Annotated in this window: 203 protein-coding genes, 2 tRNA genes and 8 pseudogenes (2 of these 213 only partly in view); 104 read left to right on the forward strand and 109 right to left on the reverse strand. The window is 61.9% G+C overall.

Annotated features, from left to right (window positions below; all coding sequences use genetic code 11):
- The 3 genes in view from KH389_RS15495 to KH389_RS15505 are tightly spaced (at most 51 nt apart) and all read right to left on the reverse strand, a layout consistent with a single transcriptional unit that may run on beyond the window.
- A protein-coding gene (locus KH389_RS15495) for an ABC transporter ATP-binding protein (protein ID WP_213605792.1) crosses the window boundary here: on the reverse strand, positions 1–453 show its 5' portion. Its footprint begins 396 nt before the window's first position; 453 of the gene's 849 nt are visible here — the first part of the coding sequence; it begins with the start codon at positions 451–453; the stop codon falls past the left edge of the window.
- On the reverse strand, positions 450–1,517 hold the full coding sequence (locus KH389_RS15500) for an acyl-CoA dehydrogenase family protein (RefSeq protein WP_058541149.1): 1,068 nt from the start codon (positions 1,515–1,517) through the stop codon (positions 450–452). The genes KH389_RS15495 and KH389_RS15500 overlap by 4 nt, the downstream gene beginning before the upstream one ends.
- A 51-nt stretch (positions 1,518–1,568) precedes the next feature.
- Complete coding sequence (locus KH389_RS15505) at positions 1,569–2,129, reverse strand: carboxymuconolactone decarboxylase family protein (protein ID WP_043860184.1); 561 nt, start codon at positions 2,127–2,129, stop codon at positions 1,569–1,571.
- A gap of 106 nt (positions 2,130–2,235) precedes the next feature.
- On the opposite strand from KH389_RS15505, the gene KH389_RS15510 reads away from it, so the two are divergent.
- A complete protein-coding gene (locus KH389_RS15510) occupies positions 2,236–3,147 on the forward strand; it encodes an AraC family transcriptional regulator (RefSeq protein WP_043860183.1) in 912 nt (303 codons plus the stop codon).
- A 127-nt stretch (positions 3,148–3,274) separates the two neighbouring features.
- A complete protein-coding gene (locus KH389_RS15515; protein WP_213605793.1) occupies positions 3,275–4,900 on the forward strand; it encodes a methyl-accepting chemotaxis protein in 1,626 nt (541 codons plus the stop codon).
- A 53-nt stretch (positions 4,901–4,953) separates the two neighbouring features.
- Here the strand turns inward: KH389_RS15515 and KH389_RS15520 are convergent, their stop codons facing one another.
- The 11 genes and pseudogenes from KH389_RS15520 to KH389_RS15570 all read right to left on the reverse strand — a co-directional run bounded on the left by KH389_RS15520 (position 4,954) and on the right by KH389_RS15570 (position 15,900).
- Positions 4,954–5,922, reverse strand: a complete 969-nt coding sequence (locus tag KH389_RS15520; RefSeq protein ID WP_088515436.1) for a LysR family transcriptional regulator — start codon at positions 5,920–5,922, stop codon at positions 4,954–4,956.
- Between the two features lie 54 nt (positions 5,923–5,976).
- Positions 5,977–6,933: a peptidylprolyl isomerase gene (locus tag KH389_RS15525; protein WP_058541152.1), complete on the reverse strand. Its 957-nt coding sequence runs from the start codon at positions 6,931–6,933 to the stop codon at positions 5,977–5,979.
- Positions 6,930–7,406 carry a YbjN domain-containing protein gene (locus KH389_RS15530; RefSeq protein ID WP_213605794.1) on the reverse strand — a complete coding sequence of 159 codons (477 nt, stop codon included), beginning with the start codon at positions 7,404–7,406 and terminating at the stop codon, positions 6,930–6,932. The genes KH389_RS15525 and KH389_RS15530 overlap by 4 nt, the downstream gene beginning before the upstream one ends.
- A gap of 17 nt (positions 7,407–7,423) precedes the next feature.
- Entirely contained in the window at positions 7,424–8,083 is a 660-nt protein-coding gene (locus tag KH389_RS15535; protein ID WP_043860179.1) for a hypothetical protein, read from the reverse strand.
- A 24-nt stretch (positions 8,084–8,107) separates the two neighbouring features.
- On the reverse strand, positions 8,108–9,790 hold the full coding sequence (locus tag KH389_RS15540) for a putative porin (protein ID WP_054916077.1): 1,683 nt from the start codon (positions 9,788–9,790) through the stop codon (positions 8,108–8,110).
- A 53-nt stretch (positions 9,791–9,843) separates the two neighbouring features.
- Entirely contained in the window at positions 9,844–10,518 is a 675-nt protein-coding gene (locus tag KH389_RS15545) for an energy transducer TonB family protein (protein ID WP_371920444.1), read from the reverse strand.
- A gap of 8 nt (positions 10,519–10,526) precedes the next feature.
- Positions 10,527–10,952 (reverse strand): ExbD/TolR family protein, encoded by a 426-nt coding sequence (locus tag KH389_RS15550; protein ID WP_043860333.1) that lies wholly within the window; start codon positions 10,950–10,952, stop codon positions 10,527–10,529.
- Positions 10,953–10,962: 10 nt separating this feature from the next.
- Positions 10,963–12,768, reverse strand: coding sequence for a DUF2341 domain-containing protein (locus tag KH389_RS15555; protein WP_054916079.1), 1,806 nt, complete (start codon positions 12,766–12,768; stop codon positions 10,963–10,965).
- 30 nt (positions 12,769–12,798) lie between these two features.
- A complete protein-coding gene (locus KH389_RS15560) occupies positions 12,799–14,337 on the reverse strand; it encodes a ShlB/FhaC/HecB family hemolysin secretion/activation protein (protein WP_088515468.1) in 1,539 nt (512 codons plus the stop codon).
- A 299-nt stretch (positions 14,338–14,636) separates the two neighbouring features.
- Positions 14,637–15,042: pseudogene (locus tag KH389_RS27905) on the reverse strand (transposase); the annotation flags it as partial.
- A 231-nt stretch (positions 15,043–15,273) separates the two neighbouring features.
- Positions 15,274–15,900 (reverse strand): LysE family translocator, encoded by a 627-nt coding sequence (locus KH389_RS15570; protein WP_078481895.1) that lies wholly within the window; start codon positions 15,898–15,900, stop codon positions 15,274–15,276.
- A 135-nt stretch (positions 15,901–16,035) separates the two neighbouring features.
- Here KH389_RS15570 and KH389_RS15575 point away from each other — a divergent pair, with 135 nt between their 5' ends.
- Complete coding sequence (locus KH389_RS15575; protein ID WP_058541157.1) at positions 16,036–16,533, forward strand: Lrp/AsnC family transcriptional regulator; 498 nt, start codon at positions 16,036–16,038, stop codon at positions 16,531–16,533.
- 48 nt (positions 16,534–16,581) lie between these two features.
- Here KH389_RS15575 and KH389_RS15580 read toward each other — a convergent pair whose 3' ends face one another.
- The 9 genes from KH389_RS15580 to gspG all read right to left on the reverse strand — a co-directional run bounded on the left by KH389_RS15580 (position 16,582) and on the right by gspG (position 38,730).
- Positions 16,582–29,214: a filamentous hemagglutinin family protein gene (locus KH389_RS15580; RefSeq protein ID WP_244988641.1), complete on the reverse strand. Its 12,633-nt coding sequence runs from the start codon at positions 29,212–29,214 to the stop codon at positions 16,582–16,584.
- A gap of 205 nt (positions 29,215–29,419) precedes the next feature.
- Complete coding sequence (locus KH389_RS15585) at positions 29,420–30,562, reverse strand: substrate-binding domain-containing protein (RefSeq protein WP_054916084.1); 1,143 nt, start codon at positions 30,560–30,562, stop codon at positions 29,420–29,422.
- A gap of 336 nt (positions 30,563–30,898) precedes the next feature.
- Positions 30,899–32,104 (reverse strand): type II secretion system inner membrane protein GspF, encoded by a 1,206-nt coding sequence (gene gspF / locus KH389_RS15590; RefSeq protein WP_213605795.1) that lies wholly within the window; start codon positions 32,102–32,104, stop codon positions 30,899–30,901.
- Positions 32,104–33,522, reverse strand: a complete 1,419-nt coding sequence (gspE, locus tag KH389_RS15595) for a type II secretion system ATPase GspE (protein WP_043860340.1) — start codon at positions 33,520–33,522, stop codon at positions 32,104–32,106. Before gspE ends, gspF begins: the two co-directional genes overlap by 1 nt.
- Positions 33,519–35,870: a type II secretion system secretin GspD gene (gspD, locus tag KH389_RS15600; protein WP_213605796.1), complete on the reverse strand. Its 2,352-nt coding sequence runs from the start codon at positions 35,868–35,870 to the stop codon at positions 33,519–33,521. The genes gspE and gspD overlap by 4 nt, the downstream gene beginning before the upstream one ends.
- Positions 35,867–36,385 (reverse strand): type II secretion system protein GspM, encoded by a 519-nt coding sequence (gspM, locus tag KH389_RS15605; RefSeq protein ID WP_043860342.1) that lies wholly within the window; start codon positions 36,383–36,385, stop codon positions 35,867–35,869. Before gspM ends, gspD begins: the two co-directional genes overlap by 4 nt.
- A complete protein-coding gene (gene gspL, locus KH389_RS15610) occupies positions 36,375–37,322 on the reverse strand; it encodes a type II secretion system protein GspL (RefSeq protein ID WP_213605797.1) in 948 nt (315 codons plus the stop codon). Before gspL ends, gspM begins: the two co-directional genes overlap by 11 nt.
- Positions 37,319–38,278 carry a type II secretion system minor pseudopilin GspK gene (gene gspK / locus KH389_RS15615; RefSeq protein ID WP_244988642.1) on the reverse strand — a complete coding sequence of 320 codons (960 nt, stop codon included), beginning with the start codon at positions 38,276–38,278 and terminating at the stop codon, positions 37,319–37,321. The genes gspL and gspK overlap by 4 nt, the downstream gene beginning before the upstream one ends.
- A gap of 8 nt (positions 38,279–38,286) precedes the next feature.
- Positions 38,287–38,730, reverse strand: coding sequence for a type II secretion system major pseudopilin GspG (gene gspG, locus KH389_RS15620; RefSeq protein WP_054916090.1), 444 nt, complete (start codon positions 38,728–38,730; stop codon positions 38,287–38,289).
- Positions 38,731–38,869: 139 nt separating this feature from the next.
- Here gspG and gspI point away from each other — a divergent pair, with 139 nt between their 5' ends.
- On the forward strand, positions 38,870–39,253 hold the full coding sequence (gene gspI, locus KH389_RS15625; protein WP_043860346.1) for a type II secretion system minor pseudopilin GspI: 384 nt from the start codon (positions 38,870–38,872) through the stop codon (positions 39,251–39,253).
- On the opposite strand, the gene KH389_RS15630 is transcribed toward gspI, so the two are convergent.
- The gene (locus tag KH389_RS15630) at positions 39,240–39,671 is read right to left on the reverse strand and encodes a type II secretion system protein N (protein WP_213605798.1); all 432 of its coding nucleotides are present in this window, start codon (positions 39,669–39,671) and stop codon (positions 39,240–39,242) included. The genes gspI and KH389_RS15630 overlap by 14 nt on opposite strands.
- 118 nt (positions 39,672–39,789) lie before the next feature.
- On the opposite strand from KH389_RS15630, the gene gspH reads away from it, so the two are divergent.
- Positions 39,790–40,233, forward strand: coding sequence for a type II secretion system minor pseudopilin GspH (gene gspH, locus KH389_RS15635; protein WP_043860348.1), 444 nt, complete (start codon positions 39,790–39,792; stop codon positions 40,231–40,233).
- On the forward strand, positions 40,230–40,841 hold the full coding sequence (locus KH389_RS15640; protein WP_213605799.1) for a prepilin-type N-terminal cleavage/methylation domain-containing protein: 612 nt from the start codon (positions 40,230–40,232) through the stop codon (positions 40,839–40,841). The genes gspH and KH389_RS15640 overlap by 4 nt, the downstream gene beginning before the upstream one ends.
- Here the strand turns inward: KH389_RS15640 and KH389_RS15645 are convergent.
- The 3 genes from KH389_RS15645 to KH389_RS15655 are packed head-to-tail and all read right to left on the reverse strand — an operon-like array spanning position 40,834 to position 42,965.
- Positions 40,834–41,745: a FecR family protein gene (locus tag KH389_RS15645; protein ID WP_196932333.1), complete on the reverse strand. Its 912-nt coding sequence runs from the start codon at positions 41,743–41,745 to the stop codon at positions 40,834–40,836. The two genes, KH389_RS15640 and KH389_RS15645, sit on opposite strands and share 8 nt — an antisense overlap.
- Before the next feature lie 39 nt (positions 41,746–41,784).
- Positions 41,785–42,315 carry a sigma-70 family RNA polymerase sigma factor gene (locus tag KH389_RS15650; RefSeq protein WP_213605800.1) on the reverse strand — a complete coding sequence of 177 codons (531 nt, stop codon included), beginning with the start codon at positions 42,313–42,315 and terminating at the stop codon, positions 41,785–41,787.
- Positions 42,316–42,335: 20 nt separating this feature from the next.
- A complete protein-coding gene (locus KH389_RS15655) occupies positions 42,336–42,965 on the reverse strand; it encodes an STN domain-containing protein (protein ID WP_240619901.1) in 630 nt (209 codons plus the stop codon).
- 138 nt (positions 42,966–43,103) lie between these two features.
- Here KH389_RS15655 and KH389_RS15660 point away from each other — a divergent pair, with 138 nt between their 5' ends.
- On the forward strand, positions 43,104–43,424 hold the full coding sequence (locus tag KH389_RS15660; RefSeq protein WP_054916095.1) for a hypothetical protein: 321 nt from the start codon (positions 43,104–43,106) through the stop codon (positions 43,422–43,424).
- A 353-nt stretch (positions 43,425–43,777) separates the two neighbouring features.
- Here KH389_RS15660 and KH389_RS15665 read toward each other — a convergent pair whose 3' ends face one another.
- Together KH389_RS15665 and KH389_RS15670 are read right to left on the reverse strand one after the other, a co-directional pair.
- Positions 43,778–45,076: an ATP-binding protein gene (locus KH389_RS15665; RefSeq protein ID WP_054916096.1), complete on the reverse strand. Its 1,299-nt coding sequence runs from the start codon at positions 45,074–45,076 to the stop codon at positions 43,778–43,780.
- A 15-nt stretch (positions 45,077–45,091) separates the two neighbouring features.
- Positions 45,092–45,793, reverse strand: coding sequence for a response regulator (locus KH389_RS15670; protein ID WP_213605801.1), 702 nt, complete (start codon positions 45,791–45,793; stop codon positions 45,092–45,094).
- A gap of 155 nt (positions 45,794–45,948) precedes the next feature.
- On the opposite strand from KH389_RS15670, the gene KH389_RS15675 reads away from it, so the two are divergent.
- Genes KH389_RS15675 through mobA form a run of 3 tightly spaced genes read left to right on the forward strand, consistent with a single transcriptional unit; the run spans position 45,949 to position 50,906 of the window.
- Positions 45,949–47,127 (forward strand): efflux RND transporter periplasmic adaptor subunit, encoded by a 1,179-nt coding sequence (locus KH389_RS15675; protein ID WP_043859688.1) that lies wholly within the window; start codon positions 45,949–45,951, stop codon positions 47,125–47,127.
- 11 nt (positions 47,128–47,138) lie between these two features.
- Positions 47,139–50,267 (forward strand): efflux RND transporter permease subunit, encoded by a 3,129-nt coding sequence (locus KH389_RS15680; RefSeq protein ID WP_123752453.1) that lies wholly within the window; start codon positions 47,139–47,141, stop codon positions 50,265–50,267.
- Between the two features lie 60 nt (positions 50,268–50,327).
- A complete protein-coding gene (gene mobA, locus KH389_RS15685) occupies positions 50,328–50,906 on the forward strand; it encodes a molybdenum cofactor guanylyltransferase MobA (RefSeq protein ID WP_213605802.1) in 579 nt (192 codons plus the stop codon).
- 179 nt (positions 50,907–51,085) lie between these two features.
- Here mobA and KH389_RS15690 read toward each other — a convergent pair whose 3' ends face one another.
- From KH389_RS15690 to KH389_RS15780, 19 genes are all read right to left on the reverse strand, one after another.
- Positions 51,086–52,663, reverse strand: a complete 1,578-nt coding sequence (locus tag KH389_RS15690; RefSeq protein WP_104573213.1) for a sensor domain-containing diguanylate cyclase — start codon at positions 52,661–52,663, stop codon at positions 51,086–51,088.
- Between the two features lie 257 nt (positions 52,664–52,920).
- Entirely contained in the window at positions 52,921–54,753 is a 1,833-nt protein-coding gene (locus tag KH389_RS15695) for a long-chain-acyl-CoA synthetase (protein WP_043859799.1), read from the reverse strand.
- Between the two features lie 139 nt (positions 54,754–54,892).
- The gene (locus tag KH389_RS15700) at positions 54,893–55,555 is read right to left on the reverse strand and encodes an iron-containing redox enzyme family protein (RefSeq protein WP_043859798.1); all 663 of its coding nucleotides are present in this window, start codon (positions 55,553–55,555) and stop codon (positions 54,893–54,895) included.
- A gap of 69 nt (positions 55,556–55,624) precedes the next feature.
- Positions 55,625–56,023 (reverse strand): nuclear transport factor 2 family protein, encoded by a 399-nt coding sequence (locus KH389_RS15705; RefSeq protein WP_043859797.1) that lies wholly within the window; start codon positions 56,021–56,023, stop codon positions 55,625–55,627.
- Between the two features lie 38 nt (positions 56,024–56,061).
- Complete coding sequence (locus KH389_RS15710) at positions 56,062–56,691, reverse strand: N-acyl amino acid synthase FeeM domain-containing protein (protein WP_229589306.1); 630 nt, start codon at positions 56,689–56,691, stop codon at positions 56,062–56,064.
- Positions 56,692–57,026: 335 nt separating this feature from the next.
- The gene (locus tag KH389_RS15715) at positions 57,027–57,473 is read right to left on the reverse strand and encodes an HIT family protein (RefSeq protein WP_043859795.1); all 447 of its coding nucleotides are present in this window, start codon (positions 57,471–57,473) and stop codon (positions 57,027–57,029) included.
- A gap of 319 nt (positions 57,474–57,792) precedes the next feature.
- The gene (locus tag KH389_RS15720) at positions 57,793–58,797 is read right to left on the reverse strand and encodes a CDP-6-deoxy-delta-3,4-glucoseen reductase (RefSeq protein ID WP_196932328.1); all 1,005 of its coding nucleotides are present in this window, start codon (positions 58,795–58,797) and stop codon (positions 57,793–57,795) included.
- A 14-nt stretch (positions 58,798–58,811) separates the two neighbouring features.
- On the reverse strand, positions 58,812–59,846 hold the full coding sequence (gene dmpG / locus KH389_RS15725; RefSeq protein WP_213605803.1) for a 4-hydroxy-2-oxovalerate aldolase: 1,035 nt from the start codon (positions 59,844–59,846) through the stop codon (positions 58,812–58,814).
- A 10-nt stretch (positions 59,847–59,856) separates the two neighbouring features.
- Entirely contained in the window at positions 59,857–60,798 is a 942-nt protein-coding gene (locus KH389_RS15730) for an acetaldehyde dehydrogenase (acetylating) (RefSeq protein ID WP_043859792.1), read from the reverse strand.
- Positions 60,795–62,654: a feruloyl-CoA synthase gene (locus KH389_RS15735; protein WP_213605804.1), complete on the reverse strand. Its 1,860-nt coding sequence runs from the start codon at positions 62,652–62,654 to the stop codon at positions 60,795–60,797. Before KH389_RS15735 ends, KH389_RS15730 begins: the two co-directional genes overlap by 4 nt.
- 104 nt (positions 62,655–62,758) lie before the next feature.
- Positions 62,759–63,541, reverse strand: a complete 783-nt coding sequence (locus tag KH389_RS15740; RefSeq protein WP_213605805.1) for a 2-keto-4-pentenoate hydratase — start codon at positions 63,539–63,541, stop codon at positions 62,759–62,761.
- Positions 63,542–63,570: 29 nt separating this feature from the next.
- Positions 63,571–64,542 carry an NAD(P)H-dependent flavin oxidoreductase gene (locus KH389_RS15745; RefSeq protein WP_043861080.1) on the reverse strand — a complete coding sequence of 324 codons (972 nt, stop codon included), beginning with the start codon at positions 64,540–64,542 and terminating at the stop codon, positions 63,571–63,573.
- Positions 64,543–64,573: 31 nt separating this feature from the next.
- Positions 64,574–65,386 carry a 3-(cis-5,6-dihydroxycyclohexa-1,3-dien-1-yl)propanoate dehydrogenase gene (hcaB, locus tag KH389_RS15750; RefSeq protein WP_054916105.1) on the reverse strand — a complete coding sequence of 271 codons (813 nt, stop codon included), beginning with the start codon at positions 65,384–65,386 and terminating at the stop codon, positions 64,574–64,576.
- Positions 65,387–65,396: 10 nt separating this feature from the next.
- The gene (locus KH389_RS15755) at positions 65,397–65,927 is read right to left on the reverse strand and encodes a 3-phenylpropionate/cinnamic acid dioxygenase subunit beta (RefSeq protein WP_043861078.1); all 531 of its coding nucleotides are present in this window, start codon (positions 65,925–65,927) and stop codon (positions 65,397–65,399) included.
- A 10-nt stretch (positions 65,928–65,937) separates the two neighbouring features.
- Positions 65,938–67,287 carry an aromatic ring-hydroxylating dioxygenase subunit alpha gene (locus KH389_RS15760; protein ID WP_043861077.1) on the reverse strand — a complete coding sequence of 450 codons (1,350 nt, stop codon included), beginning with the start codon at positions 67,285–67,287 and terminating at the stop codon, positions 65,938–65,940.
- 38 nt (positions 67,288–67,325) lie between these two features.
- Entirely contained in the window at positions 67,326–67,679 is a 354-nt protein-coding gene (locus KH389_RS15765) for a non-heme iron oxygenase ferredoxin subunit (protein WP_043861076.1), read from the reverse strand.
- Entirely contained in the window at positions 67,676–68,527 is an 852-nt protein-coding gene (locus tag KH389_RS15770; RefSeq protein ID WP_078480809.1) for a DODA-type extradiol aromatic ring-opening family dioxygenase, read from the reverse strand. Before KH389_RS15770 ends, KH389_RS15765 begins: the two co-directional genes overlap by 4 nt.
- 4 nt (positions 68,528–68,531) lie before the next feature.
- Positions 68,532–68,828, reverse strand: coding sequence for an extradiol ring-cleavage dioxygenase (locus tag KH389_RS15775; protein ID WP_043861074.1), 297 nt, complete (start codon positions 68,826–68,828; stop codon positions 68,532–68,534).
- A 6-nt stretch (positions 68,829–68,834) separates the two neighbouring features.
- Positions 68,835–69,650, reverse strand: coding sequence for an alpha/beta fold hydrolase (locus KH389_RS15780; protein ID WP_054916107.1), 816 nt, complete (start codon positions 69,648–69,650; stop codon positions 68,835–68,837).
- Positions 69,651–69,944: 294 nt separating this feature from the next.
- Between KH389_RS15780 and KH389_RS15785 the strand changes: the two genes are divergently transcribed.
- The 6 genes from KH389_RS15785 to KH389_RS15810 all read left to right on the forward strand — a co-directional run bounded on the left by KH389_RS15785 (position 69,945) and on the right by KH389_RS15810 (position 77,039).
- The gene (locus tag KH389_RS15785) at positions 69,945–70,526 is read left to right on the forward strand and encodes a TetR/AcrR family transcriptional regulator (RefSeq protein ID WP_043861072.1); all 582 of its coding nucleotides are present in this window, start codon (positions 69,945–69,947) and stop codon (positions 70,524–70,526) included.
- Positions 70,527–70,973: 447 nt separating this feature from the next.
- Positions 70,974–72,011 (forward strand): branched-chain amino acid ABC transporter permease, encoded by a 1,038-nt coding sequence (locus KH389_RS15790; protein WP_043861071.1) that lies wholly within the window; start codon positions 70,974–70,976, stop codon positions 72,009–72,011.
- On the forward strand, positions 72,011–73,777 hold the full coding sequence (locus KH389_RS15795; protein WP_213605806.1) for a branched-chain amino acid ABC transporter ATP-binding protein/permease: 1,767 nt from the start codon (positions 72,011–72,013) through the stop codon (positions 73,775–73,777). Before KH389_RS15790 ends, KH389_RS15795 begins: the two co-directional genes overlap by 1 nt.
- Before the next feature lie 5 nt (positions 73,778–73,782).
- Positions 73,783–74,541, forward strand: a complete 759-nt coding sequence (locus tag KH389_RS15800) for an ABC transporter ATP-binding protein (RefSeq protein ID WP_229589366.1) — start codon at positions 73,783–73,785, stop codon at positions 74,539–74,541.
- Between the two features lie 48 nt (positions 74,542–74,589).
- Positions 74,590–75,726, forward strand: a complete 1,137-nt coding sequence (locus KH389_RS15805) for an ABC transporter substrate-binding protein (RefSeq protein ID WP_043861069.1) — start codon at positions 74,590–74,592, stop codon at positions 75,724–75,726.
- 32 nt (positions 75,727–75,758) lie between these two features.
- Positions 75,759–77,039, forward strand: a complete 1,281-nt coding sequence (locus tag KH389_RS15810; RefSeq protein WP_213605807.1) for an OprD family porin — start codon at positions 75,759–75,761, stop codon at positions 77,037–77,039.
- Positions 77,040–77,255: 216 nt separating this feature from the next.
- On the opposite strand, the gene KH389_RS27810 is transcribed toward KH389_RS15810, so the two are convergent.
- The 3 genes and pseudogenes from KH389_RS27810 to KH389_RS15820 form a co-directional block, all read right to left on the reverse strand.
- The gene (locus KH389_RS27810; RefSeq protein ID WP_420831973.1) at positions 77,256–78,089 is read right to left on the reverse strand and encodes a methyl-accepting chemotaxis protein; all 834 of its coding nucleotides are present in this window, start codon (positions 78,087–78,089) and stop codon (positions 77,256–77,258) included.
- A gap of 78 nt (positions 78,090–78,167) precedes the next feature.
- Positions 78,168–78,893 (reverse strand): annotated as a pseudogene (locus tag KH389_RS27815) (cache domain-containing protein); the annotation flags it as partial.
- Positions 78,894–79,038: 145 nt separating this feature from the next.
- Positions 79,039–79,926, reverse strand: coding sequence for an SDR family oxidoreductase (locus KH389_RS15820; RefSeq protein ID WP_210014002.1), 888 nt, complete (start codon positions 79,924–79,926; stop codon positions 79,039–79,041).
- A 113-nt stretch (positions 79,927–80,039) separates the two neighbouring features.
- Here KH389_RS15820 and KH389_RS15825 point away from each other — a divergent pair, with 113 nt between their 5' ends.
- The 16 genes from KH389_RS15825 to KH389_RS15900 all read left to right on the forward strand — a co-directional run bounded on the left by KH389_RS15825 (position 80,040) and on the right by KH389_RS15900 (position 96,429).
- A complete protein-coding gene (locus KH389_RS15825) occupies positions 80,040–81,017 on the forward strand; it encodes a LysR family transcriptional regulator (protein ID WP_088515457.1) in 978 nt (325 codons plus the stop codon).
- A 42-nt stretch (positions 81,018–81,059) separates the two neighbouring features.
- Positions 81,060–81,764 (forward strand): GntR family transcriptional regulator, encoded by a 705-nt coding sequence (locus tag KH389_RS15830; RefSeq protein ID WP_043861088.1) that lies wholly within the window; start codon positions 81,060–81,062, stop codon positions 81,762–81,764.
- A gap of 152 nt (positions 81,765–81,916) precedes the next feature.
- Positions 81,917–82,849: a 4-hydroxyproline epimerase gene (locus KH389_RS15835; RefSeq protein WP_213605809.1), complete on the forward strand. Its 933-nt coding sequence runs from the start codon at positions 81,917–81,919 to the stop codon at positions 82,847–82,849.
- Complete coding sequence (locus KH389_RS15840) at positions 82,846–83,961, forward strand: NAD(P)/FAD-dependent oxidoreductase (RefSeq protein ID WP_078480796.1); 1,116 nt, start codon at positions 82,846–82,848, stop codon at positions 83,959–83,961. The genes KH389_RS15835 and KH389_RS15840 overlap by 4 nt, the downstream gene beginning before the upstream one ends.
- Positions 83,954–84,190, forward strand: coding sequence for a 2Fe-2S iron-sulfur cluster-binding protein (locus tag KH389_RS15845; RefSeq protein ID WP_043861063.1), 237 nt, complete (start codon positions 83,954–83,956; stop codon positions 84,188–84,190). Before KH389_RS15840 ends, KH389_RS15845 begins: the two co-directional genes overlap by 8 nt.
- On the forward strand, positions 84,187–85,443 hold the full coding sequence (locus KH389_RS15850; RefSeq protein ID WP_213605810.1) for an NAD(P)/FAD-dependent oxidoreductase: 1,257 nt from the start codon (positions 84,187–84,189) through the stop codon (positions 85,441–85,443). The genes KH389_RS15845 and KH389_RS15850 overlap by 4 nt, the downstream gene beginning before the upstream one ends.
- 74 nt (positions 85,444–85,517) lie before the next feature.
- Positions 85,518–86,267: an AraC family transcriptional regulator gene (locus KH389_RS15855; protein ID WP_043861061.1), complete on the forward strand. Its 750-nt coding sequence runs from the start codon at positions 85,518–85,520 to the stop codon at positions 86,265–86,267.
- Between the two features lie 248 nt (positions 86,268–86,515).
- Complete coding sequence (locus KH389_RS15860; protein ID WP_043861060.1) at positions 86,516–87,334, forward strand: ABC transporter substrate-binding protein; 819 nt, start codon at positions 86,516–86,518, stop codon at positions 87,332–87,334.
- Between the two features lie 10 nt (positions 87,335–87,344).
- Positions 87,345–89,126, forward strand: coding sequence for a cis-3-hydroxy-L-proline dehydratase (gene lhpI, locus KH389_RS15865; protein WP_078480793.1), 1,782 nt, complete (start codon positions 87,345–87,347; stop codon positions 89,124–89,126).
- Positions 89,119–89,784 (forward strand): amino acid ABC transporter permease, encoded by a 666-nt coding sequence (locus tag KH389_RS15870; RefSeq protein WP_043861058.1) that lies wholly within the window; start codon positions 89,119–89,121, stop codon positions 89,782–89,784. The genes lhpI and KH389_RS15870 overlap by 8 nt, the downstream gene beginning before the upstream one ends.
- A 10-nt stretch (positions 89,785–89,794) precedes the next feature.
- Positions 89,795–90,445, forward strand: coding sequence for an amino acid ABC transporter permease (locus KH389_RS15875; RefSeq protein WP_043861057.1), 651 nt, complete (start codon positions 89,795–89,797; stop codon positions 90,443–90,445).
- Positions 90,438–91,160 (forward strand): amino acid ABC transporter ATP-binding protein, encoded by a 723-nt coding sequence (locus KH389_RS15880; RefSeq protein ID WP_054916116.1) that lies wholly within the window; start codon positions 90,438–90,440, stop codon positions 91,158–91,160. The genes KH389_RS15875 and KH389_RS15880 overlap by 8 nt, the downstream gene beginning before the upstream one ends.
- A 116-nt stretch (positions 91,161–91,276) precedes the next feature.
- Positions 91,277–92,305 (forward strand): trans-3-hydroxy-L-proline dehydratase, encoded by a 1,029-nt coding sequence (locus KH389_RS15885; RefSeq protein WP_054916117.1) that lies wholly within the window; start codon positions 91,277–91,279, stop codon positions 92,303–92,305.
- A gap of 124 nt (positions 92,306–92,429) precedes the next feature.
- Positions 92,430–93,347 (forward strand): dihydrodipicolinate synthase family protein, encoded by a 918-nt coding sequence (locus tag KH389_RS15890; RefSeq protein ID WP_043861054.1) that lies wholly within the window; start codon positions 92,430–92,432, stop codon positions 93,345–93,347.
- Between the two features lie 81 nt (positions 93,348–93,428).
- Positions 93,429–94,820 (forward strand): fosfomycin efflux MFS transporter AbaF, encoded by a 1,392-nt coding sequence (gene abaF, locus KH389_RS15895; RefSeq protein WP_213605811.1) that lies wholly within the window; start codon positions 93,429–93,431, stop codon positions 94,818–94,820.
- 28 nt (positions 94,821–94,848) lie between these two features.
- On the forward strand, positions 94,849–96,429 hold the full coding sequence (locus tag KH389_RS15900) for an aldehyde dehydrogenase (NADP(+)) (protein WP_213605812.1): 1,581 nt from the start codon (positions 94,849–94,851) through the stop codon (positions 96,427–96,429).
- A gap of 115 nt (positions 96,430–96,544) precedes the next feature.
- Here KH389_RS15900 and KH389_RS15905 read toward each other — a convergent pair whose 3' ends face one another.
- From KH389_RS15905 to KH389_RS15920, 4 genes are all read right to left on the reverse strand, one after another.
- Positions 96,545–97,552 (reverse strand): Ldh family oxidoreductase, encoded by a 1,008-nt coding sequence (locus KH389_RS15905; protein ID WP_058541183.1) that lies wholly within the window; start codon positions 97,550–97,552, stop codon positions 96,545–96,547.
- 218 nt (positions 97,553–97,770) lie between these two features.
- A complete protein-coding gene (locus KH389_RS15910; protein ID WP_058541184.1) occupies positions 97,771–99,606 on the reverse strand; it encodes a flavin monoamine oxidase family protein in 1,836 nt (611 codons plus the stop codon).
- A 149-nt stretch (positions 99,607–99,755) separates the two neighbouring features.
- The gene (locus KH389_RS15915; protein ID WP_213605813.1) at positions 99,756–101,828 is read right to left on the reverse strand and encodes a PQQ-dependent dehydrogenase, methanol/ethanol family; all 2,073 of its coding nucleotides are present in this window, start codon (positions 101,826–101,828) and stop codon (positions 99,756–99,758) included.
- 34 nt (positions 101,829–101,862) lie between these two features.
- Positions 101,863–102,786, reverse strand: a complete 924-nt coding sequence (locus tag KH389_RS15920; protein ID WP_052504233.1) for a transporter — start codon at positions 102,784–102,786, stop codon at positions 101,863–101,865.
- 358 nt (positions 102,787–103,144) lie between these two features.
- Here KH389_RS15920 and KH389_RS15925 point away from each other — a divergent pair, with 358 nt between their 5' ends.
- Entirely contained in the window at positions 103,145–104,635 is a 1,491-nt protein-coding gene (locus KH389_RS15925) for an aldehyde dehydrogenase family protein (protein WP_043861048.1), read from the forward strand.
- A gap of 78 nt (positions 104,636–104,713) precedes the next feature.
- On the opposite strand, the gene KH389_RS15930 is transcribed toward KH389_RS15925, so the two are convergent.
- Together KH389_RS15930 and KH389_RS15935 are read right to left on the reverse strand one after the other, a co-directional pair.
- On the reverse strand, positions 104,714–105,019 hold the full coding sequence (locus tag KH389_RS15930; protein ID WP_043861047.1) for an NIPSNAP family protein: 306 nt from the start codon (positions 105,017–105,019) through the stop codon (positions 104,714–104,716).
- A gap of 117 nt (positions 105,020–105,136) precedes the next feature.
- Complete coding sequence (locus KH389_RS15935; protein WP_213605814.1) at positions 105,137–105,514, reverse strand: SH3 domain-containing protein; 378 nt, start codon at positions 105,512–105,514, stop codon at positions 105,137–105,139.
- 96 nt (positions 105,515–105,610) lie between these two features.
- Here KH389_RS15935 and KH389_RS15940 point away from each other — a divergent pair, with 96 nt between their 5' ends.
- Positions 105,611–105,925 carry a hypothetical protein gene (locus tag KH389_RS15940; protein WP_213605815.1) on the forward strand — a complete coding sequence of 105 codons (315 nt, stop codon included), beginning with the start codon at positions 105,611–105,613 and terminating at the stop codon, positions 105,923–105,925.
- A gap of 114 nt (positions 105,926–106,039) precedes the next feature.
- Here the strand turns inward: KH389_RS15940 and KH389_RS15945 are convergent, their stop codons facing one another.
- Positions 106,040–106,507 carry a YbaK/EbsC family protein gene (locus KH389_RS15945; RefSeq protein WP_043861044.1) on the reverse strand — a complete coding sequence of 156 codons (468 nt, stop codon included), beginning with the start codon at positions 106,505–106,507 and terminating at the stop codon, positions 106,040–106,042.
- Positions 106,508–106,583: 76 nt separating this feature from the next.
- Positions 106,584–108,362 carry a gamma-glutamyltransferase gene (gene ggt, locus KH389_RS15950; RefSeq protein WP_213607539.1) on the reverse strand — a complete coding sequence of 593 codons (1,779 nt, stop codon included), beginning with the start codon at positions 108,360–108,362 and terminating at the stop codon, positions 106,584–106,586.
- A 234-nt stretch (positions 108,363–108,596) separates the two neighbouring features.
- On the opposite strand from ggt, the gene KH389_RS15955 reads away from it, so the two are divergent.
- Both KH389_RS15955 and KH389_RS27355 read left to right on the forward strand, forming a co-directional pair.
- Positions 108,597–109,784 (forward strand): MFS transporter, encoded by a 1,188-nt coding sequence (locus KH389_RS15955; RefSeq protein WP_213605816.1) that lies wholly within the window; start codon positions 108,597–108,599, stop codon positions 109,782–109,784.
- 36 nt (positions 109,785–109,820) lie between these two features.
- Positions 109,821–110,285 (forward strand): hypothetical protein, encoded by a 465-nt coding sequence (locus tag KH389_RS27355; protein ID WP_240619899.1) that lies wholly within the window; start codon positions 109,821–109,823, stop codon positions 110,283–110,285.
- 90 nt (positions 110,286–110,375) lie between these two features.
- Here the strand turns inward: KH389_RS27355 and KH389_RS15965 are convergent, their stop codons facing one another.
- The gene (locus tag KH389_RS15965; RefSeq protein WP_054916126.1) at positions 110,376–110,558 is read right to left on the reverse strand and encodes a hypothetical protein; all 183 of its coding nucleotides are present in this window, start codon (positions 110,556–110,558) and stop codon (positions 110,376–110,378) included.
- A gap of 335 nt (positions 110,559–110,893) precedes the next feature.
- Between KH389_RS15965 and KH389_RS15970 the strand changes: the two genes are divergently transcribed.
- The 5 genes and pseudogenes from KH389_RS15970 (at position 110,894) to KH389_RS15990 (ending at position 115,006) form a co-directional block, all read left to right on the forward strand.
- Complete coding sequence (locus KH389_RS15970) at positions 110,894–111,877, forward strand: DUF1852 domain-containing protein (RefSeq protein WP_058541190.1); 984 nt, start codon at positions 110,894–110,896, stop codon at positions 111,875–111,877.
- 28 nt (positions 111,878–111,905) lie between these two features.
- Positions 111,906–112,937 carry a methionine synthase gene (locus KH389_RS15975; RefSeq protein WP_043861040.1) on the forward strand — a complete coding sequence of 344 codons (1,032 nt, stop codon included), beginning with the start codon at positions 111,906–111,908 and terminating at the stop codon, positions 112,935–112,937.
- 54 nt (positions 112,938–112,991) lie between these two features.
- A pseudogene (locus tag KH389_RS15980) lies at positions 112,992–113,351 on the forward strand (putative oxygenase MesX); the annotation flags it as partial.
- A gap of 28 nt (positions 113,352–113,379) precedes the next feature.
- The gene (locus tag KH389_RS15985) at positions 113,380–114,411 is read left to right on the forward strand and encodes a methionine synthase (RefSeq protein WP_043861040.1); all 1,032 of its coding nucleotides are present in this window, start codon (positions 113,380–113,382) and stop codon (positions 114,409–114,411) included.
- Between the two features lie 85 nt (positions 114,412–114,496).
- Positions 114,497–115,006, forward strand: coding sequence for a flavin reductase family protein (locus KH389_RS15990; RefSeq protein WP_054916127.1), 510 nt, complete (start codon positions 114,497–114,499; stop codon positions 115,004–115,006).
- Positions 115,007–115,027: 21 nt separating this feature from the next.
- On the opposite strand, the gene KH389_RS15995 is transcribed toward KH389_RS15990, so the two are convergent.
- Genes KH389_RS15995 through KH389_RS16005 form a run of 3 tightly spaced genes read right to left on the reverse strand, consistent with a single transcriptional unit; the run spans position 115,028 to position 118,500 of the window.
- Complete coding sequence (locus KH389_RS15995) at positions 115,028–116,347, reverse strand: aspartate aminotransferase family protein (protein ID WP_100633750.1); 1,320 nt, start codon at positions 116,345–116,347, stop codon at positions 115,028–115,030.
- Positions 116,344–117,411 (reverse strand): phosphotransferase, encoded by a 1,068-nt coding sequence (locus tag KH389_RS16000; protein WP_104573015.1) that lies wholly within the window; start codon positions 117,409–117,411, stop codon positions 116,344–116,346. The genes KH389_RS15995 and KH389_RS16000 overlap by 4 nt, the downstream gene beginning before the upstream one ends.
- A gap of 57 nt (positions 117,412–117,468) precedes the next feature.
- The gene (locus KH389_RS16005; RefSeq protein ID WP_043861036.1) at positions 117,469–118,500 is read right to left on the reverse strand and encodes an ABC transporter substrate-binding protein; all 1,032 of its coding nucleotides are present in this window, start codon (positions 118,498–118,500) and stop codon (positions 117,469–117,471) included.
- 185 nt (positions 118,501–118,685) lie between these two features.
- On the opposite strand from KH389_RS16005, the gene KH389_RS16010 reads away from it, so the two are divergent.
- From KH389_RS16010 to KH389_RS16025, 4 genes are all read left to right on the forward strand, one after another.
- The gene (locus KH389_RS16010) at positions 118,686–119,420 is read left to right on the forward strand and encodes an SDR family NAD(P)-dependent oxidoreductase (RefSeq protein ID WP_043861035.1); all 735 of its coding nucleotides are present in this window, start codon (positions 118,686–118,688) and stop codon (positions 119,418–119,420) included.
- Positions 119,421–119,487: 67 nt separating this feature from the next.
- Positions 119,488–120,156, forward strand: coding sequence for a GntR family transcriptional regulator (locus tag KH389_RS16015; protein ID WP_043861034.1), 669 nt, complete (start codon positions 119,488–119,490; stop codon positions 120,154–120,156).
- A gap of 207 nt (positions 120,157–120,363) precedes the next feature.
- Positions 120,364–120,642 (forward strand): hypothetical protein, encoded by a 279-nt coding sequence (locus tag KH389_RS16020; protein ID WP_143516652.1) that lies wholly within the window; start codon positions 120,364–120,366, stop codon positions 120,640–120,642.
- Between the two features lie 298 nt (positions 120,643–120,940).
- Positions 120,941–121,240: a hypothetical protein gene (locus tag KH389_RS16025; RefSeq protein WP_043861032.1), complete on the forward strand. Its 300-nt coding sequence runs from the start codon at positions 120,941–120,943 to the stop codon at positions 121,238–121,240.
- A gap of 868 nt (positions 121,241–122,108) precedes the next feature.
- Here the strand turns inward: KH389_RS16025 and KH389_RS16030 are convergent.
- The gene (locus KH389_RS16030) at positions 122,109–122,909 is read right to left on the reverse strand and encodes a class I SAM-dependent methyltransferase (RefSeq protein WP_043861030.1); all 801 of its coding nucleotides are present in this window, start codon (positions 122,907–122,909) and stop codon (positions 122,109–122,111) included.
- 575 nt (positions 122,910–123,484) lie between these two features.
- On the opposite strand from KH389_RS16030, the gene KH389_RS16035 reads away from it, so the two are divergent.
- From KH389_RS16035 to KH389_RS16050, 4 genes are all read left to right on the forward strand, one after another.
- Positions 123,485–123,715 carry a site-specific integrase gene (locus tag KH389_RS16035; RefSeq protein WP_153002488.1) on the forward strand — a complete coding sequence of 77 codons (231 nt, stop codon included), beginning with the start codon at positions 123,485–123,487 and terminating at the stop codon, positions 123,713–123,715.
- A gap of 766 nt (positions 123,716–124,481) precedes the next feature.
- Positions 124,482–125,340 (forward strand): IS5 family transposase gene (locus KH389_RS16040; protein ID WP_100633741.1). Its coding sequence is split into 2 segments (ribosomal slippage): positions 124,482–124,823 and positions 124,825–125,340, totalling 858 coding nucleotides; the frame shifts between segments, so codons are not numbered across the junction.
- Between the two features lie 1,242 nt (positions 125,341–126,582).
- Positions 126,583–127,896, forward strand: a complete 1,314-nt coding sequence (locus KH389_RS16045) for an SMODS domain-containing nucleotidyltransferase (RefSeq protein ID WP_100634012.1) — start codon at positions 126,583–126,585, stop codon at positions 127,894–127,896.
- Positions 127,893–128,516 carry an SLATT domain-containing protein gene (locus tag KH389_RS16050; RefSeq protein WP_100633739.1) on the forward strand — a complete coding sequence of 208 codons (624 nt, stop codon included), beginning with the start codon at positions 127,893–127,895 and terminating at the stop codon, positions 128,514–128,516. The genes KH389_RS16045 and KH389_RS16050 overlap by 4 nt, the downstream gene beginning before the upstream one ends.
- 178 nt (positions 128,517–128,694) lie before the next feature.
- On the opposite strand, the gene KH389_RS16055 is transcribed toward KH389_RS16050, so the two are convergent.
- Positions 128,695–129,533 (reverse strand): IS5 family transposase gene (locus tag KH389_RS16055; RefSeq protein ID WP_100633737.1). Its coding sequence is split into 2 segments (ribosomal slippage): positions 128,695–129,185 and positions 129,185–129,533, totalling 840 coding nucleotides; the frame shifts between segments, so codons are not numbered across the junction.
- A 135-nt stretch (positions 129,534–129,668) separates the two neighbouring features.
- Complete coding sequence (locus KH389_RS16060) at positions 129,669–130,040, reverse strand: histone-like nucleoid-structuring protein, MvaT/MvaU family (protein ID WP_100633735.1); 372 nt, start codon at positions 130,038–130,040, stop codon at positions 129,669–129,671.
- A 553-nt stretch (positions 130,041–130,593) separates the two neighbouring features.
- Between KH389_RS16060 and KH389_RS16065 the strand changes: the two genes are divergently transcribed.
- From KH389_RS16065 to KH389_RS16090, 6 genes are all read left to right on the forward strand, one after another.
- Positions 130,594–131,346 carry an alpha/beta hydrolase family protein gene (locus tag KH389_RS16065; RefSeq protein ID WP_100633734.1) on the forward strand — a complete coding sequence of 251 codons (753 nt, stop codon included), beginning with the start codon at positions 130,594–130,596 and terminating at the stop codon, positions 131,344–131,346.
- A gap of 747 nt (positions 131,347–132,093) precedes the next feature.
- Positions 132,094–132,381: a carboxymuconolactone decarboxylase family protein gene (locus tag KH389_RS16070; protein WP_100634010.1), complete on the forward strand. Its 288-nt coding sequence runs from the start codon at positions 132,094–132,096 to the stop codon at positions 132,379–132,381.
- Between the two features lie 93 nt (positions 132,382–132,474).
- Entirely contained in the window at positions 132,475–133,170 is a 696-nt protein-coding gene (locus tag KH389_RS16075) for a DsbA family oxidoreductase (RefSeq protein ID WP_100633732.1), read from the forward strand.
- A 51-nt stretch (positions 133,171–133,221) separates the two neighbouring features.
- Positions 133,222–133,770, forward strand: a complete 549-nt coding sequence (locus KH389_RS16080) for an OsmC family protein (protein ID WP_100633730.1) — start codon at positions 133,222–133,224, stop codon at positions 133,768–133,770.
- Positions 133,771–133,858: 88 nt separating this feature from the next.
- A complete protein-coding gene (locus KH389_RS16085) occupies positions 133,859–134,194 on the forward strand; it encodes a thioredoxin family protein (RefSeq protein ID WP_100633728.1) in 336 nt (111 codons plus the stop codon).
- A 74-nt stretch (positions 134,195–134,268) separates the two neighbouring features.
- On the forward strand, positions 134,269–135,162 hold the full coding sequence (locus KH389_RS16090) for a DMT family transporter (protein ID WP_100633726.1): 894 nt from the start codon (positions 134,269–134,271) through the stop codon (positions 135,160–135,162).
- Positions 135,163–135,254: 92 nt separating this feature from the next.
- Here the strand turns inward: KH389_RS16090 and KH389_RS16095 are convergent, their stop codons facing one another.
- A complete protein-coding gene (locus KH389_RS16095; RefSeq protein ID WP_213605817.1) occupies positions 135,255–135,713 on the reverse strand; it encodes an Lrp/AsnC family transcriptional regulator in 459 nt (152 codons plus the stop codon).
- A gap of 176 nt (positions 135,714–135,889) precedes the next feature.
- Between KH389_RS16095 and metC the strand changes: the two genes are divergently transcribed.
- The 4 genes from metC to KH389_RS16115 all read left to right on the forward strand — a co-directional run bounded on the left by metC (position 135,890) and on the right by KH389_RS16115 (position 140,375).
- Positions 135,890–137,074, forward strand: coding sequence for a cystathionine beta-lyase (gene metC / locus KH389_RS16100; RefSeq protein ID WP_100633722.1), 1,185 nt, complete (start codon positions 135,890–135,892; stop codon positions 137,072–137,074).
- Positions 137,075–137,197: 123 nt separating this feature from the next.
- Positions 137,198–138,628 (forward strand): branched-chain amino acid transporter BcaP, encoded by a 1,431-nt coding sequence (locus tag KH389_RS16105; protein WP_100633720.1) that lies wholly within the window; start codon positions 137,198–137,200, stop codon positions 138,626–138,628.
- A gap of 76 nt (positions 138,629–138,704) precedes the next feature.
- Positions 138,705–139,895, forward strand: a complete 1,191-nt coding sequence (locus KH389_RS16110; protein WP_100633719.1) for an NAD(P)/FAD-dependent oxidoreductase — start codon at positions 138,705–138,707, stop codon at positions 139,893–139,895.
- A 30-nt stretch (positions 139,896–139,925) separates the two neighbouring features.
- On the forward strand, positions 139,926–140,375 hold the full coding sequence (locus tag KH389_RS16115) for a helical membrane plugin domain-containing protein (RefSeq protein ID WP_100633717.1): 450 nt from the start codon (positions 139,926–139,928) through the stop codon (positions 140,373–140,375).
- An 83-nt stretch (positions 140,376–140,458) separates the two neighbouring features.
- Here the strand turns inward: KH389_RS16115 and KH389_RS16120 are convergent, their stop codons facing one another.
- Together KH389_RS16120 and KH389_RS16125 are read right to left on the reverse strand one after the other, a co-directional pair.
- Positions 140,459–140,659: a YbdD/YjiX family protein gene (locus KH389_RS16120; RefSeq protein WP_014860748.1), complete on the reverse strand. Its 201-nt coding sequence runs from the start codon at positions 140,657–140,659 to the stop codon at positions 140,459–140,461.
- Positions 140,660–140,673: 14 nt separating this feature from the next.
- Complete coding sequence (locus tag KH389_RS16125) at positions 140,674–142,731, reverse strand: carbon starvation CstA family protein (RefSeq protein ID WP_100633715.1); 2,058 nt, start codon at positions 142,729–142,731, stop codon at positions 140,674–140,676.
- A gap of 295 nt (positions 142,732–143,026) precedes the next feature.
- Between KH389_RS16125 and KH389_RS16130 the strand changes: the two genes are divergently transcribed.
- The 3 genes from KH389_RS16130 to KH389_RS16140 all read left to right on the forward strand — a co-directional run bounded on the left by KH389_RS16130 (position 143,027) and on the right by KH389_RS16140 (position 146,519).
- Complete coding sequence (locus KH389_RS16130; RefSeq protein ID WP_100633713.1) at positions 143,027–144,388, forward strand: cache domain-containing protein; 1,362 nt, start codon at positions 143,027–143,029, stop codon at positions 144,386–144,388.
- Between the two features lie 32 nt (positions 144,389–144,420).
- On the forward strand, positions 144,421–145,062 hold the full coding sequence (locus KH389_RS16135) for a response regulator (RefSeq protein WP_100633711.1): 642 nt from the start codon (positions 144,421–144,423) through the stop codon (positions 145,060–145,062).
- Between the two features lie 881 nt (positions 145,063–145,943).
- The gene (locus KH389_RS16140; RefSeq protein WP_100633709.1) at positions 145,944–146,519 is read left to right on the forward strand and encodes a TetR/AcrR family transcriptional regulator; all 576 of its coding nucleotides are present in this window, start codon (positions 145,944–145,946) and stop codon (positions 146,517–146,519) included.
- Between the two features lie 545 nt (positions 146,520–147,064).
- On the opposite strand, the gene KH389_RS16145 is transcribed toward KH389_RS16140, so the two are convergent.
- Positions 147,065–147,313 carry a hypothetical protein gene (locus KH389_RS16145; RefSeq protein ID WP_100633707.1) on the reverse strand — a complete coding sequence of 83 codons (249 nt, stop codon included), beginning with the start codon at positions 147,311–147,313 and terminating at the stop codon, positions 147,065–147,067.
- Positions 147,314–147,851: 538 nt separating this feature from the next.
- Complete coding sequence (locus KH389_RS16150; protein ID WP_100633705.1) at positions 147,852–148,169, reverse strand: transposase; 318 nt, start codon at positions 148,167–148,169, stop codon at positions 147,852–147,854.
- Positions 148,170–148,442: 273 nt separating this feature from the next.
- Between KH389_RS16150 and KH389_RS27360 the strand changes: the two are divergent.
- The 6 genes and pseudogenes from KH389_RS27360 to KH389_RS16180 form a co-directional block, all read left to right on the forward strand.
- A pseudogene (locus KH389_RS27360) lies at positions 148,443–148,891 on the forward strand (transposase); the annotation flags it as partial.
- A 393-nt stretch (positions 148,892–149,284) separates the two neighbouring features.
- Entirely contained in the window at positions 149,285–149,839 is a 555-nt protein-coding gene (locus tag KH389_RS16160) for an OsmC family protein (RefSeq protein WP_100633703.1), read from the forward strand.
- A 72-nt stretch (positions 149,840–149,911) separates the two neighbouring features.
- A complete protein-coding gene (locus KH389_RS16165; protein WP_100633701.1) occupies positions 149,912–150,685 on the forward strand; it encodes an SDR family NAD(P)-dependent oxidoreductase in 774 nt (257 codons plus the stop codon).
- A 95-nt stretch (positions 150,686–150,780) separates the two neighbouring features.
- Complete coding sequence (locus KH389_RS16170; RefSeq protein WP_100633699.1) at positions 150,781–151,371, forward strand: TetR/AcrR family transcriptional regulator; 591 nt, start codon at positions 150,781–150,783, stop codon at positions 151,369–151,371.
- A gap of 3 nt (positions 151,372–151,374) precedes the next feature.
- On the forward strand, positions 151,375–152,073 hold the full coding sequence (locus KH389_RS16175) for a DsbA family oxidoreductase (protein ID WP_100633697.1): 699 nt from the start codon (positions 151,375–151,377) through the stop codon (positions 152,071–152,073).
- A gap of 63 nt (positions 152,074–152,136) precedes the next feature.
- Positions 152,137–152,466 carry a thioredoxin family protein gene (locus KH389_RS16180; RefSeq protein ID WP_100634008.1) on the forward strand — a complete coding sequence of 110 codons (330 nt, stop codon included), beginning with the start codon at positions 152,137–152,139 and terminating at the stop codon, positions 152,464–152,466.
- A 33-nt stretch (positions 152,467–152,499) separates the two neighbouring features.
- Here the strand turns inward: KH389_RS16180 and kefC are convergent, their stop codons facing one another.
- The 7 genes and pseudogenes from kefC to KH389_RS16210 all read right to left on the reverse strand — a co-directional run bounded on the left by kefC (position 152,500) and on the right by KH389_RS16210 (position 157,807).
- Positions 152,500–154,323, reverse strand: coding sequence for a glutathione-regulated potassium-efflux system protein KefC (gene kefC, locus KH389_RS16185; RefSeq protein WP_100633695.1), 1,824 nt, complete (start codon positions 154,321–154,323; stop codon positions 152,500–152,502).
- Positions 154,324–154,845, reverse strand: coding sequence for a glutathione-regulated potassium-efflux system oxidoreductase KefF (kefF, locus tag KH389_RS16190; protein ID WP_100633693.1), 522 nt, complete (start codon positions 154,843–154,845; stop codon positions 154,324–154,326).
- A 109-nt stretch (positions 154,846–154,954) separates the two neighbouring features.
- Entirely contained in the window at positions 154,955–155,173 is a 219-nt protein-coding gene (locus tag KH389_RS16195) for a tautomerase family protein (RefSeq protein ID WP_014860756.1), read from the reverse strand.
- A 30-nt stretch (positions 155,174–155,203) separates the two neighbouring features.
- Positions 155,204–156,310, reverse strand: a complete 1,107-nt coding sequence (locus KH389_RS16200; protein ID WP_100633691.1) for an alkene reductase — start codon at positions 156,308–156,310, stop codon at positions 155,204–155,206.
- 44 nt (positions 156,311–156,354) lie between these two features.
- Positions 156,355–156,687: a carboxymuconolactone decarboxylase family protein gene (locus KH389_RS16205; protein WP_014860758.1), complete on the reverse strand. Its 333-nt coding sequence runs from the start codon at positions 156,685–156,687 to the stop codon at positions 156,355–156,357.
- 316 nt (positions 156,688–157,003) lie between these two features.
- A pseudogene (locus KH389_RS27365) lies at positions 157,004–157,394 on the reverse strand (transposase family protein); the annotation flags it as partial.
- A gap of 62 nt (positions 157,395–157,456) precedes the next feature.
- Positions 157,457–157,807, reverse strand: a complete 351-nt coding sequence (locus KH389_RS16210; RefSeq protein WP_146095018.1) for a hypothetical protein — start codon at positions 157,805–157,807, stop codon at positions 157,457–157,459.
- Positions 157,808–157,893: 86 nt separating this feature from the next.
- On the opposite strand from KH389_RS16210, the gene KH389_RS16215 reads away from it, so the two are divergent.
- Positions 157,894–158,055 carry a hypothetical protein gene (locus KH389_RS16215; RefSeq protein WP_167400214.1) on the forward strand — a complete coding sequence of 54 codons (162 nt, stop codon included), beginning with the start codon at positions 157,894–157,896 and terminating at the stop codon, positions 158,053–158,055.
- A gap of 165 nt (positions 158,056–158,220) precedes the next feature.
- Here KH389_RS16215 and KH389_RS16220 read toward each other — a convergent pair whose 3' ends face one another.
- The 5 genes from KH389_RS16220 to KH389_RS16240 all read right to left on the reverse strand — a co-directional run bounded on the left by KH389_RS16220 (position 158,221) and on the right by KH389_RS16240 (position 163,494).
- A complete protein-coding gene (locus KH389_RS16220; RefSeq protein WP_146095019.1) occupies positions 158,221–158,589 on the reverse strand; it encodes a hypothetical protein in 369 nt (122 codons plus the stop codon).
- A gap of 459 nt (positions 158,590–159,048) precedes the next feature.
- Positions 159,049–161,202, reverse strand: a complete 2,154-nt coding sequence (locus KH389_RS16225; protein ID WP_100633686.1) for an AAA family ATPase — start codon at positions 161,200–161,202, stop codon at positions 159,049–159,051.
- 274 nt (positions 161,203–161,476) lie between these two features.
- The gene (locus KH389_RS16230) at positions 161,477–162,127 is read right to left on the reverse strand and encodes an HAD family hydrolase (protein ID WP_100633684.1); all 651 of its coding nucleotides are present in this window, start codon (positions 162,125–162,127) and stop codon (positions 161,477–161,479) included.
- A 316-nt stretch (positions 162,128–162,443) separates the two neighbouring features.
- Positions 162,444–162,740 carry a hypothetical protein gene (locus KH389_RS16235; protein ID WP_100634006.1) on the reverse strand — a complete coding sequence of 99 codons (297 nt, stop codon included), beginning with the start codon at positions 162,738–162,740 and terminating at the stop codon, positions 162,444–162,446.
- Between the two features lie 25 nt (positions 162,741–162,765).
- Positions 162,766–163,494, reverse strand: coding sequence for a metallophosphoesterase (locus KH389_RS16240; protein WP_100633682.1), 729 nt, complete (start codon positions 163,492–163,494; stop codon positions 162,766–162,768).
- Positions 163,495–163,786: 292 nt separating this feature from the next.
- Here KH389_RS16240 and KH389_RS16245 point away from each other — a divergent pair, with 292 nt between their 5' ends.
- Positions 163,787–164,266 (forward strand): helix-turn-helix domain-containing protein, encoded by a 480-nt coding sequence (locus tag KH389_RS16245; RefSeq protein WP_100633680.1) that lies wholly within the window; start codon positions 163,787–163,789, stop codon positions 164,264–164,266.
- Positions 164,267–164,392: 126 nt separating this feature from the next.
- Here the strand turns inward: KH389_RS16245 and KH389_RS16250 are convergent, their stop codons facing one another.
- Entirely contained in the window at positions 164,393–164,905 is a 513-nt protein-coding gene (locus KH389_RS16250) for a hypothetical protein (RefSeq protein WP_100633678.1), read from the reverse strand.
- A gap of 232 nt (positions 164,906–165,137) precedes the next feature.
- Here KH389_RS16250 and KH389_RS16255 point away from each other — a divergent pair, with 232 nt between their 5' ends.
- Both KH389_RS16255 and KH389_RS16260 read left to right on the forward strand, forming a co-directional pair.
- On the forward strand, positions 165,138–165,590 hold the full coding sequence (locus tag KH389_RS16255) for a helix-turn-helix domain-containing protein (protein ID WP_100633676.1): 453 nt from the start codon (positions 165,138–165,140) through the stop codon (positions 165,588–165,590).
- Between the two features lie 616 nt (positions 165,591–166,206).
- Positions 166,207–166,407 carry a hypothetical protein gene (locus tag KH389_RS16260; protein WP_157811436.1) on the forward strand — a complete coding sequence of 67 codons (201 nt, stop codon included), beginning with the start codon at positions 166,207–166,209 and terminating at the stop codon, positions 166,405–166,407.
- A gap of 228 nt (positions 166,408–166,635) precedes the next feature.
- Here KH389_RS16260 and KH389_RS27370 read toward each other — a convergent pair whose 3' ends face one another.
- The 4 genes from KH389_RS27370 to KH389_RS16275 all read right to left on the reverse strand — a co-directional run bounded on the left by KH389_RS27370 (position 166,636) and on the right by KH389_RS16275 (position 169,689).
- Complete coding sequence (locus KH389_RS27370) at positions 166,636–166,842, reverse strand: hypothetical protein (RefSeq protein WP_100633674.1); 207 nt, start codon at positions 166,840–166,842, stop codon at positions 166,636–166,638.
- Between the two features lie 11 nt (positions 166,843–166,853).
- Positions 166,854–167,060: a hypothetical protein gene (locus KH389_RS16265; RefSeq protein WP_371920438.1), complete on the reverse strand. Its 207-nt coding sequence runs from the start codon at positions 167,058–167,060 to the stop codon at positions 166,854–166,856.
- Between the two features lie 515 nt (positions 167,061–167,575).
- Positions 167,576–169,030: a methyl-accepting chemotaxis protein gene (locus tag KH389_RS16270; RefSeq protein WP_371920439.1), complete on the reverse strand. Its 1,455-nt coding sequence runs from the start codon at positions 169,028–169,030 to the stop codon at positions 167,576–167,578.
- A gap of 344 nt (positions 169,031–169,374) precedes the next feature.
- On the reverse strand, positions 169,375–169,689 hold the full coding sequence (locus KH389_RS16275) for a DUF7673 family protein (RefSeq protein WP_146095020.1): 315 nt from the start codon (positions 169,687–169,689) through the stop codon (positions 169,375–169,377).
- 426 nt (positions 169,690–170,115) lie between these two features.
- Here KH389_RS16275 and KH389_RS16280 point away from each other — a divergent pair, with 426 nt between their 5' ends.
- A complete protein-coding gene (locus KH389_RS16280) occupies positions 170,116–171,171 on the forward strand; it encodes an AraC family transcriptional regulator (RefSeq protein ID WP_100633670.1) in 1,056 nt (351 codons plus the stop codon).
- Positions 171,172–171,235: 64 nt separating this feature from the next.
- Here the strand turns inward: KH389_RS16280 and KH389_RS16285 are convergent, their stop codons facing one another.
- Complete coding sequence (locus KH389_RS16285) at positions 171,236–171,823, reverse strand: acyl carrier protein phosphodiesterase (protein ID WP_100633668.1); 588 nt, start codon at positions 171,821–171,823, stop codon at positions 171,236–171,238.
- Positions 171,824–172,112: 289 nt separating this feature from the next.
- Between KH389_RS16285 and KH389_RS16290 the strand changes: the two are divergent.
- A pseudogene (locus KH389_RS16290) lies at positions 172,113–172,609 on the forward strand (IS5 family transposase); the annotation flags it as partial.
- Between the two features lie 189 nt (positions 172,610–172,798).
- Here KH389_RS16290 and KH389_RS16295 read toward each other — a convergent pair.
- Positions 172,799–174,181, reverse strand: coding sequence for an AbiJ-related protein (locus KH389_RS16295; RefSeq protein WP_100633666.1), 1,383 nt, complete (start codon positions 174,179–174,181; stop codon positions 172,799–172,801).
- A 166-nt stretch (positions 174,182–174,347) separates the two neighbouring features.
- Between KH389_RS16295 and KH389_RS16300 the strand changes: the two genes are divergently transcribed.
- Positions 174,348–174,539, forward strand: coding sequence for an MbcA/ParS/Xre antitoxin family protein (locus KH389_RS16300; protein ID WP_100633664.1), 192 nt, complete (start codon positions 174,348–174,350; stop codon positions 174,537–174,539).
- Positions 174,540–174,716: 177 nt separating this feature from the next.
- On the opposite strand, the pseudogene KH389_RS16305 reads toward KH389_RS16300, so the two are convergent.
- The 3 genes and pseudogenes from KH389_RS16305 to KH389_RS16315 form a co-directional block, all read right to left on the reverse strand.
- A pseudogene (locus KH389_RS16305) lies at positions 174,717–174,884 on the reverse strand (transposase); the annotation flags it as partial.
- Between the two features lie 210 nt (positions 174,885–175,094).
- Positions 175,095–176,076 (reverse strand): annotated as a pseudogene (locus KH389_RS16310) (IS5 family transposase).
- Between the two features lie 353 nt (positions 176,077–176,429).
- Positions 176,430–176,924 carry a hypothetical protein gene (locus tag KH389_RS16315; RefSeq protein ID WP_100633662.1) on the reverse strand — a complete coding sequence of 165 codons (495 nt, stop codon included), beginning with the start codon at positions 176,922–176,924 and terminating at the stop codon, positions 176,430–176,432.
- 138 nt (positions 176,925–177,062) lie between these two features.
- Between KH389_RS16315 and KH389_RS16320 the strand changes: the two genes are divergently transcribed.
- Positions 177,063–178,094: a CHAT domain-containing protein gene (locus tag KH389_RS16320; protein WP_100633660.1), complete on the forward strand. Its 1,032-nt coding sequence runs from the start codon at positions 177,063–177,065 to the stop codon at positions 178,092–178,094.
- 304 nt (positions 178,095–178,398) lie between these two features.
- Here KH389_RS16320 and KH389_RS16325 read toward each other — a convergent pair whose 3' ends face one another.
- The 7 genes from KH389_RS16325 to KH389_RS16355 form a co-directional block, all read right to left on the reverse strand.
- Complete coding sequence (locus KH389_RS16325) at positions 178,399–179,961, reverse strand: hypothetical protein (RefSeq protein WP_100633658.1); 1,563 nt, start codon at positions 179,959–179,961, stop codon at positions 178,399–178,401.
- Positions 179,930–180,982, reverse strand: coding sequence for a nucleoid-associated protein (locus KH389_RS16330; protein WP_100633656.1), 1,053 nt, complete (start codon positions 180,980–180,982; stop codon positions 179,930–179,932). Before KH389_RS16330 ends, KH389_RS16325 begins: the two co-directional genes overlap by 32 nt.
- An 848-nt stretch (positions 180,983–181,830) precedes the next feature.
- A complete protein-coding gene (locus KH389_RS16335; protein ID WP_100633654.1) occupies positions 181,831–182,487 on the reverse strand; it encodes a hypothetical protein in 657 nt (218 codons plus the stop codon).
- Positions 182,456–185,836: a hypothetical protein gene (locus tag KH389_RS16340; RefSeq protein WP_100633652.1), complete on the reverse strand. Its 3,381-nt coding sequence runs from the start codon at positions 185,834–185,836 to the stop codon at positions 182,456–182,458. Before KH389_RS16340 ends, KH389_RS16335 begins: the two co-directional genes overlap by 32 nt.
- A gap of 149 nt (positions 185,837–185,985) precedes the next feature.
- Entirely contained in the window at positions 185,986–187,413 is a 1,428-nt protein-coding gene (locus tag KH389_RS16345; protein ID WP_100633650.1) for a tyrosine-type recombinase/integrase, read from the reverse strand.
- A gap of 218 nt (positions 187,414–187,631) precedes the next feature.
- Positions 187,632–187,721 (reverse strand) — tRNA-Ser (locus KH389_RS16350).
- Positions 187,722–187,744: 23 nt separating this feature from the next.
- Positions 187,745–187,853: transfer RNA gene (locus KH389_RS16355), tRNA-Ser, on the reverse strand.
- 121 nt (positions 187,854–187,974) lie between these two features.
- Between KH389_RS16355 and KH389_RS16360 the strand changes: the two genes are divergently transcribed.
- From KH389_RS16360 to KH389_RS16395, 8 genes are all read left to right on the forward strand, one after another.
- On the forward strand, positions 187,975–188,646 hold the full coding sequence (locus tag KH389_RS16360) for a Bax inhibitor-1/YccA family protein (protein WP_043860836.1): 672 nt from the start codon (positions 187,975–187,977) through the stop codon (positions 188,644–188,646).
- A 218-nt stretch (positions 188,647–188,864) separates the two neighbouring features.
- Positions 188,865–190,235, forward strand: a complete 1,371-nt coding sequence (locus KH389_RS16365; protein ID WP_213605818.1) for a nucleobase:cation symporter-2 family protein — start codon at positions 188,865–188,867, stop codon at positions 190,233–190,235.
- Between the two features lie 93 nt (positions 190,236–190,328).
- Positions 190,329–190,721 carry a sulfurtransferase complex subunit TusD gene (gene tusD / locus KH389_RS16370; RefSeq protein WP_213605819.1) on the forward strand — a complete coding sequence of 131 codons (393 nt, stop codon included), beginning with the start codon at positions 190,329–190,331 and terminating at the stop codon, positions 190,719–190,721.
- A gap of 1 nt (position 190,722) precedes the next feature.
- Entirely contained in the window at positions 190,723–191,082 is a 360-nt protein-coding gene (tusC, locus tag KH389_RS16375; protein WP_043860839.1) for a sulfurtransferase complex subunit TusC, read from the forward strand.
- Positions 191,082–191,378 (forward strand): sulfurtransferase complex subunit TusB, encoded by a 297-nt coding sequence (gene tusB, locus KH389_RS16380; RefSeq protein ID WP_058541209.1) that lies wholly within the window; start codon positions 191,082–191,084, stop codon positions 191,376–191,378. The genes tusC and tusB overlap by 1 nt, the downstream gene beginning before the upstream one ends.
- The gene (locus KH389_RS16385; protein ID WP_043860841.1) at positions 191,375–191,710 is read left to right on the forward strand and encodes a TusE/DsrC/DsvC family sulfur relay protein; all 336 of its coding nucleotides are present in this window, start codon (positions 191,375–191,377) and stop codon (positions 191,708–191,710) included. Before tusB ends, KH389_RS16385 begins: the two co-directional genes overlap by 4 nt.
- Positions 191,707–192,702: a glycosyl transferase family protein gene (locus KH389_RS16390; protein ID WP_078480769.1), complete on the forward strand. Its 996-nt coding sequence runs from the start codon at positions 191,707–191,709 to the stop codon at positions 192,700–192,702. The genes KH389_RS16385 and KH389_RS16390 overlap by 4 nt, the downstream gene beginning before the upstream one ends.
- Positions 192,703–192,810: 108 nt before the next feature.
- Entirely contained in the window at positions 192,811–193,779 is a 969-nt protein-coding gene (locus tag KH389_RS16395) for a glutathione S-transferase family protein (RefSeq protein WP_043860843.1), read from the forward strand.
- Between the two features lie 92 nt (positions 193,780–193,871).
- Here the strand turns inward: KH389_RS16395 and cysG are convergent, their stop codons facing one another.
- From cysG to ftsK, 6 genes are all read right to left on the reverse strand, one after another.
- A complete protein-coding gene (gene cysG, locus KH389_RS16400; protein ID WP_043860844.1) occupies positions 193,872–195,257 on the reverse strand; it encodes a siroheme synthase CysG in 1,386 nt (461 codons plus the stop codon).
- Positions 195,258–196,538: a serine--tRNA ligase gene (gene serS, locus KH389_RS16405; protein WP_043860845.1), complete on the reverse strand. Its 1,281-nt coding sequence runs from the start codon at positions 196,536–196,538 to the stop codon at positions 195,258–195,260. It lies immediately after the preceding gene.
- A gap of 17 nt (positions 196,539–196,555) precedes the next feature.
- Positions 196,556–196,930: a fluoride efflux transporter CrcB gene (gene crcB, locus KH389_RS16410; RefSeq protein ID WP_043860846.1), complete on the reverse strand. Its 375-nt coding sequence runs from the start codon at positions 196,928–196,930 to the stop codon at positions 196,556–196,558.
- A complete protein-coding gene (locus tag KH389_RS16415) occupies positions 196,927–198,252 on the reverse strand; it encodes a replication-associated recombination protein A (protein ID WP_043860847.1) in 1,326 nt (441 codons plus the stop codon). The genes crcB and KH389_RS16415 overlap by 4 nt, the downstream gene beginning before the upstream one ends.
- Positions 198,253–198,271: 19 nt before the next feature.
- A complete protein-coding gene (lolA, locus tag KH389_RS16420; RefSeq protein ID WP_043860848.1) occupies positions 198,272–198,895 on the reverse strand; it encodes an outer membrane lipoprotein periplasmic chaperone LolA in 624 nt (207 codons plus the stop codon).
- Positions 198,896–198,960: 65 nt separating this feature from the next.
- Positions 198,961–201,366 (reverse strand): DNA translocase FtsK, encoded by a 2,406-nt coding sequence (gene ftsK, locus KH389_RS16425; protein WP_213605820.1) that lies wholly within the window; start codon positions 201,364–201,366, stop codon positions 198,961–198,963.
- Between the two features lie 341 nt (positions 201,367–201,707).
- On the opposite strand from ftsK, the gene aat reads away from it, so the two are divergent.
- The 3 genes from aat to infA all read left to right on the forward strand — a co-directional run bounded on the left by aat (position 201,708) and on the right by infA (position 203,488).
- Positions 201,708–202,385 (forward strand): leucyl/phenylalanyl-tRNA--protein transferase, encoded by a 678-nt coding sequence (gene aat / locus KH389_RS16430; protein WP_213605821.1) that lies wholly within the window; start codon positions 201,708–201,710, stop codon positions 202,383–202,385.
- 75 nt (positions 202,386–202,460) lie between these two features.
- Positions 202,461–203,168, forward strand: a complete 708-nt coding sequence (locus KH389_RS16435) for an arginyltransferase (RefSeq protein ID WP_043860851.1) — start codon at positions 202,461–202,463, stop codon at positions 203,166–203,168.
- A 101-nt stretch (positions 203,169–203,269) separates the two neighbouring features.
- Positions 203,270–203,488, forward strand: coding sequence for a translation initiation factor IF-1 (infA, locus tag KH389_RS16440; protein ID WP_002553999.1), 219 nt, complete (start codon positions 203,270–203,272; stop codon positions 203,486–203,488).
- 130 nt (positions 203,489–203,618) lie between these two features.
- Here infA and clpA read toward each other — a convergent pair whose 3' ends face one another.
- Positions 203,619–205,889, reverse strand: coding sequence for an ATP-dependent Clp protease ATP-binding subunit ClpA (gene clpA, locus KH389_RS16445; RefSeq protein ID WP_043860852.1), 2,271 nt, complete (start codon positions 205,887–205,889; stop codon positions 203,619–203,621).
- Between the two features lie 30 nt (positions 205,890–205,919).
- Positions 205,920–206,282, reverse strand: a complete 363-nt coding sequence (clpS, locus tag KH389_RS16450; RefSeq protein ID WP_043860853.1) for an ATP-dependent Clp protease adapter ClpS — start codon at positions 206,280–206,282, stop codon at positions 205,920–205,922.
- 228 nt (positions 206,283–206,510) lie between these two features.
- Between clpS and cspD the strand changes: the two genes are divergently transcribed.
- A complete protein-coding gene (gene cspD / locus KH389_RS16455; protein ID WP_152644099.1) occupies positions 206,511–206,765 on the forward strand; it encodes a cold shock domain-containing protein CspD in 255 nt (84 codons plus the stop codon).
- Positions 206,766–206,826: 61 nt separating this feature from the next.
- Here the strand turns inward: cspD and icd are convergent, their stop codons facing one another.
- Positions 206,827–208,083, reverse strand: coding sequence for an NADP-dependent isocitrate dehydrogenase (icd, locus tag KH389_RS16460; RefSeq protein WP_043860855.1), 1,257 nt, complete (start codon positions 208,081–208,083; stop codon positions 206,827–206,829).
- Positions 208,084–208,501: 418 nt separating this feature from the next.
- Between icd and KH389_RS16465 the strand changes: the two genes are divergently transcribed.
- The 16 genes from KH389_RS16465 to nuoH form a co-directional block, all read left to right on the forward strand.
- Complete coding sequence (locus KH389_RS16465; RefSeq protein WP_043860856.1) at positions 208,502–210,727, forward strand: NADP-dependent isocitrate dehydrogenase; 2,226 nt, start codon at positions 208,502–208,504, stop codon at positions 210,725–210,727.
- 162 nt (positions 210,728–210,889) lie between these two features.
- Positions 210,890–211,330, forward strand: coding sequence for an NUDIX hydrolase (locus tag KH389_RS16470; protein WP_054915102.1), 441 nt, complete (start codon positions 210,890–210,892; stop codon positions 211,328–211,330).
- Between the two features lie 73 nt (positions 211,331–211,403).
- Positions 211,404–212,525, forward strand: a complete 1,122-nt coding sequence (gene mnmA, locus KH389_RS16475; protein ID WP_058541215.1) for a tRNA 2-thiouridine(34) synthase MnmA — start codon at positions 211,404–211,406, stop codon at positions 212,523–212,525.
- Positions 212,525–213,145 (forward strand): high frequency lysogenization protein HflD, encoded by a 621-nt coding sequence (gene hflD / locus KH389_RS16480; RefSeq protein WP_043860859.1) that lies wholly within the window; start codon positions 212,525–212,527, stop codon positions 213,143–213,145. The genes mnmA and hflD overlap by 1 nt, the downstream gene beginning before the upstream one ends.
- A 135-nt stretch (positions 213,146–213,280) precedes the next feature.
- A complete protein-coding gene (gene purB, locus KH389_RS16485) occupies positions 213,281–214,651 on the forward strand; it encodes an adenylosuccinate lyase (protein ID WP_043860860.1) in 1,371 nt (456 codons plus the stop codon).
- An 80-nt stretch (positions 214,652–214,731) separates the two neighbouring features.
- Positions 214,732–215,898: a ribosomal protein uL16 3-hydroxylase gene (locus KH389_RS16490; protein ID WP_043860861.1), complete on the forward strand. Its 1,167-nt coding sequence runs from the start codon at positions 214,732–214,734 to the stop codon at positions 215,896–215,898.
- A complete protein-coding gene (locus KH389_RS16495) occupies positions 215,891–216,316 on the forward strand; it encodes a GNAT family N-acetyltransferase (RefSeq protein ID WP_043860862.1) in 426 nt (141 codons plus the stop codon). The genes KH389_RS16490 and KH389_RS16495 overlap by 8 nt, the downstream gene beginning before the upstream one ends.
- 125 nt (positions 216,317–216,441) lie before the next feature.
- Positions 216,442–217,176, forward strand: coding sequence for a secretin N-terminal domain-containing protein (locus KH389_RS16500; protein ID WP_231390883.1), 735 nt, complete (start codon positions 216,442–216,444; stop codon positions 217,174–217,176).
- 523 nt (positions 217,177–217,699) lie between these two features.
- The gene (gene aceA, locus KH389_RS16505; RefSeq protein ID WP_043860864.1) at positions 217,700–219,025 is read left to right on the forward strand and encodes an isocitrate lyase; all 1,326 of its coding nucleotides are present in this window, start codon (positions 217,700–217,702) and stop codon (positions 219,023–219,025) included.
- A 627-nt stretch (positions 219,026–219,652) separates the two neighbouring features.
- Positions 219,653–220,066 (forward strand): NADH-quinone oxidoreductase subunit A, encoded by a 414-nt coding sequence (locus KH389_RS16510; protein ID WP_010220397.1) that lies wholly within the window; start codon positions 219,653–219,655, stop codon positions 220,064–220,066.
- A 10-nt stretch (positions 220,067–220,076) separates the two neighbouring features.
- Positions 220,077–220,754, forward strand: a complete 678-nt coding sequence (locus tag KH389_RS16515) for an NADH-quinone oxidoreductase subunit B (protein WP_043860865.1) — start codon at positions 220,077–220,079, stop codon at positions 220,752–220,754.
- Between the two features lie 77 nt (positions 220,755–220,831).
- Positions 220,832–222,613 (forward strand): NADH-quinone oxidoreductase subunit C/D, encoded by a 1,782-nt coding sequence (nuoC, locus tag KH389_RS16520; protein WP_043860866.1) that lies wholly within the window; start codon positions 220,832–220,834, stop codon positions 222,611–222,613.
- Between the two features lie 2 nt (positions 222,614–222,615).
- Positions 222,616–223,113 carry an NADH-quinone oxidoreductase subunit NuoE gene (gene nuoE, locus KH389_RS16525; protein WP_043860867.1) on the forward strand — a complete coding sequence of 166 codons (498 nt, stop codon included), beginning with the start codon at positions 222,616–222,618 and terminating at the stop codon, positions 223,111–223,113.
- On the forward strand, positions 223,110–224,465 hold the full coding sequence (gene nuoF, locus KH389_RS16530; protein WP_043860868.1) for an NADH-quinone oxidoreductase subunit NuoF: 1,356 nt from the start codon (positions 223,110–223,112) through the stop codon (positions 224,463–224,465). The genes nuoE and nuoF overlap by 4 nt, the downstream gene beginning before the upstream one ends.
- A gap of 128 nt (positions 224,466–224,593) precedes the next feature.
- Positions 224,594–227,308, forward strand: coding sequence for an NADH-quinone oxidoreductase subunit NuoG (gene nuoG, locus KH389_RS16535; protein ID WP_043860869.1), 2,715 nt, complete (start codon positions 224,594–224,596; stop codon positions 227,306–227,308).
- Positions 227,305–227,788, forward strand: partial view of an NADH-quinone oxidoreductase subunit NuoH gene (nuoH, locus tag KH389_RS16540; protein WP_054915105.1) — the beginning only. It continues 524 nt past the right edge of the window; 484 of the gene's 1,008 nt are visible here — the first part of the coding sequence; it begins with the start codon at positions 227,305–227,307; its stop codon lies off the right edge, out of view. The genes nuoG and nuoH overlap by 4 nt, the downstream gene beginning before the upstream one ends.

Raw genomic sequence — 227,788 nt, forward strand, 5'->3', positions numbered from 1 at the left:
CGCCAGCGCGGTGCGCTGGGCCATGCCGCCGGACAACTGCGCCGGGTAATGCTGGCGTGCATGCTGCAGGCCCACGGCGGCGATCGCATGGTCGATGCGCGCCTCGCGCTCGGCCTTGGCCAATCGCGGCTGGCGAGCGAAATCCAGGCCGAAGGCAACGTTGCTTTCCAGGCTCAGCCAGGGCAGCAGGCTGGGGTCCTGGAACGCCACCGCCACCCGTGGATGCGGGCCGTCCAGCGGCTCGCCGAGCAGGCTCACGCGACCATCGCGCGCCGCCTGCAAGCCGGCCAGTACCCGCAGCAGGCTGGACTTGCCCACCCCGCTGGGGCCCAGGATCGACACCACTTCGCCCGGCGCCAGGTCCAGGTCGAAGCCTTCGAGCAGGGTTTGCCAGCCCTGTTCGCGGGCGTAGCCCAGGCTGATACCGCGGGCCTGCAGTACCACCTTGCTCATGCTGCGCGTGCCTGGCGTTGCAGCTCGGCGCGCAGTTGCACCAGGCTCGGGGTCACGATCGGCACGAACGCCGACTCGCGCCAGCGCCGCGCAAAGCCTGCGCCGTACTCGCTCAGGTAGGCCTTGCCGCCGCTGGCCTGCAGCTCCAGTTGCAGCGCCTCGCCAACGATCTCGGCCAGGCTGATGCGCACCTTGAACAGCGACGCCGGGTTGCCCAGGAAGCGCCCGTCGAGCAGGCCGGCCTTGAGCTCGCTCACCACATCGGCCAGCAGCTCGCGCTGCGCCTCGAGGGTTTGCGCCAGCACCGAACGCACCCCCTGCAGGTGCCCCTGCGCTTCCTGCAAGGCGCGCCGCGCCAGGCCGATGGCCATGCCGCACTGCAGGCCCAGGAACGCCGGGCGCACCGCCGGCAGGAACTGCCGGGCATCCTCATGCAGCAGCCAGTCACGGCCCAGGGCCACCTGATCGAAATCCAGCGCGGCGGTATTGCTCGACTGCAGGCCCATCAGTTGCAGGTCGGGGGAGCGCTGCACCCCCGCGATGCCGTCGGGGATCGCCACCACGAACGGTGCACCGCCTTCGGCGCGGTCGATGGCGGCGGCCACCACGAAGCCGCCCTTGCGCAGGTTGGTGACCCAGTGCAGGCGCCCGTTGAGCGCCCAGCCCTGCTCGCCGCGCGCCGTGGCGCTGACCTGCAGCGACTCGATGCCGGACAGAAACTTCATTGCGTTGGAGAGCCCGGTGGCACCGGCCAGCTCACCGCTGAGCAACGACGGCAGCAGGCGCTCGCGCAGGGCGCTGTTGGGGCTGTGCAGCAGGTATTCGATAAAGGCCCGCTGGCCCCAGAACACGAAGGCGGCGGCCAGCGAATAGCTGGCAACGCTGGCCACGGTTTCCACGGCGTCGGCCACACTGGCGCCGCTGCCGCCCTGACGCGGGTCCACACCCACACCCAGCACCTTGGCTGCGGCCAGTTGCCCCAGCACCTGCTGCGGGTCGCACCGGCCCTGGTCGAGCGCCTCGGCATTGGCCTCCAGCCAGTGCTGCAATACGGGATCAAGCATGTTCTTTCCTCCTTAGAACAGGGCGCCAGCCACACACTGGCGCCACGGGGCTCACTGAGCGTCGGCCTGCCAGCGGTACTTGGCCAGCTCGTCATTGAGCGGCGTGCGCGCAAACACGTTGGCGAAATTGCACAACGTGGCCAGGCTCACCCCCAGGATAACTTCCAGGGCATGGCCTTCGGTGTAACCGGCCTCGCGAAACTCAGCGTAGGTGGCATCGCTCACATTGCCACGGGTGGCAATCACTTCGCGGGCAAACTTCGCCAGGGTTTCGAGCCTGGGCGATGGTAACTCGCCGCGCGCACGCAGGGCCTGCACCACTTCTTCGGGCAGCTTGGCCTTGTTCAACGCCACCGCCGTATGGCCGGCCACGCAAAAGTCGCAGCCGTGCTGGGTGGCGGCAATCAGCTGCACCACTTCGCGCTCGGCCAGGCTCAGCTCGGCCTTGCCATTGAGCGCCGAAACCGTCACATAGGTTTCCAGCGCGGCCGGCGCGTTGGCCAGCACGCCCAGCAGGTTGGGAATGAAGCCGGAATTCTTCTGCGCGTTCTCCAGGAACGGGCGCGCGGCTTCCGGGGCGCTTTGCACGGTGTGTAGAGTGATGCGTGACATGGCGTGGTCTCCTGCATACTGAAGGTGTTCGCCAAGTCTGTTGGTTATAAGAAAACCGATCCATATTCTACAGTCGCGATTACTTGCTCCAGAGTGTTTCCATTAGATGATTTCTTCCAGCGTTTTGGTCGATTGGTTATTAGAGCGTCTGGAACTGGACGCCAGCCTGTTCCATGTGGGGCGCTACTGCGGTGGCTGGCACGCCAGCACCCAGGGCCTGGCCCGGGCCAGCTTTCACGTGGTGGTGCAGGGCCACTGCTGGCTGCACATCGACGGCCAGCCCGAGCCGCAGCGGCTGGAGGCCGGCGAGGCGGTGTTCCTGCTGCGCGACCTGCCCTATCGCCTGTCCGACAGCGCCGACAGCGACACCGCGCGCTGCCAGCCGCGCATCCCGATGCAGGCGCTCGACAGCCAGGCGGCGGATGGCGTGGGGCTGGTGTGCGGGTTCTTTCACTTCCAGCCGGGGCTGTCGTCGCTGATGGCCGAGTCGCTGGCCGACTGGATCATCCTGCGCACCGGCGACCCGTCGCTGCAGGCGGCGCGGGCGCTGTTCGAGCTGATCCTGGAGGAATGCCAGCGTACCCCCGCGCCCTCCTCCACCCTGCTGGAGCGCCTGAGCCAGTTGCTGTTCTTGTACGTGCTGCGCCAGCAGGTGAGCGACAACCAGGACCTTGGCGGCCTGGTCGCCCTGGCCCGTCACCCCGCGTTCGCCCCGCTGCTGGAGCAGTTGATCGAACACCCCGAACAGCCCTGGTCGCTGGAGAGCATGGCCGCCTGCACAGGGCTGTCGCGCTCGGCCTTCTTCAAGCGTTTCAACGAGCTGGCCGGCCAGTCGCCGGGCCAGGTGCTGCTGGCGCTGCGCATGCGTCACGCCTGCCAGTTGCTCAAGGCCAACAACACCGTCGAGCAGGTCTGCGCAGCGGTGGGCTACCAGTCCATCGCCGCCTTCACCCGGGCGTTCGGCAAGGCCATCGGCGTGCAGCCCGGCGCCTACCGCCGCCAGCACGAGGGCCGCTGAAACAAAGGCTGTGCGGTAATCGAACAGAACCCGTCGTCGCCCCCTAAAGTCATGCGCCACGCCTCCGATAGCAGCCTACCCACCGCACAGAGTGGGGGTATTTTTTACTGCCAGGAGTAATGCCCGCATGCTTGCCGACCTCAAGATCCGCACCGGAATGTTCTGGGTGCTGCTGCTGTTCAGCGCCACCCTGCTGTTTTCCACCGTCAGCGCCTGGCGGGCGGCGGTGGGCAGCGACGCGCAGATCAACGAGCTGGACCAGACCGCCCAGCAGTCCGACCGCCTCAACAACGCGCTGCTGATGGCGATTCGCGCCAGTGCCAACGTGTCGTCGGGCTTTATCGAGCAGCAAGGCGGCCACCTCGACAGTGCCAAGGCGCGCCTGGCCATGTCGCAAAAGCTGCTGGGCGACAGCCAGGCGCTGGTCGACGCCTTCGTCACCAACACCCATGAGCCGGCGCAAAAGGCCCTGGCCCAGGACCTGCAGCGCACCTTCGCCGACTACGCCAACGCCGTGGCCGGGCAGCGCGCCGCCACGCTCAAGGGCTCGCTGGACGACTACTTCACCGTCAACGTGGATGCCGGCAACGCCATGCGTGGCCTGCAGGCGCTGCGCCAGCAACTGGTGGCAGCCCTGGCCGAGCGCAGCCGGCAGATCATGGCCGAGTCCGACCAGCGCCTGGCCACGGCCCAGTGGCTGAGCGTGCTGCTGGGGCTGTTGACCCTGGTGCTGGCCGCCGTGTGCTGGGCCTTTATCGTCGCCCGTGTGCTGCGCCCGCTGCGCGAGGCCGGCGTGCATTTTCAGCGCATTGCCGGGGGCGACCTGAGCGTGCCGGTGACGGTACGCAGCCACAACGAGATCGGCCAGCTGTTCGCCGAACTGGAGCGCATGCAACACAGCCAGCGCGATACCCTGGGGCAGATCACCGCCTGCGCCACGCAGCTGTCCAGCGCCGCCCAGGCCCTGGACAGCGTGACCGAGCAGAGCACCCAGAGCCTGCGCCAGCAGGACCAGGAGCTGGAACAGGCCGCCACGGCGGTTACCGAGATGACCACGGCGGTCGAGGAAGTGGCGCGCAATGCGGTGTCCACCTCCCAGGCGGCCAGTGCCTCCAATGCCTTGGCCGAACAGAGCCGCCAGCAGGTGGCCGACAACATCGACGGCACCCAGGCCATGGCTCGCGAAGTGGCGATCAGCGGCGAGCGCCTGCAACAGCTGGCGGTGCAGATTCGCGAGATAGGCACGGTGCTGGAGGTGATCCGTTCGGTGTCGGAGCAGACCAACCTGCTGGCGCTCAATGCCGCCATCGAGGCGGCGCGTGCCGGCGAGGCCGGGCGCGGGTTTGCGGTGGTGGCCGATGAGGTCAGGACCCTGGCCTACCGCACGCAGCAATCGACCCAGGAAATCGAGCAGATGATCAACAGCGTGCAACAGGGCACCCAGGCGGCGGTGGACTCGATGCAGGCCAGTACCGGCCGCGCGCAGTCCACGCTGGGCATCACCCAGGCGTCAGGCCAGGTGCTGGAGGGCATCTACACGGCCATCGGCCAGATCAACGAGCGCAACCTGGTGATAGCCAGCGCGGCAGAGGAGCAGGCCCAGGTGGCCCGCGAGGTGGATCGCAACCTGCTGAACATTCGTGAATTGTCGGGCCGCTCGGCGGCGGGCGCCGAGCAGACCCGCGTCGCCAGCAATGCGCTGTCGCAGCTGGCCACGCAACTGACCACGCTGGTCACGCGTTTTATCGTCTGAGGTGCGGCGCCGGTTCGCCGGCAAAGCCGGCGCCTACAGGGCACCGCGCCCCTTCAGAACCACTCCCGACGCTCCTCGAACGCGGCCCGGATCATGGTCACCAGCACCTGCACCAACGCCGCCTGCGCCGCACGCTCATGCACCGCCAGCCACACCGTGCGGCGCATCGGCGCCTCCAGCAACCCCGGCAATGCCAGCAGGCCACGGTCCAGCTGCGCCGCATAATGCGGCAGCAAGCCGATGCACGCGCTGCACTTGATCAACTGGCTGAACAGGTCGTAGCCCGGCACCCGCGTCACCCCCGCCTCGCGCTCGTTCAACAGGCGGTTCCACGGCGCCAGCGCCGCCACCTGGGCCTCGCCCTGCCACTGCACCAGCATGTAGTCGCGCAGGTCGTCCCGGCACACCGGCCGGTTGCTCTCGCGCGAATAGCGCTTGGCAATGTGCGGGTGATACTCCAGCTGCGCCAGGCGCGTCGGCGCCTCGCCGGCAAACCCCGGCAGCGGCACGCTGCCCGCCTCGTCATCGAGCCACAGCACTACATCGGCCTGCGCCAATCCCTGTGCATCCAGGCCGCTGACGTCCAGGCGGATCCCGGCGTTCTGGCGCACGAAGGCCACCAGGTTGCGCGCCAGAATGTCCTGCATGATCGGTTCGGCCACCGCCAGGCGCACCAGCACCGGCGCATCCAGCGCGGTCATGGCCTGTGGCTTGCTGCTCAGGCTCGACTGCAGCAACGCCTGCAACTGGCGCCCCTCGCGGCTGAGCACCAGGGCATGGCCGCGGTTGACGAACAATGGATACCCCACCCGCGCTTCCAGCTGCGCCAGCTTCTTGCGCAACAGGGTGGACTTGAGGTTGAGGCTGCGCGCAGCCTGCATGAAGCAGCCGCACCGCGCACTGGCCAGAAAACAGCTGAGCATCTGCTCGTCCTGCACCCAGCCCAGCCCGGCCCGCACCTTGGCCAGCGGCTCGGCCGGCGGATAATCGGGCACGTAGTGCGGCATATCGAACATCGGCATCCTCGCCTCCTGCCGGGCCCCGGCCAGGGCCCGCTCTTCCTTGATCGGCGCCGCCTAGCGGCTGGCGTCCATGACCTGATTGAGCGCAGCGCCATCGATACTCAGCGTCGCGCTGTTGAACATGCCGTCCACGTAGGCCCGGGCCACCTGTTCCTGGCGCTGGGCCCGCAACAGGTCACGCAGGCTGTCGCGCACCTCGTCCAGGCTGGCCACACGCGGCGGCTGCACCTCGATGAGCTTGACGATGTGAAAGCCCGCCGCACTCTGCAACGGCTCGCTCACCGCCCCTTCCTTGAGCTGCGGCACCGCATCGCGCACCTGCGGCAGCAACTGGCTCAGCGGCTGCAAACCACTGTCGCCGCCACGCTGCGCACTCTCGCGGTCCTGCGAGTTGGCCCTGGCCAGCGCGGCAAAGTCGGCATTGGCAGCCTGGGCCTGCTTGCTCAGGGCCAGCGCCTGCTTGCGCACGCGTGCCACCGACTGCTCGTCCGGCACCGCCAGGAAGATCTGGCTCAGGTGATAGCGCGTGGGCAGCTGCAGGCTGGCCTTGCCGTTCTCGTAGGCCGCCTGCAGTTCAGCCTCGCTGGGGTAGTCGGCCGGTACCTGGCTGACCGAGTTCAGGTAGTCGCGCAGCACGATCTGCTCCACCACCGCATGGGTCTGCGCCTGCACATCGGGACGCTCCGACCAGCCCTGGGCCTGGGCCTGCTGGTACAGCGCCTTTTCCGCCAGGCGCGAGCGAATCCAGCCCTCCAGGGCCTGACGATTGCCGCTCAGTTCCTCGCGCGCCGGCGCCGGCAGCTTGGCGAACAGCGCCTTGAGCTCCTCGACGCTGACCTGCTGGTCGCCCAGGCGCGCCAGCGCCGGCCCCGCATCGCTCGCCACAGCGGCAACCGCCGGCGCTTTCGCGCTGGCTGCCACCGGGTCATCCCCCGTGCGCAGTGCCAACACCACTGCCACGCCCAGAACGGCCAGCGCGCCCGCGCCGGCCCACAGCGTACGTCGAGTCACGAAGCGCTCACCGCTTCAGCCCCGGCCACCGCCTCGTCCTGCATCTGGGCCACGTTGCGGCTGTAGTCGCGCAGGTACACGATGAACTCCTGCAGCAGGCGGTCCCACAGCACCAGGCTGCCCAGCAGGTGCTTGTGGCTGACGCCGTCGGCCACCATCACGTCCATCTCCATCACCAGGAACTCGCCCTGCACCGACAGCCGCGCGAAGCGGCGCGATACGTTCCAGCGTTCGGCCAGCCCGGCCGGCAGCTCACCCTGGATGCGCAGGGCGCAGCTGTAGGTGAAGTCGAGGAACTCGCCCTCGCGCTCGGCACGGTTGCCAAAGCGCACCGCATAGCCCACGCCCTGGCTGGCACTGAGCAGTTGCACCACGGCATTCTGCTCGCTGCGATTGACTCGGCAACCTGCATCCTGCAACAGGGTGGTCAGAGAGTCGGCGCTGACGGTTTCGATCAGTTGGTTGTCGCTCATGGCTTCGCTTCCTTGTGTCAATTGACTTGCGGTTTGCTGCCGCCCTGCGCGGCATCGAACTGGGTCTGGTACAGCTGATCGCCGTAGGCCTGGGCAAGTTCCTCGAACTTCACCCGGGCGCCCCCGGCAAAGGGTTGGCGCATCTTCATCACATCCGCCACATCGATCTTTTCGTAGGCCGCAAGAATCCCCTTGGCGACCCCGTACATCTGCTGATTCTTTGCCGAACACGCCAGCACCTGCTGCTCGCGCTCGGCCAGGCTGGCGGCCAGGCGCGCACGCTCGGCTTCCTTGGCCTTGGCCATGCCCAGCAGCTCGTCGTAGGCCTGCTTGTACTTGCCCAGTTGCGCGTTGCTGCTGGCCACCAGCGCCTGCGCCTGGCCGTGCAGGGCCTGCTGCTGGCCCAGCAGCTGCTCGGCCTGGCCACGGGCCTGGGCCAGTTGCGCGGTCAGTTGCTGCACCTGGGCCTGGGCCGCATCGCGTTGCTGCTCGGCGCTCTGGCGCGCCGCCGAAGCCTGCGCCTGTTCGCTCTGCAGCGCCTGCAACTGCTGGGTGGTACTGCGCAGCTGGGTGCGCAGGCGCTCTTCCATGCCTTCGGCCGCAGCCACCCCCGCCCAGCTCACGCCCAACGCCACCAGCAGGTACGAACAACAGGCCCGATAGGCTCGCTTGTTCATGCTCTTTCTCCCTGTGCGCGCCTGCTAGAAGCGCGTGTTGACTTCAAGTTGTAGCACATCGATATCGAACGGCGCGCCGTAGACCGCCTCGGTACTCATCCAGCGCGCCGTGGCGTACACGTTCTGGTCCAGGCCGTAGTTGGCACCGAGGATGTAGCCCTTGGCGTTGGTGCCGCCCAGGTGGAACGAGGAATCGTTGAAGCCGTCGGGCAAGGCATCGGGCTGGATGTGCTTGTAGCCGGCGAACAGGTTCCAGTCGCCCTGCTTTTTCAGCTCCAGCGCGTTGCCCAGGGTGAACTGCACCATCCACGCATTGGCACCGCTCTTGATGTTGCCGTCGCTGTCGAGGTTGTTGGCCAACTGGCCGGCCGAACGCTTGCGCATCTCGCCTTCGTCGTAGGCCAGGTTGTGGATGTAGTTGGCCTGGCTGCGCAGCTTGAAGTCGTGCGGCAGCTCGGTGTCCCATACCGCGTTCAGGTCCAGCAGGTTGAACTCCGATGCCAGCCCCACGAACTGCGGCTGCGGGGTGGCGGCCGGGTTGGCCGGGTTGGGCGTGATGTCGCGCAGCAGGAACAGCGTGTTGCCCTTTTGCATGAAGGTCGGGCGGCTGCCGTCACTGTCGCAGCCGGGGTCGCCGTTCCACGGCTCGCATGCCCCGGAGCGCTCGCCGGCAATGTCGTCGAAGCGGTAGTAGGCCAGCGCGCCCTTGAGCCGGTTGCTGTCGTTGATCTGCCAGTTGGCGCCCAGCTGCGCGCCGTACAGCCACTTGTTGTCGCTGCTCTCCTTGTCCAGCCCGTTGCTGCTGGCGGTGTCGGCGCTGTACTCCACCGGGAACGCGCCGAGGGTCCCGAACAGGCTCAGGCTGTCGCTCAGCGGCTGGTTGAACAGGGCCGCCACGCCGTCGAAGTTGAGGTCGTTGGAATACAGCATATCGGTGGACATGAACGGGTTGGCGATACGCCCGCCGGTCAGGGTCACGCGCTCGCTCGCCACCCAGCTCAGGTAGCCCTGGTCGAGCCACAGGTCCTTCTTGCCGAAGCCGCCGCCCAGGGTCTGGGTGGTGGACACCGGGCCGTTGTCGCTGCCGGTGCCGATGCGGATACCCGCCGTCCAGCTCGGCGACAGCACCGCCTTCAGGCCCAGGCGCGCGCGCAGGCGCAGCAGGTTCTCGCGGTCTTCGCGGGTATTGAGCAGCGGCGGCAGGTTGCGCCCGTTGTTGGGGTTGACGTCGTAGGGCCCGTCGGCGTTGAGCTTGGCGAAATCGATGATCTGGTTGCTGTTGTTGCCCGAGAAGTAGCGCGACTCGTCGCGCAGGCGCACGTCGCCATCGAAGCTGATGCGCGAGGCCCAGTCGGGGAAGGTGTTGGGCGCGGCCCAGTTCTCCTGCCTGGCCTGGGCCATCACCTCGGCCTTGACCTCGTCGCGGATCTGGTCGCGCACGATGGCCGGCACATACTGCACGCGCACCTCGCCATTGGCCGCCGGCACCGCCGCCACGCTGGCGCGGGCCTGCACCGCCTCGCTTTCGGCCTGGTCGATCAGGGCCTGGGCCTGGTCCTGCTTGAGCACACCCTGCTGCACCAGCAGGCGGATCAGGTTGATCGTCGCGTTCTGCGACGGCGCCGGGGTCTGCGCCACGGCCGGACCGACCGCCGCGGCGACCACCAGGCCGACTGCCAGGGTCAATCGGTTCACTGAGCACATCATGGATTTACCGCTCCTGTTGGTAAGTCGTGCGTCGTAGGGATCGGGCGCCGGGTTCATCCGCGGCGCCCCTGCAAGGCGATGCGCACCGGCAGGGTCAGGCTCGCCGGCGGGCGCTGGGTCATGGCCGGGGCGGCGCGCAACGCGGCCAGCACCTGGGCGTCCACCGCGGCATCGCCGCTGGAGCGCACCAGCTCGACGCGGGTCACCTCGCCGGTTTCGCTGAGCCAAACATCGCCCTGCAGGTTGAAGGTCAGGTTGCGCAGCTCGGGGTTGTCGCGCAGCAGGCGCTGGAAGGCATACGCCAGGAACTGGCCGTAGCTGCCGCTACCCAGCCCGCCACCGCCGCCGGCCATGCCGCCGCCCTTGCCGGCACCGATGTTGAAAGCGTCCCCGCCGGCCTGTGCATCGCCGTCGATCTGCATCGGGTTGGCCATGTCATCGGCCGGGCTCGGCGGCGCCTCCTCGGCCGGCTTGACCTCCTCGGCCTCGGGCACCGGCTGCGGCTCGACAATCTTCTCTTCCACGGGCGGCTCCGGTTCCTTGGGGGGCTCGGGGGGCGGCGGCGGTGGGGGGGGCGGCAGCGGAATGATCGCGGGGATCTTCGGTGCCTCGCGGCGCACCCCGCTCATGTCGTTGGCCCACTGCCACAGCAACCAGGCCAGGCCCGCGCCCACCAGTGCCACGGCGCCCCACTTGAGCAGGCGCCGGCTATCGAACTTCTGGTTCATGGGCATCCTCAACCCTGGTTCGGCTTGCCGGTCACCAGCCCGACCTGGGCCAGCTCCAGCCGACGCAACAGGTCGAGCACCTCGACCACCTTCTGGTACTGCACCGCCGCGTCGCCGCGCACGATGATCGGGAAGTCCGGGCTGCGCGCCTTCTCGCTGCGCAGGCGCTCTTCCAGTTCGGCCAGGGTCACCGGGTAGGCGTCGAGAAACACCTGCCCGGCATCGTTGACCGAGATCGCCTTGGTCTTGGGCTGGGACAGCGACACCGAGGCACTGGCCTTGGGCAGCTGGATCTGGATGCCCGACACCTGCGCGGTGGCGGTGAGGATGAACATCACCAGCACCACCATCAGCACATCCACCAGCGGGGTGACGTTGATGCTGTCGACGGCCGCGTCGTCGTCATCGTCGTGGGAAGCATTCATGGCTGCCATGGCGCCCTCCTCAGGCCGGTACGGACGGGTGGGCAGCGTGGGCAGCACGCCGGTGGCTGGCCTCGCCGGCCTGGCCTTCGCCATGCAGCTCGGCCAGGCGCGTGATGAACTCGTCGACGAACACGCGCATGTCGGCGCTGACCTCCTTGTTGCGGGTGATCAGGCGGTTGTAGCCAAACAGCGCGGGGATCGCGACGAACAGGCCCATGGCGGTGGCCAGCAACGCCGCGGCCATGCCGGGGGCGATGGCGTTGATGTTCACGTCACCGGCCATCGCGGTGCCCAGGAACACCACCATGATCCCCAGCACGGTGCCCAGCAGGCCGATGTAAGGGCCGCCGGCAATCGCGTTGGACAGGCTCGACAGCTTCGAGCCCAGCGCCTGGTTCTCGCGGGTGCGCACCCCGTCCATGGAGCAGCGAATGGCCTCGATGGTGGCCGCCGACACCGCCGAGGTGTCGAAGCCCTGGGCGCGGCGGGTACGGATCTCCTTGACCGCCACCAGGTACAGGCGCCACAGCGACGAATGCGTCAGGCGCTCGCCCAGGGCGGTGTCGTCGGCGAACATCTCAAGGCGCGTGCCGATATTGGCGAACTGCTCGCGAAACAGCCGGTTGGCCTGGCTGACGTGGTTGAGGGTGCGGTTCTTGCGCAGCATGATCACCCATGACTGCACCATCATCAGCACCAGCACCGCGATGATGATCCAGGCGTCCAGCGGCACCGCCTTGAGCAGAAAGCCCAGGCTGCCGAAACCGAAACCGGACTGCTCTTCATCCACCCCGTACACCACCAGGCGCGACTCGGCGCCCTGGGCCAGCGCGTCGGCCTGCAGCACCGGCACGGCGCGGGCGATGCGCGACAGGCGCAGCTCGTCCATCGCCCCCACGAACGGCACATAGGCGCCGGCCGGCTGACCCTCGGCCGGCGGCAGGTCGGCGCCGATGGCCAGGGTCGAATTGAACGCCGGCACCGCCGCGGTCAGGCTGGCAACCTGGCGCCCGTCCACCAGCAGGCTGAGCGTACCGCCCTCGCCCACCAGCGCCAGGTGTTGCCACTGGCCGGCATCGAGCACCTGGCCGGCAGCGCTACGCAGGCCGTTGACCTCGACGAACGGCAGGCCCTGGCTCACACCCAGCAGCAGGCGGTTTTCGCCTTCATGGCGGGCCAGCAGCAACTGATCGCCCAGCAGCTGGTCCTGGCGTACCCAGGCGCTGAAGGTGAAGGCGGCGCCAGCCGGCAGTTGCAGCGACGGGCTGGGTGCCAGCAGCAGCGGCTGGCCGTTGAACTGGATGGCGCGACCGATGATGCCCTCGATGCTCGCCGCACTGCCCTGGGCCTGGTTGCCGTAGGGGCTGGCGTCACGCGGTGCGGCGCCGTCGAAGTGCATCAGCAGGGTGTAGTCGGCATCGAAGGCCGGTTGCGCATTGGCCGGCTGCGCCTTGGGGTTGCCGTAGTACATCCACAGGTCCTGGCGCTGGCCGCCCTGCACGTCCGGCACGTCGACCCAGATCAGCGCCATGCCCATCAGCGGGTCGAAGCTTTCGATCTGGTGGTTGAGCACGGTCTTGTCGTCGCTGGCCACGAAGCGGATGTCCGCGCCGTTTTCATTGACCCCGTCAAAGCTGAAATTGCCGGTGTGCAGGCGTACCAGCAGTGCCGTGCGGCCCAGCGACTGGGTCAGCGCCGCGCCCTGGGGCGTGGTGTCGACGGAAATCTGCTTGCGGAACTGCCAGTCGTCCTGCCACCAGGCACTGGCGCTGCCCGGCAGGGCAAAGCCCAGGCAAATGAGCAGGGTCAAGATGAGGCGTTGCATGGAATGTCTCCAGGGTCGATGCCGATGGGGTCAGAAGGTTGCCTGTACGCTGAAGTGCAGACGCGAGTGGTTTTTCTCGGTGTTCGCGCCGTCCTTGAGCGGCAGGCCCCAGTCCAGGCTGCCGGACAGCCAGTCGTTGAGGGTGGCGCGGGTGCCCAGGCCGACGCTGGCCAGGCTGAAGTGGTCGTCCTGCTCGGGCAGCGGGTCCTGCAGCGACAGCTGCGCGCCTTCGGCGAACACATAGAAGCGCCAGTCGCTGATGTAGCTGCCCACGTAGCGGCCCAGCGAGGGCGTGCGCAGTTCCTGGGAGAACAGCAGGCCGTCGTCGCCGGTGCGTTCGGCGGCCAGGTAGCCGCGCACCGAGGTGGCGCCGCCGGCAGCGAACTGTTCGTTGGACACCAGGGCCCCGGAGGCCAGTTGAAAGCCCAGCTTGGTTGCGCTCTGCCAGTCGCCGGCAAACGTGAAGGTGTAGTTCGCATCGCCCTTGAGCGCGGCGAAACTGGAGTCGGCGCGGTAGCGCTTGTAGTCGAAGGCCTCGTCGTCGCTGCCGTAGCCGAACAGCCGGCGTGTGCCGGCCACCAGGCTCAGGCCCAGCCCCAGCTGCGAGGCTTCGGTGTAGCGAAAGCCGTTGTAGGCCAGGGTGATCGGTGCGTACTTGAGCGGCACGGTATCGCGCTCGCCGCCAAGTTCGACCTGCTCGTCGAAGTCCTTGAAGTCGATGCCCACGGAAAACGAGTTGGCCCAGTTGCCGTCCGGCACCAGTGAGTAGATCGCCGACAGCCCGTAGGAATGGCCCTTGCCCAGCACGTTGCTGCCGCCCACGGTGGCCACACTGCTGTCGGACTTGTAGCCGCTGGCCTGCAGGGTCCAGCGCGGGTTCAGGGGCGCGCTGTATGAACCGGACCACACCTGCGCGTTGTCGGTGTCCTGGGGGGCGGTGAACCAGGTCAGCGACACGCTGTGACCCAGTTGCCAGAGGTTGTTGTAGCCCACGGTGGCCACACTGCGCAGCTTTCTGGTGTCGGCGCTGTAGTCGTTGTTCAGGCCGATGCTGGCGTGCCAGGGCTGCTTGTCTTCGACCTGCAGGTCGACGTCCAGGGTGCCGGGGCGCTGGCCTTCGCGCACCAGTGGCATCACCTGGCGCCCGGGGCCGCGGTTGAGTGCGGCCAGTTCGCCCTGGACCTTGGCAAAGTCCGGCACCTGGCCCTCGCTCAGGGCCGGCACCTGCTCGCGGATCTCCACGGGCGAGTAATGCCTGGCGCCGACCACTCGTACCCGGCCGACCCTGGTTTCGCTGACCTGCAGGTACACCACGCCGCCTTCGACCTGCTGCTCGGGCAGCTCGACGAACACCGACTGATAGCCCAGCGCCTGATAGCGTTTCTGCAGGGCCTCGCGGGCGCCTTCCAGATCCACCAGGGTCTTCTGCGGGCCGAGGTAGGGGTACACCGCCTCCTCGATGGCGCGGGCATCGAGCACCGTGTTGCCGCGCACCACGTACTCGTTGATATCGACGCGACGCTCGGCCTGTTCGGCGCTTGCGTGGTGGGTTCCCAGGGCCAGCAGCATCACTGCGCCGGCTCGCCACCCGTTGAAAAACAAATGCTCCACACCGCCCCCTCGTTCAAGGAAATCCGTCTGGCCCAGGGCCGTGTCTTATGAATGGTTGTCTGCGCCGCCGTGACCGGCGTGGCGGGCCAGCCAGCTGTGCAGCTGGGCCAGGTTGAGGCTGAACTCGGGCATCTGCGCCAGGCCCGCGTTGCATACCTCGTTGACGATCGACTGCAGCAGGCGCGTGGCCTGCTGGCAGGCCAGCAGTGCGTTGAGGTCGTGGCTGAACAGGTTGAAGCTCCACACCCGCGACTTGAGTTCCAGGCCCACGAACCAGCGGAACAGCAGGTTGTAGTTGAGCTGTTCGTAGAGTTGTTTTTCGCTGGGGACCGAATACAGCAGCTGCAACAGCAGCAGGTGCATCAGGGTGTGCGGGGCGATGCTCATCGCGTTGCGCCGGGCCAGGTCGGCCAGCTCCTGCGCGTGGGCGGCCAGCAGTTCCTCGACCCTGGGCTTGAGCATCACCAGCGAATGGCCTGGCGGGATGCAGCTGGAGACTTCCTTGAGCGCGCTTTGCCAGTCGTCCTGGGACACGATCCACACCCAGGGTGCGCCGTAGCGGTACACCGACACCGGTTGCTTGCGCGCGGCTTCGACGATCTTCGCCAGGCGTTGATCGAGTTCCTGCATTCCGACTTTTGCGTAGCGTTCCATGGTTCCCATCGCTCCACTCCCTTCGTCCCTGTGCGGCTGCGCAGTGACTGCACATACCCATGACGGGGGTGGCGCTTTGCTACCGAACTTTTGTCACCAAAGCTTCATGAAGAGAGATGCAGGGCCTGGGCTATCCAGCGCCCTCAGGGTCGTGCGCCGCCTGCGCGGCGCTCGGTTTGAAGAGCGCCACAACTACTTCATCGACTGGCGCCTGCCGGGCCCGCCCCAACCGCCCGCCCCTCACCCCTGCTGCACCCAGACCAACCGAACCGCAAACCCCACCAGCAGCCCACCAAACACCCACTGCTGAACCTTCTGCGCCAGCGCGCGCTGCTCCAGTTGGCGCCCGACCCACCCGCCGGCCAGTGCATACACGCCATCGAACATCATCCCCATCACCACCAGCACCAGCCCCAGCAGCGCGAACTGCTCACCCACCGCCCCCTGTGCGGGGTGGATGAACTGCGGCAACAGCACCGAGCAGAACAGCAAGGCCTTGGGGTTGAGCAGGTTGGTCAGAAAGCCCTGCGCTATCGCCGCCCTCCACGTGCCACGTACCGCTGCACCCCCCGGGCCCTGCACTGCACCCGCCACGGGCCTGAACATCTTCACCCCCAGCCACAGCAGGTAGGCCGCCCCGGTGTACTTGACCACCTCGAACGTCCAGGGCAGTACCTTGAACAGCGTCGCCAGCCCGACGGCGGCCAGGGTCACGTGGCACGCCCGGGCAACCGCCAGCCCCAGCACGGTCGCCAGCGCCGCCCGCCGCCCCTGGCGCGCACCGGTCTGCAGCAGCAGGATCATGTCCGGGCCCGGCATCAGGTAGATCATCGTCAGGGCAGTCAGGTAGAGCAGTTTTTCGTCCATTTCAACGACCTCAGGCTGGGGCAACAGAGTGAAAATTCTATGCCGGAAGGTCGAGGCAGGTGCTTGCGTTATGCGCCCGCAACGGGGCTATTATTGGCAGGATGTACCAATTCGATACCTAGCCACAGGCCACTTATGCCAAACCACGACCCAACATACCCCAAGCTGGACGGTTACGACCAACGCATCCTTGGCGCACTGCAGCGCGACGGGCGCCTCACCAACGTGCAACTGGCCGAAGAGATCGGGCTGTCGGCTTCGCCGTGCCTGCGACGGGTGAGGCTGCTGGAAGAAGCCGGGGTGATCCGCGGCTACCATGCCAGCCTCGAAGCCGAGGCAGTCGGCCTGGGGTTGACGGTGTTCGTGGGGGTGAAGGTCGAGCGGCACCATGAGGTCGAAGCGGAAAACTTCCGCCTGGCCGTGCTGGCCCTGCCCGAGGTGGTCAGCGCCTTTCTGGTGTCGGGCGAGTCGGATTTCCTGTTGCATGTGGTGGTGCCGGATCTGCGCGGCTATGAGCGGTTCCTGACCGACACGCTGCTCAAGCTGCCGGGGATCCGGGATATCCGCAGCAACTTCGCAATCAAGACGATCAAGCCGCAGGGGGCGCTGCCGCTGGGGCACCTGGGGCGGTAAGCGGGTAGCAACGACCGGCCCACCCGCCCCGAACCGAACCTGGCAACCCTACAGCACCAGATTCCCGCGCTCCTCCTCCGTCAACCGCCCCCGCGCCTGCTCATCCAGCGCCCCGGCCCCCAGCACCTGCACCGGGCTCTGCGGGTTGTACTGCGGCCCCAGGCTCGCGCCCTCCTTGCCCGGCACCAGGCGCTCGGTACCAAACCCCAGCACCTGCACGGTGATCACCGACGGCTGACGCTGGCGGGCCGCGGCCTGCTGCTGGCGCACCGCATCTTCGGCGGCCTGGGTCGCCGACGACGCCGCCGCACTCGCCGACGAGATCGCGCCGGTGTTCACCGCCGCCACCACCGGCATGCCCTTGGCATCACCCTGCACCTGGATGTTGGCCGCGTTCACCACCTGCAACGCGGCAATGTTGACGTTGCCCGACACCCGGATGCCCGCCTCCCCCGCATCGATGGTGCCCAGCGGCGCAATCAGGTCGATGTCTCCCGGCGGCACTTCCACCACCGGCGCCAGGGTGGCGATACCCGCACCGGTACTCGGCACCGTGGGCGACAGGCTGCTGTTGCCCCAGGTGTCGTACAGCCGGCGCGGCGGGGTGTAGACCACCGTGGTCTTGGAACCACGCCCGGCGTTGATGTCGCCCTCGGCCGACCAGCCCAGAATCGACCCGCCAAAGGTGGTCATGATGCGGCTCTGCCCCAGCAGGATGCTGCCACGCGCGTACAGCTGGATATCGCCGTTGCCCTGGGTGATCACCCCGGCACCGGCCGGCGGCGCCTCGCCCTCCACGCCGAACACCTGCTGGCCACCGGGGGTGAGCATCTGGATCGCGCCCCCCACCTGGGTACGTACCCCGGCCCCGCCGAACATCAGGATGTCGCCGTCGTAGCGGATCGGGTTGCCGGCCACGTCCTGCTCGGGGAACAGCGCCGCGATCGCATTGCGCCCGCGCAGGTAGCTGCCCTGGCGCGGCCCACCCACGGTGTTGTACTCCAGGCCGCCGGCACGCAGCTCGGCAAAGTACACCTGGCGCGCAAACACCGCCTGCTCGGTCGCCGGCAGGCTGGCGAACCGCGCCCGCGCCTGGGCCGCATCGCCCTCGAAGGCGTAGCGCTCGGCCAGCCATTGACGCAACTCCTCGGCGTAGGTCTTGGCCACCTTGCCCGGCTGCGCCGCCAGGCTCTGGTTGCTGTCGGCAAGGTTGGCCGGGTTCAGGTACAGCTCGGCAAAGCGCGCATACCCTGGCCCCTGGGCGCCCACACCGGCCTGCAACACCAGGCTTGCGCCGGGGCGGTTGTCGCCGGTGACGATGGCGCCCAGGCTGGTGATGGCTGCACGGTCCTCCTGGCGCAGGTCACGCCCGGCACTGACGGTGAGCGTGCCGGGGCCTGCCACGTTCAGGCCACTGAACAGGATGTCGCGCCCAGCCACCACCTGCGAGTGATCGGTGGCGTGGTTGTGCACGAACAGGTTGCCGCTGGACAGCGCCAGCGCACCGACGATGTCCGACATCATCGCCGGCACGTAGGTGGTCTCGCCAAGGCCGGTACCGCTGTACACGATGTCGCGCCCCGCCATCATCCACACCGGTGCGGCGCCCTCGTACCAGACGGCCCCATTGCGCGCATTGCCGAAGTTCAGGACCTCGCCCGAGCGCACCCCCACCAGGTCGCCGCTCACGGCGTAGATGCGCGCCGGCTGCAATTGCCCGTAGGCATTGGCGGTGCTGGTGCTGCCAAAGGCGAACAGCGGGAAGCGACCCGCTTCCAGGTCTGCCGCAATCCCGTCTGGCCTCTGGTTGCTGACGCTGTGGCCGTTGTAGCTGCCGATGAAACCCGGGTTGAACGGCGTGGCCAGGGCCGACGGTGCGGCGCCGGACTGGTTGATCGCATAGCCACCGGCGTAGATCGAACCCTGCGCCACCAGCTGCAACTGGGCATTGGCCGAAGGTGCCAGCAGCAACGAGTAGCCACTCGCGCCCTGCAGCCGGTTCTTCTCCCGGTACTGCGCGGAGTTCCCGTAGTACAGGTTGCCGGAGGCCGCCACCGCACGCAGGATCGACGGGTAGACAAAGCGCCCGTCGGTGGGCGAGGTATCCAGGCCGGACAGCGCATCACCGCTGACCGGCTGGGTCAATTCGATCAGCTGGGTGCTGGGGGTCAGGTCACCGCCCGCCGAGAACAGGTCGATGGCGGTGTTGGCCGTCCACAGGCTGAACCAGCTGTTGCCGCCCCCCGCCGCCGTGCCGAACGGCGTGGTGTTGAGCGTGGGCACACGGCCCGGGTCGGCCGCCGCCCCCAGCACCAGGTCGCCCCGGGTGCTCAGTTGCACCGTGGCGTCGCCGGGCACCACCACCAGGCCGCCTTTGGCGCTGGCCAGGGTGGCCTGGAACGGGTCGTAGGCGCGGGTTTCGTGGCTGTCCTGCTGTATCCCGAGCGCGCCGTAGGCACGGTCGATACCGCCCACGGCCGCTGCCGACACCTGCAGGTTGCCGCGCAGGTTGACCAGGGTACCCTGCAGGTCATGGGCGGCCACGCCCAGTACATCGGCGTTGTCGCCACGCCCCAGGGCCGCCTGGGTCGGGTTGACGGCGCCGCCGACCTTCAGGTTCAGGTCGCCGCCACCGCCCAGCGTCAGGCTGCCATCGCGGCCCACGCGGCCGGTGCTGCCCACCGCCAGCTGCAGGGCCTGGGTACGTGCGCTGTCGTCCCACTGCGTGCGGTACTGGTCAGCGGTATTGCCGATCACATCGAGGGTGCCGGCCTGCCCGCCCACCGTGACATCGAGGTTGCCCCCGCCCAGGGTGCCGAAGCCGGTGAAGCCGGCCACCACACTGTTGCGCTGGTAGCGCACATAGGTGCCGAAGTTGATCCACCAGGCCGTGGGTATCTGCTCGTCTGCCGCCAGCGCGTTGCCACTGCCCTGGCGCCACAGCCAGTTGCCGACCTGTGCGGTGGGCAACTGGTAGGCCAGGCGGGTCAGGCTGCCATATTCGCGGCTGAGGGAGTTGCCCGTCAGGTTGCCCCCCACCATCAACAGCAGGTTGCCGCCCTGCTCCGGGTACCAGGCCTGGTACAGGCTCTGCGCGCCGCCATCGACCAACGCCTCGTAGCCGCCGAGAAACTCCGGCAGCACCTGCCCGTCATTGGCCTGCCCGCGTGCCAGTTGATAGGCGGCGGGCACCGGGGTCGCCGTACCGGCGGTGTACACGCCGAACAGCGTGGTCATGTCCAGGTTGCCGGCGGCGATCAGGTCCAGGTCACCGGTACCGGTACGCAGCACGCTGTAACGCGAGGCGCCGCCGGGCACCGTGTCGTGCTCGGTGTTGCCTGGCGCGGTCATCACGCACCAGGTGGGGAACTCATCGCACAGGGTGGGGTAGCCAATTGCATCGAAGTCGATCAGATCGCCCGGCCTGGCATCTGCGCCAAACCCGTCGATGCCTTCCTGGGTCCAGGCCAGGCCACCGCCGGCGGCCGGTGCCCTGGCGCACCAGGTGGGGAACTCGTCGCACAGCGTGGGGTAGCCGATGGCGTCGAAATCGATCAGGTCACCGGGCCTGGCGTCCACGCCAAAGCCGTCGATGCCTTCCTGGGTCCACACCAGGCCGCCGCCGGCAGCCGGTGCCCGGGCGCACCAGGTGGGGAACTCGTCGCACAGCGTGGGGTAGCCGATGGCATCGAAGTCGATCGGGTCGCCGGGCTTGGCGTCCACACCAAACCCGTCGATGCCTTCCTGGGTCCACACCCAGCCGGCACTGGCGCCTACCGCCAGCATGCCCAGGTGGTGGTCGGCCAGGCGCAGGCGCCCGCTGGCGTTCGGGTCGGTCAGGCGCGGGTCGGCCGCCGTGGTATCGGCACCGGCTACCACGCGCAGGTTCCACGACTGCGAACCGGCCGGCAGCATGCTGGCGACCGCCCAGTTGGTGCCCTTGCCCTCGCTGCGCAGCGCCACCGAGCCCACGCCCCCCAGCTTGATATCGGTGCGCGGCGGAATGATCGCGCCGCGTTGCAGCACCAGGTTGCCCGCCAGCAGCACCAGGTCATCGGCGCCACCGTTCAGCAGGTGGCCCGGATCGGACGGCAGTGCCACGCCTTTTGGCCAGGTCATGGCCGTGACGGGCGTGTTGACCACCAGCCGCGTGCCGGCGCCCAGTTGCATGCCGGCCTCCAGGCGCAGCGGGGCCTCCAGGCGGGTGCCCGCCGCCAGTGCCTGGCTGCCGTCGGCGTTGTAGAGCGCCGCCGAGAGCACGGTGCCAGCCGGCAGCTCGATCGCGGCCGAAAGGGTTGCACGCACTGGCAGCACAGCGCCCGAGGCCAGCACGCGCGCCTGTATCGGCAGGTCGTAGTTGAGCACCTGGCCGGCCAGAAAACCGGTGCCCTCGTGCAGCTCGACCCCGCCGTTGGGCACCACCACCTGGGCGCCATAGGCCAGGCGCCCTTCCAGCAGCACCCAGCCGCCGTCGTCCTGGGTCTCGGGTGGCGGCGCGAAGCCGTCGTTGATGCTGCCCAGCACCTCCACGTCGCCACCGGCACGCAGGCTCAGGCTGCCGGCCTCGCCCGAGCCGTACACCGCGCCGGTCTTGTGCACGTTGGGGTTGAGGCTGGCATAGCGGTAGCGCGACAGGTCGAGGTCGCCGCTGACCACCAGGTCGCCGTCGGTGATCACTTCAAGCCCCGGGCGCAGGTGGAACTGCTGAGCGTAACCCTTGACCAGGCCGGCGAGCTTGCCGTTGACCAGCGCCGTGTTGGCCAGGGCGCTGTCGATGAACTGCACGCTTTGCGCGTGGCGTGCGTCGAGGTAGGCCTGGTCGATCTGGACATAGGGCTTGCCGCTGACATGCGGGTCGACGCCCTGCGGGGCCGCATGATCGCGCGCCATGGCGAACAGGTCGATGCGCTGCGCACCAAGAATCGACAGCGCCTGCGAGGCGTCGATGGCGATGTCGCCATGGGTCGGGTCGTCGGCCCGCAGCCGCGGCGCATACAGCGCCAGGGTGCCGCGCTCGCGGCCATCGTGCTGGCCGGCGCCGCCGCCCAGTGGTGCGTCGGTGCCATGGCGCAGGTCGATACGCACGCCACGCGCCAGGGTCAGCTGCCCGGCACCGGCATTCAGCTCCACCGTGGCCCGGTTGGGGCTGTCGATGATCTTGCCGTAGCTGTCCACGCGCAGCACGCTGCCATGTGCATCGAGCACCGCGCCCTGGGCCAGGGTCAGGCCATTGCCGGCGGCCAGGCGAATGCTGCCGACACGCTCGCCGCTGGCATCGATCAGGCCGTTGACACGCAGATGGCCGTTGTCCAGCGACACCTGCACCTGGTTGGCGCGCACCCCGTTGCCGATCTGCAGGTCGCCCTGCTTGAACTGGAAGCGCCGGCTGCCATGCACGCCGCCGTCGTTCAGGCGCTGGTTGAGCGTGGCGAAGGCACTGCTCAGGTCACCGGCCAGCCCCTGGGCACGCAGGGTGAAACCCGCACCCGCGTAGGGCACCTGGGTGCCCCCGGCATCGTAGTGGCCGGAGCTTGCGCCCAGGAGGCGGCCTTGCAGGTCGACCTGGCCGGCACTGGCGTCCAGCGCCACCACCTCCAGGCTGCCGGCCTGGTTGTGTTCGGCGTGCAGGTCGATGATCGACCCGGCCGCCTGGTGGATGTTGCCGTGCTGGCTGCGCAGGATCACGTCACCGCCCCAGCTGTACTTGTCCAGGTCGTTGAGGCTGACCTTGCGCCCGGCCAGGTCCAGTTGCGCCGCCTGGCCCAGGCGCAGGTCGCCCTGGCTGTCGAGGGTCAGCTTGCCGCTGGGCAGTGCCACGCGAGTGTCGAGGTCGATGCGCTGCGCGCTGAACGACCATTCGGCGCCCAGCGCCCCGGCCTTGAGCTGCGCGTCGGCGGTGCTCGGCGCCGCCCCCGCGAGCATCTGCAGGGCACCGCCGACGCGCACCTGGTTGACCGAGCCGGCTTCACCGGTCACCAGCGGGGTGCGCACCAGCAGGTTGCCGCCGCTGTAGCGGTAGCCTTCGCCGGTCACATACTCGCCGCGTGACTGATACACCGACAGGCTGCCACGGTGGTTGGCAGTCAGGCGTTCGCTGGCCAGCAGCGCCACGTCGCTGAAGCCCAGCGCCAGGCGCTCGAACGCCGGCTGGCTGCTGCTCTGCGCCTGCGGGCCATACCCCAGTTCGATGCGCCGGGCTTCGATCTGCAGCCGTCCGCTGCCGGTGCCGGCACCGTTGCCGAGCAGGGCCGGCGCGGCCTGGGTGGCGCCACTCCAGATCAGGTTGCCGGTACGAATGCTGGCCACGTCAGTGGCCGCGCCATGCCCGTAGATCGCCGGGGTGCCCAGCACCAGGTTGCTCAGGCGCGACTTGCCGGTCGCCGGGTCGAGGGTGTCGAGCGCGGTGGTGCCGAAGAAGTTGAGGCTGTCCTGCACGGTCAGCGTCAAGGTTTCCAGGGCCGGCGCGCCACGGCGGGTATCGCCCTGCAGCAGGCGGTCGAGCACCTGCTGGTTGAGGGTCAGGCCGCTGGGCAGGTAGCCCGCCGCAGCGGCAGCGGCCAGGCTTTGCGCACTGCCGACGTTGATCGCGCCCACCGCCAGGGTCAGGTTGCGGGTGCCGAAGCGCACCTGGTCGTCGAGGCTGAAGCGGTTGTTGGTGGCGGCGGCAATGGTGCCTTCGGAATACAGCTCGGTCTGGCCGCTGCACCGCGTCAGGCAGCCGCCGATCAGGATGCTGCCCGGCCCGGTGATCGTCCCGCTGGGCGCTTGCGGCGCCAGCACGTCGACCCAGCCATTGGACACGATCAGCAGGCTGCTGTTGTGCGGGTTGTAGAGGTAGCCGTCGCGGCTGTCGTAGGCGGGTGCGCCCTGCCCGAGCGTATCGATGCTCGCGCCTTGCTCTATGTTGATGGCGCCGGCGATGCGCCCGGTAACCATCAGCACTTCGGCGGCCTTCAGGTGCGCGCCACCCTTGAGCACGATGCTGGTGCCCCTGGCATCACCGAACAGCAGCTGGTTGCCACCCTGCCCGTACACCCGCTGCCCGGCATGGCCGATGCGCAGGCTGCTGGCACCCAGGGCGTTGAGCTGCGACGCGGCAATGGCGGTTTCGCCGGCACCCGGTGTGGCGGGCGCGTTGTCGCCGTGGATCACCAGGGTGTCGCCGAACAGCACCGTGGCGATGCTGCCGTGGCCCTTGTCCGCCGGTTTGTTCAACAGCACGCCCTGCATGCTGAAGCCGGGCCGCGTGGTGTCGTTATGGCCCAGGTCCAGGGTCAGGCCCTTGGCATCGATGGGCAGCGCGGCACGCGGGATACCCAGGCGTGCGGCATCGTCGAGCAGGAACTGGCTGAAACTGGTCTCGTTGTACTGCGAGTACCGACGCAAGGTGTCGGCACCGGTCAGTATCAGGTGCTGCGACAGGGCATCGCCCAGCCCGCTGCCGGCGATCGAGCGCTTGCCGGTCAGGCCCCACGAGCCATTGCGCAGCGCCGTGGCACCTGCCTGCGGCGCGCCGACGCTGGCCTGGCCGTTGACCTCGACACGGTAGGCCCCCGGCAACAGCGCATAACTGGCCGGCAGCAAGGTGTAGGTGCCGGCGGGCAGGCCCGGTACCCCGGCGTCCAGGGTGATCCGCTGGCCCACCAACGGCATCGAACCCGATGGCTCGCCCGCCACCGCTTCGGGCGCCACGCTGGCCTGCACACCGGGCACGATGGCGTACACCGGGTTGTTCGCCAGGCCCGGCAGGCTGAAGCTGCCATCGGGGTTGTTGCGCACCAGCGGGTGATAGCGGGCATCGGTGGAGCCGCCGCGCCCGGAGATGAAGCCGGCGCCGCGCACATCGCCACCGCCGGACAGGTCGATTACCGCACCGGGTTGGACCGCGATGCTGCCACCGCCCAGGGTCACGTTGAGCCAGCCGTTGGGCAGGCTCTGGCCCAGCACCGTGCTGTTCAGCGACTGGCCGGCGAAGTTGTACACCAGGCCATCTACGGTGCCGCCATAAGGCATCACCAGGCCGGCGGCACTGACCGAAGTCAGGCTGCCAGGGCGCAGGGTCAGTTCGCGGGTGCTGGCGGTGCCCAGTACCAGGGCGCCGAGGGGCGCGCGCAGCACGCCCTGCTGGTCGATGGTGTCGGCCTGTATCGACAGCGCGCCAAACAGCGAATAGGGCTGGGCAGGCGTGGCCGCGCTGCTGCGCGCAATCTTCACATGCTCGGCCTTGATCACTGCCACGGCATTGGTGCCAGGGTAGATCTGCGCCGCGCTCAGGGTCAGCGTGCCCGGCGCCACCAGCCGCGTGTCGTTACCGCCCAGTGTCTTGAGCAGGCGCAGATCGCCGCTGCTGTTCAGGCTGACCTGATGGAAGCCGCGTCGATCGATGCTCAGCGCTTCACTCCCCCCCGTGCCGAACTTCAGGGTATTGCGTACGTCGATCAGCGCCGCATCCACCTGCAGCATGGCCTGATCGGCTTGCGACGAAAGCGCGATACCGATTTGATTGTTGGTGAGGCCCGGCCCGGCCGGCGGCAGGCTGGTGTACCCGGCCAGACGCACATGCGCAGCCGACAGGCGCACCCGGGTATCGGCGCGAGCCCCTTCGGCCAGCCCCAGTGCACCGGCATACAGGTGCAGGCTGCGCGCCGGTTGCAGCGTCACGTCGTCGGTAAAGCTGATCACGCCGCGGCTGAACAGCGTCAGTGCATCGAACCCGCCCTGCGCCACCTGGGCCACGCTGAGGTGGCCATGGCCATGTTCCAGCTTACCGGCCTGGTTGGCGAAGGCTTCCCCGCGCGGGCTGATACGCAGCTCGCGCTGGCGGATGGCCTCGGCATAGGCCGGGGTGATCGGGTAGGTACCGCTCTCCAGCGCAAGGGTCAGGCTGCCGCCCGCCACGCCAGCGCCACCCGCCGCTGCACGCAACTCGCCGTCCACGTACAAGCCATTGATCGAACTCAGGCTGATGCTGCCGCCCTGGCTGGCCAGCCGAGTCGCGCCAACCCCGGGTACATCGACACTCATCTGGCTGCCGGACGCATCCAGTACAGCGCCACGCTCGACCACCACGAACAGGTCGGGGGCCAGCGCGCCACCCAGGTTGGGGTCGAAGGTGCTGCCGATGACGATACTGCCGCCCTGGCGCAGCTCGCCATAGCGCTCGCCACGCGCGTCCACGGCGGTGACGGCACGGGCCGATACGTCGAGCAGCGCCCCGGCGCCGACCCGGATCGCCCGTTGATGCGGCTCGAACCGCACCGCACTGGTCAAGGCCTCCTGCACAACAGTGTCAGCCAGGGTGATCTGCCCGCCGTGTGCCACCAGGCTGCCGTCAACCTGCAGGCCACCGGGGCTGCGCAACGTGATGGACTGCCCGTCATCGACCTGGATACGGCTGCCGCTGGCTACCTGCAGCCAGCGTGACGCCACCTGCTGGGCCGACTGGTCCAACTCGCTGCCCGCCTGCAGCAGCAGGCTGGCACCGGCGCGCTGGGTCAGGACGCCCTTGGCGGCGTTCTCCAGGTACTGCGGTGGCGTCCACAGCTCCAGCGCCTCGGCCGCCGAACGGGCATCGCCACGCAGGCGATACACCGGCCGCGTCACCTGCACCTGGCTGTCGGCCGCCACCTCCAGGCGCTGGTTGCCCACCACCTCGTAGCGGGCAAAGCCCTTGGCGAAGAAATCGCTGCCCAGGTTCAGGCTGGCCGCCGGGGTGTCGGCGCCGATGCTCACGGTGTCGCCGCGCAGGGCCAGCGTGCCGGCGCCCGTGGTGCCGTACCCGCGCAGCTCGCCGCCCAGCAGCAACTGCCCACCGGCCCCGCCCGAGGTCAGGCTGGCCAGGCTCAGGTCGCCACCGGCACCCCCGCGCCAGTTGCCGTCGGGGGTGCGCGCCGCGCCGCTTTCCACACTCAGCACACTGCCCTGGCCCAGGCGAATGTCGCCGGTGCCACGCAGGGCCAGCGAACCGCCGTCCAGCCAGGCCGACAGGTCGGCGGGCTGCGCATTGACGCCGTCCTGGCGCCGGCCGCTGGCCTCCACGCGAACCCCGTCGGCCACCTCGATACGCGCGGCCAGGCCGGCATTGCCGACCCGCAGGCTGTCCGAGCCGCGTTGCAGGTTGCCCAGCAGCAGGTCGCCGCCGTGGCTGACCAGGTCGGCGTTTATCTGCACCTGTGGCGCCAGCAGGCTCAGGCCGGCGCCGTCGGCCAGGTTCAGCGCCTGCTCCAGGCGGATGCCCTCATACGCGGCCACCTGCAGGCCGCCAAGCTCGCGCAGGCGCTCGGCTTCCAGGCGCAGGACGCCTTCGCGCTCGGCCTCGACCGGGGCGTCGAGGGTTAGTGAGCCGCCCTGCACCTGCGAGCCGATCACCACCTGGTGCAGGTTGCCCGCGCCGGCGTTGAGCACGCTGCCCGTGGCGGTGGGCCGGTAGTCGCCAACGATCAGCTGTGCGCCGCGGGCCTGGCTCAGCTGGCTTTGCCGGTAGCCGTCGAGGCCGGCCTGCGGGGCCTGCAGCTGGTGGTCGCCCTTGAAGGTTTCGCCCAGGATGTCACCGCCCAGCTGCGCATTGGCGGTGCCGACCACCAGCCGCCCGGCATCGCGGCCAACGGTGTAGCCGTTCTCCAGGCGCTCGCGCGGGGCGATCAGCGGGCTGTAGAAGTAGCGGGTCTGGCCCCAGCGTGCGCTGTGCTGCTCGTAGCCCTTGTACACGCCCTGGTACAGCACGTCGCCAGGGGCACGCGAGAGGTTGTACAGGCGCCCGTCGGCGCCCTTGAGCCAGGTCTGCTTGAGGTAGCCGGTGGCCACGTCCAGCGTGCCGCCCGAGAGGTTGACCAGCGAGCCGGCCTGGGTCACCAGGTCGCCCCCGGTGAAGCTCACCGTGCCGCCCTGGGCCAGCCACTCGCCCAGACCGTGGCTGCGCGTGCCGAGGTAGCCGCCCACTTCCAGCAGGCCGCCGGCGGTGTACCAGCGCTCACCCTCGTAGCCGTTGGTGCCGGCGGCCACGTGCACCAGCTCGCGGATGTCGACCCACACATCGGTGCTGTTGAGCGCGCCGCTGTCGCGGTTGCCCGCCGCGTCGCGCTGCTCGTTGCCCTGGATGTTGACCTTGATGCTGTTGCTGTCCATGGCCAGCTTGACCCCGACCGCGCCCGCCACGTCCAGCACCGCGCCGTCGCGCAGCAGGCTGCGCTGGCCGGCACTCACCGCCACCTGGCCGCCGGTGGCCAGGGTCAGCGAACCGCCCTGGAAGTCCACCGTGCCGCCACTGACGATCTCCACCCGCGACAGGCTGCGGTCATCGGCCACCGCGCTGAGGTTGTCGAACGCGCCGTTGCGCTGGTTGACCTGCCCGCCCAGGTCCTTGCGCACCGCCTCGCGCTGGCTGTCCAGTGCGCTGCCGGGGTTGGCGTCGATGACGATGGCAGTGGTGCTGCCGGCGGCCAGGGTCACGTTGCCGGTGCGGTCGCTGGCCGCGTTGAGCAGGTGGATGGTGCCGCGGTTGTCGATCGAGCTGGTGGCCACGGCCACGCCCTGCTGGCGCACCTGATGCCCGGTCAGGGTGATGTCGCCCTGGCTGGCCTGGATCAGCCCGCTGTTGCGCACCGTGCCGGCCGTGCTGCCGGCCTTCAGCGTGGTGGCCACCTCGTTGCCGCGGGTGGTGGAGTACGGGTTGCCCGCCGTGCCGACGCCCTTGCGGATGTAGAAGGTATCGCCCGCCGCCAGGGTCGCCTGGCCCTTGGCGTTGATCAACTGGCCGGCGTTCTCCACCTCGTGGCCCAGCAGCAGGGTGTAGCCACCGCCCTGGGTGGAGCTGGCCGGGGCGTGGGTCTGGATCAGCGCGCCGCGCTCGACCATGACCTTGCCGGCGGCATCGGTGAAGGTCGGCTGGCTGCCCAGGCTGTCCACGTACAGGCCGCGCTCGGTGAACTGCTGGTCGCTGATGGTGGCGGCGGCCGCCGTCAGGTTGCGCACGTTGATCTGGCTGCTGCCGCTGAACACGATGCCGTTGCGGTTGACGATCATCAGCGTACCGTCGGCCTTGATCGTGCCCTGGATCTGGCTGGGCGCGACGCTGTTGCCGACGCGGTTGAGCAGTGCCCAGTTGGCGTCCTGCTGGAAGGTCAGCTGGGTGTCGCGGCCGACGTTGAAGGTTTCCCAGTTGAGAATCGCCTTGTCGGCGGTCTGCTTGATGGTCACCTGGGTGGTGCCGCCCTTCTGCGTCTGTACCGGAGCCTCGGCGTTGGTGAACAACGGCTTGCCATTGGCATCGAGCAGCGGGTTCAGGCCATTGCCGCCCAGGCCGTTGTGGATGCTCGAGGGCGCCGCCAGCGCGGCGGCGCGGCCGGCCGCCTGGGCAGCCTGTTGCGCGGCGATGGCGGCCACGGTGTTGTTGAGGTTTTGCAGCGAACGCTGCAACTGGGCATTGGCACGCTGCTGCTGGGCCAGCGGCGGTGGCAGCCCCGGCAACTGCACCGCACCGCCCTGCCCGCCCGTACCGCCGGCCTGCGGCGCGCTGCCCTTGGCCGCGAACCAGGCCGAACTGAACGCCGCAGGCGCCGCCTGCACGCTGCCGGCCAGGGCCAGCAGCGCAATCACCTGGGCCAGCGGCTTGAGCCGCAGCAGGGGCATATCGGCCTGACGGTGGGTACGGTGGGAGGGCGAAGCAGCAGTGCCAAGGCGCATTGCAATCAATCCTTTTCTGGTCCATCGCGGTAATGGGGTGCCACACGCCGGTGCGGCCGGTGACCTATGACATAGGCGGTTGCACGGGCGGCAGACCGAACCTTTGTCACGCAAAGTTCATGTGATCGGTGGCGTTCTGAAACGCAAAAGCCGGTAACGGCGCGAGCCGTTACCGACGGGGTACAGCGACAGGCGTCGGCGCGGCTTAGGCCGGGCGACCCTGGGTGTTGCACACGCTGAGGTTGTTCACGCCCAGTGCGCCGGACTGGTTGGCGAACTGCAGGCGAACGGCGTTTTTCCAGGCTGAGCTCAACGGGATCAGCTTCTGCGCGATGATGGCCGCATCGTTGTTGGTGGTGGCGCCGTAATGACGGTTCAGGAAGGCGACGACGGCGGTGCCGTCTGCGGCGTCCTTGTAGCACTGACCGAAGATCAGGTTGGTGTAGGCAACGATGGAGTAGCCGGTGGCCGGGTTGGCCAGCACCGGGGCCCAGTTCTGCGGAATCGCGCGTGCGGCGGCGGTGGCCGGTGGCGCGGCGTTGGCCAGTGCAGTCTGCACGTTGCCGACGGTTGGCAGCAGGTTGTTGACGCGGGCGACCTTGGCGTTGTTGGTGGCATCCACGTCTTCAGGGCCTACATAGCCGATGGCGTCTTCGGTGCCGTACACCGAGGTCACGATATCGCCGCTCAGGGCAACACCCTGGAACGTGGCAGGCTCTGCACCGACCTGAGCGGTGGTGAAGGTGCTGCTGACGCCGAACTGGGTCGGGCACTGGCTGTTCAGGTGACGGGTGAAGATCTCGGAGGTGCCGCTGCTGCCGCTGCGGTAGAACACCTTGATGGCCTTGTTCGGGTAGCTGGCGTCGATCTGGTTCCAGTTGCTGATCGAACCCGAGAAGATCCCGCACAGCTGGGCGCTGGTCAGGTTCAGGTCGTTGACGGCAGTGCCGTTGGCCAGCTTGAGGTTGTACGGGATGGTGACCGAGGTGGCTGCCGACGGAACCTGGATCAGCGGGCCCCACTTGTTGGCGACGTCGTTGCCGGCGCTGTTGTGGTCCAGGTTGTAGGTGTTGATTTCCGCATCGGAAAGGATCGAGTCGCTGCCTGCGAAATCGACGGTCACACCGGCGGGCTTGTTGATATCGGCGGCACGGTTGAACAGGAAAGCCGACTTGCCTTTACCGCTGCCAACACCGGTGTAGGTGTCGAAACCGGCGCCCAGTACGCCTGGGGTGGTGTACAGGCCTTGTGGCAGGGTGGCACCGCCACCGACAACCGCTGCCATCGATTGAGCCGAAGCCAGTGCGGCAACAGCCAGCGAGGCTGCGATCATAGTGCGCTTAAACATGAAGAAGCTCCTTTCGTCGTGTTCGTACGTTGAGGTGAGTCGCGCTTGCATGTCACGGTGGCGTGGCGCAGCGCCTTGATCCAGAGGGCTTGCTGGCCGATCCACGAGGCTTAGGTTGGCAGTGCGCGGTGACAGTCAGAGGAAAAAACATCGGGAGCTTGGCGGGTAATTTCTCGGGTGTTTCGGGTGGCCTCATCGCGGGTCAAGCCCGCTCCCACACAGGTCAGTGTGGGAGCGGGCTTGACCCGCGATGGCTTCACCACCGATGGGGCGGCCCCTCGAGGTCCCGGATTCCCCGGCAACCCACTCGGGTGTTGCCCACCCCCCCAAAAAAAATCACTGCACCAGCTGGTTGATCTCGATGATCGGCAGCAGCACCGCCATCACGATCAGCAGCACCACCGCACCCATCACCACGATCATCAGCGGCTCCAGCAATGCGGTCATGCCCATCGCTCGGCGCTCGATGTCCTTGGCCAGGCTCTGCGCCGCGCGGTCGAGCATCGGCGGCAGGTTGCCGGTCTTCTCGCCGCTGGCGATCAGGTGGATCAGCAAGGGCGGGAACACCTTCTCCACCGCCAGCGCCGACGCCAGCCCCACGCCTTCGCGCACCCGCGCCGTGGCCTCGCTCACGCACTGGTCGAGGCGGTCGTTGGCCAGGGTCTGGCGCGCCGCCTCCAGGGCCCGCAGCAACGGCACCCCGGCACTGCCCAGAATCGCCAGGGTCGAGGCGAAGCGTGCGGTGTTCAGGCCCAGCACGAAGCGCCCCAGCAACGGCAGGCGCAGCACCCGGTTGTGCCAGGCCAGGCGTGCCGACGCGCCGCGCAGGTACACACGCCAGCCCCATGCCCCGGCCACCAGCACGATGAAACACAGCCAGCCCCAGGCCCGGATGAAGTCGCTGGCGTTAAGCATCGCCAGGGTCAGCCCCGGCAGGTCCTGGCGCGCCTGGGTGAAGGCGCTGACCACCTGCGGCACCACGTAGCTGAGCAGAAAGATCACGATGCCGATCGACACCAGCCCGACCACGCCGGGGTAGATGAACGCGGTGAGGATCTTGCCGCGCAGGGTGTTGCGGTCTTCGATGTAGTCGGCCAGGCGCTCCATCACCTGGGCCAGGTCGCCGGACTCCTCCCCCGCCGCGATCAGTGCGCGGTAGATCTCGGGAAAGTCCCGCGGGCGCGCCGCCAGTGCGTCGGCCAGGCGCATGCCGCTGCGCACGTCGCCGCGCACCGCGCCCAGCACCTGGGCGATGTGCTTGCGTTCGGCCTGCTCCAGGGTCGCGCTCAGGGCGCCCTCCAGCGGCAGCCCGGCGGCCAGCAGGCTGGCCAGCTGGCGCGTGGTCCAGGCCAGGTCCGCATCCGACAGCTTGCTGGCGAACAACCCGCCGCCGGCACTGACGGCAGGCTCCGGCTCGACCTGCAAGGCGCTCAGGCCCAGCCCGCGCAATTGCCCGATCACCGCCGCCGGGCTGTCGGCCTCCAGCTGGCCACGGCTGATGCGCCCCTGGGCATCGGCGGCTTCATAACGGTATCGGCTCATCAGGCGTCCCGGGTCACACGCAGGATTTCTTCCACGGCGGTACTGCCGCTGTCGACCCAGCGCTGGCCGTCCTCGCGCATGCTCAGCATGCCGGCCTGGCGCGCTGCGGCGCGCAGGGCCTGTTCGTCGGCGCCCTGGTGGATCAGGCCGCGAATCGGGTCATCGATGCAGAACAGCTCGTGGATCCCGGTACGCCCGCTGTAGCCGGTGTGGTTGCAGCTGGCGCAGCCATGGGGGCGAAACTGGCCGGGGGCATTCGGGTCGGGCTGACGGCAGTGCGGGCACAGCCGCCGTACCAGGCGCTGGGCCAGCACGCCGAGCAGCGCCGAGGCCAGCAGAAAGGGTTCCACGCCCATGTCGAGCAGGCGGTTGACCGCCGACACGGCGTCGTTGGTGTGCAGCGTGGCCAGCACCAGGTGCCCGGTGAGCGAGGCCTGCACCGCGATCTGCGCGGTCTCCAGGTCGCGGATCTCGCCGATCATGATGATGTCCGGGTCCTGGCGCAGGATCGCGCGCAGGGCCACGGCAAAGGTCATGTCGATGCGCGCATTCACCTGGATCTGGCTGATGCCCGGCAGGTCGTATTCCACCGGGTCCTCGACGGTGAGGATGTTGCTGACGCTGGCATCGAGCCGCGCCAGCGCCGCGTACAGGCTGGTGGTCTTGCCGCTGCCGGTGGGCCCGGTGACCAGCACGATGCCGTGGGGCTGGCGAATCAGCACGTCCAGGCGGGCCAGCAGCGCCGGGGCCATGCCCAGGGTTTCCAGTTGCAGACGCCCGGCCTGCTTGTCCAGCAGGCGCATCACCACCCGCTCGCCATGCCCGGTGGGCACGGTGGACACACGGATATCGATGGGCCGGCCAGCCACGCGCAGGGCGATGCGCCCGTCCTGGGGCAGGCGCTTTTCGGCGATGTCCAGCTGCGCCATGATCTTGATCCGCGACACCAGCGCCGCGTGCAGCGCCTTGCGCGGCGAGACCACGTCGCGCAGGGTGCCGTCGACCCGGTAGCGCACCACCGAGTGGGTCTCGAAGGGTTCGATGTGGATGTCGCTGGCCTCGTCGCCGGCAGCCTGGGTCAGCAGCGCGTTGATCATGCGGATCACCGGCGCGCCGTCCTGGGTGTCGAGCAGGTCGGTGATCTCGGGCATGTCCTGCATCAGGCGGTCGAGGTCGACGTCGTTCTCGGCCGCGCCGACCGCCGCTGCGGCGCCGCCGTTGTCGCTGTAGGCGCTGGTCAGCAGGCGGTCGAGCTCGTCTTCGCTGACCTGCTCGGCGGCCTGCTCGCCGAACTGGCGGCGCACCTCGCCCAGCGCCCAGGCCGGGGTCGAGGGGCACAGGCGCAGCGGCGCGGCGTGCTCGCCGGCCAGCAGCACCACGCGCTGGGCCTTGGCCCAGGCGTACGGCAGGCGGCTCACCGGGCAACCCCGACTTCATCCAGCGGCACGGCGCGGATCGCCGCACGCGGGGTGCCGATGGCCGCGCCCGCGCGCGGTACGCCCTGCTCGGCGCTGGGCAGCAGCGGCATCTGCGCGTCCGGCAGCGCCCAGGAATGGGCCGGCTTGAGCCCGCCCTGGGCACGGCGGATGAAATCGTAGCGGTTGAGGGTGATGCTGCGCCCCACCTCGGCATCGCGAATGATGTAGGGGCGCAGGAACACCATCAGGTTGGTCTTGCTGGTGGCGCGGCGCTCGTTGCGAAACAGCACGCCCACCCCCGGCAGGCTGGAAAGAAACGGAATGCCGTCGTTGGCCTGGGTGTAGCCGTCCTGCAGCAGGCCGCCGAGCACCATGATCTGGCCGTCGTCGAGCAGGATGCTGGTGTCGATGGCACGCTTGTTGGTGACCGTGCCGGCGGCACTGGAGGCGCGTTCGTCGACGCTGCTGACCTCCTGGTAGATGTCGAGCTTGACCGTGCCGCCTTCGGAGATCTGCGGGCGCACGTTGAGCTTGAGCCCCACCTCTTCGCGCTGGATGGTCTGGAACGGGTTGTTGCTGGTGCCGCCGCCATCGGTGACGTACTGGCCGCTGACAAAGGGGATGGTCTGGCCGACGAAGATGCTCGCCGCCTCGTTGTCCAGGGTCAGCAGGTTGGGCGTGGACAGCACGTTGCTGCCGCCCTTGCTGGTCAGGGCGCGGGCCAGCACCTTGAGGTCGAGCACCTCGCCGATGCCGGGGATGTTCACCGTGCCGTCCACCACGCCCACGCTCAGGCCGGGGGGCAGCGCGTCGATGCTGTTCCTGGCACCGCGATTGAACCCGGCACCGCCCAGGTTGGCGCCGCCGAACACGCCGTTCTTGCCCAGGTTGCCGGCCTGCCACTGGATGCCGAATTCGTTGGCGTCGTCTTCGCTGACCTCGACGATCAGGCTTTCGATCACCACCTGGGCGCGGCGCTGGTCGAGCAGGTCGATCACCTCGCGCAGGTTGCGGTACAGCGGGTCGGGTGCCGAAATCAGCAGGGTGTTGGTGGTGGCGTCGGCCTGGATGGTCACCCCGCCGGCGGAAAACGCGGTGTTCTGCTCGCTGCCCTGCGAACCGTTGCCATAGACGTTGCCGGCCTGGCCGAGGCTGGCCCCGTAGGTGGCGGCTGGCGGGGTGGCGCTGGTGGTCTGCGCGGTGTTCGCCGCCGCGCCGCTGCCGTTCTGCTTGCCTGCCAGCAGGCCACCGCCGCTGAGCCTGGCGCGGGCGTCGTCACCGCTGCTGCTGTCGCTCTCGCCGGTGAGCAGCCCGCGCAGGGCCTGGGCCAGCTTGCCGGCCTGGGCGTTGCGCAGGTACACCACGTGCAGGTTGCTGGGGTTGTTCTGTGCGTTGTCGAGCTTGTAGATCAGGTCGCGGGCCAGTTGCGTGCGCTCGGGGCTGCCGGCGCGGATCACCACGCTGTTGGAGCGCGGGTCGCCGATCACGCTGATCTTCTGGGTGGGGTCGTTGCCCTGGGTTTCGAGCAGCTCCGAGACCATGGCCGCGATGTCGCTGGCGATGCCGTTCTGGATCGCCACCACGTCGGTGTCGATGGCGCTGGGGATGTCGATGCTGTCGAGCAGCCGGGCCACACGCTCGAGGTTCTCGGCATAGTCGGTGACCACCACGGTGTTGTTGCCGGGGTAGGCGTTGATCGGGTTGTTGGGCGACACGATGGGGCGCAGCACCGGGATCACGTTGACCGCGTTCTCGTATTGCAGGCGGAAGGTGCGGGTGAGCATGCCGGTGCCGGCATCCTTGCTGTTGATCGGCCCGCCCAGCAGCTTGGCGTCGGCCTCGGGCACCACCTGGCTGACCCCGCCCACGTCGACCACGCTGAAGCCCTGCATGCGCAAGGCCGCCAGCAGCATGGCGTAGGCACGTGTGGCCGGCACCTCGCCTTCGGACACCAGGGTCAGCTGGCCCTTGACCCGCGGGTCGACCAGAAACTGGCGCCCGGTGGCCCGCGACAGGGCGCGCACCACGGCCTGGATGTCGGCGTCGACGAAGTTCAGCTGCACCGGCTGGTCGCCCAGCGGGTTGCCCGGTGCGGCACTGGCGCTGCCATCGCTGTGGGGCCTGGCGCGGTGGGCGGGGGCACGCGGGGTCGGGCGCTGTGGCTCGACCCGCGCCTGCAGGCCGTGGCGTTCCAGACTGGTCGGCCCGGGCTGCACGTTGGCCAGCGGTCGGCCCAGCTCGCTGCTGGCCAGTGGCTGCGCAGGCTGCTGGCTGCAACCGGCCAGGGCCAGTGCCAGTACCAGGGGAGCCAGGCCGGCCAGTCGGCGCGGCAGTTGGGTGCACATCATGACGATTCCTTAGCGCCTTGCGCCTGGTCCAAGCGAACGATTCCGGAGAACGACGCCGTGGCCGAGGGGTCGGCCAGCGGGTCGCGTTGCAGGCGGCTGTGCACCACCGTCAGGCCCAGTTGTGCGGGGGCCTGCAGCAGCCAGGCGGTGGCGGCCTCGGCGGGGGCCTGGGCAAGATCGAGCTGCCAGCCGCCCTCCACCGCCTGAAGCTGGTAATGGCCGCCCAGCCCGGCGTGCTCCAGGCTCTGGCGCAGGGCCGGCGCCTGTTGCGCGGCGCCCGGCAGTGAGGGGGCGTGGGCAAGCAGGCCGTCGAGGGTTTGCGCCTGGCTGCGCAGCCTGGGCGTTTCGGCCTCCCAGTGGGCGATGCGCGCCAGTGCCGGCTGCACCAGCACCAGCCACCACAGCGTGGTGCCCAGCAGCAGTGCGGTCAGGGCCACGGCGCGGCGCTCGCGCGCACTCAGGCCGTGCCACCAGGGGCGCAGGCGGCGCAGGGGGTGCCGTGCCTTACTCAACATTGGCCACCTCCTCGCCCGTGGCGGTCGCCGGGCGCAGGGTCCAGCCGTGGTCGCTGCTGCTGGCCTCGATGCCCTGCGCCGCCAGCCGGGTTTGCCAGGCGTTGTCGGCCGGGGGCCGTGCGGCGCCGGGCAGTGGCTGCAGGTCGAGCACGCCGTCGTGGTAGGTCAGTTGCTCGACTGCGCCGGCCAGAAACGGCATGGCGCTGCCGGCGGCCTGCAGCAGGTGGTTGAAGGGTGCGACCGCGCCATTGTCGCCGGCGGCGAGCTGCTGGCGTACCTGTTGCAGCGGGTTGAGGATCACCTGCAACTGCGGGTAGGCAGCGCGTACCTGCTGGTGCATGTGCTGGCGCAGTTGCTGGCCGGTGTCGGCCAGCCGCGCGGCGTAGAGGTTCAGGCCCAGGGTCCAGATCATGGCGGCGCTGGCGCACAGGGCGAGTGCCCGTGGCCAGCCGTGCTGTGCGGCGCCAGGGGCGCGCAGGCCGCTGTGCAGGCTCGCCACCGGGCATGCGCCGGCCCTTGCCGGGGTCGGGTACAGGCCCCGGGGTTTGAGGCCGGCATTCGACAGCCACTGCGCCAGGCCCTGCAATGCCGCCTGCCCCAGCCATGCCACCGCCACCTTCCCGTCTGCTGCGCGTGGCCCGTGGGCGATATGCACGGCGCGCACATCGCCCAGTATCAGGCCCTGCGCAGCGCACTGCACCGCCGCCCCCAGGCGCGCCGCCGGCAACGGCGGCAGTACCAGCTCGGTGCACAGGCTGTCGTCCGGGTGCAGCCACGCCAGCACCTCGCGGCCCCGCGCCAGGCTCTTGAGCTGCGCCTGCGCCGCCTCGCCCTCGGCCTCGGTCCGGCCCTGGCGGTCCAGTTGCCGATAGCCGACCCGCGCCCCGCCCTCAAGCTCCGCCAGCCGCGGCAATGCCATGTGCAGTTGTGCCTTCATGCGCCCACCCGTGCCCAGACAACCTGTGCCAGGGGCGCCTGCCCGCGCAGCAGCAGCGCCTCCAGGCGCACCTCGCGCGAGCCGCTACGGGCCACGCCGTGCAGGCGGAACCAGTCGCTGGTAATGCCCACCGGCACGCTTTCGAGGACCACGTGGGGCATCTGCAGACGGTTGACGAAATCCCCGCGGTTGACGAACCAGCGCCCGCCGTCGCGCTCGGCGATCAGCTGGCGCGCCTTGTCTACGCTCAAGCCCGGCACCTGCGCCGCCAGCACCTCGGCCGACGCGGTGTTGCCATTGATCCAGGTGTTGGCCGGCAGCACCGTGGCCACTCGGCGCAGGCGCGCCAGCCCTTCGGCATCCAGCCCCGGCACGGCCAGCTGGTCGAGGCTGCGCAGCATCGGCCGGCGTGCCGGCACCGGGCGCGAAGCGGCACCCGGCGAGGTTGCGCGACCACTGTCGAAGCCGTGCACCGCCTCGGCTACGGGCGCCTGCCGGCGCGGGTAGCCGTCGATCACCCGCGCCGCGATCGCCTGCGCCACCGGCGCGGCCAGGCCGATCAGTGCACACAGGCGCTCGAAGGTGGCCAGGGCCTGCTCGTCGGGTTGCTCCTCGACCACCAGGTTGCGCAGGTTGAACTTGCCCTGCTCGTCTTCCAGCCGGCCCTGGAACACCGCGCCACGCTCACCCACCGGCATGCCGGCGATGGGGCGCGCCCAGCCCTGGTCGAGGCGTACCAGCGGGTCGACGCGGCGCTGCTCGGCCAGTACCTCACGGCTCCAGGCCAGGCCCGCCTGCAGCACGCCCTGCCCCTGGGCACGCTGCTGCAGGCTTTCCAGCTCACGGGTGAATACGCTCTGGCGGCTGATCATGCCCGCTGCTATCACCGCCACCACGGCGGCTATCAGCAAGGCACTGATGATCGCCATTCCGCGTTGCTGCGCGGACGGTCTCATCACGGCGCCTACAGCTGCCAGGAGCCGATATCGGCGTTCACGCCGTCGCCGTCAGGCTCGCCATCGGCGCCCAGCGAGAACACGTCGATCTCGCCGTTGGCACCGGGGTTGAGGTAGTGGTAGGGACGGCCCCAGGGGTCGTTGGGCAGGCGCTCCAGGTAGGCGCGCCAGGTGCCGGGCTTGGCCGAGGCGGGTTTTTCCACCAGTACCTTGAGGCCCTGGGCGGCGCTGGGGTAGCTGCCGTTGTCCAGGCGGTAGAGCTTGAGCGCCTGCATCAGCCCGGCGATGTCCTGGCGGGCGGCGGTGGCACGCGCCTGGTCGGGGCGGTCGAGCACCTTGGGCACCACCATCGCTGCCAGGATCCCGAGGATGACCACCACCACCATGATCTCGATCAGGGTGAAGCCGCGTTGGCGACGGGGGGCAGAACGGCGTGGGCAGGTAAGCGACATCTCGGCATTCCTTGGCGGGATTCGGGGGCCGATTGTGGCAAGGGCATATGTCAGTGGTATTGAAAATCCTCGGGAGTTCCGGTCGCCAATCGGTCAGACAGACCCCCTAGGATGCAGCTTTGCCCACACCGAGATGCCCATGCGCAGACGCCGCCCGCAACAGGCCGGTTTTACCCTGATCGAAGTGCTGGTGGCGCTGGCCATCGTGGCCGTGGCGATGGCCGCTGCAGTGCGCGCGGCCGGGCTGATGACCCAGGGCAATGGCCTGCTGCGCGACAAGTCGCTGGCCCTGCTCTCGGCGCAGGCGCGCCTTGCCGAACTGCGCCTGGAAGGCCAGGCAACCCCGGGCCTGCGCCGCTTGGAGTGCGACCAGGGGCGCCTGCGCCTGCGCTGCGAGCAGCAGGTCGACAGCCGCCCCGGTGGGCTGCTGCAGGTGCGCCTGGAGGTGTTCGAGCGTGACCGTGAAGGCCCGCCGCTGGCGCGCCTGGAGAGCTGGCTGGGCCAGGCGCCTAGGGGCGAATGAGGCGCGGCAGCGCGGGGCCTTCGGGCAGTCGCGCGATGCCGATGCGGCTGCGCTCCCCGGCGCGCTCGATCACCAGCGCATCGGCTTCTATGGCCACCAGTTGCACCCCCTGCGCCAGTTGCTCGCCCACCCGCACGGCCTGTGGCGCGCCGCCGTTGAGCGAGACGATGGCCACCGCACCGGCACTGCCGGCCAGCAGCCCGCTGAGGCTGATGTCGACCTGCGCCGGCAGGTTGGCGAACCACTGCCCGGCGGCGGCCGGGGGTGCCGATAGGGTCTGCTGCATGGCAGCCGGCACTGGTTGGGGGGTGGGCGTCCAGAGCAACGTGCCCCAGGTCGCGAGCCCGGCCAGCGCCGCGAGCAGCGCCGCGCCCTGGACCAGTTGCGGGGCAGCCACGGGTTTGAATGCTAGTGCCATGGGGAACGGTCTCCGTGTGGTTCCTGGCCCGAGCATACGCGCCGATTCTCACGCTTTTGTTTCACACGACGATCATCTTCGCCGTGCACGCTGTCACCAGCCAAGGAGGCATCGCCCCATGCAACGCAGCCATCCACAACAGGGGTTTACCCTGATCGAACTGATGGTGGTGCTGGTGATCGTCGGCATCGCCAGCGCCGCCATCAGCCTGAACATCCGCCCCGACCCGGCCAGGGCGCTGCGCGAAGACGCCGAGCGCCTGGCGCAATTGCTGCTGGTGGCCCAGAGCGAGGTGCAGGCCGATGGCCGCGCCCTGCTCTGGCAGGCCGACCGCGACGGCTACCGTTTTGTGCGGGCCGGCGCGGCGCTGGACGGCGACCCGCTGCTGCGCCCGCGCCCCTGGCAGGCCGCGCCGGTGACGGTGCAGCGCACCCCGCAGCGGGCCGTGCGCATCGACCCGGAATGGATCGGCGAGCCGCTGACCCTGCGCCTGGTCAGCGGCCAGCAGCAGATCGAAGTGCGCCGCGATGCCGCCGGCCGCGTCGAGGTGCACCAGCCATGAGGCGCCACCCGCAAGGCGGGTTCACCCTGATCGAGGTGATGGTGGCGATCCTGTTGATGGCCATCGTCAGCCTGGTGGCCTGGCGCGGGCTGGACAGCGTCAGCCGCGCCGACCGCCACGTCAAGGACAGCACCGAACAGGCCCGCGCCCTGTTGCGGGTGTTCAACCAGCTGGAGCGCGACCTGGCCCTGCGTGCCAGCAGCGAACTGGCCGAGCCGGTGCTGGCGGGCATGGACCCGCCCAGCGAAAAACCGCTGCCTGCGGTGCGGGTGCAGGCCAGCGACGGGCGCCCGGCGCGCCTGGAGCTGATTCGCAGCAGCGCCGCCGACGACGGCCTGATACGCGTGCGCTGGTGGTTGCAGGGTGGCACGCTGTATCGCGCCGCGGCGCCGGCACGCGACCGCTTCCCGCTACCGGCGCCTGCCGGCCGGGTGGCGGTACTGGAGGATGTGGCTGAATTCAACCTGCGGGTGTGGGAGCCGGGCAAGGGCTGGCGGCACCTGACCGGCGAGGCCCGGGACGATCCGCCGGGGCTCGAGATCGAACTGCTGCGCCAGAGCGCGCAGGGCCCGCAGCGTTACCGCCAGGTACTGGGGCCGCTCAACTGAGCAGCACCACGCCACCGGGCAGTTCGGTGCAGCGTGCGCCGTAGGCGTCGCGGATCAGCTGCGCCACCCCTGGCAGCTGCGCCAGGCTGAAGCGCGCCTGCACCTTGCGTCGCCCCAGGCTGGGGTTGAGCAGCACCAGCATGCCGGGGCGGTAGCGGTTGATTTCGTCGATCACCTGGCTCAGCGGCGCGTCATGGAACACCAGCCGCTGCTCGCGCCAGGCCATTACCTGTTCGGCATCGAACGGCTGCGCGCTGCCGGCGCTGCGGGCGTCGTAACGCAGCTGCTGGCCGGCGGGCACGGGCAAGCTGCGGCCCTGCCAGAGAATCTGCACCTGGCCCTGCAGGCAGGTGACGCACACGGCCGAATCGGTGTGGCGCACATTGAAGCGCCCGGCCTGGGCCGACACCCAGGCCTGCCCGGCCTGCACCTGCACCGGGGCCTGGGCCAGCACCTCGACCTCGCCTTCGAGCAGGGCGATCGCTTCGCCGCTGCGGTTGATGCGGGTCTGGGTGTTGAGCTCCAGCGCGATGCCCTGGGTCAGGTCGATGCGCCGCTGCTCGCCAACGCCGGTGTGAAAGTCTGCCGCTGGCGTGCCGAGCCCGTCCACCAGGTTGCTGCGCAGCAGCACGAAGGCTGCCGAGGCCGCCAGCGCGCCGCCCAGGAACGCGCGGCGCCCCAGGGTGCGCAGGGGCACCACGCGCTCGGCCTGGCGCGCCGCCGGCTCCAGCTGCTGCCACAGCTGGCGGGCCTGCTCGAAGGCCTGGGCGTGCGCCGGGCTCTGTGCGCACCACTGGCGCAGGGCGCGTGCGTCGGCGACGGTGGCGCGCCCGGAGGTAAGCAGCAGCAACCAGTCCTGGGCCTGGCTGTGCAGGCTGGGTTCAGCCGAAGTCTGGGGTGTCATGGTCTGAGGGGCCTGCATCAAAATGGCGCTGTGTATTGTTCAAGACGGTTTTCCCGCACCGGGACCGAACCGCTGGAACACTTTTCTTTCCAGCCGCGTGGCGCAGTAACCCAGTGCGGCCTTGAGCTCCTTCTCGACCATGCGCGTGGAGATGCCGAAGCGCTGGGCGATTTCCAGGTGCGAGGCTTCCTCCAGGCGCGCGGCAATGAAGATACGCCGGCGCCGTGCCGGCAGTTCGTAGAGTGCGCCGAGCAGGCACTGGATTTCCTGCTGGCCGCCGACAATGCGCGCCGGGTCCTGGTCTTCGGCCACCTGCAGCAGGTCTTCGACCTCGGCGCCGGTGAGCAGCCGGGCGTCGGCCTGGCGCCGGTCGGCGGCGATGTTCAGGGCCATGCGGTAGAGGTAGGCGTTGGGCTTGTGCAGCACGTGGGTGGCCTGCATGCGGTCGACCCGCAGGTAGGTTTCCTGGAGCACGTCGCAGGCCAGGTCGTCCGAACCCAGGCGGCGTTTGAGGCGCACCTTGAACTCGTCGTAAGAGGTCAGGAACAACGTGACCAGAGGTGTATTCATACTGCCTAGCCTCCATGCGATTAAGGGCAGTCCATGCGTGTATCGGGCAACAGCAGCAGCGTCACCGGTTGCGCCAGCGCCGAGGGCGGTGGCCGCTCCAGGCGCAGGGCGCGCAGGCTTTCGACCAGCGCGCTGTCACGCCGGTGATCGCCGGTGGAGGCCAGCAGGCGGCTCTGGGCCAGCACCCCGCGGGCGTCGATCCATACCTGCACGGCGGCCCGGTAATGGCCTGGGCGTGCCAGCGCGCTGGCACACAGCGCCTGTTCCACGGCGCGTTGCAGCGTGCGCGCATAATTGCCGGCCGCGCCGCCCCCGCCTGTGGCACGCGGGTTAGGCGCGGCTGCCGGCAGTGCCACGCGCTGCACGGTGAAGGCCTCGGCGCCGCTGTAGCGGGCCATCAGCCCGGTGCCTTCGAGCAGCCTGCGCAGGCCGTCGCGGGCGCTGAACGCGCCGCTCAGCGGCATCGAGCGCTGGCGTGCGGTCAGCTCCCGGTCCACCAGTACCGCCATGCCGCTCTGCTGGCCGAAGGCGTGCAGCGCCTCGTCCAGTGGCTGGGCCGGTATGTCGAAACGGATCGGGCCTGCGCCGTGCACCGGCATCGCCAGCACGGCCAACAGCAGCACGGCGATTCTGGCAAGGCAGTGGCGCAAACCGGTGTCTCCCCCGAAAGTCGCCATCGTGGGGCCTGTGTATGAATCTGATGTGACAGCGGTAGGCAAAAAACCTTAACGATGTGGGAAGTCGCCTGGGGCTAGACTGGGGGAAACCGCTTCAGGGAGGGCATGGACATGGGCTGTCGAATCGCGGGGTTGTGGCTGGTTGCCGGTCTGCTGAGTGGCCTGTCGAGTGGCGTGGTGCAGGCGGGTCAGGACGAGGGTTGCATCGACGTGCAGGTGGGCCAGGCGCGGGCGCTGGCGTACGACTGCCTGACGCGCCAGTTGCAGAACGGCAACGGGCAGCGCGCGGCGCAGGCCAACCGCAAGGCGATGGAGGTGGATGTGAGCCGGCGCGCGCCGAACCAGCTGGGGTTGTTCAACCAGTCGGCCACGGGGCAGCGCATGGGCAATGCGTTCGGGGTGTCGGTGCGGCCGCAGCGGCCGGGGCCGTGAATTCGACTGCGGGGGGTTGTCAGTGCCGCCCTCTTCGCTGGCAAGCCAGCTCCCACAGGTGGTGACTCAAGGACCGCGTAAAGATCTGCAAGATCGTGGTGAGCCCATCGCGGGGCAAGCCCGCTCCCACAGGTACCGTGGGGACCCGGGGCCTGTGCAAAACCTGTGGGGCTTGACCTCTTCGCTGGCAAGCCAGCTCCCACAGGTGGTGACTCAAGGACCGCGTAAAGATCTGCAAGATCGTCGTGAGCCCATCGCGGGGCAAGCCCGCTCCCACAGGTACCGTGGGGACCCCGGGCCTGTGCAAAACCTGTGGGAGCGGGCTTGACCCGCGATGGGCCGCGCAGCGGCCCCTACCGCCCCCGCGGCAAGCAGATGCGAAACTGTGCCCCCCCCAACGCCGACTGCCCCACCGTCAGGGTGCCACCCTGCCCCTCGATCACCCGACGGCTGATCGCCAACCCCAGGCCAAACCCGCCCGTGGCACGGTCCCGACTGCGATCCAGGCGGTAGAACGGCTGGAAGATGCGCTCGCGCTCCTCCTGCGGAATGCCAATGCCGTCATCCTCGACGGTCAGCACGCACGCGCCCTTGGCATCCACGCTCAGGCGCAGCAGGATGCGCTGCCCGCAATAACGCATGGCGTTGCGGATCAGGTTCTGCACCGCCCGCGCCGTCAACCGCGGGTCCAGCACAAAGCGCGGCAGATCCGGCTCGGCACGCACCTCCAGGCTCACCCCGCGCCCATCCAGCTCTTCGGCATAGCTGCCCAGGATGCTGTCGACGAACTCGGGCAGCGCCACCTCCACCCGCTCGCCACCCTGGCCATTCTGCAAGCGGTTGTACGACAGCAGCTCAAGTACCAGCGCATCCAGCTCGCGCACGTGCCCCACCAGTTCCAGCAGGCGCTTGCGACTGGCCGGGGGCATTTCGTCGTACAGCAGCACCAGGCCGAAATCCAGGCGGGTCAGCGGCGTGCGCAGCTCATGCGACACCGCATTGAGCAACTCGCGCTGCTGGGTCAGCAGGCATTCGATATCCGCCGCCATGGTGTCGAACACCTTGGCCAACGCGCCGATGTTCGAGCGTGGCGAGATCAGCGTGCGCTCCGCCAGGTTGCCTTCGCCCAGGCGCTGCGCAGTGGCCTTGAGCCGCTGCAGGTCACGCCAGTGCGGGCGCACCCAGAACAGCAGGCAGCCCAGCAGCGCCGCACCGATCAGCACGGTGATGCCCCACGACAGCAGGTAGATGTCCGCCGGGTCCGGCGGGTTGCGCAGCACCACCATCCACTCGCTGTCCAGCGGCGCCAGGGCGGTTTCGTAATAGCCCCACTCCCCCAGGCGCACCACGTACTGGCCGGCCTGCAGGTGCGCCTGCTCCTCGGCGTTCAGGTCCAGGTCGGCGCGCCGGCGCAGCTCGATGCTGAGGGGGGCGAAATCGGTGTTCAGCGCCTCGGCCACCTGGGGCCAGCTGTCGCGGTGCTTGAGGTGGAACTGGTTGACGATCAGGCGCTGCACGCCCCGCGCCTGGTCCTGGTTGTAGGCGATGTAGCGGTCATGGAACACATGCAGGATGAGTTCGGGGATCAGGAAGATCGACCCGGCATACGCGACGATGGTCACCAGGTACAGGCGTACCAGAATTTTCAGCATGGCCGTGGCCGCTCCTCAGAATTCCCACTCGACTCGGCTGAACAGGTAGCCCTTGCCCCACACCGTCTTGATCTTGCGCGCCTCGCCGGCGCTGTCGTCGAACTTGCGCCGCAGCTTGGAGATGGCCACGTCCACCGAGCGGTCGGTGCCGTTGAACTCGATGCCGCGCAACTGCTGCAGGATGCAGTCGCGGCTGAGCACGCTGCCGGCATTGCGCGCCAGCACCACCAGCAGGTTGAACTCGCCGCTGGACAACTCCACCGTCTGGTCGCGCCACAGCACGGTGCGTTCGGCCAGGTCGATGCGCAGCCCGCCGATCACGATCAGGTCGCTCTCGAGATGCGGCTCGTTGATGCTGCTGCGCCGCAGCAGGGTTCGCACCCGCGCCAGCAGCACGCGCGGCTCGCACGGCTTGCTGACGTAGTCGTCGGCGCCCATCTCCAGGCCCAGCACCTGGTCGTGACTGTCGTCGCGGGCGGTGAGCATGAGGATCGGCAGCAGCAGCGATTCGGCGCGCAGCTGCCGGCACACCTGCAGGCCGTCCAGGTCCGGCAGCATCAGGTCCAGGATCACCAGGTCGGGTTTGCTGCGCCGCGCCTCTTCCAGCACGTGGTCCCCCCGCGCAATCACGCTGACGCTGAAACCATTGCGTTGCAGGTAGCTGGCGATCAGTTCGCTCAGGGCGCAGTCGTCTTCGACCAGAAGGATAGTGGGCATGGGTAGTTTGAAAGGCCGGGAAAGTCAGGCAGGATATAGCGCTTATTCGCAGGTCGCGAAATTCTTCACACTTTTTCACACTCGCCCTACATAGCTTAACAACTGCCTGTAGCGCGGCTGCCTTAGCATTGCCGGGTCATTTATGGAAGATCCGCATGCCCAGTTCAAGCCCCGTCCGTCTGCGTACCCTGGCGCCCCTGTTGCTGCTGAGCCTGGCCCTGGCCGGCTGCGACAGCAAGCCGCCCGCCGAAGAACAAGCCCCCAAGCCCGCCGTCAGCGTCGAAACCGTGCGCGAGCAACCCCTGGCCATCAGCACCGAGCTGTCGGGGCGCATCCTGGCGCCACGCATCGCCGAGGTGCGCGCGCGGGTGGCCGGGGTGGTGCTCAAGCGGGTGTACCGTGAGGGCAGCGACGTGAAACAGGGCGACGTGCTGTTTCGCATCGACCCGGCACCGTTCAAGGCCGACTACGACAGCGCCCGCGCCAACCTGGCCAAGGCCGAGGCCACGCGCTTTCAGGCGCGCCTGCAGGACCAGCGCTACGCCGAGCTGATTTCGATCGACGCGATCAGCCGCCAGGAGCACGACAACGCCCGCGCCGCCGCCATGCAGGCCGACGCCGAAGTGGCAGCGGCCAAGGCCGCGCTCGAGCGTGCGCGCCTGAACCTGGGCTATGCCACCGTGACCGCGCCGATTTCCGGGCGCGTGGGCCGTGCCCTGGTGACCGAGGGCGCGCTGGTGGGGCAGAACGAATCGACCCCGCTGGCGATCATTCAGCAGCTCGACCCGATCCATGCCGACCTGACCCAGTCGACCCGCGAGATCAACGCCCTGCGCCGTGCCCTGCGTGCCGGCGAGCTCAAGCAGGTGGGCCAGGACCAGGCCCGCGCCACGCTGATCCAGGATGACGGCACGCCTTACCCGCTGGCGGGCAAGCTGCTGTTCTCCGACATCAGCGTGGACCCGAGCACCGGCCAGATCACCCTGCGCAGCGAGTTCCCCAACCCCGACCTGGACCTGCTGCCCGGCAGCTTCATCCGCGTGCGCCTGGAACAGGCGGTGCAGCCCAAGGGCATCAGCGTGCCGCAGCAGGCCATCCTGCGTGACAGCGCGGGCCTGCCGCGGGTGCTGCTGGTGGACGCCGAGCAGCGCGTGAGCGAGCGCGCCGTGGTGCTGGGCAGCGTGCAGCAGGACCGCTGGATCGTCACCGAGGGCCTGGCCCCAGGCGATCGCATCGTCACCGAAGGCCTGCAGCACGTGAAGGTGGGTGACCAGGTGAGCGTGACCCCCGCCACCGACACGGCTGCCCCCATCGCCCAGACCACCGCCCAGTGAGGCCCTGATCCATGCCGCAGTTCTTTATTGACCGCCCGGTGTTCGCCTGGGTGGTCGCGCTGTTCATCCTGCTCGGCGGTGCGCTGGCCATCCCGCAGTTGCCGGTGGCCCAGTACCCCAACGTGGCGCCGCCACAGATCGAGGTGTACGCGGTATACCCCGGTGCCTCGGCGCAGACCATGGACGAGAGCGTGGTCAGCCTGATCGAGCAGGAGCTCAACGGCGCCGATCACCTGCTGTACTTCCAGTCCACCAGCAGCCTGGGCAGCGCCACGGTAACGGCGACCTTCCAGCCGGGCACCAACCCGGAACTGGCCCAGGTCGATGTGCAGAACCGCCTGAAGATCGTCGAGTCGCGCCTGCCGCGGGCGGTGACCCAGCAGGGCCTGCAGGTGGAGAAGATCTCCACCGGGTTCCTGATGCTGGTGACCCTGACCGCCGACGATGACCGCCTAGACGAAACCGCGCTGAGCGACTTTCTGGCGCGCAACGTGATGAACGAGGTGCGCCGCGTACCGGGCGTGGGCAAGGCGCAGCTGTATGGCTCGGAACGCGCCATGCGTATCTGGCTCGACCCGCAGAAGCTGATCGGCTTCAACCTCACCCCCGAGGATGTGAACCTTGCGATTGCCGCGCAGAACGCCCAGGTGGCCCCTGGCAGCATCGGCGACCTGCCCGGCAGCCCGACCCAGGAAATCACTGCCAACGTGCTGATCAAGGGCCAGCTGTCGACGCCCCAGGAGTTCGCCGACATCGTGCTGCGCGCCAATGCGGATGGCTCGCGGGTCACCGTGGGTGATGTGGCGCGGGTCGAGATCGGCGCCCAGGAGTACCAGTACGGCACGCGCCTGAACGGCAAGCCGTCCACCGCTTTCAGCGTGCAGCTGGCGCCCGGTGCCAACGCCATGCAGACCGCAACCCTGGTCAAGGCCAAGATGGACGAGCTGTCGCGCTACTTCCCGCCCGGGGCGGTGTACGACATCCCGTATGACACTTCGCCGTTCGTCAAGGTGTCCATCGAACAGGTGATCAACACCCTGATCGAGGCCATGGTGCTGGTGTTCCTGGTGATGTTCCTGTTCCTGCAGAACATCCGCTACACGCTGATCCCGACCCTGGTGGTGCCGGTGGCACTGATGGGCACCTTCGCGGTGATGCTGACGCTGGGCTTCTCGATCAACGTGCTGACCCTGTTCGGCATGGTGCTGGCCATCGGCATTCTGGTGGACGACGCCATCGTGGTGGTGGAGAACGTCGAGCGGATCATGGCCGAGGAAGGCCTGCCGCCCAAGCAAGCCACGCGCAAGGCCATGCAGCAGATCAGCGGCGCCATCGTCGGCATCACCGTGGTGCTGGTGGCGGTGTTCGTGCCGATGGCGTTCATGCAGGGCTCGGTGGGGGTGATCTACCAGCAGTTCTCGGCGTCGATGGCGGTATCGATCCTGTTCTCGGCGTTCCTTGCCCTGAGCCTGACCCCGGCGTTGTGCGCCACCCTGCTCAAGCCGATCGCCAAGGGCGAACACCACGTCAAGCGCGGTTTCTTCGGCTGGTTCAACCGCAAGTTCGAAGGCATGAGCAACGGCTACCAGCGCTGGGTGATGCACGCGATCCAGCGCAGCGGCCGCTACCTGGTGGTGTATGGCCTGCTGCTGGTGGCGCTGGGCTGGACCTTCAGCCAGCTGCCCTCCTCGTTCCTGCCCACCGAAGACCAGGGCTACACCATCACCGACGTGCAGCTGCCGCCCGGCGCCAGCCGCAACCGTACCGTGCAGGTGGCCGAGCAGATCGAGGCGCACAGCGCAGGCGAACCTGGCGTGGGCAACACCACGGTGATCCTGGGCTTCAGTTTCTCGGGCAGCGGGCAGAACGCGGCGCTGGTGTTCACCACGCTCAAGGACTGGTCCGAGCGCACCGCCAAGGACAGCGCCGAGGCCATCGCCGAGCGCGCCAACATCGCCTTCAGCCAGTTCAAGAACGCGGTGGCCTATGCGGTGCTGCCGCCCTCGGTGGATGGCCTGGGCACCTCGACCGGTTTCGAGTTCCGCCTGCAGGACCGTGCCGGCGTGGGCCATGCCGGGCTGATGGCGGCGCGTGACCAGTTGCTGGCCGAGGCCGCGAAAAGCCCGGTGCTGGCCAACGTGCGCGAGAGCGCCCTGGCCGAAAGCCCGCAGGTGCAGTTGCTGATCGACCGCAAGCAGGCCAACGCGCTGGGCGTGTCGTTCGACGACATCGGCACGGTGCTCAACACGGCCATCGGCTCGACCTACGTCAACGACTTCCCCAACCAGGGCCGCATGCAGCGGGTGGTGGTGCAGGCCGAGGGCGACCAGCGCAGCCAGGTCGAGGACCTGCTCAAGATCCACGTGCGCAACACCAGCGGCAAGATGGTGCCGTTGTCGGCCTTCGCCCAGGCGCAGTGGGTATCGGGGCCGGTGCAACTGACCCGCTACAACGGCTACCCGGCCATTGCCGTGTCGGGCGAGCCGGCACCGGGCTACAGCTCGGGCGCGGCGATGGCCGAGGTGCAGCGCCTGGTCGATGCCCTGCCGCTGGGCTTTGGCCTGGAATGGACCGGGCTGTCGCTGCAGGAGCAGTTGTCCGGGGCGCAGGCACCGATGCTGATGGCGCTGTCGCTGCTGGTGGTGTTTTTGTGCCTGGCGGCGCTGTACGAAAGCTGGTCGATCCCTACCTCGGTGCTGCTGGTGGTGCCGCTGGGCGTGCTCGGTGCGGTGCTGGCGGTGACCCTGCGCGACATGCCCAACGATGTGTTCTTCAAGGTCGGCCTGATCACCCTGATCGGCCTGTCGGCGAAGAACGCGATCCTGATCATCGAGTTCGCCAAGAGCCTGGTGGACGAAGGGCATGACCTGGTCGAGGCCACCGTGCAGGCCGCGCGCCTGCGCCTGCGGCCCATCGTGATGACCTCGCTGGCGTTCATCCTGGGCGTGGTGCCGCTGGCGATTGCCACCGGCGCCAGCTCGGCGAGTCAGCAGGCCATCGGCACCGGAGTGATCGGCGGCATGCTCAGCGCCACGCTGGCGATCGTGTTCGTGCCGGTGTTCTTCGTGGTGGTGATGCGCGTGACCGGCTGGCGCCGGCGTGACGCCCAGGCCGACACTGCGGTGGTCGAACAAAGCTGATGGACAGCCGCGCGGCGGTCATGGGATGGTGCTAGCCCGCTTATGGACTGGAACCCTGCAATGACCGCCGCCGTACTTCCCCCCTGCTCCATTCTTTTGCTGGCCGGCGGCCGTGGCCAGCGCATGGGCGGGCAGGACAAGGGCCTGCTGTCCTGGCAGGGGCGCCCGCTGATCGCGCACGTGCACGCCGTGGTGCGTGACCTGAGCGATGACCTGATCCTTTCCTGCAATCGCAACCAGCACGCCTATCGGGCGTTTGCCGACCAGTTGGTGGGCGATGCCGAGCCTGGGTTTCCCGGGCCGCTGGCCGGGGTGCTGGCCGGGCTTGCGGTGGCGCGGCATGCCTGGCTGGTGGTGCTGGCGTGTGATGCACCGCTGATCGAGCGCGGGTTGCTCGAGCAGTTGCTGAGCGTGGCGGTGACCGGGAACTGCGCGGCGATGGTGCGCCAGGGCCAGCAGTGGCAGCCGATGTTCTGCGTGATCCCGGTGCGCCAGCAGGCGAGCTTGCAGGCGGCATGGCAGGCCGGTGAGCGCAGCCTGCTGCGGGCGTTGCTGGAGCATCCGTTGCAGGCAGTGGAGTGTGCAGAGGAGGACCGGCGCCTGAGCAACTTCAATACGCCGCAGTGGTTGCGGCAATAAGGCTTTTGTGTCGTCTGTGAGGGCCTCTTCGCGGGCCAAGCCCGCTCCTACAGGGGACGGCGGTGACCTTTAGGCCCGTGCAATACCAGTGGGAGCTGGCTTGCCAGCGAAGGGGGAAGTTCAGGCGCCAAAGATTCGAGGCACATCGCGGGCCAAGCCCGCTCCTACAGAGGCTTGCGCTACCCCTGTGGGAGCGGGCTTGACCCGCGATGGGCGGCACCGCCCCCCTCGAACACCACACACCGATTACGCCCCGCCGCCTTGGCCGCATACAGCGCCTGATCGGCCGCCGCCACCAGCGTCAGGGGCGTTTCGCCCTGCCCCGCCATGCCTGCCACGCCGATACTCACCGACACCCGCCCGAACGGGCTGCCAGCATGCACGATGTTCAGCTCGGCCAACCGCGCCAGCACCGTCTCGGCCACCACCACCGCGCCCGCCACCTCGGTATTGGGCAGCACCATCGCCAGCTCTTCCCCGCCATAACGCGCCACCACATCCGTCGGGCGGCGCACGCACTCGCGCAGCAAGGCGCTCACCGCCTTGAGGCATTCGTCACCGCCAATGTGTCCGTAGGCGTCATTGAAGCGTTTGAAATGATCGATATCGATCAGCAGCAGCGCCAGCGGCTGGGCCTCGCGCTGGGCACGCCGCACTTCGCTGGCCAGCACCTCGTCGAAACGCCGGCGGTTGGCCAGCCCGGTGAGCGTGTCGTGGGTGGCCAGCACCGCCAGCTGCCGGTTGGTGGCCAGCAGTTCTTCGCGCGCCACCAGCAGTTGCGCATCCATCTCGGCACGATGGCGCATGTCACGGATCAGCAGCCGGCCAATCACCGCGATCACCCCCTGCAACGCCAGCACCAGCCCCACCGTCAGCCACGCTTCCATGCGCCAGGCGTCCAGGGCCTCGCGCTTGCCGATGGCCACGGTGGTCACCAGTGGCAGGTGCTCGTTCTTGCGAAACGCATACAGGCGCTCCACCCCATCCAGGCTCGAGGCAAACGAAGCCGTGCCCACCGAGTTTTCCACCAGGTAGCGGGTGTAGATCGGCGACCGGGAAAAGTCGCGGCCCATGTCCTGCTCGCGAAACGGGTAGCGCACCAGGATGCGCCCACTGGTGTAGGTGAGCGCGATCGCACCGTCCTTGCCCACGTCGATCTTGCCGAACAGGCGCAGAAAGTTCTCCACCCCCAGGGTCACCGCGATCACCCCGGCGAACTGCCCCCCGGGCTGCTCGAAACGCCGGCTGACGGTGATCACCCAGTCCTGGGTGGAGCGGCTGCGGATCGGCGGGCCGATGAACACCTCGCGGGACGGGTTGTCGCGATGGTGGATGAAGAACTCGCGGTCGGCGCTGTTCGCACCGTCCGGAATCGGGCCGTTGGTCGACATCAGCCATTCGCCCGTCGGGCCATAGATGGTCAGCCCATGCAGTTGCGTCAGCAGTTCGTTCTGCTCCTCCACCAGCCCGGCCAGGCGCGCCAGTTGCTGCGGCCCGCCGCCATCGACTTCGAGCCGCTCGCTCAGGCCCAGCAGCATCATCGAACTCTGGCGGATGATGCCCTCGGCATAGGTGTCCAGTGCCTGGGTCAGGTTGAGGCTGTGTACCTGAACCTCGTTCAGCGCGCGCTGACGTGCAGCCCATATCTTCCAGGCCGTCAGCGATGCCAGCGATACGCAGATCACCAGCAACAGCAGCACGGCCAGGCGCACGTCACGCTTGTGCGGCAGCGGCACCGGCAGTAAGGGGGTCGACATCATGAAACGCTCCTGCGATGCCACAACTGAAGGCATCCTGCCATCAGCTGTACTCCGGAATGCCCTGTACCGCAAGGGGCAGAGCATCAGGCGCGCAATCAAGCGGTGGGGGTCACGACGGGCTGCTGCAGGATCCGGCAGGCAGAAGTTGCAGGGCAGTGAAGCTGAAAGTGGGACGCAAGGCCGCCCGCTCCAGTGAGCAGCCTTGCGCATGCATGCAGGCAGGCCTTGCGGTGCGCCGCTGGCGCGGTTGCCCTTCAGTAGCGGAACTTGCCGCCATGAATGTCCTGCAGCACCTGATCGGTCACCCGCACGTAGGTTTCGGTGCCCGGCAGCCAGGCATACACCGGGTCTTCGCCGGTCTGGCTGGGGTCGAAGGCTTCGCTTCTGAGCTTGGTCTTCTGGTACTTGAAGGTGCCGGTGGTTTCCATGCAGGTCTTGACGCGCAGGAACATCGGCACCGCGTAGTGAGGCATCTGGCTCTTGACGAAGCGCAGCAGGTCGCAGAAATCCAGTTGCTCCAGCGGCGCCGACGGGGTGATGGCGGCCATCCCGGCGCGACCGTTGGTGTTCTTGATTTCCACCCCGTAGGCCACGGCTTCGGCAATGTGGGGGTGCTGCACCATGATGTTCTCGACTTCGGTGGTGGAGACGTTCTCGCCCTTCCAGCGGAAGGTGTCCCCCAGGCGGTCGACGAACTGGGCATGGCCAAAGCCGATATCGCGAATCAGGTCGCCGCTGTTGAAGTAGCGGTCGCCCTTTTCGAACACGTCGTAGAGCACCACCTTCTTGCTCTTCTCCGGGTCGGTGTAGCCATCGAACGGGGCGTCGTCGTCGATCTTGGCCAGCAACAGGCCCTGACCGCCCTTGCCGACCTTCTGCATGAATCCGTCGGCGTTGCGCCGTGGTTCGCCGGTGTCGTGTTCGTACTCCACCAGCGACCAGGCGTTGATGGCAAAGCCGATGGTGTTCTCGAAATTGAGGATGTTGGTAAAGCCGATGTTGCCGTCACTGGCGGCGTAGAACTCGCAGACCCGCTCGATGTTGAAGCGTTTCTTGAAGTCGAGCCACACGCCCGGACGCAGGCCGTTGCCGATCATCTTCACCACCGGGTTGTCGCCATCGTTGCCGGCCGCAGGCTGATCGATCAGGTAGCGACACAGTTCACCGACGTAGCAGATGGTGGTGGCCTTGAATTTGCGCGTGTCTTCCCAGAACTGGCTGGCGCTGAACTTGCGGCGGATGGCGAAGCCCGAGGCACCGGCCAATGCCGAACCCCAGCTCACGCACAGGCCGGTGCCGTGATACAGCGGCAAGGTGCAATAGACGATGTCATCGGGGCGCATGTCCAGGGCGATCATGCCGAAGCTGCCGTAGACCTTCATCCAGCGCCCATGCTTGAACACCCCGGCCTTGGGCAGGCCGGTGGTGCCGGAGGTATAGATGTAGAAGCAGGCGTCGTCGAGGTAGACCTGCTGGGTAGTCGCCGGATTGGCCGTAGCGTGCCCCTGACTGGCAAGGGTCAGGTTGACGTAGCCCTCGGGGGCGGTGCCGGCATCGCGCGTGGTGTCGGTGTCGGCCAGGAAAAAGGTGCGCTGCCTGTCGATGGCCACCTCGTCGCGCACCGCCTCGAACGATGGCACCAGCTCCTGGCCGACGATGATCGCCGACGGGTTGACCAGGCCCAGGCTGTGGATCAGCACGTTGTTGGTCTGCGAGGTGTTGAGCATGGCGCAGATGCCGCCGATCTTGCTCACGGCCAGTACGCTGACCAGCAATTCGGGGCGGTTCTCGATGAAGATGCCTACCACATCGCCTTTTTTCAGGCCACGGGCCAGCAGGTAGTGGGCGAAACGGTTGGCCCACTGGTTGACCTGTTCGTAACTGAAGCGTGTGTCCTTGTAGAGCAGCGCCGGCCCTTGAGGGTTGCGCGCCACCGCCTGTTCGAAGGCCCAACCCAGGCCACAGGGCTGATCGGCCTTGAGTTTGGAAACCTTGAGGCCCCTGACGAGCCGAGGAATGGCCCGAGTGATCGAGGGAATTTTGCGCAGCATCATGCCCCAGGTAATCATGTCGCTATTACTACTCATGGCACCTCCTGGTGGATTGACCGTGGCCGCCAGGCGGTTCGACAAACGCCATGACCAGCCAATCGTTTTTATTGTTGTGCACGCCATGTGAAAAAGTCCTCGCGCAGCGGGGTGCGCGAGGACGCCTGGTGCCGATCAATCAGAACTCGTCGGCGACCGACTCGAGGATCTTGCCCATCAGGTAGACCGTGGTGCGGGCCACTTGCTTGACCGCCTCTTTTTCTTCGTCGGTCACGACCCAGCGGTCGATGGCGGCGTTGACCTGCTCGGAGTGCTTCTCGTCGATGATCGCGTGGGCGACGAAGAAGGTCAGTTGCTGGTCGGTCAGCTTGAGATGGTTCTTGCACACGTCCATCAAAGGTTCGAGGTGCTCATAGCAGTCCTCGGCCCAGAAGCTGTAGCCCAGGCGCGGAATGATGCCGCGGCATACGGAAACGAAGTCCAGGTAGCCGTAGAACGCCTCGGTGGCCGGCAGCATCGGTTTCTCGAACTCCGACGGGTCCACGCCAATGGCGATCAGGTCGTTGTACGCCATGTTTTCATGGCCCAGTTCTTCCAGCGCATGCTTCATCGCGAAACGCAGCAGGCCGACCTTCTTGTGGTCCTGGTTCCAGCACGCCACCGCCTGGTTGATCGCGTTGTTCTTGGTGTAGTGGTACACCTGGACAATCGACTTGATGTACAGCTCACGCTGCAGTTCGGGACGCTTCATCATCTGGAAGAAACGGCCGGCCTTGATCTTTTCCCATTCGGCGTCACAGATGGCTTTGAGCTCTTTGCGAAACGCGGTCACTTCAGTCATTTCACTCTCTTCCTTGGCGTGTTGATAAATCGTTCATGACACGTGTTATACGGTCAGGCGAATACGGCGTTACAGGCGCAGCACGGACTTGATGATGTAGATGAACTTGGAAAAGAAGCCCAGGCCTTCGATAGTGTCCCAGTGTTCCATCAGCACACCATTTTCAACACGGTAGATATCGATCACCTTGTAGTTCACCGTGAAGAACCTGTGCTTGGCCCAGTGCTTGGCATACAGGAAGACATAATCGCCTTCGGCGCAGACCCGCTCGATACTGGTACCCGACTCGGGGAACGTCTTGAAGAACTGCGTGAAGTAGGTCTTGAAGCCTTCGCGGCGCGGGGGAATGAACACGTTGTTGTGCTGCACGTAGTCCTCGGCAATCAAGGTATCGGCAACCGCCAGTTCACGCTGACCAAACATGCGCTCGTAAAACTCGATGACCACTTCTTTGTTCCTGGCTTCCATCTTGGATCAACCTCAATGTTGTCGTTATTGTGTGATGCTTATCCCGCCAGTGACTGCCTCGCGTGACGGGCGGCCAAGGTATGGCGAATCAGGTCATCGACGTCCTTCAGGTCTGCCGGGCAGCTGGGCAGGCCGAAGAAGGGCGTCACCGACGGCATCAGATCGCCCTTGTACAGGGCGTAGTAATGATCGCCACGGGCCTTGATCTGGAAGAAGATGCCGTCCTGATCGAACACGAAGCTGTCGAACTTCGGCGCCAGCCGTGGCTTCACATAGGTGATGAACGTCTTGTAGCCGCCTTGCAGGGCCACCAGCGAGGCACCGGTCATGGCCAGCCCGTTGACCACGTTCTTGACCGGGGCATGCTTGTCGACGATCAGGCGCGAAAGTTCGACGCATTCGTGCTCGTAGTTGGGCCCGGAGAACTGCACCAGTTGTTCATGGCTGATGAACTCACCCGACTCGTGAGGGAACGGCGTAATACGCTGAGTGCCGATGATTTCACCATCATGATAAAAGGCAAACACATAGGAACGCGGGTCGTATTCATCCAGGCACACGGTGTTGTCGACCGAGTTGCCAAACAGCGTCTTGTAATAGATCTTGCGCTGCCCATACAACCGGCTACGGGCACGAGAAAGTTCGATGAATTGCGCAGGCGTTACCACCTGCCTGACCTTTACCTTGTCAGACTGGCACAACTCCTGGAGGACTGAATCATAGAAACTGTAGATGGCCGAACCGGCGGAATCATCCTTGACCAACTGCATACTTGCCGAAGGCAAGTCAGCCTTGTTACTGGCGAGTGACGGCATGAGAAATCCCTTCTTATTGTGATCTGTAGTATTCAACTCAGCCCAGCGCACGACTTAAGTTTCCACAGGACAATACATAGCTTCGCCTCCTTGCGTAGATAGCCATAGGTTGTTGATTTACGGGCTGCGCACAGCCAGACACTCACCCGCTAGTGGCGGGCGTGCCGTTGAACCAGAGCGAGGTGCAGTCAGTTCGGTGGTAGCGAGGCCAAGGCTCGGCGGATCTGCTCGGCGCGCTCGCCCAGCACCTGTGGCGTGGCGATCGGGAGGTCCGCATGACCCAGGTTGAAACCGTCACCGACAAAGCGGGCCAGAACATGCAGGTGCGCGTGACCTACGGTCTGCCCGGCCACTGCGCCATCGCACAGCAGCAGGTTGATACCTTCACAGGGCTGTTCTTCGAGGCTCAGGCCGCTTTCACGCAGGGCGGCCGCCATCCGTTGACCCACACGCATCATGTGGCCACAGGTTTGAGGAGGGATATCACCCAGGCCGCTTGCGTGGGCCTTGGGAATGACCAGGACATGGCCAGGAGTGATCGGCTGAATCGAGAGAAAGGCCAGGCACTGCTCGTCTTCGTAGACAACGGCAGCCGGTGCTTCTTTCTTGGCGATTGCACAGAAAATGCAGTTCACGGATAGCTCCCTCTATTGTTGTAGGTGCAACCCCGGTGGAGGCATGAAGATCCGGGATGCTACAGGCTGCATTCCATTGCAGAGTTGACCGCGCAGCTTGTAGGAGAAATTACCCTTGGCCTTCCTCAGCTGTACACGGGAGTTTTGAAATTTTTTGTATCTGAATCCCGTAAATTTCCTAATGGGTTGATTTGAATGGGTTTTCCCAAGGTAACTTTTTGTATCCAGGCTGCATGGGGGCGTCACCGGCCAGGGCCCTGAGGGCCGAGGACGGTGACGCGATCACCCACCCGCTGTGCGTGGGCTCGCCCGGCCTGAGCTACACGAACGCATCGGCATGAAAATGCGCGGGCTCCAGCCCCCGCTGCTCGACGAAATCGCGTCGCGCCGAGTCGACCACGATCGGCGCACCGCAGGCATAGACCTCGAAGTCCTTGAGGCTATGGAAGTCCTGCAGCACCTGGCGGTGCACGAAGCCGGTGGCACCCTGCCAGTCGCAGGCCGGGCCCGGCTCGGACAGCACCGGGGTGTAGCGCAGCCACGGCAACTGCGCCTCCCAGGCCAGCAGCTGTTCATGCCGGTAGAGGTCCTCACGGCGCCGCCCGCCCCAGTACAGGTACACCGGGCGGCGGTTGTCGCCGCGCTCGCGCAGTTGCTCGAGCAGCGCCTGCACCGGGGCAAAGCCGGTGCCGCTGGCCAGCAATACCATCGGCCGTTGGCTGTCGCGCAGGTAGAACGAACCGAACGGCCCCTCCATGCGCAGGATCGCCCTGGGCTGCAACGCATTGAACACATGCCCGCTGAACACCCCGCCCGGCATGTGCCGGATGTGCAGTTCAAGCTGGTTGTCGCGCGCCGCTGCGGTGGCCATCGAGTAGCTGCGCCGGCTGCCGTCCTTGAGCAGCACCTGCACGTACTGCCCCGGCAGGTAGGCGAATGCGGCGCCCGGCGCGAGCATCAGGCGCAGCACCGCCACGTCGTGGCTGACCTTGTCTAGGCTGGCCACGCGCACGCCCATCTGCTGGATGCCGATGCCGCGTAGCTCAGTGACTTCCGGCGCGTCGATGACCAGGTCGGAACGTGCCCTGGCGCAGCAGAACAGCGCCAGGCCCTGGGCCCGCTCGGCTTCGCTGAGCACTGCCAGCGGGCTGTCGGCGTGGTCCACCTCGCCGCTGAGCACCTGGCCCTTGCAACTGCCACAGGTGCCGGTGCGGCAGCTGTGCTTGAGCATCAGGCCATCGGCCAGGGCAGCGTCGAGCACGCTCTGCCCGGCGTTGACCGGGCAGCTCAGGCCGACCGGCTGGATCTGCAGGGTGAAGCTCATGTGCGTACCCTCCGTCACTGCGCGCGTCCGGCGGCGGCCAGCAGGTCCAGCGCCACGTCGACGATCATGTCCTCCTGGCCGCCGACCATGCGCCGCTTGCCCAGCTCGACCAGGATGTCGACGGTTTTCAGGCCATAGCGCGCCGCGGCGATTTCGGCGTGACGCAGGAAGCTGGAGTAGACCCCGGCATAGCCCAGCGCCAGCGATTCGCGGTCGACCCGCACAGGGCGGTCCTGCAACGGGCGCACGATGTCGTCGGCTGCATCCATCAGCGTGTAGAGGTCGGTGCCGTGGTTCCAGCCCAGGCGCTCGGCGGCGGCGATGAACACTTCCAGGGGCGCGTTGCCGGCGCCCGCGCCCATACCGGCCAGGCTCGCATCGATGCGATCGCACCCCTCCTCCACAGCGGTGATCGAGTTGGCGACCCCGAGGCTGAGGTTGTGGTGGGCATGCATGCCGGTTTCGGTCTCGGGCTTGAGCACGGCCTTGAACGCGCGAAAGCGATCACGCACGTCCTGCATGTTCATCGCCCCACCGGAGTCGGCCATGTACACGCAGGTGGCGCCATAGCTTTCCATCAGCTTGGCCTGGGCGGCCAGCTGCTCGGCCGGGATCATGTGGCTCATCATCAGAAAGCCCACGGTGTCCATGCCCAGCGCGCGCGCGTATTCGATGTGCTGGCGGGCCACGTCGGCCTCGGTGCAGTGGGTGGCCACGCGCACCACGCGGGCGCCGGCGTCATACGCGGCCTTGAGGTCATGCACCGTGCCGATGCCGGGCAGCAGCAGGGTGGTGATCCTGGCGTGACTGATCACGTCGGCCACGGCCTCGATCCACTCCAGGTCGGTGTGGGCGGCAAACCCGTAGTTGAAGCTGGAGCCATGCAGGCCATCGCCGTGGGCCACTTCGATGGAATCGACCCTGGCCTTGTCCAGCGCACGGGCGATGTCCTGCACGTTCTGCAGCGAGTACTGGTGGCGCACCGCGTGGCTGCCGTCGCGCAGGGTCACGTCGCTGATGTAGAGCTTCTTGGCGGGATTGAACGTCATGCGGGCATCCTCAGTTGTGCGCCATGGCCTGGGCCATGCGCTCGGCGGTCGCCATCGCGGCGGACGTCATGATGTCGAGATTGCCGGCGTAGGCCGGCAGGTAGTGGGCGGCGCCTTCAACTTCGAGAAACACCGAGGTCTTGAGCCCGCTGAAGCGGCCCAGGCCCGGGATCAGCAGCGGCGCCTGGGGTTCGATCACCTCGAACTGCACCTGCTGCTTGAGCCGGTAGCCGGGCACGTAGGCCTGCACCGCCTGGGCCATCTCGTGGATGGAGGCCTGCACGCGGGCCTGCTCGCAGGCTTCGGAGAGCACGAACACGGTGTCGCGCATGATCAGCGGCGGCTCGGCCGGGTTCATCACGATGATCGCCTTGCCCCTGGCTGCACCGCCGATGGCTTCGATGGCCTTGGAGGTGGTTTCGGTGAACTCGTCGATGTTGGCGCGGGTGCCGGGGCCGGCGGACTTGCTGGCAATCGAGGCGACGATTTCGGCGTAGTGCACCTTGGCCACCCGCGACACCGCGGCCACCATCGGGATGGTCGCCTGGCCGCCGCAGGTGACCATGTTGACGTTCAACTGCGCCAGGTTCTGCTCCAGGTTCACCACCGGCACGCAGTACGGGCCGATGGCTGCCGGGGTCAGGTCGATCAGGCGGATGCCGGGCTTGCGTGCGCGCAGGTAGGCGTCGTTGCGTACATGGGCGCCGGCCGAGGTGGCATCGAACACGAAGTCGATATCGGCGAACTCGGGCATGCGCGCCAGGCCCTCGACCCCTTCGTGGGTGGTGGCCACGCCCAGGCGGCGGGCGCGTTCCAGGCCGTCGGAGGCCGGGTCGATGCCGACCATCACGGCCATTTTCAGGTGCTTGCCGTGGCGCAGCAGCTTGATCATCAGGTCGGTGCCGATGTTGCCGGAGCCGATGATGGCGACATTGAATTTTGCAGGGTTCATACGGCTTCTCCGTAGACTTCGGCGAGGAGGATGACGCTCGGGTCGAGGCTGTCGGCGTACAGGCGCTGCACGGCCTCGGCGCGCAGGCTCAAGGCGGTGCGCTGGTTGATGTAGCCCTTGTCGGTGATCTCGCCGTCGTTGAGGCTGGGCGGCGAATCGAGGATCACCAGGCGCACGGCATGCTGGGACGAGGCCGGGTATTCCCGGGCCAGTGCCTGCAGGCCCGCGCACAGCGCCAGGCGCACCTCGGGCTGCAGCGCCAGCTGTGCACCGCTCATGTGCTGGCCCTCGGCGCCGAGCAGGTCGCGCAGGGCCTGGGACGGGTAGACCAGCGCGCCGATCATGTCGCGGTCATGCCCGCCGATCACGCAGTCGCTGGCATACGGCGCCAGCGCGCTGACCAGGCGTGGGCGCAGCGTGCCCACCGACACCCAGGTGCCGCTGCTGAGCTTGAAGTCCTCGGTCACACGGCCGTCGAACTGCACGCCCAGCTCGGGGCGCGCCGGGTCGACCAGGCGCCCGGCGTCGCCGATGCGGTAGAAGCCCTCTTCATCGAACGCCGCCAGGGTGCTGGCCGGGTCGCCCAGGTAGCGCGGGAACACCGAGGGGCCGCGCACGCGCATCTCCAGCTTGTCGCCGGCCGGCACGAACTTGAGCTCGGTGCCCGGTACCGGCAGGCCGATGATGCCGGCCTTGTCGGCGGCAAAGTGCACGCTGGTGACCACCGGCGAGGTTTCGGTGGAGCCCCATTCGGTGGCGAAGAACAGCGGCGTGTCGCGCACCTTCCCGGCACACGCCACCAGCCGGCTCCAGCTGCTTTGCGGCAGGGCGGCAGCGGCATAGAACAGCATGCGCAGGCGCCCGAACAGGGCCTGGGCCAGCGCCGGGTCGCGCTCCAGGTGCGGCAGCAGCATCTCGTAGCCGCGCGGCACGTTGAAGAACAGCGTGGGCCTGACCGAGCGGATGTTCTCCAGCGTGCGGTCGATCTGCCCCGGCACCGGCAGGCCGTCGTCGATGTACAGGGTGCCGCCGTTGCGCAGTACCAGGTTGAAGTTGTGGTTGGCGCCGAACACGTGGCTCCAGGGCAGCCAGTCGAGCACGATCAGTTCGCCCTGCTCCAGAAAGCGCCAGCACTGGGCAATCGCCTGCTGGTTGGCGCAGAGCATGCCGTGGGTGTTGACCACGGCCTTGGGCGCACCGGTGGAGCCGGAGGTCATCAGGTAGCGCGCCGGGGTGTCGCCATCCAGGCGCGCGAAGGCGGCCATCACCGCCGGGGTCTCGCCCTTGTACAGGTGCGGCAGGGCCAGCGCACCGGGGATTTCCTGGGCGTTGCGCGCCGCCACCACCGGGCAGTCCGGGTCGACCAGGGCGATGGCGCGGCCATAGGCATCGCCGTCGTTGACGAAGATCAGCCCCGGCTTGAGCACCTCGACAATCGCCTTGAGCTTGGCGCAGCCGCTGCCGGTATTGCGCGAGTAGGCCACCGAGATGGTCGACACCGGGATGCCCACGTGCATCGCCGCCAGGGTCAGCAGCGCCTGGTCCAGGTCGTTTTCCGAGAGCATCAGCAGCGGCCGGCCGGCTGCGATGTCCAGTTCCAGCAGGCCCTGGGCCAGGGCGCCGACGCGCTGGCGCACCTGCTCGTAGGTCAGGCTGAACCAGCCCGCGCCGCGCCGCTCGGCCAGGTAGGCACGCTGCGGCGCCTGCACGGCCCAGTGTTCCAGCCACTGGCCGATGCAGCGCGCATAGGGTTGCAGCGGCTCGGGCGAGCTGAGCACGAAGCTGCCGTCGGCACGCGGTTCGTACAGCACCTGGGCGGGGGCCAGCTGGGTGGGGTCGTTGAAGAAGTCGTACATTGCACGCCCTCGTGAGCGCGGCAGGCCGTCGGCCCGCTGCTCACTGGTTTTATTGTTGTAGGTACCGGCGGTCGGTCAGGCCGCCGGGTTCAAGCCGGCACGGCTCAGGTGAAGCGACAGCTCACTTCGCCCAGGCGGGTCAGGCGCAGGCGCAGGCTGTCGCCCGCCACCACCGGCACCATCGGCCCCAGCGCGCCGGACAGCAGCACGTCCCCGGCCTGCAGCGGGCGCCCGGCCAGGGCCATGGTGCGCGCCAGCCACAGGCAGGCATCCAGCGGGTTGCCCATGCACGCGGCGCCCACGCCGATGGCGGCCTGGGCACCGTTCTTCTCCAGCAGCATGCCTTCCAGGGCCAGGTCCAGGCCGTGCAGGCTGATCGGGGTCTTGCCCAGCACGTAGAGGCCCGAGGAGGCGTTGTCGGCCACGGTGTCGACCAGGGTGATCTTCCAGTCCTCGATGGCCGAGTCGACGATTTCCAGCGCCGGCAGCACATGGTCGACCGCGCGCAGCAGCTCGCCCAGGGTGGTGTCGGGGTCGGGCAGGTCGCGCCCCAGCAAGAAGGCGATCTCGCCCTCGGCCTTGGGCTGGATCAGCCGCGTGCTGTCGATGGCCTGGCCATCGTGGCATTCCATGTCGGCGAACAGCATGCCGAAGTCGGGCTGGTCGACGCCCAGTTGCTGCTGCACCGCCAGCGAGGTGAGGCCGACCTTGCGCCCGCTCAGGCGCCGGCCGGCGGCCAGCGCGGCCTGGGTGGCGAGTTCCTGCACGGCGTAGGCGTCGTGCAGCGACTGGATGTCGAAACGCTCGGAAATGCGCCCGCACGGGGTGCGGGTCGAGCGGGCCTGGGCCAGCGCTGCGGCGGCGGCCTGAAGGTTGGGGTGGGTCATGGGGTTGCTCCTGAACGGGTCCGGTTGGCTTACAACGCGCGCGCGCGACTCTGGCGATAGCCCTGGTGCAGTTCGTCGACCAGCTCGGCCACGCTGCAGGTGCGGGTGATCTGGCCCACGCCCTGCCCCGCCGACCACACGTGCTTCCACGCCTTGTTGGCGGTGGCGATGTCGCCGGAGAAGTCGATGCTGGGGCGGGTTTCGCTGCGCGGGTCGATGCCGGCCTTGTCCAGCGACGGCTGCATCCAGTTGGCCAGCACACCGCTGACCGCCTTGGTGGTGGTCACCTGGTCCAGCGAGCACTCCACCAGCATGTCGCGGTAGGCGTCCTCGACCAGGCTTTCGTGGGTGGCGATCAGGCGCGTGCCCACCAGCGAGAAGTCGCAGCCCAGCACCTGCGCGGCATGGATGTCGCGCCCGTTGGAGATCGCCCCGGCCAGGCCCAGCGGGCCGTCCCAGAACTCGCGCACTTCGGCGACGAAGGCGAACGGGTTGTAGTTGCCTGTATGCCCGCCGGCGCCGTTGCACACCAGCACCAGGCCATCGACGCCGGCGGCCACGGCCTTGCGTGCCAGGGCCGGGCTGATCACGTCGGCGATCACCACCCCGCCATAGGCGTGCACGGTGTCGAGCACGCGCTTGGGGCTGCCCAGGGCGGTGGAAACGATCGGCGGCTGGTAACGGCGCACCAGTTCAAGCTCGGCCTCGAAGCGGTCGTAGGTGCTGTGCACGATCATGTTGAGCATCCACGGCGCCCACTGCTCGCCACGCTGCTGCGCGGCGTCACGCTCGCCGACGATCTGTTCCAGCCATTGCTGCAGTTGCTCGACGGTGCGCGCATTGGGCGCCGGCAGGCTGCCGACGATGCCGGCCTGGCAGCTGGCGGCGAGCAGGCGCGGGCCCGACACCAGGAACATCGGCGCGGCCAGCACCGGCAGGTCGAGCCCGGCGAACAGGTTCAGGAGTTGCTGTTGCGGTGCACTCAGGCTTGTTGTTGTCATCACGCATCTCTCTTGTTCTGGTTATCAAGGCTCAGGCCTTGCGCGACCGCGTGGGGCCGGCGCTGCGAATCTCCCAGCCGCCATCGCTGTGGATGATGTTGGCGGTGGTCAACCCGGCATTCTCGCGCGAGGCCAGCAGCACGTAGTGCCCGGTGTGGTCCTCGGGCTCGGCAATCCGTTGCAGGGGCACAGCCTGCGCGGCACCGGCCTCGAACCCGGGGATCTGGTTGAGCGGTACGCTGCGGCTGTTCAGGCCATCCAGGCTTTTCATCGGCGTGTTGGTCGCCCCCGGCGCCACGCCGTTGACCCGGATGTCCGGCGCCAGCTCGTAGGCCAGCTGGCGGATCATGCCCACCAGCGCATGCTTGGCGGTGACGTACAGAATGCCACCACCGCCGGCATAAAAGGCACTGTTGGACAAGGTAAAGATCATGCTGCCACGGGTTTGGCGCAGCGCCTCGATCGACGCCTGCGCGCCGAGCAGGTAGCCCTGCACGTTGGTGGCGAAGAGTTTCTGGAACGCACCCTCGAAATCCTGCGGGGCGATGCGGTCCAGGCGGGTGAAATAGTCGAACACCGCAGCGTTGCCGACGAAGGTGTCGAGCCTGCCGAACGCCTCCAGGGTGGCGGCCACGGCGCGCTGGTTATCCTGATAGCGCGCCACGTCGCCCTGCACGGTGATCACCGCATCGCCCAGCTCGGCAGCCAGCGCCGCCAGTTGCGCCGCGTCGCGGCCCATTACCGCGACCCTGGCGCCTTCGGCCACGTAGCGGCGCACGATGGCGCTGCCAATGCCGCCGGTACCGCCGGTGACCAGTGCCACCTGCCCTTTCAACCAAGCCATGTGCAGGCCCTCATAGGAACGTGTTGATGTTCTTGCACAGCAACATCGCGTTGGGGATCAGAATCTTGCGCTTGAGCAGCTTGAGGCCCTCGGCCTCCAGGCGCAGCACGTCCTCGCGCCGCCCGGCCAGCTGGGCGTGTTCGTCCAGGCCGCGGCTGCGCACGTTGACGAAGCACGAGTACGCCAGGTACTCGCCCGGCTCGGCGCCGGCGTACACCTCGATGTTGCTGACCAGGTGCACGTTGCGCGTGGGCGGGTTCTCGGCCCAAGCCGAGGGCTGCTTGAAGCGCGCCACGCGGCGCTTGAGCTCGCGCATGCCGTCATCGAAGAAGGCCATGTGCTCCAGGCGGTAGGGCCCGGACTTGTCTTCGCGGCGACGGTTCTCGATGCCGGGCATCCAGTAGTGGATGGCTTCGCTCAGGCTCAGCAGCCATTGGTCCCAGCACTCGTTGTCGAGCAGGCGCGCCTCGCGCAGCAGAAACTGTTCGACCCGGCGGGCCTCGTCGATGGACACCGGGGTGTCCTGCAGTTGGTGTGTCATCTCGCCCCCCTCAGCGCAGCGTGCCGTTGCGGTCTGGTACGTCGGCCCAGGTCGGTGCCTGCAGCAGGTCTTTCCAGCGCTGGTAGAACGCCCGCGCGTTGCATTCGTTGAGCTGGCCCTTGAACACGTTGCCCGGCAGCTCGCTGTCGTCCAGGCGGGTGTGCATGCCCAGGCCCACGTACAGGTCCTGGTAGCGCGTGACCACGCCCCGGCTGGTCTTGGTGCAGTATTCCCAGTTCTCGCCGTCGTCCATCTCGAACACGCCGGTGGGCGAGAAGGTCATCATCGCGCCACGGCGCCATTTGTCCTTGATGTCCTGCGGGGCGTTCTTGTTGACGATGACCCAGGTGAACAGCTCGATCTTGTGCGGGCCACGCGGCTGCCAGATGCGCACGGTGTTCTGCCCCGGAAGGAACGAGAAGTTGGGGAACACGGTGAACGAGGAGATCGCGCCGATCAGCTTCGAGCGGAACTCGCCCAGGCGCTCGGCGACCTTGGGGCGCAGCACATGCAGGTACTTGTTGATGTCCTTTTCGCCCAGGGTGGCGGCGTTGCCGACCACGTCGGTGGCGAACTCGTAGCCGTGGCCGTTCCAGTTCACCGAGTAGGATTCGGGCAGTTCGCCGACATTGGCCACCGGGCCGCCGAGCATGGCCTTGGCCGCCGAGTCGTGGGTCCAGCCGCCGTGCAGGATGTCGCCGACGAAGTTTTCGGCGGCGATCTTCCAGTTGCACTCGATGGTGGAGCGGATGCAGCCGCCCAGAAACTCGCTGCCGCCCTCGTCCATGTCGAGCATCACGTCCATGTACCAGGTCATCGGCCCGAGGTACTCCTCCAGGGTCGGCGCATCGCTGGCAAAGGTGGCGAACACCAGGCCCTTGTAGCTGGCCACGCGGGCTTCGCGCAGGCCATGCCTGGACTTGTCGAACTGGCTTTCTTCGTAGCACTTGGATTCGTGCATGCCCATCAGGCGCCCGCCATCGGCGCCGAACGACCAGCCGTGGTAGTTGCAGATGAAACCGCGGGCGTTGCCGGCCTCGGCAAAGCACACCTTGTTGCCGCGGTGCGGGCAGGCATTGAGGAACACCTTGATCGAGGCGTCCTTCTGGCGTACCACCAGCACTTCGTCTTCACCCATCGAGGTGGTCAGGTAGTCGCCGGACCTGGGCAGCTGGGATTCGTGGGCGACGAACAGCCAGCAGCGCGCGAAGATCTTCTCCAGCTCCTGCTCGTAGATCGCCTCGTCCCAGAACACCTTGCCCGACAGGCGCCCCTCCTGCATGTCACAGAGGCGGTCGAGGTTGCCCAGGGCGGGCGTGCTTTCGAGGGTTCTGAGCGGTATGTGCTTGTTGTTATCCATGGTTCAGACTCACAGGTATGCGGTTGGACGGCGCCCGGTCAGACCGGGCTGTCGGCGTCGGCCAGCGCCTCGTCGGCTTCCAGGGCCGTGTCGGCATACACCTCGCGGTCGGTGACAATGACCTTGTAGGTGCGCAGGTGCCGTTCGCAGGGGAAGGTCACGGCCTTGCCGCTGGGGATATGGAACTGGCCCCAGTGCACCGGGCAGGTGATCAGGTCGTCTTCCATGTCGCCTTCGGCCAGCGAGGCGGTGGCGTGGGTGCACATGTCGGTGGTGGCGTAGAAGGTGCCGCCCAGGTTGTAGACGCACAGGGCATCGCCATCGCCGTTGGCGACCTTCTTCAGTTCGCCCGGCGCCAGCTCGTCACGCTGGCAAAGCAGTACGCGGCTCATGCCGGCTCCTCGTTGTTGAGTTGCACAAAGCCCAGGCCGGTGACCCAGGCGGGCACGGCTTCATAGGCGATCACTTCACCGCGCGGACGCTCCAGGGCGGCCATGGCGCAGGCGAAGTTGCGGATTTCCATCGCGCCGTTGCCGGCCCGACGCAGGATGTCTTCGTCGCGGTAGGCACACAGTGCCTGCAGGTCGCCGTTTACCGCGTGGGCAAGGATTTCGCGGTCGAAGTCCTCGGCCACCTGGCCCATCTCGACGGTGCCTACCCAGTGGCTGATGCCGCCGCTGCCGATGATCACCACGCGCTCGTCGGCGTCGAATGCCTCGACTGCCGCGCGCAGTTGCCGGCCCAGGTCGGCCGAGCGCTCCAGCGAGATGTACGGGTCGACGCCGCACGCCAGGTACACCGGGATGCTCGGCAGCTCACGGCCCAGCAGGGCCTCGGCCGGCTTGACCACCAGCTGGTGCGGGATCGAGAACGAATGGTCGACGGTGAAGCTGCGCGCCACGGTCCAGTCCACGCCCTGCCCTTCACCGTGATGGACGATGTGCTCGGCCAGCGCCTGGTGGTTGCGCACCACGCCCCGGTCCAGGCCCGGCAGGCGGTCGATGGGGCCGTCCACGTCGCCGGTGCCGATCACGTAGCGCGGCAGGCAATGGGGGCCGAACAGGATGTAGTGATCGCAGCCGACGATGATCACCGCCGTGGGCTGCAAGGCAGCCAGGCGCTCGGCGCATTGGGCATAGGCGCCCCATACGGCATCGCGTTGTGCGGCCGGTGGCGCATCGGGCGCCACGAACATCACCGGGTCATGCGGCATCCAGAAGCCGCCCACTATCTTGCCCATCGGTTCACCCCTTGAGCGCGGCGGAAAACCCCGCGCCTTGTTCATCGGTACAGCCCAGGCGCTGCTTGTAGACGCGCATGCTGCGTTGCGGCGAAAGCTCCTGCCAGAAGCCCATGGTCAGCATCGGGTTGACCCCGGCCGCCTGCAGGCCGGCCACGTCGAAGTCGAGGATCATCTGCGCCTCGTCGGGGGCCAGGGCAAAGCGCTGCACGAAGCCTGCGGCGTCTTCACGAAAGCGCTGCTTGGCCGCGCGCTCCACGCACAGCTGCCACAGCACCCGCTCCATCACGTTTCTGCTCATGCCGGACTACTCGCCGAGAAAGTCGCGAACCAGCGCGGCAAAGCGCCGTGGCTGTTCGCTCTGGACCCAGTGACCGCAGCGCCCGAACAGGTGCAGGTCGGCGTCGGCAATGCTGTTGGCGATCAGCAGCCCGCACTCCGGCGGCACCACACGGTCTTCGCGGCCGTGTACCACCAGCGTCGGCGCCACGATCTTGGCCAGCGCGGCGGCGGGGAAGCCCTTGACCATCGTCTGGCCTTCGGCGGCGGGTTGCGGGATCAGCTTGCGCAAGGCGGCCTGGGCACCGGGCCGGGCACTGGCCTCGTAGCGGGCCTGCACCATGGCGTCGGTGATCAGCGCCTTGTCGTAGGGGAACAGCTCCATCAGCTGGCGCATGTTGGCCAGCGACGGCTCGTACTCCCAGGCACCGCGCAGGCCGGGGGTCTGCACGAACTCGCCGGCCGGGGTGCCGAGCAGCACCAGCTTGTTGACGCGCTCGGGGGCGAACACCGCCAGGCCGATGGCCAGGGCGCCGCCGAACGAGTTGCCGATGAAGGAGGCCTTCTGGATATCCAGGGCATCCATGATGCCGATCAGGTGGCTGACCCACAGCTTGATGTCGTACCGGGCGTCATCCTTGAACTCGGTGAAACCGAAGCCGGCGATGTCCGGCACGATCACCCGCCAGCGGTCGGCGAACACCGGCACACTGGCGGCCCAGTTGGCCCAACCCGAAACACCCGGGCCCGAGCCGTGCAGCAGGAACAGCGGCTCGCCCTGGCCGGCCTCGTGGTAGTGGGTGTGGTGCCCTGCTGCGAGCAGAGTCTTTGCAGTTGCGCTCATGTCGGCCTCCGGTTTTTATTCTTAACATACAGTTGTGTATCTGCATGCTATTTACCGTTTTGACCTGAGTCAATGAAAAAACATGACTATTTTCAAATAATGAGCAGCCGTACCTACACCTATGTACTGTCATGTATGGCAGGATGCGGACACCCGGCACTGGCCTTGTGGCCAATGCCGGCAATAGCTTCGCCGTTGCGGCGGGCGTTAGAATGACGGTTTGCTGCCAAGGCCAAGCGTCGAACCCTGCGCTGCCCTGGCGCTTATCCAGCTTGTTGGACAAGGCCCTACACAATGTCATCACGCACCAACCTCACGCGGGAAGATTGGATTCATGCGGCACAGGAAGTGCTTGTCACCAGCGGCGTCGACGCCGTGCGCGTCGACACCCTGGCCAAGGAACTGAAGATCACCCGTGGCAGTTTCTACTACCACTTCAAAAGCCGCGGCGAACTGCTCGAAGGCATCCTGGGCAACTGGCGCGCACGCGCCACCGAGGATGTGATCCTCAACCTGCGCACGGCCCACAGCTCGCCGCTGCAGCAGTTGCAGCGCCTGCTGGAGCTGCCTTCCCACGGCCAGACCGCCAAGGACGCCGCCTCGATCGAACTGGGCATCCGCGGCTGGGCGCGGCGCGACAAGCAGGCGCGCCAGGCCATCGACGAGGTGGACAGCCATCGCCTGAACTACATCGAGGGGCTGCTGATTCAGGCCGGCGTGCCCAGCGACGAAGCCCAGGACCGCGCCTACCTGATCTACGCCTACCAGATCAGCCTGTCGCTGCTGCACAGCGAAGACACCCCGCAACAACGCCTGGCGCGCAGCCAGCGCATGGCCGGCATCCTCCTCCCCGCGTGCAGCCACGCCCCGGCCTGAGCGCCTGTGCCGACCCGCTCGGCACATTGCAAATACACAAATGTATCTTTGTATATCCAATACCCGCCATCCAGCGGGTATTGGCACGCTCGTCTTGAAAAATATTTATTCAATAAATTCAAATAGATAATCGAATAAATCGGCGAATGCAGGCGCGCCGCTGCGGCGCCTGTTGACAAGCCGCCCACCTTCCCGCGTAGTCTATACATACACATGCACATGTGTATTTAAACGCCTTGCATGTTGCCCTGCCCCGGGCAGGGGCGCACCACAATAAGAATAGAAAACGAGTACTTCACTATGCACGCGCCTGCACGCTCTCGCCGGGTCCCGCCCTGCGCGCCCGACCCGTCACGCCCCCGGTACGGCACCGCCGCACCGACGCCGACCGCCCTCTGCGACCGGCATCCCACCTCCCCCTTGCCCACTGCTCGCTGAGGCCTGCCCATGGATTTCTCGATACTGGCGTTTCTTGCCCAGGACGGCCTGACCACGGGCGCGATCTACGCACTGGTGGCGCTGGCCCTGGTGCTGGTGTTCTCGGTGACGCGCACCATCCTGGTGTGCCAGGGCGACTTCGTCACCTACAGCGCCCTGACCCTGGCCACCCTGCAGCTGGGCCTGATGCCCGGCACCGTGTGGCTGCTGCTGGGCTGCTCGCTGGCCGCCTGCGCACTGGACTGCACCGACGCCGCACGGCGCCGTCAATGGCGCCGGCTGCCGGGCCTGCTGGCGCGCTACCTGAGCCTGCCGCTGCTGTTGTGGGCGGTGCTGGGCAACCTCGACCTGGCGAGCCTGCCGGCGCTGCTGCAGATTCTGCTGACCCTGGCCCTGGTCACGCCGCTGGGGCCGTTGCTGTACCGCCTGGTGTACCAGCGGGTGGCCGAGACCTCGGTGCTGTTGCTGTTGATCGTGTCGGTGGCGGTGCATATCGCGCTGGTGGGCGTGAGCCTGCTGATGTTCGGCGCCGAGGGCGTGCGCACCGAGGCCCTGGCCGAGTCGGTGTTCATGCTCGGCGAGCTGCCGGTGGGCCTGCAGAGCCTGCTGGTGATCGGCAGCGCGCTGCTGCTGATCGGCCTGCTGTATGCCTTCTTCGGCCACAGCCTGTACGGCAAGGCGCTGCGTGCCACTGCGCTCAACCGTACCGGTGCACAGCTGGTGGGCATCCCCACCCAGTTGGCCGGCAAGGCCGCGTTCGGCCTGGCCGCGCTGATCGGCGCGATCTCCGGGGTACTGATCGGCCCGCTGACCACGCTGTATTACGACTCGGGCTTTCTGATCAGCCTCAAGGGCTTTGTGGCGGCGATCTTCGGCGGCCTGGCCAGTTACCCGATAGCCGCGGCCAGTGCGTTCTTCGTCGGCGTGCTGGAGAGCTTCGCCAACTTCGGCGCCTCGGCCTACAAGGAGGTCATCGTGTTCACCGTGGTGATCCCGGTGCTGCTGTGGCTGTCGCTGAAAAACCCGCACCTGGAGGAGCAACACTGATGGCCCTGCGACTGATCCCCCTGTTGGCCCTGCTGCTGGTGGCGGGCCTGGCGCCGCTGGTGCTGCCCGCGTTTCACGTGACCCTGCTCAACTACATCGGCCTGTACAGCCTGGTGGCCCTGGGCCTGGTGCTGCTGACCGGCATCGGCGGCATGACCTCGTTCGGCCAGGCTGCGTTCGTGGGCATTGGCGCCTACGCCAGCGCGGTGCTCACCACCCAGTACGGCCTGTCGCCGTGGCTGGGCCTGCTGGCGGGGCTGGCGATCACCCTGGTGGTGGCCACCAGCCTGGGCCTGCTGACCCTGCGCCTGGCCGGGCACTACCTGCCCATCGGCACCCTGGCCTGGGGCCTGGCGCTGTTCTACCTGTTCGGCAACCTGCCGGGCCTGGGCGGCTTCGGCGGCCTGCAGAACCTGCCGAACATCGAGCTGCTGGGCTGGCAGATCAGCGGCTCGGCCGATTTCGCGGTGCTGATCGGGTTGTTGCTGGCGGCCAGCCTGTGGCTGCTCGACAACCTGCTGCACAGCCGCCAGGGCCGTGCCATCCGCACCCTCAAGGAATCGGCCGGGATGGCCGAGGCGATGGGCATCGATACCGCACGCAGCCGCCTGCAGGTGTTCATCATCGCCGCCCTGCTGGCGGCCCTGTCGGGCTGGCTGTACGCGCACCTGCAGCGGGTGGTCAACCCCACGCCGTTCTCGGTGGTGATGGGCATCGAGTACCTGTTCATGATCGTGTTGGGCGGCGTCGCCAGCCTGTGGGGCGCGCTGCTGGGCGCAGCGTTGCTGACCCTGATCAAGCAGGTGCTGCAGGACGTGCTGCCGCAGCTGTTCGGGCACGCCGACAACGTCGAGATGATCTTCTTCGGCGTGCTGGTGATCCTGGTGCTGCAGTACGCCCGCGGCGGCCTGCTGCCGGTGCTGCGCAGCGTGCTGCCGGCCAGCCGCCCGCGCACCCTGGCGCTGGATGACGCGCCGGCCCTGCCCCGGCGCAGCATGCCGGCGGCCGGCAAGCCGCTGATGGTGGCCCAGGGGCTGCTCAAGCAGTTCGGCGGGCTGGTGGCCAACAAGAACATGGGCCTGTCGGTGAATGCCGCCGAGGTGACCGCGCTGATCGGCCCCAACGGCGCCGGCAAGTCGACCCTATTCAACCTGCTGTCGGGGGTGCTGACGCCCAATGCCGGGCAGATCATCTTCAACGGCCAGCGCATCGAAGGCCTGTCGCCGCGCGCCATTGCCCACCTGGGCGTGAGCCGCACCTTCCAGCACGTGCGCCTGCTGGGCGAGATGAGCGTGCTGGAGAACGTCGCCCTTGGCGCCCATGCCCGGGGCAAGGCCGGGTTGCTGCGCTCGATGCTGCATCTGGAACGCAAGGAAGAAGCCGCCCTGCTCGCCGAGGCCACGCGCCAGATCCAGCGGGTGGGCCTGGGCGAATACCTGCACACCCCGGCCGGCAGCCTGCCGCTGGGCCAGCAGCGCATCGTCGAGATCGCCCGCGCGCTGTGCAGCGACCCGTTGCTGTTGCTGCTCGACGAACCCGCCGCCGGCCTGCGCCATGGCGAGAAACAGGCGCTGGCGCAACTGCTCGAGCAGTTGCGTGGCGAGGGCCTGGGCGTGCTGCTGGTGGAGCACGACATGGAGTTCGTGATGGGCCTGGCCGACCACATCGTGGTGATGGAATTCGGCCAGCCCCTGGCCAGCGGCACCCCGCTGCAGATCCAGCAGAACCCTGCGGTGCTGGCCGCCTACCTCGGAGGTGTCGAATGAGTCGCCTGCTGGATGTGCGCAACCTGTCGATCAACCACGGCAAGGTCGAGGCGGTACGCAACCTCGACCTGCACCTGGAGGAAGGCCAGATCGTCAGCCTGATCGGCCCCAATGGCGCCGGCAAGACCACCCTGATGGCGGCGCTGATCGGCCTGCTGCCCTGCCAGGGCCAGGTGACCTACGCCGGCCAGGCGTTGCTGGGCCACCACGATGTGGCCCAGCGCATCGACCAGGGCATGGTGCTGGTGCCCGAGAGCCGCGAGCTGTTCGGCCTGATGAGCGTGGAGGACAACCTGCGCCTGGGCGCCTTCAGCCGCCACCGGCGCGGTTTTCGCGACCATCAGCAGACCCTCGACGAGGTGTTCGGGCTGTTCCCGCGCCTGCTCGAACGGCGCCAGCAGGCCGCCTGCACGCTGTCGGGCGGCGAGCGCCAGATGCTCGCCATCGGCCGCGCGCTGATGGCCAAACCGCGCCTGCTGATGCTCGACGAACCGAGCCTGGGCCTGGCGCCGCGGGTGATCGGCGAGATCTTCACCATCTTCGACACCCTGCGCCAGAGCGGCGTGTCGATCCTGCTGGTGGAGCAGAACGCCCGCGCTGCGCTGAAGATTTCCGACTACGGCTACGTGCTGGAGGTCGGCGAGATCGTGCTTGAAGGCGACGCCCAGGCGTTGGCCAGCAACCCCCGGGTGGTCGAAAGCTACCTGGGCCGCGCACCCGCGCCCACCGCCACCACGGAGGTGATCAGCGCTACCGGCACGTAGCGCCCCGCAGCACTTGCCACACCCATAAAAACAATATCAGGAGCTTGCATGAAACCTATTCTTCCCTTGCTGTTGCTGGCCACGCTGTCGACCGCTGCACAGGCCGACATGACCGTCGGCGTGATTCTCTCCACCACCGGCCCGGGGGCCTCGCTGGGCATCCCCGAGCGCAATACCGTGGCGCTGCTGCCCAGGGAGATTGCCGGGCAGGCCGTGAAATACGTGGTACTGGACGATGCCAGCGACAGTACCGCCGCGGCCAAGAACGCGCGCAAGCTGGTCAGCGAGCACAAGGTCGACCTGCTGATCGGCTCGACCACCGTGCCCACCTCGGCAGCAGTCGCGCAGATCGCCAAGGAGAGCCAGACCGCGCAGATCGCCCTGGCGCCGTTCAGCCCCGCCAGCGGCGAGCAGAGCTGGATCTTCACCATCGCCCAGACCAACACCCTGATGGCCCAGGCGCTGATCGAGCACATGCAGCAGAACGGTGTGAAGACCCTCGCCTACATCGGCTACAACGATGTGTGGGGCGAAGACTGGCACAAGGTGCTCAGCGAAATGGCGCCGGCGGCAGGCATCACGCTGGTGCGCGACGAGCGCTTCAACCGCACCGACTCGTCGGTCAGCGGCCAGGCGCTGAAGGTGATGAGCAGCAAGCCCGACGCGGTGCTGATCGGCGCCACCGGCACCCCGGCGGCACTGCCGCATACCGAGCTGCGCCGGCTGGGCTACAAGGGCACCGTGTACCACACCCACGGCGCGGCCAACAGCGCGTTCCTGCGCATCGGCGACAAGGCGCTCAACGGTGCGATACTGCCGGTGGGCCCGGTGGTGGTGTGGGACAAGCTGCCCGCCAGCCACCCCTCCAAGGCCATCGCCAGCCAGTACGCGCAGGACTACCAGGCCAAGTACGGCGACAACAGCCTGTCGCCGTTCGGCGCCTACCTGTACGACGCCATGCTGCTGGTGCAGGCGGCCACCCCGGCGGCGCTCAAGGGTGCCGAGCCCGGCACCGCGCAATTTCGCCAGCAGCTGCGCGACCAGCTGGAGCAGACCCGCGACGTGGTCGGCACCCATGGCGTGTACAACCTCAGCGCCACCGACCATTTCGGCCATGACCAGCGCGCGCGTGCACTGGTAAGCGTGCAGGACCAGCAATGGGTCCTGCTGCATGCCCCTGAATAAACCCCCACAACAATAATAAAAAAGGCAGATCCATGAGCACTCTGAAACGGGTCAACACCACCCTCGCCCTCGGCACCCTGTGCGGGCTCAGCCCGGCACTGCTGGCCCAGGGTTTCATTGAAGACAGCAAGGCCACCCTGACCGCGCGCAACTACTACTTCGACCGTGACTACAAGGGCGAATCGGCGCAGTCGGCGACGCGCGAATGGGCCCAGGGCTTCATCCTGCGCTTCACTTCCGGCTACACCCCGGGCACCGTCGGCTTCGGCCTGGATGCCCAGGCCATGCTGGGCCTGAAACTGGACTCCAGCCCCTCGCGCACCGGCACCGGGCTGCTGCCGTTCGACCCCAGGGACCGCGACCCGCGCGACGATTATTCGGAGCTGGGCCTGACCGGCAAGGTCAAGGTCTCCATGACCGAACTGCAGGCCGGCACCCTGGCACCGTTTTCGCCGATCCTGTTCGCCAGCCCCACGCGCCTGCTGCCGCAGACCTTTCGCGGGGTGCAGTTCAAGTCCCAGGACATCGACAACCTGACCCTCAGCGGCGGGCGCCTGGACCGCATGAACCAGCGCGATTCCACCAACTACCAGAAGATCACCGTCGCCGCGCCCAACCGGCGCTTCAATGGTGCAGCCGAGTCGGACAGCTTCACCTATGGCGGCGGCGACTATCAGTGGTCCGAGCAGCTGGTGCTCAAGTACTACCATGCGCAGCTGGAGGACATCTATCGCCAGGACTACGTCGGCTTCGTCGACAACCGTGCGGTGGCGAACGGGCGCCTGAAGACCGATGTGCGTTACCACATCAGCGGCGAGGACGGCCCGGCCAGGGCCGGCAAGGTCGACAACCGTACCTTCGGCGTGATGAGCACCTACAGCCTGGGCGCACACAGCCTGGGGCTGGGCTACATGCAATTGAGCGGCGATACGGCGATGCCGTACATCGCCGGGTCCGAGCCGATGGTGGTGAGCGAGGGCGCATTGAGCAGCGAGTTCCTCAACCCCAAGGAGCGTACCTGGCAGGTGCGCTATGACTACGACTTCGTCGCCCTGGGCGTACCGGGGCTCAAGGGCATGCTGCGTTACCTGGACGGCAGCCGCATCGAATTGCCGAATGCGCTGGGCGGCAGCGGGCGCAGCGAGAGCGAGAAGGACATCGAGTTGTCGTACGTGGTGCAGAGCGGCACGTTCAAGAACGTTGCATTGCGGTTGCGCCATGCGTGGTACCGCAATGACTTTGCCTCGACTGCGGCGTTCAGGGATGACAACGAGCTGCGGGTGAACGTGGATTACACCGTGGCGCTTTGGTAACGCGCTGGCATCGTGTGTAGATGAACAAACGCCCCGGCTTGCCGGGGCGTTTTGCATTCCAGGGTGACCATGACAGTCCGATTGTCTTGCAGTGCCTGGTCAGGCCTCTCGCGGGTCAAGCCCGCTCCCACAGGGTCTTGCGGTGCGTCCAAAATGCTGGCGTGGCGGGTGAGATCCTGTGGGAGCGGGCTTGACCCGCGAAGGGGCCCTCACAATTTACCCCGTAACCACCTGCCCCACCTGCTCCTCCAGCTGCTGCGCCAACGCCCTCAGCTCATCACACGACTGGCGCGTCTGCTCGATGGTGCGCGCGCTCACCGTCGAGGCGTCGTGGATGCGCGTGACGCTGCGGTTGATACCGTCTGCCGTGGCCGCCTGCTGCTCCGCCGCACTGGCAATCTGCAAGGTCATCTGGCTCACCGTGGACGCCGACGCATCGATCAACGCCAGCGCCTGCCCCGCCCGCGCCGAGGCCGCCACCGGCTGCTGCGCCGACTCGACGTTGGCGCCGATCTGCGCCGCCGCCTGGCTGGCACCGGCCTGCACGCGGTTGATGATCTGCTGGATCTCCAGCGTCGACTGCTGCGTACGCCGCGCCAACGTGCGCACCTCGTCCGCCACCACCGCAAAGCCACGCCCGTGCTCACCTGCACGCGCCGCCTCGATGGCAGCATTCAACGCCAGCAGGTTGGTCTGCTCGGCAATCGCGGTGATCACGTCCAGTACGCGCCCGACACTGCCCGAGTCGGCGGCCAGTTGGTCCACCACGCTGCGGCTGTGCTCCAGCGCCTCGGCCAGCGCACCAATCGCCTCACCGGCATCGCGCACCGTGGCGCTGCCGGCCGTGGCCTGTTGCTCGGCATCGCGGGTGGCGCTGGCGGCGACGCTGGCGTTGTGCGCCACGTCCTGCACGGTGCTGACCATCTCGCTCATGGCCGTGACCACGCTGTCGGTCTCCAGTTGCTGGGCCTGCATGCTGCGCTGCGCCGCCTCGGTGATCTGCCCCAGGCTGTCGCTGGTGCTGGAGATGCGCTGGCTGGCCTTGGCCATGCTGCGGGTGACGCGGTGCGCAGCCTCCACCAGGCGGTTGAAGCTGTGCGCCACCTGGGTCAGCTCGTCGAAGCCGTCGGTGGGCAGGCGCAAGGTCAGGTCGGTGTGGCCATCGGTGGCGCGGGCCAGCGCCTGCACGGTGTGGTTGAGCGGCCGGGTGATGCTGCGAATCAGCAGCCAGGCGCACAGCGCCATGCCGAGCAACGCCACCAGCACCAGCAACGCCGGCATGCGCAGCACCGTGTTCACTTCGTGGCGCACGTCCTGCGGGTGGATGCCGCTGGCCAGCACCCAGCCCCAGGGCTTGAACAGCACCACCTCGGACACCTTGAATTCCGGCGCCTGCCCGGCTGCCCGCGGGAACCAGTACTCGACCGTGCCGCGCCCCTGGGCCACGGCCCGGTCGATCATTTCACGGGCGAACGGCTTGCCGTTGACGTCCTTGAAATCGGCCTGCGACTTGCCCACCAGGGCGGGTGCCTTGGGGTGCATGAGCATGCGGTGCTGCAGGTCGAGGATCAGCAGGTAGTTGTCGCCCAGGTAGCGAATGCGGCTGACCATTTCTGCCGCCTGGCGCTGCGCCTCGGCGCGGCTCAGGTGGCCTTCCTCGGCCTGCTTCTCATAATGCGCCAGCAGGGTGGATGCGGTGTCCAGCGCAGTGCCGACACCGGCCATCTTCTCCTGCAGCAGGCTGCGTTGCAGGGTCAGCCCCAGCCAGCCACTGAGCAACACGACAAACAGGGTGATACCGATCACCAGCACGGTGATGCGGGTGCTGATACGCAGATGTCTCAACCCGATCATAGGGGGCAATACCTCATTTTATTGTTATGCACGACGGCGCAAGGCGCACCGCGCACAAACATACACTATTGTATTTTAAAATGAAGATTGACCAGCTTCTAATATGGCATTTACCTCTTACAAAAAGATTCAGAAATGTATTCTATCAGTAGGCGAATGCAGCCCGGTGCTTGCGCACGAAATCCACCCAGCGCACCGGCTCGCGGCCGGTGATGGCCTGGAAATTGTCGAACACCTGGTCGACCCCGGGGATGGTGCCGGCGGCCATGCGCGTGAAGTTGTCGTGCACGCAGCTCATGTAGGCCATCTCGGCGCCGGCGGCGCGCATGTTTTCGAGAAACACGTCGGGTGATTGCGCGTCATAGCGAAACGGCTGGCCGAGTACCTCGCTCATCACCTGTGCCACCTCGTCGTAGGACTTCACGTCGTAGCCCAGGCGGTAGGTCTGCCCGGCATGGCGCTGCGGGTGTAGCAGGGCCTGCGCCGCCACCCGCGCCACGTCTTCGCCGTCGACCCAGCTGAACCGCGTGTGGCCGGTGTACTGTTCGATCACGCCGTTGCGCACGGCCTGGGTGCCGTCGTAGCTGAGCAGGTTCTGCATGAAGCACTCCGGGCGCAGGTGGGTGAAGCTGAAGCCGCACCATTGCACATAGCGCTCCACGAACTGGTGCCAGGCCCAGTGGCCGATGGTGGCGTCGTCGTCGCCACAGGCCCCCAGGTGCACCACGTGCTGCACCCCGGCGTGGCGTGCGCGGTCGAGAAAGGCCTTGCTCTGGCGCAGCATGTCGACGCTGTAGCCGGTCACCAGCAGCACCCGGTCGACGCCCTGCAGGGCCGGCGCCAGGGTGTGCTCGTGGTCGAAGTCCATGATCACCGTGCGGATGCCACGGGCCTGGAAGGGCTGCGCCTTGGCCGGCGAACGCACGGCGGCCACCAGTTCGATGGTGTCGTCGCCTTGCAGAAAGCGCAGGGTGTCGCCGCCGATCTGGCCGGTGGCGCCGGTGATGAGGACGGTGGGCTTGGTGTCGTGCATGGTCGCAACCTGTTGTGCAGTAGAGGTCGAACCAGGCTACTCGGGAACAAACGGCGTATTGGCGATATGTTTTACCGGGTAAAGTGACTGCAATTCATCAATGGGGTGGGCACATGTATTCTTCGGAACGCCTCAAGGGCATCGACGTGTTCGTCTGCGTGGCCGACCTGGGCAGCTTCAAGGCCGCGGCCGAGCGCCTTAACCTGACCGGCTCGGCGGTCAGCAAGAGCGTCGCGCGGCTCGAGGCGCGGCTGCACACGCGCCTGTTGGCACGCACAACACGGCGCGTGGCGCTGACCGAAGCCGGGGCGGCGTTCTATCGCACCTGCACCGGCGTGCTGGCCGAGCTGGAAGAGGCAGAGCTGGCGCTGAGCACCCAAGACGCCGAGCCGCGCGGCCGGGTACGCATCGACCTGCCGGCGGCCTTCGGACGCCTGCACGGGCTGCCGGCGATTCTGGCCTGCGTGCGCGAGCATGCGCTGCTGATGCCGCACGTGACCTTCTCCGACCGCTTCGTGGACCCGGTCGAGGCCGGCATCGACCTGTTCGTGCGCATCGGCGGGCCGCAAAGTTGGCCGGCGGCGGTGGGGCACCATTACCTGGGCTCGCAGCGCGTGGTGTTCTGCGCCGCCCCCGCGTACCTGGAGCGTCATGGCGAGCCCGGCAACGAACTCGAACTGGAACGCCACAGCTGCATCGTGTACGGGCTCAATGACGGCATGGTCGGCCCGTGGCACTTCCCTACCGCCCGGCCCGGGCATACCGAGCGTCGGATCATGCCGGCACGCATGGCGGTGGGCGATGCCGAGGGCCAGGTGGCCGCAGTGCTGGCCGGGCATGGCATCGCACAGCTGCCGACCTGGCTGATTCGCCGTCAGCTGGAAGACGGCAGCCTGGTACAGGTGCTGGCGCCGCTGGCCACCGACGGCCTGCCGATTCACCTGGCGTGGCTCAAGAGCCGGCAGGCGCAGCCCAAGGTCGCGACGCTGCTGACGCACCTGCGCCAGTGCCTGTCGGGGGACGGTTTCGAGCCGCCGTCGCCGTCATCGTGTGGCAACGCGTCGCGCTCCCGGGCGAACGTTTCCAGATAATTCGTATACCATATCCCTAAATCCCCTCGAATGATTGCCACCGTGAACCTACCCAAACTCAACGCGCCGGACCTGGGCAACACGCCCTCCACGTCCGAGATCATCACCCGGCACCTGCGCGATGCCATCGTGGCCGGGCACTTCGACGAAGACGAGCCGATTCGCCAGGACGACATCGCGCGTCAGTTCAACGTCAGCAAGATCCCGGTGCGCGAGGCGCTCAAACGGCTTGAGGCCGAGGGGTTGGTGATGTTTCAGCGCAACCGGGGGGCGATGGTCACGCGCTTGTCGGATTTCGAGCTGGCGCAGATGTTCGAGGTGCGCATGTTGCTGGAGGACAAGGTGTTGCGCCTGGCCATCCCGAACATGACCGAGGCCACGTTCGAACAGGCCGAGCGCATCTGCCAGGAGTTCATTGGCGAGAACGATGTGGGGCGCTGGGCGCAGTTGAACTGGGAGTTGCATGCGTGCCTGTACGAGCCGGCGCAGCGACCGTTTCTGGTGAGCATGATCCGTTCGGTGAACGACAAGCTGGAGCGGTACCTGCGCATGCAGATGAGCCTGTCGGCGGGCAAGGAGCGTGCCGACCACGAACACCGCGAGATCCTCGATGCATGCCGGGCGGGTGATGTGGAGCGCGCGGTGGGCTTGCTGGATGAGCATATTGCGGGGGTGTGCGAGACCTTGCTGGAGCACTTGCCGATGGCCAAGCCCCACCCCAGTCTGGAGCCGGGCCAACAAGGCTGATCTCTCAAAACCCCCAGGCCATGGCGCGTTGCAACAGTTCGGACATGTCATGGCCCTATGCCGATTTCGTCATCCACACCGCGCAATTCCATCAAGACGCCACCCCCCACCAACCGCCACCCTTGCGTCCATACCCCCAACGGACGCGCCCCATGAAACGCATCACCGTGATCGACTCCCACACCGGCGGCGAACCCACGCGCCTGGTCACCGCAGGCTTCCCCGACCTGGGCCACGGCAACATGGCCGAACGCAGGCAACAGCTGGCCGAACACCACGATCAGTGGCGCGCCGCCTGCATGCTCGAACCCCGCGGCAATGATGTGCTGGTGGGCGCACTGCTCTGCGAACCGGTCGACCCCAGCGCCTGCGCCGGGGTGATCTTCTTCAACAACACCGGCTACCTGGGCATGTGCGGCCACGGCACCATCGGCCTGGTGATCTCGCTGGCCCACCTGGGCAGGATCGGCCCCGGCACCCACACCCTCGAAACCCCCGTGGGCAACGTGCAAGCCACCCTGCACGACGACCACTCGGTCAGCGTGCGCAATGTACCCGCCTACCGCTATCGCCACGCCGTCAGCGTGCAGGTGCCCGGCATCGGCGAAGTGACCGGCGATATCGCCTGGGGCGGCAACTGGTTCTTCCTGGTGGCCGAGCACGGCCTGCGTATCAGCGGCGACAACCTCGACGCGCTCACTGCCTACACCGTGGCCGTGCAGCAGGCCCTGGAAGATCAGGGCCTGCGCGGCGAGGACGGCGGCCTGATCGATCACGTCGAGCTGTTCGCCGACGACCCCGACGCCGACAGCCGCAACTTCGTGCTGTGCCCCGGCAAGGCCTATGACCGCTCGCCCTGCGGCACCGGCACCAGCGCCAAGCTGGCGTGCCTGGCCGCCGACGGCAAGCTGCAACCGGGCCAGATCTGGCGCCAGGCCAGCGTGATCGGCAGCCAGTTCGAAGGCTCGTTCGAAACCGCAGGCGATCGCATCGTGCCGACCATTCGCGGCCGCGCGCATATCAGCGCCGAAGCCACGCTGATCATCGAGCAGGACGACCCGTTCGCCTGGGGCATCCGCCTGTGACCCAGGGCCTGGCCGCCGATGTGATCGTGGTGGGCGCCGGCATCATCGGCGCGGCCTGCGCCCAGGCCCTGGCCCGGCGCGGCCTCGACGTGCTGGTGCTGGATGCCGGACTGCCCGGCGCCACCGCCGCCGGCATGGGCCACCTGCTGGTGCTGGACGACAACCCCGCCGAACTGGCCCTGAGCCAATACTCGCTGCAACGCTGGCGCGACATTGCGCGCAACCTGCCCGAAGGCTGCGCCTACCGCAGCAACGGCACCCTGTGGCTGGCCGCCAACGCTGAAGAAATGGCCGTGGCCGAGCACAAGCATGCCAACCTGCGCGCCCATGGGGTGATCTGCCAGCTGGTTGGCGCACCTCGATTGCGCGAACGCGAACCGCTGCTGCGCGAAGGGCTGGAGGGCGGCCTGCTGATCGAGGACGACGGCATTCTGTATGCCCCGGCCACCGCACGCTGGATGCTCGACCAGCCGCGCATTCGCCAGCGCCAGGCACGGGTCGCCGAGGTGGATGGCGCCCGCGTGCGCCTGGACGACGGCCAGTGGCTGGCCGCCACGGCCGTGGTGCTGGCCAACGGTATCCAGGCCACCGAACTGTGCCCCGAACTGCCGATACAACCCAAGAAGGGCCACCTGCTGATCACCGACCGTTACCCCGGCCAGGTCACCCACACCCTGGTGGAACTGGGCTACGTGACCAGTGCGCACAACGCCAGCGGCCCGTCGGCCGCGTGCAATATCCAGCCGCGACCTACCGGCCAGCTGTTCATCGGTGCCTCACGCCAGTTCGGCACCACCGACCCGCAGGTGGAAGGCTGGATGCTTGCCAGGATGCTCAAGCGCGCCACCGAATACGTGCCGGCGCTGGCCCAGCTCAATGCGATTCGCGCCTGGACCGGCTTTCGCGCCGCCAGCCCCGACGGCCTGCCGCTGGTGGGCCAGCACCCACAACGCCCCGGCCTGTGGCTGGCGGTGGGGCATGAAGGGCTGGGCGTGACCACGGCCCCGGCCACCGCCGACCTGCTGGTGGCGCAACTGTTCGACGAACACCCGCCCCTGGCCGCACAGGCCTACCTGCCACAGCGTTTTCTCGGAGAACCGACCCATGCCTGAACTGACCCTGGACGGACGTGCCCTGCGCGTGGCCGAAGGCACCAGCGTGGCCGCTGCACTGGCCCTGGCTGGCGACGGCTGCACGCGTACCTCGGTGAGCGGCCAGCGCCGCGCACCGCTGTGCGGCATGGGCATCTGCCAGGAATGCCGGGTGAGCATCGACGGCCGGCGCCGCCTGGCCTGCCAGACCCTGTGCCGCGACGGCATGCAGGTGGAGACCCGCGCATGAGCGCCCGTGCCGACGTACTGATCATCGGCGCCGGCCCGGCCGGCCTCAATGCCGCACTGGCCGCTGCCCCCAGCGGTGCACGCATCGTGCTGCTGGACGACAACCCCTGGCCCGGCGGGCAGATCTGGCGCGACGGCCCGCAGGCCAGCGTGCCGACGCAGGCACAGCGCCTGCGCGAGCACGTGGGCGCCTTGAACAATGTGCAGCACCACCCGCAGACCCGCGTGATCGCCGCCACCGGCCCGCGCCAGTTGCTGGTGGAAGACGCCGAGCGCGGCTGGGTGATCGACTACGACACGCTGATCCTGTGCACCGGCGCACGCGAACTGCTGCTGCCCTTCCCCGGCTGGACCCTGCCCGGCGTGACCGGTGCCGGTGGCCTGCAGGCACTGATCAAGGGCGGCCTGCCGGTGCGCGACCAGCGCGTGGTGATCGCCGGCAGTGGCCCGCTGCTGCTGGCCAGCGCTGCCACGGCGCGGCACAACGGCGCGCAGGTGGTAGGCGTTGCCGAACAGGCAACCCGCGGCGCGGTGGCGGGTTTTGCCGCACAACTGCCGCGCTGGCCAAACAAGCTGCTGCAAGCGTTCGGCCTGTTCGACCGCCACTACCGCACCGACAGCCATGTGGTGGAGGCACTCGGCACCGAGCGCCTCGAAGGCGTGCGCCTGCGCCAGCACGGCAAGCTGATCGAGCTGGCCTGCGAGCGCCTGGCCTGCGGCTTCGGCCTGATTCCCAACAGCCAGCTCGGCCAGGCCCTGGGCTGCACACTCCATGGCCAGGCGCTGGCCGTGGATGCGTGGCAGGCCACCAGTGAGCCGGGCCTGTTCGCGGCCGGGGAATGCACTGGTTTTGGTGGCAGCGAACTGGCGCTGGTGGAGGGCACCATTGCCGGGCTGGCGGCCGTGGGCGACCGCCAGGGCGCCGCCCGCCACTGGCCGCAGCGAGCGCGCTGGCAGGGCTTCGCCAAGGCGCTCAACCACGCCTTCGCCCTCGCCCCGCAGCTCAAGCAACTGGCCCGCCCCGACACCCTGGTATGCCGCTGCGAGGACGTGCCCTACAGCAAGCTAGCCGGCCAGCGTGACTGGCGCGAGGCCAAGCTGAGCAGTCGCTGCGGCATGGGCGCCTGCCAGGGCCGGGTGTGCGGCGCCGCAGCGCAGCACCTGTTCGGCTGGCAGCCCTCGGCGCCGCGCCCGCCGTTCAGCCCGGCGCGCATCGAGACCCTGCTGTGCCTGGACGACACCCCGCCCGCATGAAACGCACCCCGGGGCTTTCGAGGCGGGCGCCGGATCTCTATGATCCCGAAGGTGCCCACCAGACCGTCAGCGCCATGTACGTATCGCTCAACAGCTTCCAGCCCTGCGACCTGCCCAGCCTGCTGAGCAGCCTGCAGCCGATCGCGCCGCTGCTCGATACGCTGAGCGACGTGGTGTTCTTCATCAAGGACACCCAGGCCCGCTACGCCTTCGTCAACCACACCCTGGCGCGGCGCTGCGGCTTCAGGCACAGCCACGAGCTGCTGGGGCTGACCGCCGACAGCGTGTTCCCCGAGCGCTTCGGCCCGCTGTACACCGCGCAGGACCGCCGCGTGCTCGACAGCGGCCGCGAGCTGGCCGACCAGCTCGAACTGCACCTGTACTTCGGCAACCAGCCGGTGTGGTGCCTGACCCACAAGCTGGCACTGTTCGACACCCAGGGCCAGATCGTCGGCCTGGCCGGCATCTCCCGCGACCTGCAGGCGCCCCAGGCCAGCCACCCCGGCTTCGATCGCCTGGCGGCGGTGGATGCGCACATTCGCGAGCACTTCGCACGGCCCGTGAGCCTGGCCGAGCTGACCGCGATTGCCGGGTTGTCTGCCGCGCAGCTGGAGCGCAACTGCAAGCGTGTGTTCCAGCTCACCCCGCGCCAGATGATCCACAAGGTGCGCCTTGAAGAAGCCTCGCGGCTGCTGCACCACAGCGACCTGCCGATCACCGAGATCGCCCTGCGCTGCGGCTACACCGACCACAGCGCGTTCAGCCGCCAGTTCCGCGCCCTCACCAGCCTGTCGCCAAGCCAGTACCGCGATACCCGCCGCTAGACGCGGTGTGTTCCTTTAGGGTGCGCCGCCGCGCCCACTGCTCCCATATGTAACACCGCCGGCACCGGGCAGCGTTTCCTGCGCACCGCCCGCCTGCCCTGCCGGATTCAACGCAAGTCCTCTGGCTCAAGGGCCGCACAGCAATTGCATCGCGCGGGCAAAAACAGGCACGGGCATTGCTATAAAAATATCGTATACGAAATTCACAATACGCCCGCTACCAGCACCTTCCGACAAACGAGGCTTCCATGAAAAACCCCGCTTTTGTTGTAGCTCTCAGCGCTGTGCTCAGTACCTCCTTCATCGCCACCGCCCAGGCCGACAAGCTCGATGACATCATCGGCTCCGGCAAGCTGCGCTGCGCCGTGACCCTGGACTTCCCGCCCATGGGCTTTCGCGACGACGCCAACAAGCCGGCCGGCTTCGACGTCGACTACTGCAACGACCTGGCGAAGGTCCTCGGGGTAGATGCCGAGATCGTCGAGACGCCGTTCCCGGACCGTATCCCGGCGCTGGTCTCGGGGCGGGCCGACGTGATCGTGGCGTCCACCTCCGACACCCTGGAGCGAGCCAAGACGGTCGGCCTCACGGTGCCCTACTTTGCCTTCCAGATGGTCGTGCTGACCCGCGACAACACCGGCATCAACAGCTTCGACGACATCAAGGGCAAGGCCCTGGGCAACACCAGCGGCACCTATGAAGCCATCGCACTGGAGAAGGACGTGAAACAGTGGGGCAGCGGCAGTTTCCGCGCCTACCAGTCGCAGAACGACACCATCCTGGCCGTGGCCCAGGGGCACATCGATGCCACCGTGGTGACCAACACCGTGGCCGCCGCCACGCTCAAGTCGGGCAAGTACAAGAACCTGAAGATCGCCGGCAACGCACCCTACGTGATCGACTACGTGTCGCTGGGGGCCAAGCGCAACGAGTACGGCCTGCTCAACTACCTCAACCTGTTCGTCAACCAGCAGGTACGTAGCGGCCGCTACAACGAGCTGTTCGTCAAATGGGTAGGCACCGATATCCCGCCGACCGACCTGACCGTGCCGAAGGTCTACTACTGAGGTGCCCGGCATGCCCAGCCCTTCCACTGCCCTGAACGGGCGTAGCCTGGTCGATGGCGCGGCCAGTGGCGAGTTGCTGTTCGCCGACATCGGCCTGAGTTTCTGGGGCGGTGTCGACGCCTTCAGCGGCGAGGTCATCGACCGCCATCACCCGCTCAGCGGCGCACACCTGGCCGGCCGCGTGCTGGCCATTCCCAGCGGGCGCGGCTCGTGTACCGGCAGCAGTGTGATGATGGAACTGATCAGCAACGGCCATGCACCGGCGGCACTGGTGCTGGCCGAGCCGGATGAGATCCTGACCCTGGGCGTGCTGGTGGCGCAGTTGCTGTTCGGGCGCTCGCTGCCGGTGCTGTGCATCGGCCAGCAGGCCTTTGCCGCCCTGCGCGGCAAGGCCTTTGCGCAGGTGCAGGGCGAGCGCCTGGTGCTGTTCGACCAGGCCCCCGCCGAGGCGCTGCCGGCAGCCCCCGCCAGCCCGCCGGCGGCGACGCGCCCGACCACCCTCACCCTTACCGACCACGACCAGGCCTTGCTCGCGGGCGACCTGGGCAAGGCCGCGCAGGTGGCGATGCAGATCGTGCTGCGCATGGCCGAGCTGCAGGGCGCACACAGCCTGGTGGACATCAGCCAGGCGCATATCGACGGCTGCATCTACACCGGCCCCGCCAGCCTGCGCTTTGCGCAGCAGCTGGTGCAGTGGGGCGCCAGGGTGCGGGTGCCGACCACCCTCAATTCGATTTCCGTGGACCAGCGCCGCTGGCGCGAACTGGGTATCGACGCGGCGCTGGGCGAACCTGCCAGTGCGCTGGGCGATGCCTACATGGCGATGGGCGCGCAGATGAGTTTTACCTGCGCCCCCTACCTGCTCGACAGCGCGCCGAAGCTCGGCGAGCAGATCGTGTGGGCCGAGTCCAACGCCGTGGTGTACGCCAACAGCGTGCTCGGCGCGCGTACCCTGAAGTACCCCGACTACCTGGATATCTGCATCGCCCTGACCGGCCGCGCGCCGCTGATCGGCTGCCACCTGGAGGCCCAGCGCAAGGCGCGGGTGCAGATCGACCTGCCGGCGCTGACCCACCTGGACGATGCGTTCTACCCGCTGCTGGGCTATCACATCGGCGCCATGGTCGGCAGCCGGATCCCGCTGGTGACAGGGCTGGAGCGTTTTGCCCCGACCCACGACGACCTCAAGGCCTTCGGCGCCGCGTTCGCAACCACCTCGGCGGCGCCGCTGTTCCATATCGCCGGGGTCACCCCCGAAGCGCTAGACCCGGCCCAGGCAGTCAGCGCGGGCGAGGTGCTGCCGGTAAAGCGTATTGCCCTGGCCGACCTGCTGGTGAGCTGGCGCGAGCTGAACAGTGCCCGTGACAGCCAGGTGGACCTGGTGTCGCTGGGCAACCCGCACTTCTCCCTGGGCGAGTTCGCGCACCTGGCACAGCTGTGCCGCGGGCGCACACGCAACCCGGCGGTCAGCCTGGTGATCACCTGCGGCCGTGCGGTGCTGGAGCAGGCCCGTGACGCCGGCCACCTTGCCCCGATCGAAGCCTTCGGCGCGGTGCTGGTGACCGACACCTGCTGGTGCATGCTCGGCGAGCCGGTGATCCCGCCCGCCGCCCGCACACTGATGACCAACTCGGGCAAATACGCCCACTACGCCCCCGGGCTGGCGGGCCGGGCGGTGCATTTCGCCAGCCTTGGCGAGTGCGTCGAGGCCGCCTGCACCGGCAGCGCCAGCGGTCGCCTGCCGGCCTGGCTGCAGCCGGCCGCCCCACAGGAGAGCCCCGCGCATGTTTGACTACACCTTCCAATGGCGCTCGGCCCTGCGCGCCCTGCCCGACATGCTGGCCGGTGCCTGGGTCACCTTCGAGACCGCCGCGCTGTCGATGATCTTCGGCGTGCTGATCGCCCTGGCCTTGACCGTGATGCGTGAAGCGCAGCAGCCGGTGTTGCGCGGCATCGGCAATGCCTGGGTATCGATTGCGCGCAACACCCCTTCGCTGTTCCAGATCTACATCCTGTACTTCGGGCTTGGCTCGCTGGGGCTGCACGTGAGTTCGTGGTTCGCACTGCTGGCCGGCATCACCTTCAACAACGCCGGGTACCTGGCGGAGAACTTTCGCGGCGGGCTCAAGGCAGTGCCGACCACGCAGATGCGCGCGGCACGCTCGCTGGGCATGAGCGCGTTCCAGGCCTACCGCATGATCATCGTGCCGCAGCTGCTGCGGGTGGTGTTCTACCCCTTGAGCAACCAGATGGTGTGGGCGGTGCTGATGACCTCGCTGGGGGTGATCGTGGGGCTCAACAACGACCTCACCGGCGTGACCCAGGACTACAACGTCAAGACCTTCCGCACCTTCGAGTACTTCGCCATTGCAGCGGTGCTGTATTACCTGATCGCCAAGCTGATCGTCGCGGTGGCCCGGCTGATGGCCTGGCGGCTGTTCCGTTACTGAGGAGCTGTCCATGTTTTCTACAAGCTTTACCTGGAACGACATGCTGTTCCTGCTCGACGGGGCCTGGGTCACCCTGCAGCTGACCTTCTGGTCGATCATGCTGGGCTCGGTGGCCGGGCTGGTGTTCGGCCTGCTGCGTGCGCTGCTGCCACGCGCCAGCCTGCCGCTGGCCTGGGTGCTGGATGTGTTTCGCAGCGTGCCGCTGCTGATCCAGTTCGTGCTGTTCAACTCGTTCAAGAGCATCGTGGGCCTGAACATCAGCGCCTTCAGCGTGGGCTGCATCGTGCTGGGGGTGTACGCCGCGGCGTACTTCACCGAGATCGTGCGCAGCGGTGTGCTGGCGGTACCGCCCAGCGTGCGCCGGGCCAGCCGGTCGCTGGGCCTGAGCTACCTGCAGGACCTGCGCTGGATCGTGCTGCCGATGGCCTCGCGGGTGGCCTTTCCGGGCTGGCTGAACCTGGTGCTGAGCGTGATGAAGGACACCGCGCTGGTGATGTGGATCGGCATCGTCGAATTGCTGCGCGCCTCCCAGACCATCGTCACACGGATTCAGGAACCCCTGCTGGTGCTGTGCATCGCGGGCCTCATCTATTACGTCATGAGCCTGGTGGTCGCACGCCTGGGCGCCCGACTGGAAAGAAGGTGGCAAGAAAATGATTGAGATCGACAACGTACACAAATCCTTCGGCGACCTGGAAGTGGTCAAGGGCGTGAGCCTGACGGTGAACAAGGGCGAGGTGGTGTCGATCATCGGCGGTTCGGGCTCGGGCAAGTCGACCCTGCTGATGTGCATCAACGGCCTGGAGCCGATCCAGAAGGGCAGCATTCGCGTGGACGGCATCGAGGTGCACAACCGCGCCACCGACCTCAACCGCCTGCGCCAGAAGATCGGCATCGTGTTCCAGCAGTGGAATGCCTTCCCGCACCTGACGGTGCTGGAGAACGTGATGCTGGCGCCGCGCAAGGTACTGGGCAAGAGCCGCGAGGAAGCCGAGGCACTGGCGATCCAGCAGCTGACCCACGTGGGGCTGGGCGACAAGTTCAAGACCTTCCCCGGCAAGTTGTCCGGTGGTCAGCAGCAGCGCATGGCGATTGCCCGGGCGCTGGCGATGTCGCCGGACTACATGCTGTTCGACGAGGCCACCTCGGCGCTCGATCCGCAACTGGTGGGCGAAGTGCTGGACACCATGCGCATGCTTGCCGAGGACGGCATGACCATGGTGCTGGTGACCCACGAGATCCGCTTTGCGCGGGATGTGTCGGACCGGGTGGCGTTCTTTCGCAACGGGCTGGTGCACGAGATCGGCTCGCCGGACCAGGTGATCGGCAATCCGCAGCAGCCGGAGACGGCGGCGTTTCTCAAGTCAGTGAAGTAACCAGGGGCCTCATCGCGGGTCAAGCCCGCTCCCACACAGATCAGCCCATACCCTGTGGGAGCGGGCGCGACCCGCGATAGGCTGCGCAGCAGCCCCAATCAATCAGGAGCCAGGCAATGCGTTCATCAAAGGTGATTCATGTAGTCAGCTGCCACGCCGAAGGCGAGGTCGGCGATGTGATTGTCGGTGGCGTCGCGCCGCCACCGGGCGACACCCTGTGGGAACAGTCACGCTGGATCGCGCAGGACGACACCCTGCGCAATTTCGTGCTCAACGAACCGCGTGGCGGCGTGTTCCGCCACGTCAACCTGCTGGTGCCGCCCAAGAACCCGGCCGCGCAGATGGGCTGGATCATCATGGAGCCGGCCGACACCCCGCCGATGTCCGGCTCCAACTCGCTGTGCGTGGCCACGGTGTTGCTCGACAGCGGCATCCTGCCGATGACCGAGCCGCAGACCCGTTTGGTGCTCGAAGCCCCCGGCGGCCTGATCGAGGCCGTGGCCGAATGCCGGGACGGCAAGGTGCAGCGCGTGGAGGTCAGGAACGTGCCCTCCTTCGCCGACCGCCTGGACGCCTGGATCGAGGTCGAGGGCGTGGGCTCGCTGCAGGTCGACACCGCCTATGGCGGCGACAGTTTCGCGATTGTCGATGCCCAGCGCCTGGGCTTCGCCATTCGCCCCGACGAGGCCGCCGACCTGGTGGAGGTGGGCCTGAAGATCACCCGCGCCGCCAACGAACAACTGGGTTTTGTGCACCCGCTCAACCCCGGCTGGTCGCATATCTCGTTCTGCCAGATCGCCGCGCCCATCGTGATGGAGAATGGCGTGGCCACCGGTGCCAACGCGGTGGTGATCCAGCCCGGCAAGATCGACCGCTCCCCCACCGGCACCGGCTGTTCGGCGCGCATGGCAGTGTTGCAGGCCAAGGGCCTGATGCAGGTGGGCGAACGCTTCATCGGCCGTTCGATCCTGGGCTCGGAGTTCCACTGTCGCATCGATTCGCTGACCGAAGTGGCCGGGCGCGCCGCCATCTACCCGTGCATTTCGGGGCGCGCCTGGATCACCGGTACCCATCAGTTGCTGCTCGACCCCGCAGACCCGTGGCCACAAGGCTACCGACTGTCGGACACCTGGCCCGGCGCCTGATCGCTAAGCCCTTGATTCACAAACCCTAAGCAAAAAGACCAGCAAAAACCCCGAAATAACGCTGGTCTGCTTCACACACATAAAATATCGTATACGAAATACTAACAACCACCGGAGACAACCAATGAGCAAGCGCATCAACTGGAGTGGCGTGTTCCCTGCGGTCACCACCCAATTCAACGACGACTTCTCCATCAACCTGGAAAAAACCCACCAGGTGATTTCCAACGTGATCCGCGACGGCGTGTCGGGCCTGGTGGTGTGCGGCTCGGTGGGCGAGAACACCTCGCTGACGGCCGAAGAAAAGATTGCCGTGACCGAAGTGGCGGTGGATGCCTCGCGTGGGCGTGTGCCGGTGATCTGCGGCGTGGCCGAGTTCACCAGCGTGCAGGCCGCCAAGGTGGCCAACGCGGTGCGCAAGGTGGGCGTGGACGGGGTGATGCTGATGCCGGCGCTGGTGTACGGCTCCAAGCCGTTCGAGACCGCCGAGCACTACCGTTACGTGGCCAAGCATGCCGACGTGCCGCTGATGGTCTACAACAACCCGCCGATCTACAAAAACGACGTGACCCCGGACATCCTGATTTCCCTGGCCGACTGCGACAACGTGGTGTGCTTCAAGGATTCCTCCGGCGACACCCGCCGCTTCATCGACGTGCGCAACGAGGTGGGTGACCGCTTCGTGCTGTTCGCCGGCCTCGACGACGTGGTGCTCGAAAGCATCGCGGTGGGCGCCGAGGGCTGGGTGTCGGGCATGTCCAACGTGTTCCCCAAGGAGGGCGAGACGATCTTCCGCCTGGCCAAGGCCGGACGCTTTGCCGAGGCCATGCCGATCTACGAGTGGCTGATGCCGATCCTGCACCTGGATGCCCGCGCCGACCTGGTGCAGTGCATCAAGCTGTGTGAAGCCATTGCCGGTCGCGGCAGCGCGCTGACCCGTCCACCGCGCCTGGCCCTGCCAAAGGACGACCGCGAGTTCGTCGAGCAGATCATGGCCAAGGCCCTGGCCAATCGCCCCGAACTGCCGGATGTCGGCCTCTGAGTGAGTGCCGGGCGGGCCTCTCTGCGGGGCCCACCCGGCGCGCCTGTTTTTCTGTCTTGCGCCTGCACAGGAAACGCCAGCATGAGCACTGCACACCCCTCTCCCCGCGCATCCACCGCCCCGGCGGGCCTCAAGCGTGTGGTAGCGGCCGCCATGGCCGGTACCGTCGCCGAATGGTATGAATTCTTTCTCTACGGTACGGCCTCGGCACTGGTGTTCGGCCAGTTGTTCTTTCGCCAGACCGACAGCCCCATCGACGGCATCATCGCCGCCTTCGCCCTTTACGCCGTAGGTTTTCTGGCCCGCCCGCTGGGCGGCCTGGTGTTCGGCCACTATGGCGACAAGTTCGGGCGCAAGCGCCTGCTGCAACTGAGCCTGGTGGTGGTCGGCATCACCACCTTTCTGATGGGCTGCCTGCCCGGTTTCGACAGCATCGGCTACGCCGCGCCCATCCTGCTGGTGCTGCTGCGCCTGATCCAGGGGTTCGCCTTTGGCGGCGAATGGGGCGGCGCGATTTTGCTGGTGTCCGAGCACTGCCCGGACAACCGACGCGGCTTCTGGGCCAGCTGGCCGCAGGCCGGCGTACCGGCCGGCAACCTGCTGGCCACGGTGGCGCTGCTGGCGCTGTCGAGCACCCTGAGCGAGGAGCAGTTCCTGGCCTGGGGCTGGCGCGTGGCGTTCTGGCTGTCGGCACTGGTGGTGCTGATCGGCTACTGGATCCGCACCAGCGTGGATGATGCCCCGATCTTCAAGCAGGCCCAGGCCCGCCAGGCGCAGCACAAGGTGCAGCAGCTGGGTGTGGTGGAAGTGCTGCGCCATCACTGGCGTTCGGTACTGGTGGGCATCGGCGCCCGGTTTGCCGAGAACATCCTGTACTACACCGTGGTGACCTTCTCGATCACCTACCTCAAGCTGGTGGTGCACAAGGACACCTCGCAGATTCTGCTGCTGATGTTCGGCGCGCACCTGCTGCACTTCTTCCTGATCCCGCTGATGGGCTACCTGTCCGACCTGGTGGGACGCAAGCCGGTGTACCTGACCGGTGCGGTGCTGACCGCGTTCTGGGGCTTCGTCGGCTTCCCGATGATGGACACCGGCAACAACTGGCTGATCATGGCGGCGATCACCCTGGGCCTTGCCATCGAGTCGATGACCTATGCGCCCTACTCGGCGCTGATGGCCGAGATGTTCCCCACCCATGTGCGCTACACCGCCTTGTCGCTGTGCTATCAGGTGGCGCCGATTTTCGCCGGCTCCCTGGCACCGCTGATCGCCATCACCCTGCTCAACAAGTACAACAGCTCGACGCCGATTGCCTGGTACCTGGTGGGCGCCGCGGCGATCTCCATCGTCGCCGTCGGCCTGACCCGTGAAACCCGTGGCAAGTCGCTGCACCTGGTCGACGCCGAGTCGGCCGAGCGGGTTGCCGCCAGCACCGACACCGCCAGCGCTCGCGGCAACTCGCTGGCCTGAGCCCAAACCCTTTCAACAGGAGGTCTGCATGACCGAGATCATCGGCCACAACTACATCGGCGGTGCGCGCAGCGCCGCCGGCAGCATCACCCTGCACAGCCATGACGCCACCACCGGCGACGCCCTGCCGTACCGTTTCACCCAGGCCACCGCCGAGGAAGTGGACGCTGCCGCCCGTGCCGCAGCGGCGGCCTACCCGACGTTTCGCAACCTGCCGGCCGGGCGCCGGGCGGAGTTTCTGGGGGCCATAGCCGAGCAGCTGGAGGCGCTGGACGATGACTTCGTCGCGCTGGTAACCCGCGAAACGGCCTTGCCCACGGCACGGATCAAGGGCGAGCGCGGCCGCACCAGCGGGCAGATGCGCCTGTTTGCCCAGGTGCTGCGCCGGGGCGACTTCTACGGTGCACGCATCGACCGCGCATTGCCCGAGCGCCAGCCGCTGCCACGGGTGGACCTGCGCCAGTACCGTATCGGCGTGGGGCCGGTGGCGGTGTTCGGCGCCAGCAACTTTCCGCTGGCGTTCTCCACCGCCGGGGGCGATACCGCAGCGGCGCTGGCGGCCGGCTGCCCGGTGGTGTTCAAGGCCCACAGCGGGCACATGGCCACGGCCGAGCACGTGGCCAACGCGATCATTCGCGCCGCCGAGCGCACCGGCATGCCCGAGGGCGTGTTCAACATGATCTATGGCGCCGGGGTGGGCGAGGCGCTGGTCAAGCACCCGGCGATCCAGGCCGTGGGCTTTACCGGCTCGCTCAAGGGCGGGCGCGCGCTGTGCGACATGGCGGCGGCGCGGGCGCAGCCGATCCCGGTGTTTGCCGAAATGAGCAGCATCAACCCGGTGCTGGTGCTGCCGCAGGCGCTGCAGGTGCGCAGCGAGAAAATCGCCACGGAGCTGGCGGCGTCGGTGGTGATGGGCTGCGGGCAGTTCTGTACCAACCCCGGGCTGGTGATCGGGCTGCGCTCGCCGCAGTTTTCGGCGTTTGTTGCGCACTTGACGGCGACGCTGGGCGAGCAGCCGGCGCAGACCATGCTCAATGCCGGCACCCTGCGCAGTTATGCCAAGGGCGTACAGGCGTTGCAGGCGCACCCTGGGGTGAGCCACCTGGCGGGCCGTGAACAACAGGGCAACCAGGCGCAGCCGCAGCTGTTCAAGGCAGATGTGAGCTTGCTGCTCGACGGTGATGCGCTGTTGCAGGAGGAGGTGTTCGGGCCGACCACGGTGGTGGTGGAAGTGGCCGATGCGGATCAGTTGCATAGCGCGCTGGCGAGCCTGCATGGGCAGTTGACCGCCACCCTGATTGCAGAAGCCGACGACCTGGCGCAGTTTGCCCAGGTGCTGCCGCTGCTGGAGCAGAAGGTTGGGCGGGTGCTGTTCAACGGCTACCCGACCGGTGTTGAAGTGTGCGATGCGATGGTGCATGGCGGGCCCTACCCGGCCACCTCGGATGCGCGGGGGACGTCGGTGGGGAGCCTGGCGATCGATCGGTTCCTGCGGCCGGTGTGTTACCAGAACTGCCCGGATGATCTGCTGCCGGCGGCGTTGCAGGATGGCAACCCGCTGGGGATTGTGCGGTTGGTGGAGGGTTGTAGCAGTCGCGAACCGCTCTGACTGATTTGGGGCTGCTTTGCAGCCCATCGCGGGCCAAGCCCGCTCCCACAGGTACACCACTGTGTTCATGGTCAGTGGAGACCCTGTGGGAGCGGGCTTGGCCCGCGATGGGGTTTCAGTTCAGCAATGCCTTGAGGTCGTTGTACAGCGCCTCGGGGATCTGCACGCCCTCCTCCAGGCTGCGCTTGCGCGCCTCGAAGCGGCGCTGTGACGGCAGCCGCGCACCCTGCCCCTCGATGCCCGCAAACACCGCCTCCGCCCGCGCCAGGTGCGCCTCGGCGCCCGCCCCCAGAAACCGCTGCGGGTCCAGCGCGAGGATCAGCTCGCCATGGTACGGCGAGGACTTGCTGCCCGCGTCATAGGCCAGCGACTCGGCACTGGTCAGGTCGCCGATCAGCGGCCCGGCAATCAGCTCGACCATCGCCGCCAGCGCCGAACCCTTGTGCCCGCCAAAGGTGAGCATCGCGCCACTGTCGAGCACCACGTTCGGGTCGGTGCTCGGCTGCCCCTGGGCATCCACGCCCCAGCCTTCGGGGATGGCCTTGCCGGCGCGCCGATGCAGCTCGATGTCGCCGCGCGCAATCGCGCTGGTGGCAAAGTCGAACACGAACGGGTTGGCGCCCGCACGCGGCCAGCCGAACGCGATGGGGTTGGTGCCGAACACCGGCTGGCTGCCCCCGGCCGGCGCCACCCAGGCATGGCTGGGGTTGCACGCCAGCACCACCAGGCCGGCCTCGGTCAGTTGTTCGATCTCGACCCACAACGCCGAAAAGTGCACGCAATGGTTGATGGCCAGGGCCGCGATGCCGTTGCTGCGGGCCTTGGCCTGCAGCATCGGCAAGCCGGCCTGGAACGCCAGCTGCGAGAAGCCGCCAGCAGCATCCACACGCACGATCGAGGGCGCCTGGTCGATCACCTGCGGCTCGGCCGCCGCCGACACCTTGCCGGCCTTGAGCGAGTTCACACAGCCGATCACCCGGTACAGCCCATGGGAGGCGCAGCCATCGCGCTCCCCGGCGACCACCGTGGCCGTCACGGCTGCGGCGTGCGCCGCGTTGAAACCGTTGTGCAGCAGGATCGACTCTGCCAGTTCATGGGCTTGGGTAAGGGTCAGTCGAATCATGGTCAGCTCCTTGGACAGACCGTCCATCGTGCCCCATCGACCGGGGCCGGGCTTGATCGATTCGGACCACGGGCATGACGAACTTGGCACAGTGGCCAACAGCCCCCCACGCACACCCAGGGAAGCTGTTCAGTTTGTAATCAAACTGACGCAGCCCTTGTGGTACGTAGCGTGTAGCGCTTTATCCACAGAGCTACCCACTTTTTTTGTGGATAGCTTCAGCGCAGTTCGACCGGTTGCAGGTCGGCCCAGGATTCCACCGGGCCGGGGTTGCGCGGGTCGCTCGCGCCGCCCAGGCACACGGCAATCTTGTTCACGGCATTGAGTGCGCTGGTGACCGCGCCCTCGGCCCAGCCACCGGTCCAGGACACGTCGTCGCCGGCCAGCACGAAGCCGTAGGGCGTGGCATCGCCCACCCCGGTCATGAACTGCGCGAAGAGCCTGCGCTGGTAGGCGTACTGCCCGGGCAGGTTCATCTTGAAGGCGCCCAGGTAGTGCGGCTGGTCCTCCCAGTTGAACTCGACGAAGGTGTTGCTGGCACTGTAGTGCGCGGCGAGGTCCACGTTGGGGTAGATGGCCTGCAGCAACGTGGTGCACAACTGGGCATGCTGCGGCGCCGGCCTGGCGCGGTCGCCCAGGAACTTCAGCGCATCGTCGTTCCAGGTGTACGACAGGAAGATGCCGCTGCCGCGGTAGCCGCTTGGCGCCTGCGCGTAATCGACCAGGTAGGTGCCACGGGTGAGGCCATCGGACAGCGTCACGCTCAGCGTGCGTTCCTGCATCGGCCCCGGTCGTTCGTGCCAGAAGGGCCGCCGGGTGGCCGCGAAGATCTTTGCCGACTGCATGTAGTGGGTGTATTTGACGGCCTCCCAGGTCGCGCTGGGCAGCAGCGCGTCCATGGCCTTCAGTTGCTGCACGGTGCCGCTGGCGCGCAGCTTGTCGAGCACCCGCAGGTGCGGGGTGTAGACCACGTGGCCGATGGTCAGCCAGGCGCTGGTATCGCGCTTGAGGTCGTGGACCAGTACCGAGAACTCACCGTTCGCCAGCGGGCTGATATGCCGGACCTCCTGGTTGAACGGCTCGGCGAATACCTGGCGGGTCATCGACTCGACGCTGCTGTCGCCCTGGCCGTTGGCGCAGGGGTCGCCCAACGCAGTGGGCGATTGCGTCCACAGCGCCCTGGGCAGTGCATCGGCGCCCTGGTACATGAGCCGGTGGCTGGCATCCAGCCCGGTGTACAGCACCCGCAGCACTTCGAGAATGCTGTTGGGGTAGTCGGTGTTCCAGCCACCGGTACCGAAGCCGATCTGGCCGAACAGGTTGATCTGCTCGCGGCTCCACCCCGACTCCTGCAGCAGGGCCTGGTAGAAGCTGACGTCGTCCCAGCTGCGGCCGGCGCCGCAGTGGACGATGGCATTCCACAGGCGCTTGATGGCTTTCTGGTCGATGCTGCCTTCGGTCATGGCGGTTTCCAGTTCATGGAAGTGGAACGGCGCGCCCGCCAGAAAGGTGTCGAAGAACTGCTCTTCGAGCTGCAGGTACTCCGGTGGCACGGGAAACACCGGGCTGTCGTGCTCGTAGTACTTCACGCGGCCCTGGTAGTCGACCACGGTGCTGACTGCGGCCGCTGTGCCGGGGTTGGGAAAGTCCGCCGACTGCGCGGTCATGCCCACCTTGTCGAAGTAGTGGAACAGCGCCTTGCCGGATACCGGAAAGCGCATGGCGCCCAGCTCGCAGATCACCTCGGCGCCGGGGTCGCCCATGACCCTGGAATACAGCCGCCCGCCGATGCGCTCGCCGGCCTCCAGCACCACCGGGTGCAGGCCCATCTTCAGCAGTTCGTAGGCCGCCACCAGGCCGGCGATACCGGCGCCGACCACCAGCACCTTGCGGCCCCAGCACTCGGGCGGCACGCGGCACAGCGGCTGGCCGGCGGCACGGGCGGCGGCGAGGTAGTCGGCGTAGTGGAACGGGAAGTCCGGGACCAGCGCGGTCACGTCCTTGTTGCGGGCAAGTGGCGTCCTGCGGGGGCTGCGCGAAGGGATGGCGGACATGGCAGTGGCTCCAGGGGCAATCGGGCTCTTGCGTTGAAGTCACAAAGACTGCCAGCGATGTGACTACTTTCAGAAAAGACCAGATCGACCCGGAGCACCAATACGCACCCGACCGGCGGCCTGTGACGTACACAGGCCGCCGGTGCGATTCAAGGTGCGGCTTTGTGGCGCGCCATGTAGTCCTCGTACTCGCGCGACATCACGTAGAGCTTGATCTGCTCGACCTCCTCGGGCTTGAGCGAGTCGTCGAACGACGGCATGCCCAGTGGCTTGAGCGCGCCCTGCAGGACGATCTGCTGGAAGTGCTCGCGGGTGGCGTCGCTGGACTGGCGCAGGTCGGGGATCAAACCGCCGCTGATGGTGCCCATGCCGTGGCACACGCTGCAGAACTGGCCATACAGCTGCTTGCCGGCCTGCACCTGCTCGGGTGCTGCGGTGACCGGCTGGGGCACGCGCTCGACCTTGGCGGGCGCCGGGGCCGGTGGCGGCAACTGCGCCTTGCCATCGAGGGCGAACACCAGCAGGCGGCTGCGGTTCTTCATGCCCGGCAGGTTCATCGACTCGCCGCCGGTCAGGGTGGCCACGCCGCCCCAGCCGGCCATGATCGCCACGTACTGACGCCCGGCCAGTTCGAAGGTCATGGGCGCGGCAACGATGCCGCTTTGCGCCTCGAACTGCCACAGCGCCTCGCCCTTGTCGGCGGAATAGGCATGCATCTGCCCCGCCGCAGTGCCCTGGAACACCAGGTTGCCGGCGGTGCTCAGGGTGCCGCCGTTCCAGTGCGTGGGGTATGGCACCTTCCAGGCGGCCTTCTGCTTGACCGGGTCCCAGGCCAGCAAGGCGCCGCTGACCACGGCGGCCGGCACGTCGGTGGCGTCGGCAAAGCCGGCGGCGGTGTTGAATGCCTTGCGGGTGACGAAGTCCTTGCCTTCGTTGCGGTACACACCGGGCACTTCCTGGTAGGGGATGTACACCAGGCCGGTGCCGGGGTTGAACGACATCGAATGCCAGTTGTGCGCGCCGAAGGGGCTGGGCCACATCACGATGGGCTCTTTTTCGTAGCGCACCCCAGGGGCCTCGACCGGCCGGCCGGTGGCGAGGTCGACCTTCTCGGCCCAGGTGACCTTGCCGAACTTCTCGGCCGAGATCAGCTTGCCGTTGGTGCGGTCGAGCACGTAGAAGAAGCCGTTTTTAGGCGCCTGCATCAGGACCTTGCGCGGTTTGCCGTCGATGTTCAGCTCGGCCAGGGTGATCTGCTGGGTGGCGGTGAAGTCCCAGCTGTCGCCCGGGGTGACCTGGTAGTGCCAGGCCAGCTTGCCGGTGTCGGGGCGGATGGCGAGGATCGACGACAGGTACAGGTTGTCGCCACCGCCCGGGCTGCGCACCTCGCGGTTCCACGGCGAGCCGTTGCCGGTGCCGACGTAGAGCAGGTCCAGCTCGGGGTCGTAGGCCATGCTGTCCCACACCGTGCCGCCACCGCCGAGCTTCCAGTACTGGTCGCCCTGCCAGGTCTTGGCCGCTTCGCGCAGTTCGGGGTGCTCGTAGGGCAGCGCCGGGTCGCCCGGTACAGTGTAGAAGCGCCAGGCCAGTTTGCCGGTGTCGGCGTCATAGGCCGAGACGAAGCCGCGCACGCCGTATTCGGCGCCGCCGTTGCCGATGATGACCTTGCCTTTGACCACCCGTGGCGCGCCGGTGATGCTGTAGGGCTTGGCCGGGTCGGTGGTCTGCTGGCTCCAGATGGCCTTGCCGGTCTTGGCGTCGAGGGCGATCAGACGCCCGTCCAGGGTGCCGACGTAGACCTTGTCGCCCCACAGTGCCACGCCGCGGTTGACCGCGTCGCAGCACGAGGTACGGGCCTTGACCTTGGCCACCTCGGGGTCGTAGCGCCACAGCTCCTTGCCGCTGGCGGCGTCGACCGCGATCACCCGGCTCCAGGACATCGAGGTGTAGATCACCCCGTCGTGGAACAGCGGCGTCGCCTCCAGGCCGCGGGTGTTGTCCAGGTCCATGTACCAGGCCAGGCCCAGCGACTTGACGTTGCTGGCGTCGATCTGTTTGAGCGGGCTGAAGCGTTGTTCGGCATAGGTGCGGCCGTGGCTGAGCCACTCGCCGCCGGCCTGTTCGGTGGCGCGGATGGCGGCCTCGTCCACCCCGGCGGCAAGGGCTGTCAGCGGGGTGGCCAGGCACAGCATCAGCAATGAAGTACGCAATGGTTTTTTCATGTTCGGTGTCCTCGGTGATGGCTGCAGGTGCGGGTCAGAACACCTGCATCAGGCGTACGTTGAAGCGGTCGCCTTCCTTGAAACCGTTTTCCACCGACTGGTCACGGCCATAGTTGAACAGCAGCTGGGTCTTGGGCGTGACGAACCAGCCTGCGCCCACCAGAAACTTGGCGGTGTCGGGTTTGTCGTGCTGGTCGACGCCGTCCAGGCGGGTTTCGCCGCCCCACAACCTGGAGTAGCCCACGCGCAGGTCCAGGCTCGGGGTGAGCTGGTAGCGCAGGAACGCCTGGCCCTGGTACAGCGCGGACTGGCGCAGGGTCAGGCCGGCGGAGGTGGCGTCGTCGTTCTTGCCGAACCAGGTGACGTCGCCGATCAGGTCCAGCCACCACTTGTCGCCCAGGCCCTGGATATAGCCGGCCTGCAGCGCGAACTTCCAGCGGTTCTCGCCGATGTTGAGCGCGTCGTCGCGGTCGTAGCGGCCGGTGGGCACGTAGAGGAACGGGGTGATGCCGAAATAGGTCTTTTCTTCCGGGCGCTCCACCAGCCACACGGTGGAGGCCAGGATCAGGTCGCCGATGCCGCCATCGCTCTTGCCCAGGCCCGAGGTGTCGCGCTTGCCTTCGAGCTGGCCGAAGGGCAGCAGGAACTGCGGGTCGATGGTGAACCCGCCCAGCTTCATGAAGTGCACGCCCCTGAGAATGCCGATGTCGGAGTTCAGCCCGGCACGCACCGGCTGCTTGTGGCCACCGGAGTACAGCGAGCGACGTTCGGCATGCTGGTAGTAGACCATGCCCAGGTTGGTGCCTTCGGGCAACGCGGTGTAGTCCCCGGCGTCCACATCCACGGCGTGCGCCTGGCTGCCCAGGCAGCCGGCGAGGCCCAGCGTCCAGGCCTGTGCCCAGCCCAATGCAGTACGACGGCGGTGTGCCGGCACGCTTGACAGTACGGTCTTGCTCATCGAGTCACCTGTTTATTGTTTTTGTCGGATGAGCCACCCAATGGGCGGCACACAGGCCGTAGCAGGCTTCGTGCCAACGAAATTAATCCATTGATATCAATTGGTTGCGCTTTGAGGACGTCAACCTGCGGTGAAGTGCCCGGCTGCCACCTGCCGCGTTGCAGGCCCGGTTTGCAAGGCTTTGCGGGGTTTCTCAGGGGCGTCTCATGTGTCTCACCGTTTGTCTCGACCTAATACGCACAGAACCGGCTCAAGCCCTCCAAACCCCTGAAAAACAAGTACTTTGGTAGTAGAAAAAAGCTGGCACAAGGGTTGCTGAATGCCTCGGGTTCCTTTCAATAACAAGAGAGCCACACCCATGACCCATGCCTTCCCGGTTCACAGTGATACCCAGGCGTTCGTGCAGCGTCAGCACCGCATGCTGATCGGTGCCGACTGGCGCGGCGCCAGCGATGGCGCCACGCTGCAACTGCTCAACCCGGCCAACGGCCAGGCGCTGGCCCAGGTGCCTGCCGCCACGGTCGAGGATGTCGACCAGGCGGTACGTGCCGCGCGCCAGGCGTTCGATGACTCGCCCTGGAGCCGCATGCGCCCACGCGAGCGCCAGAACCTGCTGTGGAAGCTGGCCGACCTGATCGAGCGCGATGCCCAGGTGTTCGCCGAGCTCGAATGCCTGAACAACGGCAAGAGCGCGCAGGTGGCGCGGGTGATGGACGTGCAGATGGCCATCGACTCGCTGCGCTACATGGCCGGCTGGGCAACCAAGATCGAAGGCACCACGGTCGACCCGTCGCTGCCGCTGTTCGACGGCGAGTTCCATGCCTATGTGCGCCGCGAGGCAGTGGGTGTGGTGGGTGCCATCGTGGCGTGGAACTTCCCCCTGCTGCTGGCCTGCTGGAAGCTGGGCCCGGCGCTGGCCACCGGGTGCAGCGTGGTGCTCAAGCCGGCGGACGAGACCCCGCTGAGCGCGCTCAAGCTGGCCGAACTGGTACTGGAGGCCGGCTACCCGGCGGGCGTGTTCAACGTGGTCACCGGCGTGGGCGCGGTGGCCGGTGCGGCGCTGTCGGCGCACCCGCTGCTGGACAAGGTGACCTTCACCGGCTCGACCGAGGTGGGCAAGCTGATCGGCAAGGCGGCGATGGATTCGATGACGCGGGTGACGCTGGAGCTGGGCGGCAAATCGCCGACCATCATCCTGGCCGACGCCGACCTTGAGGTGGCCGCTGCCGGTGCCGCCAGCGCGATCTTCTTCAACCAGGGGCAGGTGTGCTGCGCGGGGTCTCGCCTGTATGTGCACCGCAAGCATTTCGACCGCGTGGTGGCCGATATTGCCGGCATCGCCAACGGCATGAAGCTGGGCAATGGCCTGGACCCGAGCATCGACATGGGCCCGTTGATCTCGGCCAAGCAGCAGGCACGGGTGGGCCGCTACATCGACATGGGCCGCGAGCTGGGCGCCAAGGTGGCGTGTGGCGGCGAGTATTACGGGCCGGGGTATTTCGTGCAGCCGACGGTGATTGCCGACGTCGACCAGCAGTGCCCGCTGGTGCAGGAGGAGATTTTCGGGCCGGTGCTGGTGGCGATTCCGTTCGACGACATGGACGAGGCGATTCGCCTGGCCAACGACAGTGCCTATGGCCTGGGCGCGAGCATCTGGTCCAACGACCTGGCGCAGGTGCACCGCATGGTGCCGCGCATCAAGTCGGGCTCGGTGTGGGTCAACTGTCACAGTGCGCTGGACCCGGCGCTGCCGTTTGGCGGCTACAAGCTGTCGGGCGTAGGGCGCGAGATGGGCGCGGCAGCCATCGAGCATTACACCGAGCTGAAGTCGGTGGTGATGAAGCTGTAGGCCGCAGTTGGGGCCGCTCTGCGGCCCGATCGCGGGTCAAGCCCGCTCCCACTGGAGGGGGCTTGCGCCGCGATGGGGTCAGCCCAGTACAGGGCGGAAGAAACTGCGCTCGTAGCTGATGATGCACCGGGTGTCTTCGGCGTACTTGAACGCGGCGATGCACTCGGCGTCGGTTTTCGACTGTTCGCGGTAACGTTCGTACGCTGCCAGGCTGGGGAACGAGAACATCGCCAGGGCGACGTTGTTGGCGCCTTCGCTGGGCAGGAAGTAGCCATGGTGCTGGCCGCCGAATTTCTCCACCAGCGGTATCCACATGCGCCCGTAGGCTTCGAACTCTTGCAGCTTGTAGGCATCGACGATGTAGCGCAGGTAGCAGGTAACCATTGCAGCACTCCATGAAAGGGACCGGCAGCGAGCCTAGTGGGCGTCACGGGCGGGCGTCAATACGCGACAGGTGCAGCGAGCATCAGCGCTCGCACCGTTGAACCCGCGTGCAGCCCTTCAGCGGGTCGGTGCCGCCGGCGCCTGTTCGATGTGGCGCAGATGGCTTGAAGGCACCCAGCCGGCCTGCGCGTCGCGCGGCCTTGTGCACCAGGACCAGCCGTTGAGCGACCTCACGCAGAGCACTTCATCGCCAATGTCCACGTCCAGCTCCCTGGCGGTGTAGTCCTCGCGCGCGCGGCCTGCCTGCTCGCCCAGCCTTTCGATCACCTGCGCCGGCACCCAGCCACCCTGCTGGCCGGGCGTGGTGCAGAAGTACCAGTTGTCCCATCCGTCATCGCCCTGGTACACCTCCCCCACCTCCAGCACGGCCCCCTTGGCAAAGGTGATGGGCTGAGGGAATTCGCTGCGGTGCGCTTTAATCACGCGGTATTGCATGTGTCTTCTCCTTGGTGAACTGAAGCCGGTGCCCACCCAGCGGCGCGGCTGTGCGAAAATAGCGCCTTTGTTATCAACAGGTTGGAGATGTACGGTTTGGTTACACACTATTCGGCGAACGGCGCCAATGCCGCCTGCGGGCGTACAAGTCAGACCCTCAACAGCACTCAGGCAGCGGATCAGGTGTCGTGCAAGTCCTGCCTGCGCTCGCTGGCTGCCCCCGACTCGGCAGCCGTGGCCGCCAAGGCCAAGACCCCTTCGCTGGCCGAACTGCGCAAGCAGCGCCAGCAACAGGCCGCGCCGGCGCCGGTGCCCGCGTTCAGCGTCAAGGCCAGCTGGCAGGCCCGCCTGAGCAGCCAGGCCGACCGTTGGCGCCTGCCACGCGGTGCGCGCAAGCAGATCTGCGTGTGACCCCCGGGCAGGCCGGCTTGCTGTGGCAAGTCGGCCTGCCCGCCCTTGCCCTGCAACGGATAATCGAGCGGTTTTCATAACCCCGCGCCACCACCGCTTGCGCGCCTGGCGACTTCAGGCCAGTGGCTGGATCACGTCGACCCACTGCGCGTTGACCAGGGTGGCCAGGCGCTCGGGCTCGATGCGCACCGCCGCATTGACCGCGCCGCCGGCGGGGAAGACCACCTCGAAGTCCTTCAGCGACTCGTCGCAGTACACCCGCAACGGCTGGCTCAGGCCGAAGGGGCACACGCCGCCGATGGGGTGGCCGGTGTGCTGCTCGACCTGCTCGGCCTCGAGCATGCGTGCCTTGACGCCGAACTGCTGCTTGTACTTGCGGTTGCACAGGCGCGCATCGCCGCGTACCACCAGCACGATCACCTCCTCCCCCACGCGCAGCGAGAGCGATTTGGCGATCTGCCCCGGCTCGACCGCCAGCGCCTCGGCGGCCAGGGCGACGGTGGCGGTGCTGGACGCCAGTTCCAGCACCTGCAGGTCGGGTGAATGGTGGGAGAAAAACGCTTTGACTGACTGCAGACTCATCTTCGCTTGATCCTCTGAAAAAACAGCCCTGGCGGGATACCGTTGCGTACCCTACCAGCTTGGGCAGGCAAAAAACTCAGTCGCCCAACGCGACGCCCTCGCGACGTGGGTCGGCACCGGCCGACCAGCCCTGCCCATCACGCACGATGACCTGCGTGCCGCTGGTCATCTCGATGGGCGATACCGCATGCCCGCGGGCCTTGAGCTGCTCGATCAGGGCGGGGCCGATCAGCCCGGCCTCCACTTCGGTGCCGACGTTGCGGCTGCCGAAGTTGGGCAGGTCGACGGCCTGCTGCGGGTCGAGCTTCCAGTCCAGCAAGCCGATCAGCGCCTTGTTCACGTACTCGATGATCTGCGAGCCGCCGGGCGAGCCGAGGGCAGCCACCAACTGGCCGCTGGCCTGGTCGAACACCAGGGTCGGCGCCATCGAGGAGCGCGGCCGCTTGCCCGGTGCGATGCGGTTGGCCACCGGCTTGCCGTTCTCCTCGGGGATGAACGAAAAGTCGGTCATCTGGTTGTTGAGCAGAAAGCCCTTGACCAGCACATGAGAGCCGAACGCCGCCTCGACCGAGGTGGTCATCGACAGCGCGCCGCCCTGATCGTCCACCGCGACGATCTGCGAGGTGGAAATGCGCAACGGCGAGCGGTCAGGCGCCCATGCCAGGGGCATGCCGGGCGGCACACCGGCAGTGGCGACGCCCATGCTCCGGTCACCGATCAGCGTGGCGCGTTGGGCCAGGTACGCCTTGCTGGTGAGCCCTGGCACATTGACCGGCACCTGGTCGCTGTCGGCCAGGTACAGGGCGCGGTCGGCATAGGCCAGGCGCTCGGCTTCGGCAATCAGGTGCACGGCCTGGGCGGAGGGTTGCATGACGCCCCCGGGGCGAGCTTTTTCGGGCGCCATTGCGGCCAGGTCCAGTGCCGGTTTCTGGCGCTGCAGCGCCTCCAGGATGCCCAGCGTCTGCAGTACCGCGACGCCACCGGACGACGGTGGCGGCATGCCGCAGACCGTCCACTGCTTGTACGGCCCGCATACCGGCTCGCGCACCTTGGCCCGATAGCCTGCAATGTCGCCCAGCGACAACGTGCCGGGGTTACTGTGGGTATTGACCTGCTGCACCATCGCCTCGGCGATGGGCCCGTGGTAGAAGGCGTCCGGGCCCTGGTTGGCGATGGCCTCCAGGGTTTGCGCCAGCTCGGGGTTCTTCAGCAGCGTGCCCACGGGCATGGGCTGGCCCTGGGGCGTGAGCAGGTAGCGGGCCAGTGCAGGCGACTGCGGTATCGAGGTGGAGGCGGCAATCAAGGCATGCAGCCGCGCAGACACGGGGAAACCGTCGCGGGCCAGGTCGATGGCCGGCTGGAACAGCGCGCGCCAGGGCAGCTTGCCGTGTTGCTGGTGCGCCATCTCCAGGGCCCTGAGCACACCGGGCACGCCCACCGAGCGACCGCCGATCTGGGCGTCCTTGAATCCCATCGGCGTGCCGTCCGGCTTGAGGAACAGGCGGCTGTCGGCCCCTTGGGGCGCCGTCTCCCGCCCATCGAACGCCTGCACCTGCTTGCCATCCCAGTACAGGATGAAGGCGCCGCCGCCGATGCCGCTGGACTGCGGCTCCACCAGGGTCAACACCGCCTGCATGGCAATGGCGGCATCGATCGCAGACCCGCCCTTGCGCAGCATCGCCTGGCCGGCGGCGCTTGCCAGGGGGTTGGCTGCCGCGGCCATGTGGTGCTGTGCCTGTACCGGGGCCATGCCTGTGCGGTAGCCCGAGGCGATTTCCGGGGCGGCGGGCAAGGCGGTGCTGGATGGCGCAGGCGGGGTTGCGCTGGTACAGGCGCCGAGCAGCAACGCTGCCATCGAGAAGCCGAGGGCGTGGATCAGGTGTTTGCGGGTGGTTGGGTAACCGGTCAAGACCAACTCCATTGAGCGTTTGGGGAACGCGGGCAATGGTAGCGTGATTGACGCGAGCAGGCCCGGTACTCACCGCGCCTTGTGCGGCGAATCCAATGCGCGTGCCCTGATTCTCGACGCGTAGGGTGCAGATTGATTAAGCTTCCCGCTTTAACGTTTCAGTTTGTTTCAAGGATTCAGATGACAATTCAGCAAGCGCCGCCACTCGCCTATTCCAGAGCCACCGTCGGCAAGATGGAAGCCGCCATGGCCCTGGGGAGTTTTGCCATCGGTACCGGCGAGTTCGCGATCATGGGGCTGATGCCCGACATCGCCAGCAACCTGCACCTGAGCGAGCCCCAGGTGGGCCATGCCATCAGCGCTTATGCCCTGGGCGTGATGGTGGGTGCGCCGGCCCTGGCGATTCTGGGCGCCAAGCTGCTGCGCAAGCACATGCTGCTGTGGCTGATGGCGCTGTATGCGATCGGCAACCTGGCCACGGCCTTCGCGCCCTCCTTCGCCGGGCTGGTGGCGTTTCGCTTTATCAGCGGCCTGCCCCACGGCGCCTACTTCGGCATCGCGGCGGTGGTGGCCTCGAGCATGGTGGCCACCGACCAGCGCGCGGGCGCGGTGGCACGGGTGATGATGGGGCTTACCCTGGCGATGCTGCTGGGCAACCCGGTGGCGACCTTCCTGGGGCAGTTCTTCGGCTGGCGTGCGGCGTTCGTGCTGGTGGGCGCGATTGCGCTGTGCACCATCGGGCTGGTGTGGCGCTACGTGCCGCAGCGTCACGATGAAGTACGCAGCGACCCGCGCAAGGAGCTCCAGGCGTTTCGCCTGCCGCAGGTGTGGATGGCGCTGGCCATCGCCTCGATCGGTTTTGCCGGCATGTTCTGCGTGTTCAGTTACCTGGCGCCGACCATGCTGCAGGTGACCAAGGTGTCGCCACAGTGGATTCCATTCGGGCTGGCGGCGTTCGGGGTGGGCGGCATCATCGGCAACATCGCGGGCGGCAAGCTGTTCGACCGCGTGCAGTTTCGCGCGGTAGGGTTGGTGCTGGTATGGTCGATTCTCGTGCTGAGCCTGTTCCCCTTCGCGGCCAGTTCGCCGTGGGGCGTGCTGCTGGGCTGCGGGCTGGTCGGCACCATGATCGCACTGGCCGCCCCCTTGCAGATTCGCCTGATGGACATTGCACATGAAGCGCCGAGCCTGGCGGCGGCATCGAACCATGCGGCGTTCAACCTGGCCAATGCACTGGGGCCATGGTTTGGCGGCATGGCGATTACCGCGGGGTTCGGCTGGACCAGTACCGGCTACATTGGCGCGGCGACTGCGCTGGTGGGGTTGGGGATCTACCTGGTGGCGCGGCGCATGAAGGGCGGGCACTGAGGGCCTGCCAGGTTTTGCCAAAGGAAAGAAACCAACGTGAACCAGCTTTCAATCGCCAGCTTCAAATCGAAGTACAGCCAGGGCTTCTACTCGACCTTCGCCATCGATGGCGTGCCGCTGGAAGTCTGGCTGCCAATACGAGACCCCGCTGCGCAGCTTCATCTGGTGGCAGCGCATGCCGGCCTCTACGGCGAAGACGATAATGAACTGGTGTGGGACCGCAGCTACTCCACTGCCCCTGGGTGGACCACCCTGGTGCCGCTGCTGGTGTGCTCCGATGACCTGGACCTGAGCTGCACGGTCATCGTCGTGGAGCAACACGCCCATGAGGACCACATCCACTGGCGGCGCTTCGGCCTGCTGCACGAGGTGATCACCCTGGAGCAGCCCCGCGTCAGCTGGTTCGAGGCCGCGTGCACCGCCACCTTCGAACGCGCCGAATTCCACCACACACTGGATGAATTTCGCCGGCTGGAAGGCGTGGTGATGGCCTGGGACTAGGGTCTGTATGAAAAGTCTTGAGACGAAGGTCAGGCTGTTTTCAACGCAGCATCATCGAGTATCAAGGCTTTTCGTACAGAGCCTAGGCCGTTATCGAAGCCTGGACTGTTCGCATGCAGCCTTGAGGCGCTGCATGGCATCGGGCGCCATGGGCGCGGTCATCATGGCGTGATAGTTCATGCATTCCCGGGTTTGCTGCTCAGCCGTGGGAGCGCCGCTGGAGGTACAGCCGGCGAGGATGAACAGCGCAAGGGCCGTGATCAGTGGTTTCATTTATATATCCGCAACAAGTGACGCCATGGCCTCCAGCGCCTTGAGGCCTCAATGGTCACCATGGCCTGCGCGCATCTTGAAAAAGCGAACCTGCCGCTTATTGGCCAAGGCGGAAAATAATAATCACAAGCCCTGCAGATGAGCATCATGAGGGTGGCTAACGTTCCCATGAAATCAATTCAATTTAACTCGTTCGATGCCCGGACATAAAATACGCCCCAATTAAGGAACACTTCAAGACGCCCGAGCAAAAAAACCTGCAACGAATCAAACTTGCCGAAGAGGGCAAATGTAGATTCGGTTTTTATCTCGGACCATCAGGGCACCCGATTAAAATGAGCACAGCATTTACATTCTCGATCAAGCGTATTCGTTTCGACGAACATTATCGCCCCGCTGAAAACACCCGCACGACCACCAACTTCGCAAACCTGGCGAGGGGGCAGCGTCGCCAGGAAAACCTGCGCAACACCCTGACGATGATCGACAATCGTTTCAATGCCCTGGCGCACTGGGACAACCCGAAAGGCGACCGCTACAACGTCGAACTTGAAATCATTTCCGTGGAAATGAACATGGATGCCGAGCACAGGGACACCGCCCTGCCGCTGATTGAAATATTGCAGACCACCATTGTGGATCGCAAAACAAGCGAACGCATCGAGGGTATCGTAGGCAACAACTTCTCCTCGTACGTGCGCGATTATGACTTCAGCGTGCTGTTGCTGGGGCACAACAAGAACCAGCAGGGGTTCAGCACGCCGGATGATTTCGGCGAGCTGCACGGCAAGCTGTTCAAGCATTTCGTAAACTCGAGCACTTATAAAGAACACTTCAAAAAACCACCGGTCATCTGCCTGAGTGTTTCCAGCAGCAAGACTTATCAGCGCACCGAAAACCAGCACCCGGTATTGGGCACCGAATACCAGCAGGACGAATATTCCCTGACCGATGAGTACTTCCGGAAGATGGGCCTGAAGGTTCGCTACTTCATGCCTGCCAACAGCGTGGCACCGCTGGCGTTCTACTTTGCTGGGGACCTGCTTGGGGATTACACCAACCTTGAACTGATCAGCACCATCAGCACGATGGATACCTTCCAGAAGATCTATCGCCCTGAAATCTACAACGCGAATTCAGCAGCAGGTCGATCCTATCAGCCGAGCTTGAATCACCAGGATTACTCGTTGACCCGCATTGTCTACGATCGAGAAGAGCGCAGTCAGTTGGCCATCGAACAGGGCAGGTTTGTCGAAGAGCACTTCATCAAGCCCTACCAGACCGTGCTTGAGCAGTGGTCCGCCCAATACGCGCTTTGATCATTCAGAACATACAAGGTCATCTATCGTGAAAAAACTGCTACCCACCTCCACTGCTGGCAGCCTGCCCAAACCGTCCTGGCTTGCACAACCCGAGACGCTCTGGTCGCCCTGGAAGCTGCACGGCGAGGAACTGCTCGAAGGCAAGCAGGATGCCTTGCGCCTGGCCCTGCAGGAACAGCAACACGCAGGCATTGACATCGTCAGCGACGGCGAACAGACCCGCCAGCACTTCGTTACCACCTTTATCGAGCACCTGAGCGGAGTGGATTTCGAGAAGCGCGAAACCGTCAGAATTCGTGACCGCTATGACGCAAGCGTGCCGACCGTTGTGGGTGCTGTTGCCAGGCAAAAACCGGTGTTTGTCGAAGATGCCAGGTTTCTGCGCCAGCAGACCAGCCAGCCCATCAAATGGGCCCTGCCTGGCCCCATGACCATGATCGACACGCTGTATGACAGCCACTACAAAAGCCGGGAAAAGCTGGCTTGGGAATTTGCCAAGATCCTCAATCAGGAAGCCCGAGAGCTGGAGGCGGCGGGCGTGGACATCATCCAGTTCGACGAGCCTGCCTTCAACGTGTTCTTCGACGAGGTGAATGACTGGGGCGTGGCCACACTGGAACGGGCGATCGAAGGGCTCAAATGTGAAACGGCCGTGCATATTTGCTACGGCTACGGCATCAAGGCCAATACCGACTGGAAAAAGACGCTGGGCTCGGAGTGGCGCCAATATGAGGAAGCCTTCCCCAAGCTGCAGAAATCCGGCATCGATATCATCTCGCTGGAGTGCCACAACTCCCATGTCCCGATGGACCTGATCGAGCTGATTCGCGGCAAGAAAGTGATGGTGGGGGCCATCGATGTGGCGAACCACGCCATCGAAACCCCCGAGGAAGTGGCCAACACCCTGCGCAAAGCGCTGCAGTTCGTGGACGCCGACAAGCTCTACCCGTGCACCAACTGCGGCATGGCCCCTCTGCCCCGCGAGGTGGCGCGCGGCAAGCTGAACGCCTTGAGCGCCGGCGCGGACATCGTGCGCAGAGAGCTCTTGAACCGATAAGGGTGCAGGAGGGGTTGCAGCGCTGATCGAGCGACTTGCCCCCTCCCCGCCGCCTTCCGGAAGATGGGCCTGAAGGTTCGCTACTTCATGCCTGCCAACAGCGTGGCACCGCTGGCGTTCTACTTTGCTGGGGACCTGCTTGGGGATTACACCAACCTTGAACTGATCAGCACCATCAGCACGATGGATACCTTCCAGAAGATCTATCGCCCTGAAATCTACAACGCGAATTCAGCAGCAGGTCGATCCTATCAGCCGAGCTTGAATCACCAGGATTACTCGTTGACCCGCATTGTCTACGATCGAGAAGAGCGCAGTCAGTTGGCCATCGAACAGGGCAGGTTTGTCGAAGAGCACTTCATCAAGCCCTACCAGACCGTGCTTGAGCAGTGGTCCGCCCAATACGCGCTTTGATCATTCAGAACATACAAGGTCATCTATCGTGAAAAAACTGCTACCCACCTCCACTGCTGGCAGCCTGCCCAAACCGTCCTGGCTTGCACAACCCGAGACGCTCTGGTCGCCCTGGAAGCTGCACGGCGAGGAACTGCTCGAAGGCAAGCAGGATGCCTTGCGCCTGGCCCTGCAGGAACAGCAACACGCAGGCATTGACATCGTCAGCGACGGCGAACAGACCCGCCAGCACTTCGTTACCACCTTTATCGAGCACCTGAGCGGAGTGGATTTCGAGAAGCGCGAAACCGTCAGAATTCGTGACCGCTATGACGCAAGCGTGCCGACCGTTGTGGGTGCTGTTGCCAGGCAAAAACCGGTGTTTGTCGAAGATGCCAGGTTTCTGCGCCAGCAGACCAGCCAGCCCATCAAATGGGCCCTGCCTGGCCCCATGACCATGATCGACACGCTGTATGACAGCCACTACAAAAGCCGGGAAAAGCTGGCTTGGGAATTTGCCAAGATCCTCAATCAGGAAGCCCGAGAGCTGGAGGCGGCGGGCGTGGACATCATCCAGTTCGACGAGCCTGCCTTCAACGTGTTCTTCGACGAGGTGAATGACTGGGGCGTGGCCACACTGGAACGGGCGATCGAAGGGCTCAAATGTGAAACGGCCGTGCATATTTGCTACGGCTACGGCATCAAGGCCAATACCGACTGGAAAAAGACGCTGGGCTCGGAGTGGCGCCAATATGAGGAAGCCTTCCCCAAGCTGCAGAAATCCGGCATCGATATCATCTCGCTGGAGTGCCACAACTCCCATGTCCCGATGGACCTGATCGAGCTGATTCGCGGCAAGAAAGTGATGGTGGGGGCCATCGATGTGGCGAACCACGCCATCGAAACCCCCGAGGAAGTGGCCAACACCCTGCGCAAAGCGCTGCAGTTCGTGGACGCCGACAAGCTCTACCCGTGCACCAACTGCGGCATGGCCCCTCTGCCCCGCGAGGTGGCGCGCGGCAAGCTGAACGCCTTGAGCGCCGGCGCGGACATCGTGCGCAGAGAGCTCTTGAACCGATAAGGGTGCAGGAGGGGTTGCAGCGCTGATCGAGCGACTTGCCCCCTCCCCGCCGCCTTTGGACCCGCCCTTTCAGCCAGGACCTACCATGTCACGTTCCAGTACTGCCATCGAGCCATTGCGCTTTCGCGAAGCGCTCGGGCACTACGCATCGGGTATCACCGTGATCACGTCGCAGATCGAGGAGGAGCCGGTCGGCTTTACCTGCCAGTCGTTCTATAGCGTGTCGATGAGCCCGCCGCTGGTGTCGTTCAGCGTGATGGCCGGTTCGGCGAGCTACCCCAGGATCCGCCAGGCAGGCCGCTTCGCAGTCAACATCCTGTCCGGTGAACAGGTCGGGATCTCCAACCAGTTCGCCCGACGAGGTACCGACAAGTGGCAGGGCGTGCAATGGCAGGCATCGCCACTGGGCAACCCGATCATTGCCGGCAGCCTGCACTGGCTCGATTGCGAGATCCACGCCGAACACGTCGCCGGTGATCACCTGATCGTGATTGGCGAAGTGAAGGCGCTGAACCTGCAGCAAACTGCCGCCACACAGCCCTTGCTGTACTTCAAGGGGCAATACTGCAACCTCGCCGCCCACGGCGCAGGCTGAGGAACCAGGGGCTTGGCCTTCTCAACAAGCCCCTTGCATCGCGGTATCGACCGCTTCCACAAGCATCTGCGCATGCGCCTGGGTAAACGCCAGCAGCGGACGGATTTTGAGCACGTTCTGGTGCGGACCGGCGGCGCTGATCAGCACGCCCTGCTCGCGCATCGCGTTGACCACCTGGCGGGCCTGCCTGGCTGCGGGTGCCCTGGTTGCGCGGTCGGTGACCAGCTCAACCCCAAGGAACATGCCGGCCCCCCTGACGTCGCCGATCATTTGATGGCGCTGGGCAAGCCGTGTCAGGCCGTCCAGCAGGTAGCTGCCAATGTGATGGGCCCTCTGCTGCAGGTGTTCTTCGCGGATGACGTCCAGCACCGCCTGACCTGCCGCACACGAGACCGGGTTGCCGCCAAAGGTATTGAAGTAGCGCATGCTCCTGCCGAAGTGATCGACCACCTGGGAGCGCCCGACGATGCCGGCAATGGGCTGGCCATTGCCCATGGGCTTGCCGAGGGTGACGAGGTCCGGGCGCACGTTGTGCCTGGTAAACCCCCACATGTTAAGGCCGGTACGCGCAAAACCCGGTTGTACCTCATCGGCGATGTACAGCAGGCCTTCGGCCTGGGCCAGCGCCACACCCTCGGCGATACAGCCCGCCGGCCCGGGCAGCACGCCGTCGCTGGAGAAGATGCCATCCAGCAGGATTGCCGCCGGGCGGATGCCGTGCGCCTTGAGGTCGTCGATTGCGGCGCGCACGTCTGCGGCGAACATCGGCGCCACGTTTTCGGCCCCCAGACGGTAAGCGTCAGGTGCGCGAACGGTGCGCACATGCGCCGGGAGCACCATGGCGCTGCCAAGCGATGGTGAAAGCTCGGCGATGTCTGCGGTGACGCCGTGGTAGGCGAACCGGGTGATGATGACGCCGGTGCCTCCGGTGCAGTGCCTGGCGATACGCAGCGCCAGATCATTCGCCTCGCTCCCGGAGCAGGTGAACATGACGCGATCCAGGTCATCGGTGAAGGTACCGAGCAACTGCTCGGCATAGTCGAGAATGCCCTCCTGCAGGTAACGGGTGTGCGTGTTCAGCACCTGCGACTGCCGATGCATCGCCTCGACCACCCGGGGATGGCAGTGACCGATGGAGGCAACGTTGTTGTAGGCGTCCAGGTAGCGACGGCCCTGCTCGTCGAAGAGCCATACGCCCTCCCCTCGAACAGTGTGCAGCGGTCGCTCGTAGAACAGGCGGTATGCCGGGCCCAGTAGCCGCTCGCGGCGCTCGATCAGGCGTCGCTGCGATGCCGAAAGCCGGGTGGCGTCGGCTGACGTGAAGCCGTTGATCATGCTCATGCTCGATTTGCTCGCAGGCAGGCCGAAGCAATTCGGTCTTCTGTTTCAGCGCGAGGCAGCGCCGACAGTGCCTTCAGGTTTGCCCAGGCACGCTGGGTGTTTCGAAGGATGTACTGGCGATTGTCCGGATGCAGTTCGGCGCGCCAGGAGTTGATGCACAGGGCCAACGCCAGGCGCGTGGCCAGCAGCTCGGGCAGCAGCGCCAGCTCCTGCTGGTTCAGGGGGTTGCACTGGTGGTAGCCGACAATCACATCCAGGGCCGGCTCCAGTACATCGCCTACCTGCCCAAGGTGGTAGGAAGCGGCAACCGCGACCTCGTTGACCAGGGGCGCATGCACCATGTCACCGAAATCGAGGATGCTGCGCAGCACATCGGGGTTGTGGGCATCCACGATGATGTTGTGCGGGTTGGTGTCATTGTGAATGACCTGCTTGCGCAGCCCGGGGATGCTGGGCACCACCACCGACGCATACTGTTCGAGGCTGCGCTGCACCAGGCTTCGTCCGGGGCCGGGTTCGATGTGCACCAGCAGCGGTCGAAGGTGCGCGGCGTGCTGCATGTCCCACAGCAGCGCATGCCCGGCGGCGGGGTGGGCAAACCCTTGCAGCGCCACGTCAAGCCGGGCGATGGACTGCCCGATGACCCGGCGAAACGTCGGTGTGGGGTGACTCACGCAGTGAAGGGGCATGCCATCTTCGAAGGACAGCAGCCGCGCCAGCATGCGCTGCCCGTCGATCTCGACGAAGGTGGCGTACTGGCCCTCAAGCGAGGGGTGCACGCGCTGAACCGCAAGCCCGGGATCGCGAAGCTCGATTCTTCGCATCGCCTGGTTGTGGAAGTCGACCACATCGGGGTTTTCAAGCGGGTGGGAGAGCTTGAACAACCGGGATGAGCCGTCTTCGAGCATCACGCGGAAATTGAGGTCGCGCTCGCCGCCCAGTTTTTCGAGCGTGCCGCTCAAACCGAATTGCTGGCGCAGCACTGCACACGCCTGCGCATCGGTGACCCGTGCCGGAGCAGCTTCGAGCAGGCTGTCATCGACAGCCAGATTTTCAAGGGGCATGACTGGCATCCTTATACGGCCTTTGAATGGCGCCCCCGGTTTCAGGGGCGCCATGCATCACTTGTTGACCCAGGCGTTGAAGCGTTCCTCCAGATCCTCACCGTGGTCGATCCAGAACTCGGCGTCGGTGGCACGGGCGTTTTTCAGGTTTTGCGGGGCGGTGGGCAGTTTTTCGCCCACGCGCTTGTCCAGCAGGTCCATCGCGCCGGTGTTGCTGGGCCCGTAGGGGATGGCCTCGACGAAGTTCTTCTGTTGCATGGGCTCGCTGGCGAACGCGATGAAGCGCTCGGCCAGTTCCTTTTTCGGCGCCCCTTTCACGATGGCCCAGTGATCGAGATCGTAGAGGCTGCCATTCCATTGCATCGCAAACGACTGGCCTTCCTCCTGGGCAGAGGTGACACGGCCGTTGTAGGCGGAGGTCATGACCACGTCACCGGCGATCAGCCATTGCAGCGGCTGCGCGCCGGAGTCCCACCACTGGATGCTGGACTTGATTTCATCGAGCTTCTTGAACGCACGTTTGACACCCTCTTCAGTACCCAGCAGCGTGTAGAGGTCCTTGTTGTCTACCCCATCGGCGAGCAGCGCGAACTCCAGCGTGAACTTCGCGCCGCGGCGCAGGCCGCGCTTGCCGGGGTACTTCTTCAGGTCCCAGAAGTCGGCCCAGCCTTGCGGGCTGGAGGCGAGTTTGTTGGGGTCGTAGGTCAGCACGGTGGACCAGATGAAGATGCCGACACCACAGTCGCTGACGGCCGCAGGAATGAAGTCTTCCTTGTTGCCTATCCGGCTCCAGTCCAGCGGTTCGAACACCCCTTCGCTGCAACCACGGATGAGCTCGGGCGATTCGACCTCCACCACATCCCAGCTGGTTTTGCCGGTGTCGGCCATCACCTTGATCTTGGCCATTTCGCCGTTGTAGTCGTCGGCGGTGATGGCCACGCCGGTCTGGGCGGTGAAGGGTTTGTAGAACGCCTTCTCCTGCGCCTGGCGGTTGTTGCCGCCGAAGGACACCACGGTCAGCTTTTCAGCGGCATACAGCGGGCTTGCGATGGTTGCGAGCAAAAGTACAGCTGCGATTTTCTTATTCATGCGTCTCTCCAGGTCAGCTACGGGTCGTGGGCAGCTTTAAAGGGATGGCAGTTTTCTTGTAGTGGCAGCAATCGATCGAACGTGACGCTTCCCCGGTGGGGACGGGACGCATTAAAACACATAATAAATATGATGCATCATATTTTACGCTACTCTTGCCCTCACCAATGAACAGGGAACCCGCCATGACCGATCAACGTACGCTGCTTCTCACCGGTGCCAGCCGGGGCATCGGCCACGCCACCGTGAAACATTTCAGTGCTGCGGGTTGGCGCGTGTTTACCGCCTCGAGGCAGGACCTGGGCGAAGGCTGCCCCTGGGCCGAAGGCATCGCCAACCACATTCACCTCGACCTGGGGAGCGTGGAGGACATACAGCGCAGGCTTCCGGAAATCCGGGAAAAACTCGGGGGGCGGCTGGATGCGTTGGTCAACAACGCCGGCGTTTCACCCAAAGGCCCGGATGGGGAGCGACTGGGGGTGCTGGAGTCCGACTACTCGACCTGGCTGAACGTGTTCAACGTGAACATCTTCTCGACGGCCCTGCTGGCACGGGGGTTGTTCGAGGAGCTCAAGGCGGCGAAAGGCTCGGTGATCAACGTCACCTCCATTGCCGGTTCGCGGGTGCACCCGTTCGCAGGGGTGGCCTATGCCTGCTCCAAAGCGGCGCTGTCGGCGCTGACTCGCGAGATGGCGCACGACTTCGGGCCCTATGGGGTTCGGGTGAACGCGATCGCCCCGGGGGAGATCGACACCTCCATCCTGTCCGCTGGCACCGAGCTGATCGTGGAGCGATCGATCCCGATGAAACGCATGGGCAAACCCGAGGAGGTCGCGGCGTTGGTGCATTTTCTCTGCACGCAGGGCGCTTCGTACGTCAATGGCGCAGAAATCCATGTAAACGGTGGGCAACATGTTTGAGTTACTCGATAATCGCTGCCGGTAGCCTCCCCTCTCCCGCCGGGCCTGCGCCGCACACGAGTACGCGATGAATTATCCGATTGAGCACCTGAAACACTCCTACCTTGGCAGCGGTATCTATGGCCTGCTGCGCGAAGCCCTGATTACAGGGCGCTTCCAGCCTAACGACCGGCTGCGCATACGCGACCTTGCCGAACAGCTGGGTACGAGTGTCACACCAGTGCGGGACGCGATTCTTCAACTGGCAAAGGAGCAGGCGCTGGTTCTGAAGACACCGCGGGACATTCGTGTGCCGGTACTGACTTCCAAGCAGTACCTGGAGATCAGGAGCATCCGGCTCTCGCTCGAGGGGTTGGCGGCCGAAACAGCTGCATCGCTGGCGACCGAGGAGCAAGTGGCGCGGCTGCAAACCTGCATTCAGAACAACCTGGTGGCGATCAAGGACAATGACTTGAGGTCCGCGCTGACCTTCAACCACGAGTTTCACTTCAGGTTGGCGGAAATCGCCGATATGCCGGTGCTGGTCAGCCTGCTGGATGGGTTGTGGATGCGTACCGGGCCGCTGATTGCCCGGGCCTACGGCGGGTTCAACGAGCGCATGGCGATTGATCATCACTGGGATGTGCTGGAGGCGTTGAAGCAGCGCGATGGTGCGGCGGCTCGCCTGGCGATCTGCAGTGACATTCTGGATGGGAGCCAGAAGATGCTGGAGTATGTTCAGATGGAGCATGACTGAAGGGGCGTGGTGCTGGCGATAACTCGGCATGCGACAGGCCGCATGCTGCAAGTGGCGCCGCTGGCGTTCTGAAACCGATTCTCACCCCTGTTCCGGCGTCCTGCCGACCGAAAAAATCCCCCTCCCCGTGCAATTCGTCGCCTCGGCTCGCCGTGCTCGCCCGACTGGATTACTGTATATGCAAACAGTACCCATATGGTGGCGGAAATGACCCAAGACATTGAAGACCTTGACGGCTTCGGAGCGCCCACTGAGCTGGAGATGTGGAAGCACCAGGTGGTGCTCATTACGAATGAGGCCGAATACCTGACCCGAGAGCTGGGCAAGGCGCGCAGGAACATTGCCAAGCTTGTGGCGATGAACCAGGGGCTGACGAAGGACCTGCACGACCTGCAGCTGAAATCGACAGGGCGAGTGCTCCCCACGAGCTGCGCACTCAGTGGCAGCCCGGCACAGGAAATCGCGGAACTTCATAAAAACTCATAAGGCGTGTTGTCACCGTAAACTTAGCGGGAAAGGCAGGAAACTTACACGGTGCACGACCCCATTAAAGTGAGAGCGAAACTTTTTTGAAAAAGAAATAAATTGTAACAATGACCTGTTGAAATATTTTAAATACCAGGAACCCAACCTTTATTGACCAAAAAATGTGAAGCCGTGCGTTTTTATAGCTGGATGGAAACCCAGTTCAATAAAACCTCACCCGATGGTAACGTATGCTTTCGCATTGCTCAGAATAATAAAAAACATGAGCAAACTTGTTGGTTGAATAAAGGATTAACGAATGACTATCGAGCGAGAGATTTTCTCGGCCCTTATCGCGCAGAACGCATTTCAAGGTGAAAAGCCGAGCGTACAAAGCTACGCCCAGCTAGCCGTAGACAAGGGTTTCAGAGCGCTTACGTCAAGGCAGCAGGCGGTGGTGAGCCCCTTCCTGAAAAAACAATGCGAGGGGATGAGAAAACCAAACGAAAAACACAACAACTGCCAAAACACGATAGCCGGTCGTGATTTGGTTGCAGCGCTTGAAAAAGCAGAAAGTTACAAGGGATGGCGCTGCGAAAGCTGCCGGAGTGCATCTTAAAAACCAGACAGCACCGCAAAAAGAGTAGCCCTCCAGAAAAGCTGTAAAGTAAAAAACACTACTGCACTCGCTACTCCTGACTGTTATTGCAGCAGGCCGCCATGGCCTGCTCGCAAGTTTTTCTTTTTAGGCCCTGATCAGCCCACCCGCCAATCGTCGTTCACTCGTCACGCACCTGAGCGCCTTGAAAAAAAAATAGTGCACGAAACAGCCCGATTATTTTGCGCGGCTAACTTTTTTTAGAGAGAAAAATAGTGCCTATCTACCAGGCAGCACTACTGGTTGTGCGCCGGGTCATCGCTTACAGTGAGGCCAGCATCCTCGACAGCGATGTTCGGTGCGGGCGGGCTGGCACTCGTAGCCAGACCAATTAGCGGGCCTACCAAGAGCTGGCGAGTGCTTCAATGACGACGCTGCCCGTCAGAGCATCAACGCTTCCGGTGCAGTTCGGGTGACCAGGCGCTGCTCAGGACGATAACCCCGAAGATCACCAGGTACAGCCAGTATTGGCTCGGGTACGAGAAAGAGCCCACTTGGGCGACCACAAACACCCCGCCACCAACAACTAACCGCTGCCGACGCGTGAACCTCTGCCTGAGCGCTACCAGCTTGCTTCTCCACCCCATTGCCACGCTCCCTGTCTGGTCAGCGGCAAAGCATATCACCCCTATTCAATGATTCCGCCTCGCGCCAGATGCTCGACGCACCGCTGTGCGCTGAGCAGCTCATGGAGCTTGCGGAAGACAGGCAGGTGCCACGACCTCGGTATCAGGGCCAAGGGCGTGGCCAGAGAGATTTGAACGTATCGAATGTCATTGCAAAGATCGGATGTTGCTGGCTCCGCACTTTTAGCGGGGCCAGACAAAAGCTACCCCGGCTTGACGGAACACGTTGCGATGAATGTTGGCATGTAGTTGTCGATCAGAAATCGGGGCACCGGCTGAAAAGCTTCTTCGAAGCCTGTTAGCAGCAAGCCCGCCTCCAGCTGCCCGCTTATTTGCTCCGCTAACGTGTGACCAAATACGAATGCCTCACCTCTCGCTATCTTACCCTCAATTTCGTCAGCATTCAGATCGGTTATGTCTGCGTAAGGCAGTGTGAAGCGCGGTTTCATCAAACCGCTTTTAGCCAGGTCAGTAGAGCGGTCGAAAATGAATACTACCGGATTGTAAAAGCTGCTGAGCAGCTTTCCTCCCTTACCGAGTACGCGATAACATTCAGCCCATACTTTACGAATATCGGGCACATACAGATTCGAGATCGGATGAAAAATCAGGTCAAATGACTCATCATCAAATTCAGACAAGTCCTGCATATCTCCCAAGACCGTGCGTAGAGAAAGATCGTCTCGCTTTGCAACCATATCATCCAATGCCAGCTGATCGCGAGAGGCATCCATCACAACCACTTCAGCCCCCGCAGCCGCCAACACGGGGGCTTGCTGCCCTCCGGAAGCAGCTAGGCACAAAATGCGCTTCCCTTGCACATCGTTAAGCCACGCTGTCGGGAGCTCTGCGGGGATAAGTTGTATTTTCCACTCCCCTCTTCGAGCAGCCTGAATAACTTCGGCAGAAACTGGCTTCGACCAATCACAACCTTCGCGAGCAAGTCGGTTCCAGACATTCTGATTATGATCATAAACATCTTTTGAGGAGAATCGGGCAGTCATTGTTACTTATCCCTACAGAAGAGAACAACGCCAAACAGTAAAGCAAGAAGGCTTTATTAGCCGTCACCATCGATAAATTCAAGGTAACAGGCCATATCAACTCAAACAATTACGTGCTTTGACTTTTGGCAAATCCGCAAAAAGCAAATACGCATTAATTATTCATTTCGGGAGAATCTCGATGCAAGATTAATTCAATGAAGACTTTTGAACATAACTGCCCAAGCCGATTCATGCAAGTATCACATTTCGGATACAAGGTGGACTCAAGATAGAAACCAGGTCGGCAGCTACGAGATCATACGCACACACAGCGGTTACTCCAGCGCCAACTGCACCTCATCCAGCTCAAGTGATGGCGGTTCGAGCTCCAGCTGCGACTACTTCCTCCCCCGCCTCCGCCACCATTTGCGGCGTGGGGCTTATCCCACGTAAATCGAAATACTGACAACGAGCTGTCTGAGCTGACCGGCTAGAAGGCCAGTAGCTACCAGCGCGGCTAGCTTGAAGAGCTCCATTGGCACTTCACCGAACGCTGCGGCAGATGACTATTGGTTGGCAGCCAGTACGCCCGAATGAAACTGGGTATAACGCTTCAAGCCATGCTGTCCATGGATTTGGCGTATCTGACAGGACAGCGTCCTGCGGACGTGCGGGTGCTGAGGAGGAACTACATCGAGGGCGTTGCCCTGGGCGTGAAGCAGCAGAAGACACACAAAAAGCTGCGGGCCCTGCTTGAGGTTGACGGAGTAGAGCGCAGTTTAGTGGCCATGATCAGCATCATCCTGGCTCAGAATGAACAATAGGGGGGACAATGCGAAAGAAAAGAATTCCCAAGTGTGTTTCCAAGGCCTTTTTCCCTACCCTCAGAAACGCAAAAAGCCCTGAATAATCAGGGCTTTAGAAGTGGCGGAAGCGTAGAGATTCGAACCCTTCTCTAAGGAGAGCCCCCTTATACGGGTGGTTCGCTCTTTTCACTGCTCACCTTGAAAACAAGCTTAACCCAATAAAACCGGGCCTTTCAAGCTTTTTCATTTTCTCGCCCAGAAAGACGCAACTAGTTGCAGCTTAGGGTGTTGCATCTTACCGAACGGCTAAACGCTTGACTGCGCCCCTCGGCATTAACGGAGCGCGAGATGATGGTCTTGGCTGGACATCTGGACATCTGCCCATCAGGTCATCACCTCGTTGCCAGCCCAATCGCGCACCTCTCAAAGGAAACGCTCCTAATCTATTCTCAGTAGCGTTCCATCGCGATAAGACGTACTGCTCTCGGCTGCTACACCCAGTTGGTTGAGGCCGCGATCCATTAAGTGTGGACTCCATCGGGGTTAAACCACCAACCCGGCTACCCCTCCCCCACCCCAGACAACAGGGAGAGATGTCTTGTCACGGCTTTCTTATAGATCCTCCCCTCCTCAGCCGAGGATCCCACTCTCAGGGCACTCATTGGGGCTGCCATGGGCTGAAATCAAGCTAGGCTCTGTACGAAATCCCGAGAAACCTAATCGGCGTCCCTCGGAAGCTGATTTTTTGTAAGGTTTCCAACCATCTACGGAAAGGAATCCTGTGATGGCAAAGCGTTACGAACTTTCGGATGAGGCTTGGGCTGTGGTTGCTGATCTCTTCACCGAAACCCATGGCCGGGGGCGGCCCCGCCTGAGCGACCGCCTGATGCTCGATGGCGTGCTCTGGGTGCTCCGCTCAGGTGCTGCGTGGCGAGATATGCCGGAGCGCTTTGGCCCGTGGTCAACGGTGTATCAACGGTTTCGGGTTTGGCGAAAACAAGGCACGTTCGATCAGATGCTCATACGCTTGCACCTGAGGTTCAATGAGCAAGGTTTGATTGATCTACAGACCTGGATGATCGACTCAACTGCTGTACGCGCAACCCGAGCCTCATCAGGCGCCGGAAAAAAAAAGGGGGCCTGACGAGCCTGCCGATCACGCTCTAGGCCGCAGTCGCGGTGGCCTGACAACCAAAATCCACATGCTCTGCGACGCCAACGGGACACCGTTGTGCTTCCTCCTCTCTGGCGGTCAAGCCAGTGACATCAGCTACGCCCAACCCCTGTTGGACGAGGTCAGCATTCCATTGAGCCAACGTGGCCGCCCGCGTAAACGCTGTAAATGGTTGCTTGCCGACAAGGGCTACGATGCCGAAGCGCTACGCCGTTATTGCGACCGATATCGAATGCAACCCGTCATCCCGCTGCGCTCGATGAAGCGCAAACCCAAGCCTGGCTTACCAAGGCTGTTTGATCGGCCCAAGTACCGACAGCGCAACATCATCGAGCGCATGTTTGACTGGCTGAAAGAGAACCGACGCATCGTGACGCACTTCGACAAGCTCGCGAAAAGCTATGCCGCTATGGTCTCGCTGGCTTGTTCCATGCGGTGTTTGCGACATCTCTTTTCGTACAGAACCTAAATCAAAGACCTCTTCCCGACCAGAAGGGAAAGCTACGGATTCTGAATAATTTTTCCTGTCATTAGCTACTCAATAACCGTCCCTTTTGGCAGAAATGGCATCTAGAACCAGAGGTATTCAGAGCATACTTCTGCACAGGGCGGCCAGGTTATAAACCGACTTATCCACAGAAATGCGCTGTGCAAATATGCTCAAGCCACCGCTGGAAACACAACATGTAGTAGTCTAGAAATTTCTAACGCGCTAGATTGTACAAAAAACGTACAGCGATCATTTTTTGTCCACTTTAAGGGGAAAGCCCATACTCGCCGTTACGCGTAACGGAAATAGCCCACAGGCGCTCCAAAAAAAACACAAGTTATCCACAGGTGCTCGCCTTGCACTTTACCCAGGAGTTGGCATATCTTGTGTTCGGTCTAGAGCGAAGCGGATTTGAACAAAATTCTTGCCATGTTCGGTTGCACTTCCCTCATACGAAAAAGTGGTAACATGAAGGCGTCTGTACAGATGTACAGGCGAAAAAAAAACCCTCCCACGCGCCAACGTGAGAGAGGTCTCGATGCGGTCAACAGAGATTTTGTCTGGAAAACTAGGCTCTGAAGATCGCTTTTGCCCAAGTCGGTTAGGACAGGAGGTGGCGCGGGAGTATACGTACCAGCCCGCAGTGGCACAATCGTTTTAAGCCTGAAAGGGCTGAGCGGTCAAGGGCTGTGTCATAAAAATTATCCGAGCTTCTTACTGCCTACCGACTCATTAGGAGTGCGGTATGGATACACAGAACGAGAAGTCGAACGACGAAAATTTCGAGTCCATCTACTGCCGCTTCAGGTGCAGTGGCAAGCGTCTGCTGGACGCCTTCGGCCTGAAAGCTTGGCGGTTAAGGGTGAAGCGTCGGAAGGGAGGTGGCCAATGAGCTCGCTCAGCCTTCTCCGCCGCCGCCCCCGCAACCGACCTCGTAGTAAGACAGTATTCGTGCATGCCTATCACCGGTTTCGGTTTGGACGCTGGGAGAATGTGACATCCCATTTCCGGTGCCATCCAGGGCAGCTATCTTTCGACTTCTAAACAGTTCCAGGGGCACGCCAAGATGCTGCCCCCTTTTAAATGCAGTTTGTTCTTCTCTTGATTCGTATGAAGGACGGCTATCGATTTGCGTTGTGGATTTTTATTTAAAGCAGCTTAGGGCTGCCTAATCGATTGCGCCCGGCCTTTATGTTATGGACAATTAAAACCGAGACCACGATGTCGACTGCTACCAATTTCAAAACGTTCTTCGACAATATCAAAATCACCAACCATGAGACCATTGAGACCAGGTACGAGGAAATTACGCTTTCACTGAACAAGCGATTCCGCGATCTCGAATCTCGCACACGATACAACCTACAGGTTGGGTCTTATGGTCGGTGGACAGCTATCAAAGGCATCTCAGATCTCGACATGCTGTACATCATGCCAGGATCTGCTTGGCAAACATACAATAAATCTGGAGGTCAATTCAGCCTTTTGACAGATGTCAAAAATTCGCTACTGAAACGGTACCCTAACACAAACATCTACGTTGATCGGTTAGTGGTATGCGTTACGTTCGCCAGCTTCCACGTGGAAGTACAACCTGTTTTCGAGCAGGCCGACGGAAGCTTCAAGTACCCGGACACCTACAATGGTGGATCATGGAAGATCACCAAGCCGCGAGAAGAAATCGAGGCTACGAAAACAACCAACGATGAGAACAACCGCAATCTTCGCTATCTCTGCAAAATGATCCGCGCCTGGAAGAACAAGCACGGGATCGGGATTGGTGGACTTCTAATCGACACCCTAGCGCATAATTTCCTGAAGTCGACTACATTGTATGCCGACAAGAGCTTCTCTTGGCACGACTGCATGATTCGAGACTTCTTCGGGTATGCGTCTAAACTGCCCAATCAGGATCGCTGGGCTGCGCTGGGAAGCCGTCAGCACGTGAAGGTAAAACAGAAGTTTCAGAAATCTGCGGGAAAAGCCCATGACTTGTGCGTGAAGGCCATTGAAGCAACTGGTAAGGAATACGAGGGCGATCGCTGGAAAAAGGTCTTTGGCCCTGAGTTTCCGAGCACGAGGGTATTTTTGGCCAAAGCCGGCATGGAGAGCCTAATCACCAATACTCGCAGCTTCCGCGACACCGAGCAGCAGATTGAAGATCAAGTTCCAGTTGATATCCGCTACCCACTGACCATCGACTGCGAAGTGATCCAAAACGGCTTCCGTGAGCGCCTGCTCAGCGAGCTTATCGCGATGGGAATGCCGCTCAGGGCTCGCAAGAACTTGAAATTTCACATCACGAAGAACAGTGTTCCAGAGCCGTATGATATTAAGTGGAAAGTTCTTAATATTGGCGAGGAAGCCGAAAAGCGTGACTGCGTTCGCGGGCAGATTTTCAATGACTACGGCAGGCATGAGGTCAGTGAGTCAACGACTTTCAAAGGCGACCATCTCGTTGAATGCTACGTTCTCAAAAACGGTGTCGTTGTAGCTCGCGACCAAGTCCTTGTCCCTATCAGCGAGACCGTATGAAAAAAGACGCGCTGTTGAAATGCATCGCCGAAACCGGCTACAACGTAGGTTTCGGCGGAAGGAAGCATTGGGCGACCTACGACATAGTCGACAAGGTGCCAGGATTCATCGGCTTCTTCTCGACTGCCATGGGTGTTTTTGCCCTGGTATATGACTCCCTCTCGGCTAAAGACATATCTGCAGCTCTAGTTGTGCTTGGCGTAATAGGACTGTACATATCTTTCTACGACTCTAAAAAGAGCGACTACGAAAAGGCAGCCAAATCGATTACTAGAAACTTCAACTCGCTTCGCGACCTTTATCGCACCGCTCAAAACAGCCAAGACGACTCGAAGAACGAAGAACATTACAATCAGCTAATGGAAATCGAAAACGAATACTATTCCAACTCGATTAGCAAGCAAATCCTTTTCAGCGACTGGTACGCTCATTACAAATTTTTCTGGCAGTATCAAATCGACTGGGTAGAAGAGCAGAAGAAATTTAGCTTCTGGCGAGACAAAATACCTTTGACAGGATGGGTCGCACTTGCCCTGCTATTAGGAATGCTTGTCTGCTACTCGCTAGGCAAAATTGACATAATTCAATCTTGCTACGCTTTATGTACCAGCCCAACTTAAAAGCTAGCACTCATTCATGTGAGGCCTAGATTCCAACCAGGCCTCACATCATCATTTCACTGACCAACTGGATAACTAATAATGGCCTGCTGATCATTCAGTGCGAACATCGAATTACCAGAAAGCGAAACAAATGGAAATGTAGCGTAATGAACATTCTGCGTAGACAAGTTTAACACTAGGTTCTGTACGAAAAGAGATGTCGCAAACACCGCATGGAACAAGCCAGCGAGACCATAGCGGCATAGCTTTTCGCGAGCTTGTCGAAGCGCGTCACGATGCGTCGGTTCTCTTTCAGCCAGCCAAACATGCGCTCGATGATGTTGCGCTGTCGGTACTTGGGCCGATCAAACAGCCTTGGTAAGCCAGGCTTGGGGTTGCGCTTCATCGAGCGCAGCGGGATGACGGGTTGCATTCGATATCTGTCGCAATAACGGCGTAGCGCTTCGGCGTCGTAGCCCTTGTCGGCAAGTAACCATTTACAGCGTTTACGCGGGCGGTCACGTTGGCTCAATAGAATGCTGACCTCGTCCAACAGGGGTTGGGCGTAGCTGATGTCACTGGCCTGACCGCCAGAGAGGAGGAAGTGCAACGGTGTCCCGTTGGCGTCGGTTGTCAAGCCACCGCGACTGCGGTCTAGAGCGTGATCGGCAGGCTCGTCAGGCCCCCTTTTTTCCCGGCGCCTGATGAGGCTCGGGTTGCGCGTACAGCAGTTGAGTCGATCATCCAGGTCTGTAGATCAATCAAACCTTGCTCATTGAACCTCAGGTGCAAGCGTATGAGCATCTGATCGAACGTGCCTTGGTTTCGCCAAACCCGAAACCGTTGATACACCGTTGACCACGGGCCAAAGCGCTCCGGCATATCTCGCCACGCAGCACCTGAGCAGAGCACCCAGAGCACGCCATCTAGCATCAGGCGGTCGCTCAGACGGGGCCGCCCCCGGCCATGGGTTTCGGTGAAGAGATCACCAATCACAGCCCAAGCCTCATCCGAGAGTTCGCAACGCTTTGCCATCACAGGATTCCTTTCCGTAGATGGTTGGAAACCTTACAAAAAATCAGCTTCTGAGGGACGCCGATTGGGTTTCTCTGGATTTCACTATCCCATAAAAAAGGGCCCCGCAGGGCCCTGATTTGTACTCAAACAGTGTTACTTAGCCAACCAGGATTCGACCTCTTCGGCACCGTGTTCAGCCTTCCACTCTTTGAGCTGCTTGTGATTGCCGCCTTTAGTTTCGATGACTTCACCAGTGTGCGGGTTTTTGTACTGCTTGACCTGGCGCGGCTTGCGATTGCCTTTTTCAGCAACTGCGATAGGAGCTGCCCGGCGAGAAGCGGCTTGAGGATCGAGGATGGCAACAACGTTACGCAAGCTATAATTGTACTCGCCCAATAAGTTGCGAAGCTTTTTCTCAAATTCGATCTCGCGTTTGAGACCATCATCGTTTTTCAAGCTTTCCAGCTCAGCCAACTGTGCAGCGAGCTGTTGTTCAAGGGCGCGGAATTCAGCGAGCCTAGACATATCGGTTCCTTTTAGATTATTGGTTAGGCTCGTTTTGAGCCTCAGGCAGAGCCTGGTGAGACTGCACGAATAGTACGATGGCCGAAGCTGCCGTGTGAAGGGTGTAGGCCACCATGTGGCAGTCAATTTCTTTGGCAACAACCCCTTGGCCAGACCGGCCAAGGCATTGCGAATGCTCGGCATGCCTCCAACCAATAGGTTTGTCCAACCAGACGGAAAAGTCGTTAACTGACAAAAAGCGTCGCGAATGACAAGATTGGTCTGACGCTGTCCGTGAAGTTCGGCATTTAACCGGGCGCTCCAATAGTAACGTATAAAACACGCTCTGGTGATCAGTCCCCCCCCTCAGTGCTTAGCACCGTGCAGCCCTGTGCCAGTTCGCCCCCCTCTAAAAATCGAGGCTGTCAATCACGATTGCAAGCACACCTACTAGATGGTAGGCTTCGATCCATTCGAGTTCGACCCTCAATTCCCTACCACCTTTGCGACAATTCACACACGCAAAACTCTCAGCAAGCCTACTCCAAGACCAATGCTTCCTACGGAGCTAAACATGACCAAACAGAAAATTACGTTTCCAAATTCCCAGGGCATGAACCTTTCAGGTCTGCTTGAGGCGCCTCAGTCAGCTAAAGCTTACGCATTGTTCGCGCACTGTTTCACGTGTGGAAAAGATATAAAAGCAGCCGCCCGAATTGCCAAAGCGTTGGTAGACAATAATATCGCTGTGCTTCGATTTGACTTCACAGGTCTTGGTGGCAGTGATGGAGATTTCTCCAACAGTAATTTCTCTTCTAATGTTGCCGACTTAGTAGCTGCAACAGAATATTTGCGTAATTTCCACCAGGCACCATCCCTTTTGATTGGACACAGTTTAGGCGGCGCCGCAGTTATAGCAGCGGCCAAGCACATTCCAGAGGCAAAGGGGGTAGTTACAATCGGCGCTCCCGCCGATGCGTCCCATGTCATGAAACAGTTCAAAGGTCAGGTGGAAACCATCAGAGACATTGGTGAGTACAGCGTAACGCTTGCAGATAGACAATTCACAATAAAAAAGCAGTTTCTTGACGACATTGAGAGCCACCAGCAGGATAACAGTGCTGCGAACTTGAAACGTGCGCTTCTTGTCTTTCACTCCCCCACGGACAACATCGTATCGATAGAACAAGCGCAGAAGATTTACCAAGCAGCTAAACACCCTAAAAGCTTCATTTCACTGGATTCCGCCGACCATCTATTAACTAACAGTCGAGATGCGGAGTATGTTGCCTCATGCATTGCCGCCTGGAGCTCTAGATATCTATAACAGTGTTACTGCCTCGATCTAAAGGAATTGTCTTATGCGATACTGCTCAATTTTGGCCCTAAAGAAGGCTAGGGAACAAGGGAAAGAAACTCCCCTCTGCTGCGATAGTGAATCGGCACAGCGACAAGGGAAAGAGAGTGCCAGTAGCAGTTCCTGGTCTATGATATTTCTCATCATATTAGTGGCGTTTTTTGCGTTAGCTCTAATGCAATCGTCCTAATCCCAGCGTTAGCGTAGGTGCGAGAATTCTGCATAGGGCTGGCACCCTACTCTTCAGCGGTCGCAAGGCTGTGTTGTTGCCGCCACCAATGACGAGCTCAATCGTGAAGCCATCCTAGACACCTAACGAATGGCCGTAGCTCCCCTTCAGACCAATTCCGCCAGTCGAGTCGATCACGTACAGCATCGGCTCACTCATATCCACTGCGGGAAACGGCTAAGCGGCAGGGGTGAGGAAAGCACAGGTAGCTCAGCATCCACAGCGCTCCGTGACCGCCGGAAGCTTCTGAAAGCCAGATATCAAGCCAAGTCCAGCCGACCAGACACAGAGGCTCGGCGCAAGTGATTGCGCCTGTTGGCTGGGAAATCCTAATAAATGAAACAGGATTGCTATTCCTACCTACTAGGTGGTAGGCTTGTTTTGCTTTCACGTAACCATACTAAATGTTTCAGTTCTACGCCTTGCCGTAGCTGAGAGGATCACATGCAAGATTGGAACAGGCCCGACAAGACATCAACGCCCGCGTTATGCAGCTTGGCTCGCTTTCGCCAGAAACCATTAAAGGCGTAATGGCACTAGGTGGGGCTGGCGCAAAAACCAATCACCTAGACGCGAAAACCCGCGAGCTGATTTCTCTTGCGGTAGCGGTGACCACTCGCTGCGACGGCTGCATTGCATTCCATGTAGCCGAAGCTAAGAAGCTTGGTGTTACGGTTGAGGAGGTCTCAGAAGCTCTGGGAGTCGCAATCAACATGAACGCAGGCGCAGCTCTGGTTTATAGCACCCATGTGCTAGACGCCTTCGACAAAGAATGACCTAAAGGGGCTGTTTTCCTAATGAGCAGCCATCCTTTTCCCGTCCGCGCCCAGACTAATAACTGGGCTGCTGAATCTTTCAGGTGATACAAAATGAGCGCAGAATCCAAATTGATCACGATTGACGTTTGGTCGGACTTCGTCTGCCCTTGGTGCTGGATTGCAAAGCGTCGGTTCGAGATTGCCCTCGCCGATTTCGAGCACAAGGACTTGGTTCAAGTTAACTACAAGGCATTTCGACTCGCTGCTGGCCAAAAAGCTGCACCGATAAAACAGGTTCTTGCGCAGAAGTTTGGCAACGAGCAGTCTGCCAAGGGGATGATCCAGGCTGTTGTTGCGAACGCCACAGAAACAGGCCTCGTTTACAACTTTGACACTATGCTTTTTGGAGACACCACAAAAGCACATGCTCTCGTCAAAGCAGTCGACGATAACGACATCAAAAAGGCTCTCAGCGAACGCCTTTATAAGGCCTGCACCACAGATGGACGCTCGATCTTCGAAGTGAACTCATTAGCGGAAATTGCGGGAGAAGTCGGCCTTTCAGAAAGTTTCGTCCAGCATGCCTGGAATGATGAGACGCTGCCTTACCTAGTCGCCAAGGATGAGAAAGAGGCTCGTGAGGTCGCAAACGGCGTTCCTCTGTTTGTCTTCAACAACGGCTTCTACATTTCGGGAGCCCAAACCGTTGACGCATTCAAACTGGCGCTACAACGAATGCATTCGGATGCCACCGAAGATGAATCTTTTCAAGGGCAGACCTGCGGCCTAAACGGATGTGACAGCTGATGAACGTGCTCGCACATTAACGATAAATATTAATTTCTGTAGGCCGTCAGCATGAACAACATTGTGAATGGTATCGACGTTACTAATCTAGAGAACTTCGCTCGCGAAGTAGCGGCGGATGACACAAAAGCTGAAGTCCGCTTCAATGTCCACACTAAGTGGATGGGCCAAACCAAAAGCGTTACGAATGTTACTCAATGCAGGCTTGCCGGTCGGCAAATAGCGCGAGACTTCCAGATCGTCTCGGACGAGCCTGTTGAGCTGCTGGGTGAGAATACAGCTCCCGGCCCAATGGAGCTGCTGCTTGCCGCCCTGAATGCTTGTATGTCGGTGGGTTACGCAACAGGCGCTGCGGCGAGGGGCATCAAAATCAAGAGTCTTGAAATTGAAACGGACACTAATCTAGATCTACGTGGATTCTTGGGTCTTGATGAAAGCCTCAACCCTGGCATAAATGAAATTAACTACAAAGTAAAAATTTGCGCAGACGCGCCTCAGCATCAAATCGAGGAGCTTCATGCACACGTCATTAAAACCTCGCCAAACTTCCATAATATGGCGAGAGAAATCAAAGTATCACCTAAACTAGAGATCATATAATATCTGGCAGCATCATCGCTGAAGGGACGCCAAAGTACTACCTGGCGGCCCTACGCAGCACTTTAAGAACAAGCTTGGATATGTTTCTATGAGTGACGTTCATGACTTAGATGCAGACGGGCTGTATAGAGAACTTAGCGTACCCCATAGACTTTTTGTGGTCTACTTCTCTGCTCCTTGGTGCGGCCCGTGCACCGGAATGAAGCCAGTCTTCCAAAAGCTCGCTGACGCCTACTCTCAGCTCGCGTCATTCAGACACGTTGATGTCGCCCTATCCCCCACGGTTGCGAAAGCATCAAATATTCACGGCGTTCCTTCAATCGCAGTATTTAGAGAGGGGATTCTCTCTAAGTTGATCATGGGTGCGAATTCATACAGGGAGTTGCAGAAAGCTCTGGAAATTGAACTCAAATACATGGACTGAAGCGACCTTTAAGGTTGACACTCTATAACAGATTCTCGGTTGGAAATCTGACCCTACCCAGTGGAGGACTTCTTTTGAATACACGTCTATCTGCCGCTCTCACCACAAAAAAAACACAACGCGTTGTCATTCTCACCGCTATCGCTTTGACCGCCTTTGCTGCGAACTCAGTGCTGTGCCGCGTCGCACTGCGCCACAGCGCTATCGATCCGATCAGCTTCAGTGTCATACGTTTGGTGAGTGGTGCACTGATCCTATGGGTGATTCTTAAGTTTCAGCGGCCAGTAAAAAAGGCGACAGGCTCCTGGGGGGGAGCTGTATCACTCTATGTTTATGCCTTTGCGTTTTCCTACGCGTACCTGAAACTAGACACCGGTACCGGCGCACTTGTTCTGTTCGGCGCAGTGCAGCTAACCATGCTCGGGTACGGAGTTCTGCAGGGAGAGCGTATGGGCGTCTTGGCACTGCTAGGCCTAGTGTTGGCGGTTACTGGCCTTGTCGTGCTGCTTCTTCCTGGATCCAGCGCTCCGCCGCTGACAAGCGTAGTAATAATGCTAACATCAGGGGTGGCATGGGGGGTCTACTCAATCCTCGGTAAAAGCTTAACTGATCCGTTGGCGGCTACAGCTGGCAACTTCATGATGTCTGTGCCGCTAATCATGCTTACCTCCCTGCCCTTCATATCCTCTTTCCATGCAGACGTTGTCGGTATTACCTCTGCCGTCGTATCAGGCACAATCGCATCAGGCGCGGGATACGCTATCTGGTACGCGGCGGTTCGAAATCTCTCATCTTTTCGCGCAGCTACGGTACAGCTGACCGTGCCAGTGATTGCCTCTATCGCCGGAGTTCTACTGCTAGGGGAAACCTTTACTACTCGACTTGGCCTAAGCTCCCTCACAGTACTAGGTGGCATTGCCCTGGTACTGTCAGCTAAGCAAACAGCTTCATTAAAGCCGAGAGACTGAAAAGCATCGACACGTGCAGCACAGTCGATCTTAGGCTGCACGCACTGCATCAATCGCTGAGGCAAGTTCCACATCGCGCGTAACCTTGGCACTCACAAAGGAAGAGTCGGGCACCTTTTGATCTCTTTGAGAGAAAAGCCCGTATACATCTCCTTAATATTTCCCAAGCGGCGGATCTTATACATACCCAGCTGATGGAAATCGTCCATGTCTTTAACCACCACCTGAAGTAAATAGTCATACTTCCCAGATATGTTATGACAGGAAATCACACTTGGAAGTGAATTGATTCCCTTCTCAAAGTTGTCCATCGCCTCCTCAGAATGCGTATCCAACGTAATACTGATGAAAGCAAAAACATTCAAACCAATAGCTTTTCGGTTAAGGGAAGCGTGATACCCCTCGATCACCTCTTCTTCAAGCCGCTTCAATCGCTTCCAGCTTGCAGGGGCCGAAAGCGAGACGCGAGCTGCAATCTCAGCGTTGGTGAGACGACCGTTCAACTGAACGATCTCAAGGATCATTCGATCCACCTTATCCAGCTCAATCATGGGCGCATCTCGGGCAATGGCAGAAAAATCTAAATTAATCGGATACGGAATTTTCCTAGACAGCCCTAATAATATTAACTAGATAACCGCCATGCAAGAAATATACGAAAGAAAATTTCTCTAGGAAATAAATATAATTAACTGGTCTAGCCACGCATCGATCAGAGAGAAAAGCCTTGAATAACAATAAGTTAACCACCTCAAGCGCGACGGTGATTGCTCACGCAGGTAGCCATCCCGAAGACCACTACGGTTTCGTCAACCCTCCTATCTACCGAGGTTCGACAGTCGTTTTCCCAAGCGTCGACTGTATGCAGAATGGCGACCAGCGCTATCAGTACGGTCGATGGAACAATCCATCGACCGAGGCCCTGTGCGAAGCTATATCAACGCTGGAAGGCGCCACTGGGGCCGTTCTGTGCCCTTCCGGCCTATCCGCGTGCGTTACCGCGATATTGTCCGTTGTAGGCTCAGGCGACCATATTCTGGTACCGGACAGTGTTTATGCCCCGACACGCCATTTTTTGGATACTGCAGGAAAACGGCTGGGTATTCAGACAACCTACTACGACCCTCAAATTGGAGCGGGCATCTCCGAACTTTTCCAATCTAATACTGAGGCGGTGTTTACTGAGTCCCCAGGCTCTCACACCTTTGAAATTCAAGACATCCCGGCAATCGCCAAGGCCGCACACGCCCATGGCGCACTGGTTCTGCTCGATAACACCTGGGCGACGCCGCTTTACTTCAAAGCGATCGATCATGGCGTTGATCTCTCGATTATGGCTGCCACCAAGTATATCGTTGGTCACTCTGATGCCCTTATCGGCACCATCGCCGCATCATCACGCGCATGGCCGCAACTGAAAGCCTACCATTTCCAATCGGGCACATATGTGAGCCCGGACGACGCGAATCTGGCACTGCGAGGACTTCGGACATTAGACGTTCGTCTGGAGCGACATCAACGCAGCGCCCTGTGCGTGGCAAAATGGTTGGAAGAGCAAGACCAAGTTTCTCGTGTCATTTACCCTGGGCTACCATCCCACAAAAATCACTCCCTATGGCGCCGGGACTTTACCGGCGCAACAGGCCTCCTATCGTTTGTTACCAAGTCCGCCCCCATTGAAGCAGTCAAAGCTCTTCTTGATGATCTAAGTCTTTTCGGACTCGGCTATTCCTGGGGTGGCTTTGAAAGCCTAGCGATGACAGTTGATCCACGAAAAATGCGTACCACAACCACTTGGGAGGAAGAAGGTCACCTGATTAGACTTCATATCGGCTTGGAAAATGCAGAAGACCTGATCGCCGACCTCAAACTAGGCTTTGATAGATTCGATCTGATTTGCCATCAGGCTTAACATTGGTCTAGCGTTAATTAACCGAGAAGATAAATAAAGCCTTGCGCACGCTAAAACAGGGGGAGCCGGTAGGTTACCCCCCTTCTTCACGTACTGCCGCGAATAATAAAACCGGAGGCAATTGTGAGCATTTTTAGAACAAAAAGCTTAGACGAAATAAGCAAATTACAGAACTCGAACGCATCTCTGAAAAAAGTGCTAGGGCCAGTCGATATGATTTTTATCGGTGTGGGCGCCATTGTAGGAACAGGTATTTTTGTGTTAACGGGCACAGGGGCTCTAACAGCCGGCCCCGCATTAACAATTTCGTTCATCATCGCTGCTTTAGCATGTGGGCTCGCAGCACTCTGCTATTCAGAGTTTGCATCAAGCATTCCAGTAGCAGGCTCCGTCTATACCTACAGCTATTTCACCCTTGGGGAGATTGTTGCATGGATGATCGGCTGGGATCTTATGCTCGAATACGGCCTGGCTAGCGCAGCAGTTTCTGTTGGTTGGTCTGGTTACTTTCAATCCCTGCTAAGCGGATTCGGATTATCGTTACCCACTGCGTTGACGGCAGCACCTGGGGCGCTGCCAGGCGTTAGTACGTTCTTCAATCTGCCTGCGTTTGTCATCATGATGGTAATCACTTGGCTGCTTTCTATTGGAATACGTGAATCTATAAAAATCAACAATATCATGGTGGCACTCAAAATTGCAGTAGTACTTTTGTTCATTCTCGTCGGCGCCCGACACGTAAAGCCCGAGAACTGGCAGCCCTTCGCGCCTTTTGGATTCAATGGAATAATGAGCGCAGCAGCATTGGTCTTCTTCGCGTTCATTGGTTTTGACGCAGTATCTTCTGCAGCTGAGGAAGTCAAAAGACCTGAGCGTGATCTGCCAATCGGGATTATTGGTTCACTTGGTATATGCGCGATATTGTACGTCGTGGTATCCATGATCATGACAGGTATCGTTCCATTCGGTGAGTTCCTCGGCGTCGACCATCCCGTCTCGCTCGCCCTCCAGTATGCAGGTGAGAACTGGGTAGCGGGCTTTGTCGACCTGGGTGCTATTTTGGGGATGACCACGGGTGTTCTTGTAATGCTCTATGGGCAATCCAGAATTATCTTCGCTATGTCTCGCGATGGACTGGTACCCTCAAAGTTTTCCGAAGTTCATCCTAAATATGGCACACCATTCTTCACTACTTGGGCGATCGGCATCATTTTTGGTCTTATCGCAGCAGTAGTACCACTGAATGTACTTGCCGAACTTATGAACATCGGCACGCTAGCCGCATTCTGCCTAGTTTCGTTTGCAGTAATCGTGCTTAGGAAGAAGCGTCCCGAACTGCCACGCGCCTTCAAGTGCCCGCTCGTGCCGCTCGTACCAGCACTCGCAATTATTTCCTGCATTACGCTGATGTCGTATCTGAAACTGCACACATGGATTGCATTCGGAGCATGGCTGCTCATTGGTGCCGCAATTTACTTCCTATACGCCAAAAAACACTCAAAACTCAATATGTCTACAGAAGGTGCAGTGAATACAGGCATCCCCTCGGTCTAATCCGCTAGCGCCTCATTGTGGCCAGTCTCGCTCAGAGCAAGACTGGCCTTCATTTAGACAAAGCTAAGGAGAACACATGCCCCATCGGATAATTATTGTCGGCGGCGGTATTGGCGGCACAATGACTGCCAATCACCTTGCCACCAAACTCTACCCTGAAATACGCAGTGGTAAAGTAGAAATCTTGATGTTGTCAAACTCCCCCTGGCACTACTACAAACCAGCCTTCATGTACATCGCCTTTGACAGCTTCTTCAAGAATGAACTCAGGCGGCCTCAGCGCAGCCTACTCCGCCCTGAGATTGACTTTCTTATTGAAGAGGTCGAGGAATTCCAATTCAATATAAACCGCGTGAAATGTAAGAGCGGAAAAGCATACGGATACGACCAACTCATTATCTCCACAGGGTGCATACCAAGCCCTGAACGAATCGACGGCCTAAAAGAAGGCGGTGATCACTTCTATCAGCATGAGCCTGCGCGGCAGCTTGCAGATAAGTTAAAGTCGATCGAAAAAGGTCGCATCCTAGTCACGGTAACATTCCCCAAGACGCCCAATGTACCTCATCAATGTGGTATTGCGCCCATTGAAACTACACTAATGCTTGACGACCTGCTACGTAAACGCGGCGTTAGAAACAAGGTGGAAATTGTCTACACGTACCCCACCGTAGCTCAACTGTTAAGAAACTGTCTTTTTTTGCAAAAGGACACCTGCGAAGTACTACCAAGCATATTTGAGCAAAGGGGCATCAAGCATCAAAGAAGCTTTACTCTCAACAGAGTTGATCCAGAAAGCAATATCGCCTTTTCAGAAGAGGGTGGGGCTGAAGATTTCGATATCCTTATGGCAACCCCACCTATCCGCGCCGTAGAGGCGGTCAGAAACTCCGGACTATCGCAAGCTGCAGACGATGAAGGGTGGCTCCCTACAAATTATCAAACCATGAAAGTCTATGGCTTAGAAAACGTCTATGTTTTGGGCGATACCGTTGATCTCCCCGTGAGCAAGGCCGGAGGCGCATGCCATAGCCAGTCCCCCGTTGTAGTAAATAACATAGCCTCCGAGCTTCGTTTCGGGCGGACTTGCGACAGTTACGAGGGCAAGGTTGCTGCAATTGCTCAGATGGGACTGGAGGCAGGAATGCCGCTCTGGTACGACTATGAAAGTGATGTAAAGCCTACGCCCCCCACTAAGGTTGGCGGACTTATGAGGAAAAGCTTCAATAGAGGCATATATTGGGCGGTCGCGCGCGGCCTGGTGTAACACGATCAATAATTTTACAGGACACCTCAGATGAGCTTACTCTCTGAACAAGGAAGCGCCTCGGAAAATCAACCGGGAGCGCCCTCGATTTTGGAATCGTTGGAACTTAGCGAGGCGGCGCTCGAAGGGCTCAGGCTGCTTGTCGTAAAGCTTGAGCCACTCTTGGCCGGAGATCGACTCTCAAGGCTGGTCGACCTAATGTCAGTTGCGACCGACATCGTCGACATGAGCGATTCTTACATGGTCGAAAAGCTAGCAAATGTCTTCGAAGAAGGCACGTCTGCTGCATGGTTAGCGGGTAACGCAGCTCGCGTCGCAAGCGCGCAAGTGAGCAAGCTTTCGGAACCCCCCTCTTTAATCCGTTTGCTTCGGATGACCTCTGATCCGGATGTCAGACGGGGACTAGCATTTGCGTTGGAATTTTCGGGAGCACTCGGAAAGCAACTCAACCATGGCGTTACCAACCATTTAGATGACTGACACCGTTTTCGCAGACCAAGACGCAAAGCGCCCGATGCATTGCATCGGGCGCGATTGACTACGCAGATAAATACCTCAAGGTGCTAACAGCAACGTGGCTGACCGTTGCCACCGCCATATCGAGCTTCCTGTCTCTCCCGAAAGAATTCCTCATATGACATCAGAGGTTTGTCAGGGTGCTTGTTCTGCATGTGCTCGACGTAGGTGTCGTAGTCAGGCATGCCCACCATCAGACGCGCTGCCTGACCCAGGTATTTACCGAGGCGGCTCAGGTCATTGAACACGCTACCACCCTCCTTTATGCATCAGGCAGTGCTTGGTAAGGCGACTCTTTATCCGTCCGCTCCTTGCTACCCCACGCCGCAATCCCAACCTTAAGCGCGTAGAACAAAATGCTAAACATAACAAGCAAGAACAGGGCTGTGAGCGTAGCGTTCGTATAGGCGTTGAAGATCACATGCTGCATCTGCGAAATGTCCTTCGCCGGCGCCAAAATCTGACCATTGGCCTGCGCATCACTGTACTTACGGGCCAACGCCAGGAAGCCCATAGCAGGGTTAGCATCGAACAGTTTGATGAATCCTGCAGTTGTAGTGCAAATCAGCAGCCAAATCGCTGGTAGCAGGGTCACCCAAACATACCGATGACGCTTCATTTTGATAAGCACGACGGTACTTAGCATCAGAGCGATACCTGCCAACATCTGGTTGGAAATGCCGAACAGCGGCCAAAGCGTATTGATACCACCCAACGGATCGATCACGCCCTGGTAGAGCAGGTAGCCCCACAGTGCCACACAGCCAGCGGTGGCAATAAGGTTCGCCGTCCAGGACTCTGTGCGGCGTAGGGAAGGAACAAACGAACCTAACAAATCCTGCAGCATGAAGCGTCCTGCCCTGGTGCCAGCATCGACTGCGGTCAAGATAAACAGCGCTTCGAAGAGGATTGCAAAGTGGTACCAGAACGCCATGGTATTTTCACCCGGCAAGAGGTGGTGCAGGATTTGGGCAATACCTACAGCTAACGTCGGTGCACCTCCTGCCCGGGCAAGAATTGTGGTTTCACCGATATCTCGGGCAACAGCCTCAAGCTGATCAGGTGAAATTGTGAACCCCCAACTGCTAACCGTCTGCGCTACGGACACTGCATCACCACCAACGATAGCCGCAGGGCTGTTCATGGCGAAGTACACACCAGGCTCAATTACCGACGCAGCCACCATAGCCATGATCGCTACGAAGGACTCCATCAACATGCCACCGTAGCCGATGTAGCGGGCGTGGCCTTCGCTTGCGAGCAATTTAGGTGTTGTGCCAGAGGCTATCAGCGCGTGGAACCCCGACACGGCACCGCATGCAATGGTAATAAAGAGGAACGGGAACAAGCCGCCTTTCCACACCGGCCCCGTGCCATCGGTGAACTGAGTCAACGCCGGCATTTTCAGCTCGGGCATAGTGACGAGAATCCCGACGGCAAGTGCGAGAATCGTGCCAATTTTGAGGAATGTGGACAGGTAGTCACGCGGTGCCAAGATCAGCCAGACGGGCAGCACCGCAGCGACGAAGCCGTAGCCAATCAGCATCCAGGTGATTTGAATACCGGTGAAGGTAAAAGCCTTGGCCCAAACTGGATCAGCAGCAATCTGCCCTCCCAACCAAATTGAGCCCAACAGCAGCAGCACCCCAATTACCGAGATCTCTCCGATGCGCCCGGGACGAACATAGCGCATGTAGACGCCCATAAACATGGCGATCGGAATGGTGGCCATGACGGTGAAGATACCCCAAGGGCTCTCGGCCAGCGCCTTGACCACAATCAGCGCTAATACGGCAAGGATGATGATCATGATCAGGAAGCAGCCGAACAGCGCGATCGTTCCTGGAACTCTGCCCATCTCCTCTCGCACTATGTCTCCCAAAGAGCGACCGTTGCGGCGGGTAGACAGGAATAGCACCATGAAGTCTTGTACCGCGCCGGCAAGCACCACGCCGGCTATCAGCCAAAGCGTTCCAGGCAAATAGCCCATCTGGGCAGCGAGTACCGGCCCAACCAAAGGCCCCGCACCAGCGATGGCAGCGAAGTGATGCCCGAAGAGCACGTGTTTGTTGGTCGGCACATAATCCAGGCCGTCGTTGTTGACTACGGCGGGAGTGGCTCGACGAGGGTCTAGCTGCATCACTTTCTCGGCGATGAACAGACTGTAGTATCGGTATGCAACGAGATAGATGGCGACTGCTGCGACTACGATCCAGAGAGCATTGATAGCTTCGCCACGGCGCAAGGCCACGACGCTCAGCGCGAATGCTCCCAGAACAGCCACGGCAAACCAGGCAATGTGTTTAGCCATATGGGTCATTACGTGTCTCCTGTCGACAGCCTGTAGGTCGTCGACCGTGATTTTTATATTTGTGTCCGCTTCGCGGCAGCGGCCAATATCCGCGTATACCCACCACAAATAAATCCGCAGAACTACGCCCACAAGGCTACGTAGTTCTACTGAGCTGCCGGCTATGCAATCGGGCCTTTCGACCGCTAGCCGCTTTCGGCTACTCGGTGCATCGGGGATTGACATAAGATGCTGGTGCCTCGGTGGTCTCTAACCGCAGAGCCCAAGACCGCTGGTCGAGTACAAGGTCTGGACAGGAGTAGGAATGCAGCTCAAACACAAAATTGTCGCCCTGGGGATCTTGCCACTTGTACTGGCTATTGCCGCTATCTGCGCGCTTGTCATCTCCCTGAACAACCAGCTAGGTGACCAGCAAGCACAACTGATCGAAGACAGTATTTTGGTCAGTAAGCGCGCAGAGCTGGAGAACTACGTAGCGATGGCGAGGAGCTTGATCGCCCCCCTCTATAACGATGGCCATGGTGACGACCAGGCCAAGCAAAAAGTCCTAGACGAGCTGAGGAAGCTAAGCTTTGGTATAAATGGTTATTTTTTCGTCTACGACCGCCAAGGCCGCAGTCTGATGCATGCACGGCAGACGGAGCTTGTCGGCAAAGACCTCATGGATATGAGAGATCCACACGGTCTGCTAGTAATTCAAGCGTTGCTGCAAAGTGCCCGGTCTGGAGAGGGTTTTCAACGCTATGCGTGGAACAAACCTTCATCCGGAAGAGTGACCGAAAAGCTAGCGTACGTCGTAATGTTAGAACAATGGGGGTGGATGATCGGTACGGGCATCTACCTCGAAGACGTTGAGAAAGCCACTCAGCAAGCTCGTGATGAAGTGGCCCAGGGTATCCGCAAGACGATGGTTTCAATTGCCGTCGTCGCACTTGTGGCGGTCTTGTTCGTATTTGCAAGCGGAATGACGCTGAACCTGAGTGAGCATCGGCTAGCCGACACCAAGCTGCAACGCTTGAACCAGCGAATTGTCAGCCTTCAGGAAGAGGAGCGTTCGCGCGTTTCTCGCGAGCTTCACGATGGCATTAGCCAAGTTCTCGTATCCATAAAATACAAACTTGAGCTAGCAGGCTTTCTGCTCGAAAACGAAGAAAGCCGAGGTGCAGTCATCTTAAAAGAGGCTACCGAGCGGCTTGGGGAGGCAATTGGGGAGGTTCGCAGCATCTCACACGACCTTCGCTCTTCGCTATTGGACACCCTGGGGCTTCCTGCCGCGATTGGACAATTATCTGAGGAGTTCGAGCAGCGCAGTGGGCTGCGGGTAACGTTTGAGACTAATGAGTTTGAGTGCCTGCTGGACGACGGGGTGCCCGTCTCGCTTTTTCGAATTGTTCAGGAAGCGTTATCCAACATCGAGCGACACGCTCAAGCTCAGGATGTAGCCATTACTTTGTTTGGAACCGAGCAATCTGTTCGTTTAAGAGTCATCGACGATGGAATTGGCTTTAACGTCGATGAAGTTGAGCGTCGCCATGCCGGGATCGGGCTCAGAAACATACGCGAACGCGTCGAACACTTGGGTGGTCGATTTCATCTGGCATCTTCACCTGGCCGGAGTGAGGTCGACATTGAGATCCCAATGAGCATCCCCTGTAGAAAAGTTTGAATCACTTATTTCGATAACGATGGACACCCCCAATGAGCCTATCAACAAAAATTCGTTTAGCCTTAGTCGATGACCACTCGCTCGTTCGCGATGGAATCAAGGCACTGCTTTCAGTAGTACACAACGTGACTGTTGTTGGTGAGGCCGAAAACGGCGCACGCGCCATGGAAATGGTTGAACAGTGCAAGCCAGACCTACTTCTAGTAGACATCAATCTACCAGACATAAACGGTCTTGTACTCACACGAAAAATACGCGAAAAGCATCCTTCATTGCGGGTTCTGGTGCTCAGCATGCACGACAGTAAAGAATACGTCAGCGAATCACTGCGTGCAGGCGCGAGCGGCTACGTGTTAAAAAACTCCCCTTCGAGAGAAATAGTTGCGGCGATTGAAGCGATCGCAACTGGAGGTACTTTTTACAGTGCCGAAATAGCACAAAAACTTCTCCTTGAAGACGGCGAGTCCAGCGAACTAACGCCCAGGGAGAGCCAAGTTCTTTATAAAATGGCTCAAGGACTGAACAACAAAGAAATGGCCCGTGAACTTAATATAAGCGTCAGAACAGTAGAGACGCACCGCCTGAGCATTCGACGAAAATTAAAAATCGACAAACCTGCAGCGCTAGTAAAATATGCAATCGATCATGGAATAATTTCCAGCCAACCACATTGAAAATGTGACGATAACCTAAACAACTATCTGGCTCGCCAAATTGTAATGAAATCGTACCATTTCTCGTGCGTCATTATACACCAGCCAGCCAGCCAGCCGCGCACCAGCAGGACTGGCACAGCCACACTCCAGCTCACAAGGATGCAGCAGTGCCCCATTCCGTGTACCTCTGAATCCAAATTCCTTAGTACTGCCCCGCGACATAAGTGATGCCAGATGGCACCACCCATTGCAAGCCTACCTACTGGATGGTATCCTGACTTCACAAGTCGGAGGAATTTACACGTGGACACAAACGATAAACCACCCACCCGAGCTACCTTTCGGTTCGGCATCAATCGATCGTCGGCTAATAAGCGAATGCGTTACATTGAAGGAACGCAAATCGATCCAAACGAATGCATTTTTTGCGTGCCCGACCTCAATGATGACGTCGTCGAATTAGGCAAGCGGGTGTCAGACGCAGAATCACCCCAGAAAACTCAGTGATCAAGCAAGGCGGCAAACGGCATGACCCCGTACTCCCGCTCTTGGTAAGCTTTTTCCCGCCCTGCCCTCCAAAAAATAGATAGCCTGGCTGGGAAGCCTCATTGCTCACGTATGGATTTTGATCTGCGCATTCGCAACCAATCCCAACAAAATTCGTTGATCCCGAACCAGTTTGCGTCTTAGCGTTTCTGGCTCATTTCGAAATGGCCTCAGATCAGCCGCCGCCTGGTGGATCGGTAGTCCTAAGCAGGCTCCTAGGCTCGCCAATCCCGCATGGAGCCTATTCGAGATGGGCGCTAAGGGTTAGGAAGCCCAGTGCGCGCATGGCGAGCGCTGTCTTATGAGGGGTGACTAATTTATGATGTCTGGATGACAAATTTGGATGCCGCATCATGAGTACACGTTCAGACCTTTTGACCAGCGCTGAAATTCTGTTGCGCACGAAGGGCTACGCAGCCTTCAGCTATGCCGACTTGGCAGAGGAAATTGGCATCAAGAAGGCGAGTATTCATCATCATTTCCCGACCAAGGAAGGCATGGCAATTGCCATCGTCGAAAGCTATCTGTTTCGTTTCAAGAAGCAGTTGAATGCCATCAATGATGAAAATATTGGCGTTGTTGACCGGTTGAACGCCTTTGCTCTTATGTTCGCGCACAGTAGTGAAAATGGAATGCTTCCACTCTGCGGGGCGTTGGCTGCAGAGCTGCTGGCCTTACCTGAAAGCCTCAAGGCGATAACAAAGGATTTTTTCGAAATCCATCTCACTTGGCTTCAAGATAACATCAAGCATGGCCAGGTTCTGGGTGAGCTTAAGGCCGACCTAGACGTTACGAAGGTTTCAAGATTTATATTGAATGCCCTGGAGGGTGCCAGCTTTGTGTCTTGGGCCATGAACGATGATTACCAGAAGTCTTCTGGGTTTGATTTGATTCTGGCTGGGCTTTTGAATTCTGAAACTAAACATTGATAGTAACCGTCCGGCCAACACATCTTCCCGCCCCACCCGCTGCAAGCCATGGTGTCCACCTAATCGAGTGGACACCATCGCCCTCAATACTGGGGTTTTGAAGGTGCGTTCTTCGACCTCTTACGTGACTCGAACAGGGTCATCTTTCCCTAGCATACGCCTGTATCCGTCCAGCAATTCGCTGAGGGCGTTCGCGACGCCCTCGCCATAGCAACCCGAGGCGCGCCCCAGACGTCACTGACGATTATGCTTTCCATTCCACTCGCTCTAACGCTCAAAGACCGAAAAGGCATCGCCAGGGCAATAGGCCATCAATGCACAGGAACAACTCGAAGCTCAATCTAAAGCAGACGGGGGTTATCCATTGCTGGCCCACAATCAAGAAATCCCGCTACGGTACTCGCCTCAACGGGCAGCCGGAGCCAAGCTCCACCTCGCAAAAACTACCTCATGGCGGGGTGTCACAGGTAGGAGATGAACCGTCGGGCTCCGCAACAGAAATAGAAACGCCCCGCCTGGGCGGGGCGTGGTTACCAGCACCGAACTCAGCGCTCTTTGTTCGCCTGCGAAAGCACGGAGCCGGCCAGGCTCAACACCGTCTGGCTGTGGCCCAACTCACCCAGAATTTTGCTGGCTAGCTCCTCCATCCGAGCACTGGTTTGCTTGGTAGATGAGGCCTGAGAAAGCGCCGAGCCAGCTAGCTCCTTGGCCAAAGCGGAGGATTTAGAGTCAAGCAGTACAGCCGAGGCCAGGCTGGCGATCGAACTGCTGGTTTGTTTCGCATTAAAGCTCATAGTCTTACCTTTTGATCAGAGATTAAGTGCCCCGACCGAGCGCTAGCGCATCGAACCACGCGTCACCTTTCATTTGACGCGGCAGTGCGCAATTCGATGTAATGCGTTCACTCAAGTCAGGTTGTCCAACCGTATGGCTTTGAGAGCGAGTGGATCACGGAACGTTTGGCGACCTAACGTGACCGCTCGCTGAACTCGCCTCCCGTCTAGGGACACGGCACTGCAAACACCATATCTAGGGTGTCTTTGTCGCAGCAACCACAAGATGAGCGATTTCCGCTTAGTTATCAAGCGTTGAAGACACATATGCCCTGTGGATAATGTGTGCATATCCTGTTGGGCGTACAGCCCAAGCTGCATACCGCTTGGCTTGCAGCGCGCCCCAAAAATTTCGAACTTTTTTTTGACGCTGGCCATTACGTGATTCGTCGTGAGGATCTGAAGCGCTCACGCATGCTGAATTGGCCTGCACCTGGTGGCGGAGACGCTCGGGAGATAGGGCGAAAATGATGCAGGCCAGCCTCGTCCCGCTTGGCCTTCAAGCTAAGGCTGCGCAGGCGGCGGCACTGTCGACGGGCCAACTCATTTTGATGAGCGTGCGCGGATATTGGATTTCAAGGCAAATGTAGGCGGGTTGGCCTTGTGATCTGGTCGGGAGCATCTGGGTATGCAGAGGGATGAACGCTGGCTGCAACGCGGTGGATTTCTGCGTGTGCAGGCGTATCCATTTATGCACGAGGTTGGCGTTGAGGCTGGGGCCCAATCCGATGTTGGCGATGGAGGCGCCGGGCTCTGAACACTCTTGAATGACCTGGGCTTTGAAGGATTTGCTGTAGGTACGGCGCTGAAGGCGCATGAAGAGTCCGCCTGATGGGTCAGAAATGGCGCCCACTTAAATTAGGTGGATACCATGGCCTCCGGCGTTTGCATCGGGAAGGTGTGTTCGCCGGCCCCTTACCATTAATTAGGCGTTTTGGGGCTCAGAAAAGCTTGTTCTTCATGCGCTGATTATTGAGAAACCAGGGCAACGCCCTGGTTACATTCTTCACGGACGCACGTCCCCCAACTAATGTAGGCGCACCAGCCACAGATTTGAGAGCGCAAACAACTTGATCAGTCTCGCCGTGCTCTGCAAACACGCCACAAGCGTTTCCTGGCTGAGATGAAACAGGTCGTGCCGTGGCATGCACTGGTTGCATTGCGAACCGCATAATCCAAAAGCTGACAGCGGTAGGAAGCCCTATCCACTGGAAACCATGCTGCGCATCCACCTCTGCAATACTGGTCTCACTAGCGATCCAGCCATGGAAGAAGCGCTGTAAGAGATCACCTCGATGCGCCAGTCTGCACAGCTGACACTCAGCGCCCCGACCCCTGAGGGCACCACGATGGTGAGTTACCGGCATCTGCTGGAAGAGCATCTGCTTGCGAGGGGCATTCTGGAGATCATCGACGACTTCTTCTCGACAAAGGTCTCTCATTGCGCAAGTGGTCGATGGTCGATGCCATCATCGCCACCCTCCCTGTTCGACCAAAAACATGCATGAAAAACGTGCCCCTAAGGTGCATCAGCCGAAGACAACTGCTGCCAGCCTAAAACCCCTCTTGTCTGGTTTATGTTTTCATTAATTATATTAAAAACAACGTCTTGGAGTATTTCACTCTGAGCCGCTACCACCTCTTCGCAGTGGAGCTCCGCACTGTCCGCTGCCAGTTCTTAACGGAGCTGGCCTCTTCCCCTCTGTGTAAATCTAAAACCTCCGAGAGCCTGGCATTTCAGTCGCCTAACCTGCTGAAATAGCAGGTATTTCACCAAGCTTAAGATACGAGCCTCTTCGGATCGAAACGTCGCCGCATGCGTGCGCACACTTCACGGGAAAAGAATTTCTTGCGCGCCAACCTACCAGTTGGTAGAGTTGTTTCTCAGCGAACAACCTACCCCCGTAAATGCGTGCACCGAGGATCTATCAAATGACTACCAATCTGAACGGTATTGACGTAGCTGCCCTGCAACAATTTGCCCAAGCCGTTGCTGAGGATGCGAGCAAGCGCCACGCCAGTTTCAACGTTAAGACCGCGTGGAAAGGCCAGACCCGCTCTGTAGCCAAAGTCAGCCGTTATAGCCTGGCCGGTGAAACCTACTCGCGTGATTTCGAAATCGCCGCCGATGAACCCAATGAACTGCTGGGCGAAAACACTGCGCCTAACCCTCAGGAACTGCTGATGGCTGCTCTCAACGCCTGCATGTCGGTCGGCTATGCCGCCAATGCCGCGATGATGGGCATCAAGATCCACAGCCTGGAAATTGAGACCGACGGCACTCTCGACCTGCGTGGCTTCCTGGGTATCGATGAAAGCGTTAACCCAGGCTACGACGAGGTAAGCGTCGTAATCCGCCTGCACACCGACGCCTCCCGTGAGCGCGTGGAAGAGCTGCACAAGGTGGTGCTTAAGACTTCGGTCAACTACGCAAACTTCTCTAAAGCCATCCGCATGCTCCCTAAGCTCGAAGTCATCGAAGGCTAACTGTCATGGCCGCAGGTGTGTACGGCACCTGGCGGCCAGCGACCTTTCGGTTATCTGGTACTGGAGTCTGTAATGAACGATTTTTTTAAAGGCAAAAAACTGTTGGTCGTGGGCGGCACAAGCGGCATGGGCCTGGAAACAGCACGCCTGTTTTTGAAGGCTGGTGGCAGCGTGGTTCTCACCGGCAGTAAACAGGATAAAGCCGACGCTGTTCGCGCTGAGCTGAGTTCGTTGGGGAACGTATCGGTGATCGTTGCCAACCTCATGACCGAAGAAGGGATGAATTTCGTACGCAACGAAATCAATGCCAATCACAGTGACATTGGCTTCATGGTGAACTCCGCAGGCATATTCATTCCGAAGCCTTTCATCGAGCACGATGAGGCTGATTACGACATGTATCTGGATTTGAACCGCGCCACGTTCTTTATCACGCAGGCCGTGGTCAAGAATATGCTCGCCGCCAAGCGCGAAGGTTCCATTGTCAACGTCGGTTCGATTGGCGCCCAAGCTGCACTGGCAGGCTCTCCAGCGACTGCTTATTCGATGGCTAAGGCGGGTCTGCACGCAGTCACCCGAAACCTGGCAATTGAGCTGGCGCACTCCGGTATCCGAGTTAATGCCGTGTCTCCTGGCATCGTTCACACCTCGATCTATGAAGGTTTCATGGACAAGGACGCGATTCCGGATGCGATGAAGTCGCTCAACGATTTCCACCCGCTGGGGCGTGTCGGTGTTCCCGAGGACGTCGCCAACACCATCCTCTTCCTGCTCTCGGATAAAACTTCCTGGGTGACAGGTGCTATCTGGGACGTTGATGCAGGGGTGATGGCAGTACGGGCCTAATACCGTAGCAAGCGCTGCATATAGCGCCTCTCAGTGAGGCGCTTTCCCAGTGCACTGCCTCCGGTGGAAAAAGGTGCTGGCTGTAGGAGTTCCAAATGCCTATCACGACAAAAGCTGCGCTCATGAGTTACGCGGAAACCCAGATGCGTTCAAAGGGTTACTCAGCATTCAGTTACGCTGATCTCGCTGCGAAGATCGGTATCAGAAAAGCCAGCATTCACCATCATTTTCCTACGAAGGAGTGCTTGGGCGCAGAGCTGATCAACGATTACATCTCCCGGTTCAATGAAACGCTGGCCTCAATCGAAGCCATGTATCCCGAGCCACTGCAGCGTCTGCAGGCCTTTTCTCGACTTTTCGTGATCAGCGCGAATGATGGGCTGCTGCCTTTATGCGGCGCCTTGGCTGCGGAAATGGCTGCGTTGCCGTTGTCGCTCCAAGGGCTCACGCGGGACTTCTTCAACTCTCAGCTCGCCTGGCTCCAAAGCACCCTGAATGACGCAGTCCGCCAGCACAACTGGTCGCTGGGAACAACGGCTGAAAACTTCGCCTTCATGCTGTTGAGTATGTTGGAGGGAGCAAGCCTCATTGATTGGACACTCGGTCGATCAACCGACCCTTTGGCTGGTTTTAACCATTTGCTTGAAATGGCGGCAATTCGGTCTTCATTTCTTCGTGCAGGATAGATTATGAAAACTCCTTCGAAAAAATACGTTGTCGATATCTGGTCTGATTATGTGTGTCCTTGGTGCTGGATTGCCAAGCGCCGCTTTGAGAAAGCACTTGAATGCTTCCCAGAGAAGGACGACGTACAGGTCAACGTTCGGGCCTATCGGCTGGCTGCCAACCATGCTCCGGAGCCGATGATTCCTGCCTTGAAGCGTAAGCTTGGTAACGCAAACTCCGCTTTATCGATGATGAGTACCGTCAGTAAATATGGCGAGGTCGACGGGCTTGATTACCGCTTTGACACCATGATGTTTGGCGATACTGCGGATGCTCATGTGCTGGTAAAAGCTGTTGAAGACTCGGAGGTAAAGAAGCGTCTTGTGGAAGCGCTGTACGAGCAGAGTACAAGCCACGGTAAGTCCCTTTTTGATCGCGCCAGCTTGGCGGCGATTGCTAAAGGCGCAGGTGTGTCGGACGAGTCCATCCAGCTGGCTTGGTCATCTGCAGAGTTGCGCGCTGAGATGAAGGCGGATGAACAGTTTGCCGCCCAATTGGGTTCCGGCGTACCGCTCTTCGTCTTCAATAATGCGTTCTCGGTATCAGGCGCACAGACAGACGCATCCTTTCTTCAGGCGTTGAATCAGATGGCAGCTGAGGCGAAATCCCTGGATAGCTCATCAATGGGCCAAGTCTGCGGGATCGATGGCTGCAAAATTTGACTGGCAATGGATGGCGGCATTCTCAAGGTGCCGCCTTTCCTCAATACAGAACGAGAAATCCAGATGAGTCGTATCGTTGAGTTGAGCGCTCCCCAATTTGCTCGCTTCGTAGCCAAAGGGAGCAGTGTCGTAATGTTCTCAGCCTCCTGGTGCAAACCTTGTAAAGAGATGAAGCCGATCTTCTTGGAACTGGAGGGAAAACTCCATTCTCTAGCGGTCTTTGGAAAGATTGATATTGCGGTGTCTCCGACAATTGCGCCGATGTATGGCATCCGCTCTGTGCCGTCCTTGGCGGTGTTTCACGAAGGCCGCTTATTGAAAGTCTTCGCTGGGTCTAAGTCAGTTTCAGCCTTGAAGAAAGCAATTATCACTGAGCTGGAAGACGCTAGCTAACGGAGCGTTCTCCATAACTCGCAGTCTGGCCGGCTATTCACCTCTCGGTGCTGAAGACTCATTTTTTCCTGGGCCTGCGTCAATTGGATGAGCACGATCTTCGTTGAATATTTCCGTCAGTAAAGCGTTGGCTCGTTTGTAAGCGTCGTACTTGAATTCGGTGTCATCAGCGGGCTGAGCGGCCATTTCTTCCAGCATTTCCAAATTCAGGCGACGGAACCGATCCGCACGCTCACGAGCCTCGTAGCGCCCTACACCCAGTTGCTCCAAGGCTCTACGCCCAAGGGATAACGCGCTTTCAAAAGTTTCCCGCTCGACGGCCTCTATGCCCATCTGGCGCAGGGTAATGCTATGCCCCATATCACGAGCACGCACCACCAGTTTCAGGGATGGAAAATGCTCTTGAGCCAGCTCGGTCAGTGCCAGGTTATCGTCCTGGTTGTCGATGGCGTTGATCAGCACCACGGCTTTCGCGGCACCCGCAGCGTGAAGTAAATCGAGACGTGTGGCATCCCCATAAAACACCTTCACTCCGAATTTTCGCAGTGTCTCGATGTGGTCGGGATCATGATCCAAGACCACTACCTCAAAGCCACAGGACATCAGTAGACGCCCAGCGATTTGACCGAACCGACCGAAGCCAGCAATGATGACCCGAGGATTGCTCTGATCAATGATGTCCGATTCCTTGCTACCCTGTTTGCCCGACGAGTCCAAGTGATTGAGCAAGAGGATCAGCAGAGGCGTTATACACATGGACAGCGCCACCGCCAACGTCAGGCTTTTACCCCAAGGGTCGATCAGGATGCCGGCGACAGTCGCTGCGCCAAATACCACAAAGGCAAACTCACTGCCTTGGCCGAGGAACACCGCCTGCCACGAGCGCTGATCACTTGGGACACTCAAGAAACGCCCCAGAAGCTTTATCACGAGCAGCTTGATCAGGATAAAGCCCAACGTCAGAGTGATGACTTTCAAAGGGGCGTCGATCAGCGTTCCGAAGTCAATCGACATGCCTACGCCGATGAAGAACAGACCCAGCAATAATCCCTTGAAAGGCTCGATATCGCTCTCTAGGGCATGACGATATTCCGAGCTAGCCAATAGAACGCCCGCTAAGAAAGCACCCATGGCCATCGATAAGCCTGCCTTTTCCAATAAGAGGCCGAATCCGAATACCAGGAACAGCGCGACAGCACTAAAGATCTCTCTCAGGCCAGAGCGCGCTACAAAGCGAAGGACGGGTCTGGATACGTACTGACCCAAAAGAACAACTGCGACAACTGCACCTACGATTTTCGCGATAGACAGGGCCAGTTCCGCACCCGAGGGCGTGCCACCGTTTGCGGCCAGCAGTGGAATCATAGCCACCAGGGGAATCGCCGCGATGTCTTGGAAAAGCAACACGGCAAAGCTGCTTCGACCCACGGCGGTCGAGGTCATGTTCCGCTCATTCATGGCCTGCATCGCGATAGCTGTCGACGAGAGGCTCAGCGTTAGCCCTACCAGCAGCGCAGCTGTCCAGTTCAAGCCTAGTGCAGCGCAAAATATTGCGATGGCTGCACCACATGCCAGCATCTGCATCGCACCACCACCGAACACCATCCGGCGCATAGCCCAAAGACGCCTGGGGTCGAGTTCGAGACCAATGATGAACAGCATCAACACCACGCCAATTTCAGCGAAGTGCAGTATGGACTCGACGTCGGTCACAAGCTTCAAGCCCCACGGGCCGATTAAGCAGCCGGCTATCAGATACCCCAGAACCGGGCCTAAACCTAACCGAACGGCAATTGGGACTATCAAGGCAGCTGAGCCCAAGTAAATGAGCATTTCAATCAGGCTATGAGTGTCCATTCAATCTTCCTTCCACGAGGCCAGGCGCTCGCCGTAATGGCGGATCTGCTTGAGCAGTCCGTCTTGGTCTGCTCTATATGCACCATGAACTGCGACTGGGCTTAACCAACGCATTCCACAGTAATTCGCGGTTGCTTGAAGAGGCTGGGACAGCACCGCGAAACCCGGATGGTCACCGCCTTCAAAATGATCATGCTCTCCGCCCGTGGTCACGGCCCACAGGAGATTTTTATTTTTCAAAGCAGTAGCACCCGCCCCGTAGGCCCAGCCCTGCGTGAAGACCTTATCGATCCACAGCTTCAAAAGTGGGGGGTAGCTATACCAATACAAAGGATGCTGCAGAACCAGCAGGTCTGCTTGCTCCACGGCCTTCTGTTCAGCTTCAACGTTGATGTTGAAATCGGGGTATAGGTCGTACAGGGAACGGACTACAACATCGGATTTGTTAGCTGCGAACCTGAGCATCAACGTGTTTACGTTGGATTTCTCAGGGTAAGGATGGGCGTAAATGATCAGAATCATGACGTGATTCCCCACAAACCTGGCGTTCTTCAAGAACGGAAAAAGCCCCCTGATCGTTGAGCGTAAATACACTCAGCGATCAGGGAGCTAATGGTTTGGCGATGAAGCCTTATTGGCCTGCTTGCAGCTTCAGCACGTCCTGTGCAGTGACTGGATTGCCAGCGATGCCCCAGTCACCGCTCTTAACCTCTTCGAAAATGACCCAGGTCAAGGCACGCATGTTTTCGCCTTCCACCGACACCATGGCGTCAGTCACTTTGCGAATGACCTCGGCTTTTTGCTCGTCAGAAAAAACCCCTTCAATACCTTTAATAGTTACGAGTGGCATGGTGTTCTCCTAAATGTTTGGGATGGAATTTCAGGCTTTTGCTGCTGTGTATTCAGGGTAGTCCGTGTAACCCTTATCAATCGAATCGCTTACGCCGTAGTAGGTAGCGCGATCACCCTCGGCCAGCGGCCAATCGTTCTGCATGCGCTCGACCAGATCCGGGTTGGCGATGTAGGCGGTGCCGAAAGCGATCAGATCGAGTTCGCCTTTGGCCAGCTCAGACTCTGCGATCTCTTTGGTGAAGCCGCCAGCAGCCATCAAGGTGCCTTTGTAAGCGTCGCGGAACGCAGCACCGAAGCCTGGGGGCGTTTGCGCGGCCAAGATGGTCGGTTGGTAGTTCAGGTGAACAAATGCCAGCTCTCGTTCGTTGAGGGCAGCCGCCATGCTCATCCAGGTTTCTTCTTCGCCTTCGTACACCCCGAAGTCGTACAGGCGACCAAACGGCGAGAAGCGAACGCCAATCTTCGAACCACCAATTTCAGCAGCAATCGCGTCAATTGTTTCCAGCAGGAAGCGCTGACGGTTGGCAATAGAGCCACCGTACTGATCAGTGCGAGTGTTCAGGGCGCTGCTCAGGAATTGATCGAACAGGAAGCCGTTGGCTGCCATGATTTCGATACCGTCAAAACCTGCGTCCATCGCCATCCGCGCGGATTTAACGAAATCCGCAATGACCCGTTTCACTTCTTCAGTTTCCAGGGCGCGAGGTTCGCTTGGTTGAACAGGCCCAGATTTGCCCGGTTCGATCCAGGCATACACCGTGGTGTCTACGGCAGGCACTTTGCCCGAGGAGACCGGTACCAAACCATGCACCGAGACATGGGACATACGCCCTACGTGCCAGAGCTGCGCAAAAATCTTCCCGCCTTTGGCATGCACAGCGTCAGTGACATTGCGCCAGCCTGGCAGGTGCTCATCTTCGTAAATGCCGGGGGTGTACAGATACCCCCGAGCCTCGTCGGAGATAGGCAGGCCTTCGGTGATCAGCAAGCCGGCAGAAGCACGTTGCGCGTAGTACAGCGCGTTGGATTCATTTGGAATGTTGTTCAAGGTTCGGGTGCGAGTCATGGGGGCCATGACGACGCGGTTTTTGAGCGCAATACCGGACAGGTCGTACGGAGTGAACAGCTTATTCATGATTAATCTCGACGTCGTTGGAAGGTTGAAAGTCAGCGTCTGATTCAGGACTTATCAAACGCGTCGAGCACGTGGGTGCTGTAGACCAGCGCAGCACCGGCGTTCATGTTGATGGCTACACCCAGGGCTTCAGCTACTTCTTCACTGGTAACGCCGAGCTTCTTGGCCTCAGCTGCGTGGAAAGCGATGCATCCGTCGCAGCGAGTGGTCACAGCTACAGCCAAAGAAATCAGCTCGCGGGTTTTGGCGTCCAGATGGTTCGTCTTGCCGCCAGCGGCGCCTAGCGCAGCCATGCCTTTCATGGTTTCAGGGGACAGGCCATTGAGCTCAACGAGGCGAGTGTTGATGTCTTTGCGGGTTTGCTTCCAATCTTGCATGAGGCTCTCACGTGGGCGTTAACGCCCGGCAGGTTCACGGGTTGGTTTCGACTATGAGCATACGCTACCATCTAGTTGGTAGGCTTGCAACGCCTCATGCTAAATTCACGTCATTACGCAGGATCGAGGTGACAGTATCGATACGTGGCCAATGATATTTTGGTCGAAGGCGCCTGGCCATGACTGCGCACCTACCTATAGGTAGCCATCTTCAAAAAGAAGATTCGAATGAGCGTAGGCAGTGCAAAGGCTCAAGTGGAGCGATCCATATTCGCGAAATGTGGTTGAGGCTCGGTCAGAGTCAAGCCTGGCCTTATCAGGGTTGAAGGCACTGAATAGGCTCTGGGCTGAGCCCTGCGAGGGTGCGCCGGCAATAGGCTCTGTACCGCATGGAACAAGCCAGTGAGACTATGGCGGCATAGCCTCTGGCAAGCTTATCGAAGCCCGGAGGTTCTCTTCAGCCAGCCAAACATGCGCTTGGTGATGTTGCGCTGTCGATACTTGGGCTGATCGAACACTCTGGGTAATCTAGGCTTGGGCTTGCATTTCTTCGAGCGCAGGGAGATGGCGGGCTGCATTCGCTATTGGTCGCATTAGCGGCGTAGCGCTTCGACGTTGTAGCCCTTGTAGGTAAGCAACCATTTACGGCGCTTACGCGGGCGGCTAGGTTGGCTCGATGGAATGCTGACCTCGTCCAACAGTGGCTGGACGTAGTTCATTCAAAACGGGGCCCGGTCAGCATCAGATTGATTCTGATCGACGCCGTTATTCATACACCAAGATCTCCCGCAAAAAAGGCATCTCTCAGAGCAGGCGTGCCCTCATGCTCAAAGACGAGCTTACGCAGTAAATACTGCGCGAGGTATGACCGAAGACGGGATCGGAGCTGAACATAAGGTTCTGCATGCCCCACATCGCTATCAGGCCAGCGAAGCTTCAAGGCGTGTCTCAAACTCATCAGTGTCTCGCCGCCGAGTGTGTCCTCGTAGAGCCGGGTCAAATCGTCGAAGCCAGCGGTGCGCTTGTAGCCGACCAGTGCCTCACTCAGAATCAAGCTAAGCGAATCCGCGTAGACCTGCCACGCCCTTTCCCACACCAGCTTTTCCACATCACTGTCCAAGCACAAACCTCGCTGCTACAGCACAACTACACCGTGCCCACTAGAACACGGCACGACATTTAACAGCCCTGGAATTGAGCCTGAGCATGCACATCGAATTTGACCTGAATCAGAACGACCTGGAAGCCCTCTTGCGCCACTGCCAGGCCTACAGACCAACAAGCAGTGATCCTCGTGAGAATCAACGCCTGCAGGATGCGCTGGAGGCGTTGGAGCAGGCCTTGGTGGAGGCAAATGCTACTCGGTAATCCGAGGACATCATTATGCAGATCAATATGCTGATAACCAGAGGCAAGGACACCCGTATGCACTAGGGAAAATAAGGCGGCGCAACTCCAGCGTCGCCGTAGGTTGTCTGACATGGGTGCATTTTGAGACGGAGCTACTCCACTCAAAAAATTGGGTTCAGCTTGTTATTTGAAGTCAAAAGCAAAAGCAGCGGCCTTACGGCCAAAAAGACGATCTCCCCTACCGGCCCTCGCCTCGCCTATCGGCAAGGCAATTGAGGCCTGAAAAGCGCTCAGATCAAAAGCGAAAAGATCGGCCATCACACCGTGTCTTATCCAAGCATCATCGGTGGCGCCGACACGGTAGAAAATCTTTTTGCTCTCAAATATAGAACTCCGTCTCGCTTTAAAAATTTCAAGAGGGGGGGGGTGGCGAAAACGTCGCAAATTGATAAGAGATGTCGCAATTGAACAAGGTTGTCCAACGCTGTCCTTGGAATGTGACATTTTGACGATTGTTACGATGGTAGTAGCTTTCCCCAATTTGGGGTTCATCAGCAACGCATCAAAGGCCTGACGGGCGCCAAGTTAGGAGGCTGGTACGTCATCTGGTTACGCGATCGGCGGCCAGGTCTGGCAATAAGGAAGGGCCTGAGGGAGGGGGTGCAGCTACCACCTCGGTACGTTCAATTAACGGCGCGGAAGGGAGCGCATGTGCGTGCACACGATCTCCCATTGCCCCAGCCGGAAACGGTTGTACTGGCGAACCAAGACAACTTTTCCATGATCGGTCATGGCGTATTCTCCATCTGATCTCAGCGGGCCGCTGATAGCCTTTACACGCCACGTGCAAAGCGAGCAGATGAGTGCCAGGCAGGAAGGAGAGTCCTTTGGTGGTAGCTGCAGGCGTAATGCTATCAGTGGAGGGCCAGCCTGAGAAGACTCGCATTTACTTTGGTGGCCTTCCCACCTTTCCCCATACCGGCTTCGAAAAACCATCGCCTCCAGGCAACCTCATGCCATCATCTTGTCGAAATGAGCTTCGAAATTCGTTTCGACGAACACGTCCTTGAAACGATCGATGAAGGTGGCAGGATCGATCTCTCCAAAGTCTGTGATGTTGACCGCATCAGTATGGGACTCGCGGTTGATGTAACGAAAAAAGGCCGTGAATTCCGGCTTGTCCTCGCTGAGCTTCATTAGCGCCTGGCGCAGCGTGGGTGCCTGGTGCACGAAGCTGAAGTAGTACTCCAAAATGTTACGCATCATGTTCGGCATCACGTTGGGGGACGTCCTGCCTTGCAAGGCGTCCTTGATCGTCTGCCAGCACGCCTGGTAGTCATTCTGAATTTCCCTCTCCTCCATCGCCACTACCGAGCTGTATTCAGACTTGGTAATACGGAACAGCGCAAACGCCTTCTCCCCATCCTCTTTCAACAGCTTCACCATTTCATGGAAGAAGAAGAGGTTGTGCGTGAGTATAATCACCTGCTTGAAGCGCTCCTTCGGCATCAACACCTGGCGCCTGATCAAGGAAGCTATGTCGTACACGTAGTTATGGGAAAGGCTCGAAATCGGATCGTCGATGACGATGATCCGGTCACTCTTGAGCCTCCCACCTCCAGCACCCATTTCGCCATTGCAGACTTCAAGGAAGTAGAGGAATGAGATCAGTGTTTTCTCGCCCTCACTCAGGGTCTTGAACACCCCCTCAGTCTGACCTGGACGCTCTAGCCGGTATTGGGGTACTGCCCCCTCCTCCCTGATCAGCGTAAAACCCTTCAGTCCGAGCATCCGCAACCAGTATTTGATGTTCTCGACCGCTTGGTCGATGTTTGTGATGGACGCTCTGGACGTGCTGACGATGCCCTGCTGCTCTTGAATACGATTTCTGAGGGCCTGCACTTCATCCTTGGCCGCTTGGCGTACGCGGCCTTGGGCCTTTTCAACTTTGTCGAATGTCACGAAAAAGGCGTTGCACGCACCTCTGTACCATTTCCAGAAGCGTTGCTTAATGCTCTCTTCATGCTGCTTACGGTTTTTTATCTTCCCGTTGACCTCGTCGATCTTCTGCTGCTCCGCGTCGATCACAGAATTCAATTGAGCTGTTAAAGGAACGGTGGACTCCAACGTCGTTACTAGCGAAGGACTGGCGATTTTCCCGGCCAAGGCTTGGAGGTTATTTTGGAGCACAGCTTGCAGCTTGGAGACATGCAGCTTGATTGCTTGATGCTGATACTCCGGAGCCTCGCACCGACGTAGAAACTGCTCGACTCCGCTCCGGTACCGGCCTTCGAGTTGTCGCAGCACATCCAGGCGTTCCTCGTAGGTCTTGTCGAAGACTTTACGAACCTCAGCGTAAAAATCCGGTGGCAGGTTTTGCTGGCAAAGCGGGCATTTGTCGTGTGCTTCTGTCTCGTAACGCAGGGCATGCTTGACCCAGTCCGAGTTTCCCAGCTGCTGAATAAACGCAGAAAGGTAGGAGTTACCTGACCCGGTGATGACCTCTTGCAGAATCGGATCCCCCTCAAGGCTTTGCGCTTGAAACGCGAGCTGCGGGATACCTGGCAGTTCCTGATCGCTGAACTCCTTTAGCGCAGCGGCCTCAGCCAACAGCACTTGGGCAGTTTCGGAGGAGGCCTCCAGCGGTACACTGCGTACGTGCTCTAGCAATCGCTCCTTTGTGTTGAGCAACTTGAAGCAATAGGCCAGTGCAGTACCATCAAACTCGCGCTTGGGCTTCCACACATTCTCCAACAGTACCTCGTACGCGGCGTCATTAACCTTCTTGCTGTTAACTCCCTTCTCCATTTCAGCGTCATGGGCGATCGTAAGCTCAGCAATGGATGCCTCTGCCGTCGCCAGTGCCTCTTTGGCCTCAATGTTTCCCTCATTGAGCGTGAATACCCCTGGCTGAGAAGTCGCTTCCTGGAAGTTCTTCTCCATGAAATGATGGTTGTAGACCAGCACCTCGCGACCGACCTTGATCGGCTCCACCCCGCAGACGCTATAACAGGCCTCGCCTGGGGCTTGGAGATAGTTGCCAATGGTGGTTTTGCCTGTACCGTTCTGGCCATAGAACAGGCTCACGCGCTTGAGCGGAGCAATGGACACGGCAGCGTCAGGCGAGTAGCTGGAAACATTGCGGAGAAGGATTTTTTCGAGCATGGCACAGTCCCTGGCAGAGGCAGATCCAGCTCAAAGATAGGCAGAAACCGTGCGATTTCATAGGGCCAGCACGCGCTAGAAAACAACTATTCGTGTCGCTAGTGTGAATCGGGGAAGTGTCAGGGGCAGCAGGCTCGTGCCGATCTGGCTCAGCGTCCATTCACAGGGCTGATCAGGGTGGCTCAGCTAGAGAGCTGGGCCGGCTGCGTGGGTGATGATCAGAGAGCGTTCTGGGCTGACCTCTGGTTGGCTCTGATCATTCAGTGGTTACTGCTCAACCGGCGCGATTGTGGTCGGTGACCAGGTTGGCGAATTGCACAAGGTCGCTGATATGCCCCTGGCCTGACCGATCCAAGTGATGCCCCACGATTCCCACAGCTCTAGGGCCATCCCTGTCGCATTTTCTGGAATCGCCAATCATCACCACTCGGGCTTTCTCTCGGGCTCTTTGAATCTCCGCATGGCGGGCGTCCACCCCCATCTCTCGGCAAATGTGCAGGTAGATTCTGGGGTCAGGCTTCATGACCCCAAGCTCGTAACTGAAAGCGTGACATTGCACGTGCGGGAAGGCTTTCCTGATAACAGGGCCGTAGGGCTGGGCTAGGTTCGAACAGATGCCAATGAGCAGCCCCGCTTCCTGCAGTCGGTCAATCACCTCAAGGGCATCAGGGTATGGCTCGATTGATGCCAGTTCCTCGCCCAACGCATCGTTCATCTCCGCTCGCTCCGAAGAAGAAAGCTCGATCCCCAGATGATCAGCTACCTGGTCAAAACTGAGGTTCGCTGTCATCACGAAATGGGTGCTGTCGGATGTTAGCGCCAAACCCTGTCGGCGGCCTTCTTTAAGCAAAGCGCCGTAAGGGTTGGTGCGTTGACCGATGCGAACAACGGTACCGTATGCATCGAAAACGACTGCTGAAATCATGTGCCCTTCTTCCTGTCCAGCCTTATTCAAAAGCCATTGTTCAGATCAAGTAGTAGTAAGACGAAACTGAGCCCGAGCCTGTTCCGCCACCCGTTTTCCTCAGGACTTAGCCCGCCAGAATTGGACTGTAAACCATTTTTTTGACCTGTAAACTAAGTAGGTTTACACATCAAAAAACCGGTTTACACAATCCAGAACTAGGAATCGACAGTCCACTGGCTGTCATACGAGCCCGACTCCGCGCGAAAGCGATTGCCTCATCCAAGAGCACACTGGCCCCGGGCACCCCCTCCTCTGGTCGATGATCCGGATCATTTCAGGGGCAGGGATGAGTGCTAGCCTCATCGGCTTCGAGCCAACTCACGACGACGTAATGATCACGCCCACAAAGGCTCTGGAGCAACACGAAGCCCTGCTGCTCAGCGACAGCCATAGCCGGGGGAGTGGCGACGGTCTCGCCATCACCGATGAGGCCCGAGCGATCCGCGAAAGCAATAGCCGAGTAACGCGCACCTACCTTGGCGACATTAGTAAGGTAGGCATCGATGATCACGCCCCACTTGATACGCTTCGCTGCTAAGACTTTCAGAGGAATGGGGTGCTCGTCGCTCACCGAGCACCTTGCTACTGTCGACACTTCAAATCTCCAAAATTTTAAACGGGTTAAAACCGGTTTCTTCTTGGGGGTATCCACGTGGATTCGAGATCAGCCGGCACCGCCCGAATGGTCGATCGATCGAATGGTGGGTATGCCCAAAAATCCAGACGTCTGCCTGGTCAACTAGCTGGTGCCATCGATTGAAATAGGCAGCGCTCAAATGCCCAGAATGCTCTGACCCAGAGGCCTCTGGGATAGGACAGTGATGGGTTACGACGACGGTCTGGCCGGCGTAGGGAGTCGCGAGCTTTTCGCGGAGAAACTCGTACGACGCGCGATTTAATTCGATGAGATCTGCAGGCCGGATACGTCGGTACTCACTGCCCGTACGGATCATCCGAAAATCGTTCATTCCCCCCAAACACGCACTGGAGGCTGCCATCACATCCCCGGTGCCACTGAAATCTGTCCAACACGTCGCGACTAGAAATCGAACGTTGTTCGACGTCCAGACCTGGTTATCCAGGACGTGGACATGCGAGGCGGCTACGGCTTCCATTTTTTCGCGAGTACGGGTGAGATGGCCTTTGTAAAATTCGTGGTTGCCGCTGCAATAAATCACATCACTGCTGAACGACTCATTGGCCCACTTCACACCTCGGTTCAAGAGATCAATATCCCCTGCCAAAATGACAAGATCTGCATCGACGCTCGGAGGGCTGAAGCAGTCGAATTCGTTGTGCAAATCCGAGTAAATCAAAATCTTCATTCAGGAACCCTTGCCTGAGCCGGGGTGGCATGCCTGGCCGACCGCAGAGCCTGCTGAGGGCGGTTCTGCATGGCCTTCCATTTGACGGTTTATCGCTATATTGAAGTTCCGTGAAGCCTGACTAGGAGCCCTACTCTCCCCGGTATTCACAGGCCTGGAGGGAGCAACTGATACAGGGCGAACCTCCCTTCAAGGAGACGATCACGCGAAAACAAAGTCCGATAATGACAACTATATATGGTGGAACCAGACTGAGCAACATGGCCTTATCCTCGATTTTTGAGGATGCCCCATGACGCTTAAGCTCGGCGTTGCTGCAGTGCTTCGAACGCTGCGAAGCGGGCAGCGCCTGACGATTGAAAGCGTCAACGATGCCACCAGCCGCCAGTACTTGACCCAGCTTGAGCAAGCCAAGTCCAGTATCTCACTTGAAAAACTTCAGGCGATCAGCACTGCCTTGGGCATGAGCCCGCTCACCTTCATCGCCCTCACGCTCTCCGTCACCGGCGAGGAGTCGGCGCAAACACTTCTGAAAACCGCCCAAGGTGAACTGGACGAATTCGAAAAAGCTGGTGGAGTACAAGCGCTGCAGCACCAGTTCAGCCAAGGGGCGGTAGCTTCTCGACGCCCAGGTCGGCCCGTGGATCAGGATCGCTTGAACAGCGTTTTGCGTTGCAAGGCTGAGGGGCTTACTCAGTCAGCAACTGCTCAGAAATTGGGTATCTCCAAGCAGACCGTGCATGAATTATGGAAGCGAGAGGTCGGCCTGTAGGCCAGGCACTAAGCAGATCTGAGAATTCCCGGCGATCAGAAAGACCTGAGGAAATAAAGTCAGAGGATAGCGAGCGCGTGTTTCGTAGCCCTGGCTGCATGTAAACACCCACCGCCCCAAAGACATTTATCTCGACCAACCCTCCCCCACATTAATACCAAGCTGCGAAAAATCTTGCAGAAGACGCTTGCGACTCAAAATTGCAGGGATCTTGAAAATCTGCTTGTAAGCCTGATAGAGGCCAAAGGGGATCAGCAAAAGTCCCGCCCCGAAGGTTGCAGTAGCAATGACTATACCCGCAGGGATCGAAGCAACGCCAATCAGAACGCCAGCCCAAAAACCGGATCGTGACAACTGACGAACTTCGTCCAAGTCATATTCGACCGTGCCGTTTTTGGTTTCAAACGCGACCAGCACAACGGCGGACTTATGAATATTTTTAACATACCACGTCCTTGGCACATCAGATGCAAGCGCACCTCTGCTCTCAAGGTATTTAGGAATAATTAGGTTTTTATAGTAGAAAATTTTGCCTGACTCATCCAACAAGCGAACCTTTTTGTAGAGGCGCGCACAGTCTTGAGACGAATGAAATTCATAATTTTTTACAGTAGCTGTTACTTTCTTCAGCTCCGACATCCTAGCGTTCCTTAATGCCTGTTCCGTCGACAATTTTTCGATCAGCCTTGGTGCCTGAAGGCGACTGTATGAAAGCCACCACCAGGCTCATGCGCCACCGGTGGGTAAGGCTTCAACTGGCCTGTGCGCAACTCACCTCGGATAATGATGGCGAAAAGCCCATACGTTTCAATATATAGATTTGTATGGATTCAGGCAAACGCGGCATACCGTCTGTTTTTGGGGTGCCGCCATGTCGATTCAGGAAGGTTTCGCCGCAGCGCTGCGGCTGATTCGAATGACCAAAGGGCTGAATCAGAAGGATTTAAGCGGCACAGTTACAGGATCGCACGTCAGCCAGCTCGAAAGCGGCAAAACCTATCCAACGGTCAAGGTGGCTGGTGACCTGGCCCAGGCTCTGGATCTCTCACCCTCAGCATTACTCGCTGTTGCCATGGCTTGTGATTCGGGGGCCACTCCAAGGGCCGTGCTTCTGCAGGCCATCAAAGATCTGGAATCGCTCGGATTGATTGACCAGGTGCCTCCTGCTTCAGCGGATGCCCTGGATGGAACCCATCCGACTAGTCTTCGAGCAGCCGCTGTTCGCGCCAAAGTCCAGGAGCTCAAGAGGCAGGGGCTAAAGCAGGTCGAGGTGGCCAAAGAACTGGAGCTACCTAGGACGACAGTCCAACGGCATTGGCACTAAGTTTGTTAATCCGGGTCTTCAAAGCCAAGTCACTGAGCCTCCCCGCACCTGTAAAAGCTAGCTGAAATTCATCCTCGACGACTGGTGAAGGTGTTCGCACGCAGGGGCGAGGACTTCGACGACGCAGCGCTGGAGTGCGCCGCTGCCATAGGCTCGCTTCGCCTTGCCAAGCGTGTTTCGGAGAGGCTGCTGGTCGGAGCACCGGAACAGCGCGCAGCGAAAGCTTCCAATTTTGCTACGGTTGCTTGTGATGGCCAAGCAAGCGGCTAGGCTGATCGGCGATCGCCACCTCCAAGCTGGAGAACGCAGACTTCTTAGCTCAACAGCAAACCGCCTAGAGCTGACCACCTTCTGCCGATGCTGCCATATATAACGGAGGACAGTTGAGACCGCCAGAACCAGATTTCTTGACCAAGCTGTTTTAAGCCACTAGCGAACATGGGAGCTGGAGGGTTGTGTGCATCGTGATCAAACGATGCTGAACGAAAGTTAGATGGGAGCCGTAGGGACACACTATTTGAGGCATATCAACAACTTGCCTGCCGGAAAGCCACCGACAGCTAGTAACAAAGCTAGTTACCTTTCCACATACCGCGAATAAAGTTTCGCATCCCTCTTGAAAGCGCCCATCAACAGCAATAAGATCTTCATGCACCACCAACATCCACATCAACACAAGGAAGATTTTATGGCGCTTAAACCAGGCCCAAAGCCGATTGCCAAGTCAACCGGCGAAGTAGATAAACGTCGCCGTGACAATAAAGACACGCAAGGTAACAACCCTGACTTGAAGCCGAGCAAATCTTCAAAGAAATAGCTTGTTACAGACAGAGCTACTGTAACGGTAGCTTTTGTCATTAAAGCCTGCAAGAGACCGACGAGCAGCCGGACGGTTGAGTTATCGTTACTTTTGTAAATTACTTGCAGGCTACCTACTTATAATTTTACGTACTCTATTTCTTGCTCTTCAGAGAAGCTGAGTGGCCGTTTTTTGCATTCTTCTATCGGTCTCTGCAAAGCATGGAGCCGACTATCCAGACGCCCATCAGTGAGTAGTCCCGCCGCCACTGCCGAATGCCCTCATTTGATAGTCTGTTACAGACTGGAACAGAGCCTCGGCAATCAAGCGTAGCCTTTCCACTTCGATTGCGGGCGCGCCAGTGCCCTGAGCTTGATGGTAACGGCGCATCGCCTCAACTGCCTCAGAGTAGGCTGGATGGTCGGGCGGCAGGAGATCGGACAGTTTTGGCATAAATGCTCCGATTAGTGAATCAGGTCAGGCAGACTACAGGTTGCCAGCAACTGGAAATCCACTACCTCGTGATAAAGGGACTCCGCTCGCAATCGACGGCGCTCTACCTCTTCCAGAGATGCCTCTTGATCCTGAGCTTTTTGATGCGCCCGCATCGCTTCAAGGGCTTCGCGCAGCAGCGGCTCGCCAGCCTTGGCCATGCCTTCTAAGGTTCGCACAGTGCGCTCCTCTCTACACTGATTGTTTGGCCTATTTGCGAGCGGAGGTGATCAAGGATCGGATGCCTGTTGCCACTAGGAGGAGTGGCACCCAAACGTTGACTTCACTCATTAACCGCTGAGGCGACACTGAAGACCTGAAAGCACAAATCAACTGAGATAGGAAACGGCTCCTCTCAGACATGCAGTTCAGTTAGTGACTGCGGGTATCGGCAATTATAGCGATAACGGTGACAGCGTCCGCATGAAAATATGCAGACACCATTGCCGTTAACGCTAGAGTTCGGAGGGCAAATTGACAGGACGCTTGCACCCCTCGCGCCCCTACGTTGAGACAAACGGTCATGAGAACAGCGGTTCGGTCGCGCAGAAGAATTTACGGAAGGAAGGGCAAACGCCACTCAAGCCACTTCAAGACCCCGACGTCGCTGCAAGCCTTGATTTCCAAAGATTCGAACAGGTTAGTCAAAAGCACTATCGTCACCGTTACGAGCACGAAGAGTGCCCTGAGTCATTTAGATAACGAAACGGGCGACCATGCCATTGAGTTCCACGGCTAGCCTAGACAACTCATGGCTAGCGGCACTGGTCTGATTAGCTCCAGCGGCGGATTGAGTCGCCAGGTCGCGAATATTCACAAGGTTCCGGTCTACCTCGCGAGAAACCTGCGCCTGTTCTTCGGATGCACTAGCGATTACCAAGTTGCGTTCATTGATCTGAGAAATGGAGGCAGCGATTTGTTCCAATGCATCGCCTGCTGAGCGTGCGAGTTCCAGCGTGCTTTGCGTGCGATTGGTATTAAGAGACATCGACTGAACAGCATCGCCAGTACCAGTTTGGATGCCCGCTACCATCTGCTCTATTTCTTGGGTAGATTGAGCCGTCCTGTGGGCCAAGGCGCGAACCTCATCAGCCACGACTGCAAACCCTCGGCCCGCCTCTCCTGCACGCGCGGCCTCAATGGCTGCATTCAATGCCAGCAAATTGGTCTGCTCGGCAATAGTACGAATAACATCCAGGACTTTACCAATCTCGCGTCCTTGCTCAGCAAGACCTTCGACCTGAGAAGAGGTAGTTTGTACATCTTGAGTCATAGCCTGAATGGCCTTCACCGTTTCTACCACCTTATCGCGCCCCTGGCGCGCAGTGTCGTTAGACGCCTGGGATGCTTGAGAGGTAGACACCGCATTGCGGGCTACTTCTTCGACCGCAGCCGTCATTTGGTTGACCGCTGTTGCAGCCTGCTCAAGTTCATTATTTTGTTGCATCAGCCCCCGCGAAGACTCCTCGGTAACGGCGCTTAACTCCTCCGCTGAAGAGGCAAGTTGCGTGGCCGATCCAGAAATCATCGCGATCGTTGTACGCAGATTCTGCTGCATGATGGACAATGCTCCTAGCAACCGCGCAGGCTCATCACTACCTCCAACCTCGATATGTCCAGTCAACTTACCTTCGGCAATGTCCTGCGCGGCACTCACAGCTTCGCTTAATGGGGTTACTATGCTTCGCGTTAGCAACCAAGCGAGTAGCACTGTCAGCAGAGTGGCAGCCACCGAAACGATGATAATAGCCAATTTTGCGTTGCTGTATTGTTCACCTGCCAAATCCGAGGCATCACTCGCGTTGACTTTATTTATAGCTATTAACTTACTGAGCTGAACACCCATCAAGTCGGCCAAATCCTTCATCTGACCATTTACAAGTTGGCGGACAGCTTCAGTCTGTCCTTGCTGTGACAACTCTAGCGCCCGAGCTTGCTCTGACAAATATGTCTTTAAGGTAATGTCGAATTGAGTGTAGAGCGCTCGCTCATTGGCACCCGACGGCAGGATTGCATAGCTGTCTTTTGACTTTTGGAGGAGCTCAATTAACTCTTTTACGCGACGTTCAGTTTCCTGGAGCGCAGCAGGCTCACGATTGACCAAGATGCGAAAAATGGTAATACGTAACCGCAATGTATTTTCAGTCATCCCCCAAGAAAACCTACACTAGGCAGAAGGTTAGTTTCCATATTTACCGTTGCGTCACGGATCACAGACATGCGCCCCTGAGCAAATAATTCAAGTAAAATAACTAGCCCAGCAATAAACGAAAATCCCGAGAACGCCCGGGGCGCTATATTAAGTCGCCTCAACATCATGGAACGCCCTCCAGGTTTTAAATAACGGCCATAGCTATAGAACTCGCAAAAAAAAAACGATGACCTAAGGCGAGAAGTAGATCTAGCTTAAACCGTGCACTTTAGTTAAATTTTGGCACCCTCGAAATTAATAATAAATTCGTTGACAGCTTCGACCCCACAGCCTAAATTTCTTTAGTAAGCCCAACGAGCAGCTATAGCATTAAATACAATTTGGAGACCTAGTTCACGAGGCGTTACGTGATTTTTGCTAAGCCACACAAATAAAACCACTGCTGCTTGCCGCGACTTTTCATTCATCACCCAGAGATCCGACAAATTGAAGCCGCCATAGCTTTCTGGGTCATGCCACGCCATGAGAAATGCCGCGACGGGCTCGGCTGCACAGTCACCCGCAATGGCTGCAGCAATTAGATCGCGGATAGATAAGGATACAAGCTCGTCCAACTCGTCATATCGGAAGTGTGCTAAAGATTTCTCGTAACTCATAATTCTCAGGCTGACCGTCTCGGTATGATAGAAATCACCACATCAAGCGTACGCCTCCTCTCAACCTCATCGGGGAACGCGGTTAAGTCGTACGGATGAGCAGAGGAATGGTACAGCTCATTAGGCGACGCCAGCCTTTCCCAGGTCAACAGAACCCAATTAAAAAATCGCCTAGACCTCCATGATTGATACTTATATCTAGAAGAACACGATAACCTAAAAAGACTACCAAGGAGAAGGCTTAAATACCACTAAAAATTTTGCCGATATTTCAACATACTTTTTTGTTTTATGTTGCTTCCTGAGACGCAAATTTTCACGTCCACAGGCGCAAATCGAAGAAAGAAAACTGTAGCCATCTTGAAGGCCTTTCTGCACTAAAAAGTATTGGCGCCATAGCCGCTTTTTGAACGCTAGAGACTTGGCATGCTTTCTCATATTTGGCATGCTCATTGGCTACCTAACCCATTGAGTTCTATCATGCCCACACTAGCGCCCTCTTGCGCCCAAGTGATTTTACGCTTGGCCGAATACGTGCCTGAGCCTCCGGTACCGCTTCAACACCTATACTCAAGTGTGGACTCAAAAGTCAGAGCAGACGCTAGGGTAGATATCATTGAGGCGGCAAGCCTGGTACAAGCGATTGCACTCGTCTCAGGAGATATTGATATTGGACTAATGGCATATGACCTATTCAGGCCTGGGCAGCTCAATGCCCAACTCTACGCAATCATGTCGAGTGACAACCTGGGCGAAGCACTTAGAGTCGCAGTTAAGTATTCAATATTACTAGCCGATGGCACGCCGATTTCATACACTCAGAATGAAGATGGGTTGACGCTAAAATTCCTAAGAGTTGAATCGATGAATGTCACTCGACAGTACATTGATTGCTGCCTATCCACGATGGTGGGGCTAACCCACTGGCTGCTTCCTTGGGAGCCACCTATTCCGCTGTCCGCGACATTTAGCTACCAGGCCCCAGCCGACCAAAGCAAGCTGAAACGCATCTTCGGAAATAATTTAACATTCTCCAGCGAGTTGAATACTATTTCCTACTCCGCTCGTGACTTAATGAAACCCCTAGATACTGCTAACCCACAGCTCAAAATATATCATTTGAGCCAGATCAACGAATTACTCTCTAAGCGACAAAGCAAGATCACTTCTATCGTCAAAAATCTGATTTTCACAGACCTAAATTCAAGCCGATTGATGTCTTTGAATAAAGCGGCACGTGAGCTAAATTTTAGCTCTCGCACCCTTCAAGCTCGACTCAATGAGGAACGGACATGCTTCAAAGACTTACTTGATGAGTGCCGGCGTGAAATAGCGTGTGAACTTTTACGCACCTCTGATGCTACGCTTACTTCAATCGCAGATAGATTGAACTTTCGCGGAACTAGTAGCTTCCACAAAGCTTGCACTAGATGGTTTGGCTGCTCGCCCGGCATGTACAGATCCAATCAAAAAATTAATTAATTAGTACGCTAAAATGCAACAGCACCTTGAGGCTATTTAGTCCAGACCAAAACATCGGGAATTCTCACACTGCTTTTTTGGATAAGGCGGATCGAGCGTAGTGCCAGAGCAAGGGATAAAATTCCTTAAAGTCCACGCTCAGGGAGTCATAATTATCCATCATTTCTTCGTAAGCACCAATTAAGTGCGTGGGTTGAGACAATCGCTGGGAAATGACATGTAATCCCTCACCAATCTTGGAAATATTTCTGTAAGCGCCAAGCCAATCCTCGGAAATGATTAGAGGGGCTATAGGCTTCAAACGCTCAGGTAAAACCGGCTCATCCTCCAAAATTTTGTAAACTTTATGTGAAAAGGTATCGAGCGCAACATCTGAATATTGATCCCAGTCTCGCGCCAGACAGTGATCAAAAAACATATCGATCACGATCCCCGCATAACGACGCCTTTGGCTAGGGAAACGTCCAAGTGCGCGCCTCACCACGGAATGGGCATCAGTAAAAACATCGATTTTTCGATGTAACTTTATAGCTTCCTCTGTCTGGAAAGAAAATTGCCCTGTCAGCGGCCCTTTTACAAAGTCACCATACAAGCTGCCAAGCAGTTGGTCAGGATCCTGGCCGCCTAAGTGCAAATGCGCTAGATAATTCATTAACAGTACCTACTGTGCTCGCCTATAAAGTCGCGCCAAGCGATCTGAATTTCGATAGCCCGAACGATTAACCTCTCATCCATCAGGTCGGTATCGTACACCCCCTATCCTAACCTAGCTATCGATCACGTCGATTATCACAATAACCTGAACGACTACCTTCTGGATTGTTTTTATGAAAACCCAGCATTTTTAGCTCAGACCAACAGGAAAAACGACTAGGTAAACTCTGAAAAAGACCTCCTGATTTGGCAAAATTTCCGAATACCAGTTTCTGAGCCTTTCGATCATGAAACAGATGTCCTTCGCCGACACCGAGTACGCCAGCAAGCGCAAGTAGACCCGCAAAAATTATTCCTGATCGAGAGGGATCAGGTGGTGCCCTGCAAGGGTTTGATTACTCTGATCGAGCCGCATTATCCAAAGGGTGAAGGTGGTCGTCCGGCCTACCCATTGATGGCGATGCTGCGGATACATCTGATGCAGAGCTGGTTCGGCTACAGCGGCCCGGCGATGGAAGAGGCGTTGTATGAGACGACCATTCTGCGCCAGTTTTCTGGCCTGAGCCTTGTGCGAATCTCGTACGAAACCACCACTCTCAATCTCCGGCGCCTGCCGGAAAAGCACGACCTGGCAACTGGAATTCTCGGTGTGATCAATAGCTATCTGGGCGATCACGGCCTGTCGCTGCATCAGGGCACTATCGTCGATGCCACTTTGATTCACGCCCCCAGTTCGACAAAAAACAAGGACGGCAAGCGCGATCCCGAGATGCACCAGACGAAGATGTATTGGCTGCGCGAGGGCACCGGATAGGCGATCTCTAAAGTTTTAAAACCGGCCCTGCCTAACCCTCGCTCAACCTTCAAGCCTATGCCTATGCGCTATGTGGCCGCTGCTGAGTCGAGCAGTTCCTGCGCGCCCAGAGTCACCGACATTCAATACGATGATCCGTATCGGTTGAGCACGCTTTTACTATTGCGAAACAGGCAGAAGATCGTACCGCCTGAATAGCGATCGATAGAAGGAGATCATCTGCTCCTCTGCATCCGGCAGGGAGAGTTCGTAACCACCAAATCGATACACCTCATACCCTGCGAGCCTCAGAGCCCTGTCTGCCGACATCATCGCTGAGTAGCGGCGGGGGCTGGCTCGTCCATCATCAGTCGCGTAGTGATGATCACCATCGACCTCAATGACTACCCGGACTCCTCCAGGTAGCAACAGCAGAAAATCCATTCGAGAACGGAGCAGCGCGTCCTTGCCTCGTTGAGAGACCGTCTGCGGATCCCAGAAAAACCAGACCTCCGGCAAGAGGACTGGGAGCTCAGGAATTCGAGCTTTATCAAAGGCCTTGTAGAAGCTTGTAAAGGCCAAAATCTGCGGAGGCGATGACTTGGGTAAACAGTTACCCAATCGTTGATACAACGCCTTCTTGCCCTCCCCCGCTGCCAATCCCCGGGTGTGCTCGAACCAGGATTGCAGATCACGCCAAAGCAGCCCCGCCGGCCCTATCGCTCGGTCGTACATCAAGACCTTGTCAGCATTGCTGACCACTTCAATGTCGTTGTCCAGTGCATTACTGAAGCGCAGGTCGGGCTTGGCTTTGGATGCAAAGATAAGGTTCTTAGGCGAAGCCTTAGCATTGCCGCCAAGATACGTGAGCTGACCCTCCAGGTAGGCGTCAGCCCCAATCGTGACGATGAAATGGACGCCGTAGGGCTTCAACACTTCATCCACTGCATCCATGAACGCCCGCTGAGCGGCCTCGTCGGGGCGCACCGAGGAAGAAGCCAGTGCTTCGATGAATCGCACGAAACGGGCATCGGTGGATTTGAAGGCGCCCACCTTTTCAAAGAGTGTCGTGGCGCTCCAATCATCGTTGGCGATGCAGTGACGCTCAATATGGTCACGCAGGCTGGGGGCCAGCGAAAAATCTGCCAGCAAGCTTCGCTCATCGATACGCCAGAAGTTCGCAAGGGTCGTGAGAAACCCTTCCCCATGGAGAAACAGTGCTTCTTGATCAAGTCGCCGGGATAAATCCCGCCGGTACCGTGCGGGGATGGCCGGGCGAGAGCCCTCGTCCCAGTAGAGCTCTTGAAGCTCATCGCGATGCACGACCGGTAAATCAAGTTGTGCCAAGGCCGCGCCGGCAGCGAAGACCAACTGCTCGTCTGAAGCTTCGTACACAGCGCCACGAAAGTGATCGCGCTTCGAAGGTGCGCCCAAGTAGTCGTTCAGCCCTATCGACGCGAGGACGCCTGGAATTTGAGTACCGGTGTAGTGATTCTTCTGCTCGCCCAGGATCTCGCCTAGACGCTCACGTAACGCAATCAGGTTTGACGGGGTTCGGGGCATTCTAGAACCTTTGTGCAGAGGACGACAGTGAACTTGAACGTACGTGGTGCTACGGTCGCGCCGCGATCGGCAAAGCCTAACCGTTGTGATGCCTTGACCGTAGCTGTATTCGCACTGAACAGCAGCTACGCTTGGCACACACCATTTAGGCCCGGAGGAAATCACGATGGCGTATTCAGAGCTCCTGCGCGACCAAACTGAGCGAGTCTTTGGGGACAAAGTCAAATCAGCGGTGTGGCTCAGTCAGCCACGTGCTGCGTTCGATGGGCTAAGCGCGCTGGAGTATGCCCGAGACGAGCCTACGTATCTTCGCGTAAAGGAAACACTGGACAGGATCGAGCATGGGTTTGCAGCCTGATTCCGTTTCAGCAAGGCCTCTGTTCGGAGATCACTCCAACTAAGCGCTCGGACGGTAACCGCTATCCAACATCCTGAGCGATGGCAAACCCTCATCATGGGAGGTGCAGCTGATTGTTCTACAGCCCGTCACGCGCCCCCAAAACCTCTGCTTTCAAGAATTACCCTTTCACCGAGGTAATGCGTAGGGTTTGCGACCGCCACCTGCCTTCGGGTAATGCGGCTCGATCAACGCGACCAGCCTGCTCCACGGCACGACCTGTTCCATCTCCGCCAGGAAACGCTCACGAGGGGTTTACTTGCGCTTACCGGCGTATTCGAAATCGGAGAAGCTCATCTGTCTCATGGGCAAGGCTTGTTGGCGTGGATGAACGGAGCACTATTTCAGCACTGGTCAGGCTGCCTGTGCTGACTTGATCGGAGTTTCCCTAGGGATGCTCCGATCAACTTGCCGAAAAGCGGCGGCAGGCCAAACATTCTCCGGCGCGTACCGCTGTTTGCCGAAAGAAAGTCCCATGCACAGCGTTTTGAGGGCTTTGTCGCCCGGTCTTCCGTGTTACGCGCGTAACTCGCCCATACCCATCAGCTGCTTTCGAGCCATCCATAGGTTCGACAGAGCGAACAGCGTGGTCAACTGAGCCGTGTTCTTCATCAGCCCTCGAAAGCGCACTTTCACGTAACCAAATTGCCGTTTGATCACCCGAAACGGATGCTCAACCTTGGCCCGTGTCTGAGCTTTGCAGTACTCAATTTTGCGCTTGGCTTTGTAAAGCAGGCTGCGTTTGTTCAGCTTGGAATACGTGCTGCGGCGCGCGGCGACTTGCCAGATCACCTCACGATTTTCATGCTCTTCGCGCTTCTCGACACCGGTGTACCCGGCGTCTGCATACACCGCGTTTTCTTCGCCATGCAACAGCTCGGCGACCTGTGTGACATCGGCCACATTGGCTGCGGTGCCATGGACGTGATGAACCAGGCCGGACTCAGCATCGACGCCGATATGAGCCTTCATCCCGAAAAAATACTGATTGCCTTTCTTGGTCTGATGCATCTCGGGATCGCGCTTGCCTTCTTCGTTCTTGGTCGAACTTGGGGCATGAATAATGGTGGCATCAACGATGGTGCCCTGGCGCAACGACAGGCCTTTCTCCTGCAAGTAACCGTTGATGACCGCAAGGATCGCAGGTGCGAGTTGATGCTTCTCCAGCAAGTGCCGGAAGTTCATGATCGTGGTGTCTTCGGGGAATCGGCGCGCTCAGCGTCAGGCGTGCGAACTGGCGCATAGGCGTGATTTCGTAGAGCGCTTCTTCCATGGCCGGATCGCTCAGGGAGAACCAGTTCTGCAACAGATGGATGCGCAGCATGGTTTCCAGCGGGTAGGGTTTTCTACCGCCGCCGGCCTTGGGATAGAACGGCTCGATCAGCCCCAGCAGCCCAGTCCAGGGCACGACCTGATCCATCTCGGCGAGGAAGCGTTCGCGGCGTGTCTGCTTGCGCTTGCCGGCATATTCGAAGTCGGAAAAGCTCATCTGGCTCATGGGTGGCTCGGATCAGGAGGTCAGGCGTATTTCAGCACATTTGGGGACTTGATCGGAGAATCCCTAGAGCTAGGCTTCGTACCGTCAGCACCGTCCGCTGCGCTGCTTTGGTGAATCACAGCCGCAGTCTGACAAACCTTGGTTCATAGATAAAAGATCGCTCCCTTCTACTCGGAGAGCAATCAATGCATCGACATACAGTGCTTGCTTGGCTGCAGAGCTTCCTCAGCGGCGTCGATCTGCAGGGCCTTGGCGATTGACCGGAGGCTCCTCCGAGCGTCGTTGATACTCAGTGGTGGGCGGAGGTGGCGGAACGCGCGTTTGTTCGTTATTGCTTGGTTTCTGGTTGTCGGTCACGCAATTAGCTCCCTTAAGGTGACTAGAACAGCAAGTGCCGCAAGAGCCCCTGCTCCGATTATGATTTCCTGGTATGCCAGATCGAGTGGTTTGGTCTTCTCAGCTACCGTGACCTTCAGCGACTCCAAGGTATCGATGTAGCAGTTGTAGATGTGCTTCTTCTGCGCCTCTTCATCTACGGCAATCAGGTACTCGCCAGTCGGTCGGGAGGACGGCAGGTTTGGATAGTCCTTGATTCGCAGTGCGCTCAGCGCGTGCCCCCATGCACAGGCGATTGCGAACGCTGCCACGGCGAAAGCAATGAAAATCAGTATGGCCAGGGGAGACCCGAGCTGAAAGATGACTCCGTTCTTTAGGCCTGCTATTGCGCTGAGGCCTGCGATGAGAATCGAGACCGCAGTGAAAAAACGAGCGCTCTTGTTCTCTACGTGATTGAAGCGTTCCTGCTCATCCTTGAACCTGTCTTTCAGGTAGGAAATGGTTTCGTCCATTAGACCATCCAGAAGTTGCTGGCATGCTTGCGTACTGGATGTGACATTAGGCTGTGACATCTGCACGTATGGGAGGCCGCTATGATAGCGTTTTAATGCCCCAGCGGGCACCAAAGGCCAACAGAAGGGATCTGACCGATGAGTACCAGCCTCTATCGCACCCAGATAGCGCAGCATCAGCGCACCATCGCCAGACTTCAAGGCGAAAAAGTAAAGAAGGTCAAGGCAGCAGCAAACGCGGGCAAGAAAAGCGCCGACGCCAGCGCAGCTGCGGCCAAAACCTCATCGGTCTCAACGATGAAATCGAAGCTGCGTGATGCAATGCGCTACGACAGCGAACAGACCAAAGCGCTATCGGAAGTCAGCCAACTGGAGAAAAAAATCTTCGAAGCCCAGAAACGGCTCACCCAGAGCGAGCAGCGGCTTACCGAGGTGCTCAAGCGTGAACAGCGACGCTCTGACGCAGCACATGAGCAACGCATGCGGCAGATCAATGACGGGCTATCCCGCCATGAAGAACTCCACGATCAAACCGCCAAGGAGATCGAAAAGCTGAAGGCCTTGCCCGAGAAAATCACGGTCGTGTTCTTTGCCGCAGACCCCGGTAGCGATAAGAGCAACAGGCTTCTGCTGGATGAGGAAGCTCGTTTGATTGGCGAGAAGATCAGGGCATCCGAGCACAGGGATGTGCTTGAGTTCCACACCCGATGGGCAGTGCGGCCCATGGACGTTTTCCAGGCAATGAACGAGCTCAAGCCAACCATCGTCCACTTCAGTGGTCATGGCACGAGTGCCGACACGCTGGTGCTTCAGGACGATCAGGGAAACCCGAAACATGTTCCTTTGGAAGGCATCGTAAGCGCTATGGCTATTGGCTCTGAAAACCTGAAGCTGGTCTTCTTCAATACGTGCCACTCGTTCAACCAGGCCGAAGCATGCATACGCCACATACCGGCAGCGATTGGCATGAACCGCGACGTGGGAGATCTCCCCGCTCGATTCTTTGCCGCACAGTTCTACTCAGCGATCGGTTTCGGCCATTCCGTCCAGAGAGCCTTTCACCAAGCCAAAGCCTTGGTCGCGATGGAGTTTCCAGGCGAAGAAGCCATACCTGAGGTGTATGAGCAGGATGAGGGGTCGCTGGTTTTGGTGAGGCCTTCAGAGTTTTGATTGCACTCTTGCCCTGATTTGCTTTGTTCGGGAAAGTTTCCAAGCAAATGCTGCGCTTTCCACTAGCAGGGTGGAGAACATTCCATGAAGAGCTTACTGAAAAAGTGGTTGACACTAACACTGTATGCACATACAGCTAGCTCGTCAACCCACGGTTCCCTCTTCAACTAGCGAGCAACACAGCTTTGCAATGTGCCTGGGTAGAGTTGCGCTACAAACAGGATGTTTGTGACGTATTGAGATAGCTCCTAGCGGGGCTTTTTTCGTTTTTGTGCCCGGTCGGCTGCCCAGAACTGTTCGGCTTTCACGTAACCCTCTCTGAGCTCTGCATAATCGACCGCGCAGCGAAAATCCCCTGATCAAACCTTGCGGGGGTCTCCCTCTTTTCCAACGGTTTCGACGGGACGTGTTCTTTCTGCTCCGGGTTCGGTTGTGGCTTTATCTCAGGCCGAGTCGTAGCTGGGTCGTCGACAGACGGATGCGGGGTTGCTGGAGCTTGAGGCGATGGAACGGCGAGCGTAGCCGCTGAGGGTGCAGGGGCGCTATAGGTAAAGGCGTAAATAGAAATACCCAGCGCCGCGAGCCCAAGCATCGCAGTACCTCGGCAACTGACCCTGTAGAAGAGCCCCTCAGCTTGCTCAATGGGCTCCCCAACCATTTTCTTGAATTCAGCTTCAGACAGAAAGCGATACAGCTTTGGCTGCCAGTCCTTACGCAGCTTTCGCTGGATGCTGATGAACTTTCGGCCCGACATCACGTTCAGTACCGTGTAGCCAAATGCGACCGCCATTACGATCGAGATCAGGTACGGGTTGATCTGCAACGTGAGCCTCGCGGCAATCAAGCCCAGGCCAACAGTCAGCGCCGTGGAGATCGCGGCAATTGATTGGCGAGTCGCGTCTGTGGCCTTCGACGTTTCCTCCGTCACGGCCTTACGAAGATCTGTAAGGGATTTCAGTGTGTCTTTGGTGATTTCCGAGACCGCCATCTGATAAGCGATTCTCGCGCAATCCAAGGCAGCGGCCAGGTTCTCCCTGAAGTACTCCTGTACCTCCCCGTCCGCCCGACCGGAGCGCGCGATTTCGGCGGACAACAGGATGTGCTTCACCTCTGCTTCCCGCGCGTTATCGAACACCCATGCCGCTGCTTCCTGGACAACCTCGAAGTCTTTAAGCGAGATGGATGGAGTCCCCTCGACCGCCGCTGGGATTGTCAGGTTGAGCTTGGGCGGCCCTTTGAAGGTGAGCTTGCTACCACTGGTGTCGATTTCATTCGCAAAGCAACAGCTGAGGGCACCGAACGCCTGCGCTGCCCAGAGCATGTGTAAAGGATCAGCCTCATCGAGATGGTGTCCTTCTGCGAGCAACCAATGGCGCACATCCTCCGGTACTTTGCGGAGGGTCGCTGATTCTTTCACCAGGAGTCGAGGTGACTTGGTCGCCTGTGATTCGGTGTAGTCGCCCCCTTCACCCCAACCACAATATGCCCTCGCTCTGGTATTGAAAGGCTGAGTGAGGCCAAGCAGGTGCCAACGTGCAGCAGCGTGTCCATTGACCAGGAACGCCTTGAAGCCTACTTCCGTCGCCACATAGAGGGCCTGTTCCTGGACATGATCTTCCGGAAGTGGCTTCTCCAGCTCAACGCGGAACGGCCCGAAATCTTCATCCTCGTCATCGACGTCAGTTTCGCTGCTCGCGCAGTCGTAGATCGTGAATGACCAGGCAGCAGCGACAGCGGCTTTCTTGATCGACCGAGCAGTTTCCGCTGATAGGTCGGAAACGATGAGGGTAAGGTTGCCCTCTGTGATTAGCGCCTGACGCTTGCGCGATAGCTCGTTAAGCAGGCTGGCCAGGCTTTGGTGTGACAACGCTGTCCTCCTTGACTCGATCTGTATCGACGATGATTTGTTTCTTATCTCCGTCGAGCTGTATCACCTGGACGTTGGGGTTTTCCTTCCGATCGGGGAAGAGAATGGTGACGCCCTCAGCCGTGACGATCTTGCGCATGTAGGGCTGACGGAGGATCCGGCGATCGGGCTTGAAGCTCAGCTCGTGCAGCTTGCTCTTCCTGACACGACTCCGAGTCTCACGCTCCAGGCGGTTGGCTATTTTCTCATCCTCAGGATGTCCCGCTGCCATCATCACTGCCTCAACGATCGCCTCTTCATCAATGCGTCGACGAGTGCCCAGGTTGGCTTGGGCCCGCTGCAGCGCCTTGGCTATATCCTGACCGGGCAGGTGCTCAATGCAGGTCTGCAGCGCAGCCTTTAGGACTTTGCGGGTTATCTCGCTCAGCTCAGTGTCCGAGACTGCTCTACTCACAGCCAAGAAATCGGCGAAGTAGTCGGCAAGATCCACCCCTTGCTTGGTGCGATCGGTAGCCGAAATGTTCTGGTCGGCAACCCCGCTGATCACCCGAATCAGTGCCGTTTTCTGAATGGCCTTCTTCTCGTCTACCAAAGCATTCACGATACGCCGCAGCTTCTTTCCTGGAGCACCGTCATTCTGCTCCAACGCAAGCTTGTAGTCGTACTTGATCAGGCTGTAGATCTTCACATCCGGGTCTGCGACAGACAGCTCGAACATCAACAGAACGCCATCAGCACTGCCGCCCACGTGCGCACGGTTGAAACTGGCGGCTAGGGCCTGAGCGCCGGCCACGAAGGACGTGTCCGCACTTGCGATCGCCTCGACCTCGTTACGGGTCACCGATACCGCTTTGAACATGAAGACCGGCGCGGTGGCCATGTCCACGATCTTGCCGATGAAGAACGCTTCCTCCTCCAGAGCCCGCTCTGGCATGGCCGCGAAGTCCTTGGTACCCACGACATGCAAGATCATCCGTGTGATCTTGAGTGAATCAATCTCTTCGTCCGAAAAAAAGCTCATGCCATCTCCATGGAATCTGCCCCCCTCCTGAGCAGGAAGAGGAACCACCCGCCTCGGCATGCGCCCAGGCGACAATTAAGCATCAATTGCAGCCTGCAGGGCCGATGGCCACTTTCGCGGAGGGCTAGGATGTAATGCTGTGGCCGGAGCATATCCGGAAAGAATGGCCAGCAGCCAGTACAACAGCGCTGTGGGTGCATTAGCCAACTTAAGCAGCGTAAGGCCATCCCACAGTCGCCAAGCCGATCAGCTTTTGCTGCCAGAAATCCTCACAACCGCCTGGCTCCTCCATAAAGAGTACATTTGTACCAAAACGCTACAAGTTTCTGCGTTGGGTTTCTCAATGGACGAAACTCTGCTAATTCACATGATCCGGAATGGATGAACGAGTGAGCTATTAGAGAATGTTGCATCTCAACAGAAATTAGTTAGAGAAATTATTAATAAATATCATTGACACCAATGACATCTAGCAAGCGAGCCAAGGCTTGGGAAAATCGACGGATAGCATGAAGAATTAGATAGTGAGTGAAGTGATCATGCTTTAACCAAGGACTAACCTCGAACGCCTAATTCGCTCTAACAATGCGCTATTTATGAATGACTATGTAACTCAGTAGAACCACCGGCAAGGCGACCATCCAGCGGAGCGATGTTATTAAGTCAAACACTCCACCTACGCAGCCCCGTCACCCACGCCATCTAAATCTTCTGAAAACCACTTGATATCTAATAGCACAAAATATAAAGCAACGGAAACTGACTTTGACTCCATTGATTTATTGCGGACACACTAAAACCCGGAAAATTCCGAACAAAATCAAAAAAGGGAAAAATTTGGATGCTCTTTAACTCAATCGCTTCCTAATTCTATCTAGCTCTCTAAGCTCATCCAATGTCGATATTTTAGCCCAAGGCCCATAAAATCCTGGCTCTGGGAAGTTTTCGGACTCCTCCCCTTCTAGAACTGTTTTATATATATCTGCCGCTTGCTCTACCATGCCATCAATCATCTTTAAGAATGTAACCAACGCATGCCTTAAAGTCTCAGACTCATCCACCACAGCTTGATCTATCTTTCCCTGCGTTGGCAAAGCCACTAAATCAATGCTTCTAATCTTTTCTTTAAGCAATAAATTCTGCGACTCAAGGCTCGCATTGCGTATCCTCAAAGCTTCTATATCGGTTATGACACTACCTGAAACTGCCTCCACGGAAGCCTCCGCCCCCAGGAAGTCTTCAAGTAGCTTACGGTAACTTGTATTCCTGAGCAGCGTAACGTGGCTCACAGGCTTACAAAGCTCCTCACGCTCTGAACCCGTCTGAGCGAAGAACGCTTTTAACTCAAACTCCGTTACCAGCTTAGCCACATCCTTGGCTAACCTGGTAACATTATTATACTTAGCATTAGAAAGAACAATCAGTGCCTTTCTAATAAACTCTATACGCTGTTGTCTATGATTTTCCCTATACTCATCGAACGTGTCCTTTTTCGGGTTCAGCATCGTGTTTCTCCACTTGGCTGTGCCCGATCCTATTGGTTATTAGCAAATCGGGTTTCACGGGCACTGGCGGTTTGGCTGCCGCCTGACTGATCTTGAAGACGTCCATAACGTCTAGTGCCTGTGAATTTACCATACTGCCAATTTGCGAAGCTAACGCCACGCCTGGTGGATGCTCGCTGATATTGAGGACGCTATCTAGATCCCCCTGCTTCATTAGCAACATTGCTCGAAGATAGGCGAATTTAGTATCCAGATCGGCGCTAGATGCGTCCGGAAAATTCTGGACGTCGATGAGCCGTTTGACCAAATGCTCCCCCCCGGTGAGCTCCACCCGCTTGAAGTGGGTCAACAGATCATCCTTCCTGGGAACGAACAGCTTATTCGCCTGCCCATTGAGTGCCATTTGGTACAGCTGCTGCTCGACAGCCTCGTACGCAAAGGCTTCACGAGCATACCTATCGTGATCCTCACTCAGCGTCTCGATCACCTGCCGATCAGCTGCGGTGCGTTTGAGACTCCGATAATGTTTCAGCTTGCGGAGCACCTCTGCCATTAACTCTTTGCATTTGTCCTTTTCGGCACTGATTGCCGGTAGGTGACAAACTCCGCGAATGGCGTAATGACACATATCACAGGGCCTGCCAGCCCCCAGCAGCTCCAAAATCTCTTTGGGGCACCGATTGTTGAATGGACAGATGTGAGTTGGGTTGTAGGCAAATACCGTATCCTTACGAGCCCTTAGAATCTCAATTCCGCTTTGATCTTCCTTCACTCCAATCAAGCTGATCAGCCCATGCGTTTTAATAGCTTGAGCGGGATCAGTTTTGATGTCAGCAGCTAATCGTGCATTGAGCTTGATGACCGCAGCAGCCAGCTCCGGAGCCTCTGCATCGTTGAGTTTCTCTGTGTTTTTCAGCAAATAATTCGCTAGTAGTTTCTGATGATTCGGAAGGTCATCCTCTTCAAATACAGAGTAATACCACACATGCGGCTCGGACTGACCTGTCATATATTGACCGACAACCCATGCAGGGAGGAACCTGACTGCTTCCGAGACGAAGCCAGCGCGCAGCCCGTGAGGCGTATAATCACTGACCATAGAATCAACAGTGATCCCCGCAAAGAACTCGTCGGTGTAAACAATAGGGATCTCAGCCCCACCATTTCTCCTTCTTACGAAGACCAGGTCAGGGACTTTCAGATCTTTGAGTTGATTATGGATAAAGCACTGCAAAATCGACAGCATCACAGGATAATATCTATAGCTCGCCCAACTATTTTGCCCTTCCAGTGGCATTCTGAACAATGGCTTGAATTTGCCAAATTTAGAGCTCTCCTTATTTCCGTACCATAAAGGCTCGCTGTAGTTTTGCGCACTGCACTGTCCGTACCATTTCCTTTGCCTATCAAGGATGGCCATCACCGGACGAGCAACAATCGCAGTCCATTCGCCATGCGACTTATCACTACTAACAAACAGCGGCGACAGCTGGCTACCACTACTGCGATCCAGCATGCAATCGTATCGATCTTTATCAAGCCAGATGAGATGCTTCTGACGAAGGCCAGTCTCACACATAAGCTGCGTCAGGCGAACGTGATTAGGCACGATCCTCGGCACAACTTCGCCCCCAATCTCATAATCGATCGTACGATAGAAACGGGGAAGAAATTCAAACTTATGGATTTTTCCATCGCAGTAGAAAATAGGACAATAGTTCAATTTGCTCTGATCAATAACCGTGACCCGAGCCTCCCCCCTACCCCACATCGACTCCCATTCAGAAGATTCTTGCAGTTCGGCTAGACTAGGTTGATACAGCGCCCCCTGAATGACCCCTGGCATTTGACCGTCAGCCATCATATTCAGATGCATAACCAAGTATTCCATGGAATAAAGCATACTCACAAAGGCACCAAAGTACGCTCGGGGAATTGGCCGTTTGACTGTACCGCTCCGCCGCCTCACCGGTGGATAGCAGGCTGACGAAAAATTGTTCGTAAAACGATCAGCATTTGGGATGGTGAACCGGTGCTCTTGCACCCAATCACAAAACTCGTCTGCACAAAGGACGCGCGAATACCACGACTCATTCCCCCAATCGTTAAACCTAGCGTAGCACTCAAGAAATTTCAGAAATGTCATGGGAGGTTCTTTCTCATACACAAGAACCCCATCTACAAAGTTAGCCTCACGAGTAAAATACAACACGCAATCGTAATCATTGAAAGTAGCCGGGTAATCTCGCAGATCTCCATCGCGAGCCAGGAAGAAATTAGGCAGATAAGTCGACAAGTATGCCAACTGCAAATTCAGCAGAAAAATCTGAGTTTTTTCGCTTTGCAACCGCTTCGATTTTACAAATGATCGGAAGGTGGCATCCACTCCAGCACAGAAGACCCTGACCTTCTCAGGCAACCTAGCATAAAACTTCGCACCACCCTCTTGCATATCAAATACAGGTTTAAGCATGTACGACTTGACGCAACGAGTGAAAAGAGCATCAAGATCTACGGGCTTAACGCCATTCCCATACTCGACGCCCTCGTCAAACGCGATGTCTGCAGCCGTCTTTTTTGCAGGTTTCTTTCTATTTTCCCGAGCAATTCTATTGATGTCGTCGATTTCCCTCCTGACTTCCGCGACTACCTCTTCTACCATTCCCCGAGCTGCAACGTTATCCCCGGCCAAAAAATACAGGAACTGCAACACACGGTATTGTCCAAGAGACTTTTTTCGCCCAATACTATCTTTATAAACCGCAACACAGTACTCCCGAGTCAAATCATCCGAACAGTAAACCTGACCACTTAGCAACAGCTTAGTCCAACGTGTATAAGCGCTCTTGTCAAAATGACGATCGTGCTTGCTGGCGTATAACTTGTCATGATTCATATTCTTTCGTATCTGTTGGAGCGCAGGCGCTCCACCCAATGCGATCACTTTTTCAAGGACGCTATCCAGATGGCTTACGGCCCTCATCGAAAGAGGCAGGATGACCTGCCTCCTCGACCACATGAGAATAAAGACTAGCTTGAAGAAATTTGCGAGGGCCTGTTCTTGCCGTGGAGTGCACGAAGTCAGCTGGGGATGAACATCCGCGAATTTCGCATCAGGATCATCAGTGCAGCAATTCACCAGCGCACGATAATGACTTTTCTCCCACAACGAGAAGTTAATCATCGCCCCCTGAAAATAACTATCAACCTGATAAGTTGCATCGGGAGTTACCCCTGAAGAGTGCTCCTGATAGAAAGCTCTGACCTCTTTGCAAGCGCCTTGAATCGCAGAGGCGATCTCCGAACCAGGAATCAACCACATCATGGAGTTTTTGTATAAAATCTTCATACCATCTTTACTCTTTAAGCAGAACGAAATAGCGAATTTTGGACAAGAGAAGCCCACAGGACGCACTTTCTAATTAAGTGCGCCCGGATACTCCGCGCGTTTTTTGACTAGACGTTATTTACAGGGGCCAAATAGCACCAAAAGGTAGATCAGGCTTCGCTGGTTACAAATTTTTCAAGATGAGCAATTTGCTGCCTCAAATGCTCAATCTGTACCTTAGCTACATTGAAGGTACCATCTCGCATTCTCATAAGGTTCATCGCAGCCATGGACGCTCGAAGCATGTGGCTATCTTTGCGCGCATATCGCTGGACTGCAGTAGCGGAGGAGTGCCCAAGTAATTTCTGGACAACGCCAAGCTCGAAGCCAAAGGCACCAGGTTTGAAAGGATTTGGGCAGTGATTGTGCAAGTAGTACGCATACATATGGCGAAGAGCATGAAACCCATAGCTCTCGCCCGTCAACGCTTTAGCGGCTGCGTTGAAGCGCTCCCATACGGCTTGATAGGAGGATGGCATGCCCTCTCCGTTGATGAGGTTCCTAAACAGAAAATGATGCGACACAGGCCTGTGGCGCTTCATTTCCAGAGCACGCTGCTCGGCGATGTAAAGATCCAGATTCACCCAAAAATGAGAAGCGAACGGCTCTATCAAGAAGGTTTCGGGGTGCAAACGCCCTTTGTGGCTCAGCTTGCTGATAGCCACATCTGTCATGAAGCGGGACAGCTCTTTGATTCGAGTGTTCGGATCGATGATCTGAACGTAGTTGTCAAATGGCTTCCCAGGATAGATACATACATCAGACGTAAACATCGTCAGCGCTTCTGAGATACGGCAACCGCAGGCCGCTAGCAGTGACCATAGCGTCTTGTCCCTGAGGCACGTCGCGCTCTCGATAAGCTTCACACACAGGTCAATCGGAAAGACTTTTTCATCGCCACCATAGCTATCAGTATGTGCCATGGTTGACGGCTTGGAGGTGGCGACCAGCCCCACCTGTCGTATCCGTTTTGCCCCACCCGCTATGCATCCTGCCAACCAGCTACTGTTGCCAATTGCAATGCTGATCTTCGTAGGTGCAGCTACGTACTGAGAGGTGATTGCCGGCAGCGCTGAAACGAGATCTTTGCCTACGTAGCCGGTCTCCTGGAGCTGAAGGATTGCCTTTCTGAAAGTCTCACTCGCATCGATGAAGTTATTGACGGCAGTAAGGTGCTTCCGGATCGAGCTACCCCCCATTTTCCGGTCACCCAAAATCCTCGCGACGGATCGGCTCAGCTCGACACTGCTGCCCGAGCCATAAGCCAGGAAATTCTCGTACCCCTCGATCGCTTCAGTCAGAAGCAAAGGCGTGAGGCCCCCATTCAGATCGGCAACCACCTGGATGTATTGGATGAACAGCAGCACTGCTGGGCCATAGGCTTTCACTGTGTTCCAGGCCTGACGCTTCGAGAGCTCGAAGATCCAGGTGTCAAAGAACTCGCTGGTCACCACGTCAGCAGAAAGCATGCGGTACGTTGGCCTTCCGGCGCGAAACGTTTCCATGATGCTGACCGACACATCTACCACTGCAGCCATTAAGCCCCCGTCTCGGATGTAGGTTTGCTGGAATGGGCAAACCCCTAAGGTGCAACTACCAGTTGCAACGGGTGGCGATACTGCAACAAGACGCAACAACACGCAACCAAAACGTTGCACATTTTAGTTTTCTTGTGGGCCTGGTGAGGTTGGGGTTAAGAAAATCGAGACGAAAAAAAAGGGCCTAGATTGCTCTAGGCCCTTAATTCATTGATGTTTGGCGGGAAACCAGGGATTCGAACCCTGGGAACGCTCTCACGTTCGCCGGTTTTCAAGACCGGTGCATTCAACCACTCTGCCAATTTCCCGGGATGTTCGTAGCGCGACTGGACAACAGCGCTATAAGATGCAACTAGAAGGGGCCTTAGATAAGAACTCTAGGATAGTTGCCCATCGACGGTTTTCAAGACCGTTGCCTTAAACCACTCGGCCACGCTTCCTCGTATTGCGGGCGCCATAATACCGAAATGAAACAAGCTGTCAAACTCTCTAGGTGGCTGGTCTGCGCGCCTCTGTTATGATCTTTGCATCTGAACGTTTCAAACCCACAGGAGTGTCGCCATGCGCGAACAGGATTACGCCGTCAACCACGGCCTGCAGGTCGAACAGCAAGAGGTCAGCCGCGTCCTGCGCAACACCTATGGCCTGCTGGCCATCACCCTCGCTTTCAGTGGTGTCATGGCCTATGTAGCCCAACAGATGCGCGTCGGCTACCCGAACATTTTCGTGGTGCTGATCGGCTTCTACGGCCTGTTCTTCCTCACCAACAAGCTGCGTGATTCGGTATGGGGCCTGGTGTCCACCTTCGCACTGACCGGTTTCATGGGCTTCCTGCTCGGCCCTATCCTCAACCGCTACCTGGGCATGGCCGGCGGCGCTGAAGTGGTCAGCTCGGCATTCGCCATGACCGCACTGGTATTCGGTGGTCTGTCGGCCTACGTGCTGATCACCCGCAAGGACATGAGCTTCCTGGGCGGCTTCATCACCGCAGGCTTCTTCGTGCTGCTGGGCGCTGTGCTGGCAAGCTTCTTCTTCCAGATCAGCGGCCTGCAACTGGCGATCAGCGCAGGTTTCGTGCTGTTCTCGTCGGTGTGCATCCTGTTCCAGACCAGCGCAATCATCCACGGCGGTGAGCGTAACTACATCATGGCGACCATCAGCCTGTATGTATCGATCTACAACCTGTTCGTCAGCCTGCTGCAACTGTTCGGGCTGATGGGTCGGGATGACTGATCCGAGCTTGGTTGGTTGAGTGTTGAAAAAGCCCGCTTCGGCGGGCTTTTTTGTGGGTGGCGTTTGAGGGGCGCTGGCTTCGCGCTCGTTCACTGGCAAGGCCGACCCCTACGCCCTGCGGGCTGTAGCGCCAGATAATGCTGGCAAACTGGACTACCCCAATCCCCGCGCGCGCCGTAGAATGCGCTCCTTTTTTTCTGCCCGGGGCAGCAACACCCATGAGCTCACTCGAACAAGCGCCCGAACAGGCCAATGAACTGGTTCTAGGCCTGGAAGACCGGCCCCGGCCGCTGATCGCCCTGCTCGCTGCCCTGCAGCACCTGCTAGCGATCATCGTGCCCATCGTTACCCCCGGCCTGCTGATCTGCCAGGCACTCGGCGTATCGGCCCGCGATACCAACCTGATCGTGTCGATGTCGCTGGTGATCTCCGGGATCGCTACCTTCGTGCAATGCCGACGCTTCGGGCCCTTCGGCGCCGGGCTGTTGATCGTGCAAGGCACCAGCTTCAACTTCGTTGGCCCGCTGATCGCCGGCGGCGCGCTGATGGTCAAGCAAGGTACGCCCGTAGAAGGCGTAATGGCGGCGATCTTTGGTGTGGTGATTGCCGGCTCGTTCGTTGAGATGGGCATTTCGCGCATTCTGCCGTTCGTGAAACGCCTGATCACCCCCCTGGTCACCGGCATAGTAGTGCTGATGATCGGCCTCACGCTGATCAAGGTGGGCCTGATCAGCATGGGCGGCGGCTTCGGCGCCATGGCCAACGGTACCTTCGCCAACGGCGAAAACCTGCTGCTGTCCGGCGTGGTGCTGGCCATCATCGTGGTACTCAACCGCATCCCGGTGGTGTGGATGCGCAGTTGCGCGATCGTGATCGCGCTGGCCGTCGGCTACGCACTGGCCGGCTACCTGGGCCGCCTGGACTTCACCGGCATGCATGAAGCCGCCGTATTCCAGGTGCCGGTGCCATTGCACTTCGGCCTGAGTTTCTCCTGGGCGCTGTTCATTCCGATGCTGGTGATCTACCTCGTGACTTCGCTGGAAGCCATCGGCGACGTTACCGCCACCAGCAAGGTATCGCGCCAGCCGGTCGAAGGCCCGCTGTGGATGCAACGCATCAAGGGCGGCGTGCTGGTCAACGGCGCCAACTCGCTGCTGGCCGGTGTATTCAATACTTTCCCGAGCTCGGTGTTCGCGCAGAACAACGGCGTGATCCAGCTGACCGGTATTGCCAGCCGCCATATCGGTATCTGGATTGCCGCAATGCTGGTGATTCTGGGGCTGTTCCCAAGCGTGGCCGGGGTGATCCAGGCGGTGCCGGAGCCGGTGCTGGGTGGTGCTGCGATGGTGATGTTCGGTGCCGTAGCGGCCTCGGGTATCAATATTCTGGCCAGCATCAGCCTGGACCGTCGCGCCCTGCTGATCATCGCGGTGTCCCTGGCGTTGGGCCTGGGCGTGGCGCAGGTGCCGGAATTCCTGGCGCACATGCCATCGGCACTGCGCAATGTGCTGGAGTCTGGCGTGGCAACCGGCGGCATCTGTGCGCTGGTGCTGAACTGGTTCCTGCCCGAGTTCAAAGCTCAGAACTGAGGCCGCTTGCCAAGCTGCCCCAACCTGGCCCGCGCCCACAAGGCGCGGGCTTTTTGCTTTATCATGGGCGCAGTTTTGCTGACAGAGCCTGCCATGAAGTTCGCCCTCGCGGTATTTTCCCCCGGCCATGCGCCCTCCTCGCGCCGTGCACTGCTGTTCGCCCAGGCTGCCCTGGCCAGCGGGCACGAGATCGTGCGGCTGTTTTTCTATCAGGATGGCGTGCACAGCGCCTCGGCCAACGTGGTCGCGCCGCAGGATGAGCTGGACGTGCCGGCGCAATGGCGTGCCTTCGTCACCGAGCACCAGCTCGATGCGGTGGTGTGCATTGCCGCCGCCCTGCGCCGTGGCGTGTTGAACGCCGAAGAGGCCCAGCGTTATGAACGCCCCGCCGTGAACCTGCCCGCGCCGTGGGAGCTGTCGGGCCTGGGCCAGTTGCACGAAGCTGCACAAACCGCCGACCGCCTGGTCTGCTTTGGAGGCGACTGAAATGGCCAAGTCATTGCTGATCATCAGCCGCCAGGCCCCCTGGGCCGGCCCGTCGGCCCGCGAGGCACTGGATATCGCCCTGGCCGGCGGCGCCTTCGACTTGCCGCTGGGCATGCTGTTTCTGGATGATGGCGTGTTTCAGCTGGCACCTGCGCAGCAACCGGCACAGCTGCAACAGAAGAACCTGGCGGCCAACCTCCAGGCGCTGCCGATGTTCGGCGTGGAGGCCCTGTTCGCCGACGCCCGCAGCCTGCTCGAGCGCGGCCTGGACGCTGAACACCTGACACTGGACGTCGAGGTACTCGACGACGCTGCACTGGCAGCCCTGATCGACCGTTTTGACCAGGTGGTAACCCTCTGATGAGCACCCTGCACGTCATTTCCCACTCGCCGTTCGGCGATAACCGCCTGAGCAGCTGCCTGCGCCTGCTGGGCAGCAACGACGGCCTGCTGCTGTGCGGCGACGCGGTGTACGCGCTGCAGCCCGGCAGCGAGCCGCTGAAGGCGCTGGAGCACGCCAACCTGGGCGCAAGGCTGTTTGCGCTGGAAGAAGACCTGCAAGCCCGCGGCATCTCCAGCGACGCGGCCCGGGCCATCGACTACCCGGCGTTCGTGCAGCTGTCGCTGGACCACGACAAGGTCAACAGCTGGCTATGAGCACCCTGAGCCTCGACAACCGCGACATTGCCCTGGACAAGGACGGCTTCCTGGTCGACCTGAAGGACTGGTCAAAGCCCGTGGCACAAGCCCTGGCCGAGCGCGAAGGCCTGGAACTGACTCCCGAACACTGGGAGGTACTGGAGCTGCTGCGCCAGTTCTACCAGGAGTTCGAGCTGTCGCCGGCCACGCGCCCGCTGATCAAGTACACCGCCTTGAAGCTGGGCCCGGACAAAGGCAACAGCCTGCACCTGAACCGCCTGTTCAACGGCACCCCCGCCAAACTTGCCGCGAAGCTCGCGGGCCTGCCAAAGCCGACCAACTGCATATGACTGCCCCTACCCCGCTCACCCTCGAAACGCCCGCCGAACACCCCTTCGCCCAGTTCGTGCGCATTTTGGGCAAAGGCAAACGCGGCGCCCGCGGCCTGACCCGGGAAGAAGCCCGCGAGGCCATGGGCATGCTGCTGGACGGCAAGGTCGAGCAGACGCAGCTGGGCGCCTTCCTGATGCTGCTGCGTCACAAGGAGGAGAGCCCCGAGGAGCTGGCCGGCTTCACCGAAGCCGTGCGCCAGCGTGTACAGGCACCGCCCATCGCGGTCGACCTGGACTGGCCGAGCTATGCGGGCAAGAAGCGCCACCTGCCGTGGTTTCTGCTGGCGGCCAAGTGCCTTGCGAAAAACGGTGTGCGCATCCTGCTGCACGGCGGCGGCGCTCACACCGCCGGGCGCCTGTATACCGAACAGGTGCTGGAACAGGTGCAGATCCCGCTGTGCCGCGACTGGGCCAGCGTCGCCAGTGCCCTGGACGAGCACTGCATCGCGTTCATCCCCCTGCAGGACTGGGCGCCGCGCCTGCAGCACATGATCGACCTGCGCAACACCCTGGGGCTGCGCTCGCCCATTCACTCGCTGGCACGGGTGCTCAACCCGCTGGGGGCGCGGTGCGGCCTGCAGAGCATCTTCCACCCCGGCTACCAGGCCGTACACCGCGAAGCCAGTCGGCTGCTGGGCGATACGGCGATTGTGGTCAAGGGTGACGGCGGTGAGATCGAGATCAATCCGGATGCCACCAGCCACCTGTACGGCACTGCCCATGGCCAAGACTGGGATGAAGAATGGCCGCAGCTGTCGGCCCAGCGCCATGTGAAGCCGGCCAGCCTCGACCTGCAGCACCTGCTGGCAGTATGGCGCGGCGAGGCCCGCAACAGCTACGGTGAACTGGCTCTTGTATCGAGCATGGCGCTGGCGCTACGCGGCTTGGGGCAAACCCGAGAGGACGCCTTCACGCAGGCGCAGCACTGGTGGGATCAACGCCTGAGCTAGGCGACTGATCGGGGTTTTCGATCAAACAGGCCGATGCTTTGCGCCATTGGTTCGAACTTGAACCCGTACACTGGGCTCCAAGTTGAACGAATCGCCAAGGAGACCACCATGGGCCTGTTGATCGATGGCCGCTGGCATGACCAGTGGTATGAAAGCAGCAAAGACGGCACCTTCCAGCGCGAGAACGCGCAGCGGCGCAATCAGCTGCCCGCAGCCGACGCCGGGCGCTATCACCTGTATGTGTCGCTGGCCTGCCCCTGGGCGCACCGCACGCTGATCTTTCGCACGCTCAAGGGCCTGGACAAGCTGATCGACGTGTCGGTGGTCAGCTGGCTGATGGGCGAGAACGGCTGGACCTTCGACACAGCCCTGGGTTCGACGGGCGACAAGCTCGACCAGCTGGAATTCCTGCATCAGCGCTACACCCGCGACGACCCGCATTACACCGGCCGGGTCACGGTGCCGGTGCTGTGGGACAAGCAGGAACAACGCATCGTCAACAACGAGTCGGCCGAGATCATCCGTATCTTCAACACCGCCTTCGACGGGCTGACCAGCAATCGCCTGGACCTTTACCCCGAGCCGCTGCGCGCAAGCATCGATGCACTGAACGAGCGGATCTACCCTGCCGTGAACAACGGCGTGTACCGCGCAGGCTTTGCGACTACGCAAAAAGCCTACGAGCAGGCGTTCGACGAGCTGTTTGCCGAGCTGGATGCACTGGAAAAGCTACTGAACGACCAGCGCTACCTGGCCGGCGAATACCTGACCGAAGCTGACTGGCGGCTGTTCACCACGCTGATTCGGTTCGATGCGGTGTATCACGGGCACTTCAAGTGCAACCTGCGGCGCATCGCCGATTATCCGAACCTGTCGAACTGGCTGAGGGAGCTGTACCAGTGGCCGGGGGTGGCCGAGACGGTGAACATGGAGCATATCCAGCATCACTATTACATGAGCCACAAGACCATCAACCCGAACGGGATCGTGCCCAAGGGGCCATTGCAGGACTTTGCGGCGCGACATGATCGGGAGCGGCTGGTGGGCCGGGGGATTTGGGACAAGACCAGTTTTTGATCAGGGGTTGAAGGGCCCCTTCGCCAGCAAGGCTGGCTCCTGCAGTGGATCGCGTGAACCTGCAGGAGCCAGCCTTGCTGGCGAAGCTGTTGTTACTGAGCCCCTTCGAACCACGCCAGCTTCTCGCGAAGCTGCACCACCTCGCCCACGATCACCAGCGTCGGCGCATGCACTTCATGCTCCGCCACCAGTTGCGGCAGGTCGGCCAGGGTGCCGGTAAACACCCGCTGGTTGGTGGTAGTGCCCTGCTGCACCAGCGCCGCCGGCGTACTAGCCGCACGACCGTGACGAATCAGCTCGGCACAGATGGTCGGCAAGCCCACCAGCCCCATGTAGAACACCAGGGTCTGCGCAGGCGCCACCAGGTCATTCCACGGCAGGTTGCTGGTACCGTCCTTGAGGTGGCCGGTTACAAAGCGCACCGACTGGGCATAATCGCGATGGGTCAGCGGGATGCCGGCATACGCCGAACAGCCGCTGGCCGCGGTGATGCCCGGCACCACCTGGAAGGGTATGCCATGCTCGGCCAGCTCTTCGATCTCCTCGCCACCCCGGCCGAAGATGAACGGATCGCCGCCCTTGAGGCGCAGCACGCGCTTGCCTTGCTTGGCCAGGGTCACCAGCAGCTGGTTGATCTGGTCCTGCGGCACACTGTGATCGGCACGGCGCTTGCCCACGTAGATGCGCTCGGCGTCGCGCCGGCACAACTCGATGATGGCGGGCGCCACCAGGCGGTCGTACAACACCACATCGGCCTGCTGCATCAGGCGCAGCGCACGGAAGGTCAGCAAGTCCGGATCACCCGGCCCCGCCCCCACCAGGTACACCTCGCCCGAGGTCTGCGGCAGCGCGCCGTCCACCTTGGCCTGCAGCAGGCGTTCGGCTTCGGCGCCCTGCCCGGCCAGCTGGCGCTCGGCAATCGGGCCCTGGAACACGTCTTCCCAGAACCCACGACGCTGGTTCACGTCGGGGTACAGCTCCTTGACCCGATGGCGAAAGCGCGCGGCCAGGCCGGCCAGTTCGCCATAGGCGGCAGGAATCCAGGTTTCCAGCTTGGCGCGGATCAGGCGTGCCAGCACCGGCGCATCGCCGCCGCTGGACACCGCTACCACCAGTGGCGAACGGTCGACGATCGCCGGGAAGATCACCGTGCACAAGGCCGGCGCATCCACCACGTTGACCGGCACACAGCGCTGGCGCGCATCGGCCGATACCTGGGCGTTGAGCGCCTGGTCGTCGGTGGCGGCGATGATCAGCTGGCAACCGTCGAGGTCGCTTTCGTGATAGCCGCGGGCCAGGGTCTGGCCGCCACTGGAGCGTGCCAGTTCGGCCAGTTGCCCCTCGATTTCAGGGGCAACCACCCGCAGCACGGCACCTGCATCGGCCAGCAGGCGAGACTTGCGCAGGGCAATCTCGCCTCCACCCACGACCAGCACCTGGCTGCCCCGCAGGTTGTGGAACAGCGGCAGGAACTCCATTTAACCGATGATCTCCAGGCCACCCATGTAAGGCTTGAGCACGTCCGGTACACGGATGCTGCCATCAGCCTGCTGGTAGTTCTCCAGCACTGCCACCAGTGTACGGCCTACAGCCAGGCCCGAGCCGTTGAGGGTGTGCACCAGCTCCGGCTTGCCGGTCTCCGGGTTGCGCCAGCGGGCCTGCATGCGGCGCGCCTGGAAGTCGCCGCAGTTGGAGCACGAGGAAATTTCGCGGTACTTGTCCTGGCTCGGCACCCACACTTCCAGGTCGTAGGTCTTCACGGCACTGAAGCCCATGTCGCCGGTGCACAGCGACAGTACGCGGTAAGGCAGCTCCAGCAGTTGCAGCACGCGCTCGGCGTTGGCAGTCAGGCCTTCGAGGGCTTCCATCGACTTGCCCGGCTCGACCACCTGGACCATCTCGACCTTGTCGAACTGGTGCTGGCGGATCATGCCGCGGGTATCGCGACCCGACGCACCGGCTTCGCTACGAAAGCACGGGGTGTGGGCGACGAACTTGATCGGCAGTTGCTTGGCATCGACGATTTCGCCGGCCACGATGTTGGTCAGCGACACTTCGGCCGTCGGGATCAGGTAGAAGTCGGCCTCGCCTTCGCGGCTGATCTTGAACAGGTCTTCCTCGAACTTGGGCAGCTGGCCGGTGCCTTGCAGCGCCGGGGCCTGTACCAGGTACGGGGTGTAGGCTTCCTCGTAGCCATGCTCGGCGGTGTGCAGGTTGATCATGAACTGCGCCAGGGCACGGTGCAGACGGGCGATCGGGCCGCGCAGCAGGGCAAACCGCGCGCCCGACAGCTTGGCTGCGGTCTCGAAGTCGAGGTAGCCGTTGCGCTCGCCCAGGGCGACGTGGTCCTGGATCGCAAAATCGAAGCTGCGCGGGGTGCCCCAGCGGCGCACTTCGACGTTGTCGTCTTCATCGGCGCCCACTGGTACGCTGGCGTCCGGCAGGTTGGGGATGGTCAGCAGGATAGCGTCCAGCTCTTCGCGGATACCTTCCAGCTCCACCTTACCGGCAGCCAGTTCGTTGGCCATGCGCTCGACGTCGGCCATCAGCGGGGCAATGTCCTCACCCTTGGCCTTGGCCTGGCCGATGGATTTGGAACGGGCGTTACGCTCGGCCTGCAGCTGTTCGGTGCGGGTCTGCACAGACTTGCGGCGCTCTTCAAGTGCTTCGATGCGCGCGACATCCAGGCTGAAGCCACGGGAAGCCAGGCGATCCGCCACTTCCTGAAGTTGGCCGCGTAACAGTTGGGAATCGAGCATATCGTTTTCTCGCTGGTTCAGAATTTGGTCAAGGACAAACCGGCCCAGGTGGCGAGCAGGCCACCCACTACACTGAGGCTGGCATAGCCGAACGCCAGGGGCGCCTGCCCGCTTTCGAGCAGGCGTACGGTGTCCATGGAAAAGGATGAAAAGGTCGTCAGGCCGCCAAGGAAGCCGACGATCAGGCCTGCGCGCAGCTCGACCGGCACCAGCGGGCGATGCAGAAACAGCCCGTAGAGCAAGCCGATCAGCAGGCAGCCAATCAGGTTGACCGCCAGCGTACCGAGATAGAAGTGGCGTGGCCAGTGGGCATTGACCCAATTTCCCGCGGCAAAGCGCAGCAGCGTGCCGGCAATGCCCCCGGCGCTGACTGCGGCCACCAGGGCAATCATGGCTTTCTCCGCTGGCGCGGGCTCAGGCGATCGAGTTCGGCCAGGTGGCGCAGCTTCTCGCCGATCTTCAGTTCCAGGCCGCGAGGCACCGGCTGGTAGTACTGGCGCGGCGCGAGGTCATCGGGAAAGTAGTCTTCGCCCGCCGCATAGGCATCGGGCTCGTCGTGGGCATAACGGTACTCGTCGCCGTAGCCCAGTTGCTTCATCAGCTTGGTGGGTGCGTTGCGCAGGTGCAGCGGCACTTCCAGCGAACCATGCTCGGCGGCTTCGCGCAGGGCGGTCTTGAAGCCCATGTACACCGCGTTGCTCTTGGGCGCACAGGCCAGGTACGTAATGGCCTGGGCCACCGCCAGCTCGCCCTCGGGGCTGCCCAGACGCTCCTGCACGTCCCACGCAGCCAGACACAGGCTCAGCGCACGCGGGTCGGCGTTGCCGATGTCTTCGCTGGCCATGCGCACCACGCGCCGCGCCAGGTACAACGGGTCGCAGCCGCCATCGAGCATGCGTGCGAACCAGTACAGCGCCCCATCGGGGTTGGAGCCACGCACCGACTTGTGCAATGCGGAAATCTGGTCGTAGAAGGCCTCGCCGCCCTTGTCGAAACGTCGACGGGTATCGCCAAGCAGGCTTTGCAGCAGTTCCACCCCGATCTCGCTGCCATCTTCGGCCAGGTCCGAGGCATTCTCCAGCAGGTTGAGCAGGCGCCGGCCATCGCCATCGGCGGCAGCCAGCAGCATCTTGAAGGCTTCGTCGCCCAGGCTCAGGTTGCGCTTGCCCAGGCCGCGCTCCTCGGTCAGTGCGCGCTCCACCAGGCGGTGCAACGCGGCTTCGTCCAGGCTCTTGAGCACATATACGCGCGCCCGCGACAGCAGGGCGTTGTTGAGTTCGAACGAGGGGTTTTCGGTGGTGGCGCCGATGAAGATCAGCGTGCCGTCTTCCACATACGGCAGAAAGGCGTCCTGCTGCGACTTGTTGAAGCGGTGCACTTCGTCGACGAACAGGATGGTGCGCCGCCCGTACTGGGCGGCCTGCTGCTTGGCGATCTCCACCGCCTGGCGGATCTCCTTGACCCCGGCCAGTACGGCCGAGACGGTCTCGAAGTGCGCCTCGCAGAACTGTGCCAGCAAACGCGCCAGGGTGGTCTTGCCCACCCCGGGCGGGCCCCAGAAGATCATCGAGTGCAGCGCGCCCTGCTCCAGTGCCTCGCGCAGCGGCTTGCCGCGCGCCAGCAGGTGCTGCTGGCCGACGTATTCGTCCAGGTTGGCCGGGCGCAGGCGCGCGGCCAAGGGCTGGGCAACAGGGTCACTTCGAAACAGGTCCATGGACGCGGGCTTGACCTCTTTACTCTTGAATCACGTCGGCGCCTTCAGGCACGACGAACTTGAATTTGCTCGCTGGGATCGGCTCATTGGCCTTGACCCCGCTGAACAGGATATTGGTGCGCTGGCCGACGCTGTCGATCAGTTGCATATCGTTCACCAGCCCCTTGCGGAAGGACAGGCGCAGCGAGTCGAACAGGGTGTCCTTGGTTTTGGGCTTGAGCGTGAAATCGATCACGTCACCCTGTTGCTTGGAGGTGATATCGAAGCTCTGGCTGATTTTCGAGATATCACCCGACAACAGCAAGGCCGGCGTTTCGGTCAGACGCTCGTCGAGCTTCTTGATGGTCGCCTGCTCCAGGTCCGGGTCCCACAGGGTCACCTTCTTGCCGTCCGACACCACCACCTGCTCGGCAGGCGCATCGGTGTGCCAGTAGAACAGGCCAGGGCGCTGTACCGCCATCTGACCGGTGGTTTCCTGCAACTGGGTGCCGCTGCCATCGAGGGTCAGTTGCGAGAAACCGGCAGAAATGGTCTTGGACGTCTCCAGCAATTGGGTCAGGCTTTTGACGTCCGCCTCTGCGGCGAAAACCGAAGCGCTGGACAGGGCCATGGCGGAAACCAACAGCATGCGAATCAGGCGCATGGAAATCCTCGTTGCAGTAGGGGTGGGCCGGCGGCCGTCAATGGCCGCCGGCAGATAAGGAATCATCAGTCGCGCATCGGTCCGGGCGCAATCACTTCACGCGAACCGTTGGTGTTCATGGCAGTGACCACACCGGCCATTTCCATCGCCTCGATCATGCGGGCGGCGCGGTTGTAGCCGATCTTGAGCTTGCGCTGTACCGCGGAAATGGAGGCACGACGGCTTTCGAGCACGAACTGCACGGCCTCGTCGTACAGCGCGTCGGTTTCGGCGTCATCGTCACCGCCACCACCACCGCCCCCATCGAAGCCGCTGCCGGCCTCTTCGACACCGCTGAGGATGTCGTCGTTGTAGTCCGGGGCGCCGCGCAGCTTCCAGGCCTCGACCACGCGGTGAACCTCTTCGTCGGACACGAAGGCGCCGTGCACGCGAATCGGCAGGCTGGTGCCCGGCGGCATGTACAGCATGTCGCCATGGCCCAGCAGTTGTTCCGCGCCGCCCTGGTCGATGATGGTACGCGAGTCGATCTTGCTCGATACCTGGAACGCCATGCGCGTCGGGATGTTGGCCTTGATCAGGCCGGTGATCACGTCCACCGACGGACGCTGGGTGGCCAGGATCAGGTGGATACCGGCAGCCCGCGCCTTCTGCGCGATACGGGCGATCAGTTCTTCGACCTTCTTGCCGACGATCATCATCATGTCGGCGAATTCGTCCACCACCACCACGATGGTCGGCAGGGTCTTGAGCAGCGGCGGCACGTCATCCATGCTTTCGCGCTTGAACATTGGGTCGTAGATCGGCTCGCCCGCTTCTTCGGCGTCCTTGATCTTGCGGTTGAAGCCGGCCAGGTTGCGCACGCCCATGGCCGCCATCAGCTTGTAGCGGCGCTCCATCTCGGCCACGCTCCAGCGCAGGGCATTGGCGGCGTCCTTCATGTCGGTGACCACCGGGCACAGCAGGTGCGGGATGCCTTCGTAGATCGACAGCTCGAGCATCTTCGGGTCGATCATGATCAATTTGGCGTCTTCGGGGCCGGACTTGAACAGGATCGACAGGATCATCGCGTTCACGCCCACCGATTTACCGGAACCTGTGGTACCGGCCACCAGCAGGTGCGGCATCTTGGCCAGGTCGGTGATCACCGGCTTGCCGCCGATATCATGACCCAGGGCCATGGTCACAGGCGACTTGGCCTCGTCATACTGCGGCGACGACAGCACCTCGGAGAAGCGCACGATCTGGCGGTCTTCGTTGGGGATCTCGATACCCACCGTGGTCTTGCCCGGGATCACTTCGACCACGCGCACGCTGGTTACCGCCAGCGAGCGCGCCAGGTCCTTGGCCAGGTTGGCGATGCGGCTGACCTTGACCCCGGCGGCCGGCTGGATTTCGTAGCGGGTGATCACCGGGCCGGGGTGGATCGAGTCCACCGACACTTCAACGCCGAACTCCTTGAGCTTGATTTCCAGCAGATGGCCCACGCCCGCCAGGGACTCTGGCGAATAGTTGACCTTCTTCTTCTCGGCCGGGTCGAGAATCGAAATCGGTGGCAGCGTGCCTTCGATGGCGCTGTCGACGAACAACGGCGCCTGCTTTTCCTTCTGCACGCGCTTGCTCGGCTCTGGCGCCTTGGCCGGCGCCGGCATGATCACCGGTGGCACATGCTGCTCGCGCTCGGCCACATGCTTGCTCAGCGCGGTATCGCGCTCGATGATGCGTTCCTTGGCCTTGAGCTGCTCGCGGCGGTCGGGCACCACAGGCGCCACCACGTCGTGCACCTGCTCGTCGACTTCACGCAGTTGGGCAACCAGGCGCTTGCGCTCGTTGCGCCCGTCCCACCAGCGGTTGGCCGCACCCTGGAACAGTTCGAACAGGTCGAGGGTGATCTTGCCGGTGATGTCCATCACCTTGAACCACGACAGGTCGGTGAACACGGTCAGGCCGAACAGGAACAGCGCGATGAACATCAGGGTGCTGCCCTGCACGTTCAGCGCGTTCTTGGCCAGGTCACCCAGGCTTTCGCCCAGCGCGCCGCCCGCCGAGGCCGGCAGGCTCGGGGCCGAATGGAAATGGATATGCGCCAGCGCGGCGCCCGACAGCACCAGGAACACCAGGCCGATCAAACGCCAGGAGAACAGCCAGCCGCTCCACTGCCAGGGCTGATGACGTTCGCGGAAGATCTGCCAGGTCTTGATCGCCAGCAGCAACGGGAAGATATAGGCGAAATAGCCCAGCACCATGAACAACACGTCGGCAAAGAACGCCCCGGCGCGACCGGCGGCGTTCTGCACCTGCTCGACATTGCTGGTATGGCTGAAGCCCGGGTCGGCCTGGTCGTAGGTGAGCAGGGCCATCCACAGGTACAGGCACAGCGCGCCCATGGCGATCAGCGCACCTTCCTTGAGCCGGTAGTGCAGCTGCTGGCGCCAGATCGGCTCGGGGTTGGGTGTTGCGGTGGATTTCTTCAAAACGCGTCTATTCCTGCGCTCAATGCGCGTCCAACAGGGGTCGACCGGGCGACCGGGTCAACAAACCACTACTTTTAACATTACTGCCCGCCTGCCGCCATGACGGCACGCCGGAACGAGGCGTAAACGGGGGCCAATTTCCTATACGGCAATTTGAGCACGCATTCTCTTTTGTGACAAAGGCTTATGCGGGGTTTTTGCGTAGTTGGGACAGCATAGTGCAGGTTAAGTTGCGCCGCCCGCCAACGCCGGCGGGGCAACGGCAGGCGCCGGCCTTGCCGACGAAGCCTTTTGCGGCGATCCTTCCCCTCCCCTCCTCCACCGCACGGCGACCCACCTCCATGCTGACCTGGCTGAGCCGCAACAACCTGGACTTCCCGCCCCTGGAAAAGGCCCTGCACGAACCCAACGGCCTGCTCGCCGCCGGCGGCGACCTGAGTGCCGAGCGCCTGGTGCAGGCCTATCGCCATGGCTGCTTCCCCTGGTACCAGGACGGCCAGCCGATCCTGTGGTGGTCGCCCGACCCGCGCACCGTGTTGTTCCCGGACGAGCTGCACGTGTCGCGCTCGCTGCGCAAGGTCATCCGCCAGGGCCGCTATCAGGTCAGCTTCGACCAGGACTTTGCCAGCGTGATCAGTGCCTGTGCGGCGCCTCGCGACTATGCCGACGGCACCTGGATCACCGACCCCATGCAGGCTGCCTACCTCACGCTGCACCAGCAGGGCTTCGCCCACTCGGTGGAAGTGCGCGAAAACGGCGAGCTGGTGGGCGGGCTCTACGGCCTGGCCATGGGCCGCCTGTTCTTTGGCGAATCGATGTTCAGCCGCGCCGACAACGCCTCCAAGGTGGGCTTCGTGCACCTGGTCGAACACCTCAAGGCGGCCGGCTTCGTGCTCATCGACTGCCAGATGCCCACCAACCACCTGCACAGCCTCGGCGCCCGCGCCATCGCTCGCAGCACCTTTGCCGAGTACCTGCGCAACTACCTCGACCAGCCGGCCAACGTCAGTTGGGCCTGACGTCCTGGCGTTTGCTAGGCGAGTTTTCACAGCTGGCTTACACTTAATCCAAACGCACCTCCCGAGGGGTTGATCATGACAGAGCTGGCGCGGTTGAAGTTTTATGCCACTCAACCCCATGCCTGCAGCTACCTGCCAGACGAGCAAGCCACCACGCTGTTTCTCGACCCGAGCCAGCCAATGGACGCCAACGTCTACGCAGACCTGTCGGAAATGGGCTTTCGTCGCAGCGGCGACCACCTGTACCGCCCGCATTGCCAGAACTGCAATGCGTGCGTACCTGCGCGCATTCCGGCGGCTCGCTTTACGCCCAATCGCCAGCAGAAGCGCATCATCAAGCGCAACGCCGACCTGGTGGTGACCCCCGCACGCCCTCGGTTCAACGAAGAATACTTCGAGCTGTACCGCCGCTACATCGAGCAGCGCCATGCCGACGGCGACATGTACCCACCCAGCCGCGACCAGTTCTCCACCTTCCTGGTCCGCGACCTGCCGTTTTCACGCTTCTACGAGTTTCGCCTAGACGGCAAGCTGCTGGCGGTGGCGGTCACCGACCTGCTGCCCAACGGCGTATCGGCGGTGTACACCTTCTACGAACCCCAGGAAGAACGGCGCAGCCTGGGACGTTTCGCGATCCTCTGGCAGATCAGCGAAACCCTGCGCCTGGGGCTTGAAGCGGTCTATCTCGGGTACTGGATCAAGAACTGCAAAAAGATGAATTACAAGACCCAGTACCGCCCCATCGAGCTGCTGATCAATCAACGATGGGTCACGCTTAACTGAAACCCTTGGCTTGAACCCCATTTTTCGGGCACAATGCACGCCACTTTTTAGCCTGGCGCAGTTGCACCGGGCCGGCAACTGGACACCGAGGGCTTTACTGCATGTCGAAAGAAGACAGCTTCGAAATGGAAGGCACTGTCGTCGACACCCTGCCCAACACCATGTTCCGCGTGGAGTTGGAAAATGGGCACGTCGTTACCGCGCATATCTCCGGCAAGATGCGCAAGAACTACATCCGTATTCTCACCGGCGACAAGGTCCGCGTCGAACTGACGCCTTATGACCTGAGCAAAGGGCGCATCACCTACCGCGCCCGCTAAACGCTACACACAAGAACGCCCGGCCAGTGCCGGGCGTTTTTGCGTGCCTGCCTGAAAAGCCTCGCCGGCAAGGCCGACTCCTACCAGGGCAGCATCACCCCGCAGGAGCCGGCCGTGCCGGCGAACGCGATCAGGCCATCTCGGCCGTGGTCTCGAAGTCGAACACCAGCTCGCCATCGCGCAGGTCGATGTGCACCACGCCGCCATGCTCGGCCAGCTCGCCAAACAGGATCTCTTCGGCCAGCGGCCGCTTGATCTTGTCCTGGATAAGCCGCGCCATGGGCCGCGCACCCATCTGCGCATCGTAGCCACCGGCTGCCAGGTAGCTGCGAGCAGCATCCGACACCTCCAGCAGTACGCGCTTGTCTTCCAGCTGGGCCTGCAGTTCGGTGAGGAACTTGTCGACCACGCTCTTGATCACTTCGTGGCTCAGGCGACCAAACTGGATGATGGTGTCCAGGCGGTTGCGGAACTCCGGCGTGAAGCTCTTCTTGATCACTTCCATCGCGTCGGACGAGTGGTCCTGATGGGTAAACCCGATCGAGGCCCGTGCCGCAGTCTCGGCGCCGGCGTTGGTGGTCATGATCACGATGACGTTGCGAAAGTCCGCCTTGCGCCCGTTGTTGTCGGTCAGGGTACCGTGGTCCATCACCTGCAGCAGCAGGTTGAAGACTTCCGGGTGAGCCTTCTCGATTTCATCGAGCAGCAGCACGCAATGTGGCTGCTTGGTGATGGCTTCGGTCAACAGGCCGCCCTGGTCGAAACCGACATAGCCCGGAGGCGCACCGATCAGGCGCGACACGGTGTGACGCTCCATGTACTCGGACATGTCGAAACGCACCAGCTCGACCCCCAGCGCCTTGGCCAGCTGACGCGCCGCCTCGGTCTTGCCGACCCCGGTAGGGCCTGCAAACAGGAACGAGCCCACCGGCTTGTCCGGCGCCTTCAGGCCCGCACGCGACAGCTTGATGGCGGTGGCCAGCGAATCGATCGCGGCATCCTGGCCAAACACGGTCAGCTTCAGGTCGCGCTCCAGGTTGCGCAGCAGCTCCTTGTCGGAACTGGTGACGTGCTTTGGCGGAATGCGCGCAATCTTGGCGACGATGTCTTCCACCTGCTGCACATCGATGCGCTTGACGCGCTTCTCTACCGGCTGCAGGCGCTGGTACGCCCCCGCCTCGTCGATCACGTCGATGGCCTTGTCTGGCATGTGACGGTCATTGATGTAGCGCGCTGCAAGCTCCGCTGCGGCACGCAGCGACTCATCGCTGTACTCGATGCTGTGATGGGACTCGAAACGCCCCTTGAGGCCGCGCAGGATGCCGATGGTGTCTTCCACCGACGGCTCGCTGACATCCACCTTCTGGAAGCGCCGCGCCAGGGCCCGGTCCTTCTCGAAGATGCCGCGGAACTCCTGGAACGTAGTCGAGCCGATGCAACGGATATCACCCGAAGACAGCAGCGGCTTGAGCAGGTTGGACGCATCCATCACCCCGCCCGATGCCGCACCGGCGCCGATGATGGTGTGGATTTCGTCGATGAACAGGATCGCCTGCGGACGCTTGCGCAGTTCGCCGAGCAGCGCCTTGAAGCGCTTCTCGAAGTCGCCACGGTACTTGGTACCGGCCAGCAAGGCGCCCAGGTCCAGCGAATAGACCACGCTCTGGGCCAGCAGGTCAGGCACCTGACCGTCGACGATACGCTTGGCCAGGCCTTCGGCGATGGCGGTCTTGCCCACCCCGGCCTCGCCCACCAGCAGCGGGTTGTTCTTGCGCCGACGCGCAAGGATCTGCGCCACGCGCTCGACCTCGGTCTCGCGCCCCACCAGCGGGTCGATACGCCCCTGGCGTGCCAGTTCGTTGAGGTTGCTGGCATAAGCATCCAGCGGATTGCTCGAGGACGAGGCTTCGCCGCCGTCTTCGTCCTGCATGTCCTGCTCGCCGTCCTGGTGTTCGCCATGGCCCGGCACCTTGGAGATACCGTGAGCGATGTAGTTGACCACGTCGATTCGCGCGACACTTTGCTGTTTGAGCAGGAACACCGCCTGGCTTTCCTGCTCGCTGAAGATCGCCACCAGCACATTGGCGCCGGTGACTTCACGTTTACCCGAGCTCTGTACATGGAACACGGCACGCTGAAGCACCCGCTGGAAGCCCAGGGTTGGCTGGGTCTCCCGGTCTTCATCATGCACGGGGATCAGTGGCGTGGTGGAGTCGATGAACTCCTGCAGGTCGTGCTTGAGCTTGTCGAGGTTGGCTCCACAGGCACGCAAAACGGTTGCGGCGGCCTCATTATCCAAAAGCGCCAGCAGAAGGTGTTCGACGGTCATGAACTCATGACGCTTCGAACGGGCCTCCTTGAAGGCCAGATTGAGGGTGACTTCGAGCTCGCGGTTTAACATAGCTTCACCTCATACCCAAGTGGTCGGCGATTAACCGTCCTTCTCGATTTCACAGAGTAGCGGATGCTGGCTTTCCCGGGCGTATTGGTTGACCTGCATGGCCTTGGTCTCGGCGATGTCGCGGGTAAACAATCCGCACACTGCCCGCCCTTCTGTATGGACGGCCAGCATGACCTTGGTCGCCAGCTCGCGATTCAGGTTAAAAAACACCTCGAGCACTTCGACGACGAAATCCATCGGTGTGTAGTCATCGTTGAACAAAACCACCTTGTACATCGGTGGTGCCTGCAGCGCGGGCTTGGCTTCCTGTACCGCCAGACCAGAGCCATCGTCCTCATCCTGCTGCGGGCGATCCTGATTGAATGTTAGTCGAATCTGGCTATGTGCATGCATGGAAAGAAATTCATCATTTCGACAGGTTAAGGTTGAATGTGGACCGCCTGGCCACACGCCGGAACGGCCGTCGCCTGACCTTGACTATCGGCAAATCGGTGTTACAACCAATAAGAGCCCACCGTGGTCGATAAAGATCCGCGCAGTCAACCAGAATTTTCGCAGGTTCATAGGCGGATGGAGTGGATGATACTCCAGTGATGGAGTCCTTTGCAGAGGGATATGAGGATGGCAACCGGCAAAGTCAAGTGGTTCAACAATGCCAAGGGATTCGGATTCATCAACGAGGATGGCAAGGATGAGGACCTGTTTGCCCACTTCTCTGCCATTAACATGGAAGGTTACAAGACCCTGAAGGCCGGACAAGTCGTCACATTCGATATCATTCAGGCACCCAAGGGGTTTCATGCGCAGAACATAAGACCCGTCGTCACCAGCGCCCAGAGCGAACCCGCCAGCAGCGCGACCACGATCGACGCCTGAACACCCCAGGAACACCAGGGCCGGCCTGCCCTCTCGGACAGGCCGGCCTTTTGCTGCCCGCTTACATGTGCTTGATCAGCGCCTCACCGAAGCCCGAGCTCGACACCAGCGTCGCGCCTTCCATCAGGCGTTCGAAGTCGTAGGTCACGGTCTTGGCCTTGATAGCCCCGTTGGTGCCCTTGATGATCAGGTCCGCCGCCTCTGTCCAGCCCAGGTGACGCAGCATCATCTCGGCCGACAGGATCACCGAACCAGGGTTGACCTGATCCTTGCCGGCATACTTGGGCGCCGTGCCGTGGGTGGCCTCGAACATGGCCACGGTGTCCGACAGGTTGGCACCCGGCGCGATACCGATACCGCCCACTTCCGCTGCCAGGGCGTCGGACAGGTAGTCACCGTTCAGGTTGAGGGTGGCGATCACGTCGTACTCGGCCGGACGCAGCAGGATCTGCTGGAGCATGGCGTCGGCAATGGCGTCCTTGACGATCACTTCACGCCCGGTCTTGGGGTTCTTGAATTTCATCCACGGGCCGCCATCGAGCAGCTCGGCGCCGAATTCGTTCTTGGCCACCTCGTAGCCCCAGTCCTTGAAGGCCCCCTCGGTGAACTTCATGATGTTGCCCTTGTGCACGATGGTCAGCGACTCGCGGTCGTTATCCACCACATACTGCAGGGCCTTGCGCACCAGGCGCTGGGTGCCTTCCTTGGAAACCGGCTTGATGCCGATGCCGCAATCCTGGTCGAAGCGGATCTTGGTGACACCCATTTCCTCTTTGAGGAACTTGATGACCTTGTTCGCCTCGGGCGAGCCGGCCTTCCACTCGATGCCGGCATAGATGTCCTCGGAGTTCTCGCGAAAGATCACCATGTCGACGTCGCCAGGTTTTTTCACCGGGCTGGGCACACCCTCGAACCACACCACCGGACGCAGGCACACGTACAGGTCCAGTTGCTGGCGCAGGGCGACGTTCAGCGAACGGATGCCGCCGCCGACCGGGGTGGTCAGCGGGCCCTTGATCGATACCACGTAGTCTTTCACCGCATCCAGGGTTTCCTGGGGCAGCCAGGTGTCCTGGTCGTAGACCTGGGTGGCCTTCTCGCCGGCGTACACCTCCATCCAGGAGATCTTGCGCTTGCCGCCATAAGCCTTTTCGACTGCAGCATCGACCACCTTGATCATCACCGGGCTGACATCGACGCCAATACCGTCACCTTCAATGAAGGGGATGATCGGATTGTCGGGAACATTGAGAGAATGGTCTGCGTTGACGGTGATTTTGTCACCGACTGCCGGAACCTTGATTTTCTGGTATCCCATGCTGCACTCCGCTTTTTTCTGGTTGATAGGACTTCATGCAATCCCCAGAGCCTAACCCAGTTGAACGCAGACGCAAACCTCGCCGAAAAAACCGTCATACCAGCGTAAAACGCTCTACGTCTTTGGTCTAAAAGTGGCCATCCGACATGTTGACCTTGATGATTACGACCAAGGGTTTGATATACTCCGCCGGTGACCAAAGGGTCACTGGGGGCGACCGGTCCGAATAGAGACGTCCGGCCCCGACAAGACTGGGCTGTTACCGCAGTTCAGCCGTTTGACACTCGACTGATGCAACCCACCATCACAGCCCGGAATCCTCGACTTTCTGCTCATGGATCCGCTTGAGCGAAGCGCCTATCCTGCGCACCCCTCGAGATTCCGCGCACGCTCAGCAAAACAGAGAGTTAACCCGAATATGCCCACCCGATCCAAGATCATCTACACCTTCACCGACGAAGCCCCCGCCCTCGCCACCTACTCACTGCTGCCCATCGTCGAAGCGTTCACCGCCACTGCCGACATCGCCGTCGAAACCCGTGACATCTCGCTCGCTGGCCGTATCCTCTCTGCCTTCCCTGAACAGCTCGGCGCCGACAAGCAAGTGGCCGACCACCTGGCAGAACTGGGCCAACTGGCAACCACACCTGAAGCCAACATCATCAAGCTGCCGAACATCAGCGCCTCGGTACCGCAGCTGAAGGCCGCGATCAAGGAACTGCAAGCCAAGGGCTTCAACATCCCGGACTACCCGGACACCGTCAGCACCGACGCGGAAAAAGAAGCCCGCGCCCGCTACGACCGCATCAAGGGCAGCGCCGTGAACCCGGTACTGCGCGAAGGCAACTCCGACCGCCGCGCACCGCTGTCGGTCAAGAACTACGCCCGCAAGCACCCGCACAAGATGGGCGCCTGGGCAGCCGACTCCAAGTCGCACGTCGCGCACATGGACAACGGCGACTTCTACGGCAGCGAAAAAGCCGCGCTGATCGAAGCCGATGACAGCCTGCGCATCGAACTGCTGGCCAAGGACGGTTCGACCACCGTCCTGAAAGAAAAGACCGCGGTCAAGGCCGGCGAAATCGTCGACTGCGCCGTGCTCAGCACCAAGGCCCTGCGCAGCTTCATCGCTGCCCAGATCGAAGAAGCCAAGGCCCAGGGCGTACTGCTGTCGGTTCACCTGAAAGCCACCATGATGAAGGTCTCCGACCCGATCATGTTCGGCCAGATCGTCGCCGAGTACTACAAGGACGCGCTGACCAAGCACGCCGCCGTACTGGAGCAGGTCGGCTTCAACCTGAACAACGGCATCGGCGACCTGTACGCCCGCATCAAGGACCTGCCAGCCGAGCAGCAGGCCCAGATCGAAGCCGACGTGCAGGCCGTGTATGCCGTGCGCCCGGCGCTGGCCATGGTCAACTCCGACAAGGGCATCACCAACCTGCACGTGCCGAGCGACGTCATCGTCGACGCCTCGATGCCGGCGATGATCCGCGACTCGGGCAAGATGTGGAACACCGAAGGCCAACTGCAGGACACCAAGGCAGTGATCCCGGATCGCTGCTACGCCACCATCTACCAGGCGGTGATCGAAGACTGCAAGCAACACGGCGCCTTCGACCCTACCACCATGGGCAGCGTGCCGAACGTCGGCCTGATGGCACAGAAGGCCGAAGAGTACGGCTCCCACGACAAGACCTTCCAGGCCAAGGCTGATGGCGTGATCCGCGTCGTCGACGGCAAGGGCAACCTGCTGCTGTCCCAGGACGTCGAAGCCGGCGACATCTTCCGCATGTGCCAGACCAAGGACGCGCCGATTCAGGACTGGGTCAAGCTGGCCGTCAACCGTGCCCGTGCCAGCGCCACCCCGGCGATCTTCTGGCTCGACCCGCAACGCGCCCACGACGGCGTGCTGATCGAGAAGGTCCAGAAGTACCTGAAAGACCACGACACCACCGGCCTGGACATCCGTGTCCTGTCGCCTGTCGAGGCCATGAAGGTTTCGCTGCAGCGCATCCGTGCCGGCAAAGACACCATCTCGGTCACCGGCAACGTGCTGCGTGACTACCTGACCGACCTGTTCCCGATCATGGAGCTGGGCACCAGCGCCAAGATGCTGTCGATCGTGCCGCTGATGAACAACGGCGGCCTGTTCGAAACCGGCGCCGGCGGTTCGGCACCCAAGCACGTGCAACAGCTGGTGGAAGAAAACTTCCTGCGCTGGGATTCGCTGGGCGAGTTCCTGGCCCTGGCAGCTTCGCTCGAGCACCTGAGCACCGCCTACGCCAACCCCAAGGCCAAGGTACTGGCTGCGACCCTGGACCAGGCCACCGGCCAGTTCCTGGACAACAACAAGTCCCCTGCGCGCAAGGTTGGCAGCATCGACAACCGTGGCAGCCACTTCTACCTGACCCTGTACTGGGCCCAGGCACTGGCTGCACAGACCGATGACGCGGCGCTGCAAGCACGCTTCGCACCGCTGGCCAAGGCACTGACCGAGAACGAAGCGACCATCGTCGCCGAGCTCAACGCAGTCCAGGGCAAGCCGGTTGAAATCGGGGGTTACTACTACCCCGATGCCGAGCTGACCGCCAAGGCAATGCGCCCGAGCCAGACCTTCAACAACGCGGTTGCCGCGCTGTAAGGTTGGCTTGAGCTGACACACAGACCCCGGCCACGCACCGGGGTTTGTGCTTTCTGGACATCGGCGGCGCCCTCTTCGCCGGCAAGGCCGGCTCCTACAGCCCTTTGTAGGAGCCGGCCTTGCCGGCGAAGAGGCACGCCACCCCACTACGAAGGCACCCGCATGACCTGGCAACCCCACATCACCGTCGCCACCATCGTCGAAGACAACGGCCGCTTCCTGCTGGTCGAGGAATTCAAGGCCGGCCGGCACGTCTTCAACCAGCCCGCCGGCCACCTCGAAGCCAACGAAACCCTGCTCGAAGCCGCCCTGCGCGAGACCCTCGAAGAAACCGCCTGGGACGTCGAGCTTACCGGCATCGTCGGCATCTACCTCTATACCGCCCCCAGCAACGGCGTGACCTACCAGCGCATCTGCTTCGCTGCCCGCCCGCTTCGCCACCACCCCGAACGCGCCCTGGACACCGACATCGTGCGCGCCACCTGGCTCACCCGCGACGAACTGCTGGCCGACCCCGAGCGCTGGCGCAGCGAGCTGGTGCCGCAATGCATCGACGACTACCTGGCCGGCCCGCTGCACAGCCTGAGCCTGATCCGCAATTGAAGCCGCGGCTTTCGCCTTGCGCGGCGCAGCCTGATAGAATCGACGTCTTTTTCCAGATACACAGCCGGTACCTATGACCAGTCCAGCACTCTACGAACCCGAAAAGACACGCGTCATCGTCGGCATGTCCGGCGGCGTGGACTCTTCCGTCTCCGCCCTCCTGCTGATCGAGCAGGGCTACCAGGTGGAAGGCCTGTTCATGAAGAACTGGGAAGAGGACGACGGCACCGAATACTGCACCGCCCGCGAAGACCTGGCCGATGCCCAGGCCGTGTGCGACCGCATCGGCATCAAGCTGCACACCGCCAACTTTGCCGCCGAGTACTGGGACCACGTGTTCGAGCACTTCCTGGAAGAGTACAAGGCCGGGCGCACGCCGAACCCGGACATCCTGTGCAACCGCGAAATCAAGTTCAAGGCGTTCCTCGACTACGCCCTGATGCTCGGTGCCGACCTGATCGCCACCGGCCACTATGTGCGCCGCCGCGACATCGACGGGCGTACCGAGCTGCTCAAGGGCCTGGACCCGAACAAGGACCAGAGCTACTTCCTGCACGCCGTCGGCGGCGAGCAGATCGCCCGCACGCTGTTCCCGGTGGGCGAACTGGAAAAGCCCGAGGTGCGCGCCATCGCCGAAAAACACGGCCTGGCCACGGCCAAGAAGAAGGACTCCACCGGTATCTGCTTTATCGGCGAGCGCCGTTTCAGCGATTTTCTCAAGCAGTACCTGCCGGCGCAGCCCGGTGAAATCCAGACCACCGAGGGTGAAGTCATCGGCCAGCACCACGGCCTGATGTACCACACCATCGGCCAGCGTCAGGGCCTGGGCATCGGCGGCCTCAAGGATGCCAGCGACGAGCCGTGGTACGTGCTGGAGAAAGACCTCAGCCGCAACGTGCTGGTGGTCGGCCAGGGCAACGAGCACCCGTGGCTGTTCTCCCGCGCCCTGCTCGCCTCGGAGATCTTCTGGGTCAACCCCGTCGACCTCTCCAGCCCGCGCCAGCTGACGGCCAAGGTGCGCTACCGCCAGAGCGACCAGGCGTGCACCCTGGAACGCACCGCAAGCGGCTACCGCGCCGTTTTCGACGAGCCGCAGCGCGCCGTGACGCCGGGCCAGTCGGTGGTGTTCTATGACGGTGAGGTATGCCTGGGGGGCGGTGTGATCGAAGTGGCCGAGCCCTGGAGCAGCCGCTGATGAACCAGATGCAAGAGCAACTGGTGGCCCTGGGCGGGGTATTCCAGGCCGCCGTGCTGGTCGACCGAATCGCCCGCACAGGCCAGGCCAGCGAGGCCGACCTGGGCTGCATGCTCGGCAGCCTGCTGGTACGCGACCCCAAGGACACCCTGGAGGTGTTCGGCGGTGACGACCTGAACCTCAAGGATGGCTACCGCGCCCTGGCCAGCGCGCTGGAGCGCGACCCTGCCAGCCTGCAGCGCGAGCCGCTGCGCTACGCCTTGTCGATGCTGGGCCTGGAGCGCCAGCTGGCCAAGCGTGGCGACATGCTCGACACCATCGGCAAGCGTCTGCCGCAGATCCAGTCCCAGGCCGATCATTTCGGCCTGGTGCATGAAAACGTGATCGCTTCGTGCGGCGCCCTCTATCAGGACACCCTGAGCACCCTGCGCCAGCGTATCCAGGTGCATGGCGACATGCGCAACCTGCAGCAGCCCAACAATGCCTCGAAGATCCGCGCCCTGCTGCTGGCCGGCATCCGTGCTGCGCGCCTGTGGCGCCAGCTGGGCGGGCACCGCTGGCAGCTGGTGATCAGCCGGCGCAAGCTGCTCAAGGAGCTGTACCCGATGCTGCGCGGCTGACCCTGGCCACGTCGCGGCCTTCGCTGGCTTGCCAGCGAAAAGGCCCGAAAGACCTTTTGTCACCCTCAAAACCCGGGCGCGTTTTTCATGTATGATATGCGCCCTTTTCGTTGCCCGACTGTCCGAGAACACCCCATGCAGCTTTCCTCGCTCACTGCGGTTTCCCCTGTTGACGGCCGCTACGCCGGCAAAACCCAGGCCCTGCGCCCCATCTTCAGCGAATACGGCCTGATCCGTTTCCGCGCCCTGGTCGAGGTCCGCTGGCTCCAGCGCCTGGCCGCCCACCCGCAAATCGCTGAAGTACCAGCGTTTTCCGCCGAAGCCAACGCCGTGCTCAACGCCCTGGCCGACGACTTCGCCCTCGAGCACGCCGAGCGCGTCAAAGAGATCGAGCGCACCACCAACCACGACGTCAAGGCCATCGAGTACCTGCTCAAGGAGCAGGCCGCCCAGCTGCCGGAACTGGCCAAGGTCAGCGAGTTCATCCACTTCGCCTGCACCAGCGAGGACATCAACAACCTGTCCCACGGCCTGATGCTGCGCGAAGGCCGCGACAGCGTGCTGCTGCCGCTGATGCGCCAGATCGCCGAGTCGATCCGCGAACTGGCCCACCGCTTCGCCGACGTACCGATGCTGTCGCGCACCCACGGCCAGCCGGCTTCGCCGACTACCCTGGGCAAAGAGCTGGCCAACGTGGTGTACCGCCTGGAGCGCCAGATCGCCCAGGTTGCCGCCGTGCCGCTGCTGGGCAAGATCAACGGCGCCGTGGGCAACTACAACGCCCACCTGTCGGCCTACCCGCAGATCGACTGGGAAGCCAACGCCCGCGCCTTCATCGAAGACGAGCTGGGCCTGGTGTTCAACCCCTACACCACCCAGATCGAACCGCACGACTACATTGCCGAGCTGTTCGACGCAATCGCCCGCTTCAACACCATCCTGATCGACTTCGATCGCGATATCTGGGGCTACATCTCGCTGGGCTACTTCAAGCAGCGCACCATTGCCGGCGAAATCGGTTCCTCGACCATGCCGCACAAGGTCAACCCGATCGACTTCGAGAACTCCGAAGGCAACCTGGGCATCGCCAACGCGCTGTTCCAGCACCTGGCCAGCAAGCTGCCGATCTCGCGCTGGCAGCGCGACCTGACCGACTCCACCGTGCTGCGCAACCTGGGCGTCGGTTTCGCCCACAGCGTGATCGCCTACGAGGCCAGCCTCAAGGGCATCAGCAAGCTGGAAATCAACGAAGCCCGCATTGCCGAAGACCTGGACGCCTGCTGGGAAGTCCTGGCCGAGCCGATCCAGACCGTGATGCGCCGCTACGACATCGAAAACCCGTACGAGAAGCTCAAAGAGCTGACCCGCGGCAAAGGTATCAGCCCTGAAGCGCTGTTAACCTTCATCGATGGCCTGGACATGCCGGCCGAAGCCCGCGCCGAGCTGAAGAAGCTGACCCCGGCCAACTACATCGGTAATGCCGCGGCACAAGCCAAACGCATCTGATTGCCCCCGCGTTTTGACGCCCGGCTTGGCCGGGCGTTTTTATTGCTGAAAGAAAATTACTTTTTTTCAATAGGTTACACATGAATCCTGATACCCCACTTCAGCTGCTGGGCGGCCTGACTGCCCGCGAATTCCTGCGCGACTACTGGCAGAAGAAGCCCCTGCTGGTTCGCCAGGCCTTCCCTGATTTCGAAAGCCCGATCGATGCCGATGAACTGGCCGGCCTGGCACTGGAAGAGGAAGTCGAATCGCGCCTGGTCATCGAACATGGCGAGCGCCCGTGGGAACTGCGCCGCGGCCCGTTCGACGACGATACCTTCAGCACCCTGCCTGAGCGCGACTGGACCCTGCTGGTACAAGCCGTCGACCAGTTCGTGCCGGAAGTGGGCGAGCTGCTGGAGAGCTTTCGCTTTCTGCCAAGCTGGCGCATCGACGACGTGATGATCAGCTTCGCCGCCCCGGGTGGCAGCGTGGGCCCGCACTTCGACAACTACGACGTGTTCCTGCTGCAAGGCCAGGGCAAGCGCAACTGGAAGATCGGCCAGATGTGCGACAGCGACAGCCCGCTGATCGAGCACGCCGACCTGCGCATCCTGGCCGACTTCGAGCAGACCGATGAGTGGACCCTGGAACCGGGCGACATGCTCTACCTGCCACCGCGCCTGGCCCACTACGGTGTGGCCGAAGACGACTGCCTGACCTATTCGGTCGGCTTCCGCGCGCCGAGCGCCGCCGAAGTGCTGACCCACTTCACCGACTTCCTCAGCCAGTTCCTGCCTGACGAAGAGCGCTACACCGACGCCGACGCCCAGCCAGTGAGCGACCCGCACCAGATCCAGCGCGACGCCCTGGACCGCCTCAAGGGCCTGCTGGCCGAGCACATGAGCGACGAGCGCCTGCTGCTGACCTGGTTCGGCCAGTTCATGACCGAACCACGCTACCCGGAACTGGTGGCTGGCGAGGCACTGAGCGAAGAAGACCTGATCGACAGCCTGGAACAGGGTGCGATCCTGATCCGCAACCCGAGCGCGCGCCTGGCCTGGTCGGAAGTCGACGACAACGTGCTGCTGTTCGCCAGCGGCCAGAGCCGCCTGCTGCCGGGCGAACTGCGCGACCTGCTCAAGCTGATCTGCGCCGCCGACGCCCTGCACGTGGAAAACCTCGCGCCATGGCTTGGCGACGAAAATGGCCTTACCCTGATCTGCGAACTGGTCAAGCAAGGAAGCCTGGGATTTGCCAATGAATAAGATCGAAGTACGCCTGGCCGATTGGCAGAAAGACAACGCCGACATCCGCCGTATCCGCGAATCGGTGTTCATTGCCGAGCAGAACGTGCCGCCAGAGCTGGAGTGGGATGCCGACGACAACATCGCCGTGCACTTCCTGGCCTTTGAGGGTGACTACGCCATCGGCACCGCCCGCCTGTTGCAGGATGGCCAGATCGGGCGCGTGTCGGTGCTCAAGGACTGGCGCGGGCTCAAGGTGGGTGACGCACTGATGCAGGCCGCCATCGCCGAGGCGCAGAACCGCGATCTGCGCCAGCAGAAGCTCACCGCACAAGTGCATGCCACCGCATTCTACGAGCGCCTGGGCTTCAAGGTCGTCAGCGAGGAGTTCCTCGAGGCCGGCCTGCCGCACGTGGACATGGTGCGCGACTCGCAGTAAGCGCCAACCCTGTCGCCGGCAAGACCAGCTCCCATTCCCGCGGGAGCCGGCCTTGCCGGCGAACAGGCCAGCACAACCGCTACAAATTTGCCATCATGTCCACTCCACCCGCGGAGACCATTGACATGCCGCTACGCCCCCTGCTCGCCACCCTGCTTCTGTCGTTCAGCCTCAGTGCGCTGGCCGCCACCGAAGTCCTGCCGCTGAACCACCGCACCAGCGCCGAACTGCTCCCCGCCGCGCAAGCCTTCATCGGCAAGGACGGCAGTGTCAGCACCTTCGAAAACAAGCTGATCGTCAATGCCGAGCCCGGCAAGATCGACGAACTTCGCACCCTGCTGCAACAACTGGACACCGCCCCCAAGCGCCTGCTGATCAGCGTCGACAACACCGACAGCAACGTCCAGGACAACCGCGGCAACGCCCGCGTGATCCGCTACGGCACCGCCAACCGCGAGGGTGGGCTGCAACAGGTGCAGGCCAGCGAGGGAACTCCGGCGCTGATCCAGGTTGGCCAGAGCATTCCCATCACCAGCACCCAGACCGACAGCTACGGACGCGTGCAGAGCAACACCGAGTACCGCAACGTCACCCAGGGTTTCTACGTCACCGCCAGCGTCACCGGCGAAACCGTGCACCTTGCCATCAGCACCAACAATGACCGGATGAGCCAGGAACGTCCCGATGTAGTGAAGGTGCAAAGCACCGACACGAAGGTCACCGGCAAGCTTGGCGAGTGGATCAGCCTGGCAGGTGTCAACGCTCAAAGTCAGGCCGATCGCAGCGCTTCGACCCTCAGTTACTCCACCCAGCGCGGTGAGAACATGACTTTGCGGGTAAAAGTCGAGGCACTGGACTGACCCCGCGCCGTTCAAGGCCTCGACCAAAGGCCTCGAAACTGACTGACGAGTCGTATTAGACCAAAGATGTAGTGGATGAAAAAAAGCACTACAAAACATTTGACGCCCCCGAATCGCAGAGGCATGATGGCCCCGCTCCCGCTAATCAGAGGCCCTGGCAAGGGCCTTCGAGTTGCGCTCTGACCTACCCGACCTGAGCCGATTCGTGTCTGTACAGCCCACAAGGCGGTTTGACGAGATTGCGACTGGAACGAAGTTGTCCCGAGGGACGGAAGCGCATCAAACGGTAGACGGCACACCCTGATCGACGCAGCACGGCAACCACGAGCCAACCTGCCCGACAGCCACGCCAAGGACCTGCTCACTTCCCCCCTTCGAGCCCCATCGTTCAACGTCGCCATTTCGCCCACACCACTGGCTGCCAGTGCTTCTGACCAGCGAGCAATCGGAGCTGCCCCTGTACGCACAGCGCAGCCGACAGAGCGAACATTTTTTACCGACCTATGCGACGAGGTTTACTTTCATGGCACTGACACGCGAACAGCAAATTGCAGCCCTCGAAAAAGATTGGGCCGAGAACCCACGCTGGAAAGGCGTGACCCGTACCTACTCTGCCGCTGATGTCGTTCGTCTGCGTGGCTCGGTTCAACCTGAGCACACCCTGGCCCGCATGGGTGCCGAGAAGCTGTGGAACCTGGTAACCAAAGGCGCCCATCCTTCGTTCCGCCCTGAAAAAGATTTCGTCAACTGCATGGGCGCCCTGACCGGCGGCCAGGCTGTTCAACAGGTCAAGGCCGGTATCCAGGCTATCTACCTGTCCGGCTGGCAAGTGGCTGCCGACAACAACTCGGCCGAGTCCATGTACCCCGACCAGTCGCTGTACCCGGTGGACTCCGTGCCAACCGTGGTCAAGCGCATCAACAACTCGTTCCGTCGCGCCGACCAGATCCAGTGGAAAGCCGGCAAGAACCCGGGCGACGACGGCTACATCGACTACTTCGCACCGATCGTGGCTGACGCTGAAGCCGGTTTCGGCGGCGTACTCAACGCCTACGAGCTGATGAAGAACATGATCGAGGCAGGCGCCGCCGGCGTTCACTTCGAAGACCAGCTGGCCTCGGTTAAAAAATGCGGCCACATGGGCGGCAAGGTACTGGTTCCGACCCAGGAAGCCGTACAGAAGCTCAGCGCTGCCCGCCTGGCGGCCGACGTTGCCGGTGTACCGACCATCATCCTGGCCCGTACCGACGCCAACGCCGCCGACCTGCTGACCAGCGACTGCGACCCGTACGACCAGCCATTCGTGGTGGGTGAGCGTACCCAGGAAGGTTTCTACAAGGTACGTGCCGGTCTGGACCAGGCGATTGCCCGCGGCCTGGCCTACGCACCGTATGCCGACCTGATCTGGTGCGAAACCGCCAAGCCGGACCTGGACGAAGCACGCCGCTTTGCCGAAGCCATCAAGAAGGAATACCCGGACCAGATTCTGTCCTACAACTGCTCGCCTTCCTTCAACTGGAAGAAGAACCTGGACGACGCGACCATCGCCAAGTTCCAGCGCGAGCTGTCGGCCATGGGCTACAAGCACCAGTTCATCACCCTGGCTGGCATCCACAACATGTGGCACGGCATGTTCAACCTGGCGCACGACTACGCCCGCAACGACATGACTGCCTACGTGAAGCTGCAGGAGCAGGAATTCGCCGACGCGTCCAAAGGCTACACCTTCGTGGCGCACCAGCAGGAAGTGGGCACTGGCTACTTCGACGACATGACCACCGTGATCCAGGGTGGCAAGTCTTCGGTTACCGCCCTGACCGGCTCGACCGAAGAAGAGCAGTTCCACTGATCGGCTGATCGATTGGTGACATTCGGGTAACACGCAAGACCCGGGGCCTGTGATGGGGCTCCGGGTCTTGTGCCATTCATACCCCGCGCAGGCGCCAGCCTTGCCGGCGAAAAGGCCAGCCGCCCGGCACAAGGCTTCCTTATTACCCCCGATTGGCTATGCTAGTGCACACCGGCGTCAGCGGACGGCCTTGGCAGCGCAGATACCGACGCGCCACCCCCGCGCACAACCCTGAGCCAGAGCCCAGCGCCAGCACGCAGACACTGCCCGAAACAGGGGCGCACAAACTTGCCGGCCACACCCTTGAACAACAACTTTTAGTTGACGCAGGAGGTAGGAATAACAAGAGCTCTTCAAATGATATTAATTATCATTTCGAAACTTGCATTTCGTTACGCCATACAAGAAACATAATTAACAAAAGCACGCGCAATCCACGGAATACGTGGCCTGCAGCGAGTTACGAAAGATTTTTGTTCTTAATGCTACGAATAAATTTGCTGCAGAAATTTTACTTGCTACGGGTTTACCCATAAAATCAGCGCGATAGATTTCGCTGCGACATATCGTCACTGCTCTACTTCTTTTCAAGCTCAGAGACCAAGCGCTCTGTTAAGGATTTTCAGCATGCCCGATTCGACAGGACTCATCGCCCACAACTGGGGCTTTGCCATCTTCCTTTTGGGTGTCGTCGGCCTGTGTGCCTTCATGCTCGGCCTGTCCGCCCTGCTGGGCAGCAAGGCCTGGGGCCGCAGCAAGAACGAACCGTTCGAGTCCGGCATGCTGCCAACAGGCGGTGCCCGCCTGCGTCTTTCCGCCAAATTCTATCTGGTCGCGATGCTGTTCGTGATCTTCGATATCGAAGCCCTCTTTCTCTTTGCATGGTCTGTGTCCGTCCGCGAAAGCGGCTGGACCGGATTCGTCGAAGCACTCGTTTTCATAGCAATTCTGTTGGCAGGTCTTGTCTACCTATGGCGCGTCGGGGCCCTCGATTGGGCTCCCGAAGGTCGTCGCAAGCGGCAAGCGAAGCTGAAACAATGAGGCTTTGGCAATGCAATACAATCTCACCAGGATCGACCCCGATGCGCCCAACGAGCAGTATCCAATCGGTGAACGGGAAACCGTCTCCGATTCGCTGCTAGAGGACCAGGTCCACAAGAACATCTTCATGGGCAAGCTCGAAGATGTACTCAGTGGAGCCGTCAACTGGGGGCGCAAGAATTCCCTGTGGCCGTACAACTTCGGCCTCTCCTGCTGCTACGTGGAAATGACCACGGCCTTCACGGCACCCCACGACATCGCCCGCTTCGGCGCCGAGGTCATCCGGGCATCGCCGCGTCAGGCCGACTTCATGGTCATCGCCGGCACCTGCTTCATCAAGATGGCGCCGATCATCCAGCGCCTGTACGAGCAGATGCTCGAACCCAAGTGGGTCATCTCCATGGGTTCGTGCGCCAACTCCGGTGGCATGTACGACATCTACTCGGTCGTTCAGGGGGTCGACAAGTTCCTCCCCGTGGATGTCTACGTGCCTGGCTGCCCGCCTCGCCCCGAAGCGTTCCTGCAAGGCCTGATGCTGCTGCAGGAATCGATCGGCAAGGAGCGGCGCCCTCTTTCGTGGGTCGTCGGCGATCAAGGCGTGTACCGCGCCGAGATGCCGTCGCAGAAAGAGCAGCGTCGTGAACAGCGTATCCAGGTTACCCACCTGCGCAGCCCCGACGAAGTCTGATCCAGCGACCTGCCGCCTGTTCATTCGAGCAGGCGGCCTGGCTTCATTCTCTACGTTGACCGAAAGCGATCGAGACCATGACAGCGGACACCGCTATTTACATCCCGCCTTACAAGGCTGACGACCAGGATGTGGTCGTCGAATTGAACAATCGTTTTGGCCCCGAGGCGTTCACCGCCCAGGACACCCGCACCGGCATGCCGGTGCTTTGGGTTGCCCGCGCCAAGCTGATCGAAGTGCTGACCTTCCTGCGCAACGTGGCCAAGCCGTACAGCATGCTGTACGACCTGCACGGCGTGGACGAGCGCCTGCGCACCCAGCGTCGCGGCCTGCCGGGCGCCGACTTCACCGTGTTCTACCACCTGCTGTCCGTCGAGCGTAACAGCGACGTGATGATCAAGGTGGCACTGAACGAAGGTGACCTGAACCTGCCCACCGTCACCGGTATCTGGCCCAACGCCAACTGGTACGAGCGCGAAGTCTGGGACATGTTCGGCATCGACTTTGCCGGCCACCCGCACCTGACCCGCATCATGATGCCGCCCACCTGGGAAGGCCATCCGCTGCGCAAGGACTTCCCGGCGCGCGCCACCGAGTTCGACCCCTACAGCCTGAACCTGGCCAAGCAGCAGCTCGAGGAAGAAGCCGCACGCTTCAACCCCGAAGCCTGGGGCATGAAGCGTTCCGGTGCCAACGAGGACTACATGTTCCTCAACCTTGGCCCCAACCACCCTTCGGCTCACGGTGCGTTCCGTATCGTGCTGCAGCTGGACGGTGAAGAGATCGTCGACTGCGTCCCGGACATCGGCTACCACCACCGTGGTGCCGAGAAGATGGCCGAGCGCCAGTCCTGGCACAGCTTCATCCCCTACACCGACCGCATCGACTACCTGGGCGGGGTGATGAACAACCTGCCCTACGTGCTCGCGGTCGAGAAGCTGGCCGGCATCAAGGTGCCGCAGAAGGTCGACACCATCCGCATCATGATGGCCGAGTTCTTCCGCATCACCAGCCACCTGCTGTTCCTGGGTACCTACATCCAGGACGTCGGCGCCATGACCCCGGTGTTCTTCACCTTCACCGACCGTCAGCGCGCCTACACCGTGATCGAAGCCATCACCGGTTTCCGTCTGCACCCGGCCTGGTACCGTATCGGTGGCGTGGCCCACGACCTGCCGCGCGGCTGGGAAAAACTGGTCAAGGACTTCGTCGACTGGCTGCCCAAGCGCCTCGACGAGTACACCAAGGCCGCCCTGCAGAACAGCATCCTCAAGGGCCGTACCATCGGCGTGGCTGCCTACAACACCAAGGAAGCCCTGGAATGGGGCGTCACCGGTGCCGGCCTGCGTTCGACCGGTTGCGACTTCGACCTGCGCAAGGCACGCCCGTACTCGGGCTACGAGAACTTCGAGTTCGAAGTGCCGCTGGCCAGCAATGGCGATGCCTATGACCGCTGCATGGTGCGCGTGGAAGAAATGCGCCAGAGCATCAAGATCATCGACCAGTGCATGCGCAACATGCCGGAAGGCCCGTACAAGGCGGATCACCCGCTGACCACGCCGCCGCCAAAAGAGCGCACCCTGCAGCACATCGAGACCCTGATCACGCACTTCCTGCAGGTTTCGTGGGGCCCGGTCATGCCGGCCAACGAGTCCTTCCAGATGATCGAAGCGACCAAGGGCATCAACAGTTACTACCTGACGAGCGACGGCGGCACCATGAGCTACCGCACCCGGATCCGCACTCCGAGCTACCCGCACCTGCAGCAGATCCCTTCGGTGATCCGCGGCAGCATGGTCGCGGACCTGATTGCGTACCTGGGCAGTATCGACTTCGTTATGGCTGACGTGGACCGCTAAGCATGAATAACACGCTTATCCAAACCGACCGTTTCGCCCTGAGCGAAACCGAGCGCTCGGCCATCGAGCACGAGATGCACCACTACGAGGACCCGCGCGCGGCGTCCATCGAAGCCCTGAAGATCGTTCAGAAGGAACGCGGCTGGGTGCCGGACGGCGCCGTGTACGCCATCGGCGAAGTGCTGGGCATCCCTGCCAGCGACGTCGAAGGCGTGGCCACCTTCTACAGCCAGATCTTCCGCCAGCCGGTCGGCCGCCACATCATCCGTGTGTGCGACAGCATGGTCTGCTACATCGGCGGCCACGAGTCGGTGGTCAGCCAGATCCAGAGCGAGCTGGGCATCGGCCTGGGCCAGACCACCGCAGACGGGCGTTTCACCCTGCTGCCGGTGTGCTGCCTGGGCAACTGCGACAAGGCCCCGGCCCTGATGATCGACGACGACACCTTTGGCGACGTGCAACCTGCCGGCGTTTCCAAACTGCTGGAGGGTTACGTATGACCATCACTTCCTTCGGCCCGGCCAACCGCATCGCGCGCGCCGCCGAAACCCATCCGCTGACCTGGCGCCTGCGCGACGACGGCGAGCCACTGTGGCTCGACGAGTACCAGGCCAAGGACGGCTACACCGCTGCCCGCAAGGCACTGGCGCAGATGTCGCAGGACGACATCGTGCAGACCGTCAAGGACTCCGGCCTCAAGGGCCGTGGCGGTGCGGGCTTCCCGACGGGCGTCAAATGGGGCCTGATGCCCAAAGACGAATCCATGAACATCCGCTACCTGCTGTGCAACGCGGACGAAATGGAGCCCAACACCTGGAAGGACCGCATGCTGATGGAGCAACAGCCCCATCTGCTGATCGAAGGCATGCTGATCAGTGCCCGCGCGCTCAAGGCCTACCGCGGCTACATCTTCCTGCGTGGCGAATACACCACCGCCGCGCGCAACCTCACCCGTGCGGTCGAGGAAGCCAAGGCTGCCGGCCTGCTGGGCAAGAACATCCTGGGCAGCGGTTTCGATTTCGAGCTGTTCGTGCACACCGGCGCCGGGCGTTACATCTGCGGTGAAGAAACCGCACTGATCAACTCCCTCGAAGGCCGCCGCGCCAACCCGCGTTCCAAGCCGCCCTTCCCTGCCGCCGTGGGCGTGTGGGGCAAGCCGACCTGCGTGAACAACGTCGAGACCCTGTGCAACGTGCCGGCCATCGTCGGCAACGGCATCGACTGGTACAAGTCGCTGGCCCGCGAAGGCAGCGAAGACCACGGCACCAAGCTGATGGGCTTCTCCGGCAAGGTGAAGAACCCTGGCCTGTGGGAACTGCCCTTCGGCGTCACCGCCCGCGAGCTGTTCGAAGACTACGCCGGCGGCATGCGCGACGGCTTCAAGCTCAAGTGCTGGCAGCCAGGCGGCGCCGGTACCGGCTTTTTGCTGCCCGAGCACCTCGACGCCCAGATGTACGCCGGCGGCATCGCCAAGGTCGGTACCCGGATGGGTACGGGCCTGGCCATGGCCGTTGACGACAGCGTCAACATGGTCTCGCTGCTGCGCAACATGGAAGAGTTCTTTGCCCGCGAATCGTGCGGCTTCTGCACCCCGTGCCGCGACGGCCTGCCGTGGAGCGTCAAGCTGCTGCGCGCCATCGAGAAAGGCCAGGGTCAGCCAGGCGACATCGAGACGCTGCTGGGGCTGGTCGGTTTCCTCGGCCCAGGCAAGACCTTCTGCGCTCACGCACCCGGTGCGGTCGAGCCGCTGGGCAGTGCCATCAAATACTTCCGCCCCGAGTTCGAAGCCGGCATCGCAGCCACTGCTGCACCGCGCCCGGACTTGGCCAAACCCGTTGTGGTTGGCGCATAACGAACAAGAAGACGGGCGGTCCGTGCCGCCCGTTGCCCGCGATGCTCGCCCGGATGACGGCGAACCGCAGGCATACAGCTTTCCATTAGCCACGCCCGCAGACGCGGGCCAACGAAGAACTTTGAACCATGGCCACTATCCACGTAGACGGCAAAGAGCTCGAAGTCAACGGTGCAGACAACCTGTTACAGGCGTGTCTGTCGCTAGGCCTCGACATCCCCTATTTCTGCTGGCACCCGGCGCTCGGTAGCGTCGGTGCCTGCCGCCAGTGTGCGGTCAAGCAGTACACCGACGAGAACGACACCCGTGGTCGCATCGTCATGTCCTGCATGACCCCTGCCACCGATGGCAGCTGGATTTCCATCGAAGACGAAGAAGCCCGCGTGTTCCGCGCCAGCGTCGTCGAATGGCTGATGACCAACCACCCGCACGACTGCCCGGTGTGCGAGGAAGGCGGTCACTGCCACCTGCAAGACATGACGGTGATGACCGGCCACAACGAGCGCCGCTACCGTTTCACCAAGCGTACCCACCAGAACCAGGAGCTCGGCCCGTTCATCTCCCACGAGATGAACCGCTGCATCGCCTGCTACCGCTGCGTGCGCTACTACAAGGACTACGCCGGCGGTACCGACCTGGGCGTGTTCGGTGCGCACGACAACGTGTATTTCGGCCGTGTCGAGGACGGTGCCCTGGAGAGCGAGTTCTCCGGCAACCTGACCGAGGTCTGCCCGACCGGTGTGTTCACCGACAAGACCCACTCCGAGCGCTACAACCGCAAGTGGGACATGCAGTTCGCCCCGAGCATCTGCCATGGCTGCTCCAGCGGCTGCAACATCAGCCCGGGCGAGCGCTACGGTGAACTGCGCCGCATCGAGAACCGTTTCAACGGCTCGGTGAACCAGTACTTCCTGTGCGACCGTGGCCGCTTCGGCTACGGCTACGTCAACCGTACCGACCGCCCACGCCAGCCACTGCTCCAGGACGGCCAGAAACTGGGCCTGGACGCCGCGCTGGACAAGGCCGCCGACATGCTGCGCGGGCGCAACATCGTGGGTATCGGTTCGCCCCGTGCAAGCCTGGAGAGCAACTACGGCCTGCGCGAGCTGGTGGGTGCCGAACATTTCTATGCAGGCATGGAAGCCGGTGAGCTGGAGCGCGTGCGCCTGGCTTTGCAGGTGCTCAACGACAGCCCGCTGCCGGTGCCGACCCTGCGCGACATGGAAGACCATGACGCGGTGTTCGTGCTTGGCGAAGACCTGACCCAGACCGCTGCCCGCGTGGCCCTGGCCCTGCGTCAGTCGGTCAAGGGCAAGGCCGAGGCGATGGCCGATGCCATGCGCGTTCAGCCGTGGCTCGATGCCGCGGTGAAGAACATCGGCCAGCACGCCATGTACCCGCTGTTCATTGCCAGCCTGAGCGAGACCAAGCTCGACGACGTGGCGCAAGAGTGCGTGCACGCCGCGCCGGACGACCTGGCCCGCATCGGTTTCGCCGTGGCCCACGCCATCGACCCGAGCGCCCCAGCCGTCGAAGGCCTGGACGCCGAAGCCCTGGACCTGGCCAAGCGCATCGCCGACGCCCTGGTCGCGGCCAACCGCCCACTGGTGGTTGCCGGTACTTCGCTGGCCTCCAGGGCTCTGATCGAAGCTGCCGCCAACATCGCCAAGGCACTCAAGCTGCGCGAGAAGAACGGCTCGCTGAGCCTGGTGGTGCCCGAGGCCAACAGCCTGGGCCTGGCCATGCTCGGTGGCGAGTCGATCGATGCGGCGCTGGACGCCGTGATCGCCGGCAAGGCCGATGCCATCGTGGTGCTGGAAAACGACCTGTACAGCCGCGTACCGGCTGCCAAGGTCGACGCTGCCCTGGCCGCGGCCAAGGTGGTGATCGTTGCCGACCACCAGAAAACCCCGACCACCGACCGCGCGCACCTGGTGCTGCCGGCCGCCACCTTCGCCGAGGGCGACGGTACCCTGGTCAGCCAGGAAGGCCGCGCCCAGCGCTTCTTCCAGGTGTTCGACCCGCAGTACCTGGACAGCAGCATCCTGGTGCACGAAGGCTGGCGCTGGATGCATGCACTGCGTGCCACCCTGCTCAACAAGCCGGTCGACTGGACCCAGCTGGACCACGTGACCCACGCCGTGGCTGGCGTGGTGCCGCAACTGGCCGGCATCGTCAACGCCGCGCCATCGGCCGCGTTCCGCATCAAGGGCATGAAACTGGCCCGCGAGCCGCTGCGCTACTCGGGCCGTACCGCCATGCGCGCCAACATCAGCGTGCACGAGCCACGTACCCCGCAAGACCCGGACACCGCGTTCGCCTTCTCCATGGAAGGCTACTCGGGCTCCGCCGAACCGCGCCAGCAGGTGCCGTTCGCCTGGTCGCCGGGCTGGAACTCGCCGCAGGCCTGGAACAAGTTCCAGGACGAGGTCGGTGGTCACCTGCGTGCAGGCGACCCGGGCACCCGCCTGATCGAGACCCAGGGCGACAGGCTGAACTGGTTCGCCAGCGTTCCGGCGGCGTTCTCGCCGGCCCGTGGCACCTGGCAGGCCGTGCCGTTCTACCACCTGTTCGGCAGTGAAGAGAACTCTTCGCGCGCCGCCCCGGTGCAGGAGCGCATCCCGCAGGCCTACGTGGCACTGGCCAAGTCCGAAGCCGACCGCCTGGGCGTCAACGACGGCGCACTGCTGAGCCTGAACGTGGCCGGCCAGACCCTGCGTCTGCCGCTGCGCATCAATGAGGAACTGGGCGCAGGCCTGGTTGCATTGCCCAAAGGCCTGGCCGGCATCCCGCCTGCCATCTTCGGTGCATCCGTCGAAGGCTTGCAGGAGGCAGCACAATGACCTGGTTCACCCCTGAAGTGATCGATGTGATCCTCACTGTCATCAAGGCCATCGTGGTGTTGCTGGCGGTGGTGGTCTGCGGTGCGCTGCTCAGCTTCGTCGAGCGTCGCCTGCTGGGCTGGTGGCAGGACCGTTACGGTCCTAACCGCGTCGGCCCGTTCGGCATGTTCCAGATTGCCGCCGACATGCTGAAGATGTTCTTCAAGGAAGACTGGAACCCGCCCTTCGTCGACAAGGTGATCTTCACCCTGGCGCCGGTGGTGGCCATGAGCGCCTTGCTGATCGCCTTCGCGATCATCCCGATCACCCCGACCTGGGGTGTCGCGGACCTGAACATCGGCCTGCTGTTCTTCTTCGCCATGGCCGGCCTGTCGGTGTACGCCGTCCTGTTCGCCGGCTGGTCGTCGAACAACAAGTACGCCCTGCTCGGCAGCCTGCGGGCCTCGGCCCAGACCGTGTCGTACGAAGTGTTCATGGGCC

It is taken from the genome of Pseudomonas qingdaonensis (assembly GCF_018398475.1).
In the GTDB taxonomy this organism is placed as follows: domain Bacteria; phylum Pseudomonadota; class Gammaproteobacteria; order Pseudomonadales; family Pseudomonadaceae; genus Aquipseudomonas; species Aquipseudomonas palmensis.

What these genes read in the sequence shown, in the direction of transcription:
- KH389_RS15500 (WP_058541149.1), bottom strand. Translation starts at nt 1,517, where the DNA reads ATGCTTGATCCCGTATTGCAGCACTGGCTGGAGGCCAATGCCGAGGCG.
- KH389_RS15505 (WP_043860184.1), bottom strand. Translation starts at nt 2,129, where the DNA reads ATGTCACGCATCACTCTACACACCGTGCAAAGCGCCCCGGAAGCCGCG.
- KH389_RS15510 (WP_043860183.1), top strand. Translation starts at nt 2,236, where the DNA reads ATGATTTCTTCCAGCGTTTTGGTCGATTGGTTATTAGAGCGTCTGGAA.
- KH389_RS15515 (WP_213605793.1), top strand. Translation starts at nt 3,275, where the DNA reads ATGCTTGCCGACCTCAAGATCCGCACCGGAATGTTCTGGGTGCTGCTG.
- KH389_RS15520 (WP_088515436.1), bottom strand. Translation starts at nt 5,922, where the DNA reads ATGCCGATGTTCGATATGCCGCACTACGTGCCCGATTATCCGCCGGCC.
- KH389_RS15530 (WP_213605794.1), bottom strand. Translation starts at nt 7,406, where the DNA reads ATGAGCGACAACCAACTGATCGAAACCGTCAGCGCCGACTCTCTGACC.
- KH389_RS15535 (WP_043860179.1), bottom strand. Translation starts at nt 8,083, where the DNA reads ATGAACAAGCGAGCCTATCGGGCCTGTTGTTCGTACCTGCTGGTGGCG.
- KH389_RS15540 (WP_054916077.1), bottom strand. Translation starts at nt 9,790, where the DNA reads ATGATGTGCTCAGTGAACCGATTGACCCTGGCAGTCGGCCTGGTGGTC.
- KH389_RS15545 (WP_371920444.1), bottom strand. Translation starts at nt 10,518, where the DNA reads ATGAACCAGAAGTTCGATAGCCGGCGCCTGCTCAAGTGGGGCGCCGTG.
- KH389_RS15550 (WP_043860333.1), bottom strand. Translation starts at nt 10,952, where the DNA reads ATGGCAGCCATGAATGCTTCCCACGACGATGACGACGACGCGGCCGTC.
- KH389_RS15555 (WP_054916079.1), bottom strand. Translation starts at nt 12,768, where the DNA reads ATGCAACGCCTCATCTTGACCCTGCTCATTTGCCTGGGCTTTGCCCTG.
- KH389_RS15560 (WP_088515468.1), bottom strand. Translation starts at nt 14,337, where the DNA reads ATGCTGCTGGCCCTGGGAACCCACCACGCAAGCGCCGAACAGGCCGAG.
- KH389_RS15570 (WP_078481895.1), bottom strand. Translation starts at nt 15,900, where the DNA reads ATGGACGAAAAACTGCTCTACCTGACTGCCCTGACGATGATCTACCTG.
- KH389_RS15575 (WP_058541157.1), top strand. Translation starts at nt 16,036, where the DNA reads ATGCCAAACCACGACCCAACATACCCCAAGCTGGACGGTTACGACCAA.
- KH389_RS15580 (WP_244988641.1), bottom strand. Translation starts at nt 29,214, where the DNA reads ATGCGCCTTGGCACTGCTGCTTCGCCCTCCCACCGTACCCACCGTCAG.
- KH389_RS15585 (WP_054916084.1), bottom strand. Translation starts at nt 30,562, where the DNA reads ATGTTTAAGCGCACTATGATCGCAGCCTCGCTGGCTGTTGCCGCACTG.
- gspF (WP_213605795.1), bottom strand. Translation starts at nt 32,104, where the DNA reads ATGAGCCGATACCGTTATGAAGCCGCCGATGCCCAGGGGCGCATCAGC.
- gspD (WP_213605796.1), bottom strand. Translation starts at nt 35,870, where the DNA reads ATGATGTGCACCCAACTGCCGCGCCGACTGGCCGGCCTGGCTCCCCTG.
- gspM (WP_043860342.1), bottom strand. Translation starts at nt 36,385, where the DNA reads ATGTTGAGTAAGGCACGGCACCCCCTGCGCCGCCTGCGCCCCTGGTGG.
- gspL (WP_213605797.1), bottom strand. Translation starts at nt 37,322, where the DNA reads ATGAAGGCACAACTGCACATGGCATTGCCGCGGCTGGCGGAGCTTGAG.
- gspK (WP_244988642.1), bottom strand. Translation starts at nt 38,278, where the DNA reads ATGAGACCGTCCGCGCAGCAACGCGGAATGGCGATCATCAGTGCCTTG.
- gspG (WP_054916090.1), bottom strand. Translation starts at nt 38,730, where the DNA reads ATGTCGCTTACCTGCCCACGCCGTTCTGCCCCCCGTCGCCAACGCGGC.
- gspI (WP_043860346.1), top strand. Translation starts at nt 38,870, where the DNA reads ATGCGCAGACGCCGCCCGCAACAGGCCGGTTTTACCCTGATCGAAGTG.
- KH389_RS15630 (WP_213605798.1), bottom strand. Translation starts at nt 39,671, where the DNA reads ATGGCACTAGCATTCAAACCCGTGGCTGCCCCGCAACTGGTCCAGGGC.
- gspH (WP_043860348.1), top strand. Translation starts at nt 39,790, where the DNA reads ATGCAACGCAGCCATCCACAACAGGGGTTTACCCTGATCGAACTGATG.
- KH389_RS15640 (WP_213605799.1), top strand. Translation starts at nt 40,230, where the DNA reads ATGAGGCGCCACCCGCAAGGCGGGTTCACCCTGATCGAGGTGATGGTG.
- KH389_RS15645 (WP_196932333.1), bottom strand. Translation starts at nt 41,745, where the DNA reads ATGACACCCCAGACTTCGGCTGAACCCAGCCTGCACAGCCAGGCCCAG.
- KH389_RS15650 (WP_213605800.1), bottom strand. Translation starts at nt 42,315, where the DNA reads ATGAATACACCTCTGGTCACGTTGTTCCTGACCTCTTACGACGAGTTC.
- KH389_RS15660 (WP_054916095.1), top strand. Translation starts at nt 43,104, where the DNA reads ATGGGCTGTCGAATCGCGGGGTTGTGGCTGGTTGCCGGTCTGCTGAGT.
- KH389_RS15665 (WP_054916096.1), bottom strand. Translation starts at nt 45,076, where the DNA reads ATGCTGAAAATTCTGGTACGCCTGTACCTGGTGACCATCGTCGCGTAT.
- KH389_RS15670 (WP_213605801.1), bottom strand. Translation starts at nt 45,793, where the DNA reads ATGCCCACTATCCTTCTGGTCGAAGACGACTGCGCCCTGAGCGAACTG.
- KH389_RS15675 (WP_043859688.1), top strand. Translation starts at nt 45,949, where the DNA reads ATGCCCAGTTCAAGCCCCGTCCGTCTGCGTACCCTGGCGCCCCTGTTG.
- KH389_RS15680 (WP_123752453.1), top strand. Translation starts at nt 47,139, where the DNA reads ATGCCGCAGTTCTTTATTGACCGCCCGGTGTTCGCCTGGGTGGTCGCG.
- mobA (WP_213605802.1), top strand. Translation starts at nt 50,328, where the DNA reads ATGACCGCCGCCGTACTTCCCCCCTGCTCCATTCTTTTGCTGGCCGGC.
- KH389_RS15690 (WP_104573213.1), bottom strand. Translation starts at nt 52,663, where the DNA reads ATGTCGACCCCCTTACTGCCGGTGCCGCTGCCGCACAAGCGTGACGTG.
- KH389_RS15695 (WP_043859799.1), bottom strand. Translation starts at nt 54,753, where the DNA reads ATGAGTAGTAATAGCGACATGATTACCTGGGGCATGATGCTGCGCAAA.
- KH389_RS15700 (WP_043859798.1), bottom strand. Translation starts at nt 55,555, where the DNA reads ATGACTGAAGTGACCGCGTTTCGCAAAGAGCTCAAAGCCATCTGTGAC.
- KH389_RS15705 (WP_043859797.1), bottom strand. Translation starts at nt 56,023, where the DNA reads ATGGAAGCCAGGAACAAAGAAGTGGTCATCGAGTTTTACGAGCGCATG.
- KH389_RS15720 (WP_196932328.1), bottom strand. Translation starts at nt 58,797, where the DNA reads ATGAGCTTCACCCTGCAGATCCAGCCGGTCGGCCTGAGCTGCCCGGTC.
- dmpG (WP_213605803.1), bottom strand. Translation starts at nt 59,846, where the DNA reads ATGACGTTCAATCCCGCCAAGAAGCTCTACATCAGCGACGTGACCCTG.
- KH389_RS15730 (WP_043859792.1), bottom strand. Translation starts at nt 60,798, where the DNA reads ATGAACCCTGCAAAATTCAATGTCGCCATCATCGGCTCCGGCAACATC.
- KH389_RS15735 (WP_213605804.1), bottom strand. Translation starts at nt 62,654, where the DNA reads ATGTACGACTTCTTCAACGACCCCACCCAGCTGGCCCCCGCCCAGGTG.
- KH389_RS15740 (WP_213605805.1), bottom strand. Translation starts at nt 63,541, where the DNA reads ATGACCCACCCCAACCTTCAGGCCGCCGCCGCAGCGCTGGCCCAGGCC.
- KH389_RS15745 (WP_043861080.1), bottom strand. Translation starts at nt 64,542, where the DNA reads ATGACAACAACAAGCCTGAGTGCACCGCAACAGCAACTCCTGAACCTG.
- hcaB (WP_054916105.1), bottom strand. Translation starts at nt 65,386, where the DNA reads ATGGCTTGGTTGAAAGGGCAGGTGGCACTGGTCACCGGCGGTACCGGC.
- KH389_RS15755 (WP_043861078.1), bottom strand. Translation starts at nt 65,927, where the DNA reads ATGACACACCAACTGCAGGACACCCCGGTGTCCATCGACGAGGCCCGC.
- KH389_RS15760 (WP_043861077.1), bottom strand. Translation starts at nt 67,287, where the DNA reads ATGGATAACAACAAGCACATACCGCTCAGAACCCTCGAAAGCACGCCC.
- KH389_RS15765 (WP_043861076.1), bottom strand. Translation starts at nt 67,679, where the DNA reads ATGAGCCGCGTACTGCTTTGCCAGCGTGACGAGCTGGCGCCGGGCGAA.
- KH389_RS15770 (WP_078480809.1), bottom strand. Translation starts at nt 68,527, where the DNA reads ATGGGCAAGATAGTGGGCGGCTTCTGGATGCCGCATGACCCGGTGATG.
- KH389_RS15775 (WP_043861074.1), bottom strand. Translation starts at nt 68,828, where the DNA reads ATGAGCAGAAACGTGATGGAGCGGGTGCTGTGGCAGCTGTGCGTGGAG.
- KH389_RS15780 (WP_054916107.1), bottom strand. Translation starts at nt 69,650, where the DNA reads ATGAGCGCAACTGCAAAGACTCTGCTCGCAGCAGGGCACCACACCCAC.
- KH389_RS15785 (WP_043861072.1), top strand. Translation starts at nt 69,945, where the DNA reads ATGTCATCACGCACCAACCTCACGCGGGAAGATTGGATTCATGCGGCA.
- KH389_RS15790 (WP_043861071.1), top strand. Translation starts at nt 70,974, where the DNA reads ATGGATTTCTCGATACTGGCGTTTCTTGCCCAGGACGGCCTGACCACG.
- KH389_RS15795 (WP_213605806.1), top strand. Translation starts at nt 72,011, where the DNA reads ATGGCCCTGCGACTGATCCCCCTGTTGGCCCTGCTGCTGGTGGCGGGC.
- KH389_RS15805 (WP_043861069.1), top strand. Translation starts at nt 74,590, where the DNA reads ATGAAACCTATTCTTCCCTTGCTGTTGCTGGCCACGCTGTCGACCGCT.
- KH389_RS15810 (WP_213605807.1), top strand. Translation starts at nt 75,759, where the DNA reads ATGAGCACTCTGAAACGGGTCAACACCACCCTCGCCCTCGGCACCCTG.
- KH389_RS27810 (WP_420831973.1), bottom strand. Translation starts at nt 78,089, where the DNA reads ATGGCCAAGGCCAGCCAGCGCATCTCCAGCACCAGCGACAGCCTGGGG.
- KH389_RS15820 (WP_210014002.1), bottom strand. Translation starts at nt 79,926, where the DNA reads ATGCACGACACCAAGCCCACCGTCCTCATCACCGGCGCCACCGGCCAG.
- KH389_RS15825 (WP_088515457.1), top strand. Translation starts at nt 80,040, where the DNA reads ATGTATTCTTCGGAACGCCTCAAGGGCATCGACGTGTTCGTCTGCGTG.
- KH389_RS15835 (WP_213605809.1), top strand. Translation starts at nt 81,917, where the DNA reads ATGAAACGCATCACCGTGATCGACTCCCACACCGGCGGCGAACCCACG.
- KH389_RS15845 (WP_043861063.1), top strand. Translation starts at nt 83,954, where the DNA reads ATGCCTGAACTGACCCTGGACGGACGTGCCCTGCGCGTGGCCGAAGGC.
- KH389_RS15850 (WP_213605810.1), top strand. Translation starts at nt 84,187, where the DNA reads ATGAGCGCCCGTGCCGACGTACTGATCATCGGCGCCGGCCCGGCCGGC.
- KH389_RS15855 (WP_043861061.1), top strand. Translation starts at nt 85,518, where the DNA reads ATGTACGTATCGCTCAACAGCTTCCAGCCCTGCGACCTGCCCAGCCTG.
- KH389_RS15860 (WP_043861060.1), top strand. Translation starts at nt 86,516, where the DNA reads ATGAAAAACCCCGCTTTTGTTGTAGCTCTCAGCGCTGTGCTCAGTACC.
- lhpI (WP_078480793.1), top strand. Translation starts at nt 87,345, where the DNA reads ATGCCCAGCCCTTCCACTGCCCTGAACGGGCGTAGCCTGGTCGATGGC.
- KH389_RS15870 (WP_043861058.1), top strand. Translation starts at nt 89,119, where the DNA reads ATGTTTGACTACACCTTCCAATGGCGCTCGGCCCTGCGCGCCCTGCCC.
- KH389_RS15875 (WP_043861057.1), top strand. Translation starts at nt 89,795, where the DNA reads ATGTTTTCTACAAGCTTTACCTGGAACGACATGCTGTTCCTGCTCGAC.
- KH389_RS15880 (WP_054916116.1), top strand. Translation starts at nt 90,438, where the DNA reads ATGATTGAGATCGACAACGTACACAAATCCTTCGGCGACCTGGAAGTG.
- KH389_RS15885 (WP_054916117.1), top strand. Translation starts at nt 91,277, where the DNA reads ATGCGTTCATCAAAGGTGATTCATGTAGTCAGCTGCCACGCCGAAGGC.
- KH389_RS15890 (WP_043861054.1), top strand. Translation starts at nt 92,430, where the DNA reads ATGAGCAAGCGCATCAACTGGAGTGGCGTGTTCCCTGCGGTCACCACC.
- abaF (WP_213605811.1), top strand. Translation starts at nt 93,429, where the DNA reads ATGAGCACTGCACACCCCTCTCCCCGCGCATCCACCGCCCCGGCGGGC.
- KH389_RS15900 (WP_213605812.1), top strand. Translation starts at nt 94,849, where the DNA reads ATGACCGAGATCATCGGCCACAACTACATCGGCGGTGCGCGCAGCGCC.
- KH389_RS15905 (WP_058541183.1), bottom strand. Translation starts at nt 97,552, where the DNA reads ATGATTCGACTGACCCTTACCCAAGCCCATGAACTGGCAGAGTCGATC.
- KH389_RS15910 (WP_058541184.1), bottom strand. Translation starts at nt 99,606, where the DNA reads ATGTCCGCCATCCCTTCGCGCAGCCCCCGCAGGACGCCACTTGCCCGC.
- KH389_RS15915 (WP_213605813.1), bottom strand. Translation starts at nt 101,828, where the DNA reads ATGAAAAAACCATTGCGTACTTCATTGCTGATGCTGTGCCTGGCCACC.
- KH389_RS15920 (WP_052504233.1), bottom strand. Translation starts at nt 102,786, where the DNA reads ATGAGCAAGACCGTACTGTCAAGCGTGCCGGCACACCGCCGTCGTACT.
- KH389_RS15925 (WP_043861048.1), top strand. Translation starts at nt 103,145, where the DNA reads ATGACCCATGCCTTCCCGGTTCACAGTGATACCCAGGCGTTCGTGCAG.
- KH389_RS15930 (WP_043861047.1), bottom strand. Translation starts at nt 105,019, where the DNA reads ATGGTTACCTGCTACCTGCGCTACATCGTCGATGCCTACAAGCTGCAA.
- KH389_RS15935 (WP_213605814.1), bottom strand. Translation starts at nt 105,514, where the DNA reads ATGCAATACCGCGTGATTAAAGCGCACCGCAGCGAATTCCCTCAGCCC.
- KH389_RS15945 (WP_043861044.1), bottom strand. Translation starts at nt 106,507, where the DNA reads ATGAGTCTGCAGTCAGTCAAAGCGTTTTTCTCCCACCATTCACCCGAC.
- ggt (WP_213607539.1), bottom strand. Translation starts at nt 108,362, where the DNA reads ATGGCAGCGTTGCTGCTCGGCGCCTGTACCAGCGCAACCCCGCCTGCG.
- KH389_RS15955 (WP_213605816.1), top strand. Translation starts at nt 108,597, where the DNA reads ATGACAATTCAGCAAGCGCCGCCACTCGCCTATTCCAGAGCCACCGTC.
- KH389_RS15965 (WP_054916126.1), bottom strand. Translation starts at nt 110,558, where the DNA reads ATGAAACCACTGATCACGGCCCTTGCGCTGTTCATCCTCGCCGGCTGT.
- KH389_RS15970 (WP_058541190.1), top strand. Translation starts at nt 110,894, where the DNA reads ATGAGCACAGCATTTACATTCTCGATCAAGCGTATTCGTTTCGACGAA.
- KH389_RS15990 (WP_054916127.1), top strand. Translation starts at nt 114,497, where the DNA reads ATGTCACGTTCCAGTACTGCCATCGAGCCATTGCGCTTTCGCGAAGCG.
- KH389_RS15995 (WP_100633750.1), bottom strand. Translation starts at nt 116,347, where the DNA reads ATGAGCATGATCAACGGCTTCACGTCAGCCGACGCCACCCGGCTTTCG.
- KH389_RS16000 (WP_104573015.1), bottom strand. Translation starts at nt 117,411, where the DNA reads ATGCCCCTTGAAAATCTGGCTGTCGATGACAGCCTGCTCGAAGCTGCT.
- KH389_RS16005 (WP_043861036.1), bottom strand. Translation starts at nt 118,500, where the DNA reads ATGAATAAGAAAATCGCAGCTGTACTTTTGCTCGCAACCATCGCAAGC.
- KH389_RS16010 (WP_043861035.1), top strand. Translation starts at nt 118,686, where the DNA reads ATGACCGATCAACGTACGCTGCTTCTCACCGGTGCCAGCCGGGGCATC.
- KH389_RS16015 (WP_043861034.1), top strand. Translation starts at nt 119,488, where the DNA reads ATGAATTATCCGATTGAGCACCTGAAACACTCCTACCTTGGCAGCGGT.
- KH389_RS16020 (WP_143516652.1), top strand. Translation starts at nt 120,364, where the DNA reads ATGACCCAAGACATTGAAGACCTTGACGGCTTCGGAGCGCCCACTGAG.
- KH389_RS16025 (WP_043861032.1), top strand. Translation starts at nt 120,941, where the DNA reads ATGACTATCGAGCGAGAGATTTTCTCGGCCCTTATCGCGCAGAACGCA.
- KH389_RS16030 (WP_043861030.1), bottom strand. Translation starts at nt 122,909, where the DNA reads ATGACTGCCCGATTCTCCTCAAAAGATGTTTATGATCATAATCAGAAT.
- KH389_RS16035 (WP_153002488.1), top strand. Translation starts at nt 123,485, where the DNA reads ATGAAACTGGGTATAACGCTTCAAGCCATGCTGTCCATGGATTTGGCG.
- KH389_RS16045 (WP_100634012.1), top strand. Translation starts at nt 126,583, where the DNA reads ATGTCGACTGCTACCAATTTCAAAACGTTCTTCGACAATATCAAAATC.
- KH389_RS16050 (WP_100633739.1), top strand. Translation starts at nt 127,893, where the DNA reads ATGAAAAAAGACGCGCTGTTGAAATGCATCGCCGAAACCGGCTACAAC.
- KH389_RS16060 (WP_100633735.1), bottom strand. Translation starts at nt 130,040, where the DNA reads ATGTCTAGGCTCGCTGAATTCCGCGCCCTTGAACAACAGCTCGCTGCA.
- KH389_RS16065 (WP_100633734.1), top strand. Translation starts at nt 130,594, where the DNA reads ATGACCAAACAGAAAATTACGTTTCCAAATTCCCAGGGCATGAACCTT.
- KH389_RS16070 (WP_100634010.1), top strand. Translation starts at nt 132,094, where the DNA reads ATGCAGCTTGGCTCGCTTTCGCCAGAAACCATTAAAGGCGTAATGGCA.
- KH389_RS16075 (WP_100633732.1), top strand. Translation starts at nt 132,475, where the DNA reads ATGAGCGCAGAATCCAAATTGATCACGATTGACGTTTGGTCGGACTTC.
- KH389_RS16080 (WP_100633730.1), top strand. Translation starts at nt 133,222, where the DNA reads ATGAACAACATTGTGAATGGTATCGACGTTACTAATCTAGAGAACTTC.
- KH389_RS16085 (WP_100633728.1), top strand. Translation starts at nt 133,859, where the DNA reads ATGAGTGACGTTCATGACTTAGATGCAGACGGGCTGTATAGAGAACTT.
- KH389_RS16095 (WP_213605817.1), bottom strand. Translation starts at nt 135,713, where the DNA reads ATGATTGAGCTGGATAAGGTGGATCGAATGATCCTTGAGATCGTTCAG.
- KH389_RS16110 (WP_100633719.1), top strand. Translation starts at nt 138,705, where the DNA reads ATGCCCCATCGGATAATTATTGTCGGCGGCGGTATTGGCGGCACAATG.
- KH389_RS16115 (WP_100633717.1), top strand. Translation starts at nt 139,926, where the DNA reads ATGAGCTTACTCTCTGAACAAGGAAGCGCCTCGGAAAATCAACCGGGA.
- KH389_RS16125 (WP_100633715.1), bottom strand. Translation starts at nt 142,731, where the DNA reads ATGACCCATATGGCTAAACACATTGCCTGGTTTGCCGTGGCTGTTCTG.
- KH389_RS16130 (WP_100633713.1), top strand. Translation starts at nt 143,027, where the DNA reads ATGCAGCTCAAACACAAAATTGTCGCCCTGGGGATCTTGCCACTTGTA.
- KH389_RS16135 (WP_100633711.1), top strand. Translation starts at nt 144,421, where the DNA reads ATGAGCCTATCAACAAAAATTCGTTTAGCCTTAGTCGATGACCACTCG.
- KH389_RS16140 (WP_100633709.1), top strand. Translation starts at nt 145,944, where the DNA reads ATGAGTACACGTTCAGACCTTTTGACCAGCGCTGAAATTCTGTTGCGC.
- KH389_RS16145 (WP_100633707.1), bottom strand. Translation starts at nt 147,313, where the DNA reads ATGAGCTTTAATGCGAAACAAACCAGCAGTTCGATCGCCAGCCTGGCC.
- KH389_RS16150 (WP_100633705.1), bottom strand. Translation starts at nt 148,169, where the DNA reads ATGCGCCTTCAGCGCCGTACCTACAGCAAATCCTTCAAAGCCCAGGTC.
- KH389_RS16160 (WP_100633703.1), top strand. Translation starts at nt 149,285, where the DNA reads ATGACTACCAATCTGAACGGTATTGACGTAGCTGCCCTGCAACAATTT.
- KH389_RS16165 (WP_100633701.1), top strand. Translation starts at nt 149,912, where the DNA reads ATGAACGATTTTTTTAAAGGCAAAAAACTGTTGGTCGTGGGCGGCACA.
- KH389_RS16170 (WP_100633699.1), top strand. Translation starts at nt 150,781, where the DNA reads ATGCCTATCACGACAAAAGCTGCGCTCATGAGTTACGCGGAAACCCAG.
- KH389_RS16175 (WP_100633697.1), top strand. Translation starts at nt 151,375, where the DNA reads ATGAAAACTCCTTCGAAAAAATACGTTGTCGATATCTGGTCTGATTAT.
- KH389_RS16180 (WP_100634008.1), top strand. Translation starts at nt 152,137, where the DNA reads ATGAGTCGTATCGTTGAGTTGAGCGCTCCCCAATTTGCTCGCTTCGTA.
- kefC (WP_100633695.1), bottom strand. Translation starts at nt 154,323, where the DNA reads ATGGACACTCATAGCCTGATTGAAATGCTCATTTACTTGGGCTCAGCT.
- kefF (WP_100633693.1), bottom strand. Translation starts at nt 154,845, where the DNA reads ATGATTCTGATCATTTACGCCCATCCTTACCCTGAGAAATCCAACGTA.
- KH389_RS16195 (WP_014860756.1), bottom strand. Translation starts at nt 155,173, where the DNA reads ATGCCACTCGTAACTATTAAAGGTATTGAAGGGGTTTTTTCTGACGAG.
- KH389_RS16200 (WP_100633691.1), bottom strand. Translation starts at nt 156,310, where the DNA reads ATGAATAAGCTGTTCACTCCGTACGACCTGTCCGGTATTGCGCTCAAA.
- KH389_RS16205 (WP_014860758.1), bottom strand. Translation starts at nt 156,687, where the DNA reads ATGCAAGATTGGAAGCAAACCCGCAAAGACATCAACACTCGCCTCGTT.
- KH389_RS16215 (WP_167400214.1), top strand. Translation starts at nt 157,894, where the DNA reads ATGCACATCGAATTTGACCTGAATCAGAACGACCTGGAAGCCCTCTTG.
- KH389_RS16220 (WP_146095019.1), bottom strand. Translation starts at nt 158,589, where the DNA reads ATGAACCCCAAATTGGGGAAAGCTACTACCATCGTAACAATCGTCAAA.
- KH389_RS16225 (WP_100633686.1), bottom strand. Translation starts at nt 161,202, where the DNA reads ATGCTCGAAAAAATCCTTCTCCGCAATGTTTCCAGCTACTCGCCTGAC.
- KH389_RS16230 (WP_100633684.1), bottom strand. Translation starts at nt 162,127, where the DNA reads ATGATTTCAGCAGTCGTTTTCGATGCATACGGTACCGTTGTTCGCATC.
- KH389_RS16240 (WP_100633682.1), bottom strand. Translation starts at nt 163,494, where the DNA reads ATGAAGATTTTGATTTACTCGGATTTGCACAACGAATTCGACTGCTTC.
- KH389_RS16245 (WP_100633680.1), top strand. Translation starts at nt 163,787, where the DNA reads ATGACGCTTAAGCTCGGCGTTGCTGCAGTGCTTCGAACGCTGCGAAGC.
- KH389_RS16250 (WP_100633678.1), bottom strand. Translation starts at nt 164,905, where the DNA reads ATGTCGGAGCTGAAGAAAGTAACAGCTACTGTAAAAAATTATGAATTT.
- KH389_RS16255 (WP_100633676.1), top strand. Translation starts at nt 165,138, where the DNA reads ATGTCGATTCAGGAAGGTTTCGCCGCAGCGCTGCGGCTGATTCGAATG.
- KH389_RS27370 (WP_100633674.1), bottom strand. Translation starts at nt 166,842, where the DNA reads ATGCCAAAACTGTCCGATCTCCTGCCGCCCGACCATCCAGCCTACTCT.
- KH389_RS16270 (WP_371920439.1), bottom strand. Translation starts at nt 169,030, where the DNA reads ATGACTGAAAATACATTGCGGTTACGTATTACCATTTTTCGCATCTTG.
- KH389_RS16275 (WP_146095020.1), bottom strand. Translation starts at nt 169,689, where the DNA reads ATGAGTTACGAGAAATCTTTAGCACACTTCCGATATGACGAGTTGGAC.
- KH389_RS16280 (WP_100633670.1), top strand. Translation starts at nt 170,116, where the DNA reads ATGCTTTCTCATATTTGGCATGCTCATTGGCTACCTAACCCATTGAGT.
- KH389_RS16285 (WP_100633668.1), bottom strand. Translation starts at nt 171,823, where the DNA reads ATGAATTATCTAGCGCATTTGCACTTAGGCGGCCAGGATCCTGACCAA.
- KH389_RS16295 (WP_100633666.1), bottom strand. Translation starts at nt 174,181, where the DNA reads ATGCCCCGAACCCCGTCAAACCTGATTGCGTTACGTGAGCGTCTAGGC.
- KH389_RS16300 (WP_100633664.1), top strand. Translation starts at nt 174,348, where the DNA reads ATGGCGTATTCAGAGCTCCTGCGCGACCAAACTGAGCGAGTCTTTGGG.
- KH389_RS16315 (WP_100633662.1), bottom strand. Translation starts at nt 176,924, where the DNA reads ATGGACGAAACCATTTCCTACCTGAAAGACAGGTTCAAGGATGAGCAG.
- KH389_RS16320 (WP_100633660.1), top strand. Translation starts at nt 177,063, where the DNA reads ATGAGTACCAGCCTCTATCGCACCCAGATAGCGCAGCATCAGCGCACC.
- KH389_RS16330 (WP_100633656.1), bottom strand. Translation starts at nt 180,982, where the DNA reads ATGAGCTTTTTTTCGGACGAAGAGATTGATTCACTCAAGATCACACGG.
- KH389_RS16335 (WP_100633654.1), bottom strand. Translation starts at nt 182,487, where the DNA reads ATGCTGAACCCGAAAAAGGACACGTTCGATGAGTATAGGGAAAATCAT.
- KH389_RS16340 (WP_100633652.1), bottom strand. Translation starts at nt 185,836, where the DNA reads ATGAAGATTTTATACAAAAACTCCATGATGTGGTTGATTCCTGGTTCG.
- KH389_RS16345 (WP_100633650.1), bottom strand. Translation starts at nt 187,413, where the DNA reads ATGGCTGCAGTGGTAGATGTGTCGGTCAGCATCATGGAAACGTTTCGC.
- KH389_RS16360 (WP_043860836.1), top strand. Translation starts at nt 187,975, where the DNA reads ATGCGCGAACAGGATTACGCCGTCAACCACGGCCTGCAGGTCGAACAG.
- KH389_RS16365 (WP_213605818.1), top strand. Translation starts at nt 188,865, where the DNA reads ATGAGCTCACTCGAACAAGCGCCCGAACAGGCCAATGAACTGGTTCTA.
- tusD (WP_213605819.1), top strand. Translation starts at nt 190,329, where the DNA reads ATGAAGTTCGCCCTCGCGGTATTTTCCCCCGGCCATGCGCCCTCCTCG.
- tusC (WP_043860839.1), top strand. Translation starts at nt 190,723, where the DNA reads ATGGCCAAGTCATTGCTGATCATCAGCCGCCAGGCCCCCTGGGCCGGC.
- tusB (WP_058541209.1), top strand. Translation starts at nt 191,082, where the DNA reads ATGAGCACCCTGCACGTCATTTCCCACTCGCCGTTCGGCGATAACCGC.
- KH389_RS16385 (WP_043860841.1), top strand. Translation starts at nt 191,375, where the DNA reads ATGAGCACCCTGAGCCTCGACAACCGCGACATTGCCCTGGACAAGGAC.
- KH389_RS16390 (WP_078480769.1), top strand. Translation starts at nt 191,707, where the DNA reads ATGACTGCCCCTACCCCGCTCACCCTCGAAACGCCCGCCGAACACCCC.
- KH389_RS16395 (WP_043860843.1), top strand. Translation starts at nt 192,811, where the DNA reads ATGGGCCTGTTGATCGATGGCCGCTGGCATGACCAGTGGTATGAAAGC.
- cysG (WP_043860844.1), bottom strand. Translation starts at nt 195,257, where the DNA reads ATGGAGTTCCTGCCGCTGTTCCACAACCTGCGGGGCAGCCAGGTGCTG.
- serS (WP_043860845.1), bottom strand. Translation starts at nt 196,538, where the DNA reads ATGCTCGATTCCCAACTGTTACGCGGCCAACTTCAGGAAGTGGCGGAT.
- crcB (WP_043860846.1), bottom strand. Translation starts at nt 196,930, where the DNA reads ATGATTGCCCTGGTGGCCGCAGTCAGCGCCGGGGGCATTGCCGGCACG.
- KH389_RS16415 (WP_043860847.1), bottom strand. Translation starts at nt 198,252, where the DNA reads ATGGACCTGTTTCGAAGTGACCCTGTTGCCCAGCCCTTGGCCGCGCGC.
- lolA (WP_043860848.1), bottom strand. Translation starts at nt 198,895, where the DNA reads ATGCGCCTGATTCGCATGCTGTTGGTTTCCGCCATGGCCCTGTCCAGC.
- aat (WP_213605821.1), top strand. Translation starts at nt 201,708, where the DNA reads ATGCTGACCTGGCTGAGCCGCAACAACCTGGACTTCCCGCCCCTGGAA.
- KH389_RS16435 (WP_043860851.1), top strand. Translation starts at nt 202,461, where the DNA reads ATGACAGAGCTGGCGCGGTTGAAGTTTTATGCCACTCAACCCCATGCC.
- infA (WP_002553999.1), top strand. Translation starts at nt 203,270, where the DNA reads ATGTCGAAAGAAGACAGCTTCGAAATGGAAGGCACTGTCGTCGACACC.
- clpA (WP_043860852.1), bottom strand. Translation starts at nt 205,889, where the DNA reads ATGTTAAACCGCGAGCTCGAAGTCACCCTCAATCTGGCCTTCAAGGAG.
- clpS (WP_043860853.1), bottom strand. Translation starts at nt 206,282, where the DNA reads ATGCATGCACATAGCCAGATTCGACTAACATTCAATCAGGATCGCCCG.
- cspD (WP_152644099.1), top strand. Translation starts at nt 206,511, where the DNA reads ATGGCAACCGGCAAAGTCAAGTGGTTCAACAATGCCAAGGGATTCGGA.
- icd (WP_043860855.1), bottom strand. Translation starts at nt 208,083, where the DNA reads ATGGGATACCAGAAAATCAAGGTTCCGGCAGTCGGTGACAAAATCACC.
- KH389_RS16465 (WP_043860856.1), top strand. Translation starts at nt 208,502, where the DNA reads ATGCCCACCCGATCCAAGATCATCTACACCTTCACCGACGAAGCCCCC.
- KH389_RS16470 (WP_054915102.1), top strand. Translation starts at nt 210,890, where the DNA reads ATGACCTGGCAACCCCACATCACCGTCGCCACCATCGTCGAAGACAAC.
- mnmA (WP_058541215.1), top strand. Translation starts at nt 211,404, where the DNA reads ATGACCAGTCCAGCACTCTACGAACCCGAAAAGACACGCGTCATCGTC.
- hflD (WP_043860859.1), top strand. Translation starts at nt 212,525, where the DNA reads ATGAACCAGATGCAAGAGCAACTGGTGGCCCTGGGCGGGGTATTCCAG.
- purB (WP_043860860.1), top strand. Translation starts at nt 213,281, where the DNA reads ATGCAGCTTTCCTCGCTCACTGCGGTTTCCCCTGTTGACGGCCGCTAC.
- KH389_RS16490 (WP_043860861.1), top strand. Translation starts at nt 214,732, where the DNA reads ATGAATCCTGATACCCCACTTCAGCTGCTGGGCGGCCTGACTGCCCGC.
- KH389_RS16495 (WP_043860862.1), top strand. Translation starts at nt 215,891, where the DNA reads ATGAATAAGATCGAAGTACGCCTGGCCGATTGGCAGAAAGACAACGCC.
- KH389_RS16500 (WP_231390883.1), top strand. Translation starts at nt 216,442, where the DNA reads ATGCCGCTACGCCCCCTGCTCGCCACCCTGCTTCTGTCGTTCAGCCTC.
- aceA (WP_043860864.1), top strand. Translation starts at nt 217,700, where the DNA reads ATGGCACTGACACGCGAACAGCAAATTGCAGCCCTCGAAAAAGATTGG.
- KH389_RS16510 (WP_010220397.1), top strand. Translation starts at nt 219,653, where the DNA reads ATGCCCGATTCGACAGGACTCATCGCCCACAACTGGGGCTTTGCCATC.
- KH389_RS16515 (WP_043860865.1), top strand. Translation starts at nt 220,077, where the DNA reads ATGCAATACAATCTCACCAGGATCGACCCCGATGCGCCCAACGAGCAG.
- nuoC (WP_043860866.1), top strand. Translation starts at nt 220,832, where the DNA reads ATGACAGCGGACACCGCTATTTACATCCCGCCTTACAAGGCTGACGAC.
- nuoE (WP_043860867.1), top strand. Translation starts at nt 222,616, where the DNA reads ATGAATAACACGCTTATCCAAACCGACCGTTTCGCCCTGAGCGAAACC.
- nuoF (WP_043860868.1), top strand. Translation starts at nt 223,110, where the DNA reads ATGACCATCACTTCCTTCGGCCCGGCCAACCGCATCGCGCGCGCCGCC.
- nuoG (WP_043860869.1), top strand. Translation starts at nt 224,594, where the DNA reads ATGGCCACTATCCACGTAGACGGCAAAGAGCTCGAAGTCAACGGTGCA.